Origin of the sequence: Variovorax boronicumulans (genome assembly GCF_019352895.1) — a bacterium.
Taxonomy (GTDB): domain Bacteria; phylum Pseudomonadota; class Gammaproteobacteria; order Burkholderiales; family Burkholderiaceae_C; genus Variovorax; species Variovorax boronicumulans_A.
Map to the genome: position 1 here is coordinate 1105978 of NZ_JAAAFX010000009.1, position 225380 is coordinate 1331357.

At 69.7% G+C, this 225380-nt stretch carries 199 protein-coding genes, 4 tRNA genes, 1 pseudogene and 1 riboswitch (1 of these 205 running past the window's edge); of the genes and pseudogenes, 63 read left to right on the forward strand and 141 right to left on the reverse strand.

Translation table 11 applies throughout. The features are described 5' to 3' along the window. From K0H49_RS24280 to rpsB, 9 genes are all read right to left on the reverse strand, one after another. Positions 1-348, reverse strand: a 348-nt coding sequence (locus K0H49_RS24280) for a POTRA domain-containing protein (protein ID WP_307886087.1), incomplete at its 3' end; no start/stop codon positions are given. A gap of 38 nt (positions 349-386) precedes the next feature. Further along, positions 387-1769, reverse strand: a complete 1383-nt coding sequence (gene rseP / locus K0H49_RS24285) for an RIP metalloprotease RseP (protein ID WP_257625107.1) — start codon at positions 1767-1769, stop codon at positions 387-389. Between the two features lie 33 nt (positions 1770-1802). Continuing rightward, complete coding sequence (ispC, locus tag K0H49_RS24290) at positions 1803-2984, reverse strand: 1-deoxy-D-xylulose-5-phosphate reductoisomerase (protein WP_219218101.1); 1182 nt, start codon at positions 2982-2984, stop codon at positions 1803-1805. Then, on the reverse strand, positions 2984-3835 hold the full coding sequence (locus K0H49_RS24295) for a phosphatidate cytidylyltransferase (RefSeq protein ID WP_219218104.1): 852 nt from the start codon (positions 3833-3835) through the stop codon (positions 2984-2986). Before K0H49_RS24295 ends, ispC begins: the two co-directional genes overlap by 1 nt. Next, positions 3835-4569 (reverse strand): polyprenyl diphosphate synthase, encoded by a 735-nt coding sequence (gene uppS / locus K0H49_RS24300; protein ID WP_219218107.1) that lies wholly within the window; start codon positions 4567-4569, stop codon positions 3835-3837. Before uppS ends, K0H49_RS24295 begins: the two co-directional genes overlap by 1 nt. Further along, positions 4569-5129 carry a ribosome recycling factor gene (frr, locus tag K0H49_RS24305; protein ID WP_219218109.1) on the reverse strand — a complete coding sequence of 187 codons (561 nt, stop codon included), beginning with the start codon at positions 5127-5129 and terminating at the stop codon, positions 4569-4571. The genes uppS and frr overlap by 1 nt, the downstream gene beginning before the upstream one ends. Positions 5130-5141: 12 nt before the next feature. Continuing rightward, positions 5142-5864 (reverse strand): UMP kinase, encoded by a 723-nt coding sequence (pyrH, locus tag K0H49_RS24310; protein ID WP_219218111.1) that lies wholly within the window; start codon positions 5862-5864, stop codon positions 5142-5144. Positions 5865-6011: 147 nt separating this feature from the next. Then, a complete protein-coding gene (gene tsf, locus K0H49_RS24315; protein ID WP_219218113.1) occupies positions 6012-6935 on the reverse strand; it encodes a translation elongation factor Ts in 924 nt (307 codons plus the stop codon). 80 nt (positions 6936-7015) lie between these two features. Then, a complete protein-coding gene (gene rpsB, locus K0H49_RS24320; protein WP_183023600.1) occupies positions 7016-7771 on the reverse strand; it encodes a 30S ribosomal protein S2 in 756 nt (251 codons plus the stop codon). Positions 7772-7988: 217 nt separating this feature from the next. Here rpsB and K0H49_RS24325 point away from each other — a divergent pair, with 217 nt between their 5' ends. Both K0H49_RS24325 and K0H49_RS24330 read left to right on the forward strand, forming a co-directional pair. Further along, a complete protein-coding gene (locus K0H49_RS24325; protein ID WP_219218115.1) occupies positions 7989-9314 on the forward strand; it encodes an amidase in 1326 nt (441 codons plus the stop codon). A gap of 81 nt (positions 9315-9395) precedes the next feature. Continuing rightward, positions 9396-10649: a D-amino acid dehydrogenase gene (locus tag K0H49_RS24330; protein ID WP_219218117.1), complete on the forward strand. Its 1254-nt coding sequence runs from the start codon at positions 9396-9398 to the stop codon at positions 10647-10649. On the opposite strand, the gene K0H49_RS24335 is transcribed toward K0H49_RS24330, so the two are convergent. Next, positions 10639-11067, reverse strand: a complete 429-nt coding sequence (locus K0H49_RS24335) for a hypothetical protein (RefSeq protein WP_219218119.1) — start codon at positions 11065-11067, stop codon at positions 10639-10641. The two genes, K0H49_RS24330 and K0H49_RS24335, sit on opposite strands and share 11 nt — an antisense overlap. Positions 11068-11120: 53 nt before the next feature. Here K0H49_RS24335 and K0H49_RS24340 point away from each other — a divergent pair, with 53 nt between their 5' ends. Continuing rightward, positions 11121-12590 (forward strand): NAD(P)H-hydrate dehydratase, encoded by a 1470-nt coding sequence (locus tag K0H49_RS24340; protein WP_219218121.1) that lies wholly within the window; start codon positions 11121-11123, stop codon positions 12588-12590. A gap of 7 nt (positions 12591-12597) precedes the next feature. Here the strand turns inward: K0H49_RS24340 and K0H49_RS24345 are convergent, their stop codons facing one another. Both K0H49_RS24345 and rnr read right to left on the reverse strand, forming a co-directional pair. Then, positions 12598-13362, reverse strand: coding sequence for an SDR family oxidoreductase (locus K0H49_RS24345; RefSeq protein ID WP_219218123.1), 765 nt, complete (start codon positions 13360-13362; stop codon positions 12598-12600). Positions 13363-13377: 15 nt separating this feature from the next. After that, positions 13378-15639 carry a ribonuclease R gene (gene rnr / locus K0H49_RS24350; RefSeq protein ID WP_219218124.1) on the reverse strand — a complete coding sequence of 754 codons (2262 nt, stop codon included), beginning with the start codon at positions 15637-15639 and terminating at the stop codon, positions 13378-13380. Between the two features lie 81 nt (positions 15640-15720). Between rnr and K0H49_RS24355 the strand changes: the two genes are divergently transcribed. Together K0H49_RS24355 and K0H49_RS24360 are read left to right on the forward strand one after the other, a co-directional pair. Then, a tRNA-Leu gene (locus tag K0H49_RS24355) sits at positions 15721-15805 on the forward strand. Positions 15806-16041: 236 nt separating this feature from the next. Beyond that, a tRNA-Leu gene (locus K0H49_RS24360) sits at positions 16042-16126 on the forward strand. 90 nt (positions 16127-16216) lie between these two features. Here the strand turns inward: K0H49_RS24360 and rimO are convergent. The 6 genes from rimO to K0H49_RS24390 form a co-directional block, all read right to left on the reverse strand. Then, the gene (gene rimO / locus K0H49_RS24365) at positions 16217-17623 is read right to left on the reverse strand and encodes a 30S ribosomal protein S12 methylthiotransferase RimO (RefSeq protein ID WP_219218126.1); all 1407 of its coding nucleotides are present in this window, start codon (positions 17621-17623) and stop codon (positions 16217-16219) included. Between the two features lie 70 nt (positions 17624-17693). Next, on the reverse strand, positions 17694-18215 hold the full coding sequence (gene phaR, locus K0H49_RS24370) for a polyhydroxyalkanoate synthesis repressor PhaR (protein ID WP_374122408.1): 522 nt from the start codon (positions 18213-18215) through the stop codon (positions 17694-17696). Positions 18216-18316: 101 nt separating this feature from the next. After that, a complete protein-coding gene (locus K0H49_RS24375) occupies positions 18317-18685 on the reverse strand; it encodes a hypothetical protein (RefSeq protein WP_374122409.1) in 369 nt (122 codons plus the stop codon). A 269-nt stretch (positions 18686-18954) separates the two neighbouring features. Beyond that, positions 18955-19031: transfer RNA gene (locus K0H49_RS24380), tRNA-Val, on the reverse strand. Between the two features lie 49 nt (positions 19032-19080). Beyond that, the gene (locus tag K0H49_RS24385; protein WP_219219148.1) at positions 19081-21222 is read right to left on the reverse strand and encodes a RelA/SpoT family protein; all 2142 of its coding nucleotides are present in this window, start codon (positions 21220-21222) and stop codon (positions 19081-19083) included. Positions 21223-21317: 95 nt separating this feature from the next. Next, on the reverse strand, positions 21318-22271 hold the full coding sequence (locus K0H49_RS24390; protein ID WP_219218130.1) for an alpha/beta fold hydrolase: 954 nt from the start codon (positions 22269-22271) through the stop codon (positions 21318-21320). Positions 22272-22340: 69 nt separating this feature from the next. On the opposite strand from K0H49_RS24390, the gene K0H49_RS24395 reads away from it, so the two are divergent. After that, entirely contained in the window at positions 22341-23111 is a 771-nt protein-coding gene (locus K0H49_RS24395) for a 3-hydroxybutyrate dehydrogenase (RefSeq protein WP_257625110.1), read from the forward strand. Positions 23112-23124: 13 nt separating this feature from the next. On the opposite strand, the gene K0H49_RS24400 is transcribed toward K0H49_RS24395, so the two are convergent. Together K0H49_RS24400 and K0H49_RS24405 are read right to left on the reverse strand one after the other, a co-directional pair. Continuing rightward, the gene (locus K0H49_RS24400) at positions 23125-23814 is read right to left on the reverse strand and encodes an SIMPL domain-containing protein (protein ID WP_219218133.1); all 690 of its coding nucleotides are present in this window, start codon (positions 23812-23814) and stop codon (positions 23125-23127) included. A gap of 68 nt (positions 23815-23882) precedes the next feature. Then, a complete protein-coding gene (locus K0H49_RS24405; RefSeq protein WP_219218143.1) occupies positions 23883-24230 on the reverse strand; it encodes a hypothetical protein in 348 nt (115 codons plus the stop codon). A gap of 172 nt (positions 24231-24402) precedes the next feature. Here K0H49_RS24405 and ompR point away from each other — a divergent pair, with 172 nt between their 5' ends. Together ompR and K0H49_RS24415 are read left to right on the forward strand one after the other, a co-directional pair. After that, entirely contained in the window at positions 24403-25134 is a 732-nt protein-coding gene (gene ompR / locus K0H49_RS24410) for an osmolarity response regulator transcription factor OmpR (protein WP_183023587.1), read from the forward strand. A gap of 82 nt (positions 25135-25216) precedes the next feature. Then, positions 25217-26626, forward strand: coding sequence for a sensor histidine kinase (locus K0H49_RS24415; RefSeq protein WP_219219152.1), 1410 nt, complete (start codon positions 25217-25219; stop codon positions 26624-26626). Here the strand turns inward: K0H49_RS24415 and ispF are convergent. Both ispF and ispD read right to left on the reverse strand, forming a co-directional pair. Beyond that, on the reverse strand, positions 26623-27123 hold the full coding sequence (ispF, locus tag K0H49_RS24420) for a 2-C-methyl-D-erythritol 2,4-cyclodiphosphate synthase (RefSeq protein WP_219218146.1): 501 nt from the start codon (positions 27121-27123) through the stop codon (positions 26623-26625). The two genes, K0H49_RS24415 and ispF, sit on opposite strands and share 4 nt — an antisense overlap. Continuing rightward, on the reverse strand, positions 27120-27845 hold the full coding sequence (ispD, locus tag K0H49_RS24425; protein WP_219218148.1) for a 2-C-methyl-D-erythritol 4-phosphate cytidylyltransferase: 726 nt from the start codon (positions 27843-27845) through the stop codon (positions 27120-27122). The genes ispF and ispD overlap by 4 nt, the downstream gene beginning before the upstream one ends. A gap of 124 nt (positions 27846-27969) precedes the next feature. Between ispD and mfd the strand changes: the two genes are divergently transcribed. From mfd to serB, 4 genes are read left to right on the forward strand one after another with little or no spacing between them, the layout of a single operon-like run. Beyond that, positions 27970-31455 (forward strand): transcription-repair coupling factor, encoded by a 3486-nt coding sequence (gene mfd, locus K0H49_RS24430; protein ID WP_219218149.1) that lies wholly within the window; start codon positions 27970-27972, stop codon positions 31453-31455. A 50-nt stretch (positions 31456-31505) separates the two neighbouring features. Further along, the gene (locus tag K0H49_RS24435) at positions 31506-31763 is read left to right on the forward strand and encodes a hypothetical protein (RefSeq protein WP_219218150.1); all 258 of its coding nucleotides are present in this window, start codon (positions 31506-31508) and stop codon (positions 31761-31763) included. Continuing rightward, positions 31760-32158 (forward strand): type II toxin-antitoxin system VapC family toxin, encoded by a 399-nt coding sequence (locus K0H49_RS24440; RefSeq protein ID WP_183023582.1) that lies wholly within the window; start codon positions 31760-31762, stop codon positions 32156-32158. The genes K0H49_RS24435 and K0H49_RS24440 overlap by 4 nt, the downstream gene beginning before the upstream one ends. Position 32159: 1 nt before the next feature. Continuing rightward, the gene (serB, locus tag K0H49_RS24445; protein WP_219218151.1) at positions 32160-32873 is read left to right on the forward strand and encodes a phosphoserine phosphatase SerB; all 714 of its coding nucleotides are present in this window, start codon (positions 32160-32162) and stop codon (positions 32871-32873) included. Positions 32874-32881: 8 nt separating this feature from the next. Here serB and rhmD read toward each other — a convergent pair whose 3' ends face one another. The 3 genes from rhmD to K0H49_RS24460 form a co-directional block, all read right to left on the reverse strand. Further along, on the reverse strand, positions 32882-34069 hold the full coding sequence (rhmD, locus tag K0H49_RS24450) for an L-rhamnonate dehydratase (RefSeq protein ID WP_219218153.1): 1188 nt from the start codon (positions 34067-34069) through the stop codon (positions 32882-32884). Between the two features lie 33 nt (positions 34070-34102). Continuing rightward, the gene (locus K0H49_RS24455; protein WP_219218155.1) at positions 34103-35410 is read right to left on the reverse strand and encodes an MFS transporter; all 1308 of its coding nucleotides are present in this window, start codon (positions 35408-35410) and stop codon (positions 34103-34105) included. Positions 35411-35545: 135 nt separating this feature from the next. Further along, positions 35546-36301, reverse strand: coding sequence for an SDR family NAD(P)-dependent oxidoreductase (locus K0H49_RS24460; RefSeq protein ID WP_219218157.1), 756 nt, complete (start codon positions 36299-36301; stop codon positions 35546-35548). 89 nt (positions 36302-36390) lie between these two features. Here K0H49_RS24460 and K0H49_RS24465 point away from each other — a divergent pair, with 89 nt between their 5' ends. Continuing rightward, entirely contained in the window at positions 36391-37362 is a 972-nt protein-coding gene (locus tag K0H49_RS24465) for a LysR family transcriptional regulator (RefSeq protein WP_219218159.1), read from the forward strand. Here the strand turns inward: K0H49_RS24465 and K0H49_RS24470 are convergent. Continuing rightward, positions 37359-37700, reverse strand: coding sequence for a DUF6172 family protein (locus K0H49_RS24470; protein ID WP_219218161.1), 342 nt, complete (start codon positions 37698-37700; stop codon positions 37359-37361). The genes K0H49_RS24465 and K0H49_RS24470 overlap by 4 nt on opposite strands. 71 nt (positions 37701-37771) lie before the next feature. Between K0H49_RS24470 and K0H49_RS24475 the strand changes: the two genes are divergently transcribed. After that, positions 37772-37999 (forward strand): hypothetical protein, encoded by a 228-nt coding sequence (locus tag K0H49_RS24475; protein WP_219218162.1) that lies wholly within the window; start codon positions 37772-37774, stop codon positions 37997-37999. Between the two features lie 7 nt (positions 38000-38006). Here K0H49_RS24475 and K0H49_RS24480 read toward each other — a convergent pair whose 3' ends face one another. Next, positions 38007-39194, reverse strand: coding sequence for an aminotransferase-like domain-containing protein (locus K0H49_RS24480; RefSeq protein WP_219218164.1), 1188 nt, complete (start codon positions 39192-39194; stop codon positions 38007-38009). Between the two features lie 137 nt (positions 39195-39331). On the opposite strand from K0H49_RS24480, the gene K0H49_RS24485 reads away from it, so the two are divergent. From K0H49_RS24485 to nth, 3 genes are read left to right on the forward strand one after another with little or no spacing between them, the layout of a single operon-like run. Further along, positions 39332-39604, forward strand: coding sequence for a helix-turn-helix domain-containing protein (locus K0H49_RS24485; RefSeq protein WP_219218166.1), 273 nt, complete (start codon positions 39332-39334; stop codon positions 39602-39604). Then, positions 39598-40965 (forward strand): type II toxin-antitoxin system HipA family toxin, encoded by a 1368-nt coding sequence (locus K0H49_RS24490; protein ID WP_219218168.1) that lies wholly within the window; start codon positions 39598-39600, stop codon positions 40963-40965. Before K0H49_RS24485 ends, K0H49_RS24490 begins: the two co-directional genes overlap by 7 nt. A gap of 7 nt (positions 40966-40972) precedes the next feature. Then, a complete protein-coding gene (gene nth, locus K0H49_RS24495; RefSeq protein WP_219218170.1) occupies positions 40973-41617 on the forward strand; it encodes an endonuclease III in 645 nt (214 codons plus the stop codon). A 144-nt stretch (positions 41618-41761) separates the two neighbouring features. On the opposite strand, the gene K0H49_RS24500 is transcribed toward nth, so the two are convergent. From K0H49_RS24500 to K0H49_RS24540, 9 genes are all read right to left on the reverse strand, one after another. Next, positions 41762-44881, reverse strand: a complete 3120-nt coding sequence (locus K0H49_RS24500) for an efflux RND transporter permease subunit (protein WP_219218171.1) — start codon at positions 44879-44881, stop codon at positions 41762-41764. Positions 44882-44891: 10 nt separating this feature from the next. Next, positions 44892-46007, reverse strand: coding sequence for an efflux RND transporter periplasmic adaptor subunit (locus K0H49_RS24505; protein WP_219218174.1), 1116 nt, complete (start codon positions 46005-46007; stop codon positions 44892-44894). Further along, on the reverse strand, positions 46004-46570 hold the full coding sequence (locus K0H49_RS24510) for a hypothetical protein (protein ID WP_219218176.1): 567 nt from the start codon (positions 46568-46570) through the stop codon (positions 46004-46006). Before K0H49_RS24510 ends, K0H49_RS24505 begins: the two co-directional genes overlap by 4 nt. Positions 46571-46617: 47 nt before the next feature. Continuing rightward, positions 46618-47931 carry a TolC family protein gene (locus K0H49_RS24515; RefSeq protein WP_219218178.1) on the reverse strand — a complete coding sequence of 438 codons (1314 nt, stop codon included), beginning with the start codon at positions 47929-47931 and terminating at the stop codon, positions 46618-46620. Positions 47932-48165: 234 nt separating this feature from the next. Next, a complete protein-coding gene (locus tag K0H49_RS24520; protein ID WP_219218180.1) occupies positions 48166-48534 on the reverse strand; it encodes a hypothetical protein in 369 nt (122 codons plus the stop codon). An 11-nt stretch (positions 48535-48545) separates the two neighbouring features. Continuing rightward, positions 48546-49160 carry a histidine phosphatase family protein gene (locus K0H49_RS24525; protein ID WP_219218182.1) on the reverse strand — a complete coding sequence of 205 codons (615 nt, stop codon included), beginning with the start codon at positions 49158-49160 and terminating at the stop codon, positions 48546-48548. Beyond that, on the reverse strand, positions 49157-49933 hold the full coding sequence (gene cobS / locus K0H49_RS24530; protein ID WP_219218184.1) for an adenosylcobinamide-GDP ribazoletransferase: 777 nt from the start codon (positions 49931-49933) through the stop codon (positions 49157-49159). Before cobS ends, K0H49_RS24525 begins: the two co-directional genes overlap by 4 nt. Continuing rightward, positions 49930-50970: a nicotinate-nucleotide--dimethylbenzimidazole phosphoribosyltransferase gene (cobT, locus tag K0H49_RS24535; RefSeq protein ID WP_219218187.1), complete on the reverse strand. Its 1041-nt coding sequence runs from the start codon at positions 50968-50970 to the stop codon at positions 49930-49932. The genes cobS and cobT overlap by 4 nt, the downstream gene beginning before the upstream one ends. A 4-nt stretch (positions 50971-50974) precedes the next feature. After that, a complete protein-coding gene (locus K0H49_RS24540) occupies positions 50975-52630 on the reverse strand; it encodes a cobyric acid synthase (RefSeq protein WP_257625111.1) in 1656 nt (551 codons plus the stop codon). A 148-nt stretch (positions 52631-52778) separates the two neighbouring features. Here K0H49_RS24540 and K0H49_RS24545 point away from each other — a divergent pair, with 148 nt between their 5' ends. After that, entirely contained in the window at positions 52779-52997 is a 219-nt protein-coding gene (locus tag K0H49_RS24545) for a hypothetical protein (protein WP_219218189.1), read from the forward strand. Here K0H49_RS24545 and K0H49_RS24550 read toward each other — a convergent pair. The 4 genes from K0H49_RS24550 to K0H49_RS24565 all read right to left on the reverse strand — a co-directional run bounded on the left by K0H49_RS24550 (position 52925) and on the right by K0H49_RS24565 (position 60058). After that, positions 52925-54415, reverse strand: coding sequence for an efflux transporter outer membrane subunit (locus tag K0H49_RS24550; RefSeq protein ID WP_219218191.1), 1491 nt, complete (start codon positions 54413-54415; stop codon positions 52925-52927). The two genes, K0H49_RS24545 and K0H49_RS24550, sit on opposite strands and share 73 nt — an antisense overlap. Positions 54416-54450: 35 nt before the next feature. After that, positions 54451-57714 (reverse strand): efflux RND transporter permease subunit, encoded by a 3264-nt coding sequence (locus tag K0H49_RS24555; protein WP_219218193.1) that lies wholly within the window; start codon positions 57712-57714, stop codon positions 54451-54453. A gap of 34 nt (positions 57715-57748) precedes the next feature. Further along, a complete protein-coding gene (locus tag K0H49_RS24560) occupies positions 57749-59002 on the reverse strand; it encodes an efflux RND transporter periplasmic adaptor subunit (RefSeq protein ID WP_219218195.1) in 1254 nt (417 codons plus the stop codon). Positions 59003-59161: 159 nt separating this feature from the next. After that, positions 59162-60058, reverse strand: a complete 897-nt coding sequence (locus K0H49_RS24565; RefSeq protein WP_219218197.1) for an alpha/beta hydrolase — start codon at positions 60056-60058, stop codon at positions 59162-59164. Between the two features lie 185 nt (positions 60059-60243). On the opposite strand from K0H49_RS24565, the gene K0H49_RS24570 reads away from it, so the two are divergent. Next, entirely contained in the window at positions 60244-61158 is a 915-nt protein-coding gene (locus K0H49_RS24570) for a LysR family transcriptional regulator (RefSeq protein WP_219218200.1), read from the forward strand. A 4-nt stretch (positions 61159-61162) separates the two neighbouring features. Here the strand turns inward: K0H49_RS24570 and K0H49_RS24575 are convergent, their stop codons facing one another. From K0H49_RS24575 to K0H49_RS24595, 5 genes are all read right to left on the reverse strand, one after another. Beyond that, positions 61163-61810, reverse strand: a complete 648-nt coding sequence (locus K0H49_RS24575; RefSeq protein ID WP_219218201.1) for an RNA polymerase sigma factor — start codon at positions 61808-61810, stop codon at positions 61163-61165. Positions 61811-61833: 23 nt separating this feature from the next. After that, positions 61834-74271, reverse strand: a complete 12438-nt coding sequence (locus K0H49_RS24580) for a filamentous hemagglutinin family protein (protein ID WP_257625112.1) — start codon at positions 74269-74271, stop codon at positions 61834-61836. Positions 74272-74555: 284 nt separating this feature from the next. Next, on the reverse strand, positions 74556-75542 hold the full coding sequence (locus K0H49_RS24585) for a FecR family protein (RefSeq protein WP_219218203.1): 987 nt from the start codon (positions 75540-75542) through the stop codon (positions 74556-74558). A gap of 34 nt (positions 75543-75576) precedes the next feature. Then, a complete protein-coding gene (locus K0H49_RS24590) occupies positions 75577-76092 on the reverse strand; it encodes an RNA polymerase sigma factor (RefSeq protein ID WP_219218205.1) in 516 nt (171 codons plus the stop codon). Between the two features lie 2 nt (positions 76093-76094). Further along, positions 76095-76652 (reverse strand): energy transducer TonB family protein, encoded by a 558-nt coding sequence (locus K0H49_RS24595; RefSeq protein ID WP_219218207.1) that lies wholly within the window; start codon positions 76650-76652, stop codon positions 76095-76097. A gap of 734 nt (positions 76653-77386) precedes the next feature. Here K0H49_RS24595 and K0H49_RS24600 point away from each other — a divergent pair. Both K0H49_RS24600 and K0H49_RS24605 read left to right on the forward strand, forming a co-directional pair. After that, on the forward strand, positions 77387-78286 hold the full coding sequence (locus K0H49_RS24600; RefSeq protein WP_219218209.1) for a universal stress protein: 900 nt from the start codon (positions 77387-77389) through the stop codon (positions 78284-78286). A 77-nt stretch (positions 78287-78363) separates the two neighbouring features. Further along, complete coding sequence (locus K0H49_RS24605) at positions 78364-78540, forward strand: hypothetical protein (RefSeq protein ID WP_219218211.1); 177 nt, start codon at positions 78364-78366, stop codon at positions 78538-78540. A gap of 8 nt (positions 78541-78548) precedes the next feature. Here the strand turns inward: K0H49_RS24605 and K0H49_RS24610 are convergent, their stop codons facing one another. The 16 genes and pseudogenes from K0H49_RS24610 to K0H49_RS24680 all read right to left on the reverse strand — a co-directional run bounded on the left by K0H49_RS24610 (position 78549) and on the right by K0H49_RS24680 (position 96161). Further along, positions 78549-79037 (reverse strand): GlcG/HbpS family heme-binding protein, encoded by a 489-nt coding sequence (locus K0H49_RS24610; protein WP_219218214.1) that lies wholly within the window; start codon positions 79035-79037, stop codon positions 78549-78551. Positions 79038-79161: 124 nt separating this feature from the next. Further along, entirely contained in the window at positions 79162-79773 is a 612-nt protein-coding gene (locus K0H49_RS24615) for a response regulator transcription factor (RefSeq protein WP_219218216.1), read from the reverse strand. Continuing rightward, positions 79770-81356, reverse strand: a complete 1587-nt coding sequence (locus K0H49_RS24620) for a sensor histidine kinase (RefSeq protein WP_219218218.1) — start codon at positions 81354-81356, stop codon at positions 79770-79772. The genes K0H49_RS24615 and K0H49_RS24620 overlap by 4 nt, the downstream gene beginning before the upstream one ends. Positions 81357-81405: 49 nt before the next feature. Then, the gene (locus tag K0H49_RS24625; RefSeq protein WP_219218220.1) at positions 81406-82416 is read right to left on the reverse strand and encodes an aminotransferase class I/II-fold pyridoxal phosphate-dependent enzyme; all 1011 of its coding nucleotides are present in this window, start codon (positions 82414-82416) and stop codon (positions 81406-81408) included. 25 nt (positions 82417-82441) lie between these two features. Beyond that, a complete protein-coding gene (gene cbiB, locus K0H49_RS24630) occupies positions 82442-83380 on the reverse strand; it encodes an adenosylcobinamide-phosphate synthase CbiB (protein WP_219218221.1) in 939 nt (312 codons plus the stop codon). After that, a complete protein-coding gene (gene cobN, locus K0H49_RS24635; protein ID WP_219218224.1) occupies positions 83377-87402 on the reverse strand; it encodes a cobaltochelatase subunit CobN in 4026 nt (1341 codons plus the stop codon). Before cobN ends, cbiB begins: the two co-directional genes overlap by 4 nt. Continuing rightward, positions 87402-87755 (reverse strand): DUF2149 domain-containing protein, encoded by a 354-nt coding sequence (locus tag K0H49_RS24640; RefSeq protein ID WP_219218226.1) that lies wholly within the window; start codon positions 87753-87755, stop codon positions 87402-87404. The genes cobN and K0H49_RS24640 overlap by 1 nt, the downstream gene beginning before the upstream one ends. Positions 87756-87816: 61 nt before the next feature. Then, positions 87817-88290, reverse strand: a complete 474-nt coding sequence (locus K0H49_RS24645; protein ID WP_219218227.1) for a MotA/TolQ/ExbB proton channel family protein — start codon at positions 88288-88290, stop codon at positions 87817-87819. Beyond that, entirely contained in the window at positions 88290-88970 is a 681-nt protein-coding gene (gene bluB / locus K0H49_RS24650; protein WP_219219157.1) for a 5,6-dimethylbenzimidazole synthase, read from the reverse strand. The genes K0H49_RS24645 and bluB overlap by 1 nt, the downstream gene beginning before the upstream one ends. 132 nt (positions 88971-89102) lie before the next feature. After that, on the reverse strand, positions 89103-89672 hold the full coding sequence (cobO, locus tag K0H49_RS24655; protein WP_183023540.1) for a cob(I)yrinic acid a,c-diamide adenosyltransferase: 570 nt from the start codon (positions 89670-89672) through the stop codon (positions 89103-89105). Positions 89673-89702: 30 nt separating this feature from the next. Then, positions 89703-90410: pseudogene (locus K0H49_RS30780) on the reverse strand (ABC transporter ATP-binding protein); the annotation flags it as partial. A 59-nt stretch (positions 90411-90469) separates the two neighbouring features. Next, the gene (locus K0H49_RS30785) at positions 90470-91474 is read right to left on the reverse strand and encodes a FecCD family ABC transporter permease (RefSeq protein WP_257625113.1); all 1005 of its coding nucleotides are present in this window, start codon (positions 91472-91474) and stop codon (positions 90470-90472) included. Then, complete coding sequence (locus tag K0H49_RS24665; protein ID WP_219218229.1) at positions 91471-92331, reverse strand: ABC transporter substrate-binding protein; 861 nt, start codon at positions 92329-92331, stop codon at positions 91471-91473. The genes K0H49_RS30785 and K0H49_RS24665 overlap by 4 nt, the downstream gene beginning before the upstream one ends. Continuing rightward, on the reverse strand, positions 92328-92888 hold the full coding sequence (locus tag K0H49_RS24670; RefSeq protein WP_219218231.1) for a bifunctional adenosylcobinamide kinase/adenosylcobinamide-phosphate guanylyltransferase: 561 nt from the start codon (positions 92886-92888) through the stop codon (positions 92328-92330). Before K0H49_RS24670 ends, K0H49_RS24665 begins: the two co-directional genes overlap by 4 nt. Then, complete coding sequence (locus K0H49_RS24675; RefSeq protein ID WP_374122411.1) at positions 92875-94224, reverse strand: cobyrinate a,c-diamide synthase; 1350 nt, start codon at positions 94222-94224, stop codon at positions 92875-92877. Before K0H49_RS24675 ends, K0H49_RS24670 begins: the two co-directional genes overlap by 14 nt. Then, positions 94209-96161, reverse strand: coding sequence for a TonB-dependent receptor domain-containing protein (locus K0H49_RS24680; RefSeq protein ID WP_219218241.1), 1953 nt, complete (start codon positions 96159-96161; stop codon positions 94209-94211). The genes K0H49_RS24675 and K0H49_RS24680 overlap by 16 nt, the downstream gene beginning before the upstream one ends. Positions 96162-96242: 81 nt before the next feature. After that, a riboswitch (cobalamin riboswitch) is annotated at positions 96243-96483 on the reverse strand. Positions 96484-96503: 20 nt separating this feature from the next. On the opposite strand from K0H49_RS24680, the gene K0H49_RS24685 reads away from it, so the two are divergent. The 4 genes from K0H49_RS24685 to K0H49_RS24700 all read left to right on the forward strand — a co-directional run bounded on the left by K0H49_RS24685 (position 96504) and on the right by K0H49_RS24700 (position 98977). Further along, the gene (locus K0H49_RS24685) at positions 96504-96728 is read left to right on the forward strand and encodes a DUF904 domain-containing protein (protein ID WP_219218242.1); all 225 of its coding nucleotides are present in this window, start codon (positions 96504-96506) and stop codon (positions 96726-96728) included. Continuing rightward, positions 96725-97060 (forward strand): cell division protein ZapA, encoded by a 336-nt coding sequence (locus K0H49_RS24690; RefSeq protein WP_219218244.1) that lies wholly within the window; start codon positions 96725-96727, stop codon positions 97058-97060. Before K0H49_RS24685 ends, K0H49_RS24690 begins: the two co-directional genes overlap by 4 nt. 317 nt (positions 97061-97377) lie before the next feature. Beyond that, a complete protein-coding gene (locus tag K0H49_RS24695) occupies positions 97378-98193 on the forward strand; it encodes a sulfite exporter TauE/SafE family protein (RefSeq protein WP_219218246.1) in 816 nt (271 codons plus the stop codon). Positions 98194-98263: 70 nt separating this feature from the next. Then, positions 98264-98977 (forward strand): YebC/PmpR family DNA-binding transcriptional regulator, encoded by a 714-nt coding sequence (locus K0H49_RS24700; protein WP_219218248.1) that lies wholly within the window; start codon positions 98264-98266, stop codon positions 98975-98977. Positions 98978-99029: 52 nt separating this feature from the next. On the opposite strand, the gene K0H49_RS24705 is transcribed toward K0H49_RS24700, so the two are convergent. The 4 genes from K0H49_RS24705 to K0H49_RS24720 all read right to left on the reverse strand — a co-directional run bounded on the left by K0H49_RS24705 (position 99030) and on the right by K0H49_RS24720 (position 105023). Further along, positions 99030-99191, reverse strand: coding sequence for a hypothetical protein (locus tag K0H49_RS24705; RefSeq protein WP_219218250.1), 162 nt, complete (start codon positions 99189-99191; stop codon positions 99030-99032). A gap of 210 nt (positions 99192-99401) precedes the next feature. Beyond that, positions 99402-100262, reverse strand: coding sequence for a cupin-like domain-containing protein (locus K0H49_RS24710; protein WP_219218252.1), 861 nt, complete (start codon positions 100260-100262; stop codon positions 99402-99404). A gap of 96 nt (positions 100263-100358) precedes the next feature. Then, positions 100359-103910, reverse strand: coding sequence for a DNA polymerase III subunit alpha (dnaE, locus tag K0H49_RS24715; RefSeq protein WP_219218262.1), 3552 nt, complete (start codon positions 103908-103910; stop codon positions 100359-100361). A 57-nt stretch (positions 103911-103967) separates the two neighbouring features. Beyond that, a complete protein-coding gene (locus K0H49_RS24720; protein WP_219219162.1) occupies positions 103968-105023 on the reverse strand; it encodes an Ldh family oxidoreductase in 1056 nt (351 codons plus the stop codon). A 136-nt stretch (positions 105024-105159) separates the two neighbouring features. On the opposite strand from K0H49_RS24720, the gene K0H49_RS24725 reads away from it, so the two are divergent. Beyond that, positions 105160-105945 carry a sulfurtransferase gene (locus tag K0H49_RS24725; RefSeq protein ID WP_374122412.1) on the forward strand — a complete coding sequence of 262 codons (786 nt, stop codon included), beginning with the start codon at positions 105160-105162 and terminating at the stop codon, positions 105943-105945. 130 nt (positions 105946-106075) lie between these two features. Here K0H49_RS24725 and K0H49_RS24730 read toward each other — a convergent pair whose 3' ends face one another. The 4 genes from K0H49_RS24730 to K0H49_RS24745 all read right to left on the reverse strand — a co-directional run bounded on the left by K0H49_RS24730 (position 106076) and on the right by K0H49_RS24745 (position 108897). Then, complete coding sequence (locus K0H49_RS24730) at positions 106076-106993, reverse strand: pirin family protein (protein ID WP_219218266.1); 918 nt, start codon at positions 106991-106993, stop codon at positions 106076-106078. 13 nt (positions 106994-107006) lie between these two features. After that, positions 107007-107561: a flavodoxin family protein gene (locus K0H49_RS24735; RefSeq protein WP_219218269.1), complete on the reverse strand. Its 555-nt coding sequence runs from the start codon at positions 107559-107561 to the stop codon at positions 107007-107009. Positions 107562-107590: 29 nt separating this feature from the next. Next, a complete protein-coding gene (locus tag K0H49_RS24740; RefSeq protein ID WP_219218280.1) occupies positions 107591-108028 on the reverse strand; it encodes a DoxX family protein in 438 nt (145 codons plus the stop codon). Between the two features lie 167 nt (positions 108029-108195). Beyond that, a complete protein-coding gene (locus K0H49_RS24745; protein WP_219218282.1) occupies positions 108196-108897 on the reverse strand; it encodes a pirin family protein in 702 nt (233 codons plus the stop codon). Positions 108898-109041: 144 nt separating this feature from the next. Here K0H49_RS24745 and K0H49_RS24750 point away from each other — a divergent pair, with 144 nt between their 5' ends. The 4 genes from K0H49_RS24750 to trmB all read left to right on the forward strand — a co-directional run bounded on the left by K0H49_RS24750 (position 109042) and on the right by trmB (position 112832). Further along, the gene (locus K0H49_RS24750; protein WP_219218284.1) at positions 109042-109995 is read left to right on the forward strand and encodes a LysR family transcriptional regulator; all 954 of its coding nucleotides are present in this window, start codon (positions 109042-109044) and stop codon (positions 109993-109995) included. Between the two features lie 74 nt (positions 109996-110069). Beyond that, positions 110070-111140 (forward strand): NAD(P)/FAD-dependent oxidoreductase, encoded by a 1071-nt coding sequence (locus K0H49_RS24755; protein WP_219218293.1) that lies wholly within the window; start codon positions 110070-110072, stop codon positions 111138-111140. Positions 111141-111159: 19 nt separating this feature from the next. Then, entirely contained in the window at positions 111160-112056 is an 897-nt protein-coding gene (gene gluQRS / locus K0H49_RS24760; protein WP_219218295.1) for a tRNA glutamyl-Q(34) synthetase GluQRS, read from the forward strand. Beyond that, positions 112053-112832, forward strand: a complete 780-nt coding sequence (gene trmB, locus K0H49_RS24765) for a tRNA (guanosine(46)-N7)-methyltransferase TrmB (protein ID WP_219218297.1) — start codon at positions 112053-112055, stop codon at positions 112830-112832. The genes gluQRS and trmB overlap by 4 nt, the downstream gene beginning before the upstream one ends. 12 nt (positions 112833-112844) lie before the next feature. On the opposite strand, the gene K0H49_RS24770 is transcribed toward trmB, so the two are convergent. The 3 genes from K0H49_RS24770 to K0H49_RS24780 are packed head-to-tail and all read right to left on the reverse strand — an operon-like array spanning position 112845 to position 115299. Continuing rightward, positions 112845-113330 (reverse strand): energy transducer TonB, encoded by a 486-nt coding sequence (locus tag K0H49_RS24770; RefSeq protein ID WP_219218299.1) that lies wholly within the window; start codon positions 113328-113330, stop codon positions 112845-112847. Positions 113331-113368: 38 nt separating this feature from the next. Then, the gene (locus tag K0H49_RS24775; protein WP_219218301.1) at positions 113369-114559 is read right to left on the reverse strand and encodes a sensor histidine kinase; all 1191 of its coding nucleotides are present in this window, start codon (positions 114557-114559) and stop codon (positions 113369-113371) included. Continuing rightward, positions 114544-115299 carry a response regulator gene (locus K0H49_RS24780; RefSeq protein ID WP_374122413.1) on the reverse strand — a complete coding sequence of 252 codons (756 nt, stop codon included), beginning with the start codon at positions 115297-115299 and terminating at the stop codon, positions 114544-114546. Before K0H49_RS24780 ends, K0H49_RS24775 begins: the two co-directional genes overlap by 16 nt. Positions 115300-115564: 265 nt before the next feature. Here K0H49_RS24780 and K0H49_RS24785 point away from each other — a divergent pair, with 265 nt between their 5' ends. From K0H49_RS24785 to K0H49_RS24825, 9 genes are read left to right on the forward strand one after another with little or no spacing between them, the layout of a single operon-like run. Next, complete coding sequence (locus K0H49_RS24785) at positions 115565-116935, forward strand: efflux transporter outer membrane subunit (RefSeq protein ID WP_219218313.1); 1371 nt, start codon at positions 115565-115567, stop codon at positions 116933-116935. Then, entirely contained in the window at positions 116932-118065 is a 1134-nt protein-coding gene (locus tag K0H49_RS24790) for an ABC transporter permease (protein ID WP_219218314.1), read from the forward strand. Before K0H49_RS24785 ends, K0H49_RS24790 begins: the two co-directional genes overlap by 4 nt. Next, entirely contained in the window at positions 118062-118814 is a 753-nt protein-coding gene (locus K0H49_RS24795) for an ABC transporter ATP-binding protein (protein WP_219218316.1), read from the forward strand. Before K0H49_RS24790 ends, K0H49_RS24795 begins: the two co-directional genes overlap by 4 nt. Beyond that, positions 118811-119740 (forward strand): efflux RND transporter periplasmic adaptor subunit, encoded by a 930-nt coding sequence (locus tag K0H49_RS24800; protein WP_219218318.1) that lies wholly within the window; start codon positions 118811-118813, stop codon positions 119738-119740. The genes K0H49_RS24795 and K0H49_RS24800 overlap by 4 nt, the downstream gene beginning before the upstream one ends. Beyond that, complete coding sequence (locus K0H49_RS24805) at positions 119733-120455, forward strand: MtnX-like HAD-IB family phosphatase (protein WP_219218328.1); 723 nt, start codon at positions 119733-119735, stop codon at positions 120453-120455. The genes K0H49_RS24800 and K0H49_RS24805 overlap by 8 nt, the downstream gene beginning before the upstream one ends. A 60-nt stretch (positions 120456-120515) precedes the next feature. Next, on the forward strand, positions 120516-121424 hold the full coding sequence (locus K0H49_RS24810) for an alpha/beta hydrolase (protein WP_257625116.1): 909 nt from the start codon (positions 120516-120518) through the stop codon (positions 121422-121424). Further along, the gene (locus K0H49_RS24815) at positions 121421-121795 is read left to right on the forward strand and encodes an EamA family transporter (protein ID WP_183027033.1); all 375 of its coding nucleotides are present in this window, start codon (positions 121421-121423) and stop codon (positions 121793-121795) included. The genes K0H49_RS24810 and K0H49_RS24815 overlap by 4 nt, the downstream gene beginning before the upstream one ends. A gap of 1 nt (position 121796) precedes the next feature. Beyond that, complete coding sequence (locus tag K0H49_RS24820; protein WP_374122414.1) at positions 121797-122246, forward strand: DMT family transporter; 450 nt, start codon at positions 121797-121799, stop codon at positions 122244-122246. Beyond that, a complete protein-coding gene (locus K0H49_RS24825) occupies positions 122239-123477 on the forward strand; it encodes a DegT/DnrJ/EryC1/StrS family aminotransferase (protein WP_219218332.1) in 1239 nt (412 codons plus the stop codon). Before K0H49_RS24820 ends, K0H49_RS24825 begins: the two co-directional genes overlap by 8 nt. Here the strand turns inward: K0H49_RS24825 and K0H49_RS24830 are convergent. The 5 genes from K0H49_RS24830 to K0H49_RS24850 form a co-directional block, all read right to left on the reverse strand. Continuing rightward, complete coding sequence (locus tag K0H49_RS24830) at positions 123467-124720, reverse strand: class I SAM-dependent methyltransferase (RefSeq protein WP_219218335.1); 1254 nt, start codon at positions 124718-124720, stop codon at positions 123467-123469. The genes K0H49_RS24825 and K0H49_RS24830 overlap by 11 nt on opposite strands. Positions 124721-124789: 69 nt before the next feature. Beyond that, a complete protein-coding gene (locus K0H49_RS24835) occupies positions 124790-125680 on the reverse strand; it encodes a hypothetical protein (RefSeq protein ID WP_219218337.1) in 891 nt (296 codons plus the stop codon). Continuing rightward, positions 125677-126735, reverse strand: a complete 1059-nt coding sequence (locus tag K0H49_RS24840) for a GNAT family N-acetyltransferase (protein WP_219218338.1) — start codon at positions 126733-126735, stop codon at positions 125677-125679. The genes K0H49_RS24835 and K0H49_RS24840 overlap by 4 nt, the downstream gene beginning before the upstream one ends. Positions 126736-126751: 16 nt before the next feature. After that, the gene (locus K0H49_RS24845) at positions 126752-128119 is read right to left on the reverse strand and encodes an aspartate aminotransferase family protein (protein WP_219218340.1); all 1368 of its coding nucleotides are present in this window, start codon (positions 128117-128119) and stop codon (positions 126752-126754) included. Between the two features lie 185 nt (positions 128120-128304). Beyond that, positions 128305-129021: a Crp/Fnr family transcriptional regulator gene (locus K0H49_RS24850; RefSeq protein WP_219218342.1), complete on the reverse strand. Its 717-nt coding sequence runs from the start codon at positions 129019-129021 to the stop codon at positions 128305-128307. A 127-nt stretch (positions 129022-129148) separates the two neighbouring features. Between K0H49_RS24850 and K0H49_RS24855 the strand changes: the two genes are divergently transcribed. The 4 genes from K0H49_RS24855 (at position 129149) to yghU (ending at position 132480) form a co-directional block, all read left to right on the forward strand. Beyond that, entirely contained in the window at positions 129149-129745 is a 597-nt protein-coding gene (locus tag K0H49_RS24855; RefSeq protein WP_219218344.1) for an HD domain-containing protein, read from the forward strand. A 20-nt stretch (positions 129746-129765) separates the two neighbouring features. Continuing rightward, on the forward strand, positions 129766-130533 hold the full coding sequence (locus K0H49_RS24860) for a class II aldolase/adducin family protein (protein WP_219218346.1): 768 nt from the start codon (positions 129766-129768) through the stop codon (positions 130531-130533). A 7-nt stretch (positions 130534-130540) separates the two neighbouring features. Further along, positions 130541-131461: a bile acid:sodium symporter family protein gene (locus K0H49_RS24865; RefSeq protein WP_219218349.1), complete on the forward strand. Its 921-nt coding sequence runs from the start codon at positions 130541-130543 to the stop codon at positions 131459-131461. Positions 131462-131619: 158 nt separating this feature from the next. After that, complete coding sequence (yghU, locus tag K0H49_RS24870; RefSeq protein ID WP_219218364.1) at positions 131620-132480, forward strand: glutathione-dependent disulfide-bond oxidoreductase; 861 nt, start codon at positions 131620-131622, stop codon at positions 132478-132480. Positions 132481-132609: 129 nt separating this feature from the next. Here the strand turns inward: yghU and K0H49_RS24875 are convergent, their stop codons facing one another. Next, positions 132610-132837: a plasmid stabilization protein gene (locus tag K0H49_RS24875; protein ID WP_219218366.1), complete on the reverse strand. Its 228-nt coding sequence runs from the start codon at positions 132835-132837 to the stop codon at positions 132610-132612. A 194-nt stretch (positions 132838-133031) separates the two neighbouring features. Between K0H49_RS24875 and K0H49_RS24880 the strand changes: the two genes are divergently transcribed. Further along, the gene (locus K0H49_RS24880) at positions 133032-133412 is read left to right on the forward strand and encodes a hypothetical protein (protein ID WP_219218368.1); all 381 of its coding nucleotides are present in this window, start codon (positions 133032-133034) and stop codon (positions 133410-133412) included. A gap of 234 nt (positions 133413-133646) precedes the next feature. Continuing rightward, entirely contained in the window at positions 133647-134402 is a 756-nt protein-coding gene (locus K0H49_RS24885; protein WP_219218370.1) for a transporter substrate-binding domain-containing protein, read from the forward strand. Positions 134403-134411: 9 nt separating this feature from the next. On the opposite strand, the gene K0H49_RS24890 is transcribed toward K0H49_RS24885, so the two are convergent. From K0H49_RS24890 to K0H49_RS24915, 6 genes are all read right to left on the reverse strand, one after another. Next, positions 134412-135986 (reverse strand): phospholipase D-like domain-containing protein, encoded by a 1575-nt coding sequence (locus tag K0H49_RS24890; RefSeq protein WP_219218371.1) that lies wholly within the window; start codon positions 135984-135986, stop codon positions 134412-134414. 23 nt (positions 135987-136009) lie between these two features. Continuing rightward, positions 136010-138634 carry an alanine--tRNA ligase gene (gene alaS / locus K0H49_RS24895; RefSeq protein WP_219218373.1) on the reverse strand — a complete coding sequence of 875 codons (2625 nt, stop codon included), beginning with the start codon at positions 138632-138634 and terminating at the stop codon, positions 136010-136012. A 139-nt stretch (positions 138635-138773) separates the two neighbouring features. After that, the gene (locus K0H49_RS24900) at positions 138774-139322 is read right to left on the reverse strand and encodes a hypothetical protein (protein ID WP_219218375.1); all 549 of its coding nucleotides are present in this window, start codon (positions 139320-139322) and stop codon (positions 138774-138776) included. Then, positions 139319-139720, reverse strand: coding sequence for a hypothetical protein (locus K0H49_RS24905; RefSeq protein WP_219218378.1), 402 nt, complete (start codon positions 139718-139720; stop codon positions 139319-139321). Before K0H49_RS24905 ends, K0H49_RS24900 begins: the two co-directional genes overlap by 4 nt. 298 nt (positions 139721-140018) lie before the next feature. Next, on the reverse strand, positions 140019-140957 hold the full coding sequence (locus K0H49_RS24910) for an alpha/beta fold hydrolase (protein ID WP_219218380.1): 939 nt from the start codon (positions 140955-140957) through the stop codon (positions 140019-140021). Further along, on the reverse strand, positions 140954-145723 hold the full coding sequence (locus tag K0H49_RS24915; RefSeq protein ID WP_219218382.1) for a CapA family protein: 4770 nt from the start codon (positions 145721-145723) through the stop codon (positions 140954-140956). Before K0H49_RS24915 ends, K0H49_RS24910 begins: the two co-directional genes overlap by 4 nt. A gap of 223 nt (positions 145724-145946) precedes the next feature. Here K0H49_RS24915 and K0H49_RS24920 point away from each other — a divergent pair, with 223 nt between their 5' ends. Continuing rightward, positions 145947-146588 carry a glutathione S-transferase family protein gene (locus K0H49_RS24920; RefSeq protein WP_219218384.1) on the forward strand — a complete coding sequence of 214 codons (642 nt, stop codon included), beginning with the start codon at positions 145947-145949 and terminating at the stop codon, positions 146586-146588. 72 nt (positions 146589-146660) lie between these two features. Here K0H49_RS24920 and K0H49_RS24925 read toward each other — a convergent pair. Next, positions 146661-146734: transfer RNA gene (locus tag K0H49_RS24925), tRNA-Gly, on the reverse strand. Positions 146735-146975: 241 nt separating this feature from the next. Between K0H49_RS24925 and K0H49_RS24930 the strand changes: the two genes are divergently transcribed. Continuing rightward, positions 146976-148052: an alpha/beta fold hydrolase gene (locus K0H49_RS24930; RefSeq protein WP_219218386.1), complete on the forward strand. Its 1077-nt coding sequence runs from the start codon at positions 146976-146978 to the stop codon at positions 148050-148052. A 22-nt stretch (positions 148053-148074) separates the two neighbouring features. Here K0H49_RS24930 and K0H49_RS24935 read toward each other — a convergent pair whose 3' ends face one another. The 8 genes from K0H49_RS24935 to K0H49_RS24970 all read right to left on the reverse strand — a co-directional run bounded on the left by K0H49_RS24935 (position 148075) and on the right by K0H49_RS24970 (position 158706). Then, on the reverse strand, positions 148075-149064 hold the full coding sequence (locus K0H49_RS24935; protein ID WP_219218388.1) for an NAD(P)H-dependent flavin oxidoreductase: 990 nt from the start codon (positions 149062-149064) through the stop codon (positions 148075-148077). Between the two features lie 71 nt (positions 149065-149135). Continuing rightward, positions 149136-150134: a Bug family tripartite tricarboxylate transporter substrate binding protein gene (locus tag K0H49_RS24940; RefSeq protein ID WP_219218389.1), complete on the reverse strand. Its 999-nt coding sequence runs from the start codon at positions 150132-150134 to the stop codon at positions 149136-149138. Positions 150135-150171: 37 nt separating this feature from the next. Continuing rightward, on the reverse strand, positions 150172-150879 hold the full coding sequence (locus tag K0H49_RS24945) for an alpha/beta fold hydrolase (RefSeq protein WP_219218391.1): 708 nt from the start codon (positions 150877-150879) through the stop codon (positions 150172-150174). After that, on the reverse strand, positions 150876-152621 hold the full coding sequence (locus tag K0H49_RS24950) for a class I adenylate-forming enzyme family protein (RefSeq protein WP_219218393.1): 1746 nt from the start codon (positions 152619-152621) through the stop codon (positions 150876-150878). The genes K0H49_RS24945 and K0H49_RS24950 overlap by 4 nt, the downstream gene beginning before the upstream one ends. A 54-nt stretch (positions 152622-152675) precedes the next feature. Beyond that, positions 152676-154121: a carotenoid oxygenase family protein gene (locus K0H49_RS24955; RefSeq protein ID WP_219218396.1), complete on the reverse strand. Its 1446-nt coding sequence runs from the start codon at positions 154119-154121 to the stop codon at positions 152676-152678. Between the two features lie 12 nt (positions 154122-154133). Further along, positions 154134-155870 carry a phenylacetic acid degradation protein PaaN gene (gene paaN, locus K0H49_RS24960; protein ID WP_219218398.1) on the reverse strand — a complete coding sequence of 579 codons (1737 nt, stop codon included), beginning with the start codon at positions 155868-155870 and terminating at the stop codon, positions 154134-154136. After that, positions 155867-157471, reverse strand: a complete 1605-nt coding sequence (locus K0H49_RS24965) for an AMP-binding protein (RefSeq protein ID WP_219218400.1) — start codon at positions 157469-157471, stop codon at positions 155867-155869. The genes paaN and K0H49_RS24965 overlap by 4 nt, the downstream gene beginning before the upstream one ends. Next, positions 157468-158706, reverse strand: coding sequence for a thiolase family protein (locus K0H49_RS24970; RefSeq protein WP_219218401.1), 1239 nt, complete (start codon positions 158704-158706; stop codon positions 157468-157470). Before K0H49_RS24970 ends, K0H49_RS24965 begins: the two co-directional genes overlap by 4 nt. A gap of 133 nt (positions 158707-158839) precedes the next feature. Between K0H49_RS24970 and K0H49_RS24975 the strand changes: the two genes are divergently transcribed. Beyond that, positions 158840-159619, forward strand: a complete 780-nt coding sequence (locus K0H49_RS24975; protein ID WP_219218403.1) for an IclR family transcriptional regulator — start codon at positions 158840-158842, stop codon at positions 159617-159619. 7 nt (positions 159620-159626) lie between these two features. Here the strand turns inward: K0H49_RS24975 and K0H49_RS24980 are convergent, their stop codons facing one another. From K0H49_RS24980 to imuA, 7 genes are all read right to left on the reverse strand, one after another. Continuing rightward, the gene (locus tag K0H49_RS24980) at positions 159627-160727 is read right to left on the reverse strand and encodes a CaiB/BaiF CoA transferase family protein (RefSeq protein WP_219218406.1); all 1101 of its coding nucleotides are present in this window, start codon (positions 160725-160727) and stop codon (positions 159627-159629) included. Positions 160728-160891: 164 nt separating this feature from the next. Then, positions 160892-161254, reverse strand: a complete 363-nt coding sequence (locus tag K0H49_RS24985) for a hypothetical protein (protein ID WP_219218408.1) — start codon at positions 161252-161254, stop codon at positions 160892-160894. 111 nt (positions 161255-161365) lie between these two features. Then, the gene (locus K0H49_RS24990) at positions 161366-162307 is read right to left on the reverse strand and encodes a hypothetical protein (protein WP_257625117.1); all 942 of its coding nucleotides are present in this window, start codon (positions 162305-162307) and stop codon (positions 161366-161368) included. Then, a complete protein-coding gene (locus K0H49_RS24995) occupies positions 162298-162933 on the reverse strand; it encodes a 2'-5' RNA ligase family protein (RefSeq protein WP_219218410.1) in 636 nt (211 codons plus the stop codon). Before K0H49_RS24995 ends, K0H49_RS24990 begins: the two co-directional genes overlap by 10 nt. Before the next feature lie 40 nt (positions 162934-162973). Then, positions 162974-166339, reverse strand: coding sequence for an error-prone DNA polymerase (locus K0H49_RS25000; protein ID WP_219218412.1), 3366 nt, complete (start codon positions 166337-166339; stop codon positions 162974-162976). Then, entirely contained in the window at positions 166332-167696 is a 1365-nt protein-coding gene (locus tag K0H49_RS25005; RefSeq protein WP_219218413.1) for a Y-family DNA polymerase, read from the reverse strand. The genes K0H49_RS25000 and K0H49_RS25005 overlap by 8 nt, the downstream gene beginning before the upstream one ends. Beyond that, the gene (imuA, locus tag K0H49_RS25010; protein ID WP_219218415.1) at positions 167665-168471 is read right to left on the reverse strand and encodes a translesion DNA synthesis-associated protein ImuA; all 807 of its coding nucleotides are present in this window, start codon (positions 168469-168471) and stop codon (positions 167665-167667) included. Before imuA ends, K0H49_RS25005 begins: the two co-directional genes overlap by 32 nt. A 205-nt stretch (positions 168472-168676) precedes the next feature. On the opposite strand from imuA, the gene K0H49_RS25015 reads away from it, so the two are divergent. After that, positions 168677-169774: an MBL fold metallo-hydrolase gene (locus tag K0H49_RS25015; protein WP_219218418.1), complete on the forward strand. Its 1098-nt coding sequence runs from the start codon at positions 168677-168679 to the stop codon at positions 169772-169774. A gap of 7 nt (positions 169775-169781) precedes the next feature. Here the strand turns inward: K0H49_RS25015 and opgC are convergent, their stop codons facing one another. From opgC to K0H49_RS25050, 7 genes are all read right to left on the reverse strand, one after another. Beyond that, positions 169782-170948, reverse strand: coding sequence for an OpgC domain-containing protein (opgC, locus tag K0H49_RS25020; RefSeq protein ID WP_219218420.1), 1167 nt, complete (start codon positions 170946-170948; stop codon positions 169782-169784). A gap of 160 nt (positions 170949-171108) precedes the next feature. After that, positions 171109-171426, reverse strand: a complete 318-nt coding sequence (locus K0H49_RS25025) for a hypothetical protein (protein WP_219218421.1) — start codon at positions 171424-171426, stop codon at positions 171109-171111. Positions 171427-171541: 115 nt separating this feature from the next. Next, entirely contained in the window at positions 171542-171730 is a 189-nt protein-coding gene (locus K0H49_RS25030; protein ID WP_219218423.1) for a hypothetical protein, read from the reverse strand. 2 nt (positions 171731-171732) lie between these two features. Further along, positions 171733-174120 (reverse strand): DNA topoisomerase IV subunit A, encoded by a 2388-nt coding sequence (gene parC / locus K0H49_RS25035; RefSeq protein WP_219218425.1) that lies wholly within the window; start codon positions 174118-174120, stop codon positions 171733-171735. 31 nt (positions 174121-174151) lie between these two features. Further along, a complete protein-coding gene (locus K0H49_RS25040) occupies positions 174152-175036 on the reverse strand; it encodes a lytic transglycosylase domain-containing protein (protein ID WP_219218426.1) in 885 nt (294 codons plus the stop codon). A gap of 58 nt (positions 175037-175094) precedes the next feature. Next, positions 175095-177071, reverse strand: coding sequence for a DNA topoisomerase IV subunit B (locus tag K0H49_RS25045; protein ID WP_219218428.1), 1977 nt, complete (start codon positions 177069-177071; stop codon positions 175095-175097). A gap of 41 nt (positions 177072-177112) precedes the next feature. Further along, positions 177113-178018, reverse strand: coding sequence for a LysR family transcriptional regulator (locus K0H49_RS25050; protein WP_219218431.1), 906 nt, complete (start codon positions 178016-178018; stop codon positions 177113-177115). A gap of 90 nt (positions 178019-178108) precedes the next feature. Here K0H49_RS25050 and K0H49_RS25055 point away from each other — a divergent pair, with 90 nt between their 5' ends. From K0H49_RS25055 to K0H49_RS25085, 7 genes are all read left to right on the forward strand, one after another. Next, positions 178109-179290 (forward strand): MFS transporter, encoded by a 1182-nt coding sequence (locus tag K0H49_RS25055; protein ID WP_219218433.1) that lies wholly within the window; start codon positions 178109-178111, stop codon positions 179288-179290. Positions 179291-179383: 93 nt separating this feature from the next. Continuing rightward, positions 179384-180607 (forward strand): MFS transporter, encoded by a 1224-nt coding sequence (locus K0H49_RS25060; protein ID WP_219218435.1) that lies wholly within the window; start codon positions 179384-179386, stop codon positions 180605-180607. Positions 180608-180609: 2 nt separating this feature from the next. Continuing rightward, complete coding sequence (locus K0H49_RS25065; RefSeq protein WP_219218437.1) at positions 180610-180750, forward strand: hypothetical protein; 141 nt, start codon at positions 180610-180612, stop codon at positions 180748-180750. Next, the gene (locus tag K0H49_RS25070; protein ID WP_374122428.1) at positions 180747-181307 is read left to right on the forward strand and encodes a class I SAM-dependent methyltransferase; all 561 of its coding nucleotides are present in this window, start codon (positions 180747-180749) and stop codon (positions 181305-181307) included. The genes K0H49_RS25065 and K0H49_RS25070 overlap by 4 nt, the downstream gene beginning before the upstream one ends. A 1-nt stretch (position 181308) precedes the next feature. Then, positions 181309-182235, forward strand: coding sequence for a 4-hydroxy-tetrahydrodipicolinate synthase (gene dapA, locus K0H49_RS25075; RefSeq protein WP_374122429.1), 927 nt, complete (start codon positions 181309-181311; stop codon positions 182233-182235). Positions 182236-182337: 102 nt separating this feature from the next. After that, entirely contained in the window at positions 182338-183426 is a 1089-nt protein-coding gene (gene bamC, locus K0H49_RS25080; protein ID WP_219218441.1) for an outer membrane protein assembly factor BamC, read from the forward strand. 62 nt (positions 183427-183488) lie between these two features. Beyond that, positions 183489-184265: an MBL fold metallo-hydrolase gene (locus K0H49_RS25085; protein WP_219218443.1), complete on the forward strand. Its 777-nt coding sequence runs from the start codon at positions 183489-183491 to the stop codon at positions 184263-184265. A 15-nt stretch (positions 184266-184280) separates the two neighbouring features. On the opposite strand, the gene rlmB is transcribed toward K0H49_RS25085, so the two are convergent. From rlmB to K0H49_RS25100, 3 genes are read right to left on the reverse strand one after another with little or no spacing between them, the layout of a single operon-like run. Beyond that, the gene (gene rlmB / locus K0H49_RS25090; protein WP_219218445.1) at positions 184281-185033 is read right to left on the reverse strand and encodes a 23S rRNA (guanosine(2251)-2'-O)-methyltransferase RlmB; all 753 of its coding nucleotides are present in this window, start codon (positions 185031-185033) and stop codon (positions 184281-184283) included. A 45-nt stretch (positions 185034-185078) separates the two neighbouring features. Beyond that, on the reverse strand, positions 185079-186092 hold the full coding sequence (locus K0H49_RS25095; protein ID WP_219218446.1) for a hypothetical protein: 1014 nt from the start codon (positions 186090-186092) through the stop codon (positions 185079-185081). Then, positions 186089-186793: an ABC transporter ATP-binding protein gene (locus K0H49_RS25100; RefSeq protein WP_219218448.1), complete on the reverse strand. Its 705-nt coding sequence runs from the start codon at positions 186791-186793 to the stop codon at positions 186089-186091. The genes K0H49_RS25095 and K0H49_RS25100 overlap by 4 nt, the downstream gene beginning before the upstream one ends. Before the next feature lie 16 nt (positions 186794-186809). Between K0H49_RS25100 and K0H49_RS25105 the strand changes: the two genes are divergently transcribed. After that, a complete protein-coding gene (locus tag K0H49_RS25105; RefSeq protein WP_374122415.1) occupies positions 186810-187460 on the forward strand; it encodes an arylesterase in 651 nt (216 codons plus the stop codon). A gap of 80 nt (positions 187461-187540) precedes the next feature. Here K0H49_RS25105 and K0H49_RS25110 read toward each other — a convergent pair whose 3' ends face one another. After that, a complete protein-coding gene (locus K0H49_RS25110) occupies positions 187541-187744 on the reverse strand; it encodes a hypothetical protein (protein WP_219218451.1) in 204 nt (67 codons plus the stop codon). Between the two features lie 70 nt (positions 187745-187814). Further along, entirely contained in the window at positions 187815-189008 is a 1194-nt protein-coding gene (locus K0H49_RS25115) for a PLP-dependent transferase (RefSeq protein ID WP_219218453.1), read from the reverse strand. Positions 189009-189213: 205 nt separating this feature from the next. Between K0H49_RS25115 and K0H49_RS25120 the strand changes: the two genes are divergently transcribed. Further along, a complete protein-coding gene (locus K0H49_RS25120) occupies positions 189214-189672 on the forward strand; it encodes a VOC family protein (protein WP_219218455.1) in 459 nt (152 codons plus the stop codon). Positions 189673-189742: 70 nt separating this feature from the next. On the opposite strand, the gene K0H49_RS25125 is transcribed toward K0H49_RS25120, so the two are convergent. The 20 genes from K0H49_RS25125 to K0H49_RS25220 all read right to left on the reverse strand — a co-directional run bounded on the left by K0H49_RS25125 (position 189743) and on the right by K0H49_RS25220 (position 210415). Next, positions 189743-190267: a phosphoribosyltransferase gene (locus tag K0H49_RS25125; protein ID WP_093123037.1), complete on the reverse strand. Its 525-nt coding sequence runs from the start codon at positions 190265-190267 to the stop codon at positions 189743-189745. A 163-nt stretch (positions 190268-190430) separates the two neighbouring features. Further along, positions 190431-191762, reverse strand: coding sequence for an adenylosuccinate synthase (locus tag K0H49_RS25130; RefSeq protein WP_219218457.1), 1332 nt, complete (start codon positions 191760-191762; stop codon positions 190431-190433). 20 nt (positions 191763-191782) lie between these two features. Further along, positions 191783-192934 carry an ATP phosphoribosyltransferase regulatory subunit gene (locus K0H49_RS25135; RefSeq protein WP_219218459.1) on the reverse strand — a complete coding sequence of 384 codons (1152 nt, stop codon included), beginning with the start codon at positions 192932-192934 and terminating at the stop codon, positions 191783-191785. Positions 192935-193029: 95 nt separating this feature from the next. Then, positions 193030-193218 carry a DUF2065 domain-containing protein gene (locus K0H49_RS25140; RefSeq protein ID WP_183028765.1) on the reverse strand — a complete coding sequence of 63 codons (189 nt, stop codon included), beginning with the start codon at positions 193216-193218 and terminating at the stop codon, positions 193030-193032. 11 nt (positions 193219-193229) lie between these two features. Continuing rightward, positions 193230-194123 (reverse strand): protease modulator HflC, encoded by an 894-nt coding sequence (hflC, locus tag K0H49_RS25145; protein WP_219218461.1) that lies wholly within the window; start codon positions 194121-194123, stop codon positions 193230-193232. Between the two features lie 16 nt (positions 194124-194139). Next, the gene (gene hflK / locus K0H49_RS25150; protein ID WP_219219171.1) at positions 194140-195474 is read right to left on the reverse strand and encodes an FtsH protease activity modulator HflK; all 1335 of its coding nucleotides are present in this window, start codon (positions 195472-195474) and stop codon (positions 194140-194142) included. Positions 195475-195548: 74 nt separating this feature from the next. Further along, a complete protein-coding gene (gene hflX, locus K0H49_RS25155; protein ID WP_219218464.1) occupies positions 195549-196718 on the reverse strand; it encodes a GTPase HflX in 1170 nt (389 codons plus the stop codon). Between the two features lie 59 nt (positions 196719-196777). Continuing rightward, positions 196778-197023, reverse strand: coding sequence for an RNA chaperone Hfq (hfq, locus tag K0H49_RS25160; RefSeq protein ID WP_012747311.1), 246 nt, complete (start codon positions 197021-197023; stop codon positions 196778-196780). A 179-nt stretch (positions 197024-197202) separates the two neighbouring features. Beyond that, entirely contained in the window at positions 197203-198543 is a 1341-nt protein-coding gene (der, locus tag K0H49_RS25165) for a ribosome biogenesis GTPase Der (RefSeq protein ID WP_219218472.1), read from the reverse strand. Positions 198544-198562: 19 nt separating this feature from the next. Beyond that, a complete protein-coding gene (gene bamB / locus K0H49_RS25170) occupies positions 198563-199705 on the reverse strand; it encodes an outer membrane protein assembly factor BamB (protein ID WP_219218474.1) in 1143 nt (380 codons plus the stop codon). A 10-nt stretch (positions 199706-199715) separates the two neighbouring features. Continuing rightward, positions 199716-200402 carry a YfgM family protein gene (locus tag K0H49_RS25175; RefSeq protein ID WP_219218476.1) on the reverse strand — a complete coding sequence of 229 codons (687 nt, stop codon included), beginning with the start codon at positions 200400-200402 and terminating at the stop codon, positions 199716-199718. Positions 200403-200493: 91 nt separating this feature from the next. Next, positions 200494-201798, reverse strand: a complete 1305-nt coding sequence (hisS, locus tag K0H49_RS25180; protein ID WP_219218486.1) for a histidine--tRNA ligase — start codon at positions 201796-201798, stop codon at positions 200494-200496. Positions 201799-201815: 17 nt separating this feature from the next. After that, positions 201816-203129, reverse strand: coding sequence for a flavodoxin-dependent (E)-4-hydroxy-3-methylbut-2-enyl-diphosphate synthase (gene ispG, locus K0H49_RS25185; RefSeq protein WP_219218488.1), 1314 nt, complete (start codon positions 203127-203129; stop codon positions 201816-201818). After that, entirely contained in the window at positions 203126-204028 is a 903-nt protein-coding gene (locus K0H49_RS25190; RefSeq protein ID WP_219218490.1) for a helix-turn-helix domain-containing protein, read from the reverse strand. Before K0H49_RS25190 ends, ispG begins: the two co-directional genes overlap by 4 nt. After that, complete coding sequence (pilW, locus tag K0H49_RS25195; RefSeq protein ID WP_219218492.1) at positions 204021-204872, reverse strand: type IV pilus biogenesis/stability protein PilW; 852 nt, start codon at positions 204870-204872, stop codon at positions 204021-204023. Before pilW ends, K0H49_RS25190 begins: the two co-directional genes overlap by 8 nt. Positions 204873-204877: 5 nt before the next feature. Further along, the gene (gene rlmN, locus K0H49_RS25200) at positions 204878-206041 is read right to left on the reverse strand and encodes a 23S rRNA (adenine(2503)-C(2))-methyltransferase RlmN (RefSeq protein WP_219218494.1); all 1164 of its coding nucleotides are present in this window, start codon (positions 206039-206041) and stop codon (positions 204878-204880) included. 127 nt (positions 206042-206168) lie between these two features. After that, positions 206169-206594, reverse strand: coding sequence for a nucleoside-diphosphate kinase (gene ndk / locus K0H49_RS25205; RefSeq protein ID WP_219218496.1), 426 nt, complete (start codon positions 206592-206594; stop codon positions 206169-206171). A gap of 153 nt (positions 206595-206747) precedes the next feature. Next, positions 206748-208439 carry a pseudouridine synthase gene (locus K0H49_RS25210; RefSeq protein WP_219218499.1) on the reverse strand — a complete coding sequence of 564 codons (1692 nt, stop codon included), beginning with the start codon at positions 208437-208439 and terminating at the stop codon, positions 206748-206750. Further along, on the reverse strand, positions 208436-209248 hold the full coding sequence (gene scpB / locus K0H49_RS25215) for an SMC-Scp complex subunit ScpB (protein WP_219218501.1): 813 nt from the start codon (positions 209246-209248) through the stop codon (positions 208436-208438). Before scpB ends, K0H49_RS25210 begins: the two co-directional genes overlap by 4 nt. A gap of 141 nt (positions 209249-209389) precedes the next feature. After that, positions 209390-210415, reverse strand: coding sequence for an RluA family pseudouridine synthase (locus K0H49_RS25220; RefSeq protein ID WP_374122430.1), 1026 nt, complete (start codon positions 210413-210415; stop codon positions 209390-209392). Positions 210416-210438: 23 nt separating this feature from the next. On the opposite strand from K0H49_RS25220, the gene K0H49_RS25225 reads away from it, so the two are divergent. Beyond that, positions 210439-211248, forward strand: a complete 810-nt coding sequence (locus K0H49_RS25225; protein WP_219218504.1) for an outer membrane protein assembly factor BamD — start codon at positions 210439-210441, stop codon at positions 211246-211248. Between the two features lie 33 nt (positions 211249-211281). Here K0H49_RS25225 and K0H49_RS25230 read toward each other — a convergent pair whose 3' ends face one another. Together K0H49_RS25230 and K0H49_RS25235 are read right to left on the reverse strand one after the other, a co-directional pair. After that, entirely contained in the window at positions 211282-213279 is a 1998-nt protein-coding gene (locus K0H49_RS25230) for an ATP-dependent DNA helicase (protein ID WP_219219175.1), read from the reverse strand. Between the two features lie 116 nt (positions 213280-213395). Continuing rightward, positions 213396-213599: a DUF465 domain-containing protein gene (locus K0H49_RS25235; RefSeq protein ID WP_219219178.1), complete on the reverse strand. Its 204-nt coding sequence runs from the start codon at positions 213597-213599 to the stop codon at positions 213396-213398. 137 nt (positions 213600-213736) lie between these two features. On the opposite strand from K0H49_RS25235, the gene K0H49_RS25240 reads away from it, so the two are divergent. Beyond that, positions 213737-214513 carry a PP2C family protein-serine/threonine phosphatase gene (locus K0H49_RS25240; RefSeq protein WP_219218506.1) on the forward strand — a complete coding sequence of 259 codons (777 nt, stop codon included), beginning with the start codon at positions 213737-213739 and terminating at the stop codon, positions 214511-214513. Here K0H49_RS25240 and K0H49_RS25245 read toward each other — a convergent pair. Further along, a complete protein-coding gene (locus tag K0H49_RS25245; RefSeq protein ID WP_219218508.1) occupies positions 214510-215061 on the reverse strand; it encodes a DUF3592 domain-containing protein in 552 nt (183 codons plus the stop codon). The two genes, K0H49_RS25240 and K0H49_RS25245, sit on opposite strands and share 4 nt — an antisense overlap. A 15-nt stretch (positions 215062-215076) precedes the next feature. Next, positions 215077-215331, reverse strand: coding sequence for a TIGR04438 family Trp-rich protein (locus K0H49_RS25250; RefSeq protein ID WP_219218510.1), 255 nt, complete (start codon positions 215329-215331; stop codon positions 215077-215079). Positions 215332-215436: 105 nt separating this feature from the next. On the opposite strand from K0H49_RS25250, the gene K0H49_RS25255 reads away from it, so the two are divergent. Beyond that, complete coding sequence (locus K0H49_RS25255; RefSeq protein ID WP_219218512.1) at positions 215437-215742, forward strand: c-type cytochrome; 306 nt, start codon at positions 215437-215439, stop codon at positions 215740-215742. 6 nt (positions 215743-215748) lie between these two features. On the opposite strand, the gene K0H49_RS25260 is transcribed toward K0H49_RS25255, so the two are convergent. Next, positions 215749-216243: a LapA family protein gene (locus K0H49_RS25260; protein WP_219218514.1), complete on the reverse strand. Its 495-nt coding sequence runs from the start codon at positions 216241-216243 to the stop codon at positions 215749-215751. Positions 216244-216341: 98 nt separating this feature from the next. Beyond that, positions 216342-218348, reverse strand: coding sequence for an acetate--CoA ligase (gene acs / locus K0H49_RS25265; RefSeq protein ID WP_219218522.1), 2007 nt, complete (start codon positions 218346-218348; stop codon positions 216342-216344). Between the two features lie 156 nt (positions 218349-218504). On the opposite strand from acs, the gene K0H49_RS25270 reads away from it, so the two are divergent. Continuing rightward, positions 218505-219140 (forward strand): YqhA family protein, encoded by a 636-nt coding sequence (locus K0H49_RS25270; RefSeq protein ID WP_183028786.1) that lies wholly within the window; start codon positions 218505-218507, stop codon positions 219138-219140. 16 nt (positions 219141-219156) lie between these two features. Here the strand turns inward: K0H49_RS25270 and K0H49_RS25275 are convergent, their stop codons facing one another. Next, positions 219157-220074 (reverse strand): LysR family transcriptional regulator, encoded by a 918-nt coding sequence (locus K0H49_RS25275; RefSeq protein WP_219218524.1) that lies wholly within the window; start codon positions 220072-220074, stop codon positions 219157-219159. A gap of 104 nt (positions 220075-220178) precedes the next feature. Between K0H49_RS25275 and K0H49_RS25280 the strand changes: the two genes are divergently transcribed. Continuing rightward, positions 220179-220796: an NAD(P)-dependent oxidoreductase gene (locus tag K0H49_RS25280; RefSeq protein WP_219218527.1), complete on the forward strand. Its 618-nt coding sequence runs from the start codon at positions 220179-220181 to the stop codon at positions 220794-220796. Positions 220797-220825: 29 nt separating this feature from the next. On the opposite strand, the gene K0H49_RS25285 is transcribed toward K0H49_RS25280, so the two are convergent. Then, positions 220826-221980, reverse strand: coding sequence for a glycoside hydrolase family 3 protein (locus K0H49_RS25285; RefSeq protein ID WP_219218528.1), 1155 nt, complete (start codon positions 221978-221980; stop codon positions 220826-220828). Continuing rightward, a protein-coding gene (murC, locus tag K0H49_RS25290; RefSeq protein ID WP_219218532.1) for a UDP-N-acetylmuramate--L-alanine ligase crosses the window boundary here: on the reverse strand, positions 221977-225380 show its 3' portion. 406 nt of this gene lie beyond the right edge of the window; the window shows 3404 of its 3810 coding nt (coding positions 407-3810); its start codon lies beyond the right edge, outside the window; the stop codon is at positions 221977-221979. Before murC ends, K0H49_RS25285 begins: the two co-directional genes overlap by 4 nt.

The window sequence follows — 225380 nt, forward strand, 5'->3', positions numbered from 1 at the left end:
GGCCTTGTCGAATTCCTTGGTGCCGACGAAGTCGACGTCGGCCACGGTCGGCCGCTCCTCCACGATCACCACCAGCACGTTGCCGCTGACGTCGAGGCGCACGTCCTTGAACAGACCCAGTTCGAACAGCGCACGGATCGTGGCCGAGCCGCGTTCGTCGCTGTAGGTGTCGCCCACGCGCAGCGGCATCGACGCGAAGATGGTCCCCGGCTCGACGCGCTGCAGACCCTCCACGCGGATGTCGCGCACCGTGAAGGGCTCGACGGCCCAGGCCGCCGTGGCGGCGAGCGTGCTGACGATGACCGCGGCCACGCTACGCAGACGGAAGCGACTGAATGATTTGTTCATGTATGAATTGGACGGCGCACGAAGGGCCGGCAAGAGTGTTAACCAAAGAGCCCGAAGAGTCGGTTGACGTCGTTGAACAATGCGATGGACATCATCACCAGCAGCAGCGCGACGCCACCACGCTGAAACCGTTCCATCCATGCATCGGAGACGCTTTTGCCGGTCAGGCCCTCCCAAAGATAATACATCAGGTGCCCTCCATCGAGGACCGGCAGCGGCATCAGATTGAGCACCCCCAGGCTCACGCTGATCAGCGCAAGAAACACCAGGTACTGGGTGAAGCCGAGGCTCGCGGATTTGCCTGCGTAGTCGGCGATGGTGAGCGGGCCGCTGAGATTCTTGAGCGAGGCCTCGCCGATCAGCATCTTGCCCATCATGCGAACCGTGAGTGCCGAGACCTCCCAGGTCCGCACCACGCCGCGCCAGACACCGTCGACCGGCCCCTGCCGCACCGTGAGCATGGCCGGTGGCGCACCGACGTAGGCCGCAATGCGACCGACCTTGGCCGGCCCCTCGTCGCGCACCTCGGGTGTGACGTCGAGCGTGATGTCGCGGCCGCCGCGCACCAGCTGCCAGGTCTGCGTGCGCGCCGAGCCGCCGTCGACCGAGGCCCGGATCAGTTCGCGCAGCTGCTGTCCGTCGACCACTGCGGTGGGGCCGACAGCGCGCACCAGGTCGCCCTGCTGCAGGCCTGCGCGCGCGCCGGCACCGCCGGGCACCAGTTCGCCGATTTCGGGCCGGGTCAGCGGAGAGATCACGCCGATCTTGCGGAACATCTGCGCATCGGCATCCTTGGCCTCGATGCGGCTGAGCGGCAGCACCAGGGTGCGTGCCGGCTGCGCGCCCTGCCCGCCGATCTCCAGCGTGAGGTCGCGGCCGTCGAGTGCGCCACGCGTCATGCGCCAGCGCAGGTCCTCGAAGGACTGGACGGGCTCCAGCGTGCCGTTGAAACCGGCACGTGTGATCTGTTCTCCACCGCGCAGGCCGGCCTGCTCGGCCAGCGAAGCGGCGACCGGCCGGCCGAGCAGCGCGACCGGCTCCTGGACGCCGATCCAGTTGACCAGCGTGTAGAGCACCGCCGCCAGCAGCAGGTTGGCGATCGGCCCGGCCGCGACGACGGCCACACGCGAGCGCAAGGGCTGCGTGTTGAAGGCCAGATGTCGCTCCTCGGGCGGCACGGGCGCCTCGCGCTCGTCGAGCATCTTGACGTAGCCCCCCAGCGGAAAGGCGCCGATGACGAACTCCGTGTCCTGCCCCGGCTTCTGGCGCCTGGGCTTCCAGCGGTAGAGCGCAGGACCGAAGCCGACCGAGAAGCGCAGGACCTTGACGCCACAGGCCACGGCCACGCGGTAGTGCCCGTACTCATGCACGGCAATCAGCACACCGAGCGCAACGATGAAGGCAACGACAGTGAGCATCAAGGAACTCCCTGAGGGGATGGCAAGAAAGAAGCGTCAGCCGGCGAAGCGACGCACCGCTGCCTGGGCCACCGAACGCGCCTCGGCATCGAGCGCGAGCAAATCGTCCAGCGACGCGGGCTTCGAGGGCGGCAAGGCCGCCAAAGTTTCCGTGTTGACCGCATGAATGCGATCGAAACGCAGGCGGCGGTCGAGAAAGGCTTCGACGGCGATCTCGTTCGCAGCGTTCAGCACGGCGGTGGTGCCAGGCACCCCGCGCAGCGCATGCCAGGCCAGCGCCAGGCCGGGGAACAGCGCCGCATCCGGCACTTCGAAGGTCATGGCCGCCATCTGCCGGAAGTCCAGGCGCGCGGCACCGCTCTCGATGCGCTCCGGCCACGACAGGCCGACCGCGATCGGCACCCGCATGTCCGGCGTGCCGAGCTGCGCGATCACCGAGCCGTCGATGAACTGCACCATCGAATGGATCACGCTCTGCGGATGGATCACCACCTCGATCTGTTCCGGCGTCACGTCGAACAGATAGCGCGCCTCGATCACCTCGAGCGCCTTGTTCATCATGGTGGCCGAATCGACCGAGATCTTGCGCCCCATGCTCCAGTTGGGATGGGCGCAGGCCTGCTCGGGCGTGACGTCCTGCAGCGTGCCGGCGGTCCGCGTGCGGAACGGGCCGCCCGAGGCCGTGAGGATGATCTTCTCCACACGTGCGGCCCAGGTGGCCGGGTCTTCGGGCAGCGACTGGAAGATGGCCGAATGCTCGCTGTCCACCGGCAGCAGCGTGGCGCCGCCCTCGCGCACCGCGCGCATGAACAGCTCGCCGCCGACCACCAGCGCCTCCTTGTTGGCCAGCATCAGGCGCTTGCCGGCCCGCGCCGCCGCCAGGCAGGGCCCCAGACCCGCGGCACCCACGATGGCGGCCATGACGCCGTCGACCTCGTCGTGCGACGCAATGGTCTCCAGGGCGTCGGCGCCCATCAGCACTTCCGTCTTCAGGTCGCTGGCCCGCAGGCGATCGGCCAGCTGGCGCGCATGCGGCAGGCTGGCCATGACCGCAAAGCGTGGCTGGAAGCGTGCGCACTGCGCGAGCATCTCGTCGACCTTGGTGGCGGCCGACAAGGCAAACACCTCGAAGCGCTCGGGATGCCGTGCCATCACGTCCAAGGTGCTCATGCCGACCGACCCGGTCGATCCCAATACCGTGACGCGCTGTCGTTTCATCAAGATCCCAGGGAAGCCAGCATCATGGCGATGGGCAAGGTCGGCAGAAGAGCGTCGATGCGGTCGAGCACGCCACCGTGGCCGGGCAGCAGGTTGCTGCTGTCCTTGGCGCCGGCGCTGCGCTTCACCAGCGACTCGACCAGATCCCCCACCACGCTCATCGCGGCCAGGAAGACCACGCCCAGCAGCAGCAGCCAGACGCCGCGATCCGCGAGGCGGGTGTACAGGCTGGCCACCGCGGGATGCGTCGAGGCATCGGCCCAGACCCAGGCGAGGGCCAGCACCAGCACGCCGATCATGCCGCCCCAGACACCTTCCCAGCTCTTGCCGGGACTGATCGACGGTGCCAGCTTGTTGCGGGTGAAACGCAGGCCGAAGGCACGACCCGCGAAATAGGCAAAGATGTCCGCCACCCAGACCAACACCAGCAGCGACAGCAGGAAATTGATGCCCCAGAGGCGCGCCTGGACGGCCGCGAGCCAGGCCACCCACAGGGCGAGCAGGCCACCGAGCAGGCGGACGGCGCGCGGAATGCGCGGCCAGCCCGGCACGGCGCCGTACAGCAGTGCCGCACTGCCCAGCACCCAGGCCGCACTCGCGGCCAGCCAGACGCCCAGCAGCCGCTGCTCCAGCAGCCCGAGCCACCAGGACAGCCCGCACAGCAGGACCATCTCGACGCCCAGGAAGATCGCCGTGCGCGGGCCGTAGCCATTGAGACGGCCCCACTCCCACGCCGCCGCGCCGATCATCACCAGCATCACGCAGGCGAAGGGCACGTGCGACGGGTAGAACATGGCCGGCAACAGGATCGCCAGCAGGACCAGGGCCGTGAGGATGCGCTGCTTGAGCATCAGGCGGTCTGCCGCTCGTGCAGCCCCGCGTTCAGTTGCGCCGAGGTCTTGCCGAAACGACGTTCGCGCGTCTGGAAGGTCCCGATGGCCTCGTCGAGCGCAGCCTCGTCGAATTCCGGCCAGAGCTTGTCGCTGAAGAACAGCTCGGCATAGGCGCTCTGCCAGAGCAGGAAATTGGACAGGCGCTGCTCACCGCCGGTGCGGATGAAGAGGTCCGGGTCGGGCACATGGGCCAGTGCCATGGCGCGATCCAGGCTCGCCTCGGTCAGGGGTTCGCCGCGCAGCGCCAGTTGCGCCGCGGCACGTGCGATGTCCCAGCGGCCGCCGTAGTTGAAGCAGATGTTGAGCACCATCCGGGTGTTGACTGCTGTCGAGGCCTCGGCCTGCAGCAGGCTCGCCACCATCTTCTCGGACAGGCCGCCGCGCTCGCCGATGAAATGCAGCTGCACGCCATCGTTGCGCAATTTCGGGACCTCGCGCCCCAGCGCGCCGACCATCAACTCCATCAGGCCGGTCACCTCTTCCACCGGACGGTTCCAGTTCTCGGAGGAGAAGGCGAAGACGGTGAGCACGCCCACGCCACGGTCGACGCACGCCTTGACGCAACGCCGCAAGGACTCGACGCCTTGCTTGTGGCCTGCCACGCGCGGCAGGAAGCGTCGCGTCGCCCAACGGCCATTGCCGTCCATCACGATGGCAATGTGGTGCGGCACCCCGGTGGGCTGGCTGCTCATCAGACCGCCATGATCTCGGCTTCCTTCGCCGCGATCAGCCGATCGATCTCGGTGATGTGCCGATCGGTGACCTTCTGGATGTCGGCTTCGGCGCGCTTCTGGTCATCCTCGGAGGCCAGCTTGTCCTTGACCAGCTTCTTGACCGCTTCGTTGGCGTCGCGACGCAGGTTGCGGGTGGCGATCTTGGCGCTCTCGCCCTCGTTGCGGACCAGCTTGGTCATTTCCTTGCGGCGCTCTTCGCTCATGGCGGGCAGCGGCACACGGATCAGGTCGCCCATGGAGGCCGGGTTCAGGCCCAGGTCGCTTTCGCGGATGGCCTTCTCGATCTTGGCGCCCATGCCCTTTTCCCAGGGCTGGACGCTGATCGTGCGCGAGTCGAGCACCGACACGTTGGCGACCTGGCTCAGCGGCACCGAAGAGCCGTAGTAGTCGACATGGATCGAGTCGAGCAGCGCCGAATTGGCACGGCCGGTGCGGATCTTGGTGAGGTTGTTCTGGAACGCAGCGATCGACTGGTTCATCTTCGCGTCGGTTGCGCTGCGAATGTCTGCAATGGTCATTTCTTTGGCTCCTCAGGCGTGCACCAAGGTGCCTTCGTCCTCACCCATGACGACGCGCTTGAGCGCGCCGTTCTTGAAGATCGAGAACACCTTGATCGGCAGCTTCTGGTCGCGGCACAGCGCAAAGGCCGTGGCGTCCATGATGCCGAGATTCTTTCCGATGGCCTCGTCGAAGGTCAACGAGGCATAACGCGTCGCGTCGGGCACCAGTTTCGGGTCGGCGCTGTAGACGCCGTCGACCTTGGTGGCCTTGAGCACCAGCTCGGCGCCGATTTCCGCACCGCGCAGCGCGGCGGCCGTGTCGGTGGTGAAGAAGGGGTTGCCGGTGCCGGCCGCGAAGATCACGACCTTGCCCTCTTCGAGGTACTGCAAGGCCTTGGGGCGGACATAGGGCTCGACCACCTGCTCGATGGCGATGGCCGACATCACGCGGGCGATCAGGCCCTGCTTGTCCATGGCGTCGGCCAGTGCCAACGCGTTCATGACGGTGGCCAGCATCCCCATGTAGTCGGCCGTGGCGCGGTCCATCCCGACCGAACCGCCGGCGACGCCGCGGAAGATGTTGCCGCCGCCGATCACGACCGCCACCTCGACCCCCATGTTCACCACTTCGGCGATCTCGCCGACCATGCGCACGATGGTCGCGCGGTTGATACCGAAGGCGTCGTCGCCCATGAGCGCCTCACCCGACAGCTTCAGCAAGATGCGCTTGTGGGCTGGATGGGCGTTGGACATGGGCAATTTCCTTTGGGTTGGCGGGGGCGAGTTTAATCAGATCATGGAACACCGCGGAACCGGCCTGGCCGGCCCGCTGGTGTTGCCCTCGGTGAAGAGGGTTGGCGCGCGCGCGACATGGGTGCGCGCGGCCGGCAGTGCGCCAGCTTAGGCAGCAGCCTTGGCCGCAGCCACTTGTGCGGCGACTTCGGCAGCGAAGTCGTCGACCTTCTTCTCGATGCCTTCGCCCACGACGTAGAGCGTAAAGCCCTTGATCGAGGTGTTGACGGCCTTGAGCATGGCTTCGACGGTCTGCTTGTCGTTCTTCACGAAAGGCTGGTTGTGCAGCGAGACTTCCTTGAGGTACTTCTGCACGCCGCCTTCGATGCGCTTGGCGACGATGTCGGCCGGCTGGGCCTTCTTGCCCTCGGCCTCGGCCGTCTTGCGGTCTTCTTCCGCCTTGCCGGCAGCCACTGCGCGCTCTTTTTCGATCAGGTCGGCAGGCACGTCCGATGCCTGGATGGCGACCGGCTTCATGGCGGCGATGTGCATCGCCACGTCCTTGGCGGCCGCGTCGTCACCGTCGAACTCGACCATCACGCCGATGCGGGTGCCGTGCAGGTACGAGGCCAGCTTGCCATTGCCGCCGAAACGCTTGAAGCGACGGAAGCTCATGTTCTCGCCGATCTTGCCGATCAGGCCCTTGCGCACGTCTTCGAGCGTGGGACCGAAGCCGTCTTGCTCATAGGCCAGCGCGCCCAGTGCCGCGAGGTCGGCCGGGTTGTTCTTGGCGACCAGCATCGCAGCGGCGTTGGCCAGTGCCAGGAAGCTGTCGTTCTTGGTGACGAAGTCGGTTTCGCAGTTGATTTCGATCATGCCGCCGGCTTCGCCGTCGACGAAGGCCGTGACCACGCCTTCGGCGGTGATGCGGCCCGATGCCTTGCCGGCCTTGTTGCCGAGCTTGATGCGCAGCAACTCTTCAGCCTTTTCCATGTTGCCTTCGGCTTCGGTCAAAGCCTTCTTGCATTCCATCATGGGCGCGTCGGTCTTTGCGCGCAGTTCGCCGACCATGCTTGCGGTGATAGCAGCCATTCTTCGTACTCCGTATTCAAAAAATCAGATCAAAAAAAGGGGCCACAAAGCCCCTTCTTCAAGGCTCGCGCGGACCGCGCTCAGGCGGAAGCGCCTTCTTCGACTTCCACGAACTCGTCGCTGCCGCCTTCGGCCACGGCCTTGACGACGTCGTTGGCGGCGTTGTTGCGGCCTTCGAGGATCGCGTCGGCGATGCCGCGTGCGTACAGCGTGACGGCCTTCGACGAGTCGTCGTTGCCCGGGATCACGTAGTCGATGCCTTCAGGCGAGTGGTTGGAGTCCACGACGCCGATCAGCGGGATGCCCAGCTTCTTGGCTTCGGCCACGGCGATCTTGTGGAAGCCCACGTCGATCACGAAGATGGCGTCGGGCAGCGCGGTCATGTCCTGGATGCCGCCGATGTCCTTCTCGAGCTTGGCGATCTCACGCGAGAACGTCAGCTGTTCCTTCTTGCTCAGACTGTCGAGGCCGGCTTCCTGCTGAGCCTTCATGTCCTTCAGACGCTTGATCGAGGTCTTGACGGTCTTGAAGTTGGTCAGCATGCCGCCGAGCCAGCGGGTGTCGACGTAGGGCACGCCAGCGCGCTGGGCTTCAGCGGCGACGATTTCACGGGCCTGGCGCTTGGTGCCGACCATCAGGATCGTGCCGCGGTTGGCCGTGAGCTGCTTCGCGTACTTGGCCGCGTCCTGGAACATCGGCAGCGACTTTTCCAGGTTGATGATGTGGATCTTGTTGCGATGGCCGAAGATGAACGGTGCCATCTTGGGGTTCCAGAAACGGGTTTGGTGACCGAAATGGACACCGGCTTCCAGCATTTCGCGCATGGTCGTCGACATAGGAATAACTCCAAAGGTTGGGTCTAAAATCCAGCCCGTTTTGCGGTCCCTGCAAGAGCTTCTCACGAGGGCACGCAACACCTTGATGGGCTGGTTTGCGAATATGTCCCGCCCCAGAGAAATACAGGGAAATCCCCAAGGGCGAAACCCAAAGAGTATAGCACGCAGCCCTGCCCTCCTCCTCCCGACACCCGCCTCGAACACACACCGGAACACCATGCGCCCCGACCTGCACGACAGCCGACTCGCCATCCTGGCCGGCACCACCGACGCACGCACCGAAATGGAGCACGCGATCGAGTTCGCGCAGCAGCCGTCGAACGCGCACACCTTCACGCGCACGCTGTTCGATGCGGCGCGCCGAGAGGCCGCCGCGGCCCAGCCCTCGCAGCCGCTGGCCGGCCTGTCCTTTTCCGTCAAGGATCTGTTCGACGTCGCCGGGCAAGCCACCCCCGCCGGCTCGGTGGTCCTGAGCCATGCGCCGGTCGCCCAGGCCGATGCCGTCGCGGTCGCGCGCCTGCGGGCCGCGGGCGGCGCGCTGATCGGCCGCACCAACATGAGCGAATTCGCCTTCTCCGGCGTCGGCGTCAACCCGCACCACGGCACGCCGGCCAACGCCAGCGATGCCGTGACGCCGCGCGTGCCCGGCGGCTCCTCCTCCGGCGCCGCGGTGTCGGTGGCCACCGGCGCCGCCTTCATCGGCCTGGGCTCGGACACCGGCGGCTCGATCCGCATCCCGGCCGCGCTGAACGGCATCGTCGGCTTCAAGAGCACCGCCCGCTGGGTGCCGGCCACCGGCGCCCTGCCGCTGTCGACCACGCTCGACACGGTCTGCGCCATGACGCGCTCGGTGCGCGACGCGGTGCTCGCGCACGAGGTGCTGGCCGCGCGCCGCGTCACGCCCGGCACCCAGGCGCTGTCCGGCTATCGCCTGGCGGTGGTGCGGAACCTGTTCCTGGAGGCACTGGAGCCGGCCGTCGCGCAGACCTTCGAACGCACGCTGCGGACCTTGCGCGCCGCCGGCGCCCGCATCGAGGAGATCACGCTGTCGCCGCTGGCCGACCTGCCCTCGATCAATGCCACCGGCGGCTTCTCGGCAGCGGAGTCCTATGCCTGGCACCGCCTGCTGCTCGAACGCAGCGGCGCCGGCTACGACCCGCGCGTCGCCCAGCGCATCCTCAAGGGCGCCGACATGAAGGCGCACGACTACATCGACCTGATCCATGCCCGCCGCGACTGGATCGCCCGCATGGAAACGGCGCTCGCCGGCTTCGACGCGCTGCTGTCGCCCACGGTGCCGATCCTCGCCCCGCCGCTGGCCGACGTGGCCCCCGGCGCAGGGCGCGATGCGGAATTCTTCCGCGTCAACGGCCTGCTGCTGCGCAATCCCTCGGTGGTCAACATGCTGGATGGCTGTGCGATCTCCATCCCCTGCCATGCCGAGGGCGATGCCCCGGTCGGCCTGATGCTGTGGCACGCTGCGCTGCACGACGACACCGTGCTCGCGATCGCTGCCCAGGCAGAGCGCGCACTGCAACAATAGGGCCCTCCCCTTTCCTGTGGCATTGCGCCTTCAGGCCGGGCTGCAGGCCATGGCCGACTCCATTCCCCCAACAAAGAATTCATGAAAATCGCGATCGTGGGCGCCGGCATCATCGGCGTCACCACCGCCTGGGAGCTGGCCAGCGACGGACACCAGGTGTCCGTCTTCGAGCGCCGCGGTGCCGCGGCCGAGGAAACGAGCTTCGCCAATGCGGGCCTGATCGTGCCCGGCCAGGTCGGCCCCTGGGCCGCGCCGGGCATGCGCACCAAGCTGCTGCGCTCGCTGCTGTCGAGCCAGGGCGCGATCAAGCTGCGCTGGCCGCTCGCGGGACGCGAGCTGCGTTGGCTCGCGCAATGGCAACGCGCCTGCCGGCTCGAGACCCACCTGGCCAATCGGGCCCGCATGCAGCGCCTGGCCTTCTACAGCAGGACGCGTCTGCACGAACTCACCGAGACGCGCGAACTCAGCTACGAGCGCAGCCAGGGCTGCCTCGTGCTGCTGCGCTCGCGGCGCGACCAGAAGCTGGTGCAGCCCGGCCTCGAGGCGCTGCGCGCGGCCGGCGGCGCGTTCCGCGAGGTCGATGCCGACGAGGCCCGGCGCATCGAGCCGGCGCTGAGCACCGACACCGAACTGGCCGGCGCCATCCACCTGCCCGACGACGAGGTCGCGAACTGCCGGCAGTTCGCGCTGCTGCTCAAGCGCGAGGCCGAGTCGCTGGGCGCACGTTTCCACTTCAATTGCGACATCGCGCCGCTCTCGCGCGCCGCGCCGCGCTCGCTGGCGCTGTCCGCGGGATCGGACGCGATTCCTTTCGATGCGGTGGTGATGTGCGCCGGGGTGGCCTCGGCCGCGCTGCTCAGGCCCCTGGGCCTGCGCATTCCGCTGGCCTCGGTGTACGGCCACTCGGTCAGCGCCAACATCCGCGAGCCGCTCAACGCGCCGCGCAGCGCCGTGATGGACGAACGCCACCAGATCTCGATCTCGCGCATGGGGCTGCGCGTGCGCGTGGCAGGCAGCGCCGAACTCGGCGGCTCGCTGAACACCATGAACCCCGCGGCGCTGCAGACGCTCTACAAGGTGCTGCACGACTGGTTCCCCGGCGCCGCCACGCTGCAGGCCGGCGTCCAGCAATGGAAAGGCGCTCGCCCGACGCTGCCCGACGGACCGCCCGTGATCGGCCCCAGCGGCGTGCCGGGCGTCTGGCTCAACCTGGGCCACGGTGCCAGCGGCTGGGCATTGTCCTGCGGCAGCGCGCGCGTACTGGCCGATCTGGTGGGCGGGCGCGACGCCGGCATCGACCTCGAAGGCCTGGGCGTCGAGCGGCTCAGTCTTTAGGACCCCACCGGCGCAGCATCTCGGGCGTGGCCGGCGCTTCGACGGGCAGACCGGGTGCGGCCCGCGGCCGCAGACGCTGAACGATCCCGCCCAGCAGCGCGGGCGCGATCCACACGAAGAACAGCAGGCACACCGCGTAGCCGGCCATCACGAGCCAGCGCAGGAGGACGGAGGCTTCGTCGAGCGGCACTTCGAGCCAGCGAATCACGCTGACGCCGTAGCCGGCGCCTGCGGCCCAGGCCAGGTCACGCAAGGGCAGCCACCGACGCCACTCCGCCAGCAGGAACGCACCCCACACGATGCCCAGCAGGCCGGCGGCCCAGCCCAGCCCGAGCATCCAGGCCATCGTCGCGAGCACGAGCACGGCCAGCCCCGCAAGCAACAGCACCACCACCCAGCCAAGGCTTTTGAGCTTCATCCGCCGATGATAGGCAGGCCGCACATCGACAGCCCCGGCGGCACAATGGATCGATGCAACGCATCACGTCCGCTACCGCCGCCGATCTGTTCGACATCGCCGCCACGCGCCGCATCGAGAACGCTGCGGCAAGCGCCCTGCCCGCCCACACGCTGATGCAGCGCGCCGGCCTCGCGGTGGCGCGGCTCGCGATGGCCCTCGCGCCGCATGCGCGCACGATCTGGGTGGCTTGCGGGCCGGGCAACAACGGCGGCGACGGCTTCGAGGCCGCGGCGCAATTGCGGCGCCGGGGTTTCTTTCCGGTCATCACCTTTGCGGGCGATGAAGGCCGCTTGCCGCCCGATGCCAAGGCGTCGCTGCAGCGCGCGCGCGATGCCGGCGCGCTCTTCTCGCCGAACCCGCCCGTCGCGTACGAACTGGCCATCGATGCGTTGCTCGGCATCGGCGCATCCCGGGCGCCCGACGGCACGATGGCCGAGTGGCTGCGGCAGATGCATGCGAGCGCACGGCCGGTGCTCGGCGTCGACGTGCCCTCGGGGCTGAACGCGGACACCGGCGTTCTTTCGTGGGACAGCGCTTCTCTTCGCACGTCGGCGCCACCGGTCCGTGCCTGCCTGAGTTTCCTCACGCTGAAGCCCGGCCTCTTCACCGCGCAGGGTCGCGATGCGGCAGGCACGGTCTGGTTCGACGATTTGGGCTGCGGCAGCCTCACCGACCGGCCGATCGCACGCCTGCTGGGCACACCCGGGGAAGCGTCACGCGCCCACGCGTCGCACAAGGGCAGCTACGGCGATGTCGCGGTGATCGGCGGTGCGCCGGGCATGGCAGGCGCCGCCTTGCTGGCCGGCTCCGCGGCGCTGCACGCCGGCGCGGGCCGGGTGTTCGTCGGCCTGCTCGACCCGAGCGCCGCGGCGGTCGACGGCGCGCAGCCCGAACTGATGCTGCGCGACGCCCATGCGCTGGACCTGGATGGCATGGCGGTGGTCTGCGGCTGTGGCGGCGCAACGGCGGTGCGCGCATTGCTGCCGCGCGTGATGGCCACCGCCGCAGCCCTGGTGCTCGATGCCGATGCGCTCAATGCCATCGCCAGCGACAGCGCACTGCAAACGCAACTGGCGGCGCGCGGCAGGCGCGGGCGGCCGACCGTGATCACGCCGCATCCGCTGGAAGCGGCGCGTCTGCTGGATCGCACGGCCAACGCCATCCAAGCCGACCGGCTGGCCGCAGCGCGCGAACTCGCCTCACGCTTTCACGTGGTGGCAGTCCTCAAGGGTTCGGGCACCGTGATCGCCGACACGGGCGCCGGGCCCGTGGTCATCAACCCGACCGGCAATGCACGGCTGGCCAGCGCCGGCACGGGCGACGTGCTGGCCGGCATGATCGGCGCCGCGCTGGCGGCCGGGCAGCCGGCTTTCGAAGCCGCACATGACGCCGCCTGGCGGCACGGCCGCATCGCAGACACCTGGCCGGCCGAGGCGGCCCCGCTGACGGCAGGCACGCTGGCCCGCCGCGCGCCCGTCTGAGCGCCTTCTAGCCGCGCCCGACGAAGGGCATCTTCGTCGCCATGATGGTGTGGAACAGCACGTTGGCCTCGAGCGGCAGGTTGGCCATGTAGAGCACCGACTGGCCGACGATCTTCACGTCGATCAGCGGCTCGATCGCCATCTCGCCATTGGCCTGCGGCACGCCCTTGGCCATGCGCGAGGCCAGGTCGGTCATGGCGTTGCCCACGTCGACCTGGCCGACCGCGATGTCGTACTTGCGGCCGTCGAGCGATGCGGTCTTGGTCAGGCCCTGCACCGCATGCTTGGTCGCGGTGTAGGCGATCGAGTTGGGGCGCGGCGCGGTGGCCGAGATCGAACCGTTGTTGATGATCCGGCCGCCGCGTGGCGACTGCGTCTTCATCACGCGGAAGGCCTGCTGGATGCAGAAGAACATGCCGGTGAGGTTGATGTCGACCACGCCCTGCCATTGCTCCGGCGTCCAGTCCTCGAAGGGACCGGGCGGGTTGCCGACACCGGCGTTGTTGAACAGCAGGTCGACGCGGCCGAAGCGCTCGACCGTGGCGGCGAACAGCGATGCGACCGACTCGGCCTTGGCCACATCGGTGGGCACCGCGAAGGCGCGCGCAGCGGCGCCCGATTCCTCGGCCACCTGTTCGAGCGGCTCGAGGCGGCGGCCGGCGAGCGTCACGTTCCATCCGTCGGCCAGCAGGGCCAGCGCGGCGGCGCGGCCGATGCCGCTGCCGGCACCGGTCACGATGGCGGTGCGGGGTGTTGCTTGGGTTTGCGTCATGTCATGTCTCCTTGTTCATCGGCGCGGCTTGCGCCCCTTCATCTTGTTGGCAGCCTTCTTCACGGCGGACTTGAAGGCCTGCATCGCCGATTGCGGACCGGCTTCGACGCGCTCGGCCGCCACGGGCGCCGCCACTTCGGCGTTCTTGCCGCCGCGTGCGCCGCGCTTGGCCGAGGCCTTGACCGGCGTGCCGCCGGATGGCGATGCGCCCTTGTCCTTCGCGTTGCGCGTGGGCAGTTCCTCGCCCTCGCGCACCAGGCGGAAATCGATCTTCCGGCCGTCGAGGTCGACGCGGCTCACCTGCACCCGCACGCGCGTGCCGATGGCATAGCGGATGCCGGTGCGCTCGCCGCGCAGCTCCTGGCGCATCTCGTCGAACTTGAAGTACTCGCCGCCAAGTTCGGTGATGTGCACCAGCCCCTCGACGTACATCGCATCGAGCGTGACGAAGATGCCGAAGGAGGTGGCCGAACTGACCACGCCGCCGTACTCCTCGCCCAGGTGCTCGCGCATGTACTTGCACTTGAGCCAGGCCTCGACGTCGCGGCTGGCCTCGTCGGCACGGCGTTCGTTGGCGCTGCAATGCAGGCCCGCGGCCTGCCAGGCCTGCACCTCCTTGGTGGGGGCTACCGTGGCCTTCTGCGGCTTGTCGGTCGGCGCCTTGACGCGCGAAGCGAGGCGCTTGGCCAGCTTGGCATGCGCCTCGCCCGGCGTCGGCAGCATCGGCAGCGTGTACTTCTGGCGGTTGAGGATCGCCTTGATCACGCGGTGCACCAGCAGGTCGGGATAGCGCCGGATCGGGCTGGTGAAGTGCGTGTAGGCCTCGTAGGCCAGGCCGAAGTGGCCGCTGTTGATCGGCGTGTAAATCGCCTGCTGCATCGAGCGCAGCAGCATGGTGTGGATCTGTTGCGCGTCGGGCCGCTCCTTGGTGGCCTCGGCGATCGCCTGGAACTCGCCCGGCTTCGGATCGTCGGTGATGCTCAGGCCCACGCCCATGGCCTTCAGGTAGCCGCGCAGGATTTCCTTCTTCTCCGGCGTCGGGCCTTCGTGCACGCGGTACAGGCCCGGGTGCTTGCTCTCGTTGATGAAGTCGGCGCTGCAGACGTTGGCTGCGAGCATCGCTTCTTCGATCAGGCGGTGCGCCTCGTTGCGCGTGCGCGGCACGATCTTCTCGATGCGGCCGGCGTCGTCGCAGACGATCTGCGTCTCGGTGGTCTCGAAGTCCACCGCGCCGCGGCGGCTGCGCTGCTTGAGCAGCGCCTTGTAGACGTCGGCCAGGTTCAGCAGGTCCTTCACGCGGTCCTTGCGCTTGGCCGCTTCGGGGCCGCGCGTGTTGCCGAGGATGGCGGCCACTTCGGTGTACGTGAAGCGCGCATGGCTGTACATCACCGCCGGGTAGAACTGATAGGCGTACATCTCGCCATCGGCGGCCACGAGCATGTCGCAGACCATGCACAGCCGCTCGACCTCGGGGTTGAGCGAGCACAGGCCGTTGCTGAGCTTTTCCGGCAGCATCGGAATGACGCGGCGCGGGAAGTAGACGCTGGTGGCGCGGTCGTAGGCATCGATGTCGATCGGCGAACCGGTCTGCACATAGGCGCTGACGTCGGCAATGGCGACCAACAGACGCCAGCCCTTGCCGCGGCCGACCTTGGCCGGCTCGCAGTACACCGCATCGTCGAAGTCACGCGCGTCTTCGCCGTCGATGGTGACCAGCGGGACGTCGGTCAGGTCGATTCGGCCCTTCTTGTCGGCCGGACGCACCTTGTCCGGAATGGCCTTGGCCTCGGCCAGACAGGCCTCCGAGAACTCGTGCGGCACGCCGTACTTGCGCACCGCGATCTCGATCTCCATGCCGGGGTCGTCGATCTCGCCCAGCACTTCCTTCACGCGACCCACGGGCTGACCGAACAGCGCGGGCGGCTCGGTGAGTTGCACCACCACCACCTGCCCCACCTTGGCGGGACCGGTCGCGCCCTTGGGGATCAGGACGTCCTGACCGTAGCGCTTGTCTTCGGGGGCGACGAGCCAGACGCCGCCTTCGTGCAGCAGCCGGCCGATGATCGGCTGCTCGGGGCGCTCGACGATCTCGACCACGCGCCCCTCGGGACGCCCGCGCCGATCCTGGCGCACGATGCGCGCCTTGACACGGTCCTTGTGAAGCACTGCCCGCATCTCGTTCGGGGGCAGATAGATGTCTGCTTCGCCGTCGTCGCGCTGCACGAAACCGTGCCCGTCGCGATGACCTTGCACGGAACCTTCGAATTCATCCAGCAAGCCGCTGGGATGGCCAGTATTTTTGATATGATCTCCTTCTTTCCTGAAATTCAAAACATCACTGCTTCGGCAGTCATGTGGGCCCAGATGGCGGAATTGGTAGACGCACTAGTTTCAGGTACTAGCGAGTAACATCGTGGAGGTTCGAGTCCTCTTCTGGGCACCAAGTTTAAACAGACCTTTACCAGGTCATTCGATTGAAGCCACCGGTCTCCGGTGGCTTTTTTCATGGCCGCTCGAAACGTGATCGAGCGAGCCGCATGCGCAAGCTGCGCCTGCGCATCTGAAATACGCACAAAAATTTTCTCGTCGAGACGCAAAGTCGCGAAAAGAGGCTCATTTTTTGAGTATGATCGCAGTCTTCGCTGAGAAGCGATGCATAGAAGCTTCGGCAGATATGACGCCCAGATGGCGGAATTGGTAGACGCACTAGTTTCAGGTACTAGCGAGTAACATCGTGGAGGTTCGAGTCCTCTTCTGGGCACCAAATTCACACTGACCCCCGCCAGGTCATTCAAGAAAAGCCACCGGTCTCCGGTGGCTTTTTTCTTGCCTGCTTGAATCAGCGACAAGGCCATCAGACCGGCAGCGCGATCAGGTCATGGCCCTCGACGCCCACGATGCGTGCGCGCGTGAACTCGCCGACCTTCAGCGTCTTGCTGATCTTCTCGGGCGGCAGCAGCCGCACGGTGCCGTCGATCTCCGGCGCATCGGCATAGGTACGGCCCACGCCGCCCTTGCGCCCCATGCCCGGCGCGGAATCGACCAGCACCTGCATGGTCGCGCCGACACGGCGGCGCAGCTTGGCGATCGACACGGCCTCGGCCACCTCCATGAAGCGCGCGCGGCGTGCTTCGCGCTCCGCCTCGGGCAGCATGCCGGGGATCTCGTTGGCGGCCGCACCTGCGACCGGGCTGTAGGCAAAGCAACCCGCGCGATCGATCTCCGCTTCGCGGATGAAGTCGAGCAGATGTTCGAACTCTTCTTCCGTCTCGCCGGGGAAGCCGGCAATGAAGGTGCTGCGGATCACCAGCTCAGGACACACCTCGCGCCAGCGCGCGATGCGCTCGAGGTTGCGCTCGCCGCTGGCCGGGCGCTTCATGCGACGCAGCACATCGGGATGGCTGTGCTGCAGCGGCACGTCGAGATACGGCAGCACCTGCCCGCTCGCCATCAGGGGAATCACCTCGTCGACGCTCGGGTACGGGTACACGTAGTGCAGGCGGACCCAGGCGCCATAGGGCTCGGCGATCTCGCCCAGCGTGCGCACCAGTTCCAGCATGCGCGTCTTCACGGGCTTGCCGTCCCAGAAACCGGTGCGGTACTTCACGTCCACGCCGTAGGCCGAGGTGTCCTGGCTGATCACCAGGAGTTCCTTCACGCCGCCTTCGAACAGCGCCTTGGCTTCGCTCAGCACATCGCCGACCGGCCGCGACACCAGGTCGCCGCGCATCGACGGGATGATGCAGAAGGTGCAGCGGTGATTGCAGCCTTCGCTGATCTTGAGGTACGCGTAGTGCCGCGGCGTGAGCTTCAGGCCGGCCACGCCGAAGGCGTTGGGCACCAGGTCGATGAAAGGGTCGTGCGGCTTGGGCAGATTGGCATGGACCGCATCCATGACCTCCTGCGTCGCATGGGGTCCGGTCACGGCCAGCACGCTGGGGTGCATCTGGCGCACCAGATTGCCGCCCTGGTCACCGGACTTGGCGCCCAGGCAGCCGGTCACGATGACGCGGCCATTGGTCGCCAGCGCTTCGCCGATCGTGTCCAGGCTTTCCCGGACAGCGTCGTCGATGAAGCCGCAGGTGTTGACGATCACCAGGTCGGCGCCCTCGAAAGTCTTCGAGGTCTGGTAGCCCTCGGCGCTCAGCCGGGTCAGGATCAATTCGGAGTCCGTCAACGCCTTGGGACATCCAAGGCTCACAAAGCCCACCTTGGGGGCGGCTTGCGGGACGGTTCGTTCGGGGGAGACAACTTCACTCATGGGCCTATTGTCCCAGTTAAACCAGGATCCCACCGTCGTGAAGCACAGGCAGGGCGTCGATGAGGTCGATTCAGGGCCGCTTGATGCCGAAGGCGCCCAGCACCTGCTCGGTGTTCTTCTGCATCTGGTCGAAGATGCCCTTCGACTGCTCGACGTAATTGCCCATCAGGCCCTGCAGCATCGGCGACTGGATGGTCATGAAGCGCGCCCACATCTCCGGCGTGAGGTCTTCGGCCTTCTCCGTGAGTTGGGCCTGCATGTCGGTCAGCGCCTGGATGTTCTTCTCGAGATAAGGGCCCATGTAGCCCTGCATCGCCTGTCCATAGAAACGGATGATGCTGGCCAGCACCGGTTCGGTGAACATCGGCGCCCCACCCGCCTCGGCCTCGAGGATGATCTGCAGCAGGATGCTGCGCGTCAGGTCCTCTCCGGTCTTGGCATCGCGCACCACGAAGGAAGCGCTCTGCATCACCAGCTGCCTGACCTCGGCCAGCGTGATGTAGGTGGAGGTATTGGTGTCGTAGAGCCTTCGGTTCGGGTACTTCTTGATCACTCGCTGGACCGGTTTTTCGCCGGACTTCTTGCTCTGCACTGAGGACTCCTTCAGGTGTTCACGCCGAGGGCGTGCGAACGATTCTAGGGAGCGGTTTTGCTGCACCGCGCCAAGGTTTACCCTGACCGAGCGGACAGATCTCAAACTTCGGTCGCGTACTCGGCCCCGCATACCCTGCAAAGCGCGGATTCGGGCCGCTCTTCGCTGGGCTCGCGGAAGTGCAAGGGGCTCTTGATGCCGCTGAAGACCCAGCAGCGTGGGCAGTGCGCCTGGTCGGCCGTCGGCAGGTAGGCCCGGGCCCTTTGTTCGGCGCGCTCACGCGTCACGGGGGCACCCTGGCGCGCGGCACGCGCGACGTCCGCCGCCGCCATCGTGCCGGTTCGGCCGCTGGCCTGGTCGCTCAGCCCATAGACCACGCGCGCAAACTCGAACGGCGCCTGCCGCAGCAGCGCCGCGACGCGCAACGCCTGGCCCGAAGGCGCCGCCACCAGCGCAGACAAGTGGGTCACGACCAGAACCTCAAGAAACGATGGATCAAGGTACCACAGACCGCATCGCATCGACCATCCCACCAAAGCAGGAGGACGGCCATGCAGGCAGCAGGAAGGTGCGGCGCAGCGCCGCGTGGATGAGGCGCCCTCCGGGCCGCAAGGAATGTCCCGGTGATCTGTTGCCGGCAATTCCCGCATCAGGAAAAGAAGACGCCAGCAAACGCCGGAAGAAATAAAAAAAGCCTTCCAAATCTATTGATTTGGAAGGCTCTCTACCAATGGTTAATTGGTAGGCGCGATTGGATTCGAACCAACGACCCCCACCATGTCAAGGTGGTGCTCTAACCAACTGAGCTACGCGCCTAGATGTCGTTTTCGAGAAGCATCTATTGTAGCATCCAAAAACCGCGTTTTCAGCGACGACGTGAAGATCTCACGCCATTGACCGAAGAAACTATCTTGAGCACCTGCGTCAGCCGCGCGGCGTCGGAGATCTCCACGGTGAACGTCATCCACGCCGTGCCCTTCACCGACTGGGTCTGCACGCCGATCACGTTCATCTTTTCGCGTGCGAACACATCGGAGATGTCGCGCAGCAAGCCCTGACGGTCGGCGGCCTCGACCGCCACATCGACCGCATAGAGCGCGCCCTCCTCGGCCTTGGGCCGGCCCCACTCGACATCGATCACGCGTTCGGGGTTGTGGCCGGACATCGTGCGGAAGTTGCTGCAGTCGCGACGGTGCACGCTGACCCCGTGGCCGCGCGTCACGAAGCCGCCGATCGCGTCGGGCGGCACCGGCCGGCAGCACTTGGCGAGCTGCGTCATCAGCGAGGACACGCCGACCACCAGCACGCCGCCCTTCGAAGCCTTGTCGCTGGCCCGCGGCTTCTTCAGCTGCACGCCTTCGTCCGGCCCCGGCGCAGGCTCGGGCGGCCGCACCAGCATCTCGATGTTGCGCAGCGAGAACTCGTCCTTGCCCACCACCTCGAACAGATGGTCGGCCGACTTGAAACCCAGTTGCGAGGCCAGGTCCTCGAGCCGCGTGGACGTCTTGCCCTCGCGCTGCAGCAGTTTCTCGACCGCCTCGCGGCCCTTGGCGATGGTCTCGTGCGTGACCTGTGCGTTGAACCAGGCCCGGACCTTGGCGCGCGCCCGGTGGCTGGCCAGATAGCCCAGCTCGGCATTGAGCCAGTCGCGCGACGGACCGCCTTCCTTGGCCGCGATGATCTCCACCGTCTGGCCGTTCTGCAGCGGCGTGTTGAGCTGCACCATCACGCCGTCGATGCGCGCGCCGCGGCAGCGATGGCCCAGGCTGGTGTGCACCGTGTAGGCGAAGTCGACCGCGGTCGCGCCCTGTGGCAATTCGACGATGGCCGCATCGGGCGTCAGCACATAGATGCGGTCCTCGAACAGGCCCTGGCCCTGCTGGCCGCCCGACAGGTCGCGCTCCCAGGCCAGCAGCTGGCGCAGCACCGCGATCTTGGCGTCGTACTCGCCGCTGGCCCAGACGCCCGCATAGCCCTTGTGGCCGGCTTCCTTGTAGGCCCAGTGCGCCGCCACGCCATGCTCGGCATGGTCGTGCATTTCCTCGGTGCGGATCTGGATCTCGATCGGCTTGCCGGGCTTCCCGTCGGCCGATTTGCGCACCACGGTGTGCAGCGACTGGTAGCCGTTGGGCTTGGGCCGTGCGATGTAGTCGTCGAACTCCTCGTCGAGCGGCTGGAAATGCGAGTGCACCCAGGCCAGCGCGGCGTAGCAATCCTTGATGTCCGCCACCACCACGCGCAGCGCGAGGATGTCGAAGACCTGCGCGAAGTCCAGCGACTTGCCGCGCATCTTCTTGACGATGCTGTAGATGTTCTTGGGCCGGCCCTGCACCTTGGCCTGGATGCCCTCGCCCTTGAGCTCCTGCTCGAGCTGCAGCCGCAGCTGCTCGACATAGCCTTCGCGCTCGACCCGCTTCTCGTCGAGCAGCCGGGCGATCAGCTTGTAGGTCTCGGGCTCGAGAAAGCGGAAGGACAGGTCCTCGATCTCCCACTTGACCTGCCAGATGCCCAGCCGGTTGGCCAGCGGCGCGAAGACCTGCAGCGACTCGCGCGCCACGTTCTCGGCCACCGGCTCCTTGGTCGCCGCGGCATAGCGCAGCGTCTGCAGCCGCGAGGCCAGCCGCAGCATCACCACGCGCAGGTCGCGCGAGAACGCCAGCAGCATCTTGCGCACGTTCTCGGTCTGGGCGCTGTTGCCGTCGGCGGCATGCACGCCAGCCGTGGCCGAACGCGCCTGCTTCTGCACATGGACCAGCTTGGTGGTCTCGACCGCCAGCGCCGCGAAGTTGTCGCCGAAGACCTTGGCGATGACTTCCTGCGGGCGGTTCAGGTGCTGGCAGGAATAGACCAGGTAGCTGGCCGCCTGCATCGCCTCGGAGCCGCCCATGGCGGCCACGATGGTGGCCACGGCGTCGGCATGCGCGAGCGTGTTTTCGCCGGTGTCGAGGGTCTCGTCGGCGATCAGCGGCTCGGCGAAGGCGCGCGCGCGGCCCAGCATGTTCTCCATGACCGGCGTGCGCTCGGCGGTGGCGGCCGACAAGGGGTAGTCGACCACCGCGGACTCTGCGCCCGCGCGGGTGGGTGTGCTGGAAGGATCGCGCTTCACGTGTCGAACAGGAAAGAAGTGACGGCCGCGCTCTGCGCCGGCGCGACGAAGGTCGGCGCGTGGCCCACGCCCTCGAATTCCACCCGCTGCGCGCGCGGGCCGCGCTGGGTCATGGCGTGCGCCGTGTCGGGCGACAGCAGATCGGACTGCGCGCCACGCGTGAGCAGCGTCGGTGCCGTGATGGCATCGTAGAGCGACCACATCACCGCCTCGCCCTGCGCCGCGATCTCGGCCGTGATGGCGCGGAAAGGCACGGCGATGGCCGGGTCGTAGTGCAGCACGAGCGGGCCGTCGGCCGGCGCGTCCACCGACAGTTTGGCCGCGCCGTCGGCCGTGCGCTGCGCCGCGGGCGCGACCATGTGCTGCGACAAGGCCAGCCACTGTGCGGGCGTGTGCGGACCGAAGGTCTGCGAAATCGCCCACATCGCATCGGACGCTTCCTGCAGGGACGCGAAGCGCCCCACCTTGCCCAGATAGAGACCGATGCGCTGCAGCGCCCCGGCATCGATCGCCGGGCCGACGTCGTTCAGCACCAGCCGGTGCACCGGCACGGGCAGCGGCAATTCGTGGTGGCCGGCCAGGATCAGGCCGATCAGGCCGCCCATGCTGGTGCCGACATAGTCGAAGCGCTCGATCGGCGCATGGCCGTGCAACTGCATCAGCAGCGCGACCATGTCCGCCGCGTAGAGCGGCACCTGGTAGCCGTTGGGGTCGCGCAGCCAGTCGCTCCGGCCGCGGCCGACCACGTCGGGGCAGACCACGCGCACATGGCCTCCGGCGCGCGCCACGATCGCCTGCGCGAGCGCATCGAAATCGCGGCCCTGGCGCGACAGGCCGTGCACGCACAACACCACCTGCGGGCTGTTGGCGTCGCCCCATTGCCAGTACGCCATGCGGTGACCGCCTTGCGCGTCGGCGCATGGCACAAAAGACAGGGTCGGTTCAGTCATGAGCGGGGGGCGAATTCGGGGTCGGATAATCGGCTCGTTGCATCCTAATTCATCCGGAGATTGATCATCATGCTCAAAGGCAAGACCGCCCTTGTGACGGGGTCCACCAGTGGCATCGGGCTGGCCATCGCCAAGGCGCTGGCACAGCAAGGCGCGAACATCGTGCTGAACGGTTTCGGCGACGCCGAAGCCCCGCAGCAGCAGATCGCCGCGCTTGGCGTGGAAGTGGCTTATCACGACGCCGACATGAGCCAGCCGGCGCAGATCGAAGCCATGATGGCCTTCGCCGCCCAGCGCTTCGGCCGCGTCGACATCCTGGTCAACAACGCCGGCATCCAGCATGTCGCGAAGATCGAGGACTTCCCGGTCGAGCGCTGGGACGCGATCATGGCCATCAACCTGAGCAGCGCCTTCCACACCACGCGGCTGGCGATCCCGGCGATGCGCGAAGCCAACTGGGGCCGCATCGTCAACATCGCCTCCGCGCACGGCCTGGTGGCCTCGGCGCAGAAGTCGGCCTATGTGGCCGCCAAGCATGGGATCGTGGGCTTCACCAAGGCCGCGGCCCTCGAGCTCGCGACCACCGGCGTCACCAGCAACGCGATCTGCCCCGGTTGGGTGCTGACGCCGCTGGTGCAGAAGCAGATCGACGACCGCGCCGCCCGTGAAGGCATCCCGCTGTCGCAGGCGCAGGCCGAACTGCTGGGCGAAAAGCAGCCCTCGCTGCAGTTCACCACGGTGGAGCAGCTGGGCGGCCTGGCCGTCTTCCTGTGCTCGCCGGCCGCCGACCAGGTGCGCGGCGTGGCCTGGCAGATGGACGGCGGCTGGACGGCGCAGTAGCCCGTCCTTCGATCTACTTGAGCTGCACTGCGCCCGAGACGCTCACCACGACCGAGGTCTTGCCGGCCTCGATCGGCACCGGTGCATCGGAAGACATGGCCTTGGCCTGCATGGCCATCATGCGCGGACGGATCGGGCCGCCTTCGTTGGCGTTGACCGACACTTCGCGCAGCGTGTAGCCCGAGAAACCGAAGCCCTGGGCCAGCTCGGTGGCCTTCTGCTTGAAGTTCTCGATGGCGATGGACTGGGCCTCGGTCTCGACCTTGGCACGCTGCTCGCGGCTCAGGCCGAAGCCGACGCTGCCGACGGTCAGCGTGCTGATCTTGCCGGCCGTCTGAGTGATGCGCGGGAAGTCGCGGCCTTCGAGCACAAGTTCGGTCGAACCCTGCCAGCCGTTGATCTTGCCTTCGCGGGTGTAGCGCGGCGACAGGCTGAAGTTGCCGGTGCGCACGTCGAGCTGGCCGGGCTGCGCGCTCTTGCGGGCCTCGGTCAGGGCGGCGTCCAGCGCAGCCTTGAGCTGGTTCTGCACCGTGGCGGCATCGGCCGCGTCACGCGAGGTGCTCAGGGTCATGCTCAGCAGGTCCTGCTGCACTTCCACAGTGCCGCTGGCGGACAGCTGAAGCACGTTCTGGGGCGGCGCCGTTTCGGCGGTTGCGGCCATGGCGGCACAACCCAACACGGCCAGCGCGACGATCGATTTCATTGCGTTCAAGAATTCCCCTTGGATTTGAATTGGAAGACAGAGACGGCCCCGGGCACCGGGGCGTCGGCTCAGGGCCGCTGACTGCGCGGCAGCGTGAGCTGGCGCTGGGACGTCGACGGCACGGACGAGTCCGAGACCACCGGCTCGACGGCCCTGGGTGCATCGTAGCGCGGCGTCCATTGCTGCCTGACCTGGCTGCGCAGTTCGGCGAGCTCCGAGGGCGTGAGCCGACGGCCGGCGGCGGCCTCCTCCCGCTGCACCTCCTCGCGTTGCGAGGCCCGGTGGATCTCGACCGCCTTGCGCATCTCGGACCGGGTGGCGCCACCGATCTGCTGGATGCCGTCGGGCACCGCCCACGAGGCGGAAGAGGCCGAGGCGATCAACACGAGCGGCAGCAGATGGACAATGGATCTCATGGGTGGCATGGAGCGGGGAAGCCCCCACTTTGCCACTAAGATTTGCCCGCGCCGGGCCTGCAAGGCGAGTGTAGGCAAGTTGTGTAACTTAGTGTCAGACAAGCACATAAAGCGTCCGTATGGGCAGCTAACGGCATCAGAATCGCTACTGTTACAAATCACCGTTGTAGAAATGAATCAGACTCCTGCCCGTACCGACAAGGTCGTGATCGTCGACGACGATGCCCGCATCCGCGACTTGCTCCGCCGCTACCTGACCCAGGAGGGTTTCGAGGTGATCGTCGCGGAGGACGGCAAGGCCCTCAATCGCATTCTTCTGCGCGACACGGTCGACCTGATCGTGCTCGACCTGATGATGCCCGGCGAAGACGGCCTGTCGGTCTGCCGCCGCCTGCGCGCCGCCAACGACCGCACGCCCATCATCATGCTGACCGCCAAGGGCGAGGACGTGGACCGGATCGTCGGCCTCGAAGTCGGTGCCGACGACTACCTGGGCAAGCCCTTCAATCCGCGCGAGCTGCTGGCCCGCGTGCACGCGGTGCTGCGCCGCCGTCCGCCGCTCGAAGCGCCCGGCGCGCCCTCGACCGACAACGAGACCGTCAATTTCGGCCCGTTCAGCTTCGACCTCGGCTCGCGCACGCTCAAGAAGGACGGCGAAGAACTGTCGCTGACCACCGGCGAGTTCGCGATGCTCAAGGCGCTGGTGCGCCATCCGCGCCAGCCGCTGTCGCGCGAAAAGCTCGCCCAGCTGGCGCGCGGTCGCGAATTCGAACCCTTCGACCGCAGCCTCGACGTGCAGATCTCGCGGCTGCGCAAGCTGGTCGAGTCGGACGCCGCGGCGCCGCGGTACATCCAGACGGTGTGGGGTGTGGGCTACGTGTTCGTTCCGGACGGTACGACCTGAAGCACGGCTGATGTATCCGGAGGCCACGGGCCCGAACACCACCCAACCGACGCCGCTTTCCGACGACGGGCCGCAGGTCACGATGCCCAGCCCGCTCGAGGGCCTGGCGCATGCACAGCGGCGGCATCTGGGGATCAAGCTCGGCCTGAGCCTGTTCTGGCGCACCTTCTTCCTGCTGGCGTTGCTGCTGTTCGGCTGCACCTTCGCCTGGCTCCAGTCCTTTCGCGCGCTCGAGTACGAGCCGCGCGCCATCCAGACCGCCCACCAGATCGCCTCGTTGGTGAATCTCACGCGCGCGGCGCTGGTCTATTCCGACGCCATCACCCGCGTCTCGCTGATCAAGACCCTGGCCGACCAGGAAGGCGTGCGCATCCTGCCGCGCGAGCCCAACGACCGCTTCGAGCCCTACACCAGTGGCACGCTCGACCAGCGCGTGACCGAGGAGCTGATCGACCAGCTCGGTGAAGGGACTACCGTGGCCAGCCGCGTCAACGACGAGCCCGGCCTGTGGATCGGTTTCACGATCGAGAGCGACACCTACTGGCTGCTGCTCGACCCGACGCGCTTCAGCCGCGTGGGTGGCCGCACCTGGCTGGTCTGGCTGATCACCGCGATCACGCTCTCGCTGGCCGGCGCGGCGCTGATCACGCGCTTCATCAACCGCCCGCTCAAGCAGCTGTCGCGCGCCACGCTGCAGGTGCGCGAGGGCGAGTACGAGGCACACCGGCTCGACGAGCGCGCGCGCACCAACGAGATCCGCGCGGTCAACATCGGCTTCAACCGCATGGCGGACCAGCTGGCAAAGATCGAGCAGGACCGCGCCATCATGCTGGCCGGCATCTCGCACGACCTGCGCACGCCGCTCGCGCGGCTGCGGCTGGAAACCGAAATGAGCGTGGCCGACGAGGACGCGCGCGAACACATGGCGGCCGACATCGCGCAGCTCGACGCGATCATCGACAAGTTCCTCGACTACGCGCGGCCCGACCATGTCGATTTCCGGCCGGTGCTGCTGCGCGACGTGATCGACGCCTGCACCTATGCGGTCCAGGACCATGACGACATGCAGATCAAGGTCGACGTGCCGGCCGACCTGCGCGTGATGGCCGACGAGGTCGAGCTGCAGCGCGTGATCTCCAACCTGGTGGAGAACGCGCGCCGTTACGGCCGCACGCCCGCCACCGGCGTGGCCGACGTGACGATCCAGGCGCAGGCGCACGACGAGGCGGTGCTGATCAAGGTGCGCGACCACGGGGCCGGCGTGGCGCCGGCCATCCTGTCGCAGCTGACCAAGCCCTTCTTCCGGGGCGACACCGCCCGCACCTCGGCGGCCGGCGCCGGACTGGGCCTGTCGATCGTGGCCAAGAACATCGAGCGCATGGGCGGCACCTTCGCGCTCACCAGCACGCCGGGGCGCGGCTTCGCGGCCCACATCCGGATGCCGCGCGCGATGCCCAGCAAGTCGGCCGGAACGATCGGCAAGAAGGCCTAGCGATGGAGCAGCGCGATGGCGCGCGCTTCCATCGCCCTGCCCTCGCCCACCGGGCCCAGCTTCTCGGCCGTCTTGGCCTTCACGTTGACCTGCTCCACCGCCAGCCCTAGCGTCTGCGCGATGCGCTCGCACATGGCCGGGATGTGCGGCGCCAGCTTGGGCGCCTGCGCGATCACCGTGCTGTCGACGTTGCCGATCTGCCAGCCCGCGGCTCGCACGCGGTGCGCGGCTTCGGCGAGCAGCACCGCCGAATCGGCACCGCGGAACTGCGCGTCGGTGTCGGGGAAATGACGGCCGATGTCGCCCAGGCCGGCCGCGCCCAGCAGCGCGTCGGTGATCGCGTGCAGCAGCACGTCGGCATCCGAATGGCCCAGCAGGCCGGTGCTGTGCGGCACCTCGATGCCGCCCAGGATCAGCTTGCGGCCGGCCACGAGCTGGTGGACGTCCCAGCCCTCGCCCACGCGGATGTCGAAAGAGGGTTTGGCGGCGGTGCTCATGGGGTTCCCGGGTTGCGGCGCGCGAGCAGCACGGCTTCGGCCAGTGCGAAATCCTCGGCGTAGGTGACTTTGAAATTCTGGGCGCTGGCGGCCACCAGCAGGGGCTCCAGGCCCAGCGCCTCGACCGCGCCGGCCTCGTCGGTGACGGCTTCGCCGCTCATGTCCAGCGCGTCGAGCAGGAGCCCGATGCGGAACATCTGCGGCGTCTGGGCGAGCCACTTGTCGCTGCGTGCCAGGGTGTCGGTGACGCGGCCTTCGGCCGAGGCGATCTTGAGCGTGTCTGCCAGCGGGTGCGCCAACAGGCCGCCGACCGGGTCGGGCTCGCAGGCGGCGATCAGGGCCTCGATCTGCGCCGGCGTGATCAGGCAGCGCGCCGCATCGTGCACCAGCACCCAGTCCTGCAGGCCGGCACCGGCCTGGCACAGCGCCCGCAGGCCGGCCTGCACGGTCGCGGCGCGGGTCGGGCCGCCGACGCGCAGCAGCTGTTCGCCGTCGGCCGGGAAGCCGGGCAGTTGCGCGGCCACCTCGGCGTCGTCGGCCGCGACCACCAGCGCCAGCGTCGCGAAGCGGCCGGCCAGGGCGCGGAAGGCGGCCAGGGTGTGCGCCACCATCGGCCGGCCGGCGATGCGCCGGTACTGCTTGGGGCCGTCGCCGCCGGCGCGGCTGCCCGAGCCGGCGCAGGGAATGAGGACGTGGAGACGAGGAGTGCGGGGAACGGTCATGGAGAGCAGGACGCAGGGACGTTTGGAGAAGCGCCCAGCAGCAAAGAGGCCGCCATTCTAGAATCGACCGTCTCACACCCCTCGCCCATCGGCGCGGGGTGTTCTGCATTTTCCGAAGCACTTCATGGACCTTCCCGTTCTCACCGCCGGCAAGCGATTCACGCTGCCGCGCCCCCCGCTGTCGGCCGACGCGCTGCTGCTGGCCGAACTGGCCGAGCGCGAGAAGAAGGCCGGCCGTGCGACCGCGATCTTCACCGCCGATGCCAACGACGCGCAGCGCCTCATCGACGAGATGGTGTTCTTCGCGCCCGGCCTGCGCTGCGCACTGTTCCCGGACTGGGAGACGCTGCCCTACGACAGCTTCTCGCCCCACCAGGACCTGATCAGCGAGCGGCTGGCCACGCTGTGGCGCATCAGCCAGAAGGAGGCCGACGTCATCCTGGTGCCGGCCACCACCGCGCTCTACCGGCTGGCGCCGCCGGCCTTCCTGGCGGGCTACACCTTCCACTTCAAGACCCGGCAGAAGCTGCAGGAATCGAAACTCAAGGCCCAGCTCACGCTGGCCGGCTACAGCCATGTGACGCAGGTGGTGAGCCCGGGCGAGTACGCGGTGCGCGGCGGGCTGATCGACCTGTTCCCGATGGGCTCGCTGGTGCCCTTCCGGGTCGACCTGTTCGATGACGAGATCGACTCGATTCGCACCTTCGACCCCGACACCCAGCGCAGCCTGTACCCGGTGCCCGAGGTGCGGCTGCTGCCGGGCCGCGAGTTCCCGATGGACGACGACGCGCGCGCGCGCTTTCGCAGCCGCTGGCGCGAACTGCTCGAGGGCGACCCGACCAAGAGCCGGATCTACAAGGACATGGGCAACGGCGTCGCGACCGCCGGCATCGAGTACTACTTGCCGCTGTTCTTCGAGGAAACGGCGACGGTGTTCGACTACCTCGGCGGCGAGGCCACGGTGGTGCTGCACGGCGAACTCGAGCCGGCCTTCCAGCACTTCTGGCAGGACGCGGCCGAGCGCTACCGGCTGGTGCGCGGCGACCCCGAGCGGCCCGCGCTGCCGCCCGATGCGCTGTTCCTCAACGCCGAGCAGTTCTATGCGCGCGCCAAGCCGCATGCGCAGTTGGCCATTCGTGGTTCGGCCACCGAGGCGCCCTATGCCGAGTTCGACGTGCTGCCGCCTTTCGCGGTGGTGCGCGGCGCCGAGGACCCGCTGACCCGGCTCAAGGACTACATCCGCGCCACGCCCAGCCGGCTGCTGCTGATCGCCGAGAGCGACGGCCGGCGCGAGAGCCTGCTCGACTTCCTGCGCGCCAGCGGCGTGAGCCCGCCCGCCTTCGAGTCGCTGGCCGAATTCGAGGCCGATGGCGCGGAGAAGATCGGTATCGCCACCGCGGCGCTGGTCTCGGGTTTCGCCTGGCGCGAGCGCGGCATCGACTTCGTCACCGAGACCGAGCTGTTCGCCGCCGCGCCGACCACGCGCCGGCGCAACAAGCGCCAGGAGCAGGTCAGCGACGTCGAGGCGCTGATCAAGGACCTGTCCGAGCTCAAGGTGGGCGACCCGGTGGTCCACACCGCGCACGGCATCGGCCGCTACCGCGGCCTGATCAACATGGACCTGGGCCAGGGCAAGGACGCCGAAGGCCAGCCGCTGCTGCAGGAGATGCTGCACCTGGAGTACGCCGACAAGGCCACGCTCTACGTGCCGGTGAGCCAGTTGCACCAGATCAGCCGCTACACCGGCGTCAGCGCCGACGAGGCGCCGCTGCACAAGCTGGGCTCGGGCCAGTGGGAAAAGGCCAAGCGCAAGGCCGCCGAACAGGTGCGCGACTCGGCCGCCGAACTGCTCAACATCTATGCGCGCCGCGCGGCGCGCCAGGGCCATGCCTTCCGCTACTCGGCCGCCGACTACGAGGTCTTCGCCAACGACTTCGGCTTCGACGAGACAGCCGACCAGAAGGCCGCGATCCATGCCGTGATCCAGGACATGATCTCGCCGCAGCCGATGGACCGCCTGGTCTGCGGCGACGTGGGCTTCGGCAAGACCGAGGTCGCGCTGCGCGCCGCCTTCATCGCCATCACCGGTGGCAAGCAGGTGGCCTTCCTCGCGCCCACCACGCTGCTGGCCGAACAGCATTTCCAGACGCTGGTCGACCGCTTCAGCAAGTGGCCGGTGAAGGTGGCGGAGATGAGCCGCTTCCGCTCGGCCAAGGAGATCGGCACCGCGGCCAAGGGCCTGGCCGACGGCAGCGTCGACATCGTGGTCGGCACCCACAAGCTGCTCAGCGAATCGGTCAAGTTCAAGAACCTGGGCCTGCTGATCATCGACGAGGAGCACCGTTTCGGCGTGCGCCACAAGGAGGCGATGAAGGCCATGCGCGCCGAGGTCGACGTGCTCACGCTCACCGCCACGCCGATCCCGCGCACGCTGGGCATGGCGCTCGAGGGCCTGCGCGACCTGAGCGTGATCGCGACCGCGCCGCAGCGCCGGCTGGCGATCAAGACCTTCGTGCGCACCGAAGGCAACGGCGTGATCCGCGAGGCCGTGCTGCGCGAACTGAAGCGCGGCGGCCAGGTCTACTTCCTGCACAACGAGGTCGAGACCATCGAGAACCGGCGCCAGAAGCTTGAGGAGATCCTGCCCGAGGCCCGCATCGCCGTGGCCCACGGCCAGATGCCCGAGCGCGAGCTCGAGCGCGTGATGCGCGACTTCGTGGCGCAGCGCTACAACATCCTGCTGTGCTCGACCATCATCGAGACCGGCATCGACGTGCCGACCGCCAACACCATCGTGATGAGCCGCGCCGACAAGTTCGGCCTGGCGCAGCTGCACCAGCTGCGCGGCCGCGTGGGCCGCTCGCACCACCAGGCCTATGCCTACCTGATGGTGCCGGACATCGAGGGACTGACCAAGCAGGCCTCGCAGCGGCTCGATGCGATCCAGCAGATGGAGGAACTGGGCTCGGGCTTCTACCTCGCGATGCACGACCTGGAGATCCGCGGCACCGGCGAGGTGCTGGGCGAGAGCCAGAGCGGCAACATGATGGAGATCGGCTTCCAGCTCTACAACGAGATGCTCAGCGAGGCGGTGCGCGCGCTCAAGGCCGGCGAGGAGCCCGACCTGCTGTCGCCGCTGCACGTCACGACCGAGATCAACCTGCATGCGCCCGCGCTGCTGCCCGACGACTACTGCGGCGACGTGCACCTGCGGCTGTCCTTCTACAAGAAGCTCGCGACCGCGAAGACGCCCGACCAGATCGATACGTTGCTCGAAGAGATCGTCGACCGTTTCGGCAAGCTGCCGCCGCAGGCGCAGACGCTGATCGACACCCACCGGCTGCGCGTGCTCGCGCGGCCCTACGGCGTGGTCAAGGTCGATGCCGCGCCCGGCGTGATCCACATCAGCTTCAAGAAGGACCCGCCCATCGATTCGATGGCGATCATCCACCTGATCCAGAAGAACAAGCACATCAAGCTGGCCGGCAACGACAAGCTGCGCATCGAGCGCGAGCTCAAGGAACCCAAGGACCGGGCCCAGATGGTGCGCGACGTGCTGCGCAGCCTGGGGCAGCCGATCGTCAGGGAGAGTGCTGCATCGGTCATATAAGTGCGCTGCACTTATAATTGGCGATGTAATTTTTTCAGACGGAGGTCGCTGTGTCTCAAGTCACCATTTATCTGGAAGAAGACACGCTGGCGGCTGCCAAGGCGGCAGCCTCGCGTTCGCAGATGTCGCTGAGCAAGTGGTTCGCCCAGTTCGCCGAAGCCGAGAAGCAAAAGCCAAAGCAAAGCTGGAGCGAATTCTTCGCCGAGATCGATCGACTGCGCGCCGCGGGCCTCGACGATGGCTGGGACGAACTGCTCGACAACCGCCACGGTGATCTCGGCACCGATGCGCCAAGAGAGGCGTTTTGAAATACCTGCTCGACACCGACACGCTGATCTACGTCTACAAGCGCGCCGGCCGCTGCCTGGAACGCCTGAGCCAGCACGCTGAAACGGACATCGCACTGAGCGCCGTCAACCTGTTCGAGCTGGAATTCGGTATGGCCAAATCCGCCAACCGGGCCCCGATGGATCGCTACGTGGCCGGCATCTGCAGCCGATTCACCGTGCTGGATTTCGATCGGGCAGCGGCCCGCCATGCCGGCGCGGTGCGCGCGCATCTGCAGGCGCAAGGCACGCCGATCGGCCCCTACGACCTTCAGGTGGCGGGTGTCGCACTCGCTCACGACCTGACCGTCGTCACCCGCAACGTTCGCGAGTTCTCTCGCATACCCCATCTTCGTGTCGAGAACTGGCACGACTGACATGACCCTTGCTCAATCCCCCTCCCCCGGCCTCGTCCTCCAGCGCGTCCCATCGACGCTGAAGCTGGCCGACTTCCGACTGATCGCCTTCGACATGGACTCGACGCTGATCAACATCGAATGCATCGACGAGATCGCCGACGCGGTCGGCAAGAAGGCCGAGGTGGCGGCGATCACCGAAGCCACCATGCGCGGCGAGATCAAGGACTTCAAGGAAAGCCTGCGCCGCCGCGTGGCGCTGCTGCGGGGCGTGCCGGTCACGGCGCTGCAGCAGGTCTACGACGAACGACTGCGGCTCAATCCCGGGGCGGCGGAGCTCGTGGGCGCGTGCAAGACCGCGGGCCTCAAGGTGCTGCTGGTTTCGGGCGGTTTCACCTTCTTCGCCAACCGGGTGAAGGAGCGGCTGGGCATCGACTTCGCTCGCTCCAACCTGCTGGCCGAGGCCGACGGCCACCTCACGGGCGAGGTCGTGACGCAGAGCTGGGGCGACATCTGCGACGGCGCCGAGAAGCGCCGCACGCTGCTGGAGGTCGCCTCGCTGATGGGCATCACGCCGCAGCAGTGCATCGCCGTGGGCGACGGTGCCAACGACCTGCCGATGATGGGCGAGGCCGGCCTGTCGGTGGCCTTCCACGCCAAGCCCAAGGTGCGCGAGCAGGCCATGGTCGCGATCAACGAAGGCGGCCTGGACCGCCTGCTCGAAGTGCTGCGCTGAGCGGCAGCCTAGCGCGGATAGGGGCGGTGCAGCGCCACATCCGGGTTGAGGCGTACGCCGAAACCCGGCTTGTCCAGCGCCGAGGCCTTCATGCGGCCATTGACCGGCACCGGCTCGTCGAGCAGCTGCGGATGGAACATCGGCACCACCTGGTCGGCCTGCGGCGCCATCATCAGGAACTCGGCAAAGGGGCTGTTGTGCCGCGTGATCACGAAGTGGTAGCTGTAGACCGATGAGCCGTGCGGCACCACCAGCTTGCCGTGCGCATCGGCCAGGCTCGAGATCTTGAGCAGCTCGGTGATGCCGCCGCACCAGCCGACGTCGGGCTGGATGATGTCGCAGCACTGCATCTCGAGCAGCAGCCGGAAGCCCCAGCGCGTGGCCTCGTGCTCGCCGGTCGTGACCATCAGGCCGCGCGGCACGTTGCGGCGCAGTTCGGCATAGCCCCAGTAGTCGTCGGGCGGCAGCGCCTCCTCGATCCATTTCAGGCCGTGCTCGTTGCGCGCGGCCGTGGCCAGGCGCGTGGCGTATTCCAGGTCCAGGCTCATCCAGCAGTCGAGCATCAGCCAGAAGTCGTCGCCGACCTTGGCGCGCATGTCGCCGAGCATGTCGAGGTTCTTCTTCAAGCCCTCCTCGCGCTCGGCCGGCCCGTGGTGCAGTGGCATCTTGCCGCCGATGAAGCCCATCTGCTTGGCCAGGTCGGGCCGCGCGCCGGTCGCATAGAAAGTCAGCTCGTCGCGCACCGGGCCGCCCAGCAGCGCATGCACCGGCTCCTTGCGCACCTTGGCCAGCAGGTCCCACAGCGCAAGGTCGACGCCCGAGATGGTGTTGATCACGATGCCCTTGCGGCCGTAGAACAGCGTCGCGTTGTACATCTGGTCCCACATGCGCTCGATGTCGGTCACGGGCGAACCTTCGAGGAAGCGCGCCAGGTGCTTCTCGACGATCCAGCAGCCCAGGTCGCCGCCGGTCGTGACCGAGAAGCCCACCGTGCCGTCGCTGGCCTCGATCTCGACCACCAGCGTGCCCAGTACGTTGAGGCCGAAGCTCTGGCGGCTCTGGCGGTAGGCGGGGTACTTGCTCATCGGCGTGGCGATGTGGTCGTCGATCCAGTGGTCGGCGCCCTGGTCGTGGTAGTCGGCGCCGCCGCCGCGCACGGTGAAGGCGCGGACGTGACGGATGGTGGGCATGCTCATGGCGGGATTCCTTGTGTACGGGAGTGAGAGGGGTCAGTGCTGCGTGCGCAGCCCGGCGGTCGGCGAGCGCAGCATCAGGAAGAGCAGCGCGCCGATCAGCGTGGTGAAGGCCAGCAGGTTGAGCCCGGCGCTGGGCGAGGCGAAGGCCTGCTCGGCCCAGGTCTTGACGTTGGGCGCCACGAAGCCACCCAGCGCGCCCAGCGAATTGATCAGCGCGATGCCGCCGGCCGCGGCCGCGCCGCCCAGGTAGGCGGTGGGGAAGCTCCAGAACAGCGGCTGCACCGCGATGAAGCCCGCGGCCGCGAAGCACAGCGCGAACAGCGCCAGCACCGGCGAGGCCGCGTTGACCGACACCGCGATGCCGATGCCCGAGACGGCCAGCGTCACGAGCGCGATCAGCGCATGTTTGCCGCTGCGCTCGGCCAGGCGCGGGATGAACCAGGCCGCGGCCAGCGCGCAGACCCAGGGGATCGCGGTGACGAAGCCCACCTCGAGCCCGACCTTCTTGCCCAGCAGCGCCGCGACCTGCGTGGGCAGGTAGAACACCACGCCGTACACGCTGACCTGGATCAGGAAATAGATCACCGACAGGAACAGCACGCGGCCGTTGGTCAGCGCCTTCCACACCGTGCCCGGGCCGTGCGCGCTCTTGTGCTGCTCTTCGGCGTCGATCGCGTCCATCAGCACTTGGCGCTCGGGCGCCGACAGCCACTTCGCGTCGGCCGGCTTGTCGTCGAGGTACCAGTAGGCCCAGACGCCGACGATCGAGGCCATCACGCCCTCGACCAGGAACAGCCATTCCCAGCCCTTGAGACCCCACGCGCCGTCGAGTTCGAGCAGCAGGCCCGACAGCGGGCTGCCGAAGATGAAGGCCAGCGGCGCGCCGAAATAGAACATGCCCAGCACCCGGGTGCGCGAGGACGACGGGAACCACTGCGTGAGGAAGTAGATGACGCCCGGGAAGAAGCCGGCCTCGGCCACGCCCAGCAGGAAGCGCAGCGTGTAGAACAGCATCTCGGTGTGCGCGAACATCAGGCCGGCCGAGACCAGGCCCCAGGTCACCATGATCCTGCACATCCAGACGCGGGCACCCACGCGATGCATGATCAGGTTGCTCGGCACCTCGAACAGCGCATAGCCGATGAAGAAGATGCCGGCGCCGAAGGCGAACATCGCGTCGGACAGGCCGGTGTCGAGCTGGAAGGCCTTCTTCGCGAAACCGACGTTGGCGCGGTCCAGGAAGGCCAGCACGTACATCAGCAGAAGAAAGGGCACCAGGCGCCGGATCGCCTTGGCGACCACGCTGTCGAGGGCGGTCTGCGCCGCGGTGGGAAAGCTCATGTTTGTCTCCTGTGGTGGGTCTTCGGCGTGCCGGTGCCCGAGCGCCCACGGCAACGCAGGCGCCCTGTGAAAGGACGAGGTTTTCTTGAAAGAGGAACGAGAAACGACGCGACCCGCGGCCGCGCCGTCGCGTCGTCAGTAGGTCGCGCGGCCGCCCGAGGCGTCGAACACGCTGCCGGTGGTGAACGAGCATTCCTCGCTCGCCAGCCAGCCGATCACGGCGGAGATCTCGTCGACCGCGCCGAAGCGGCCCATCGGGATCTTCGACAGCATGAATTCGATGTGCTGCGGCGTCATCTGGTCGAAGATGGCGGTGCGCACCGCGGCCGGGGTCACGGCGTTGACCGTGATGTTCGACTTCGCCAGTTCCTTGCCCAGCGACTTGGTCAGGCCGATGACGCCGGCCTTGGAGGCGCTGTAGGCCGAGGCGTTGGGGTTGCCTTCCTTGCCCGCGACCGAGGCGATGTTGACGATGCGCCCGTACTTCCCGGCCAGCATGTACGGCACCACGGCGCGGTTGCAGTGGAACAGGCCGTTGAGGTTGACGTCCATCACCAGGCGCCATTGGTCGACCGGGTACTCGGCCAGCGGCACGTTGGGGCCGGTGATGCCGGCGCTCGCGACCAGCACGTCGATGCCGCCCAGCGCCGTGGCCGCCTGCGTCGCCGCGGCCTCGACCTGGGCCCAGTCGGCCACGTCGACCCGGATGCCGGAAGCCTTGGCGCCCAGCGCCGCCACGGCCGCATCGATGGCCGGCTGGCTGATGTCCCAGAGGCTGACGCTGCCGCCTTCCGCGACGAAGCGGGTGGCGAAGGTCAGGCCGATGCCGGCGGCGCCGCCGGTGATGACCGCGCGGCGGCCTTCGAAACGATTCGGGTAAACGGTGCGCATGTCTGGGTGTCTCCCATGTTGTGATGGCCGCACTGTAGGCCTCCCTCCCATCGCGTTCCAATCAATTTTTAAGCGCTACCATTTCCGAAATGGAATACCGACTCGACAACCCCCTGACCGCCCCGCGGCTGGTGAACCGGCTGCGGCTCAAGCACTGGGCGCTGCTGGCCGCGCTGGCCGACACGCCCGTGCTCGCCCATGCGGCCTCGACCATCAGCGTGACCCAACCCTCGGCCACCAAGATGCTGGCCGACATCGAGCAGGCCTTCGAATTCCCGCTGTTTGAACGCCATTCGCGCGGGCTGCGGCCCACGCCGCTGGGCGACGAGGTGGTGGCCTATGCGCGCCAGTCGCAGGCCGGGCTGGCGCGCTTTCTCGAGGCGCTGGAGGTCAAGCGCCGCGGCGGCCACGGGCAGCTGGTGGTGGGCGCGATCATGGGCGCGGCGCCCGACGTGGTGGCGCGCGCGGTGGCCGACATCAAGCGGCGCCGGCCCTTGCTGAACATCCGCATCCTGGGCGAGACCAGCGACCAGATCGGCGAGCTGCTCGAGCGCCACGACATCGAGCTGGCCGTGGGGCGGCTGTCCACGCTGCGCCAGCGCCATGCCTTCGACTTCGTGCCGCTGGCCAACGAAGTGATGCAGATCGTCGTGCGCCGCGGCCATCCGCTGTTGCGCCAGCGCCAGCTCGGTTTCGGCGCGCTGATGGCCTGGCCCTGGGTACTGCAGCCGCTGACCAGCCCGGCGCGCCAGCTGCTCGAGGACGAGTTCGCGGCGGTGCGGCTCGGTACGCCGGCCAACATCGTGGAATGTGCGTCGGTGTTCGCCACGCTGCAGCTGCTGCAGACCAGCGATGCGGTCGGCGCGCTGCCGGAATCGGTGGTGCGCGACCATGTGAATGCGAGGCTGCTGCGCGTGCTGCCGGTGGCGATCGGCAAGGACCTGAAGGGCTTCGGCGTGCTCACGCGCAACGGCGAAGCCCTGTCGGAGACGGCCGCGGACTTCGTCGCCTGCCTGCACCGCTATGCGCAGCCGGCCGACGGGTCCGCGGGAGGGGCCTAGGCTTCGGGATCCTCTTCGTTGTCGGCGCTGTCAGCGCGGCGCTCGGACCCTGCTGGCCGCGGCGGCCGCTGGGCCGGCTTGGCCAGCAACTCGATGTAGAACTGCTTGCCGCCTGCTGTCGCCACACCGTCGATCAGGGCGGTGATGGCCGGGAACTCGACCACTTCGGCGGATTCCTTGTCCGCGCCGAAGCGGGTGTCGAAGTCCCAGAAGTCGCTGCCCTCGGGCAGTTCGCGGCGGCGTTCGCGCTTGATGTACTTGCGGATCTCGTGCTTGATGGCTTCGAGGAGACGGTCGGGGTGCTTGCCCTCGACCTGAAGCTGAAAGGTTTTTCTCATGGGTGATCGTAACGCGCCGGCCGCGCGCGCCTGTGTACAGTCGGTGCCTTCAACGAAAGCAGGTGAGATACATGGCGCGCGCGAACGACTGGGCAGGCAAGGTGATGGCTTTGATCAACGGCGGCAACGCTTCGGCGGCCATCGCGCAGATCAAGGTCGCGCCTTCGGTCAAGGACCTGAAGGCGCTGCAGACCATCATGACGCTGTCGAAGATGAAGGGCCGCTATCCCAACGTGGATGCGGCGGTGGCGGACAACCTCGACCTGCTGGCCGCCCCCCGCCTCCACCGTTCACCCTGAACCGTCCTCAGAGCGCCTTGCCCAGGCGCGCGATGCCTTCCTCGATCTTCTCGAGGTTGGCGGTCGCGAAGCTCAGGCGCAGGGTCGCGAGGTCGGGCTTCTCGGCGAAGAAAGGCGCGCCGGGCACGAAGGCCACCAGCTGCTCGATCGCCTTCTTGGCCAGCACGTTGGCATCGGCCAGCTTGCCGTTGGCACCGGTGAGTCGGGCCCAGAAGAACAGGCCGCCGCCGGGTTGCGTGAACTCGATCGCATCGCCCAGTTCGCGCTTCAGGGCTGCGCCCATGGTCCGGGCGCGCTCGCCGTAGACCTTGCGCACGTTGGCCAGCGTGTCCGGCATGCGGCCGCTCTTGAGGTACTGCGCGGCCGTGGCCTGCGCGAAGGTGCTGGTGTGGGCGTCGCTGAACTGCTTGCACATCGTGGCCTTGGCCAGCAGTTCGGCCGGTGCGATCATCCAGCCGATGCGCAGGCCCGGGCTCAGCACCTTGCTCAGGCTGCCGCAGTAGGCAATGAGCTCGCGGCTGCCGGGCACGTCCTTGGCCAAGGCCATGATCGACGGCGGCGGCGCCTCGCCGAAGTACAGGTCGCCGTACGGGTCGTCTTCCACCACCAGCGTCTGGTACTTGACCGCCAGCTCCAGCACCTTCTTGCGGCGCTCCAGCGGCAGCGTCGCGCCGCTCGGGTTGCCGAAGGTCGGGATCAGGTAGACGAACTTGGGCTGGTGTTCGGCGATGAGCTTTTCCAGCTCGTCTGTCTTCACGCCATGGGCGTCGATCGGGGCGCTGATCACCTGCGCGCCATAGAGGCGGAAGCACTGGATGGTCGCAAGGAAGGTCGGGCCCTCGACGATCACCTTGTCGCCGGGCGAGATCAGCGTCTTGCCCAGCAGGTCGAGCGCCTGCTGGCTGCCGGTGGTGACGATCAGGCCGCTGGGTGCGACCTCGATGCCCTTGCCCTGCATGAGCGCAGCGAGCTGGGTGCGCAGCGGCTCGTAGCCTTCGGTGGCGCCGTACTGCAGCGCCGCGCCCGGCTCCTCGTCGAGCGCCTTGGCGCTGGCTTCCTTGAGGCCCTCGACGTCGAACATCGCGCTGTCGGGGAAACCGCCCGCGAAGCTGATGATGCCGGGCGTGCCCAGCAGCTTGAAGAGTTCACGGATGGCGGAGGTTTCGACGTTGTCGAGGCGGGAGGCGAATTGCATGGAAGAGACTCACTTTCTGGCCGCCATTGTCGAACGAACCGGGCCAGGGTGGGAAGCCTGGTTACTACCCAAAGATAGTGAATTGACTTTACTATTCTGAGGTAGTAATCTCGACTTACCACTTTAGAGTAGTAACCATGCCCTACCCCCTCGAAACCAGCCAGCAGCTCAGCGCCGTGCTGCGCGCGCTGCGCCAGTCGCGGCAGCTCACGCAGGCCGAGCTGGGCGAGCAGCTGGGCGTGAACCAGAAGCGCATCGCGCGCATCGAGGCCGCGCCCGGTGTCACCAGTTTCGACCAGATCTCGCGGCTGGTGGCGCTCATGGGCCACCGGCTGGTGCTCGAAGAACTTCCCGCGGCCGAGCCCGCCCCCACAGCGGCGCGCAAGGCGCCAGGAGACAACGCATGGTGAGCCCCAAGAAACGCGGGCGTGGCGCACGCCACCCGCATCCGCTGGTCGTATGGACCAACGGCCAGACCGTCGGCGAATGGTCGGTGCGCGAAGGCGAGCATCGCTTCCAGTACGCCGAGGAATGGATCGCCTCGCCCGCGGCACGCCGGCTCTCGCTGTCGCTGCCGATCACGCCCGGCAACCTGCCGGTGCGCGGGCCGGTGGTGCAGAACTACTTCGACAACCTGCTGCCCGACAACGACAACATCCGCCGCCGGCTGCAGGGCAAGTTCGCCACCGCGAGCACCGATGCCTTCGACCTGCTGACGGCCATCGGCCGCGAGTGCGTGGGCGCGGTGCAGCTGCTGCCGCCGGGCGCGCAGCCCACCGGTTTCGACCGCATCGAGGCCGAGCCGCTGGACGACGCGGGCGTCGAACAGGCGATCAACGCCTCGCTGGCCTCGGGCCGCGTGCTGGGCCAGCGCGACGATGACGCCTTCCGCATCTCGATCGCTGGCGCGCAGGAGAAGACCGCGCTGCTGCGCCGTGGCGAGGCGTGGTTCCGTCCGCTGGGCGCCACGCCGACCACGCACCTGATCAAGCTGCCGCTGGGCCTGGTCGGCAACCTGCAGGCCGACATGCACGATTCGGTCGAGAACGAGTGGCTCTGCTCGCGCATCATGTCGGCCTTCGGCCTGCCGACCGCGCACTGCGAGATCGCCACCTTCGGCCAGCGCAAGGCGCTGCTGGTGCGGCGCTTCGACCGCGCGCTGCAGAACGCGGGCACCGACACCGAATGGATCGCGCGGCTGCCGCAGGAGGATTTCTGCCAGGCGCTGGGCGTGCCCGGCGCGCAGAAGTACGAGACCGACGGCGGCCCGGGCATGCGCGACATCCTGCGCGTGCTCGATGCGAGCGCCCATGCGATCGAGGACAAGACCGCCTTCGTCAAGGCGCAGATGGTGTTCTGGCTGCTGGCCGCGACCGACGGCCATGCGAAGAACTTCTCGCTCTTCCTCGAGCGTGGCGGCGGCTACCGGCTGACACCCTTCTACGACGTGCTCTCGGCCTGGCCGATCATCGGCAACGGCGCCAACCAGCTCGCGCGGCAGAAGGCCAAGCTCGCGATGGCCTTGCGGGCCAAGAGCGCGCACTGGGGCCTGGTCGACATCCAGGCGCGGCACTGGGACGGCGTGGCCAAGCTGGCCGGCCTGGGCGATGCGCGCGCGCTGTGCGACGAACTGATCGCACAGCTGCCGGGCGTGCTGCGCGACGTCGAGGCGCAATTGCCGCCCGACTTCCCCGCCGCGCTCGCGCAGGCCATCTTCGACGGCATGAAGAGCACCGCGCAGCGCCTGCACGACACCGACACGGCCGAATGACGACGCCATGAAGAAAGAGAACATCGTCCCCTTCTTCGCCACGCTGCAGGCGGTCAACCCCGAGCCCGAGACCGAGCTCGAATACAGCACGCCCTTCGAGCTGCTGGCGGCCGTGCTGCTGTCGGCCCAGGCCACCGATGTGGGCGTGAACAAGGCCACGCGCCGGCTCTACCCGGTGGCCAACACGCCGCAGGCCATCCTCGACCTGGGCGTCGAGGGGCTCGAGGGCTACATCAAGACCATCGGGCTCTACCGCAGCAAGGCCAAACACCTGATCGAGGCCTGCCGCATGCTGGTCGAACTGCACGGCGGCGAGGTGCCGCGTACCCGCGCCGAGCTCGAGGCGCTGCCGGGCGTGGGCCGCAAGACGGCCAACGTGGTGCTCAACGTGGCCTTCGGCGAGCCCACCATCGCGGTCGACACCCACATCTTCCGGCTCGGCAACCGCACCGGGCTGGCGCCGGGCAAGACGCCGCTCGAGGTCGAACTCAAGCTGGAAAAGCGCGTGCCGCCGGAGTTCCGGCTGCACGCGCACCATTGGATGATCCTGCACGGGCGCTACGTGTGCATCGCACGCAAGCCGCGCTGCTGGGACTGCGCGGTCGCGCGCTACTGCGACTTCAAACCGAAAACGCCGGCGCCGAAAAACTAAACACCCCCGAAGCGCCTGCAGCGCTTCGCCCGCAAGGGGGCGATACCAGCGGCCCGACGAAGCCGGTTCCGCGGTATCCCTGGCATGGCGTTGCACCCATCTCGTGCGTCATGGGTCACGCGACAGCGTGCTGGAAAACCGAGATCACAAGGCCTCGGCCTGGGTGTCCGCAGCCAGCCGCTGCGCGGGCTTGCGCCCGAACAGCCAGAACATCGCGGGCGTGAGGAAGGTGTCGAGCAGCGTCGCACCGACCAGCCCCGAGAAGATCACCACCGCCACCGGATGCAGCACCTCGGTGCCCGGGCGCTCGGCCTCGAACAGCAGCGGCGCGAGCGCGAAGGCCGTGACCAGCGCGGTCATCAGCACCGGCGCCAGCCGCTCGAGCGACCCGCGCACGATCATCGCGGGGCCGAAGACCTCGTCCTCGAAACGCATCAGGTTCACGTAGTGGCTCACCTTGAGGATGCCGTTGCGCACCGAGATGCCCGCCAGCGTGATGAAGCCCACCAGCGCCGCCACCGACAGCGGCTGGCCCGACAGCCACAGCCCCACCACCGCGCCCACCAGGGCCAGCGGAATGTTGACCATGATCAGCGCGGCCAGCACGGCCGAGCGGTAGCGGCCGTAGAGCACGACGAACATCAGCGCCAGCGACACGATCGACAGCAGGCCGACGCGGCGCGACGCCTCTTCCTGCGCCTGGAACTGGCCACCCAGCGTGATGAAGTAGCCCTCTGGCAGGCGCGCCTGCGCGACCGCGGCGCGGATGTCCGCCACCACCTCCGACAGCGCGCGGCCCTGCGCATTGGCCGACAGCACGATGCGCCGGCGGCCATCGTCGCGGCTGATCTGGTTGGGGCCGTCGCCGTCCTCGATGGCCGCGATCTTCGACAGCGGGATGCGCCCGCTGGGCGTCTCGATCAGGATCCGGCCCAGGCCCTCGATCGAGCGTGCGTCCTCGGGCAGCCGCACCACCAGCGCGAAGCGGCGTCCGCCCTCGACGATCTGCGCCACCTTCTCGCCCTCGACCATGGCCTGCAGCGTGGTCAGCACCTGCGGCACCGGCACGCCGTACTGCGCGGCCGCCGGGTAGTCGATGCGCACCTTGATCTGCGGCGCCAGCACCTGCTTCTCGATCTCGAGGTCGGCCACGCCCGGAATGGCCGCGAGCCGCGCGCGCAGCGCATCGGCCTGGCCGCGTAGCACGTCGAGGTCCTCGCCGAAGACCTTGATCGCGATCTGCGAGCGCACGCCCGAGAGCATGTGGTCGATGCGGTGCGAGATCGGCTGGCCGATCGACACCGCGGCCGGCAGGTTGGCCAGCCGCGCGCGGATGTCGGCCGCGATCTCGGCCATCGGCCGCTCCAGCCTGGCGGTGGGCAGCAGGCCCACGTCGAGCTCGCTCACATGCACGCCCTCGGCGTGTTCGTCGAGTTCGGCACGGCCGCTGCGCCGGCCCACGTGCGTCACCTCGGGCACCTGGCCCACCAGCACCTCGGCCTGCCGCGCGAGCGCCGCGCTCTCGGCCAGCGTCACGCCCGGGTTGAGCCGCAGGCCGACCAGGAAGGTGCCTTCATTGAAGGGTGGCAGGAAGGTGGTCGGGAAGAAGGGAACGGCCGCGCCCGCTGCCAACACGGCCAGGGCCGCGCCCCACAGCAGCGCCTTGGGCCGGGCCAGTGCGCGCTCGAGTCCGCCGCGGTAGCGTGTCTTGAGCCAGGCCAGCACGCGCGTGTCGCCATGGTCGAGCGTCTTCATGCGCGGCAGCAGCCAGGAACTGAGCACCGGCGTGACCGTGACCGAGACCAACAGCGAGGCCAGCGTCGACACGATGAAGGCGATGCCCAGCGGGATGAAGAGCTTGCCCTCCAGCCCCGGCAGCGCGAACAGCGGCACGAACACCAGCACGATGATCACGGTGGCGTAGAGGATGCCCGAGCGCACCTCCATCGAGGCCTTGGCCACCAGGGCCAGCAGGCCCATGCGCTCGGCTTCGGGCTTGCGCCGGTCTTCCTTGAGGCGCCGCAGGATGTTCTCAACGTCGACCACCGCATCGTCGACCAGCCCGCCGATCGCGATCGCCAGGCCGCCCAGGGTCATGGTGTTGATCGACAGCCCGAAGTAGCGGAACACCAGCGCCGTGACCAGGATCGAGACCGGGATGGCGGTGAGCGCGATCACCGTCGGGCGCAGGCTGCCGAGGAAGAAGAACAGGATCGCCGCGACGAAGACCGAGGCGCCGATCAGCTTGCCCTGCAGCGTCGAGATCGAGGCCTCGATGAAGGTGGCCTGGCGGAAGGTCACCTGCGGGGCTTCCATGCCCGCGGGCAGCGAGGTCTTGAGGCCGGCCAGGGCCTCCTCGATCGCACGCGTGAGGCCGATGGTGTCGGCCGTCGGCTGCTTCTGGATGCCCAGGATCACGGCCGGCTTGCCCTCGAAGCCCGCGTCGCCGCGCTTGAGGGCCGCGGCGAAGCTCACCTCGGCCACCTGGCGCAGCAGCACCGGACGGCCGTCGCGCGCGGTGAGCGCGAGGCTGCGCAGGTCGTCGAGCTTGGAGCTGCGGCCCAGGTGGCGGATCAGGTACTCGCGGCCGTTGAGTTCGAGGAAACCGCCCGAGGTGTTGGCCGAGTAGCCGCGCAATGCTTCTTCCAGCTGCGCGTGCGTGATGCCGAGCGCGCGCATGCGCACCGTGTCAGGCTGCACCTGGAACTGCCGCACCTCGCCGCCGATCGGGATCACCTGCGCCACGCCCTGCACCGCGAGCAGCCGCGGCCGCAAGACCCAGTCCGCGTACTCACGCACCGCCATCGGCGAAATCTTCGCTGTGTCGACCGGAATCGCGATCTGCATGATCTCGCCCATGATCGAGCTGATCGGTCCCATGCGCGGCACCACGCCGGTGGGCAACCCCTCCTCCATCGACGACAGCCGCTCCGACACCAGCTGCCGCGCGCGGAAGATGTCGGTGCCCCAGTCGAAGGTCACGTAGAGGAAGGACAGCCCCGCCGACGAGACCGAGCGCACCGACTCCACGCCCGGCAGGCCGTTCATGGTCGTCTCCAGCGGGAAGGTGATCAGTTGCTCGACCTCCTCCGCCGCCATGCCGCCGGCCTCGGTCATCAGGGTGACGGTCGGCTTGTTGAGGTCGGGGAACACGTCCACCGGCGTGCGCGACAGCGTGAACGCGCCATAGCCCATCAGCACCACGCTGACGATCAGAACCAGCAGCCTGTTGCGCAGGCTGTTCTCGAGTAGCCACTTGAACATCGGTGGCCTCTCAGCGGATCTGGTTGAGCAGGGTCGCGCCCTGCGTGACCACACGCTCGCCTGCATGCAGGCCCGAGGTCACGGCCACGTTGGCGCCGTCGAGCGCCTCGTGCACCACCACGCGCGGCGCGAAACGCTCGGGCGCGGTCTTGACCCAGACGATGGTCTCGTTGGCGGCGTTCTTCATCAGCGATGCGGCCGGCACGGCCGCGCCGTGCACGCGCTCGCGGGTCTGCACCACGACCTTGACCGGCTGGCCGATGGACAAGGCCGCGAAGGCCGTGCCCTGGGCCGCGAAGCTCAGCGGCAGCGCCTGGTCGCGCAGCGCGCGCGAGGCACCGACGAAGCGCAGCGGCAGCCGTTCCTTGCCCTGCGCCACGAAGGCGCTCTCGATCCGCGCGGGCAGCGCGCCGTCGAAGGCCAGGGCCTCGACACGCAGCCGCAGCGGATCGACGATCTCGAACACCAGCTCGCGCGCATCGACCACCTGGCCCAGCACCGCGTTCACCGAAGCCACCACGCCCGTGACCGGCGCGACCAGCGTGTCGCGCGTGTCGAGGCCGGCACCGAGCGCGGCGACGCGCGCGTCGAGCGATGCGACCTCGCTCTCGACCGCCTCGATGTCCTTGCGCGGCACCGTGTCGGCCAGCTCGCGCAGCCGCGCCAAGCGCTTGTGGGCCAGTGCGCGGCTGGCGCGCAGCTCGGCCACCTGCGACAACTGGTTCGATCGGTCGAGCGGATCGCTCGACGGCAGGACGATGGCCAGCACCTCGCCCTTCTTCACGGCCTGGCCGGGTGCGGGCAGCCCGCGCGGCCCCGCTTCGATCCGGCCCGCACGCAGCGCCTGCACGCGACCGCCCGCGTTGGGGTCCATCGCCACGGTGCCGTTGAGCTCGACGGTGCGCGGCAGTTCGCCCTCGGCGAGTGCGAGCGTGCGCAGGCCGATCTGCCGCTGCGAGGGCTTGGGCAGGAAGACGCTGCCATCGGGCTTGCGCTGCGGCCCGTTCGGGTTGGCGGCGGCGGGCGCCTCGCCGTGGTCGTGGCCGGCATCGGCGCGGGCCGGTGCGGCGGCGAGCAGCGAGAGGGCCAGCAGGCTGGCGCAGAGGATGGAGTGGCGCGCGTTCATGCGGCGGCTCCCGAACGCAGCGCACGGCGCGTGCCGAAGGCAAGCAGCGCGAGCACGGCTGCGCCGCCGGCGCCCCACAGCAGCAGCGTCTTCGTGCTGCGGCCGCCATGCGACTCTTCGGCGTGCGCGTGCGCCTCGGCTTCGAGCGCGCCTTCGAGCTCTGCCGACGCGGCAGCCGTCACGACCTTCACGCGCACGGGCACCGGCCCGTGGTCCGGCGCCGCATCGAGCGTGACTTCGAATTCGCCTGCGCCATGCGCGCTGGCCGGCAGCATGCGACCGCCTACCGCGACTTCCAGCGTGGCGCCTTCGACCGGCCGGTTGTCGACCGCGTGGTCGAGGTACAGCGTGAGCAGCTTGCCGCTGAGCACGCCGACCAGCTCGAAGTCGGCCGAGGTGGCGGTGAAGCGTCCGGGCGTGGCGTCGGCTTCAGGTGCGGCAGCGGGCGTGGACGCGGCGGTCTCGTCGTGGTCATGGCCTTCATGGGCCAGGCTCAGGACGGGCAAGGAGAACAGGAAAGCCAGCGCGAGACGCAGGCCCCGGCGCAAGAAAAAGCGATTCATGAAGATGTCCAGCAGATGCATCGAAGAGAAAAGGAAGGAGGAGCGCGTCATTCGGGCAGCAGGCCCAGGGCCTGGCGCCATTGCGAGACGGCCTGGGCCAGCGCCACATGGGCGGCGGCGCTCTGCTGCTCGGCCTCGAAGACCTCGAGCGCCACGCGCAGCCGGTTGGGCAGGTCGGTCTCGCCCAGCCGGAAAGACTTCTCGTAGAAGCCCAGGGTCTCGCGCGACAGCACGGCGCGTCGGTCGGCCGCATCGCGTGCGAGCCCCGCCAACGTCACCTGCTGCTGCGCCGACGCGATCTCGCCCACGACGCGCTCGCGTTCGAGCGCGAGCTGGATCTCGGCCTCGGTCTGTTCGGCCGATGCGGCACCGAGCCGCGCCGCATGGCGGTCGGACGAGCCGAAGGGAATGCGCAGGCCCACGGTCAGCGACTGGCCGTAGGCCTCGCCGGTGCCGCCGCGTTCGCGCGAGGTCGCGAGCGTGAGCTCGGGGTTGGCGCGCGTCTGCACGCCGGCCAGCTCGCGCGCATGCCGCGCCACTTCGGCCTTGGCCGCGAGTTCGCGCAGCACGGGATGCGCGGCCAGCGCCGCTTCGGTGTCGCGCTGCGGCAGGGGCTCGGGCGCTTCCGAGAGCGTGGGCACGGGCGTGCCGGTCAGTGCACGCAGCACCTGCGCGGCCCGCGCACGCGTCGAACGCGCCTGCGCGATCTCGGCTTCTGCGGTGGCGCGAAGGCCGTCGGCCTGGTGCTGGTCGGCCCGCGCCAGGTCGCCCGCGCGCACGCGCTTCGCCACGTCGTCGGCCAGTTGGCCGGCCTGGGCCAGACGGGCCTGCACCACGTTCAAGGTCTGGTCGGCGGCATGCACGGCCCACCAGGCCTCGCGCACCGCGGCGACCGCGCGCCACTGGGCGGCATCGAGCCGGCTGTCGACCGCGCGCTGCTCGGACTCGGCCAGCGCCCGCGTGCGCTCGCGCTCGCCCGGCAGCCACAGCGGCGCCGCAATGCCGGCCACGACCTCGCGTTCACCGCGGTTCGACTGCGCGCGATCGGACTTGAAGGAGAGTTCCAGCGACGCCGGCTCGGGCGTCCAGTGTCCGGCTGCGCGCAACTGGGCCTGCGCGGCCTGCCGGCGCTCGGGCGCCGCGACGGACTCGGGCAGGCGGGCCAGCGCGGCATCGACCGCCTGGCGCAAGCTCAGCGGCGGTGACGCGGCCATCTGGGCGGGCGGCACGGTCACGGGCGCCGGTGGCGCCGCGGCATGCAGGGACAGGGGCGTGGCGGCCAGGGCCGGCACGCAGAGGGAAAGAGCAAGGGCCGGCCAGCGGCGCCTCGCACCCCGGACGATCCAGGGCGTGGTGTTCATGATCAACCTCGTTGGTTGCGAGCAATCGCTCGCGAATCGAAACCAACCGACGAGGAGACGTGTACTGCCTCAGCAGAACGCAGTGGAATTGAATCCGCCTCGCCGGAAACTCAGAACGCGTGAAGGAACCGTCGCGAGCGCCCCGAGCCTGCATTGAGGAGCGGAGCCGCACTTGCGTGCGGTGAGCACCGCCGATGCGGGATCGGGGTGCGCAGCAGGTTCATTCACACGTTCTCAGGCGAGGACGAGAGTGGGTGGCCGCAGGGGATGGTCGGGCACGCGGTCCGGCACGTAGGGCTGTTCGCCGATACGGACCGGGTCGCCCGCCAGCGCGGCGGAGCGCCAGCTGCCGATGCTCAAGGCCGCGGGCGTGCCGTGGCAGGTGGCGCAGTCGGGGTGGTAGGCGGCCTGCGGGCTGTCGGCGTCGGCGTCGGCGTCGGCGGAAGCCTTGCCGGCTTTTTCCGCCGTGGTGTGGCGGTGCTCGTGGTGGCCGAAGTGCCGCACGTCGTTGCCGCGTTCGTGCGCGCAGACGGTGCCCGCCGCCGCCCAGAAGGACTGGAGCGAAAGGACACACATCACGAACAGGAGCACGGCACGGCGCATGGCGGCGGAGTCTATCGAAGGGGCAATGGCCCCTGGCCTTGTGGGCCTGCATCGGTGGGCTGCGGCGCTGCGTCGGCCACCTCGATGCACTGCCAGCCGCCCAGCACGACCTCGCGCGTCGGCCAGTCCGCGGCCCGCTCGGCCACGCGCAGGCCTTGCTGCAACAGCCACACCGCGCGGATCACGCCCGCGTGCGTGACCCACAGCGCATCGCGCTTCGAGCGCAGCCAGTCGTCCCAGGCCGCGCCCACGCGCCGCATGAACTGGCGTGTGCTCTCGCCGCTGCCGCCCGCGCGTGCATCGGCGAAATCGTGCATCCAGGCGTCGATGTCGGCGCGCGCAATGGCGCTCCACGGCCGCGTTTCCCAATCGCCGAAACTCATCTCGGCCAGGCGCAGGTCGGTTTCGAAGCGGCCTTGCGCCGGGCGCAAGGCCTCGATGGCCGAAGCCAACGCCCGGCAGCGCTGCAAGGGCGAACAGTGCAGCGCGATGCCGTCGGGCAGGTGCGCCGCGATGGCCTGTGCGGCCGCCAGCGTCGGCTCGGCATGCGCCGCCAGGTCGCTCGCGCCATAGCAGAGGCCGGGCTCGGCCACGACCGGTGCATGGCGCAGCAGCCAGAGCTTCACAGCCGGGCCGCCAGCGCGAGGTAGATCGCGAGTTCGGCGAGCTGCTGGGTCGCGCCCAGGCCGTCGCCGGTGAAGCCGCCCAGGCGGCGCCGCAGCAGCCGGACCATGAACAGCGCGACCAGCGCGGCAGCGACCAGGGCCGCCGCGCCATTCAGTCCGCCGACCACGCACAACAAGGCGGCCGCCGGCAGCGACCACAGCACCGCGATGCCCACCGAGGCGCCGCTCACCGCATCGGCCAGCGGCTTGGCCTTGCCGCCCTCCCCGCCGACATAGGGCGCCGCGCGCATCACGGCCAACGGCGCGAGCCGCGACAGCACATGCGCGGCCAGCACCACAGCACAGGCCGTCAGTGCGCCCTGCCCCGCCAGCGTCGCGAGCAGCGTGAACTTCAGGCCCAGTGCCAGCACCAGTGCGATCGCACCGAAGGCACCGATGCGCGAGTCCTTCATGATCTCCAGCGCGCGCTCGCGCGAGGCCGACCCGCCCAGGCCATCGACCACGTCGGCCAGGCCGTCTTCATGGAAGGCGCCGGTCACCAGCACCGTGACGACGGTGCACAGCACCGCGGCCACCATCGGCGGCCACAGCGCGAGCCCGCCGGCCAACGCCAGCGCGCCGATCAGCCCCACCACCCATCCCACCGCCGGAAAGTGCGCCGCGCTGGCGCGCAGCATCGCCGGGCTGTAGCCCACCCACTGCGCGAGCCGGCCGGTGACCGGGATGCGGGTGAAGAACTGCAGGGCCAGCAGGAAGTGGCGAAGGCCGTTCACTCGGCACCCTGTCGCGACACATGGGCGGACTCGAAGCTCGCCATCTCGCGCAGGATCAGGCAGGCCGATTCCAGCAATGGCCACGCCAGCGCCGCACCCGAGCCTTCGCCCAGACGAAGCTCCAGCTGCAGCAGCGGATCGAGCCCCAGGTGCGCGAGCAGCAAGGCATGGCCGGGCTCGGCCGAGACATGCGCCGCCACGCAACGCTGCACCACGTTCGGCCGCAGCGCCTGCGCCACCAGCACCGCGGCGCTGGCGATGAAGCCGTCGAGCACGATCACGCGGCGCTCTTCGGCCGCCTGCAGCACCGCGCCGACCAGCGTCGCGAGTTCAAAGCCGCCGAAGGCGGCCAGCGCGTCGAGCGGCGCGATGGCATGGGCATGCAGCGCCAGCACCTCGCGCAGCACCTGCGCCTTGCGGGCGCGGCCGTCGGCATCGAGGCCGGTGCCGGCGCCGGTGCAGGCCTCGATGTCGTGGCCGACCAGGCGCGCCAGCAGCATCGCCGCGGTCGAGCTGTTGCCGATGCCCATCTCGCCCAGCAGCAGCGCGTTGCCCGGCAGCTCGCGCACGATGGCGCGGCCGTTGGCGATGGCCTCGGCGCATTGCGCGGCGCTCATGGCCGGGCCGGTCGAGGCGTCGGCGGTGCCGGGCGCGATCTTGCGCAGCAGCAGCCCGTCGCGCGGCGCGAAGTCGCGGCGCACGCCGCAGTCGACCACCGTCAGCGCCAGGCCGTGCTGGCGTGCGAGCACGCTCACGGCCGCGCCGCCGGCCAGGAAGTTCTCGACCATCTGCCAGGTCACGTCGCTGGGATAGGCCGACACGCCGCGCGCCGCGAGGCCGTGGTCGGCCGCGCACACCAGCATCTGCGGCTGCGCCAGCGCGGGCGACTCGCTGCCCAGGATGGCGCCGATGCGCAATGCCAGCGCCTCGAGCTTGCCCAGCGCGCCCAGCGGCTTGGTCTTGTTGTCGATCAGGTGCTGCAGGCGCGCGGCCAGCGGCGCATCGTGCAGGTCTGGAATGGTGGGAAGGGTCGTCATGGGATCACTCGATCAGGGAAGACAGCACACCGGGTGCGAAATGCGCGTCGATGAAATCGGCGAGGCCGTCGAACACGGCGTCGAGCGTGGGGGCGGTGGCACCGAACAGCGCCTGCAGCGCCGCCGGGTCCTCGAACAGGCCGTGCAGGTAGAGGCCCAGCACGTTGCCGGCCTCGTTCTGCCAGGCCAGGCCGTCGGGCATGGCGGCATGCGCATGCTCGCCGGCCGCGGCCATCGCGGGATGGGCCTCGGTCTGGCCATGGTGGATTTCATAGCCGCGCACGGTCACGCCCGAGAGCGCCGACCAGGCGCCCGTCAGCGGGCCGAAGCGGGCTTCGCGCTGGCGCACGGTCTTGTCGGGCGCGAACACCGTGACCAGCGGCAGCAGGCCGAGACCGGGTGCATTGCCGTCGATGCCGTGCGGGTCGATCAGCGCCTCGCCCAGCATCTGCAGGCCGCCGCAGACGCCGAGCACACGACCGCCGCGCGCCGCATGCGCGGCCACGGCGCGGTCCAGGCCCTGCGCGCGCAGCCAGGCCAGGTCGCCGCTGGTGTGCTTCGAACCCGGCAGCACGATCCAGTCGGCATCGGCCAGGTCGGCCGGGCTGCGCACCCAGCGCAGGCGCACGCCGGGCACGTTCTTGAGCGGCTGGAACTCGTCGAGGTTGCTGAGGCGCGGATAGGCGATCACCGCGACGGTGCAGTGCACCTCGCCCCTGGCGGTACTGCGGTCGTCGAACACGCCGTCTTCCTCGGGCAGGCCGTGCTGCCACCACATCGGCAGCGTGGCCACGGTCGGCACGCCAGTCAGCTGCTGCAAGGTCTCGGGCGCCGGGGACAGCAAGGTGGCATCGCCGCGAAAGCGGTTGAGCACGAAGCCCGCCAGCAAGGCACGGTCGGCCTCGGGCATCAGGGCCCAGGTGCCGTAGAGGTGGGCGAAGGCGCCGCCGCGGTCGATGTCGGTCACGAGCAGGCAACGCGCCTGTGCATGGCGCGCCACGCGCAGGTTCACGATGTCGCTGGCCATCAGGTTGATCTCGGCGGGCGAGCCCGCGCCTTCGATCACCACCACGTCGTTCTCGGCCCGCAAGGCGTCGAGCGACTGCGCGATCTGCGGCCAGACCCGTTCACTGCGGCCGCGCCAAGGCAAGGCCGTGAGTTCGGCGCTGACCTGCCCCAGCAGCACCACCTGGCTGTGGGTGTCGCGCTCGGGCTTGAGCAGCAGCGGGTTCATGCGCACATCGGGCACGGCGCGCGCGGCCAGGGCCTGGAAGTACTGGGCGCTGCCGATTTCGCCGCCCCGATTTTCCGCCGGGCCGCCCCAAGGAAAATCAGCCCCCTCGGGGGGCAGCGCAGTACGCGCAGCGACCAGCGTGGGGGCAAGATCTTTCGCCGGGCCGCCCCAAGGAAGATCAGCCCCCCCGGGGGGCAGCGCAGTACGCGCAGCGACCAGCGTGGGGGCCATCGGGGCCACCACCCGGGCGTTGTTGCTCATGTTCTGCGCCTTGAAGGGCGCCACCTTGAGGCCCTGGCGCGCATACCAGCGGCACAGCGCCGTGGTGAGCCAGCTCTTGCCCGCGCCGCTGGTGGTGCCGAGCACCATCACGCAGCGGGCGCCCGTTTGCTCGCGCGCCTCTGCGCCCGTGTCCCGTTGATTCATCCCCGCATTGTCGTGGAGGACGCCGTGGGGGCGCGGCCGCCTACATCAAACTGGGCCTGCGGTTCACAGCGGGCCGGCGCGGCCTGGGACGCGTCCCATGCCCTGCCCCGGCTACCTTTGGACATCAAGATTTCGGGCCTTCTCATCGATGCCGACCCCATGCGACATGGCGCTCACCGTGCAGGAGCGCGAACCGGGCCTTTTTCAATGGGTGCTGCTCGAAGCATCGGAGGGCTCCGCCTCCGACGCACTGCACTACCGGATCTGGCGCGTGGCGCCAGCCCTGCAGTCGAGCTATTCCAGCGCGCTGGCGCTCGGCGTGGCCGAGCTCAGGCGCATCGTGGCTGCCGCCGATGCGGCGGCCTGAGGCGCTTCCCAGCCGCCGCCCAGCGCGCGGATCAGGCCCACGGTGGCCTGGTACTGCGCCGACCTGACCTGCAGCGCCTGCCGCCGGTTGCGCAGTTCGCTGCGTCGCGCGTCCAGCAGGTCGAGTTGGCTCACCAGCCCGTTTCGGTAGCGCGAGTCCGACAGCGTGGTCGCGCGCTGCGCCGAGGTCACGGCCCGGCCCTGCACCGTCGACTGTGCGTCGAGCAGGCGCAAGGAGGCCAGCTGGTCCTCCACTTCGCGGAAGGCCGTCAGCACCTCGGTGCGGTAGCTGGCCAGCGCCCCATCGAGTTGGGCAGAGGCACTCTGCACGCCGGCCTCGCGCCGGCCGCCGTCGAGGATCGGCAGCGACAACAGCGCGCCGATGCCCCATGAGCGGGCCGACCACTTGAACAGGTCGCCCAGGTCGCTCGAGGCATAGCCGCCACCGCCGGTCAGCGCGATGTTGGGGAACCAGGCGTTCTGTGCCACGCCCACGCGCGCCTGCGCCGCCATCACGGTGCGCTGGGCCGCGGCCACGTCGGGCCGGCGCTCGAGCACGGTCGACGGCAGGCCGGCCGGGATGCTGGGCAGCGCGCTGGTCCAGGCGGCCGGCGGCAGGCTGAAGTCGGAAGCGACCTCGCCCAGCAGCACCGCGAGCGCATGCTCGGCCACCGCGCGCTGGCGGTCGAGCGCCAGCGCATCGGATTCGGTGGATGCGAGTTCGGTCTGCACCCGGGCCACGTCGAGCTCGGCCAGGTCGCCCGCGCGTTCGCGGCGCTCGGTCAGGTCCAGCGTGCCGCGGTAGGCCTCGACGGTCTCGCGCACCAGCGTGCGCTCGTCGTCGATGGCGCGCAGCGCGAGGTAGCTCTGTGCCACCTCGGCCTGCACCAGCAGCTTGGCGCTCTGCAGCAGCGCTTCGCGCGATTGCGCATCCAGCGCGGCTGCGTTGCTGGCGCCCGACAGCTTGCCGAACAGGTCGAGCTCGTAGGACACGCTGGCGCCCGCATTGAGCAGCGTCGAGGGACGGTTGCTCTGGTTGCGGTCCAGGCCCTGCGCGCGACTCGCGCCGCCGTTCAGGCCGACCTGCACCGAGCGGTCGGCATCGACCGTGCGGGCCAGGGCGCGGGCCTCGGCCAGCCGGGCCGCGGCCTGCTGGATGCTGGTGTTGCGGGCCGCCGCGCGGTCGACCAGTTCGTCGAGCACCGGGTCGTTGAAGACCCGCCACCAGGCGCCGTTGACCTGGGCCGGTGCGCCGGCGCGGGTGAGCGCGGCCTGCTCCTTGAACTGCACCGGCGCCACGGTGGCGGGCGCCTGCACGGCGGTCGAGGCGCAGCCGGCCAGCACCAGGGCCGCGACCAGCGGCAGCCAGGCGGCGCGCAGCGCCCGGGTCCCGGATGAGAGAGATGAGCTTCTTGTCATGATGAAGATTCCTGTTTCCTGTGAGGAGCCGCGGCTCACTCGTAGGGATGGCGCGGCGCCGAGGGCTGCGGGTGCAGCGCACCGCCGCCACCGGCGTGGGACACCGAGAGGTCGCCGGCCGGCGCGAAGGCTTCGACGTCGTGCGGCACTTCGCCGTGCTGCTTGAGCGGCTTGTTGCCCGCCAGGCGGCGCACCACCACATAGAACACCGGCGTGAGGAACAGGCCGAAGGCCGTCACACCGATCATCCCGGCGAACACCGCGACGCCCATCGCGCTGCGCATCTCGGCGCCGGCACCGGTGGAGAGCACCAGCGGCAGCACACCCATCACGAAGGCCAGCGAGGTCATCAGGATCGGGCGCAGCCGCAGGCGGCTGGCCTCGATCGCGGCCTGGATCGGCGTGCGCCCGGCGAACTCGAGCTCGCGCGCGAACTCCACGATCAGGATCGCGTTCTTCGCACTCAGCCCCACCAGCACGATCAGCCCGATCTGCGTGAAGACGTTGTTGTCACCCCCCGATATCCATACGCCGGTCATCGCGGCCAGGATGCCCATGGGCACGATCAGGATGATCGCGATCGGCAAGGTCAGGCTCTCGTACTGCGCGGCCAGCACCAGGAACACCAGCAGGATCGCCAGCGGGAACACCAGGAAGGCGGAGTTGCCGGCCAGGATTTCCTGGTACGTGAGCTCGGTCCACTCGAAGCTGATGCCCTTGGGCAGCGTCTCGGCGGCGATGCGCTTGATCGCGTCCTGCGCCTGGCCCGACGAATAGCCGGGAGCCGGGCCGCCGTTGATGTCGGCCGCGAGGTAGCCGTTGTAGCGCATGGCGCGTTCCGGGCCGAAGGTCGAGTTGACCTTCATCAGCGCCGACAGCGGCACCATCTCGCCGGTGGTCGAGCGCACCTTGAGCAGGCCCACGTCTTCGGCACGGGCGCGGTACGGCGCATCGGCCTGGACGCGCACCGAGTACGTGCGGCCGAACTTGTTGAAGTCGTTCGCGTACAGGCTGCCCAGGTAGATCTGCATGGTGTCGAAGATGTCGGTCACCGGCACGCCGAGCTGGCGCGCCTTGGTGCGGTCGATGTCGGCGTAGAGCTGCGGCACGTTGACCTGCCAGCTGGTGAACATGCCGGCCAGCTCGGGCGTCTGGTAGGCCTTGGCCATGAAGGCCTTGACCGCCGAGTCCATCTGGTCGTAGCCCAGCGAGGCACGGTCCTCGATCTGCATCTTGAAGCCGCCCGTGGTGCCCAGGCCCGCCACCGGTGGCGGCGGGAACATCACGATGAAGGCGTCCTGAATGCTGGCGAAGGCGCCGTTGAGCTGGCCCGCGACCGCGCCGCCGCTCTGGTCGGCCTTCTTGCGTTCGGCAAAGGGCTTGAGCGTGACGAACACCACGCCCGAGTTCGAGCTGTTGGTGAAGCCGTTGATCGACAGGCCCGGGAACGCGATCGCGTCTTCCACGTTCGGGTTCTTCTTGACCAGCTCGCCCATGCGATGGATCACGTCCTCGGTGCGGTCCAGCGTGGCACCGTCGGGCAACTGCGCGAAGCCGATCAGGTACTGCTTGTCCTGCGCCGGCACGAAGCCGCTGGGCACGGCCTTGAACAGGCCGAAGGTCACGCCGATCAGCGCGAGGTAGACCACCAGCATCAGCGCCTTGCGGCCGATCACGTTCTTGACGCCGCCGCTGTAGGCCTCGGAACCGCGATGGAACAGCTTGTTGAAGCCGCGGAACAGCCAGCCGAGGTAGCGGTCCATGAAGCGCGTGAGCGCGTCCTTGGGCTGGTCGTGGCCGCGCAGCAGCAGCGCTGCGAGGGCGGGCGACAGCGTGAGCGAGTTGATCGCCGAGATCACCGTCGAGATCGCGATGGTCACCGCGAACTGCTTGTAGAACTGGCCGGTCAGGCCGCTGATGAAGGCCAGCGGCACGAACACCGCGACCAGCACCAGCGCGATCGCGATGATGGGCCCCGACACCTCGCGCATCGCGCGGTAGGTCGCGTCACGCGGACTCAGGCCGGCCTCGATGTTGCGCTCGACGTTCTCGACCACCACGATCGCATCGTCCACCACGATCCCGATCGCCAGCACCAGTCCGAACAGGCTCAGCGCATTGATCGAGAAGCCCAGCACGTGCAGCATCCCGAAGGTGCCGATCACCGACACCGGCACGGCCAGCAGCGGGATGATCGAGGCGCGCCAGGTCTGCAGGAACAGGATCACCACCAGCACCACCAGCACGATGGCTTCGAGCAGCGTGTGGACTACCGATTCGATCGAGGCGCGCACGAACTGCGTCGGGTCGTAGGCGATGCGGTATTCCACGCCCTCGGGCATGCTCTTGGCGAGGTCGTCCATGGTGGCGCGCACGTCGCGCGAGATGTCCAGCGCGTTCGAGCCGGGCGACTGGAACACGCCCATGCCCACGGCCGGGTCGTTGTTGAGCAGCGAACGCAGCGAGTAGTCGGCCGCGCCCATCTCGAGGCGGCCGATGTCGCGCAGCCGGGTCACGGCGCCGTCGGTGCCGCTCTTGACGATGATGTCGCCGAACTCTTCCTCGCTCTGCAGCCGGCCCTGGGCATTGATCGACAGTTGCATGTCGACGCCCGAGAGGCCCGGCGAAGCGCCGACCACGCCGGCCGCGGCCTGGATGTTCTGGCCGCGGATGCCCGCCACCACGTCGCTGGCCGAGAGGCCGCGCTGCGCCACCTTCTGCGGGTCCAGCCAGACGCGCATCGCGTAGTCGCCGCCGCCGAAGATCTGCACCTGGCCCACGCCCTGGATGCGCGCGAGGCGGTCCTTGACGTTGAGCACCGCGTAGTTGCGCAGGTAGTTGATGTCGTAGCGGTTGTTGGGCGAGACCATGTGCACGACCATGGTCAGGTCGGGCGCGCTCTTGATGGTGGTGATGCCCAGGCGGCGCACCTCCTCCGGCAGGCGCGGCTCGGCCTGCGAGACGCGGTTCTGCACCAGCTGCTGCGCCTTGTCGGGGTCGGTGCCCAGCTTGAAGGTCACGGTCAGCGTCATCACGCCGTCGGTGGTCGCCTGGCTGCCCATGTAGAGCATGCCTTCGACGCCGTTGATCTGTTCCTCGAGCGGCGTCGCCACCGTCTCGGCGATCACCTTCGGGTTCGCGCCCGGGTACTGGGCCCGCACCACCACCGAGGGCGGTGCGACTTCCGGGTACTCGGAGATCGGCAGCGCGCGCATGGCGATCAGGCCGGCAATCAGGATCAGCACCGACAGCACGCCGGCAAAGATCGGCCTGTCGATGAAGAATTTGGAGAGATTCATGATGTTCTTTCTACGAAGCGTCGCGGGCCCGGGCTCAGCCGGCCGCGACCTTGGCGGCCGCCTGGACCTTGGCCTGGGCCGCGTCCATCGGCACCGTGGCCGGTGCCACCAGTGCGCCGGGGCGCACGTGCTGCAGGCCGTTGACGACCACGCGCTCGCCCACCTTGAGGCCGGCGCTCACCACGCGCAGGCCATTGGCCGGCGCGCCCAGCGTCACCTCGCGGTACTCGGTCTTGTTGTCGGCATTGACGACCATCACGAACTTCTTGCTCTGGTCGGTGCCGATGGCACGTTCGCTCACCAGCAGCACGCTGCTGGTGTGGGCCTGGCCCATGCGGATGCGGGCGAACTGGCCGGGGATCAGCGCGCCGTCCTTGTTGTCGAAGGCGGCGCGCACGCGCACCGTGCCGCTGCGGGCGTCGACCTGGTTGTCGATCAGCTGCAGCTTGCCCTCGAAGGGCGTACCGGTGCTCGCGGCCGTGCCCATCTGCACCGGAATCTGCTCGATCGGCATGCGGCCGTTGGAGCCGCCCGCGATGTCCTTGAGCGCCTTGCCCACGATCTGCTCGTCGGCATCGAAGCTCGCGTAGATCGGGCTGACCGAGACCAGCGTGGTCAGCACCGGTGCGCCGGGGCCCGCGGCCACCAGGTTGCCCACCGTGACTTCGAGCTTGCCGATGCGGCCGGACACCGGCGCCCGCACCTGGGTGTAGCCCAGGCTCAGGCGCGCGGTCTGCAGCGCGGCCTGCGCGGCGCGCAGGTTGGCTTCGGCTTCGCGGCCGGCGTTGGTGCGCTCGTCGAGTTCGCGCTGGGCGATGGCCTTCTCGTCCCACAGGCGCTTGGCGCGTTCCTGCTCGCTGCGGCTGAAGGCCGTGCGGGCCTGGGCCGAGGCGACCTGCGCTTCGGCGCGCTCGACCTCGGCCGCGTAGGGCGCGGGGTCGATGGTGATCAGCAGGTCGCCCTTCTTCACCAGCGAGCCTTCCTTGAAATGCACCGACTGCACGGCGCCCGCGACGCGGGAGCGCACGTCGACGCGCTCGACGGCTTCGAGCCGGCCCGAGAACTCGTCCCAGGCCGTGATGTCGGTCTGCACCACGGCGGCGACGGACACCGGCGTGGCTTGCGGTGCGGCCGCGGGCGTGTTGGCTTCGGCCTCGAGCGGGCGCAGGCCGAAGATGGCGGAAACGATGGCCGCGGCCGCGGTCAGCGCGGTGACGGCAGGCCAGACGCCACGGCGGGCGACGGTGGCGAGGGGCTTGGCGGAGGGGGTGGCGAGTGGCTTGGTCATGATGTTTTCCGTCCTCTTGGGATGTTTCTGGAGATGCGAAGCGCCACCCGGCGCGGTACGTCGGGCGACAAAAGGGCTGGCGGCCGGGGTCTCCGGCTGCCGAAATCGGTCAGTGGGGTTCAGTGCCGGCGGCTTGCGTCAGCAAGCACCGGCCAGCGCCTAGTGCGGCGGTTGCGGCGCGACGGGTGCGCGCGTCGCCTCGAAGAAGTCGCGGAACTGCTGCGTCACCGCACCGGCGCCCGGGCATTCGGAGCCCGTCGCGGGGTCGGTCAACGCGTCGGGCCAGCCCTCCGCGCAACTCAGCACCTCGCTCCGCACCGGGATGCCGGCGCCTTCGAGCCGCTTCGCATAGGCCACGGCCTCGTCGCGCATCGGGTCGTTCTTGCCGACCAGCACCAGCGTCGGCGCGAGGTCGGCCAGGCGGCGCGAGGAGCCCGGCACCGCGTACGGATGCTCGGCATCGCGCGGACAGCGCAGGTACTTCTGCCAGCCCTCGGTGTACTTGCAGCCGGTGGCATCGCCCGTGGCCTCGCGCAACGAGGCGGTGCCGGCGCAGGGGTCGAGCATCGGCGACAGCAGCACCTGGCCCGCCAGCGGCGGATGGGCCCGGTCGCGGGCGATCAGCGCCAGCGAGGCCGCCAGGTTGCCACCGGCCTCCTCGCCCGCCAGGTAGACGCGGGCGCCCTTGCCGGCCAGCTTGGTGCGCTGCTTGTAGAGCCACTCCAGCGCCTCGTAGCCCACCTCGATCGCGTCCGGGAAGGGGTGCAGGGGCGCCAGCGGGTAGGCCATCGACACCACGGTCGCGCCCGCGCTCACCAGCATCCGTGCCACGCTGCGGCCATCGTCGAGGTCGCCGCAGACGAAGTTGCCGCCGTGGAAGTGCAGCACCAGCGGACGGTCGGTCTCGGCGGCCGCGCCGCGCTGGCTGCGCACACCGTAGGTGCGGGCCGCCACCGGCTCGCGCCCGGGCAGCTCGATGGTGATGTCGCTTTCGACCGCCTGCAGTGCAGCAGTGGCCGGCAGTTCGGTGGCGCTTGGCGATGAACGGGTGGACATGGTGAACCTGTAGGCGGAGGTGGAAGAACGATGGGATTAAATGTACGGGCCAACGACCTGCTTGAATCAGGCACTTTGCCACCTCACCGTTTCCATCAGAACAACAATGAGGGCTCGTGTGCGTGTGAGAATTCCCTCACGCAGCGGGGGCTGCGGCCCCCTATAAAGACAGAAGAGGAAGTCCAATGGATCAGATCCAGGCCATGCGGGTGTTCTCGCGCGTCGTGGAAACCGGGAGCTTTACGCGCGCGGCCGATTCGCTGGCACTGCCCAAGGGCACGGTCACCAAGCAGATCCAGGCCCTGGAAGCGCGCGTGCGCGTCAAGCTGCTCAACCGCACCACACGCCGTGTCACGGTCACGCCCGACGGCGCCGCCTATTACGAGCGCGCCTCGCGCCTGCTGACCGACCTCGACGACCTCGACGCCAGCATGACCAACGCGCAGGCCAATCCTTCGGGCCGGCTGCGCATCGACGTGGGCTCCTCGACCGCGACGCTGCTGCTGATTCCCGCGCTCGAGAGCTTCTACGCGCTCTACCCCGACATCCAGATCGACATGGGCGTGAGCGACCGGGTGGTGGACCTGCTGACCGACAACGTCGACTGCGTGATCCGCATCGGCGAGATCACCGACCAGTCGCTGGTGGCGCGGCGTATCGGCCAGCTGCCGCTGATCAGCGTGGCCTCGGCCGCCTACGTGCGGCGTTATGGCGCACCGCAGCATCCGCGCGACCTGGAGCGCAACCACCGCGTGGTCAACCACTTCTTCGGCAACACGCGGCGCATGTTCCCGATGGAATTCAACAAGGACGGCGAGCACTTCGAACCGGCCGCGCCCTACAGCCTGGCCGTGAACGAGAACATCGCCCACACCGCAGCCGTGGTGGCCGGCCTGGGCGTGGCGCAGATGTCCACCGTCATCGCGCAGCCCTACCTGGACCGCGGTGAACTGGTGCAGGTGCTGCCGGACTGGACCCGCGATGCGCTGCCGATCTACGTGGTCTACCCGCCCAACCGCCACCTGAGCGCCAAGGTGCGGGCCTTCGTCGACTGGGCCGCCGAGCTGTTCGCCAAGAACCCGCAGATGCAGCGGCCCTGATCCTTCACGGCTTGCACGGCGGCAGTGCGGGTTCGCGTGCGCGCAACGCACGTCGCGGGCCACTCACGCCTGCCCATGCCTCGCGGCCGCTGTGCACCGCGCAATAGTCCAGCGCCTGGCGCAGCGCGGTGTCGACGCTGCGCAGCGAGATGCCCTGGCGGCTGGCGACCTCGTGCCGGCTCAGCTCGTCGATGCGCAACGCGACCAGCACCGCGCGATGGCGACGCGGCAGGCGCGCCAGGGCCCGGTCCACGGCCCTCAGGTCGGCGCGGGCCGCGGCCGTCTGCGCCGGGCCCGGCGTCTGGTCGGCAAAGTCTGCGAGCGCATCGTCCGCATCGCCGACGAATTGCCACGGCCGCTGGCTGCGCATGCGGTCCATCGCGACATTGCAGGCCACGCGGTAGACATAGGCCTCGGGGTTCTGCACGGCGGCACGAACCTCCATCTCGCCCAGCCGCAGCCACGCATCGTGCAGGCACTCGCTGGCCAGCGACGGGCAGCCCAGATGGCGCACCAGCCGGTGCCGCAGTCGCTCGTAATGGGTCACGAGGAAGGCCTGCAGCGCGACGCGGCGCTGCGCTTCGTCCATGGGCTCATTGGCCGCTTCATCGCCCGCGGCTGCCTCCAGGTCGTACAGGATGCTCAATGCCATGACAGTTCACCCCCTGCCCTGGCTCAGCGTTCCTGCTGCAGCTGGCGCCGCTGCTCGACGCTCAGCCGCGCCAGTTGCCGGGCATCGAAATCCTGGCCCACGCCGACGAACTGCACCGGGCTCGCGGGGTCGTAAGGCAGGCCGCGCATCGGCGGCAGCGCGGCCCGGGGCGAGGCCGGTGCCGGCTCGGCGCCCGGTGCCGGCTCGTTGCCGAAGCCCAGCACCCGCACCGTGAACACCGAGGGCAGCGCCTGGCGCGCCGCCACGCGCTCGCGCTGCATCACCTCCTGCGCCGCGCCCGCCGCCTGAGCGGCCGCCGCGCTGGCGTTGCTTAGCGCGCCCACGTTCACCGCCGCCACGGTCGGAATGCCGGTGGCCTCGCCCTTCACCGCGATGTTGGCCGCGTTCACCACCTGGAGGGCCGCCAGGTTCACGTTGCCCGAGACGCGGATGCCCGCCTCGCCGGCATCGATGGTGCCCAGCGGCGCGATCAGGTCGATGTCGCCCGCCGGTACTTCCGCGATCGGCGCCAGCGTCGCAATGCCCGCGCCGGTGCTCGGCACCACCGACGAGACCGAGACGTTGCCCCACTGGTCGTAGACCCGCTTGGGCGGCGTGTAGACCACCGTGGTCTTCGAGCCCCGGCCCGCGTTGATGTCGCCCGCGGCCGACCAGGCCTGGATGCCGCCGCCGAAGGTGGTCATGATCCGGCTCTGGCCCAACAGGATGCTGCCCAGCGAGTAGATCGCGATGTCGCCCGCGCCCTGGGTGATCACGCCCGCAGTCGACGGTGGCGCCGTGCCCTCGATGCCGAAGGTCTGGGCGCCACCCGGCGTGAGCAGCTGGATGTCGCCGCCGAAATCGGTGTGCACGCCGGCACCGCCGAAGAGCGTGATGTCGCCCTGGTACGCGAGCGGCTGGCCGGCCGCATCCTGCCCGGGGAACAGCGCGGCGATGGCGGCCCGGCCGCGCACATAACTGCCCTCGCGCACGCCGCCGGCCTGGGTGTACTCGCGGCCGGCGGCCAGGAGTTCGGCGAAGTACACGCTGCGCGCGAACACCCGTTGCTGCTCGGCGGGCAGCGCGGCGTAGTAGGCGCGCGCCTGCGTGCCGTCGCCGGCGAAGCCGAAGCGCGCGGCCAGCCAGGCAGCCAGTTCGTCCTCGTAGGTCTTGACGGTCTTGCCGATCGCCAGGCTCTCGCCTGGCTGGGTCAGCCTGGCCGGGTCGAGGTAGCCCTCGACGAAGCGCCGGTAGTCGGGGCCCAGCGGGCCCGCGCCCGCCTGCATCACGACGCTGGCGCCCGGGCGCTTGTCGCCGGAAGCCACGGCGCCGAGGCTGGTGACGCCGACCTTGTCGTCCATGCGGATGTCGCGGCCGGCCGTCAGTTCCAGCGTGCCGGGTCCCGCGACATTGAAGGCGCTGTAGATGATGTCGCGGCCGGCACTGACGATGGAGACGTCGGTGGGACTCTGGTGCACGAACAGGTTGCCGGCCTGGTTGTAGGAACCCGTCGAGGTCTCGCCAGCGATGGTGCCGCCCAGTTGCGTGCCGCTGCTGACGATGTCGCGGCCGGCCAGCATCCATACCGGGCCCGCGCCTTCATGGAAGGTCTGTCCGACGCGCGGGTCGTACGGGTTGTTGAGCGTGATGGAGCGGCCGCTGTTGACGCCCAGCAGGTCGCCGCCCAGCGCATAGAAGCGCGCCGGCTCCAGCGCATCGCCCCACGACAGGCTGGCGGTGTTGGGTCCGAAGGCGAACAGCGGCGAGAGCCCCATGCGGGCCACGCTGCCGTCGCTCGACAGATTGCCGGCGCCCTCGATCGGGCCGAGCAAGGTGAAGGCCTGGAAGGCCGGATGCAGGACCGTCGCCAGCGACGACGGCGCCGCGCCGGAACGGCTGATGGACAGTTCCCCGCCATAGATCGACTCCGCCGCCAGCAATTCCAGTTGGCCGCGCGCCGACGGCGCCAGCACCAGCGCGCCGTGCGCCGGCACGACCGTCGTGTCGAGGGCCGCGGCGCGGCCGTAGTACAGGTTGCCGCTGGCCGCGACCGCCCGCAAGGTCGAGGGATAGACCGTCGCCATGTCGGTCGGCGTGGACTCGGTCAGCGGCGTGAGGTTGCCGCCGGCGGCGAACAGGTCCACCGCCGTGCGTTCGGTCCAGAGGCTGAACCAGCTCTGGCCGAAGCCGGGGGCACCGGCGCTCCCATAAGGTGACGCGTTCGTCTGCGGCGCGCGCCCCGGGTCCGCCACGTCCTGCACCACCAGGTCCCCGCGGGTGGCCAGGCTGACGGTGGCGTCGCCCGGCAGCAGGCTCAGGCCGCCGGCCGCGCGGGCCGTGCCGTAGCCGATGGGATCGAAGGCCCGCACTTCGTTGGGATTCTTCTCCCCGTCGCGGATGCCATAGCGCAGCGTCAGGCTGCCGAGGGCGCCGCCGGTCAGCTGCACATGTCCCCGCACATCGACCAGCGCGCCATTGAGATGGCCGCCGGTGATCTGGCTGCCGGGGTTCACGGCGCCGCCGACCCGCAGGTTCAGGTCGCCGCCACCGGTGAGCTGCAGGCTGCCGTCGGCCGCGACCCTTCCGGTACTGCCCACCGCCAGCACCAGCCCCGGGCTGCGCGCGTTGACGTTGACTGGCACGTAGCCCACCGCCAGAGGAGCGATGATTCCCGCATCGCCGCGCACCTCGACATCCAGGTTGCCCCCGCCCAGGGTGCCGAAGCCGGTGAAGCCGACCATCTGGTCGGCGCCACCGGTCAGGCTTGCCGCGTAGGAACCGAAGTTGATCCACCAGGCGGTGGCCTGCGCCCGGTCGCCGCTCAGGCCATTGCCCTGGCGCCACAGCCAGTTGCCGACGTTGGCGGTGTCGTGGCCGCTGTCGGTGTTCACGGGGCGCCCGGCGTTGGCCGAGGAAGGACTGACGATGTTGCCGCTCAGGTTGCCGCCCACCTTCAGCACCAGGTTGCCGCCGCCCTCGGGATACCACGCGCGGTACACGCTGTCCGGTCCGCCGTTGACCAGTTTCTCGTTGCCGCCCGCGTCGCCCAGCACCCGGCCATTGGGGCCCAGGGCCCGGCCCAGGTTGTAGGGGTCGCCGGCCGCGGTGCGGGCCGAGGAAGTGCCGGCCGTGTAGACGCCGTAGAGCGACTCCATGCTCAGGTGGCCCGCGGCCAGCAGGTCCAGGTCGGCCGCGCCGGTGCGGACCACGCTGAAGCGGGTGCTACCGCCCGTCACCAGGGTGTAGGCATCGCCGCTCATGACACAGTAATCGGGATAGTCGCTGCACATGCCGTCATAGGCATCGCGGACGAAATCGATCGGCTGTCCGGCCATGCTGTCGTCGCCGAAGAAGTCCATGGAGCCCTGTTCGCTCCACACGAAGGCGCCTTTGCCATGGGCCCCCAGATGGCTGTCGGCCAGCCGCAGGTTGCCGGACACCGGGTGCGGCTGCAGCTGGCGGCTGTCGGCCGCCTCGGTGTCGGCGCCGGCCACCAGCCGGATCGACCAGGACTGGGCGCCGTCGGCCAGCATGGGCGCGACCGCCCAGTTCTGGCCCTGGCGCCCGGCCTCCTCCACCCGCAGCTGCACGAAGGCCGCGCCGCCCGGCAGCTTGACGTTGGTGCGCGCGGGCAGGATGGCGCCGCGCGGCAGGACCTTGCTGCCGTTGAGGCTCACGGTGGCGGTGGTGCCCAGGTTCCCGGGCAGGGGAACGCCCTTGGGCCAGACCATGGCCTTGACCCGCGCGAGGCTGACCAGCAGGGTGCCGGCGTCCAGCGTGCTGTTGACCGGCAGGGTCACGTTCTGGCTCAGCAGCGTGCCCGCGGGGTACAGCACCTTGCCCGCGGCGTCCCGCACGGCGGCCGCCAGCACCGTGCCGGCCGGCAGCACCAGCGCCGCGGTGAGGGATGCCGGCACCGGCAGCCGGGTGCCGGCGATCAGGTTCAAGGCCTTGATCGGCAGGTCGAAATTGAGGATCACGCCGGCCGGGAAGGTGGTGCCGTCGGCCAGGGTCACGCCGCTGCCCGGCACCACCACGTTGCCGCCGGTCCAATCGACGCCGGCGCGCAGGATCCAGCCCTTGTCGTCGTCGGTCGGCGGCGGCGGCGCGAAGCCGTCGTTGATGCTGCCGTAGATGTTCAGGTCGCCACCCGCGCGCAGCGTCAGCCGGCCCACCTCGCCGGAGCCGTAGACCGCCTTGTCCTTCGGCGTGTGGGGGTTGACGCTGGCGTAGCGGTAGCCCGACAGGTCGAGGTCGCCCTGCACCACCAGGTCGCCGTCCGGCGTCCTGCTGACGATCTCCACGCCCGGGCGCAGATGGAAGGCATCGGCATAGCGGGCGTTGTTCAGGCCCGCGAGCCGGTGGCGCATCAGGTCGTCGTTCTGCAGCGCGGCGTCGATGAAGCGCTCGCTCAGCACATGCTTCCGGTCGAGGTAGGACTGGTCGATCACCTGGTACGGGCGTCCGCTCGCGGTGGCGTCGGTCCGGGTGGGCGCGTCGTCGTAGCGGGCCATGCCGTTGAGCGCGATCGAGCGCGCGCCCTCGATCTCCAGCCGGCCGCGGGCGTCGATGGCGATGTCGTCGCTGCTGCCGTCGGCCTTGGACACGCGGGGCGCGTCGAGCTCCAGCGTGCCGCGGCTGCGGCCGTCGTTCTGGCCCGCCGCGCTGCCCACGGCCACGTCGGTGCCATGGCGCAGGTCGATGCGCGCGCCGTCGGCCAGCGTCAGCGCACCCGTACCGGAAGCCAGGTTCACGATGGCGCGGTTGGGCGCATCGATGATCTTGCCGTAGCTGTCCACGCGCAGGCGGCTGCCATGGGCGTCGAGCACCGCGCTGCTGTCGAGGCTCAGGCCGTTCTTGCCGGCCAGCGTGATGCTGCCGACGCGCTCGCCGCTGGCGTCCACCCGGCCCGCGACCCGCAGGCTGCCGTCGTCCACCGAGACGCTGATGCTGCTGGCCTTGAGGTCGTTGCCGATGGTGAGGTCGCCCTGCTTGAGCTGGAAGCTGCGCGCGCCGAACACGCCGCCCTCGTTGAGGCGCTGGTTGAGGGCCGCGAACTGCGCGTCCAGGCTGCCGCTGGCGCCCAGGCGCTGGGCCTGGACCTCCACCGCGCCCGACAGGTAGGGCATCAGCGTGCCGCCCGCGTCGTACTCGCCGCTGCTGCCGCCGAGGATCCGACCTGCCAGGTCGACGCTGCCGGCCGCGCCGTCCACCGCCACCACCCGCAGTCGGCCGGCCTGGTTGTTCCGCGCCGACAGGTCGATGGTCGAGCCCGCCGCCTGCAGCACGTTGCCCGCGCGGCTGTCCAGCAGCACCTCGCCACCGGCGCTGTACTTGCTCAGGTCGTTGAAGGCGATGGCGCGACCCGACACGTCGACCGAGGCCGCATCGGTCAGCACCACGTCGCCGCGCGCGTCCAGCGTGAGCTTGCCGCTGGGCAGCACCACGGCGCTGGCCAGGCGGATGCTGTCGCCTTGCAGGAACAGTTCGGCGCCCAGGCCCTCGGCCTGGCCGACCGGGCCGCCCGAGGCCGCGATGTCGAGGGCGCCGCCGGCCGTGATGCGGTTCACCGAGGCGGCCTCGCCGGTCATCAGCGGCGTCGTGATGTGCAGGTTGCCGCCGCTGTAGGCGAAGCCCTGGAGCGGGTCGTACGCGCCCTGGCGCTGGTAGACCGCGAGGCTGCCCTTGTGGTTGGTCGTGATGCGTTCACTGGCAGTGAGGTCCACGTCGGCAAAGCCCAGCGCCAGCCGGCCGAAGCGGAGGGTGGTGCTGGGCTGGGCGAAGGCGCCATAGCCGAAGTCGATGCGCTCGGTGCGGATGTCCAGACGTCCGCTGCCGGTGCCGGCACCGCCCGCCACCACCGCGGACGGCGGGGTGGTGGCGCCCTGCCAGATCAGGTTGGCGGTGCGGATGGTCGCCACGTCGTCGGCGCCGCCGGCGCCATAGATCGCCGGGGTCGAGAGCAGCAGCTTGCTGAGCAGCGACTTGCCGGTCACCGCGTCGTAGGTGTCGAGCGCGGCCGTGCCGTAGAAGTTGAAGCTGTCGCGCGCCGAAAGCTGCAGCGTCTCCAGGGCCGGCGCGCCGAACTGCGTGTCGCCGCGCAGCAGGCGGTCGAGCACGGGCTGGGTCAGGGTCAGGCCGGTGGGCAGGCGGTTGGCGGCCGCGGCGGCGGCCAGGGCTTCGGGACTGCCGACGTTGATGCTGCTCAGCCCCACGTTGAGGTGGCGGGTGCCGTAGCGCACCGCCTCGCCCATCTGCAAGGTCTTGTCGGTCATGGCGACGATGCTGCCTTCGGAGTAGAGCGCGGTCGCCCCGCTGCAGGGCGCGCTGCTGCACACGCCCAGGCGGATGCCGCCGCTGTCCTGCGCGAAGGTCGGGCTGATCACGTCGAGCAGGCCGTTGGACACCGCCAGCATGTTGCCCACCTGGTAGACGAAGCCGTCGCGCGCGTCGTAGCTGGCCTTGCCGCGACCGATGGTGTTGATCGACGCCCCCTGCTCCACGATGACCGCGCCGGATGCACCCTTGCTCACCATGAACACCTCCGGCGCCGCCAGGTGCGCGCCGTCCCGCAGGATCATCGAGCTGTTGCTGGCGTTGATGCCCTGCACGAGGTTGATGTAGTTGCCGGTCTGCCCATACAGGACCACGGTCATGCCGCCGATCATCAAGCGCGAGGCGCCCAGCGCGTTGAGGCTTTCCGCCGCCACGGTCACGCCGCCGAAGCCGCTGGTGGCCGGCTTGCCCGCCGCCACCACCTCGATGCCGTCGTAGTCCATGTTCAGCAGCGCCACGGTGCCGCCGTAGCCGCCGGTCGCGGCCTCGAAGCGGCCGATGCCCTCGAAGGAGAAGGCGTCCGCCCCGGCACCCTGCCTGAGGCCCAGCTTCAGGGTCCTGGCATCCACCGGCAGCAGGGGCCGGGGCACGGCGAGCCGGGCCGCGTCGGCCATGGCGAAGGACGCATAGCCGGTCTCGTTGTACTGGGCGTAGCGGCGCAGGGTGTCGGCCGGCGTCAGGGTCAGCTGGCTGGCGACGGTATCGGCGATGCCGGTGTGGGCGACCGACAGGCGCCCTGTCGCGGACCAGGAGCCATTGCGCAGCGCCTGTGCGCCCGCCCCGGTGCCCGGGCCGGCCAGGCCGTTGATCTCCACGCGGAAGGCCCCGGGCATCAACGCATAGGTCGACGGCATCAGCGTGTAGGTGCCCGCGGGCAGCCCCGGCACGCCAGCGCCGATCGTGACCTGCCGCCCGACCAGCGCAGCCGACGCACCGCCCTCGGGCGCCACCGGCGCCTGGCCCGGCTGCACGCCCGGCACGAGCGCGTAGACCGGGTTGGTGCCCAGTCCCGGCAGCACGAAGCCGCCCTGGTTGCCGGTCTGCACCAGCGGGTGGTAGCGCGCATCGGTGGAACCGCCGCGCCCCGACACGAAGCCGGCGCCGAGCAGCTCGCCGCCGCCGGACAGGTCCACCGTGGCGCCAGGCTGCACCACCACCGACCGGCTGCCCAGGATCAGGCCGACACCCAGCTCGCCGTTGGTGTTGCCGCCCTGGCCGAGGAAGCTCACAGGTTTGCCGTCGTAGCTGTAGACCTGGCCGTCGACCGTGCCGCCGTAGGGCAGCACCAGGCCCTTGCCGCTGACCGAGCTCAGGCTGCCGGGCTGCAGCACGACGTCGCTGCTGCCCAGCGAGCCGATCTCGAGCCGCCCCAGGGGCGCGCGCACCACACCGCCCTGATGGATGGTCGGGCCGCCCAGCTGCAGGCGGCCGAAGGCCGAATACGGCACGGCGGCATCGCCCTCGCCGCTGCGGGCGATGGTCAGGGTGCGCGTGCGGTCGTAGTGGAAGCCGGTGAAGTCGTCGGACACGGCGCTGAGGAAGCCCGCCACCACCCGGGCGCCGACGTCGGTCGCCGGGTACAGCTGGGCGGCCCACAGCGTCATGTCGCCCTTGGTCAGCAGCTGGGTGCCGATGCCCAGCGCGATCGCGTCCGGGGTGGCGCCGGCGAGGAAGCGCAGGTCGCCCTGGCTGTTGATCTGCACGTCGTCGAAGCCGCGGCGCTCGACGCTCACGTCGCTGCCGTCGGCCTGCGGCAGCTTGCCCAGCGCGCCGAACAGCACGTTGCCGCGCACGTCGATGAGGTTCGCGCTGGCCTCGAACACGGCCTCGGTGTCGCGCTGCGACATGGTCGGCAAGCCGAACACCGGGCGCAGGTACCAGTCCCGGTTGGCTTCCGGTGCGGCGAGGATGCCCGCCAGCAGCAGGTGCGGCGCGGAGAGCCGGACCCGCGACGCGGCGGCGGCGTTGTCAGCCAGGCCCATGGCGGCGCTGTAGAACCGCAGGCTCTGGCCCATGTCCAGCGTCACGTCGCCGTCGAAGCTCAGCAGCCCGTTGCTCAGCACCGAGAGGCTGTCGAAGCCGCCGGCACGGACCTGGTCCACGCCGAGCCCGCCATGGCCGTAGGCGAGGCTGTCCGCGGCCGCATCGGCCGTGCCCGGCAGCGGGCTGCTTTGGTGCACCTGGCCGAGCATCAGTTCGCGGATCTTGGTCACGCGGTCGCTGACCGCGTCCTTGACGTAGTACGGGCTTTCCAGCGCCACCGACAGGCTTCCGCCCGCTGCGCCCGCGCCGCCGGCCCGGGCCGTGAAGCGGCCGTCCAGGTACAGGCCGTTGTTCGAGGCCAGGCTGATGCTGCCGCCCTGGCTCGCCACCTGCACCCGGCCCTGGCCCGGAATGTCCAGCGCCGCCTGGTCGCCCGACGCCTCCAGCCGTGCGCCCTCGCGCACCACCACGAACAGGTCGCTGGCCGTCGCGATGCCGGTGACCGGGTCGATCTGGCCGCCGACGACGATCCTGCCGCCGTCGCGCACCTGGCCGTAGCTACGGCCATGGTCGTCCACCGCGCTCACCGCGCGGGCCGCCACGTCGATCAGCGCCTGCTCGCCGATCCAGATCGAACGGCCGTGACCGGCCGCCTGGGCCGCCTCGAAGCCACGGGCTGTCAGGCCGGCCAGCGACACGCTGCCGCCCCAGGCACGCAGCGTACCGTCCAGCGTGAGCTGGCCGACGCCGCGCAGGTCGATGGCCTGGCCGGGGTCCACACCGATCAGCGCGCCCTGGCCCACCACGGCCTGCACCACCGGCAGGTCCTCGGCGCGCGTGTTGATCGTGCCCGCCTGCAGCGACAGGCTCGCGCCCTTGCGCTGCGTGAGCACGCCCTTGACGGAGTCTTCCTGGTAGAGCGGTGGCGTCCACAGGGTCAATGCATCGGCCGGTCGGCGGCCGGTGGCGCTGTCCAGCGCCTCGGGGCCGAAGCGAAACACCGGCATCGTGACCTCGACCTGCGCGCCATCGGCCACCGCGAAGCCGTGGTTGCCGATCAGGGCATAGCGGCCGAAGCCCTTGTCGAAGAAGTCGGCGCCGAGCGCCAGCGTGTCGGCGGTCAGCATGTCCGGCGTGTCGCCGATGGCGATGCGACGGGTCTGCAGCGTGAGCGTGCCGCCGCCGTCCACCCCGTGGCCACGCAGCACCGCGCCCTCGAGCACCACCTGGCCCGCGCCGGTGTTGAAGCCGTCGGACTCGAGCGTCACGTTGCCGCCCTTGCCGCCCTGCGTCTTGGCCTTGGCCAGCAGCGCGGCCCCCGAGGACACGTCGACCACGCTGCCTTGCCCCAGCACCACGTCGCCGCTGCTGCGCACCGACACATTGCCGCCGTTGCGGAAGGCCACGCCGCCGCTGTCGACCGGGTCCTTCAGCAGGTTGGTCCACAGCCCGCTGGTGTCGAGCCTGGCGCCGTCCGCGAGCCGCACCGAGGCCACGCGGCCCTCCGGTGCAATCAGGGTGCTCGTGTCCTTGAGGCTGTTGGCACCGACCTGCTCCAGCACGTTGCCCAGCTGGATGCTGCCGCCGTGCGCCACCAGGTCGGCACCGACCGATACGCTCGGCGCGTACAGCGTGATGTTTCCGCCGTGGCCGGCCTGCAGTGCGCCGTCCACCGCGATGCTTTCGCTCGCCGCGATGCGCACCGCACCCAGGCCGAACCCACTGAGCAGGGTGGTGTCGAGCACCACCGTGTCGCGCCGCTCGGCCGGCAGCACGCTTGACAGGTCGAGCCCCGCCGCGATGGCCTGCACCGTGTCGCTCAACCTCACCTGCTTCACGCTGCCCGCGTCGAGCCGGCGGTGCAGCGCGCCCGTGTTCTTGTCGAAATAGCTCTCGTAGCTGCCGACGATGAGCTGCCCGCGCTGCGCGGCCGCGAGGCTCGATTGGCGGTAGCCGTCGAGTCCCGCCTGCGCCGCCTGCGTCTGCCGCGGCCCCTGGAAGGCCTCGGCCACGATCTCGCCCTCCAGCACCGCGGCCGGGGTGCCGACGATCAGCAGGCCGGCATCGCGGCCCACCGTGTAGCCGCTCTCCAGCCGCTGCTGCGCGCCGATCAGCGGGCTGTAGAAGTATTCGGTGGCGTTCTTGCCCCAGCGCGCGTGCGCATCCTCGAAGCCCCGGTAGACGCCCGTGTACAGCAGGTCGCCCGGCGCCTTGTTCACCTCGTACAGCCGGCCGTCGGCGCCCTTGAGCCAGCTCTGGTGGAGCTTGCCGGTCTGCACGTCCAGCGTGCCGCCCGACAGGTTGATGCTCGAGCCGCGCTGCGTGACCAGCTCGCCGCCACCGAAGTTCACCACCCCGCCCTGGGCCATCCATTCGCCCACCGTGTGGCCCTGCGTGCCCAGGTAGCCGCCGACTTCCAGCAGGCCACCGCCCGTGTACCAGCGCTCGCCCGCGTAGCCGTTGGTGCCGCCGGGCACGAAGACCAGCGAGCGCCGGTCGATCCACAGGTCGTTGTTCGCGAGCTGGTTGCTGTCGCGGTTGCCCGGCGCATCGCGCTGCTCGTTGCCCTGCACGTTGATCTTGACGTTGTTCGAGGCCATGGAGAGCTTCACGCCCACCGCGCCCGACACGTCGATGCGCGCGCCCTCGCGCACCAGGCTGCGTTGCGCGGCCTCGACAACCACCTGGCCGCCCGTGGCCAGCGTGAGCGAGTCCTGCAGGAACTCCACCGTGCCGCCGCTGGCGACCTCCACGCGCGACAGGTCGCGCCGGTCCTTGCCCGCAGGCATGAGGCCGCTGCTGTTGTCGATCGGCACCGCCGGGCCCATCAGGCCGGTGCGCTGGCTGTCCAGCGCGGTGGCGTCGCTGTCGTCGAGCGCGATGGCGGTCACGCTGCCGGTGCCGAAATGCACGGCCCCGGTGGCACCGCTCGCCGCCAGGTGCACCGTGCCGCGGGTGTTGACCGAGGTCGTCGACAGCAGCACGCCCTGCTGCCGCAGCTCGCGCCCCGTCATCGTCACATCGCCTTCGCGCGCCACGATCAGGCCGGTGTTCGTCACCTGGCCCGCCAGGCTGTCGGTGGCGAACTGCGGCGTGACCTCGTTACCGCGCGTGGTCGAGGCCTGGTTGCCGCCGGTGCCCACACCCTTGCGGATCAGGAAGCTGTCGCCCGCGGCCAGCGCCGCCTGGCCCTTGGGCGCGGCGATCTCGCCGGCGTTGTGCACTTCCTGGCCCAGCAGCAGCACATAGCCGCCGCCCTCGGTCGAGGTGCGGGGCGCCAGCGTGGCGATGCGTGCGCCGGCCTGCACTTCGACCTGGCCCTGTGCGCCGGTGAAGCTGGGCGCGCTGCCGTTGCTGTAAAGCCCGTTGGCCTGGAACTGCGCATCGCCGATGTGCGCGGCCGCGGCCACCAAATTGCGCGTGTCGACCTGGCTGCTGCCACTGAACACGATGCCGTTGCGGTTGGCGATCAGCACCGTGCCGTCGCCCTTGATCCGGCCCTGGATCTGCGAAGGCCGCGCCTGCGGATCGTTGACGCGATTGAGCACCGCCCAATCGGCCTGCTGCTTGAACTCGACCGTGGTGTTCTTGCCGACGTTGAAGCTCTCCCAGTTGAGGATCGCCTTGTCGGCGGTCTGCTGGATCGCGACGTTGGTCTTGCCATCGGCCGTCGTCTGGGCCGGGCCATTGGCGTTCAACCAACCGGCCGTGAGGCTGTTCGTGTCGACCTTGAGGCCGCCCTCGGCCAGGCCGTCGGGCACGCCGCCACCGGCCGCCAGCGCCGCCGCGCGGGCCGCGGCCTGCGCCGCCTGCTGCGCCGCGATGCCGCGCGCCGCGAGGTTCAGGTTGTCGATCGAGCGCGCGAGCTGTGCCTGCGCTTGCTGCTGCTGCGCCTGCGGGTTGGTGAGCGAGGACACCGGCAGGCCGTTGGGCAGCCGGCCGGTGGCCGCGGCCGTGTTCTGGATCGCGCCCTTGGCGGCGAACCATGCGCCGCCCAGGGCCTGCTGGGCCTGCGCGTCGGCCATGACGCCGCTCGCGACCAAGGCCACGGCGATGGCCTGTGCGATCGGCGCCCGCCGGAATCCGCGCCCCTGCATGGCTGTGCCTGGAAGGTTCTTGTCGCCGCGTCCGCGTGTGTTCATGTGAGGTTTCCGCCCGGTGATGGTGTCGCTGCCATGCGGCGGGCCGTCTCGTCGCGGCCCGCCGGATCCATGGGGGTGTCCACGGCACGAGCGCTGCGGAAACTTCCCCCTCTGCAGGGTTGACGAGTGGCCCCGGGCCGATACCGCAAACTTTTTTCGAAGCCGCCGCGGATCGGGAAAAACAGAGGCCGCGCGCCACACCCTCGAACACACACGACAGCGTAGGCCGCGCGCATGACACGCGGCCGATCCCTTCCTGCAGGTGGTTCTCGCGTAGCGCGCGTTCAGCTCAGGAGCAGCAAGCCGCCGGGCAGCGACCGCGCACGGAGTTCGAAGGCTTCCTGCACTTGCCACAACGCGAGGTCCAGCGCGGCGATGGCGAAACGGCCGCTGACCGGCTTGCCGCGCAGCGCGTCGTTCATCAGCACCACGCGGCCGGCGCGGTAGCGGTTGATCTCGTCGATCGCATCCGCCAGCCGGGTCTGGTCAAACACCAGCATGCCTTCGCGCCAGGCCGAGACCGTGCGCGGGTCGATGGGGGCGATGCCGCTGATCGCACTGGCGCTGTAGACCGTCTGCTGGCGCGCCTCGAGCGCGCGCAGCCCGGCCGGATGCTGCACGCGCACCGCGCCCTCGATGCAGGTCACGCAGACCTTGCCGTCCAGGTGGCGCACCTCGAACTGCCCCGCGCTCGCCTGGCTGCGTCCCACGCCCGCCACCACGGTGAACGCAGGGCCGCCGCGCTTCAGGTCGATGGCCGCCTCGCCCGCGATCAGGTCCAGCCCGACCGGCTGGCCGTCCTCGGTCTGGCGGCGCACGCTGGTGCGCGTGTTGAGCGTGACCTCGACGCCGTCGGACAGCCGCAGCGGCCGCTGCTCGCCGGCCGCGGTGCGGTCGTCGGCCGCCCATTCGTCGGGCGCTGGCCACAGGCCCATGGGCGGGCGCAGCACCGCCATGCCGGTCACCGCCGCCGCCGCCATCGCCGTGCCGAGGAAGACCCGGCGGCCGCGCACCGGCATGACGGGTGCCCGCGCCTGCACTGTGGCGGCCTCCGGCTTCATCCGCAGCAGCGCGCGCGCCGACGGCTCGATCGCGTCCCAGCGCAGCTTGACCTGCTGGTAGGCGGCCCGGTGCGCGGGGCTGGTCTGGACCCAGCGCCGGAAGCGCTGCGCATCGATGTCGCGGGCGTCGCCCGAGCTGAGCAGGCGCAGCCAGTTCCACGCCTGGTCCTCGAGACCGGCGGGCGACGTGGGTGCGTTCTGTTCTCTCATATGGGATGACGAATGGCGGGCCGCGAAACCCGCATTATTTTTGCTGCGCGGCCAGGCTGGCGTCCAGGCGCTCATGGCAGCGCTTGAGTTCGTACTCGACCGTGCGCAGCGAAACGCCCAGTTGCAGCGCGGCCTCCTTCTGCGTCATCCCTTCGGCGTGCACCAGCAGCGCGACCGCGCGGCGGCGCTCGGGCATGCGGTCCAGCAGTTGGCGCACCGCCTCGAGTTCCGAGCGCGCCTCGGCGGTCTGCGCCGGCCCCGGGGCCGGGTCCATCACCTCCTCCAGCAGCTGGTCGACGTCGTCGCCCGACAGCAGGCGGCTGTGCCGGCGCTGCACGTCGACCGCGATGTTGACCGCCATGCGCGACAGGTAGGCGCCCGGGTTCTGGATCGGCCCGAGGTCCTCGCCGCCCTTGAGCCGCAACCAGGTGTCGTGCAGCGCGTCGCCGGCGTCCTCGGCATTGCCCAGCTTGCGCGTGAGCCGCTGCTTGAGGGTCGCATAGTGCTTGCCCAGGTAGTCGAGCAGCACGAGTTGGGTGTCTCCGGACATCGCTAGCCCGCGCCCTGGAGCGGCGCGCAGCGCGGCCCGGTGCCCGGCAGCTCGGGCGCGATCCTGATCGTGAGCGGCTGCTGCACCAGCGCCACCGGCGGTGCACGCTCGATGCGCACGCGCCGCAGCGTGTCCAGCAGCGCCGCATCGCGCTCGGCATCGCCGCTGCCGCCGATGAGCCGGGTGCCGCCGACGCGCCCTTGCGCGTCGAGGTCGAAGCGCAGCACCGCGCTGTAGTCGCCCGGTCGGCTGCGTCGATCGGCGCACAGTGCCTGCCAAACACGCGCCTGCACCAGACCCGCATAGCCTTCCGCGCCGAACAGCGCCGCCATGCCGGACTGCGGCGGTGTGGCGGCGGTGGCGGTGATCTCCTCCCTGAGCACGAAGGTCTGGCCCAGGTGCGAGCTGCGCTGGTCCGCGCCGAGGCCCGAGCCCGCGAGCAGCGTCTGCAAGGCGGCGGCGGCGGAAAGACGGCCCCGCACCGCCGAGGACACGCGGTGCCCGAGGGGCTCGCTGGGCAGCAGCACCGGCTGGCCGGTGGTGTCGGCATAGCGGTCCAAGGCCGCGCTCAGGGGCTGTGCGGGGATGTCGAAATCGAACAGCGGTGACGCCCCATCGGACACCCGACCGCCGCGTACGCTGCCGGCGGGCCCGTGCAGAGGCGCGGCGTAAAGCGCGTCATCCGCACCCCAGGCCGGCGCGGCAAGCCCGCAAAGCAGCATGCGCAGGATGACCCCGTGGCGTCTCACGCTGGCTGCGTGGCAGCGCACCGCGAAGCGTCCTCGCGCCTTGCCTGGCCGCGGGTGCGCACCCGCCCGCAGGCGTGCCGCGAGGACCATGAAGGGAGGACGATTCGAATCGACAAGGTCTGCGCACCATTCCAGTAAACACCGCATGGTGGCGCCCCAATACGACAGCCTCGTTACATCGCCGCAGCGAGCGCATATCGGCAGACGCCGCATGGCCTTTGCTTGTCGCGCCCGCGCGGGCTTCCTAAACTCGGACGCGTGCACACCTCCTCTACGTCTTGCCGTCATCTCGACGGCCTGCGCCCGTCCCTCGCGATGGGCCTGCTGCGTGGACGCCGCATGGCGGGCACGGCAGATCTCCGGCCCACGCCCGGACATCCCTGAGCCCGGCGGTCCGCCCCTTTCTCCTTCTTCGCGCAAACCATCGACCGCCGGGCATCCGCCCCGCGCGGTCGCGGCCGTCCCGTGGGTTTCGGGGCCGCCGCATGCGATGGACCGCGCGCGTTCGAACGCGCGCGCCGGCCGTCGCCGAAAGAGACAAGACGATGCAGAACATCCAATCGATCCTGGCCGTGACCGACCTGTCGATCGACGGCAACCTGGCGATGGAGCGCGCCGCGCGCCTGGCGCTGGCCCACGGCGCGACGCTCCAGCTGATGTACGCGGGGCCCGCCGGCAGCGCGCCGCGCCTGGGCGCCGCCAGCCACCTGGCCCAGCTGGCGCGCGAGATGAGCAGCCGGCTGGGGCTGGCGGTCCGCACGGTCGAGCGGGCCGTCAATGCCGTGGCGGACATCGCCGCCCAGGCCCGCTCGGTCGACCTGCTGGTGCTGGCCCATCGCCGCGACCGGACACTGGGCGCGCGCATCCTCGGCCAACCCGTGGAACGGCTGCTGCGCCAGTGCCGCTGCCTGGTGCTGGTCACGCGCGTGCGGCCGCGCCGCCACTATGAGCGCATCGTGGTGGCGGTCGACCTGGGCCCCGCATCGCAGCGGCTGCTCGAGCTCGCGGGCCGCTTCGATGCGCAGGCCGAGATCGCGCTCTTCCACGCGCTGGGCGAAGGCCATGAGGCCAAGCTGCGCTACGCCTCGGTGTCGGAAGCCGTGATCGACGCCCACCTGCGCGAGCGGCTGCACCAGGCCCGCGTGCGCATGGCCGGGCTCAGCGGGGGATCGGATGCGCGGCGCAACCGCGTGATGTCGGCCATCGGGCGCGGCGACCCGGCGCGCCAGCTGGCGATCCAGCAGGACTACCTGCGGGCCGACCTGGTGGTCATCGGGCGGCCGCGGCGTCCGCCGTTCGCGCAGTGGCTGTGCAGCAGCCTGGCGCAGCGCCTGCTGGGCTGCGTGGGCAGCGACGTGCTGGTGGTGCCGGAAGACGCCGTGGCCGCGACCCGGCCACGCGCCAAGCAGCGGCTGGACGCCGAGCGTGCTGTCGGCTTTGGCTGACGGGCATCGGCGCGATGGCCTGAAGCGCTCGGGCGGCGGAAGCTGCGACGGTGGCGTTTTACCGTTTGGAGACCCGCATGACGAAGCACCCCGCCCCGCCGCAGAAGCCCGCCACCCTGCACGAGGAGCCCGAGATCACCCAGGAGGAAGCGGTGCCCAGCGACGGCAAGGACACCGAGGGCGAGAAGCTCATGAAGAAGGTGCGCAACCCGAAGCTCGACGAGGCGCCGGGCGATGAGCGCACCGAGGACTGAGCCGGCTCTTACTTGAGCTTGTCCTTGGCCAGGTCCAGCGCGGCCACCGCGCATTCCGCGTCGGTGCTGCCGGCCGGTGCGCCGCCCACACCGATCGCACCGATCACGTCGTTGCCCGCACGGATCGGCACGCCGCCGGCCAGCAGCAGGAAGCCCGGGATGTCGTTGAGGAACTGGGCGCCGGGGTTCTTCTGCGCGTTCTCGCCCAGGTTGGCCGTGGGCGCGCGGGTCGAGGCCGAGGTGAAGGCCTTGGCGCGGCTGGCCTCGACGGTGTGCGGGCCGGCGTTGTCGGCGCGCAGCACGGCACGAATCAGGCCCGCGCGGTCGACCACGGTGGCCGTCACGTTGACGCCCTTCTGCGTGCAGGCGGCCACAGCCGATTGCGCGATTTCCTGCGCCAGGGCCAGCGAGATGTTGCGCTCCTGCAGCACCTGGGCCTGGCCCAGCAGCGGGGTGACGGCGAAGGCGGCGATGGCGAGAAGGCGGGACGTGTGCATGAGATTCTCCTTGTCTGAAAACCGGGACATCCGGCTCAGCAGGGAATCTAAATTTCGCGCCTCGCGCTGAACAGCCGTGGCGCTACCCGCGCGGCTGGGTAGTTCTACCCAGTGGGGTACGGCCCTACGCCACGCGGCCCGGGTCCTCGAGCACCACCCGCACCATCTCGGCGACCGAGCCGGTGCCCAGCTTGAAGGCCGCGCCGGCGCGGTGCTTCTCCACCGTGCGCGGCGAGATGTCGAGCCGGCGCGCGATCTCCTTGGTCGACAGGCCGTCGGCCACCAGCCGCAGGATCTCGTGCTCGCGCGCGCTCAGTTGCTCGAGCCTTTCACTGGCCTGTGAACGCTGCGCGTCCAGCGTCGCGCTTTCCTCGAGCCGCGCCATGCCGGCCTGCACCGCCTCGAGCAGGGCCTGCTCGTCCACCGGCTTGGTGAGGAAGTCCACCGCGCCGCCGCGGAACGCGCGCCGGCACACCGACACGTCGCCATGGCCGGTGATGATCACCACCGGCAGCGGCATCGGATCGGCCTGCAGCCGCTCGAGCAGCTGCAGGCCCGAGAGCCCCGCCATGCGCACATCGGTCACCACGCAGCCCTGCGCGCCGGCCGGCTCGCGCTGCAAAAAGGCCGTCGCACCGTCGAAGGCCTGCACCGCGTAACCGAGCGTGCGCAGCAGCAACGCCAGGGCCTCGCGCACGTCGGCGTCGTCGTCGATCAGGAACACCGGATGCGTCATCGCGCGCCCTTCAGATGCACGGTGAAGACCGTGGCTGTGCCGGGCGTGCTCTGCACCTCGATGCGCCCGCCGATGTTCTCCACCAACCGCTCGCACAACGACAGGCCCAGCCCCATGCCGCCCTCCTTGGTGGTGAAGAAGGGCTGGAACACGCGCGCCAGCTGCTCGGGTGCGATGCCCGGGCCGTTGTCGATCACCGCGACCTGCGCGCCAGCGGCATCGGATCGTGTGCGCACCGTGATGCGCGCGCCGTCCTGCCCCTGCAGGGCCTCGGCCGCGTTGCGCACCAGGTTGTGCAGCACCTGTTCGACCGAGATCGCATCGATGCGCACCATCGGCCCCGCGGGATCGAGTGCCAGTTCGAGCGCGATGCCGCGCGTCTGCAGATCGGCCTGCGCCAGTTCGGCCACGCCCTCGACCAGCGCATTGAGCGCCACCGCTTCCACCGTCGGCTCGCGCTGGCTCACGTAGGAACGGATGCGCTCGAGGATGTCGCCCGAGCGCCGCGCCAGCCGCACGTTGGCCTGCAGGATCGGCACCATCGCCGCCGCGTCGGCGCCCTGCTCGATGAGCCGCAGGCCGGCCTGGCTCTGGCTCAGCATCGCGGTCAGCGGCTGCGTGAGCTCGTGCGCGATGCCCGAGGCCATCTCGCCCAGGCCGTTGACGCGCATCGCATGCGCCAGCCGCAGTTCCTGTGCCTGGCGTGCCGCTTCACGGCGCGCACGCCGCACGCGCTGCACGCTGCCGACCGCCCACAGCAGCGCCGCGCCGCCGATCGCCAGCGCGAGCAGGCCGCCGGCCGGCAGCAGCTCGGCCCAGCCCAGCCGGCGGGTCAGCACCAGCTGCAGCGGCTGGCTGGTGCTGCCCAGGCTCTGTGCAAAACCCAATGTGCGCGGCCAACGCTCGCGTGCATCGCGTGCATCGACAGGCTGGCCGCCGAAGACCGTGCCGTGCGCGTCGGTGAGCCACACGGCCGCGCCGGCCAGTGCGGGATGGACCGGGCCGTCGGGCGCCAGCAGCTGGGCCGCGTCGATCTGCAGCACCAGCGCGCTCAGGGGCGCATCGCCGATGCGCTTGACCATCGCATAGCCCGGCCCCACGGGCGCATCCAGCATGGCGGCCTTGCCTGCACCCAGCGTGGCCGCGCGCTGCGCCACGACGTCGAGCCGCGGCGGCGCGACGCTCGCGTTGCGGGTCGAGGCCAGCACCTCGGGTGTGGGCGAAAGGCGCATCAGGTCGATGGCCACGATGCGCGGATAGAAGGTCTGGATGGCCGAGGCCACGGCGCGGAAGGTGGCGCGCTGTGGATCGTCGAGTTGCGCGATCGCATGCAGGTTGGTCAGGTGTGCGTCGTGCTGGCCGACCCGCTGCGCGATCGTGCGGTGCAGGGTGCGCGCTTCGTCGTCGAAGCGCTGGCTCAGCTGATGGAAGCGCCAGCCCGCGAGCAGCGCGGCGCCCAGCACCATGAGCAGCAGCCAGGCGGCCAGCCAGCGCCAGGACGGCCGCGCGGCCACCTGCGCCGTCGGCACCTGGGATGCAGTCAGCGCAACAGTCTTCGCATCGAGGGTGTTGGAAAGGGCCATGGGCAGGCGATGGTACGCAAGCCCGCAGGCAGTGTCGATGCGCGGCGGCTCAGCGCAGCGCGCGCACCGCGGCGCCCAAGGCATCCTGCGACGCCGGCGGCAGCACGGCGAGCCGCAAGGCCTCGGGCAGGCCGAAGGAGGCCGCGTCGCGCACCTTGACGCCCCGCGCGCGCAAAGCCGCGGCCAGCGCCGGCACACCGCCCCCGGCCGGACGCACGCCGAAGAAATTGCCCACGCTGGGCAGCACCTCCCAGCCCAGGTCTTCGCACAGCGCCTGCTGGTGCGCCTTCCAGGGCCGCAAGGTCGCGCGGCAATCTGCGAGCCATTGCTGCGCATCGGGCCGGGTCCAGGCCGCGAGCAAGGCCACGCCATGCACGCCGGTCGGCCACGAGGGCGCCATCTGCAGCAGCGCATCGTGCAGCGTGCGATCGGCGCGCGGCGCGATCGCGTAGGCCGCGCGGATGCCGGTCAGGCCCAGCGCCTTGTTGGGGGTCCAGAGCTGCCAGACGCGGTCGCGCTGCATTGCGTCGAGGTCCAGCGCGCCTTCGAGCCGCAAGGGTTCGTAAGCCAGGTCGAGCACGCCGCAGGCCGCCGGCGGCAGCGCATCGATGCGCGCGCCGAAGGCCGGCTCGGCCTGCCCCAGCGGGCTCGACGGGTCGCAGCACCAGTGCAGCGCAGCGGGCTCGATCGGCGCCCCGCGCGCCACCGCCGTCAGGCCCCAGGCGCGCGCCGCGCGGCGGTAGTCGCCGTAGCTGTGCGGCGGCAGCACCACGTAGCGGCCTCCCTGGGCAGCGAAGGCCGCGGTGATGCGGAAGATGAACTCGCTGGCACTGGCCGCGACCACGATGCGCGACGCCTCGACGCCATGGAAACGGGCCAGCGTCTCGCGCAAGGCCGTGTACTGCGGGTCGGGATAGTGTTCGGCGTCGGCCGCCTGCAGCGCGGCCAGCGCGGCCGGGCACGGGCCGCAGGCATTGCCGTTGCTCGAGAAATCGTGGGCCGGCACGCCCAGCGCATCGGGGCCGCCGTGCACGATGGGCGGGAAGGAAGAGGAAGACATCGGGTCGAGGATACGCAAGCGCGCTTCAGCAGCGCACGGCCACTGCGGCCACCGCCGCCAGCACGGCCATCACGCGCACCGCGCGGCCACCCAGCCGCGCCGTCTGCGGCAGGTCCGCCGGCGTCGGCGCTCGGCCCTCGGCGTTGAGCACATAGACGCCCGGCTTGCCCAGCCGCACGCCCAGCCGCAGCGCCATCGCCGCCATCGGCCAGCCGCTGTTGGGCGACGGCGTGCGCGCCGCCTCGCGGCGCAGGGCCGCGCTCGGCCATGGCCCCTGCAGCAGCAGCGCCGTGAGGCGCGCGGGCAGCCACGACAGCCCGTCGTCGGCATGCGCGGCCCACTTGCCGGCCCATTCCCAGATGCGGCCGCCGCGCTCGCCGCGGTAGCCCCACATCGCATCGGCGGTGTTCGCGAAGCGGTACAGCGCGGCGCCGGGCAGGCCGCCCAGCACGAACCAGAAGATCGGCGCGACCACCGAGTCGTTGAGGTTCTCGGCCAGCGACTCGATCGCGCTTTCGCGCACCTCGGCCGCGCTCAGCGCGCTCACGTCGCGGCTCACCAGGCGCGCGAGCTGCGCCCGGCCCGCATCGAGCGATTCGGCCAGCGCGGCCTCGACCGCCAGCACCTCGTCGCGCAGCATGCGCCAGGCCAGCAACGGCTTGAGCAGCAGACCGAGCAGCAGCGCGGCCACCACCGGCCACAACTGCGCAGCCAGGCGCTGCAGCAGGTAGGCGGCGAGCACCACGACCGCGGCGCCCACCCACCAGGCCAGCGCGCCCGCGATGAAGGGCCTGGCCCGCGGCGCATCGGCCGTGGCTGCGAGCGGCGCGATACGCCGGCCCGCCGCGCCCAGGTAGCGCCCCATCCACACCACCGGATGCCAGCGCGCGGGCGGCTCGCCGAAGGCATGGTCGATCCACAATGCCAGCAGCAGCGCGGCGGCCATCGCGATCGCGGCCGTCATGCGCGGGCCTCCGCAGCGGCGACGCGGCGGCCGCGCCGCCATTGCGCGATCGCGCCGAAGGCCAGCAGAAGCGCCACGCCGAACGCGCCCCACAGGCCCTGCACGACCGGCGGTACGGGCGGCACGGGCGGCGGCGTGGGCGTGACCGCGTCGAGGCGCAGGCCCCGCACGCGCTGGGGCGCGTCGGGGTCGACGGGCGCCTCGACCGCGGCGGGCAACGCCACTTCCACCGGCCGCACCGGGGCATTGGCTGAAGGCACGGCCGCGGGCGCCAGCACTGCCTGCGCGAAGCGCTGCACGCCCGCATGGCGCTCGACCAGCCCGCTGGCCTTGGCGGCCTCGGCATAGGCCCGCGCGAGTTCGCGCCGGGTCGCGGCATCGGGCCGCCAGTAGTCGAGCCGGATCGCATCGAGCATGCGTTCGAGCGTCTGCGCGAAGGCCGCGCGGTTCGCGCCCTCGAGCCAGGCGCGCGTACCGAGCTTGTAGCGGTCGCGCACATAGACGTCGTGCAGCGACTGCCACTGGTCCTGCCGCACGGTCTCTGGGGCGGTCACCTGCCAGCCCCACAGGAACTGCGCTGTCTTCAGCACCTGCAGCGTGCCGCTGTAGCCCTCGGCCTTCTGGGCTGCGATCCACTGCGGGTGCAGGTAGCGGGTCTGCATCTCGCGCGCGATGGCGCCGGTGGCGGTGTCGGTGCGCACCACGCCGCCCTCGCCCGCCGCGTTGCGCAGGTTCTGCACGTAGAGCGCCGGGTCCTTGCCCGTGAGTTGGCGCACCGCCTGCGCGATGCCGCCCAGGTACTGGAAGGGGTCGTCGTTGGTGAGCACGCCGTAGAGGTTGGAGGTGCGCGACATCAGCGCGGCATCGACCTGCCGCAGGTTGTCGGCATAGGCGCCCTGGCGCAGCGCGCCCTCGAGGCCGGCACCGTAGGCGTGGCCCATGCGGTCCATGTAGAGCTGCGCCATCTGCGCATCGCCGCCCGCGCGGCGCTGGCCGGTCCAGAGCGCGGTCGCGAGCGCGGCTTCTTCCAGGCCCGCGCCGTAGCTGCCCTGCGCATTGGAGAAGATGCGCGCCGTCGACCAGCGCTGCGCCTCGTCGGCCGAGGCACCCTGGGTGCGCAGGCGCTGCACCATCGCCGTGCTGTGGCGCGCGACCGCGTTGTCGGCTTCGTTCAAGGCCGCGACCTGCCGCACGGCCTCGTCGATCCAGCGCATCACGGTCGGGAACTGGTCGCGGTAGGAGCCGGTCACGCTCAGCAGCACGTCGATGCGCGGCCGGCCCAGCCGGGCCCTGGGCACGACGTCGATGCCGACGATGCGCCCACCCTCGTCCCAGCGCGGCTGCACGCCCAGCGCATGGAAGACCTGGCTTTCCATCATCCCCTGGTGGCGCAGCGTCTCGCCGGCCCAGAGCGTGAAGGCGATCTTCTCGGGCGCGCGGCCGCCGTGCGTTTTCGCGTGCTCGGCGACCCACGCATCGAGCGCGGCCGTGCCGACCGACCAGGCGGCCTGCGTCGGCACGCGGCTGGGGTCGAAGCCGTAGAGGTTGCGCCCGGTCGGCAGGCTGTCGGGGTTGCGCACCGGATCGCCGCCATAGCGCGAGGCCAGGTAGCGGCCGTCGAGCGCGGTCAGCAGGCCCGCGGTCTCCTGGTTGTCGGCGAGCAGCGCATCGAGGCGCTGCGCGCGCAGCGCGAGCGCCCGCAGGGCCTCGACCGCGGCCGGGCCCCGGCCTTGCGCCGCCGCGGCCTCGGGATCGCGCACTGCGACTTCGAGCCAGCGCGCCGAGGCCGATGCCAGGAGCTGGTCGCCTTCGACAAACACCGCCTCCTCCGGGTCCTCGCCCAGCGCCGCGAGCAATGGCTTGCGAAGGATCTGCAGCAGCGTGAGCCTGCGGCGCTCGGCAGAAGGCGTCTCGCCGAAGGTGGCCAGGCCCAGCGGCTGCGCGGTCTGCGCGAGTTCCTCCAGGTAGGGATGCAGCACCGCGATGAAGCCCGCGAAATCGGCGCGCAGCCGCGCGGGCGTCCATTGCAGGTCGCGCTCGTAGTGCTGGGCCATGAACTCGGTCGCAAGCTGCGTTTCGAGCGCGCGCTTCACAGGGCCCGGCGCCAGCGTCTCCCAGTCGTGCAGGCGCTCGTGCATGGCCTGCACGCCGGGGCGCAGGCCGGCCGGCGAGAACAGCGGCGTCGAATGGCTGACCATGGTCGCGCGGCCGCGGCGCTTGGCGGTGGTGGCTTCGCCGAGGTTGTCCATCACGTAGGGATAGATGTTGGGCAGGTCGCCCAGCGCGAGCAGCGGATCGTCCTGTGCCGACAGGCCGCGCTCCTTGCCGGCCGACCATTCGACCGTGCCATGCGTGCCCACGTGCACCACCGCGCCGGCGCCGAAGGCCGTGCGCAGCCAGAGGTAGGTCGCGAGGTAGCTGTGGCTCAAGGGCACGGCCGAGCGGTGGTAGACCTGCGCGGCGGGGTCGCGCACCGTCGTGCCAAGCTCGAAGCGCGGCGGCTGGCGCAGCACCACCACGTTGCCGAAGCGCACGCGCGGGATCACGAAGGCCGGCGCGCCGTCGACGGTGCGCAGCAGGGTCGAGCTTTCGGGCGGCCCCCAGTAGGCCTCGATGCGTTGCTGCGTGGCGGCGGGCAGCGCACGGAACCAGGCGAGGTAGCGCGCCAGCGGCAGGCTGGCGGCCAGGTCCCGGTCCAGCAGCGGCTGCAGCGCGTCGGCGCGGTAGTAGGCCTGCATCGTGGCCTGCACCTGCGCGATCAGCGCCTCGCTGCCCGGCGCGCCGGTGCGGTAGCCGGCCGCCTGCATCGCGCCCAGCATGCCGTCGATGCTGCGCGGCACGTTGAGGAAGGAGGCACCGAAGTTCGCCTCGCCCGGCGGATAGTTGTAGACCAGCATCGCGACGCGGCGCTCGGCCGGCGGCGTGCGCTGCAGCCGCAGCAGCGCGGCCGCCTTGTCGGCCACCGCGTCGATCTGCGCGGGCAGCGGCTGCAATGTGCCGGTGGCCGGATCGCGCGCCGAGACCAGCATCGCATCGGTCATGCCTGCGAGCTCGCTGGGGATGTAGTAGGAGGCGACGTCGCTGGGCGCCAGGCCTTCAGGGCTGGCCTCCCACTGCGCGGCGCTCATCGCCAGCGCGGGCAGGGTCTGCAGCACCGGCACGCCGATGCGTTCGAGCTCGGCCTTGCGCTCGTTGGGGTTGAACACCAGCGCGGCATTCACGATCAGGTCGGCCATGCGGCGCGTATCGCCGTCGGCGTCCGTGGCGTGGGTCATGCGGAAGTAGAGGTCGGCCTGCTGGCGCGGGCCGTAGAAGGCATAGGCGCGCAGGCCGCGCTGGCCGAGGCTGTCGATCAGGCGGTCGAGCCAGGCGGTGTCGTCACCGGTCAGCGTGGCGCCGTTGATGGCGATGGCGACCGTGCCGCCGGTCGCGGCGGGCAGCGCATCGAGCGCCGCGATGTCGCCCTCGACGCGCGGCCAGCCCGGGTGGTAGAAGCCGGCCAGCGGCAGCTCGACCGGTGGCGGCAGGCCGGCCATGTCGCCCACCCGGCCCAGCGCCGTCATGGCGGCCGCGATGTTCGCCGCGCCGGAAAAACGCCAGTAGGCGCGCAGCCGCTGCGCCCAGGCCGGGTCCACGCCGCGCTCGGCCGCCAGCGGTGCGGCGCCCGGGGCCTGGCCCTTGGCCACCAGGGCGAACTCGCCGATCAGCACATAGGGCGTGCCGCTGCGCGCAACCATCTCACCGAAGCGCGCGGCCGCGGCCTGCGCCACGCTCGCGTGCGGCGCATCGATCACGAGCAGGCGCGCGCCCTTCAATGCCGCCGCCAGCGTGTCGGGCGTGTCCTGCGCGGCCGACACCACCTGCAGCGCGAGGCCGGCCTCGGCCGCGGCGCCCTGCAGCCGCGCGAGGCGCGCAGGCGAGACCAGCGGCGTGCTCAGCAGCACGACATGGGATGGCGAAGGCTGCGCCAGCACCGGCTGCAGCCCGCAAAGGAGCAACAACAAGGCCAGCCACCAGCGCATCACTTCGCTCCCTGCACCGGCGTCGCGTCGGCCGGCACGTAGACCATGGTGCCGTCCTTGAGCCGCCAGGCCGTGCCGGCCTTCTCGCCGTCGCCCTGCCCGGTCGCGCCGCTGGCCTTGAAGCGCGTGAGCTTCTGGCCTTCCTTGGTGAGGATCTCCATGTCGGGCTGGCCCTCGTGGCGGATGATCGTCAGCTTGTCCTGCGCGAAGGGGTTCATCGGGTTGTCGATCACCGCGATCATCAGCATGCCGATCACGACCAGGAACACGTCGATCAGGTTGATGGTCGACAGCACCGGGTCGTCGTCCTCGGCGTCGAGGCTGTCGAGAATGCTGAAGCGGCGGCGGGTCATTCGGAAACCTCCGCGCTCCGCGCTGCGGTGCGAGCTTGCTTGGGGCGGCCCGGCGCTGCGCTCATACCAGAGCGTCGCGTGCGTCCAGCACCGTCACCAGTTCGCGCATCAGCCAGCGCCGGCGCACGGTGTAGACCACGAAGGTGATCGAGGCCGAGGCCAGCGCCACGATCACGGCTGCGAAGGCCGGTGCCAGGCTCTGTGCCACGCCCTGCGACTGGCCCGAGGCCACGGCCACCAGCGCGGGGCCCATCGGGATCATGGTCGCGATCAGGCCCAGCATGGGCGCGACGCGGCTGCACAGGCGCACGCCCTCGAGCGACTTGAGCACGGTCAGTTCCATCTGCTCCTGGCCCTGGTCGGCCACGGCGCGCAGCACCAGCACGCGCGCGGGGTCGCGCCGGCGCTGCAGCCCTTCGACCGCGAAGGCGCCCAGGCTCCACACCGCATAGACGAAGGACAGCAGCACGCCCAGCGTGACCGGCCAGAGGAACAGGCGCGCGAGCTCGAACAGCACGCTATCGAAGGCCAGCATCAGGGGGTTTCCTTTTCATTCGGGGCGTCGGCGAACAGCGTCGACGGTGCGCCCCAGCGGTCGTCGAACACCATCGACGCCAGCGGCGCGCGCTGCGCCCAGCGTTCGCGCTGCAGCATCGGTTCGTCGTAGAAGCCGTGCACCGGCCCCAGGCACAGCAGCGCGATGGGCTCGGCGCCCGCGGGCAGCCCCAGCAGCGCCGCGACCTGTGCCGGATCAAACAACGAGACCCAGCCCATGCCCAGCCCCTCGACGCGCGCGGCCAGCCACAGGTTCTGGATCGCGCAGGCGGCCGAGGCCAGGTCCATCTGCGGCAGGGTGCGGCGGCCGAACACATGCTGCTCGCGGCCGTCGGCCAGCGTGACGGCGATCAGTTCGGCCGCCTCGAGAAGGCCCTCGACCTTGAGCCGCATGAACGCGTCCTCGCGTTCGCCCAGCGCCTGCGCGGTGCGCACGCGCTCCTGCTCGACCAGCGCATGCAGCTGCGCGCGCAGGGCCGCGTCGCGCACCCGGAGGAAGCGCCAGGGCTGCATGAAGCCCACGCTGGGCGCGTGATGGGCCGCCTCGAGCAGCCGGCGCAGCAGCTCGGGCGCGACCTCGCCGCCCGCGAAGTGCCGCATGTCGCGGCGCTCGCGGATCGCGCGGTAGACGGCCTGCGCCTCGTCGGCCTCAAATGGCATCTTCACGCGTCGCACCCTGGCCCTTCCTTCCAGGAACACCGCGGAACCGGCTTTGCCGGGCCGCCGGTGTTGCCCCCTGCAAGGGGGAGGGAGGCCACACGAAGTGGGCAAGCCTGGGGGTGTGCAACATGTCTAATCTTCGATGCCGCGTTGCGCCGGGATGCCGGCCTTGAACGCATGCTTGACCATGGTCATCTCGGTCACGGTGTCGGCCAGCTCGATCAGCTCGGGCGGGCAGCGGCGGCCGGTGAGCGCCACGTGCACGTGCTTGGGGCGTTCGCGCAGCGTGGCCAGCACGTCGTCCAGCGGCAGCCAGCCGTAGATCAGCGGGTAGGTGATCTCGTCGAGCACCACGAGGAAGTACTCGCCCGACAGGATCGAGGCCTTGGCGCGCAGCCAGCCGTCGCGCGCGAGCTGGCCCGAATGTTCGAGGTCCTGGCTCTTCCAGCTGAAGCCGTCGCCCAGGCCTTCGATCGGGATGCCCAGGTGCTCGAACATCCGGTGCTCGCCGAAGCGCGCGGTCGGCACCTTCATGAACTGCCAGATCTTCACGGCCTTGCCGCGGCCATGCGCGCGCAGCGCCAGGCCGAAGGCGGCCGTGCTCTTGCCCTTGCCGTCGCCGGTGTTGACGATCACGATGCCGCGGCGTTCGCCCTCGGGCTTCTCGTAGGGCTTGGCGCTGGGAGGGGTTTCGATTTGCATGAGACGTCTTCTTTCAATTCGGAGAGGGGGTCAGCGGGGCAAGGCGATCCACTGCCGGTCGACACGGTGCACCGCCACGCGCTGGTCGAACACGGCCTCGAGCGCACGGTGCGTCGAGGCCTCGGCGCAGGCGCCGTGGTGCAGCACGCGGCCCTGCGCCATCACGACCAGCGCATCGGCGGCCAGCGCCATCGAGAGTTCGTGCAGCACGCTGACCACCGTGCGGCCTTCGGCCACCAGCGCGCGCATGGTCTGCATCCAGTCGGACTGGTGCGGCGGATCGAGGTTGGCCAGCGGCTCGTCCATCAGCAGCACCTCGGCCTCGACCGCGAGCGCGCGCGCCAGCAGCACGCGCTGGCGTTCGCCGCCCGAGAGCTGGCCCAGCGGCCGGTCGCGCCAGTCCCAGGCCTGGGTGCTGCGCAGCGCGCGCTCGACCGCGGCGCGGTCGGCCTCGCTGGGCGGCGCGAGCCAGCGCTGGTGCGGCATGCGTCCCAGCATCGCGAGGTCGTAGACCAGCAGGTCGTCGGCGCTGCTCTCGCCCGCCCCGCCCTGCCCCAGCCACGACATGCGTCGCGCCCGCACGCGGCCCGGCAGGCCGTGCAGCGAGGCGTCGAACAGCCGCACCTCGCCGCCGTGCGGCAGCAGGCCCGCGAGCACGCGCAGCAGGGTCGACTTGCCCGCGCCGTTGGGGCCGACGATGCTGGTCCAGCGGCCGGCCGCGATGGCCAGGTCGATGGCGTGCAGCACCGGCGTGCCGCCCAGCGCGGCGTCGACCCGGCGCGCTTCGAGGGCCGCGCTCACCGGATGCCTCCGCGTCCGCGCCGGTGCATGAGCCACAGCAGGTAGCTGCCGCCCAGCACGGCCGTGAGCACGCCCACCGGCAGCTCCTGCGGCGCGATGAGCCAGCGCGCCAGCAGGTCGGCCGCCATCAGCAGCAGACCGCCCATCACGGCCGACAGCAGGACCAGCCAGGCATGGGTGGCCTTGACGATGGAGCGCACCAGGTGCGGCGCGGCCAGGCCGACGAAGGCGATCAGGCCGGTCTGGGCCACGGCCGTGCCGGTGGCCAGCGCCAGCACTGCGACCAGCGCCGCGCGCATCGCGCCCAGCGGCAGGCCCAGGCTGGCGGCGGTCGCCTCGCCCAACGCCAGGCCGTCGAGCACCGGTGCCAGCGCCCAGGCCGCGAGCAGGCACAGCGCGCCGAGGCCGGCCATCACCGCGCAGGCGCTCCAGCCGACCAGGCCGGTGCCGCCGAGCATGAAGCCCTGCAGCGCCTGCAGGATGTCGGCCGAGCCGATGGTCACGAGGTCCTTCGCGGCGCCCAGCACCACGCCGACGATCACGCCGGCCAGCAGCAGCCGCAGTGTCTGCTGCACGCCGCGCGCGAGCATCAGCGTGAGCATCACCGCCAGCACTGCCCCCACGAAGGCCGCGCCCGTGAGGCCCAGGCGCACCAGCCATTGCGTGGTCGAGGGCGAGGCGCCGAACAGCGCCAGCGCCAGCGCCACGCCCAGCGAGGCGCCCGAGGCGCTGCCCAGCAGGTAGGGGTCGGCCAGCGGGTTGCGGAACAACCCTTGCGCCACCGCACCTGCGAGGCCCAGCAAGGCGCCGGCCAGCCAGGCGCCCAGCGTGCGCGGCAGCCGGATCTCCTGCACGATCTGCAGCGCGATGGGGTCGTGGCGCGCGGCCAGCACGCTCTCGAAACCGGTGCTACCGATGCCCACGCCCAGCAGCAGCAGGGCCGCGCACAGCAGCATCAGCACGGCCGCGAGCAGCCAGATGCGTTGCCGGTGACGGATCATTTCGGCGCCTTGTCGGCCAGGCAGCGGGCCATGATGCGCGCGGCCTCGCCCATGCGCGGGCCGGGCCGCACCAGCACGTCGGACTCCTCCGGCGCGAAGCGGCAGATGCGGCCGTCGCGCACCGCGCGGATGCTGGCCCAGCCCGGGCGCTGTTCCATGCCCGCGGCGCTGCGCACGCTGACCATGATCAGGTCGGGATTGGCGCGCACCACGAACTCGGGGTTGAGCTTGGGGAACGGGCCCAGCGCCGCCGGCACGATGTTCTTCACGCCCAGCCGCGTCAGCGTCTCGCCGATGAAGGAGCTTTCGCCCGCGCCATAGGGGCCGCTGTTGACCTCGAAGTACACGCGCGTGGCCTGGGCCGCGGGCGACAGCGACTGCGCGGCCGCCGACACGCTGGCGTCGATCGCGCGCCAGACGCGCTGCGGATCGTCGGCCTGCAGCACGCGGCCCAGCTGGTCGAGCACGCGCTTGACGTCGGCATGGGTCTTGGGCTCGAGCACCAGCACCTTGAGGCCAAGCGATTCGAGGCGCTGCGTGACGCGCGAGGACTTGGCGAGCAGCACCACATCGGGCTTGAGCGCGACGATGGCCTCGACGTTGGGGTCGAGCCCGCCGCCGAGCTGCGGCAGCGCGCGCACCGAGGCCGGCGAGTTCGAGTAGCGGTCGACGCCGATCAGCCGCTCGCAGGCGCCCAGTGCGCAGACCGATTCGGTGAGCGAGGGCAGCAAGGTCACGATGCGCTGGGGCGGGCGCGGCAGCGTGACCTGCACGCCGCGCTCGTCGGTGATCTCGATGGGCTGCGCCTGCGCGAGACCCATCAGCAGCAGGAGCAGCCAGGGCAGCAAGCGCTTCATGCAGGAGCCTTCAAGGTCAGCGGCAGGCCCGCCACCATCAGCGTGACGCGATCGCATTCGGCCGCGACGTCCTGGTTGAGCCGGCCCAGCGCATCGACGAAGGCCCGCACCTCGCGGCCCAGCGGAATCACGCCCAGGCCGATCTCGTTGCCCACCAGCACGACCGGCCCGCGCGCCGCGCGCAAGGCGGCCCGCAGCGCCGCGATGGCCTGCGCCGCATCGTGGGCCGCGCCCTCCATCGGCATCGTGAGGTTCGTCAGCCACAGCGTGAGGCAGTCGACCAGCACCATCGTGCCGGGCGCGCTGTGGGCCGCGAGGGCCTCGGCCAGCTGCACGGACTCTTCGACGGTGCGCAGGCCGGGCACGCGCTCGGCGCGGTCGGCCTGGTGGCGCGCGATGCGTTCGCGCATCTCGTCGTCCCAGGCGGTGGCGGTGGCGATCAGCACCGCGTCGTGCGCGGGCGAGGCGGCCAGCCAGGCGGCGGCGCGCTCCTCGGCGCGGCGCGACTTGCCGCTTTTCTGGCCGCCGAGCAGGAATTCGCGTTCAGCTGTCGTCATGCGGGAATCCGATCGGCGCGGCATCGAACAGCCGCGCGGTGGCTTCGGGACTGGAGGCGAACCAGGCGTGAAAGTAGCTCGCGCGCAGTGTGCCGCGCACATAGACCGCTTCGCCGCCGGCGTCGGTGTTCGGGCGCGTGGTGCGCGCCGCCACGGGCTGCGGCGTGTCGCAGACCGAGTAGTGGAAGGTGTGGCCGCGCAGGCTGTGCCCGGCCAGATCGAGCTGCTGCGGCCCGAGCGCCGCGAGCCGCTTCTGCACCGTCACGCGGCCCGGCAGCAGGCCCCACATCGCGTGGGATTCGCCGTCGGCCGTGACCAGCGTGTCGTGCAGGGCCATCATGCCGCCGCACTCGGCCCAGACCGGCTTGCCGGCCGCGGCATGGGCGTGCAGGGCGTCGCGCAAGGGCGTGCGGGCGGCCAGCGCTTCGGCATGCAGTTCGGGGTAGCCGCCAGGCAGCCAGACGGCATCGCACGCGGGCAACGCATCGCCGGCCAGGGGCGAAAAGAACGCGAGGCGCGCCCCGAGTGCGCGCAGCACGTCGAGGTTGGCCGGATAGATGAAGGCGAAGGCGGCGTCGCGCGCGATCGCGATCGTGCGTCCCGCGAGCAACGGCGCGATGGCCTCGACCGCCGAAGCGTCGAAGCGCACCTGCGGCAGCTGCGCCACCGACAGCCGGCCCAGCGGCGTGGCTGCGAGCGCATCGGCGGCGGCATCGAGCCGGGCCAGCGCATCGTGCATCTCGTCGGCCGCAATCAGGCCCAGGTGGCGTTCGGGCAGCGCGAAATCCTCGCCCTTGGGCAGGCCGCCCAGCCAGTGCGCGGGATCGCGCAGCGCGCCTTCGAGCATGCCCGCATGGCGTTCGCTCGCCACGCGGTTGGCCAGCACGCCGAACCACGGCAGGCCGGGCTTGAAATGCTGCAGGCCGTAGGCCAGCGCCCCGAAGGTGCCGGCCATGGCGCGCGCGTCGATCACGGCCAGCACCGGCAGGCCGAAATGCACCGCCAGGTCGGCCGCGCTCGGCGTGCCGTCGAACAGGCCCATCACGCCTTCGACGATCAGCAGCTCGGCCTCGTTCGCCGCCGCATGCAGCCGCGCGCGGCAATCGGCCTCGCCGTTCATCCAGAGATCGAGCGAATGCACGGGCGCCCCGCTGGCCAGCGCGAGCCAGCGCGGGTCGAGGAAATCGGGCCCGCACTTGAAGACGCGCACGCGCCGGCCGGCGCGCGCATGCAGGCGGGCCAGTGCGGCCGTGACCGTGGTCTTGCCCTGCCCGGAGGCGGGCGCGGCCACGAGCACGGCGGCGCAGGTGGCGCGGTGGCTTACTGGGGCGACCACTTGAGCCCGAGGTAGGCGCTGCGGCCGGCGGTGGCGTAGATGCGGGCGAACACATAGTCCTTGTCGCCCACGTTGTCCAGCCGGCCGATCAGCGTCAGCGAGGGCGTGAGCTTCGTGCTCGCGACCAGGTTGAGCACGGTGTAGCCGCCGAGTCGGCGCAGGTTGGCGGCATCGTCATAGCGCATGCCCGAAGTTTGCACCTCCGCGCCCAGCGTCCAGGCGGCCACGTTCCAGTCGGCGCCCAGCATGCCGTGGCGGCGCGCGCGACGGGCCAGCAGCTTGTCGGTGCCGAGGTCGCGCGGGTCCTGGAAGTCGGCCGATGCGCGCAGCGACACGTCGCCGATGCGGTGGCCGGCGGTCAAGGTCAGGCCCTCGTACTCGGCGCGCGCGGTGTTGGCGTAGCAACCGAAGGCCGAGAGGCAGCCGGTCGCGGTGCTGCTGTACGTGATGAGGTTGCTCACCTTGTTGCGGTAGACCACCACGCCGGCATGGCTTGCGCCCGAGGTCCAGTTCAGGCCCAGCTCGACGTTGCGGCTGTCCTCGGGCTTGAGGCTGGCCACGCCGTATTCGCTGAAGCGCTGGTAGAGCGTGGGCACGCGGAAGGCCGTGCCGACCGAGGCGGTGGCGCGCCATTGCGGCGTGATCGCGTAGCCGTAGGCCGCGCTGCCGGTGGTCTTGCCGCCGAACTCGCTGTCGTCGTCGCGGCGCGCCTGCAGTTGCACGGTGTGCGGGCCCTGCACGAAGCCGTAGCCCAGCGACACCGCGTTCTGCGAGCGGTCGCGCGCCAGCAGCTTGGCCGAGGCGGTGGCGGCGTTTTCCAGGTCGTCCTCTCGGCGCTCGAGCGCGGCCGTGAAGCGGTGCGCGCCGAAGTGCAGCTCGTTCTGGAACAGGTAGCCGCGCAGCGCGGTCTCGGTGCGGTAGAAGCTCGGGTCGGTCTGGTAGGTGGTCTTGCTGTCGGTGACCTGCAGGCGCGTCGTGTAGTTGTCGGTCCACTTGGCGATCCAGGCCAGGCCCGCGGTGCGCAGCGTGTTGGTCGAGATGTCGTCGGGGAACACGGCCGGCGGCCGCGCGCCCGACTTCGCCAGGTCGTACTGCGCCTTGATGTCGCTGTACAGCAAGGAGCCTTCGATCCGGTGCGTGGGATTGATCTGGAAGCCCAGGCGCGCATTGGCCGCGGTGCTGCGGTAGCCGTCGCGGTCGGGGCTGGTCCAGCCGTCGGCCGCGTACTGCGCGGTCTTGACCGGGTTGCGCTTGTCGAACGGCTGGATGTTGAAGCCGTCGCTCTCCTCGTGCGAGATGCCCAGCGAGTAGTCGAAGGCACCGTCCACGCCCGCCGAGCCGCTCACGCCGGCCTCGGCCTTGCGCAGCTGGTTGCTGCCGATGCCGACGCCCACGTAGGGCGTCGCCGCGCCTTCGCCGCGCTTGGTGAAGAGCTGGATCACGCCGCCGATGGCGTCGGAGCCGTAGACCGCCGCGGCCGGGCCGCGCAGCACCTCGATGCGGTCGATCTGCCCCAGCGGGATGCCTTCCCAGCCGGCGCCGCCGGTCGACTGCGAGTCGATGCGCACGCCGTCGATGTAGACCGCCGTGAAGCGCGACTCGGCGCCGCGGATGAACACGCTGGTGGTGTTGCCGATGCCGCCGTTGCGGCTGATCTCGATGCCGGGCAGGCGCGCCAGCACGTCGGCCACGCCGGTGGCGCCGCTGCGCTCGATCGTTTCGCGGTCGACGATGGACACGTCCGAAGTCAGGTCCGACAGCGGCTGCGCCACGCGCGTGGCGGTGACCACGGTCTCGGGCAGCGACGGCTGGGCCAGGGCCAGGCCGGGCAATGCCACGGCGATGGCCGCGCTCAGGGCTGCCAGCGGCAGCGTGGTACGGCGCGCACGCACGGACACCGGCGCGCGGGCGCCGTCGAGGGAAAAACGATTCTTCATGGGGACGAATGTGAGAACAAGACCCTGCCCGGCTTCCCCGCCGGACGTGTGGGCGTCACGAAGGGCGACGCAACACGCGCACGCACCCTCTCCTTGTTGGCCGGTATCCGGGCTGGCAGAACAACTGTCGTCGCCTTCCCAGGTGCCTGTTTCAGGGCGCCCAGTGGCTGATTGACGAAAGCGGCGCGCGTGAATGCGCCGTCTGCTGGACCGTTGCGGGGGCAGCGCAGGCCGACCGCGACCCGAAGGGTTCTGGCTCCTGCTTCCCGTTGAACTGCGCCGCGTGAACCGCGGCGCGAGCACCAACGGGGGCGATTCTAAGGGCCCCTACAATCTGCAGCCATGTCCGCACAGAGCCCCATCGACCAGATTGCCGAGCGCGTTGAACGTCTGCTCGTGCGCCACGAAGAAATTCAGCGCACCAACACGCTGCTGCAAGAGCAACTCGAGGCGCTGACGCGCGAACGCGACGCGCTCAAATCGCGCCTCGCCGCCGCGCGCACCCGCATCGACGCCGTGCTCGAGCGGCTGCCGGTCGACCCGCCACAGGATCCCGCCACCCCATGAAACAGCTCGAAGTCCAGATCATGGGGCAGAGTTATCTGCTCGGCTGCCCCGAAGGCGGCGAAGCGCAATTGCGCGAAGCCGTCGAACGCGTCGACCTGGCGATGTGCAAGATCCGCGACGCCAACAAGGTGAAGGCCCGTGACCGCATCGCGGTGCTGGCCGCGCTGAACCTGGCGTTCGACCTGAGCCAGCACCCCGAGCCGGTCGAAGCCGCGGCCGCAGCGCCCGCCGAGGCCGCGCCTGCAGCCGACACCACGCACGATGCCGAGCGCGCCGCGCAGTTGCTGCAACGCCTCGACCAGGCGCTCGCGCGCGACGACCACCTGCTCTGACAAAAAGCCCGTGCTTTCGCATGGGCGAGCTCGATGCAGGCGTAAAATCGCCCCTGTCTGCAGTGCGCGTCGGGCTTAATATTTCCTTGTTCCAATGCTCTCCGGAGCCGGGCTTGGTACATCGCTGGACGGGCGTGATCATCTCGCGTCAGATGAACCCGAAGTCCTGCTGCCCTCGCCCACCTGAACCCTGGTTCAGGATGCGGGTCCGGCGCATCCCACTGCAGACACCTTTTTTCGGGCCTCTTCGTTGAAGAGACCCGCTGCCACGGCCCCTTCAAAAAAGGGGCCGTCGTTTTTTCTGCCGGACCGCCCCCATGCCGCTCGAACCGCTGTTGATCGTCGAACTCGCCCTGCTGGGCATCGGCAGCGGCTTCCTCGCCGGACTTCTGGGCATCGGCGGCGGCATGGTCATGGTGCCCTTCATCACCCTCATCCTCGGCCAGCGCGGCGTCGCGCCCGACCTGGCGGTGAAGATGGCGATCGCGACCTCGATGGCCACCATCATCTTCACCTCGGTCTCGAGCGTGCGCGCGCACCACAAGCGCGGCGCGGTGCGCTGGGACATCGTCAAGCGGCTGTCGCCGGGCATCGTGATCGGCAGCCTGGTGGGCAGCCTGGGCGTGTTCGCGCTGCTCAAGGGCACGGCACTGGCGATCTTCTTCGCGCTCTTCGTCGGCTTCTCGGCCACGCAGATGTTCCTCGACAAGAAGCCCGCTCCCACGCGCCAGATGCCCGGCACCGGCGGACAGCTGGCCGCGGGCGGCCTGATCGGCTTCGTCTCGGGCCTGGTCGGCGCGGGCGGCGGCTTCATCAGCATCCCCTTCATGACCTGGTGCAACATCGCGATCCACAATGCGGTGGCCACCAGCGCCGCGCTGGGCTTCCCGATCGCCGTGGCCAACGTGGCGGGTTACATCCTCAGCGGCACCGCCGTGCAGGGCCTGCCCGCCGGCGCCTTCGGCTACATCTGGTTGCCGGCGCTGGTCGTGATCGCCGCCTGCAGCGTGTTCACCGCGCCGCTGGGCGCCAGGGCCGCGCACAGCCTGCCGGTGAAGAAGCTCAAGCGCGTGTTCGCGAGCGTGCTGTACCTGCTGGCGGCCTACATGCTCTGGAAGGGGCTGAGCGGCTGAGCCGCCGATCCGGCACGAGAATCTTTCATGCGGACGGCCAGCGCCGTTCGCCCAACTCAGGAGCACAACCATGGGCGCACAGTGGAAAGCAAAGCACAAGGACCTGGCCGCCAATGCCAAGGGCCGGGTGTTCGGAAAATTGTCCAAGGACATCATGATCGCGGCGCGCAACGGCGCCGACCCGGCCTCCAACGCACGGCTGCGGCTGGTGGTCGAGCAGGCACGCAAGGTCTCGATGCCCAAGGAAACGCTGGACCGAGCCATCAAGAAGGGCGCGGGCCTGACCGGCGAAGCCGTGCATTTCGAGCACGTGATCTATGAAGGCTTCGCACCGCACCGCGTGCCGGTGATGGTCGAATGCCTGACCGACAACGTGAACCGCACCGCGCCCGAGATGCGGGTGCTGTTCCGCAAGGGCCAGCTCGGCACCTCGGGCTCGGTGGCCTGGGATTTCGACCACCTCGGCATGATCGAGGCCGAGCCCGCCAACGCGGGCGCCGATCCGGAGCTGGCAGCCATCGAGGCCGGCGCCCAGGACTTCGAACCCGGCCATGAAGACGGCGCCACGCTGTTCCTCACGGCCGCGGCCGATCTCGATCTGGTGAGCCGCGCGCTGCCGGCGCAGGGCTTCACCGTGCTGTCGGCCAAGCTGGGCTACAAGCCCAAGAACCCGGTCGATCCGGCCAGCCTGAGCGCCGCCGACCTGGAGGAAGTCGAAGTCTTCCTGGCGGCCATCGACGCCAACGACGACGTGCAGAACGTCTACGTCGGGCTCGCCGGCTGAAGCGTCAAGGCAGCGCTCGGTTCGACCGACCGCTGCCGGTCCGCCACGAGGCTCAGACCTCGACTTCGACGCTCTCCAGGAGATCGAGTGCGCGGATGTCCTCGGCCAGTTGCCGAAGCCGAGTCCAGGCGCTGGCATCGCCGCTGGCGGCCACCAGCAGCAGGTGGGTGTACTCGTCGGTCATGGCGGTCCATTGTTCGAATCTGCTGTCCATGTCTCGGCTCCTTGCTGCGTTGAAGATCGCAGCTAGGGGGCACGGAACGCAAAGTGCGTGCCACGGCCTGCAACCAGCCAAGGCAGCCGCGGGCCACGGGTAAGTCATTGATATGACTCGGTGGCGCCTCCGGCGGACGACGTGCGCGTCACGTTACGACAAAAGGGTACGTACCCGTAACACCTAAGGCAACACCGCCGTGCCAGGGATTCAGCGGCCCCGGATGCGGCTGGCCGCCTGCCACAAACCCGACTTCGCGCTGTCGCGCCAGGCCTGCGCACCGACCGGCGCCGGCGCCATGCCGAAGCGGCCGAGCACGCGGCGCGATGAATGGTTGAAGTTGAGCGCGCGACGCCACGCCATCGACTGGCGCGTGTTGAAGATGATCGACATCGAGATCGACACGTCGTCGGGCCCGTTGCGCACATGGTGGCCGGCGACGAAGGGGATGTGGATGGCCTCGCCCGGCTGGAAGGCGAAGCAGGTGCCCAGCGCGTCGGTCTCCTGCGACCAGCTGAGCCGGGTGTTGGCATAGGACACATAGGCTTCGCGCTGCGCCGAGGTCACGACGCGCTCGTCCCACTGCGGGAACACGGTCACTTCCTTGCTGCCGCGGAACTGCATCAGGAAGGTGGAGTAACGGTCGATGTGAAAGGGCGTGACGCTGTTGGGCGAAGCGATGAACAGGTAGAGCTGGGGGTCGACCGCCTCGGTGCCCACGCCATGGCGTTTCATCAGGCCCTCGACGTCGCCGATCAACTCGCGGTGCAGCGACGCGAAGGACGGATCGACCTCCGGGCCGCTGACCATCACGTAGGAATCGCTGACGCGGATGTTCTCGATGGTCTCCTCGATGCTGCGGCCGGCCGGCTTGCGGCTGAAGGTGCCTTCGAAGTCGTCGCCCTCCTTGAGCCGGCCCATCGAGTACATGACGCGCTTGGGCGGCAGCGCCGGGATCACGCGCGCCAGGTTCTCCAGGCTCAGCGCCGGATGGCCCATGAGCTTGTGCTGGAACTTGAAGGCCTCGCGGTCGAAATGCTCGAACACCGCACCGTCCTCGAAACACTGCATCGCCCACTCCAGTTCTCGCTTGCCGGGGCATGGCGCCGCGCGGCTGCGCCGGATGGCGCGGGCTGGAATGTAGTCCTTTTTACTAACTGCAACAAGTTATTTCGGCACGCCCGTGCCGCGCCGCTCGGCTCCGTCGTAGACGATCACGGCCTTCCCGGCCTCGGCCTGCGCGGTCCAGCTGGCCAGCGCCGCATCGTTGGGAAAGAACTTGGCGCGCTCGCCCAGTTCGAGCTCGACCTTGGCGCCGCCGCGCGCCATCGTCAGCCGCACCGGCAGCCCCTGGCGCAGCTCGCCCACGTCGCTCATCTCGATGCGCGGCGGGAAGTCCTTGACCAGCTGCGCGATGTCCGGCGCCTTGCCGTTGACCGCCACCCGCAGGTAGCGGCCGAAGCGGCAGCGCGCCGCCGCCAGGTCCCAGACCTGCTGCACCTGGAAACGAGCCTCGAAGCCGTTGCGTCCGGGCTGCAGCCGCCCGCTGACGATGACCAGCTCGTCGTCCTTGAGCGTGTTGCGGTTGGCGTTCATCACGGCCTCGTCGGCGGTGGCGTCGATCGCGCCCGACTTGTCGTCGAGCTTGAAGATCGCCAGCCGGCCGCGCTGGCCGTTGATCACGCGCATGTCGCTCACGATGCCCGCGATCACCTGCGGCTCGCGGCCGTCGAGCAGGTCGTCGATCTGGCGCTTGCAGAAGCGCCGCACCTCGTGCGCCACTTCGTCGAACAGGTGGCCCGAGAGGTAGAAGCCGACGGCCGTCTTCTCGTAGGTCAGCCGTTCCTTCACACCCCAGGGCGTGGCATCGATCAGTTCGGGCTCCTGCGAGGCCGAGCCGTGCTCGCAGTCGCCGAAGATGTCGACCTGCGAGGCGTTGGCGGCCGTGGCCGCGGCGAATTCGAAGGCCCGGTCGAGCGAGGCCAGCAGCGACGCGCGGTTCTGCTGGATCGCGTCGAAGGCGCCGGCCTTGATCAGCGCCTCGACCGTGCGCTTGTTGATGCGCTGGCGGTCGATGCGCACGCAGAAGTCGTAGAGGCTGGTGAAGGGCCCGCCCTCTTCCCGCGCCCGCACCACGGCCTCGACCGCGAGCTGGCCGGTGCCCTTGACGGCACCCAGGCCGTAGCGGATCACCTTGTCGGTCACGGGCTCGAAGCGGTAGTTGCCTCGGTTGACGTCCGGCGGCTCGAAGGTCATGCCGAAGTTCTTGACCGCGTCCTCGAACAGCAGCTTGAGCTTGTCCGTGTCGTCCATTTCCACGGTCATGTTCGCGCAGTAGAACTCGGCCGTGAAGTGGACCTTGAGCCAACCCGTGTGGTACGCCAGCAGCGAATAGGCGGCGGCGTGCGACTTGTTGAAGCCGTAGCCCGCGAACTTCTCCATCAAGTCGAAGATTTCGTCGGCCTTGTCCTGCGGGATGCCGTGGGTGGCGAGCGCGCCCGAGCGGAATTTCTCGCGGTGCTCCGCCATCTCCTCGAGCTTCTTCTTGCCCATCGCGCGGCGCAGCAGGTCGGCGCCGCCGAGCGAGTAGCCGCCCAGGATCTGCGCGGTCTGCATCACCTGCTCCTGGTAGACCATGATCCCGTAGGTCTCGGAGAGCATCTCGGCCACCGCCGGGTGCGGGTACTCCACGGTCTCGCGGCCGTGCTTGCGCGCCACGAAGCTGGGGATCAGGTCCATCGGGCCCGGGCGGTACAGCGCATTGAGCGCGATCAGGTCTTCCAGCCGGGTCGGCCGCGCGTCCTTGAGCATGCCCTGCATGCCGCGCGATTCGAACTGGAACACCGCCTCGGTCTTGCCGTCGGAGAACAGCCGGTAGGTGGCGGCGTCGTCGAGCTTGATGTCCTCGTAGTTGAAGTTCTCGCGGCCCTTGTGGCGCTTGACGATGAACTCGCGTGCGATCTCCAGGATGGTCAGCGTGGCCAGGCCCAAAAAGTCGAACTTGACCAGGCCCACGGCCTCCACGTCGTCCTTGTCGTACTGGCTCACGGCCGAGTCGCTGCCCGGCTGCTGGTAGAGCGGACAGAAGTCGGTGAGCTTGCCCGGCGCGATCAGCACGCCGCCGGCGTGCATGCCGATGTTGCGGGTCATGCCTTCGAGCTTCTGCGCAAGCTCGACCAGCATCCGGACTTCCTCTTCCTTCTCGATGCGCTCCTTGAGCTGCGGCTCCATCTCGATGGCGTAGTTGTTCTTGTCGCCCTCGATCTTCTTCTCGGGCGGGTATTGCAGCGTGACCGACATGCCGGGCTTGTTCGGAATCAGCTTGCTGATGCCGTCGCAGAACATGTAGCTCATGTCGAGCACCCGGCCCACGTCGCGGATCGCGGCGCGCGCGGCCATGGTGCCGAAGGTGGCGATCTGGCTGACGGCGTTGCGGCCGTACTTGTCCTTCACGTAGTCGATCACGCGGTCGCGGTTGCCCTGGCAGAAGTCGATGTCGAAGTCGGGCATCGAGACGCGTTCGGGGTTCAGGAAGCGTTCGAACAGCAGGTTGTATTCGAGCGGGTCGAGGTCGGTGATCTTCAGCGCGTAGGCCACCAGCGAGCCCGCACCCGAGCCCCGGCCCGGGCCCACCGGGCAGCCGTTGCCCTTGGCCCACTGGATGAAGTCGCCCACGATCAGGAAGTAGCCGGGGAAGCCCATCCCCAGGATGGTGTTGATCTCGAACTCGAGCCGCGCCACGTAGCGCGGCCGCTCGGCATCGCGCTTGGCCACGTCGGGGTAGAGGTGTTTGAGCCGGACTTCCAGGCCCTCGAAGGACTCCTGGCGGAAGAAGTCGCCGATCGGCATGCGCTGGCCTTCGGACACGAAGGGCGTCGGGAAGTCCGGCAGCTGCGGCTTGCCCAGCACCAGCGTCAGGTTGCAGCGCTTCGCGATCTCGACCGTGTTGGCGATCGCGCTGGGCACGTCGGCGAACAGCGCCTCCATCTCGGCGGCCGACTTGAAGTACTGGTCGCGGGTGAACTTGCGCACGCGGCGCGGGTTGCCCAGGATCTCGCCCTCGGAGATGCAGACGCGCGCCTCGTGCGCCTCGTAGTCCTCGGCGGCGCCGAACTGCACCGGGTGCGTGGCGACCACCGGCAGCTTGAGCCGTGCGGCCAGCTGCACCGCGGCGATCACGTGCGGCTCGTCCTCGGGCCGGCCGGCGCGCTGGAGCTCGATGTAGAAGCGGTGCGGGAACAGGCTGGCCAGCTGCAGCGCGAGCTCGCCCGCGCGTTCGGCCTGGCCCTGCAGCAGCGCCGCGCCCAGCGGCCCGGCCTGCGCGCCCGACAGCGCGATCAGGCCGCCGTTGAGTTCCTGCAGCCAGGCCAGCTTGCAGGCCGGCTGGGACTGGCCCCGGCCGACGTTCTGCGTCCAGGCCCGGGCCAGCAGTTCGGACAGGTGCAGGTAGCCCTCGGTGTTCTGCACCAGCAGGATGATCCGGGTCAGCGCGCCGGACTCGGCGCCCAGGCCCTCGATGAAGACTTCGGCGCCCAGCACCGGCTTGATGCCGGCGCCGCGCGCTTCCTTGTAGAACTTGACGCCGCCGAACAGGTTGTTCAGGTCGGTGATGGCCAGCGCGGGCTGGCGGTCGGCCTTGGCGGCCGCGACGACTTCGTCGATGCGGTTGGTGCCGTCGACGACGGAGAATTCGGTGTGCAGACGCAGGTGGACAAACATCGCGCCATTGTAGGAAGCCGGGCCGCCCGCGCCGGGAGCGGGCGGGGCTGCATTGTGTTAGGGCGTACCGTCGACGCCCAGCCGCGCCGCCAGGTCGGCCAGCGCCTTCCAGCCGCCCTCGCCCAGCGTGATGTGCGTGGCATGGCGCGCCCGGTTGCGCGCCTCGTACTCGCCCGGGTACTGCACGCCCTCATCCGCGCCCAGGCCGGGCTGCGGCGGGCAGGACAGCAGATAGTCGATGAAGGCGCCGGTCTCGTGCGCCTGCCAGGCCGCCGCGCCCGCGCGCGCCGGGTCGAACACCAGCGCGAACAGGTTGTTGGTCGCCAGGCCGCCGCGCGGATGCTCGGGCTGGATCGTGCCGCCGCCCGACAGCACGCCGGCCAGCAGTTCGGCCACCACGCCCAGCGCGTAGCCCTTGTGGCCGCCGAAGGGCAGCAGTGCGCCCGGCGGGTCGGCGAACATCACGGCCGGGTCGGTGGTGGGCCGGCCCTGCCCGTCGATCAGCGCGCCCGTCGGCGCCGGTTCGCCCTCGTCGGCCAGCACGCGCGCCTTGTTGAGCGCGATGGTGCTGGTCGCCATGTCGACGATCAGCGGCGGCCGGCCGTCGGGCAGCGGGCTCGCGAAGCACAGCGGGTTGGTCGTCATGCGCGCCTGCGCGCCGCCGAAGGGCGCGACCATCGGCGGCCGGTGCGTCACGTTGGTGAAGGCCATGAACACCATGCCGGCCGCCGCCACCTGCTCGCCGTAGTGGCCCATGCGGCCCAGGTGGTGGCTGTCGCGCAGCGTCACGATGCAGTGCCCGTGCCGGCGCGCGGCCTCGATGGCCGAGGCCATGACCTGCTTGCCCACGAACTGGCCAAAGCCACGGTGGCCGTGCCAGGCCTGCAGGCTGCCGGTGTCGTTGAGCAGTTCGGGCCGCGCGCTGCCGTCGAGCTCGCCGTCGGCCAGCGCCTTGGCGTAGCCCGGCAGGATCGAGACGCCGTGGCTGGCGTAGCCCACGCGATCGGATTCGACCAGGTGCAGCGCCACGTCACGGGCGATGTCCTCGGGCACGCCCTGCTTGCGCAGCAGGTTCTCGACGAAGCGCAGGGCGGCGGGGATGGCGAGGCGGATGCTCATGCGGTGTTTTCCAGGAAATGGCGCCGGACGGGCAAAGGCCCATGCTAGGCCGTCCGAAGACGCCCCGCCTTGCGCCAGGTCAAGTATCTGGCGCCGAGGCCGGCCGCCCGGCGCTTCTACAATTCCGCCCGTGCTTCCCATCCTCAACATCGCCGCGTATCTCTTCAGCGCCATTGAAGACCCCCTCACCCTGAAACCCGTGCTGCTGGCCAGCGCGCAGGCCCGCCAGCTGATGGGGACCATCCTGCTCGCGCCCGAGGGCATCAACCTTTTCCTCGCCGGCGCGCCGGACGAGGTGCGGGCCTTCGTCGACGAACTGCGCGCCGACCCGCGCTTCGCCGCGCTCGAGACCAAGGAAAGCTGGTCGGCCGCACAGCCCTTCCGCCGCATGCTGGTGAAGGTCAAGCGCGAGATCATCCGCATGGACCATCCCGCGATCCAGCCGGCCGCGGGGCGCGCGCCGGGCGTCGAGGCCGAGACGCTCAAGCGCTGGCTGGACCAGGGGCATGACGATGCGGGCCAGCAAGTGGTGCTGCTCGACACGCGCAACGCCTTCGAGGTCGACCACGGCACCTTCGAGGGCGCGATCGACTGGCGCATCGAGAAATTCACCGAATTCCCGCAGGCGCTGCTGGACCACCGCGACGAGCTCGCGGGCAAGACGGTGGTGAGCTTCTGCACCGGCGGCATCCGCTGCGAGAAGGCAGCGATCCTGATGCGCGAACAGGGCGTGGAGAACGTGCTGCAGCTCGAGGGCGGCATCCTCAAGTACTTCGAGACCATCGGCGGCGCGCACTACCGCGGCGACTGCTTCGTGTTCGACGGCCGCCGCACGCTGGCGCCCGACCTGAGCGCCACCGGCAACGCGGCCAGCGCGCGGGCCGCGGAAGACCCGGACCTGGCGATCAAGGGCTGAGCTTGTCTTGCTCCCTCTCCCTCCGGGGAGAGGGAGGGGGTGAGGGCATGCAGCCTCTGCAGAGGCGCATCGTCGAGCGACCGCCGCCGCCCTCACCCTGCCCTCTCCCAAAGGGAGAGGGAAAAGAAAATCAGGCCGGCGTGGTCCCCGTGTCCGGCGCCGGACTCTGTACCTGGAACGGATGCCCCGGCAGCGGGATGAACTCGGTCTCGCCCGGCACCTGTCCCATGCGCTGCGCGGCCCAGTCGTCGCCGGCCTGCAGGATGCGTTCGCGCCGGCTCGAGACGAAATTCCAGGTGATGTAGCGCGGGCCGTCGAGCGGCTCGCCGCCGATCACCATCAGGCGCACCGCGGTGTCGGCGCTCAAGGTCGCGCCCTGCCCGGCCGGCAGCGAGGCCATGGTGTGGGCCTCGACCGCCACGCCGTCGATGCGCACATCGCCGTCGACCGGATACACCGCCAGTTCGGGCGCCAGCGCCGGCAGCACGAAGGACGTGCCCGCAGGCAGCGCGATGTCGAGGTACAGCGTGGGCGCGAAGGTCTTGACGGGCGAGCGCAGGCCGAAGGCCTCGCCGATCAGCACACGCACCCGCGCGCCCTGTTCGTCGACCTCGGGAATCGCATCGTTCGCGGTGTGCGTGAAGCTGGGCTCGACCTCCTCGAAGGCCTGCGGCAGCGCGGCCCACAGCTGCAGGCCGTGGTTGACATATTCATCGCCGCGCAGGCGTTCGGGCTTGCGTTCCGAATGCACGATGCCGCGACCCGCGGTCATCCAGTTGATCGCACCGGGCAGGATCTCCTGCACGCTGCCGAGGCTGTCGCGATGCATCATCGCGCCCTCGAAGAGATAGGTGACGGTGGCCAGCCCGATGTGCGGGTGCGGGCGCACGTCGTGCTGGGTGTCGGGCGTCTCTGTGGCCGGCCCGAAATGGTCGAAGAAGACGAAAGGCCCGACCGATCGGCGCTGCGCCGACGGCAGCAGGCGGCGGACCTTGAAGCCGCCACCGAGGTCCTTGTCGTGGGGGCGAAGCAGCGTGGGGGCAGTCATTTCTATCGTTCCTTCATGGTGTGCGTGCAGCGGTCACCTGGGCCACGCGTTCGCCGAAGACGCGCGCGGTGTCGAGGTCGCCCTTTGAAATTTCGGCCGGGCTGGCGTCGGAGGGCGAGACCGTCAGCAGGCCGCCGTAGCCGCCCACGTAGTTGAGCGCGTCGCGGCGCGCGGCCTTGTCGTTGGCCGGATGGATGCCCATGCTGATCCACAGGCCGCCATGCTGCATGGCCAGGGTCCAGAGATAGCCCAGCGTCGTGACCTTGTCGCCGTTCATGGTCGCGCTGTTGGTGAAGCCCGCGAAGAACTTGTCCTTCCAGCCTTCGGCGTACCAGACCTTGGACGAGGCATCGGCGAATTTCTTGAACTGCCAGCTCACGCCGCCCATGTAGGTCGGCGAGCCGAACACGATCGCATCGGCTGCGGCCAGGGTTTCCCAGCCGCCGGCGGCCAGGTTGCCGTCGGCGTCGATGGCGATCAGCTCGGCACCCGCCCCGTCCGCCACCGCCTGCGCCACGCGCTGGGTGTGGCCATAGCCGGAATGGAAAACGACGGCGATGCGGGGCATGGGAATCCTCTCGAAAAATAAGGCGCAGCTTAGCGCTTGTCGATGCTGAGGCGGCCCGGACCGAAGGCCCAGACGACCAGCAGGCCACCGACCACGGCGATGTTCTTGAAGAACATCAGCTGGTTCACGAAGGCCTTGTCGGCGGCCATGGCCCAGTAGTTGTGGAAGGAAAAGGTGGCGACCAGCGTGAACAGCGCGATGCCGATGGCGGCCCAGCGCGTCTTGAAGCCGACCAGCAGCGCCAGGCCCAGGCCCAGTTCGACAAGGATCGCGACCACGGCCGCGACCTGCGGCAGCGGCAGGCCGACCGAGCTGATGTAGCCGACGGTGCCGGCAAAGCCCATCAGCTTGCCGAAGCCGGCAGGGACGAACAGCGCGGCCAGCAGGATGCGGCCGACGAGCGCGGCGACGTCCTGGCTGCCGGAGGTGGTGACGCCCGTCGGGCGGGTGGCGGTGATGGTGGACATGAAAAAACTCCTCGGTTGAAAAAATGAAAAGAGAGAAAACGGGTCAGAACGGGCGAAGGAACCGTCGCGAGCGCCCCGAGCCTGCATCGAGGACCGGAGCCGCACTCCCGTGCGGTGAGGACCGCAGATGCGGGATCGGGGTGCGCAGCAGGTTCATTCGCTCGTTCTCAGGCGGCGAGATCGAACACCAGCACTTCGGCATCCTTGCCACCGGCCAATGCCAGCTGCGCCTCGCCTTCGAGCATCGCGGCGTCGCCGGTCACCAGCTTGCGGCCGTTGACCTCGAGCTCGCCGCGCACCAGGTGCACATAGCTCTTGCGCGCCGGGTCCAGCGTCAGCGCCGCCGTCTCGTCGCCATCGAGCAGCCCGGCGTAGAGCCGCGCATCGGCATGCACCGTGACCGAACCCTCGCTGCCGTCGGGCGAGGCCACCAGCCGCAACCGGCCGCGCTTGTCGGCCGCGTCGAACTGCTTCTGCTCGTAGCCGGGTGCGATGCCGCGTTCGTTGGGCAGCAGCCAGATCTGCAGGAAGTGCGTGGTCTCGTCCTTCTTGTGGTTGAACTCGCTGTGCATCACGCCGCGGCCCGCGCTCATGCGCTGGACGTCGCCGGGCGGGATGCTCTCGATGTTGCCCATGCTGTCCTTGTGCGCCAGTTCGCCCGACAGCACATAGCTGATGATTTCCATGTCCTTGTGGCCATGGGTGCCGAAGCCCGCGCCGGCCGCGACGCGGTCTTCGTTGATCACGCGCAGGTTGCCGAAGCCCATGTGCGCCGGGTCGTGGTAGCCGGCAAAGGAAAAGCTGTGGAAGGACTTGAGCCAGCCGTGATCGGCGTAGCCACGTTCCTGGGATTTGCGAATCGTCAACATCGTTGAACTCCTGGGCCCTGGGGCCTCTTTCGAAGAGCCGCGCCGTGTGCGCAGCGGATGTCTGTAACTTTAGGGCGCCGGATCGGTCCTGCAGTGGCCCGCGTTTGATGGCACCATTCAATTTTTTTGAATGAACGAAAAACCATGCCCAATGCCCGCGATGTCCTGACGCCCGAGGCGCTCGCCATGCTGCAGACGGTGGTCAGCGCCGGCAGCTTTGCGGGCGCGGCCCGGGTACTCGACCTGGTGCCCAGCGCGCTGAGCTACCGGGTGCGCCAGATCGAGGACGCGCTCGACGTGCTGCTGTTCGACCGCAGCGCGCGCCAGGCCCGGCTCACCGAGGCCGGCGCCGAGCTGATGCGCGAGGCGCCGCGCCTGCTGGGCGACGTCGAGGCCGTGGCCAACCGCGTCAAGCGCGTGGCGACCGGCTGGGAACCGCTGCTGACCATCGCGATCGACAGCGTGATCGCGCGCGACCCGATGCTCGACCTGGTGGGCGCCTTCTACGCGCTCGAGCCGCCGACGCGCCTCAAGCTGCGCGACGAGACGCTGCTCGGCACCATCGAGGCGCTGGCCAGCGGCGAGGCCGACCTGGCCGTCGGTTCGGTGCTCGACGCCGCCGCCCTGGGCTTCACCGCGCCGTCGATCCGCACCCGGCTGCTGGGCGAGCTGCGCTTCGTCTATGCGGTGGCGCCGCACCATCCGCTGGCGGCGCTGCCGCAGCCGCTCGACGACGCCACGCTGCGCGCGCACCGCGCGGTGGCCGCGGCCGACTCCTCGCGCGCCGGCCCGCGCATGACGGTCAACCTGATCGGCGGACAGGACGTGCTGACCGTGCCCACCATGCAGGCCAAGCTGTCGGCACAGCTGCACGGCCTGGGCGGCGGCTTCCTGCCCGAACCCATGGCACGGCCCTACATCGAGGCCGGCCACCTGGTCGAACTGCGCACCGAACGCGTCCAGCCCGTGGGGCAGATGCACCTGGCCTGGCGCGTGCGCAGCAATGCGCCACCGGGCCGCGCGCTCGAGTGGTGGCTGGCGCAGTTCGAGCATGAAGGCACGCGCCGCGCGCTGCTCGAACGGCATCGCGGCCGCTGAGCATCGCGCAAGCCGATGTAGAGTCAGCCTCGTCATCGCCCCGTCACCGTTCGCCACCCAGAAAGAGACCCGTCATGCGCACCACCCAGCCCGCCGACCGTCATCGAAACCCCGCCACCGCCCCCCGCCACTTCGCCATCGTGGGCGCCGGCATGGCCGGCGTGGCCTGCGCGCGCACGCTGCTGCAGGCCGGCCACGAGGTCACCGTGTTCGAAGCCGAGGCGAGCCCCGGCGGCCGCATGACCAGCGAATCGACGGCCTTCGGCCGCTTCGACAGCGGCGCCCAGTACTTCACCGTGCGCGACGAGCGTTTCGCGCTGGCCCTGCAGACCGCCACGAAGATCTGCCGCCCCTGGAGCGCCAACCTGGTGCGCGTGCTCGACCCGCACGGCCGCGTCGCCGAAGCCGCGCTGCCCGCGCGCGACCCGCACTACGTGGCCCAACCCGGCATGGACGCGCTGGTGGCGCACTGGGCCGAGCCGCTGGGCCAGCGCCTGGTGACCGGCGCCCAGGTGCTGCAGATCGAGCCCGACGCGCTCGACCGCAGCCGCTGGCAGCTGCGCACCGAGGGCGATGCGGCGCCGGTGCACTCCGGCTTCGATGCCGTGCTGCTGGCCGTGCCGCCTGCGCGTGCGCGCCTGCTGCTGGGCCGCAGCAAGATCGCGCCCACGCTGGAGCGCAACATCGCCAAGGTGCAGGCCTCGCCCTGCTGGACCTTGATGATCGCCTTCCCCCAGGCCAGCCAGCCCACGCTGCCGCACCTGGGCCCGCAATGGAACGCGGCGCGCAGCACACACCACCGCGTGGCCTGGCTGGCGCGCGAGTCGTCCAAGCCGGGCCGCGAGCCGGTCGAGCGCTGGACGCTGCAGGCCAGCCCGACCTGGTCGCAGGAACACCTGCGCGACGACGCCGCGCGCGTCGAGGCCAAGCTGCTGCGCGCCTTCTCCGAGATCACCGGCATCCACGCCACGCCCAGCTACGCACGTGCCCGCTGCTGGCCCGAAGCCCAGACCCAGGCCCCGCTGGGCAAGCCGCACCTGTGGGACGCCAAGACCCGCATCGGCCTGGCCGGTGACTGGTGCATGGGGCACAGGGTCGAGGATGCCTTCCTGTCGGGCCTGTCGCTGGCCCTGGCGGTGATCTAGCGCCCGCCGCGCCGACCGCATGCGCGGCCGCTTCGCCCCTTCCCCGACCGGCCCGCTGCATGCGGGCTCGCTGGTCGCCGCGCTGGCCAGCTGGCTCGACGTGCGCGCCCGCGGCCCGAACGCGCAATGGCTGGTGCGCATCGAGGATGCCGACACCGAACGCTGCCTGCCCGGCATGGGCACGCACATGCTGCGGCAACTGGCCGCCTGCGGCCTGCGGCCCGACGAGGCGCCGGTCTGGCAGACCCAGCGCACCGCGCGCTACGAAGCCGCGCTGGAGGCGCTGCGCACCGAAGCGCTGGCCTACCCCTGCGGCTGCTCGCGCAAGGACATCGGCGAGGCGCTGGCGCGGCTCGGCCAGGCGCCCGAGCGCCATGGCGAGCGCGTCTATCCCGGCACCTGCCGCGACGGACTGCACGGCAAGCCCGCGCGTGCCTGGCGTTTCGCCACGTCCAAGGTCGATGCCGAAGTGCGCTGGACCGATCGCCGGCTGGGCCCGCAGCAGCAGGACGTGGCGCGCGAGGTCGGCGACTTCGTGCTGCGCCGTGCCGACGGACCCTGGGCCTACCAGCTCGCGGTGGTGGTCGACGATGCCGAACAGGGCGTGACCGACGTGGTGCGCGGCGAAGACCTGGCCGACAACACCGCGCGCCAGATCCTGCTGCAGCGCGCCCTCGGTTTTCCCACGCCCAGCTACCTGCACACGCCGCTGGTGCGCGGCGCCGACGGCGACAAGCTGTCCAAGCAGAACGGCGCCAGCGCGCTCGACACCGGCACGCCGCAGGCGGCCCTGGCCGCGCTCGATCGGGCCGCGCGCGTGCTGGGCCTGCGCCCCACCCCGGCCCTGGATTGCGCGGCCGCCTTGGGCGGCTGGGTGCCCGAATGGCGCGCTCTCTACAATTCGCGGCCCTCATGAACTTCCCCGACACCGTGCCCCACGACCTCCCGCCCAGCGAAGACGCGCCCGCCACCGACGATGGCGCCCCTGGCGACAGCAGCCCCGACGCGTCCCTGCCGCATCCGCTGCACCGCCGCCTCAAGAGCTTCGTGAAGCGCGCGGGCCGCACCACCGACGGCCAGGCGCGCGCGTTCGCCGAACTGGGCCCGCTGTTCCTGCTGCCCTACACGCCCGAACCGCTGGACCTGACAGCGGCCTTCGGCGGCCGTGCCGCCCCGACGGTGCTGGAGATCGGCTTCGGCATGGGCGAGGCGACCGCGCACATCGCGACCGTGCTGCCCGAGACCAACTTCCTGTGCTGCGAGGTGCATGAACCCGGCGTGGGCGCGCTGCTCAAGCGCATCGGCGAGCAGTCGATCCCGAACATCCGGATCTGCGCGCACGATGCGGTCGACGTGCTCGACCACATGCTGCAGCCCGGCACGCTGGCCGGCGTCCACATCTTCTTCCCCGACCCCTGGCACAAGAAGCGGCACAACAAGCGCCGCCTGATCCAGGCCGAGTTCGTGACCAAGCTGGCTCAGCACCTGCAGCCCGGCGGCTATCTGCACTGCGCGACCGACTGGCAGCCCTACGCCGAGCAGATGCTCGAGGTGCTGTCGCAGGAGCCGCTGCTGCGCAACACGGCCGAGGCGTATGCCGAGAAGCCGCACTACCGGCCGCTCACCAAGTTCGAGAACCGCGGCCTCAAGCTGGGCCACGGCGTCTGGGACCTGGTGTTCCAGCGCGCCTGAGGCGCGGCCGCTTCAGTCCTCGAGGCGGAAGCGGAACGGCACCTGCACCTGGTGGCGCACGGCACGCCCCTGGGCATCGCGCGCGGGTTCGTAACGCCACTGGCGCACCGCTTCGACCACGGCCGCATCGAACAACGGGTGCGGCGTGCGCAGGATGCGCACGGTCTCGGGCACGCCCTGCGTGTCGATGAAGAAGCTCGCCACCACCGTGCCGTCGATGCCGCTCTCGGTCAGTGCCGCCGGAAAGACCGGCGCCGGCCGGCGCAGCGGCACGGGCAGCACGACAGCCGCCTGGGCCGGCGGCGGCGCAGGGGCCACGGCGACCACCGGGGGCGCAGCCTGCTCGACGGCGATCGTCGGCGGATGCGCGATCGGTCCCGCGGACGGCGTGGGCGCCTCGTCGTCGATCGGAGGTTTCCGGGGCATCGTGCAGCCGGCCAGCACGATGGAGAGCAGGAGTGCCGAGAGGATCGGCGTCGGGAGTGAACGGGAGGACATCCCGCATTATCGGAAGGAGGCCGATGCGGCCCGAGGCCTCAGCCCGCCGACGCGGCTGCGCGCCGATCGGCGGCCAGCAAGGGCATGCGGATCGTGAAGCGCGTGCCGCCCCGCGCCGAGCTGTCGGCGCTGATCTCGCCGCCCTGGCGCAGCACCAGCATGTGCACGATGGACAGGCCCAGGCCCGAGCCGCCCGTGGCGCGCGAGCGCGAGTTGTCCGAGCGCTGGAAGCGCTGGAACAGGTTCTGGCACACGTCCTCGGGCAGGCCGGCGCCGGCATCGCTGATCGCCAGCACCGCCGTGCCCGCCTTGGCGTCCGATCGCAGGCGGATGCCCAGCCAGGCCCCGTCGCGCGCATAGCGCAGCACGTTCTCGGTCAGGTTCGAGATCACCTGGCGCATCCGGTCCGGATCGGCATGGACCCACACATGCCCTTGCCCGATGTCGAGCTCCGGCACGATGCCGTGCTCGGCCAGCCGGCTGGCATAGCCGGCCACGGTGTCCTGCACCAGCACCGCCAGGTCCACCTTCGCGGTCTGCAGCGACAGGCCGCCGGCGTCCGCCATCGACAGCATGTGCAGGTCGTCGACCAGGCGCCCCAGGTGCTCGACCTGGTCCAGCAGGGTTCTGAACTCCGCGCCGTCGGCCGGAATCACGCCGTCGCACACCGCATGCAGGCGCGCGCGCAGCACGGCCAGCGGGGTGCGCAGCTCGTGCGAGACCGCCGCCGCGGTGGCCTTGCGCTCGCGCTCCAGCTGCTCCAGCGCATCGGTCATGTGGTTGAAGTCGTTGACCATGTCCGCCATCTCGCCGCGCTCCCGGCCGGGCTCGGCACGCACCGAGAAGTCGCCCAGCGCCACGCGCTGCGCGGCCTCGGCCATCGAGGCCAGCGGCAAGGTGACGAAGCGCGAGACCCAGAAGCCGGCCGCCAGACCGAAGGGCAGGCACACCAGCAGGCCGATCAGCAGCGACCACTTCTCGCCGAACAGCAGGTCGCCGCGCCAGTACTGGCCGTAGATCTGCATGGCACGTGGGCTGTCTTCCTGGGCCCGGTCCTGCAGCACGTCCAGCTCCTGCTGCACGTTCTCCGGCAGGCTGCCGTAGAAGCCCCGGTACTGCAGCTCGGAGAACAGCATGACGCTCGCCCCCAGGATCGCGATGGTGACCAGCACCGTGGCGGCGATCCAGAGCCCGAAGCGGATCCAGATGCGGTCTAGGGCCCGGGCCATAGGCGGTAGCCGATGCTGCGGACCGTCTCGATGAGCCCGTCCTGGCCGGCATCCTGCAGCTTGCGCCGCAGCTTGCTCAGGTGCGAGTCGATCACCCGGTCGAGCGCGTCGCTCTCGGGCAGGCAGGTCTCGATCAGGTGGCTGCGCGAGAAGCAGCGGCGCGGCTGGCTGGCCAGGCAGGCCAGCAGCCGGAATTCGGTGAGCGTCAGCGGCAGCGGGTGCAGCGTGCCGTCGTCGTCGACGGTCGAGGCGCCATGGGCCTCCATGTCCACCACCAGGCGCCCGACGCGGATCGGCGCCGGCCGCGCCTCGACCGGACGGGCACCGGTGCGGCGCAGCACGGCGCGCACCCGCGCCACCACCTCGGCCGGGCTGAAGGGCTTGACCACGTAGTCGTCGGCGCCCATGCGCAGGCTCAGCAGCTTGTCGACGTCGTCGGCGAGCGCGGTCACCATGATCACGGGGGTGTCGCTGTCGCTGCGGATGGCCTTGAGCACGTCCACACCGTCCATGCCCGGCAGATGGATGTCGAGCAGCACGATGTCGGGCCGAAGCTGGCCGAACAGGCGCAGCGCCGAGGGGCCGTCGACCGCCCGCTGGGTGCGCATGCCGTCGCGCTGCAGGTAGGCCACCAGGATGTCGGCGATGCCCGACTCGTCCTCGACGACCAGCGCCAGCGGTCCGGGGTCGGAGGCCGGGCGGGGGGGGATGGGGAGCGCAGCGGGTCTGGAGTCGGTCACGGGGAAGCGGGGTCGCGGACGCGTTGGAGCACAGGGATGGCGATTATCCCTTCCGCCGCACACGCGTGCGCGATGCCCCCAAACGACCATTCCCGGCCATCGTCTCCACGCGTTCTCCACACAAACTGCAAAGCCACGCAAAGTCGCCGCGGTCCAATCCAGGGTGGTTTTCTCACGTCCTGCCGCTTTGCCCCGTCCTTTTCTCGCTGCCCCGCTGCTTGTGTGCCAAGCCGTCCTGCTTTGCGGCCTGGCCGGATGCACCGCCGTGGCCGTGCCTCCGCTGCCCGACGGCGTGCCGGCCGGATGGCGGCAAACCCCGCCGGCGGCCGACAAAGCGCTCGCGCCCGACCTGCACAGCTGGTGGAAGACGCTGGGCGACCCGCAGCTCGACGCGCTGGTCGACCGGGCGCTGGCGCAGAACCTCGGCGTCGCCCAGGCCCGCGCCCGGCTGCGCGAGGCGCGGCTGCTGGCCGGACAGGGCAACGCGCAGTTCAAGCCCTCCCTGTCGGCAAGTTCGCGGTCCGTGCAGGACATCTCCGCGACCGACACCTATTTTCAGGCCAGCCTGGACGCCGTCTGGGAGCTGGGCCTGTTCGGCGGGCGCGAATCGGCCGAAAAGGCGGGCCAGGCCGGCATCGACACGGCCACGGCAAACAGCATGGACGCGCGGGTCTCGACCGTGGCCGAGGTCGTGCGCCGCTACACCGACCTGCAGGCCGCGCGCACGCAGCAAGCGCTGATGGACCAGGTGGTGGCCCTGGACCGGCGCACGCTCGAACTGATCGACCTGCGCCGCCGTCAGCGCATCGGCTCGCCCGACGACCAGCACCAGGCCACGGCCCGGCTGGCCCAGGCCCGTGCCCAGCAGAGCCAGCCCCGGCAGGCGGCCGACCGCGCCGCGCAAAGCCTGGCCGTGCTGCTCGGCCAGGCCGAACCCGACAGCGCCTGGACCACCCTGCCCGCCGCGGCGCCGCGCACGCCCCTGCCGGCCTTCGCGCTGCAGCAGGTGCCGGCCGACCTGCTGCGCTACCGCCCCGATGTGCGCCGCGCCGAAGCCGAGGTCCTGAAGACGGCCGCCGCCCTGGGCAGCGCGACTGCCGCGCTGTACCCGCGCGTGACGCTGGGCGCCTCCTTCCTGTATGCGTACAACCTCACGCAGCACCGCCCGCGCAGCACCGTCGACGACGTCCCCGCGATCGGGCCCGCCATCGACATCCCGCTGTTCGACTGGGGCCGCCGGCGCGCCGCCGCCGATGCGCAGCAGGCCGCGCTGGATGCTTCGCTGCTGAACTACCGCCAGACCGTGCTCGAAGGCGTGGCCGATACCGAATCGGCGCTGGGCGCCCTGCAGCAGGCCCGCGAGAACAGCGACCGGCTGCGGGAGGCGCAGCAGGCGCTGGCGCGCAGCGCGCAGGCCCAGGCCACGCTGGTCAGGCTGCGCCTGGGCAGCGAACTGGACCGCATCGCCACCGAGCGCGCGGCGCTGCAGGTGGCGCTGGAACAGGCCGGCGCCGAAAGCAGCCAGACCCTGGCCTTCATCGCGCTGTACAAGTCGCTGGGCGGCGCCCCGCTGCCGACCGACGAAGAGAACACCCCCCTGGTCAGCGCCATGCCGTGGCAGGAGCGCAGCCCATGATCGCGCTGGCCCGCAAGACCATGGTCTACGAATGGCGGCGCTTCGCGCCCGCCGTGTTCGCGGTCGGCTTCTCGGGCGTGCTGCTGGCCGTGCAGGCCGCGCTGGTGCTGGGCATCTTCGGCAGCGCCTCGGTGTACGTGACGGCCTCGTCGGCCGACCTGTGGGCCGGCTACCCCGGAACGCAGAGCGTCAACTTCGGGCGCGACATCGGCCCCGACATGGAGATGTACCTGCGCATGGACCCGGATGTGGTCGACGTCGAGCCCTATCTGTGGGTCGAAGGCGACTGGCACGGCACCACGCGCACCGGCGGCGTGCCGGTCTTCGTCTCGGGCATCCGCACCAACGACGACGCCATGATGTTCTCGCATCTGCTGCCGCTCTCGCGGCGCGCACAGCTGCGCGAGCCCAATGCGGTGATCGTCGACCGCTCCGATCTCGAACAGCTGGGCACGACGGTGGGTGGCCATGCCTGGATCAACGGACACCGCGTGCAGATCGTGGCGGCGCTCTCGGGGCTGCGCGCGCTCGGGGGCGTCAACGTGCTGGCCTCCCAGGACACGGCGCGCCGGCTGCAGGCCGCCGAGTCGGCCGCGGGCACGCCGTATTTCGTGGCCCGGCTGCGCGATCCGGCGCTGGCCGTCGCCGCGCAGGCCCGCCTGTCGGCGGTGCCGCCCGGCTTCGGGCCGCTGAGCGTCTGGACCGCCGACGCCTTCGCCAAGCGCTCGCGCTTCTACTGGATCTTCGACACCGGCGCCGGCATCGCGGTGCTGTTCATGGCTGCCATCGTCTGCCTCGTGGGCGCCGTGCTGACCAGCCAGGCGTTGATGGCGGTGGTGGCCTCCTCGGCGCGCGAGTACGCCATGCTCAACGCCCTGGGCGCCAGCCTGCGCGCGCTGAGCCGGGTGGTGCTGGAGCAGGCCTGCTGGATCGGCGGCATCGGCCTGCTGATGGGCACCGCGGCCAGCGCACTGCTGCTGTGGGTGGCCTCGCGCTACGACGTGCCGGTCAGCATGAACTGGACGGTCGCCATCGGATGCGCCGTGCTGGTGCTGGGCCTGGCCGTGATCTCCGGACTGTTCGCCGTGCGCGGCCTGCAACGCGCCGAACCGGCCATGCTGCTGCGATGAAAAGCCCGGCCCGTCCCCACGCCAGCCCGAGCCTGGAAGCACGCCAGGTGAGCAAGTCCTTTCTCTCGGGCATGGTCCGCGTGCATGTGCTGCAGGCCCTGTCGATCGACATCTACGGCGGCGAGCTGACGCTGATCTCCGGCCCCTCGGGTTGCGGCAAGAGCACGCTGCTGTCGCTGCTCAGCGGCCTGCAGTCGCCCGACGCCGGCCAGGCCTGGGCGCTGGGCGAAGACCTGGGCACCATGACCAAGCGCCAGCTCGAGCACTTCCGCCTGCAGCACACCGGTTTCGTGTTCCAGGGCTTCAACCTGTTCGCCGCGCTCACCGCCCACGAGCAGGTGCAGCTGCCGCTGGGTTACCTGGGCCTGGACAAGCGCCGCTCGGCCACGCTGGCCCTCGAGGCGCTCGACGAGGTCGGCATGGCGCACCGGGCCAACGCCTACCCCGCACAGATGTCCGGCGGCGAGAAGCAGCGCGTCGCCATCGCACGGGCGCTGGCCAAGGAGCCGCAGCTGCTGTTCGCCGACGAACCCACCAGCGCGCTCGACGCCGAGAACGGCCAGAAGATCATCGACATCCTGCATCGCATCGCCCGCAACCACGGCACCACCGTGCTGTGCGTCAGCCACGACCCGCGCCTGGTACGGCACGCCGACCGCGTGCTGACCATGGAAGACGGCCTGATCCGCAACGACTGGCAGTCCGCCGGCACCCCCATTCCCGCCGTGACCACGGCAGCCTCCGCATGAAGTCCTCCCTGTCCCGATACGCCCTGCCGGCCTCGATGCTGGCGCTGGCCCTGGCCATGACCGGCTGCTCGGACCACGGCAGCACCAGCGTCGCCGCCGCCGCGCCCGCACCGGCCGCGGGCCCGCGCGACGTGGCCATGGCGCGCGGCAAGGTCGAAGTCCAGGGCGGCCTGCTCGACGTGCTGACGCAGCAGGACGGCCTGGTCGAGAGCGTGGCCGTGCGCGAAGGCGATGAAGTCAAGCGCGGCCAGACGCTGCTCAAGCTGGTGTCCGACCAGGCCAGGCTCGACGTGAGCATGGCCGAGGCCGAACTGCGGCTGGTCCAGGCGCGCCAGCGCGCCCAGTCCGCCCGCCTGCCCGCGGCCCGCCAGCTGGCGCTGCGCACCGGCGAGGCCGCCAAGGCCGGCGCGCTCGATCCGCAGCGCGCCGACGAGGCGCTGCAGGCCCGCAGCGACATCGAATCCGCGGTCGCCGTGCTCGAAGCCGAGGCCGCGGTGGCCCGGCAGAAGCTGATGCAGGCCGAACGCGCCGTGCAGCGCCAGACGCTGACCGCGCCGATCGACGCCCGCGTGCTCCGGCTCCAGGTGCAGCCCGGCGCGCGCGTGGCCTCCCAGGCCACGCGGCCGCTGATGGTGCTGCTGCCGCACCGCCCGCTGACCGTGCGCGCCGAGCTCAACGAAGCCTATGTCGCCAACGTCAAGCCCGGCATGCGCGCCAGCGTGCGCCTCGACGGCGACACGCAGGGCGCCTCGCAGGCCGCCTACCCCGCGCGCGTGGTGCGCATCAGCCAGGCCTACGGCGCCAGCCGGCTCGACGACGACGCGGCGGCGCGCAACGTGCGGGTGGTGGAGTGTTTTCTGGAATTCGACCCGCCGGTGCCTGTGCTGCGCCTGGGTCAGAACGTAAGGGTGAGTTTTCATGAATAAAGTCATCAGGATCCGGCCATCGGCCACGCTGCAGCGCAACGCCCCCTCCCCGGGCTGGACGGTGCAATGCGATTTCGACGGCACCATCGCGGTCGACGACGTCACCGACACGCTGTTGCAGCGCTTCGGTCGCCCCGGCTGGGAGGCACTGGAAGCCGCCTGGGAAGCCGGCGAGATCGGCTCGCGCGAATGCATGAAGGGCCAGGTCGCGCTGCTCGACATGAGCGCCGACGAACTCGACGCCCACCTCGACGCGCTGCCCATCGACCCGCATTTCGGCGCCTTCGTCGAAGCGGCACAGCGCCACGGCATGCCGGTGCAGGTGGTCAGTGACGGCATCGACTACGCGATCCGCCGCATCCTCGGCCACCACGGCCTGGGCAACCTGCCGGTGATGGCCAACCACCTGGTGCAGACCGGCGAGCGCAGCTGGCAGCTGCAGTCGCCCCATGCCAGCGCGGCCTGCGTGCGCGCCAGCGGCAACTGCAAGTGCGAGCGCCTGGCCGAGCAGCGCCCCGTGCACGGCAAGGTGCTGTTCGTGGGCGACGGCAGCTCCGACTTCTGCGTCTCGGGCAAGGCCGACTTCGTGCTGGCCAAGGCCCGGCTCATCACCTACTGCCAGGAACAGCACATCGCCCACGCGCCCTACGAGCATTTCGGCGAGGCCCTGGCGCTGATGGAAGACATCACGGCCCCCATCCGCATGACGGCATGACGGCATAGCGGCATGCGCACAGGGCCGCCCGCCCGCAGTGCGCCGCACGAAGGTATTTCAATGAGCCCGGACATCTGCATCACCCCCCACGAGTTCTTCCTCGCCGGCCATGGCGCCCATGCGTCCACCGGCGTCATGCTGGTGCACGGCCTGACCGGCACGCCCAATGAAATGCGGCTGCTGGGCAAGGGCCTGCAACGCGCGGGCTTCACGGTCTACGGCGTGCAGCTGGCCGGCCACTGCGGCACCCAGGAGGACCTGGTGCGCACCCGCTGGCAGGATTGGGCCGCCAGCGTGCACGCCGGCGCCGACCGGCTGCGCACACAGGTCGATCGCCTGGTGGTGATGGGCCTGTCGATGGGCGCGGTGCTGGCGCTGGAGCTGGCCGAAGAGCGGCCGGAACTCGTCGATGGCGTGGGCGCGCTGTCCACCATGTTCTGGCACGACGGCTGGAGCATCCCGTTCTACACGCGGCTGTCCTTCCTGCTGCGCCCGTTCCGCGCACTGGGCATCGGCCGCAACAAGCTGTTCATGGAGCAGCCGCCCTACGGCATCAAGGACGAGGCGCTGCGCAAGCGCGTCGTCGAGCAGATGCAGTCCGGCGACAGCGCCGCCGCGGGCCTGCCCGGCAACCCCTGGTACTCGGTCATCGAGATGCGCGCGCTGTCCGACCAGGTGCGCCGCCAGCTGGGCCGTGTGCGCGCACCCTGCCTGGTGCTGCACGCCACCCACGACGACATCTCGAGCCTGGCCAATGCCCGGCTGATCGAGCGCAAGGTCCAGGGCCCGGTCGAGATGGTGCTGCTGCACGACAGCTACCACATGATCACCATCGACCGCGAACGGCGCACCGTGACCGCGCGCGCCGTGGACTTCACCGCCCGCATCGCCGCGCCGCGCGGCGCCGCCGTGCCGCAGCCGGCCGACGCCTTTGCCCACCGCGCCACAGACGGCTCGCTGGCCACATGAGCAGCGAACTGACGCCGCTGGTGCTCACGCTCTGGGTGCTGAACGTGCTGGTCGACAGCGGCGGCCAGCTGGCCTTCAAGGCCGCCGCCGGCGATCCGCGCGCGGGCGACGGCCTGGCGCGCTGGGCCTTCATGGCGCGGCGCCCCTGGCTGTGGGTGGGCGTGGGCTGCTATGTGGCCGAGTTCGTGCTGTGGCTGGCCTTCCTGTCGCTGGTGCCGCTGTCCGAAGGCGTGCTGCTCGGCTCGATCAACATCGTCGCGATCATGATCGCCGGGCGCTATCTGTTCGCCGAGAAGCTCTCTCGCATGCGCGTCGCAGGCATCCTGCTGATCTCGATCGGCGTCACCATCGTCGGCTGGCACGGAGGCTGAAGTGGCTGACAAACGACGTTTCTATGTGATCGGCTTCCTGATGCTGATGGCCTTCGACACGCTGGCGCAGATCAGCTTCAAGGTCGCCGGCACTCAGGCCCTGCCGCTGGAGTTCAGCACGGCCTGGCTGGTGCGGGTGTTCGGCCAGCCCTGGATCTACGGCGCCTTCGTCGGCTACATCGGGGCCTTCTTCGCCTGGATGACGCTGCTCAAGCACGCGCCGATCGGGCCGGCCTTCGCCGCTTCGCACCTGGAGATCGTCTCGGTGCTGGCGCTGTCCTGGCTGCTGTTCGACGAGCGCATCGGCTGGCCGCAGATCACGGGCGGCCTGTTCATCATCGCGGGCATCGTCTGCCTGGCCTTCAGCGAAGAGCAGGACGCCGCGCCCGAGACCCTGCACGCGACGCCCCCGGACATCCTGGCCGGCGCCGCGCGCGGCCCCCATGGCTGAACGAGGGGCCGACGTACCGCCCACGGCGGGCCTGCCGCTGCGCGCCGGCGACCTGGCCTGGCCGCACGCCCCCGCCGCATCCGACCTCGGAGCGGCGCTCGCGCGCTTCCTCGGCGTGGCCGAAGTACAGATCGAATGCTCGGGCACGGCCTGCATGGTGGTCGCGCTCACCGCGCTGCAGCGGCTCGCGCCCACGCGCACCGAGGTGGTCGTGCCGGCCTACACCTGCCCGCTGGTGGCATTGGCGGTCGCACGTTGCGGCCTGCAGTTGCGGGTGTGCGACCTGCAACCGGGCACGCTCGACCTGGACCCGGTGCACCTGCGCCAGCTCTGCGGCCCGCAGACCCTGGCCCTGGTGCCCACGCACCTGGGCGGCCGCATCAGCGACGTGGCCACCGCCCAGGCCTGCGCGCGCGAGGTCGGCGCCTGGACGCTCGAGGATGCGGCACAGGCGCTGGGTGCACGCGTCGGCGACCGGAGCGTGGGCGCCCACAGCGACATCGTTTTCTTCAGCCTGGCCGTGGGCAAGGGCCTGACGCTGTTCGAAGGCGGCGCGCTGGTGGTGCACGACCCTGCCCTGCGCCGGGCCTGCGCACAGGCCAGCGCCGACATCGTCCCGCGGCACCGGGGCTGGGAACTGCGACGTTCGATCGAGCTGCTGGGCTATGCGCTGTGCTACCGGCCCGCGGGCCTGGGCCTGGTCTATGGCCGGCCGCTGCGCCAGGCGCTGCGGCGCGACGACTGGGTGGCCGCCGCGGGCGACGATTTCGACCCGGAGATTCCGCTGCACCGCGTGGGCCGCTGGCGCCAGGCGGTGGGGGTGCGCGCGCTGGAACGCCTGCCTGACTTCCTGGCCCAGGGCACGGTGCGCGCGCTGCAGCGCCGCGAGCGCCTGACGCGCATCGCCGGCCTCACGGTGCTGGGCGACAGCCCTTCGATGCCCGACGCGGCCGGCACCTGGCCGGTGCTGATGGTGCGCATGCCCGGCGCCGCGCAACGCGACGCCGCCATCCGCGCGCTCTGGGGCACAGGCTGCGGCCTGAGCCTGCCCTTCGTGCACGCCCTGCCCGACTACCCGCGCTATGCCCGCGTGGTGCCGGCCGCCGAAGCCGGCGCGCTGCCCCATGCGCGCGACCTGGCGCGCCGCCTGCTGGCCGTCAGCAACAGCCCCTGGCTCGACGATGCACGCTTCGAACGGGTGTGCGAGGCGCTGGCGGACTTCAGCCGCTGAGCGCGGCCTCGCGCGCGCGCAACGCCGCCTTGCGTTCCTCGATGTAGTTGCGGGTCAGCGGCACGGCCTCCTGCCGGCGCGCCAGCTGGATCTGGAAGATCGCGATGTCCTGGTAGCGGAAGGCCGTCTCGGACATCGACAGGTAGAACTCCCACATGCGGCAGAAGCGCTCGTCGTAGAGCGCCAGCGCTTCGTCGCGCCGGGCCATGAAGCGTTCGCGCCACAGCCGCAGCGTGCGCGCGTAGTGCAGCCGCAGCACCTCGATGTCGGTCACCACCAGGCCCGCACGCTCGATGGCCGGTGTGCACTCCGAGAGCGAGGGCAGGCTGCCGCCCGGGAAGATGTACTTCTCGATCCACGGGTTGTTGAAGTCCGGCACGTCGGAGTTGCCGATGAAGTGCAGCAGCATCACGCCGTCCTCGGTCAGCAGCTCGCGGCATTGCTGGAAGAAGGCATCGTGGTTGCCACGGCCCACATGCTCGAACATGCCCACCGACACGATGCGCTCGAAGGGCCCCTGGGTGTCTCGGTAGTCCTCGAGCCGGTAGTCGAGCCCGGCGCTGGCCGGCGATGCGGCGCCCAGCCGCTGCGCGGCCTCGAGCTGTTCCGTGGACAGGGTGACGCCACTCACGTGGCCCGCGCCGGCCACCTCCGCGAGGTAGCGCGACAGGCCGCCCCAGCCGCAGCCGATGTCGAGCACGCGCTGGCCGGGCTCGACCAGCAGCTTGGCCGCGATGTGGCGCTTCTTGGCCAGCTGCGCGGCCTCGAGGTCCTCGTCGCCGTGCTCGAAGTAGGCGCAGGAGTACTGGCGGTCGCTGTCGAGGAACAGCCGATAGAGCCGGTCGTCGAGGTCGTAGTGATGGGCCACGTTGGCGCGCGACCGGCTCGGCCGGTTGCGCTGCAGCAGCGGGCGCAGCGCCATGCGCCAGCGGTCGAGCAGGCGCACGAACGGGCCCGGCTGCACGTCCTTGGCATCGCGCAGGAACAGCTCCAGCACATCGTAGACCGTGCCCTCTTCCACCTGCAGCCGCCCCTGCATGAACAGCTCGCCGAACTGCAGGTCGGGGTCGCGCAGCAGCGCCCAGACTGCGCGCCGGTCGGTGAAGCGGATGCCGGCGCGCGGCTGTCCCCCGTCGCCGAACGCCAGCGTCTGGCCGTCCGGCAGCCGCACGCTCAGGTGGCCTCGGCGCACCAGCGGGCCGAAGGCCCGGCGCAGCAAGGCCGCGGTCGATCGATCGAACATGAATGCCTCCCGATGTCTGGGGTGGAAGATGCCACCGCGCCGGCTCAAGACCGGCGTTTTCCGCAAAGCCTAACCGACGCGCGCCAGGTGCCCCAGCAGACGCTGGTTGAACGCATGCTGGCCGGCCTGCCAGTCCGCGAGCTGCACCGGATCGATGGCCGTGTCCTGCCCGTCCTGCGCACTGAGCCAGCGCTTCCAGGCCGTGCGGTAGCGGTAGGCCGACACCTCGCCGGTGACGTCGCTGCCCACGATCTGCCCGCCCAGGGCCTCGAGGATGTGCAGGGCCTGCGATTCCTGCAGCCGCCCCTGGTCCCAGTTGGTGCGCACGACTTCGGGGGCGAACACGTCCTTGTCGATCGAGAGATAGGTCGGCGCGGGCTGGCTGCGCAGCTGCCGCGCCAGGGCCTGGCTCAGGGCTTCGGTGTCGGCGAAGGTACGGAAGGCCGAGCCCAGGCCCAGCCAGCGCGACCAGCCGGTGTCCACGCCAACGCTCCAGTACTGCAGCTTGCCGGCGCGCAGCGGCTTGAGCTGGTTTTCCCAGGCGTGGCGCCAGCCGATGTCGCCCGAGGTGATGCCCACCACCAGCACCTGGCTGACCTCGGGCAGCAGCGCCACGCGCCGCACCCAGGAGCCGCAATGCACGCCGAAGGGAAAGCGCATGTTGTCGGGATGGTTGTCGAACACCACCACGCGCAGGCTCGCGCGCTCGCGCCCGCGCGCGCTGCGCGCCACCAGTGGCCAGCTCAGGTGGTGGAAGTCGCCGCTGCCCATGAACACCGTGCCGTGGCGCTCGACCGCGGGCAGCCGGGCGTCCAGCGACTCGGCCAGCCCGCGCATCACGCCCAGGCCGCAGCCGAAACGCAGCGTCTCCTGCCGGTCCTGCAGGGGAATGCGCAACTCGCCGGCCAGCGGGCCGATCGAGTCGTCGAGGTCCAGCACCACGGGCGGCAGTGCATTCATGGCGTGCCCTCGTGCCACTGGCGGTCGCTTTCGAAATGGCTTGCGAAGCGCTTCGCGAGCCGGCGCAGCAGCGGATTGCGCACGTACACCGCGTGGCGGGTGAAGGTGAAGCGCGCGCCGAGCTGGGCCTTGACCTCGGGGTCGGTCCAGCCCGCGACGTAGTGCGTGAGACCGCGTTCGATCGCGTACTCGAGGTTGACCATCCAGCTCACGAAATACAGGTTGCACTCGCGCGCCGCCGGATAGGAGAAGCCGATGTACTTGTCGACCAGCTTGCCGCCGGCCTCGAAGCAGAGGTTCCAGCCGACCAGGACGCCGGCCTGCCGGTACTCGAACACGACGCCGCCGGCAGAGGCATCGCGCAGCACGCGCGCAAAGAAGGCGCGCGTGAGACGGTCGAAATGCACTTCGCTTTGCGCGTAGACAGCTTCATAGAGCCCATAGTAGGCGTCGATGGCGGCCTCGCTCTCGAAGGCCTCGTCGCCCGTGGGGAGGCGGCGGATCTCCAGCCCCGCGCGGCTGCGCAGCTTGCGGCGCAGGTTCTGCCGCCGGCTCGACGAGAGACGCCCGAGGTAGGCATTGATGTCCGGAAAATCGATGGGCACATAGGCCAGCGCCTGGCCTTCGACCAGCACGCAGCCGGCCGCCACGCAGACCTGCACCAGCGCCTCGGCCTGCCGGTTGTCGGCCTCGTCGAGCAGCGGCGATGCGGCCGGGATGTCCTTGACGATCAGCAGCCGGTAACTCGCGCCCCAGCGTTGCAGCAGGCCGATCAGCCACGCCGCCGGCGCAGCGCCGCGCGGCACCAGCGCGTACTCCGAGACCGTGGAGCCGACGAAGGCCGTCCGGATGCGCAGCCAGCGCGACCAGAGGCGAAACAGCGGCAGCGCCTTGGCGCGCTGCTTGAGTGCCTCGTCGGCGGTGGTCAGCAGATCGAAGGTGGCGCTGAACACCGGTGCCCCCGGGGCACCTTCGAGCACCGCGAAACCTTCGGGCGGATGGGCCTCAAAGGCCGCGATCAGTGCGTCGGGTTCGAGTTGGTGGGCAAACTGCACAGGCGCGTGAAGCCCATCAGCTGCGCTTGGCGCGCGTCAGCAGCTGGTCGAGCAGCACCATGGCCTGGTCGATCTCGGAACGCGAGATCTCGAGCGAAGGCGCGAAGGTGATCACGTTCTTGTAGTAGCCGCCCACGTCGAGCACCAGGCCCATCTTGCGGCCTTCGAACTCGAGGTCGCCCGACAGGCCGATGTCGACCATCTTGTCGAGCAGTTCGCGGTTCGGCGTGAAGCCGTCGTCGGTGCAGATCTCGGCGCGCAGCGCCAGGCCCATGCCGTCGACGTCGCCGATTTCCTTGTGGCGCTTCTGCAGTTCCTTGAGGCCTTCGAGGAAGTAGGCACCGCTGTCGCAGACCTGCTTGCCGTAGTCGATCTCGGCCGTCATGCGCAGCACTTCCAGGCCCAGCGCCGTGCCCAGCGGGTTGGCGGCGAAGGTCGAGTGCGTCGATCCCGGCGGGAACACCTGCGGGTTGATCAGCTCTTCGCGCGCCCACAGGCCGCTCAATGCGTTCAGGCCGTTGGTCAGCGCCTTGGCGAAGACCAGCACGTCGGGCTGCACGCCGAAGTTCTCGATGGCCCAGAGCTTGCCGGTGCGCCAGAAGCCCATCTGGATCTCGTCGACCACCAGCAGGATGCCGTGCTCGTCGAGCACCTTCTTCAGGCCCTTGTAGAAGTTGGGCGGCGGCACGACGTAGCCGCCCGTGCCCTGGATCGGTTCCACGTAGAAGGCCGCGTACTCGCACTGCTTGGTCTTCGGGTCCCACACCGCGTGGTACTCGTTCTCGAACTTGCGTGCGAACTCGCGCACGATCGAATCCGAATACTCCTCGGCCGTCATGCCCTTGGGGCGACGGAAGGGGTACGGGAAGGGAATGAACTGCGCACGGTCACCGAAGTGGCCGAAGCGACGACGGTAGCGGTAGCTCGAGGTGATGCTCGAGGCGCCCAGCGTGCGGCCGTGGTAGCCGCCTTCGAAGGCGAACATCAGGCTCTTGCCGTTGCTGGCATTGCGCACCACCTTGAGCGAGTCCTCGATGGCCTGCGCACCGCCGACGTTGAAGTGCACGCGGCCGGCACGGCCCCACTTCTTCTCGGCGTCCTGGGCGATCCATTTGGCCAGCTCGATCTTGGTCGGGTGCAGGTACTGGCTGGCCACCTGCGGCAGCGTCTCCAGCTGGCGCTTCATGACGTCTTCGAGGCGCTTGTTCTTGTAGCCGAAATTGACGGCCGAGTACCACATCTGCAGGTCGAGGTAAGGCGTGCCTTCGGCGTCGTACATGTAGCTGCCGTCGCAGCCGGAGAAGATCTTGGGCGGGTTCACGTAATGAACCGTGTCGCCAAAGGAACAATATTTCGCCTCGTCAGCCAGCAGCTGTGCACTCATGGGGGAAGAACTCCAGAACTCGGAACATTCGGCGTGGTGTCACGGCACATGCCGTGGCGCCGAACGCCGTCAGGCCATTCCGGGCACGACGCACCGGTGATGGATGACGGGAGTCTGCGCGGGCAACCTTGAAGGACTGTTGCGCGTTTGTGTGCGGCTTGTGGAGAGGCGAAGGGAGCCCTGCGCTAGCCGGCCGCGGCCTGCAGGGCCTCGAAGGACTCGATCTCGATGCGCCCGTAGCCCACCGTCAGCACGCCCTGCCCGGCCAGCGCGTGCAGTTCCTTGGACAGCGTCTGGCGCGTCACGCCCAGCATCATCGCGATCGCCTCCTGCGGCAGCGCGATCTGCCGGCGCATCTGCGGCGACTGGGTCACATCGCCGCGGGCCAGCGCCAGCAGCCGGCGCGCCACGCGCGAGCGCAGATCGCGCAGCGTCGCATCTTCCATCAGGCTGTAGAGGCCGCGCACGCGGTTGGCGAGCAGCAGCGCCATGGCCTGGGCAAAAGCCAGTTCGCCCATCTGGCGCGCGAACGCGGCATGCGGCACCACCAGCACCTCGGCGTCGGCCAGCGCGGTGGCGTCGTGCGACCGCAGCGAGCCGTCGATCAGCGAGATCTCGCCGAACCAGTTGCCGGGCTCGAGCATCGCGAGGATCGCCTCGCGGCCGTCCTGGCGCAAGGTCGACACCTTGATGAAGCCGCTGGCCAGCCCGTAGAAGCCGCCCGAGATGCCGTCGCCGCCGTCGCCCTGCCGGTAGAGCATGGCGCCGCGCACCAGGTGGTGCACCTCGGCCACGGACAGCAGGCCGTCGCGCTGCGCACGCGGCAGCGCGGCGAACCAGGGGTTGGCCTCCATCGCATCGCGGTGGGCGGCGGTCACGTGGGTCGGTGCACGAAGGGACATGGCTGCAAGGGCGCGTCGGGCCGCCGGGGGTAAACGAGGAGGCCAATTGTTCGCTATTTGACAGTTGAATGGGAGCCGGCTGCCTAAAGTGGGCTTCGGCCTTTTCCATGGCCCACGGAGACATACGATGAATCAAAGAGCGACTTTCGTCCGCATGCAGGACAGCACCCGCGAAGACTGGCAGGCCATCGGCGGCGAGTTCATGCAGTTCGCGGGCAGCCTGCCGCAGCGCGTGGTGCGGCACCTTCAGATCCTGCAGGGCGACTACGGCGGCTTTCCGGTAGACCGCTACACCCACTCGCTGCAGACCGCCACCCGCGCGCTGCGCGACGGCCGCGACGAGGAGTACGTGGTGTGCGCGCTGCTGCACGACATCGGCGACACGCTTGGCACCTTCAACCACCCGGACATCGCGGCCGCGATCCTCCAGCCCTTCGTGAGCGAGGCGAACCACTGGATGGTCCAGCACCACGGCATCTTCCAGGGCCACTACTTCTTCCACCACCTGGGCATGGACCGCGACCTGCGCGAGCGCTACCGGCAGAGCCCGAACTACGAGCGCACGGCCGAGTTCTGCGAGCTCTACGACAACCCGGCCTTCGACCCCAAGGGCGAGACCCTGCCGATCGAGGACTTCATGCCGATGCTGCAGCGCCTGATGGCGCAGCCCCGCCAGAGCCTCTACAAGTCGGTGCTGCAGAAGCCCGCCGACGCCATCGCCTGACCACGAACGAAGGATTTCCCATGAACGCCACCACCCCCTCCGAAACCCAGCAGCTCGTGTCCGCCGAGGAATGGCAGCTGCGCGTCGACCTCGCCGCCTGCTACCGCCTGGTCGCGCTCTACGGCTGGAGCGACCTGGTCTTCACCCACATCAGCGCGCGCGTGCCGGGCCCCGAGCACCACTTCCTGATCAATCCCTACGGCCTGATGTTCGACGAGATCACGGCCTCGAGCCTGGTCAAGGTCGACCAGCAATGCAACAAGGTGATCGAGTCGCCCTACCCGGTCAACCCGGCCGGCTTCGTGATCCACAGCGCGGTGCATGCGGTGCGCGAAGACGCGCAATGCGTGCTGCACACCCACACCCGCGCGGGCATCGCGGTCAGTGCGCAGAAGAACGGCGTGCTGCCGATCAGCCAGCAGTCGACCTTCGTGCTGGCCTCGCTGGCCTACCACGGCTACGAGGGCGTGGCGATCCGCGACGACGAGAAGGCGCGGTTGCAGGCCAACCTGGGCGAAGCCAGTTTCCTGATGCTGCGCAACCACGGCCTGCTGACCATCGGCAAGAGCGTGGCCGATGCCTTCCTCTCGATGTACACCTTCGAGAACACCTGCCAGATCCAGATCGCCGCGCAATCGGGCGGCGGCGAGCTCACGCAGGTCGACCCGCGCATCGTCGAGGGCGTGGGCCATGCGATGAAGGTGCAGACCGGCGGCCTCGGCGGCGCCTTCGTCTGGCCCTCGCTGATCCGCAAGCTCGACCGCATCGACCCCGGCTACCGGAACTGAGCGCCGCATGGACGGCACCGTCGTCATCACGCGCGCGCTGTTCGGCGCGCTGGCGCTGGTCATGTTCGGCCTGGGCCTGTCGCTGTCGGTGGCCGACTTCCGGCGGCTCGCACAGCACCCCAAGGCGGTGGCCATCGCGCTGCTGCTGCAGGTGGTGGGCCTGCCGCTGGCCTGCTACGCCATCGTGCTCGCCTTCGGTATGCCGCCGGTGTTCGCGGTCGGGCTGATGCTGCTGGCCGCCTCGCCGGGCGGCATTTCGGCCAACCTGTTCTCGCACCTGTTCGGCGGCAACGTGGCGATGAACATCTCGCTCACCGCGGCCAACACGGTGCTGTCGATCCTCACGCTGCCGCTGATCGCCAACTGGGCCATCGCGCACTTCATCCAGAGCGGCCAGCTGGTGCCCATGCAAACGGGGAAGCTGCTGGAGGTGATCGCGATCGTGCTGATGCCGGTGCTGATCGGCATGGTGGTCGCGTCTCGCAGGCCCGGCTTCTCGGCGCGCATGGAAAAGCCTGTCAAGGTGTTCAGCGCCGTGGTGCTGGCCGTGGTCACGGTGCTGGCCATCGCCAAGGAATGGAGCTCGATCTCGGTCGCCTTCGCGCAGATCGGCCCGGCCGTGCTGCTGTTCAACCTGCTGAGCCTGGGCGCGGGCTACGGCCTGAGCCGCGTGGCCGGGCTCGACCGGCCGCTGGCGACCGCCATCAGCTACGAGATCGGCATCCACAACTCGACGCTGGCGATCTTCGTGGCGCTCAGCGTGCTGGGCAGCTACCAGCTCGCACTGCCGGCGGCCATCTACTCGGTCGTGATGTACCTGACGGCGCCGCTGTTCGGGCTGCTGCTGCGGCGCGGCGCACGCGCGGCCGACTCCGCCCAGGCGGCCCAGGCGGCGCGTGCGGCGGTCGCGCCGGCCACGCCCAACTGAGCACGACGCTCCCCGCCGCCGAACCGTCGGCGGGGGTCCGCGATCTCCCCACGACCCCTCGCGAAACCCTCCGGCGCATGTGCCCGATGAGATGCCCTACGCTCGGGCGGTTCGTCAATTTCCAACGCCACGCATCTGCACACACGGAGCCTTCCCTCGTGACCGACTCACCCGACTACCATCCCCCCAAGGTCTGGACCTGGAACAAGGCCAGCGGCGGCAAGTTCGCCAACATCAACCGTCCGATCGCCGGGTCGACGCACGACAAGGAACTGCCGGTCGGCCGCCATCCCCTGCAGCTCTATTCGCTCGCCACGCCCAACGGCGTCAAGGTCACGGTGATGCTGGAGGAGCTGCTGGCGCTCGGCCATGCAGGCGCGGAATACGACGCCTGGCTCATCAGGATCAACGAGGGCGACCAGTTCGGCAGCGGCTTCGTCGGGGTCAATCCGAACTCGAAGATCCCGGCGTTGCTGGACCGCAGCGGACCGACGCCGGTCCGCGTGTTCGAGTCGGGCGCCATCCTGGTCTACCTGGCCGAGAAGTTCGGCGCTTTCCTGCCGACCGAGCCCGCGCGCCGTGCCGAATGCATGGCCTGGCTGTTCTGGCAGATGGGCAGCGCGCCCTACCTCGGCGGCGGCTTCGGCCATTTCTACGCCTATGCGCCGACGAAGATCGAGTACGCGATCGACCGCTTCGCGATGGAGGTCAAGCGCCAGCTCGACGTGCTGGACCGGCGCCTCGCGGAATCGCCCTATCTGGCGGGTGACGACTACACGATCGCCGACATCGCGGTCTGGTCCTGGTACGGCGCGCTCGCCAAGGGCCTGCTCTACGAGGCGGGCGAGTTCCTTCAGGTGCAGGCCTACACCCATGTGCAGCGCTGGACCGATGCCATCGCCGAACGGCCCGCGGTGCAGCGTGGCCGCCGCGTCAACCGCACCTGGGGCGATGCGGCGAGCCAGCTGCCCGAGCGGCACGCGGCCGGCGACTTCGACGCCCCGCCGCCGCAGGCCTGAGCCCGGCGCGCAGCTCGGCAGCGCCTGGCGGCCAACGGCAAATCATCCACCGCGGAGGCCCCGCTCTCCGCCTTTGCGTCAATCGGGGCCCGTGACCGGCAGGCCACTCTGACGCACGCTGCCGATGGTCTAAGCAGCGCCGCCGGCACGGCCGCCCTTGCGCGCCGCGTCGTGGTTCTCGGCCCGGCCACGTCCCGAGCCGCTCTTGTTGCCGCCGCCCGATTCCTTGTTCACCGTGGCCCAGGCGCGGCGCTCGGCCTCCGCCTTGGCCACGCCGCGGTCTTCGTAGCCTTCTTCGATGTGCTCGGCCTTGCGTTTCTGCTTGTCCGTGTACGACGACTTGTCCCCTTGAGGCATGGTGTGCTCCTGTGAAGTGACCGAGATCGGATTGCCGCGCGGCGGAGGGCCGGCATGGGTAGGAAAGATCGCCATGCACTCGTCGGTCAAGCACGGTGCACACGCCGACAGCCGGCGTCGGCCCGGGACCACAGGCGCCGCCCGCCGCGACACCGCAAGCTGGCTGCTTGCCGACTTGCATCAGGAGAAATGACATGGCCACCAGCAGCGCAGCAGGCGCCCCCAGCACCCACCCCGTCCAACCCGACGACGACACCCGCCTGCTCGGCCCGAGCGACAGCTCGGACAGCGGCAGCGACACCCTCGGACAGCGCGCCGATCTGGCACCGCCGGAAGACAGCCTGACCGGCACCACGCTGGAGCCTCTGGAGGGCGGCAGCGACAGCGCCGGCACCGGCGAGCGCGCCGACGCCGAGGGCGACCTGCCGCCCGACGGCGCGGACATCCTGCCCGACCGCATCATCGGACCGGGTGGCGGGCGCCTGGACCCGTCGGAGGTGCATTCGCTCGGCGGCACCTGGACTGCGGAGGAAGCGGTGGACGAAGGGGATGAAGACGACGAGGACGCCGCCTGAGCGATCCGACGGCTCCAGCGCCGAGCGCGGGCGGCGCCGACCCGTGTGCGCCCGGCTGCGCCCGAGCGCCTGGACGCAGCCAAGGATGTGCTGCGTGAGCCGTTCCGTCGGCCACGCCATCGCGCGGCGCCCACCACCAGCCCTCTCGAAGCCGGATACCGTGCCCGAAGGGCTGCACGCGACGCATAAACTGCGGTCTTCCGAAGCTTTGCGCCCACCGGGGTGCCCGACGCCATGGACCGTTCGCCTCTCCCCCCCGCTTCCACCACCGCACTGCGCGCGGCCTTCGCGCCCACCGGCACGCTGCGCGCGTCCATCAACCTGGGCAACCCGATCCTCGCCGCGCGCGACGCGGCCGGTGGCGAGCCCGTCGGTGTCTCGGTCGACCTCGCGCGGGCGCTGGCCCGGCGCCTGGAAGTGCCGCTCGAATGCCTGGTGTTCGACAAGGCTGCGCAATCGGTCGAGGCGGTGCGCAACGAGCGCGCCGACATCGGCTTCTTCGCCATCGACCCGGCGCGCAGCGAGGGCCTGGGTTTCACCGCGGCCTATGTGCTGATCGAAGGCAGCTACCTCGTGCCGAGCGCTGCCTCGCTGCAGGACAACGCCGAAGTCGACCGCGCGGGCCTGCGCGTGGGCGTCGGCTCGGGCAGCGCCTACGACCTGTTCCTGACGCGCGCGCTCCAGGCTGCGCAGATCGAGCGCTTCTTCAATGCCGAGGCCGTGACCGAGGCACTCAAGGAGGGTCGCATCGAGGTCGCGGCCGGCATCCGCAAGCAGTTGCAGACGCTCACCCGATCCGACCCCGGCCTGCGGCTGCTGCCCGGCCGCTTCATGGTGATCCAGCAGGCCATGGGCCTGCCGGCGAGTCGGGGAACGCAAGCCAGGGAAGCGCTGGCGGCCTTCGTCGAGGAGATGAAGGCCAGCGGCTTCGTCGCCGAGGCCCTGGCGCGCCACCGCATCGACGGTGGCACCGTGGCGCCGGCTGCCTGAGCACCGCCGCTACAGCAGGTCTTCGGGCAGCAGCTTGAGCAGCAGCCAGTCCTTGAAGCTGCCGAGCCAGCTGGCGCCGGGCTCGTCGGTGATGAGCTTCTGGCTGCCGTCGGCGTCGTGCTCGATCCACTCGACGCCCTCCCCTTCGCCGCGCAGGCGCAGCTCGTAGGCGCCCATCGAACGCAGCGTCATGAGCTTGCCGAACTGCTCGGCCAGCGCCGGGCTGTCGACCAGGATGCCGATCTCGGTGTTGAGCCGCGCGGAGCGGCCGTCGAGGTTCATCGAGCCCAGGAAGATCCGGCGCCGGTCCACCAGCGCCACCTTGGCGTGCAGCCGCCCCGAGGAGCTGCGGAAGTCGCCCAGGCCGGCCTGGCGCGGCGCGAGCTTGGCGCCCAGTTCGAACACGCGCACGCCGGCCTTGAGCATGCGGTAGCGGTACTTCGCATAGCCGGCGTACACCAGCGATTCGTCGGTGGCGTCGAGGGAGTTGGTGAGCACGATCACCTGCACCTTGTTGTCGACCGCCATCTGCAGCAGCTTGACCCCGTCCTCGCCCGGAATGAAATAGGGCGAGACCATCACCACTTCCGACGTGGCGCCGCTGAGCATGGCGATGGTGCGCTGGGTCACGCTGTCGGCGAAGCTGGCCTCGGGGTCGTCCATCGCGACCTTCTTGGGCGTGTCGGCGATCGCACGGCCGTCGCCCGGGATCTGCACGAGGCGGCCCGCCTGCAGCTGGCGTTCGATGGGCGCATGGCCGAGCACGTCGGTGTCGCGTTCGGTGGTCGCGGGCGCGGCCCCGGCCAGCCGGGCCTGCAGCCAGCTGCGCGTGACCTCGCTGTCGGCCGGGACCCGCATCAGGTTGTCGATCGGACGGGTCTGGGCGCTGTTCCAGAAGTCGTCGAAGGTGTCGGACAGCTCGGGCACCACCGGCCCGCTGACCAGCACGTCGAGGTCGATGAAGTTCGCGACGTCGCTGCGCATGAAGTACTCGTCGGCGATGTTGCGCCCGCCGGTGATGGCCAGGCTGTTGTCGGCCACGAAGAGCTTGTTGTGCATGCGCCGGTTGAAGCGGCGGAAATCGGCCAGCGACAGGGCCAGCCGCAGGCCGAGCGGCCCGCTGCGCACGGCCAGCGGATTGAACAGCCGCAGCTCGAAGTTGGGCTGCGAGGCCAGCGCGGCGAACAGCGCGTCCTTGCCCGCCGTGTAGAAGTCGTCGACCAGCAGCCGCACCCGCACGCCGCGCCGCGCGGCATCGAGCAAGGCGCCCAGGAACTGCTTGCCGCTGGCGTCGTCCTGCAGGATGTAGTACTGGGCGTCGAGCGTCTTCTGGGCCGCGCGCGCCAGCGCCAGGCGCGCATTGAAGGCGGTCGGCCCCTCGGGCATCAGCTGGAAGCCGGAGAAGCCGGTGGGCATGCCCTGCCCGCTGGCCAGCGCGATCTGCGCCAGCCGGGTGTCGGCAACGTCGGTGCGCGCCGCCGAGAAGCGTTCGGCCTGCGGTGGGGGCAGGCTGGCACAACCCGCCAGCACCACCGCCGCGGACAGTGCTGCGGCACGCAGGAGTCGCTGGAGGGTCAGCGGCATGATGGTGTCTCCACCGGGGCGGGTCAGACCCGTTCGGCCACCCAGCCCTGGACCGAGGCCAGCGCGGCCGCGAGGCCGCTGGCGTCGGTGCCGCCGGCCATCGCCATGTCGGGCTTGCCGCCGCCCTTGCCGCCGACCTGCTGGGCCACGAAGTTGACCAGTTCGCCGGCCTTGACCTTGCCGAGCGTGTCGGAGGTCACGCCCGCCGCCAGCTGCACCTTGCTGCCTTCGGCGATCGCCAGCACGATGACCGCGCTCTTGAGCTTGTCCTTGAGCTTGTCCATGGTGTCGCGCAGCGTCTTGGCGTCGCCGCCGTCGAGCTTGGCGACCAGCAGCTTGATGCCGTTGAGGTCGATCGCCTGGGTGATGAGTTCGTCGCCCTTCGACGACGCCAGCTTGCCCTTGAGCGTGCCGATCTCGCGCTCGAGCGTCTTCATCTGGTCGAGCAGCTGGGCCAGGCGCGACTGCAGTTCGGCCGGGGCCGACTTGAGCGTCTGGGCCGCGGTCTGCACCGCCGATTCGAGCTCCTGCAGGTAGGCCAGCGCGTTGGCGCCGGTGATCGCCTCGATGCGGCGCACGCCCGCGGCCACACCGCTCTCGCTGGTGATCTTGAACAGGCCGATGTCGCCGGTGCGGCTCACGTGGGTGCCGCCGCAGAGTTCGCGGCTGGAACCGATGTCGAGCACGCGCACGCTCTCGCCGTACTTCTCGCCGAACAGCATCATCGCGCCGGTCTTCTGGGCCGACTCGATGTCCATCACGCGCGCCTGGGTGGCCGCGTTGCCCAGGATCTCGGCGTTCACGCGCTTCTCGATCTCGAGGATCTGCTCGCGCGTGACCGCGGCGTTGTGCGCGAAGTCGAAGCGCGTCTTGTCGGCGTCGACCAGCGAGCCCTTCTGCTGCACGTGCGTGCCCAGCACCTCGCGCAGCGCCTTGTGCATCAGGTGGGTCACGCTGTGGTTGCGCATGGTCGCGTGGCGGCGTTCGCCGTCGACCGCGGCCTTGACCGTGTCGCCGACCTTGAGCGTGCCCTGGGTCTGCGTGCCGTGGTGGCCGAACACGTCGGCCTTGATCTTCTGCGTGTCGTCGACGCCGAACTGCACGCCTTCGGCGCTCAGCATGCCCTGGTCGCCGACCTGGCCGCCGCTCTCCGAATAGAAGGGCGTGGTGTCGAGCACCACGATGCCGGCCTGGCCTTCCTTGAGTTCGGGCACCGCCACGCCTTCGAAGTACAGCGCCTGCACGGTGGCCTGCGCCTCGAGGTGCTCGTAGCCGGTGAAGGTGTTGCCCGCGCCCGCGTACTCGACGTTGCGGTCCATCTTGAACTTGCCGGCCGCGCGGCCCGCGGCCTTCTGCTTTTCCATGGCGGCGTTGAAGCCGGCCTCGTCGACGCTCACGCCGCGCTCGCGGCAGACGTCGGCCGACAGGTCGAGCGGGAAGCCGAAGGTGTCGTGCAGCTTGAACGCGACCTCGCCCGGCAGCGTGGTGGCGCCGCCGGCCAGCGCCGTGTCGAGGATGTCCATGCCGTTGGCCAGGGTCTCGAAGAAGCGTTCTTCCTCGGCCTTGAGCGTGTCGGTGATGTGCTTCTGATCGGCCACCAGCTTGGGATAGGCATCGCCCATGATGGCCACCAGGTCGGCCACCAGCTTGTGGAAGAAGGGCTTCTTCTGGCCCAGCAGGTAGCCGTGGCGGATGGCGCGGCGGATGATCCGGCGCTGCACGTAGCCGCGGCCTTCGTTCGAGGGGATCACGCCGTCGGTCACCAGGAAGGCGGTGGCGCGGATGTGGTCGGCGATCACGCGCAGGCTCTTGTGGTCGAGGTCGGCGGTGCGCGTCTCGCGCGCGGCGGCCTTCACCAGCTTGTCGAACAGGTCGATCTCGTAGTTGCTGTGCACGTGCTGCAGGATCGCGGCCAGCCGCTCCAGGCCCATGCCGGTGTCGACGCAGGGCGCGGGCAGTTTCTTGACCGAGCCGTCGGGCTGCATGTCGAACTGCATGAACACGTTGTTCCAGATCTCGATGTAGCGGTCGCCGTCTTCGTCCGGCGAGCCGGGCGGGCCGCCCGCGATCTCGGGGCCGTGGTCGTAGAAGATCTCGGAGCACGGGCCGCAGGGGCCGGTGTCCGCCATCATCCAGAAGTTGTCGGACATGTAGCGGCCGCCCTTGTTGTCGCCGATGCGCACGACGCGCTCGGGCGGCAGGCCGATCTCCTTGGTCCAGATGTCGTAGGCCTCGTCGTCCTCGATGTAGACCGTGGCCCAGAGCTTCTCGGCGGGCAGCTTGTAGACCTCGGTCAGCAGCTCGAAGGCCCACTTGAGCGATTCGCGCTTGAAGTAGTCGCCGAAGCTCCAGTTGCCCAGCATCTCGAAGAAGGTGTGGTGGCGCGCGGTGTAGCCCACGTTTTCCAGGTCGTTGTGCTTGCCGCCGGCGCGCAGGCAGGCCTGGACCGAGGTCGCACGCTGGTAGGGGCGCTTGTCCTCGCCGAGGAACACGTCCTTGAACTGCACCATGCCCGAGTTGGTGAACATCAGGGTCGGGTCGTTGCCCGGCACCAGCGGGCTGGACGGCACGATGGTGTGGCCCTTCGAGGCGAAGAAATCGAGGAAGGTCTTGCGGATGTCCGCGACCGTGAAGGTGGGCTGGCTCATGGGATGAAAAGGCTGGCGCAGCGGAACAGTGCTCCCGCTAACTGCTTGATTTGATTGGCCATTCGATTATAGGTTTGGGACCACCCCCGCACCCGCGTGGGCCCATGCCCTTTGCCGCTCGGCCCGCGCCCGCCAGGCGCTACTTCAGGTCCATGAAGTTGCTCTCGATCCAGACCCGGCCTTCCTCGTTGAGCGCGAGGTCGAGCGCCTGGTCCCTGGAGATCTTCTTTTCCTTGATCGCCACCGACAGCGGGTTCTCGAACGAATCGTCCTTGCGGTGGTTGTAGATGCGCTCGTTGCCCTCGGGATCGCTGTAGATGTAGGACACGCTGATGCCGTCGAGGTCGGCAAAGGGCTGCAGGAACTCCATGAACTGCGAGGCGGTGATGCCCTCGGCCTTGATGGCCTGCCAGTGCTTGAAGTAGATCGACTGGCCCAGCACCGCCTCGCGGCGCTGGATCTGCCGGGCCCGCTGCGGGTCGGGCTCGGGCGCCTTGCGCGGCCATTCACGCGGGGCGCTCGGCGCGACCGGCTCGACCTTCGGCGCCGCGGCCGGTGCCTGCGGCATGGGCGACGCGGCCGGCGGAACGGGTCGCGCGGCCGCCATGGTGGGCGCCTGGGCCATCGGTGCCGGCCTGCCCGCCCCGGCTTCTCGACCGCGCCACAGCCGCCGCAGGCGATCGATCATAGGGAGCCTGCTTTGGTCCGTTCGTTGGCCGCGAGGCGCGCCACGGTGGGGTCCGACAGGATCAGCACCGCGCGGTAGGCGGCGCGGCCGGCCAGCTTGGCGTCCTCGGCCAGTTGCTTCCAGCTGCGCTCCTGCTCCTGCGGCGACAGCGCCGCCGATTGGCGCAGCATGGTGCGGCTGATCTCCAGCAGCGCCTGCGCCGAGGTCAGGCAGAAGTGCACGGCGGACAGTTCCGGCCGGTCGCGGTAGTGCGCCATTTCCGTCTGACGCACGTTGACCTGGTCTTCCGCCGACAACATGCCGAAATCGGTGGACCGGCAGAACGGCACGCTGCCGAAAGCGCCGCCGAAACCCTGCATCGCCGCCTCGATGGCGGCCGAGGCTTCGTCGACGAGCATGGCCTCGCGCTCCCTCAAATCCATAAGTGTCTTCCGTACGTTTGCATGTATCCCTCACGATGGAAGGCGTCTGGGTCCGGCGCCTCACCGGGTCGGCTGTCGGCGGCCGGGCGGGGAGCGGATGGGGCCGGATGCTACCGCGCGCCTCTTTCCCGCCCGCAAACGAAAGAATGAATTCGACGCCGCCAGTGCCTAAAGTAACAAATTATGTGAAAAAGTGCTGGATTGTCGCCACATTGTTAACTGATTGTGTAATCCGCCCCTTGGATCCTGCGGCAGTCCCGGTCGAGGGCCGCGCTCAGCGCGCGCAGTCGCGCGCCGTCTCGAGCCCGGGCTGTCCTTGCATGTCGTGGTATTCGGGCGGCAGCGTCTGCACCTCGCGAACCGCCACGCGGTGGCCGGCATTGCGCAGCGCGTCGGCGAAGCGCCGCTGCAGCACGAACGGCGTCACGTTGTCCAAGGCATTGCCCAGCACGAAGACCTGGCGCCGGTCGCCGCGCACCACCCCACCGATGTGCGCCAGCGGGTCGTACATGCCTTGCACCGCGGCCAGGGCACGCGCGCTCGGCGGCCCCTCCCCCGCCATCTCCCGGCGCAACCGCACCCGCTCCTCGTAGGCGAAGGCGGCCGAGGTCATCACCACGCAGCGCAGGTCGGTGCGGCCCAAGGTGAGCATGGCCGCCGCCGCGGTCGCGCCGCCGCTGTGCCCCACCAGCACGAACTGCCCGATGCCGTGGAGGCGCTTGAGCGCATCGAGCGCCGCGTCGATCGGCGCGAACTCCTCCACCAGGCGCCGGCGCCGTCCATGGTCGCCCGAGGAGCCGTAGGTGCCGGGGCGCGCCATGAAGATCCACGGCACGCCGGCGCGGTCGCGGCTGCGTTGCGCATCGCGCGTGCGCAGGGCTTCGGTGTTGCCGGGAATGCGCGTGGGCGCCAGGTCCATTTCGTCGTCGCGGTCGCCGGAGAACTGCACGATGGCCACGCGCGCACCCTCGATGTCGCCGCTCGCGAAGTAGCGGATGCAGGCCGGCCCTGCGGACGGCTGCACCCACAAATAGCCGGCGCGGTCGGGGCAGTGGGCGCGCACGGCCGGCTGGTTCCAGAGCAGCGCCGCCTCCGGTACCGCCAGGGGCGCGCGCACCTCGGGGGCGCTGCGCTGGGCGCAGGCCGCCTGCGCCAGGGCCAGCAGCACGAGTGCGAAACGGGCATGCCGCCGGACAGCGCCCGCCGCCTTCATAGCTTTTCCAGCAGCACGGAGACGTCGCCGAAGTCGGACTGCTGGCGGTCGCCCTTCACCAGCACCAGGTCGCCGTCGCGCAGGATGTCGCCGAGGTAGCCCGCGAGCTGCGCCGCATCGTCGAAGTGCGGCCCGAGCAGTTCGGCCGGCACCTCTTCGCGCAGCCAGCGCATCTCGTCGCCGTGCGTCACCAGGTGCTGGATGCCCGACGCCAGCAGCGGCGAAGCCAGGCTGCGGTGCATGGCCTCGGCCTCGTTGCCCAGGTTGATGATGCGGCCCAGCACGCCGATCTTGCGCAGCACCGGCCCGGCCTGCGCGTGCTGGCAGGTGCGCACGAAGTCCATCGCGTTGCGCATCGACATGACCTCGGCATTCCAGCTGTCGTCGATCAGCGTGGCCTGCACGCCGCCCTGCGTGCGCAGCGCGCGCATCTGCATCACCGAGGCGGGCAGCCGCACGTGCGGCATGCGCGCGCACGCGGCCTCGCCATCGAAGCCCATGGCCAGCAGCGCGGCGAAGGCCAGGGCCGAATTGCGCACCAGGCCCGCGCTCTCGATGGGGAAGACATATTCAAAGGCGCGCCCCGCCGTCGCGATGCGCACGCGGCAGCCGCCGCCGGGCTCGGGCCGGGTGTCGAGCACGCGGATGTTGGCGTCGGGCCCACGGCCCACCACCCAGATCGCGCCCGCGGTGCGCGCGGCGGCCTGCACCACCTGCGCCAGGCAGGGAATGTGGTCGGCCACGATGGCCACGCCGCCGGGCTCCAGGCCCAGGAAGATGCGCGACTTGAACTCGGCCGTGAGCTCCAGCGTCGAGGCCTGGCGGGTCTGCGACAGGCCGATCTCGGTGACGATGGCCACGTGCGGCCGCGCCACCAGCGCGATCGGTCCGCGGTCCATCCAGAGCCCGCTCTGCGCCATCTCGAGAATGCACACGTCGGCATCGGCCGCCAGGTTGGCCAGCATGGCCGGCACGCCGACGCGCGAGTTGTAGTTGTCGATGGTGGTACGCACGCGCGCGGCCTGGGGCAGCAGGTCGCGCAGCATCGCGATGGTCGACGACTTGCCGACCGTGCCGGTCACGCCCACCACCAGGCCCTGGTAGCGCGCCCGCGCGGCCGCGCCGAGCGCCAGCAGGGCACGGATCGGGTCGTCCACCTGCAGCAGCGGAAAGGCCGGATCGAGCCCGTCCACCGCCTGCGAGACCATGGCACCGGCCAGCGCATGCTGCAGCCTCGGCAGCTCGAGGTGGCGGTCCCAGTTGTCCGGACGCGGCTTGCTGTAGCTCTCGTGCACGGCCAGCGTGCGGTAGTCGGATGCGACGAACAGCGCGGGCCCCGGCAGCATGGCGATGTGGCTCGACCCGCGCACCACCGCGTTGACGCACCAGCCCGGCGGCGGCTCGACCAGCCAGCGGCCGCCCGTCACCTGCTGCAGTTGCGCGGCCGTCCAGAGCGGCGCGGGCTTCGGGCCCGCACCGGGGCGCAGGGCGGCCAGCACGGGTGCCGGGCGCTCGGGCAGCGGCACCGGAAAGTCGGGCACGCGCAGGCCGCACCACACGGGCAGCAGGCGTGCGGACAGGTCGGTCGTGCTGCCGCGCACGCGCACTTCGAGCCGCAACACATCGCTTTCGAGCAGGCCGGCGCGCGGTGGGCGCAGGCCATAGCGGTCGCGGTAGATGCGACCGGGCTCCCAGCGGCTGGTCGGCCACATCCAGTCGCAGGGGTCGTGGTCCATGCCCTCGCCCCAGGGCGGCATGGTGGTGCTGCGCATCGGCAGCGCGCGGAACTGCACGCGCAGGTCGGCCGTCACGGGCGCGTCGACGGTCCAGAAAGACTCGACCCACAGCATGCGGCGCCCGACGATCTGCCGCGGTGTGCAGCGCAGGCCCAGCAGGCGCATCGGACCGATCTGCAGCGGCGCCATCTGCGCGCTGGCCGGCACGGCGTCGACCACCCATTCGGGGCGCGGCGCGCGCACCGGGTCGACGAGGGTCAACGGCAGCGGCCCCGATGCGGCGGCGCCCTCCGGCGCCGGCCTGGACACCAGCCGCTCGGGCGGCGACAGCCGGATGGCGCAACGACCGCCGGGCCTCGGCGCCATCTCGGTGCCGAGGGCGCGGCACTGCGCGGCAAAGCGCGCGCTCGCGGCCTCCGCCTGCGCGCCCTCGAGTTGCTTCGACACACCGAAGCCGACGCCGACCGGCGTGAACAGCACTTCCTCGACACCGTGCAGGCCCAGCGTCAGCGAGAACACGCCCGAGTCGCCGAAATCGTTGCGCACGGAGTCGAACAGCAGGTCGCCTGCGTCGTGCAGGATCGGACGGCCGCGATGCACCTCGATGCCCTGCAGCACATGTGCCGACGTGCCGAGCACCGCATCGGCGCCCGCGTCGACGATGGCATGGCCGACCGCGATCTCGGCGCGCGAAGGCGCGGTCTCGAGGTTGGCGCCCCAGTGCACCGCCACCAGCACCACGTCGGCCTCGCGGCGCGCGGCCTCGATGCGCGCCGCGAGCGTGGCCGTCCAGGCGGCCGGGTCGTCGAGCGACAGCCAGGCCGCGCCGGGCTTGTGGGCGGTCGCGGCAAAGCGCGGCTGCGTGGCGTCGAGCGAGAACAGCGCCACGCGCACGCCGCCCGCGCGCCGGAAGGCCGGTCGCAGCGCGGCCTCCAGCGTGCGGCCGGTGCCCGCATGGGCGATGCCCGCGGCGTCCAGCAGTCCCTGCTGTTCGACAAGTGCCTCGGGGCCGTAGTCGCCGCTGTGGTTGTTGGCGGTGGCGACCATGCCGATGCCCGCCTCGGTCAGCACCGCCAGCATCTCGGGCCGGGCACGGTAGTAGTACGGGCCGGCCTCGTCCTTCTCGACGCCCTGCTCGCCGGTGGTCGCGACCACGCATTCGAGGTTGACGATGCGCAGGTCGGCCTCGCGCAGCGCGGCGATGTCGCCGAGCACCCTGTGCGCCCCGCCCAGCTCGCGCGTGCGGTAGTGCTGGCGGCGCGCCAGGTTGACGTCGCCGCCCCAGGCGACCACGCCGGATGCTGCGCCCGTCGCAGCCCGCTGCGGCAGTGCCGCCACGTCCACCGGCAGCGCTTCGCGCGCCTTCAGCAGCCGGTGGTAGGCCACATAACCCGACAGGTAGTGCTCCACGTCGTCGATGCGCACGCGGAAGCTGTGGTGCCGGATGAAGAAGCCGCCGAGGACGCGCCCCGGGTTCTTGAAGAACATCGCGAGCTCGGGCCAGAAGTGGCCATTGAGCAGGTAGCGCGCGCGGTAGGCCAGCGCGCGCTCGAACTTGGCGAGGTCGAAGCCGTCGAGCAGGTGCACCCGCGCGGGGTCGGCCTGCAGCCGCGTGACCATCCGCTGCGCCGCCATCATCAGCTCGAGCAGCGTCGGGTAGGTTGTGATGCGCTCGAGCACGAAGTCGAGGTAGCCGCGCACGTTGTCCAGGCCGAAGCGGTAGTAGCGCTCCTCGGGCCGGTAGAGCGTGAGCTCGTTGATGCAGTAGCTCAACCAGTGGTCGTGCGCGCGCCAGTGTTCGGCCTCGATGAAGTACGCCACCGCCTTCTCGACGGTCTGCAGCCAGCGCGGGTCGCGCGTCAGGCCATAGAGCCGCATCAGGCCGAAGGCTGCCTCGCCGTCGTAGTAGATGGTGCGGTGCGCGGCCTTGAGGCCGAGATCGGGATGCAGCAGCACGTGCACGAAGCGACCCGTGGCCGGGTCCTGCATGTGCACGATGCCCAGCGCCAGCTCGGCCAGCAGCGGCAGGTACTGTTCGTCGCCCGTGAGCTCGGTGTACTTCACGAAGGCCAGCAGGCACACGGCGTTGCCGCCCAGCTTGATCTCGTCGCCCAGGTCGACCAGGAAGGCCGCGCGCTGGCCGTCGGGCAGGTCGAGGTGCCGGATCAGCGTGCCGCGCAGGTAGGCCAGCGCGGACCGGATCGCGGCCATCTGCGAGGCCCGGAGCGCCGCATCCTGCGTGAGCTCCCAGCCTTCGAGCAGCGCATAGGTCGAGCTCGCATGGCGCAGCGCGTTGTAGGTCGGGATCGGCCGGTCGAAGCAGGGGAACCAGCCGTAGTGGTACTCGCCCGATGGCTTGACCTGTGCCGCCAGGTAGGCGGTGCTGGTGTGCACGATCTCGCGCACGGCCTCGGCGTCCCAGCGCGGCAGCTGGCGGTAGCCGTGGTTCGGCCCCTGCTGTTCGATCGCGTGCGCCGACGCGCCATCGGTGAAGACCGCCCGCGTGCTGAAGATCCACACCAGCTGCGCGGGCTCCGTCGGCCATTCCAGCGCCTGGCCGAAGCGGCGCTTGCCGTAGCCCGCGAGGTTGATGGCGTTGGGCATCGCCGACTCCGCCGCGTTGTCGTAGAGCAAGGCGTTGGCGCCGATCTCCGGCTCCAGCATCGCGATCGAGAGGTCGGCGGTGAACGCGATGCCGAAGCGGAAGTAGTTGCGCTTGATCGCGGCGAACAAGGCCTGCAGCGCGTCCCAGCGCAAGGCCTCCACCACGTCGACCGCATCGACGCGCAGCCAGACCGTCGGCTGCGCCTGTGCCTCGGCCCATTCGGTCACCAGGCGCTCTCCTTCGCGCCAGGCCTGCGCCAGATCTGTCCCTGCCGCGCGCAGCACGTGTGCGCGCGTCTCGAGGTTGCCGAGCGAGAAGAAGAGCGTGCAGGCCGGCCGCTCGCCGGTCGCGACAGACGCATCGCGCGCCGCCCATGCCGTCTCCAACGCAGACTTCGCCTGTCGCAATAGATCGTTCGTATTCATTTCTTGCGGAATCTAGGGAGCGCTGCCGCGAGAAGAACGTCGGCCGGCGCGTTGACGATTCTGAATGCATTCTTGACCGTTGCGCCGCATGCCTGGCTGCACGTTTCAGCGGGTGGGGGGCGAGCGGCGTTCAGCGTGCGGACAGGGTGCAGCGCTTAAGCTGCGCGATCCCCAACGCTCGTCGGTCCGAACCGCCCCACCCTTCCCATCTCACCCGTACGCCATGCTCAAGATCCATCACCTCGGCCGCTCCCAGTCGGAACGCATCGTCTGGCTTTGCGAAGAACTCGGCCTTCCCTATGCGCTGGAGCACCATGCGCGCGACGCCGTCACCAAGCTCTCGCCGCCCGAGATCAGGGCACTGCATCCGCTGGGCGCGGCGCCGCTGATCGAGGACGGCGAGCTGCTGCTGGGCGAGTCGGCCGCCATCGTCGAATACATCATCGTGAAGCACGGCGGCGGCCGCCTGAAGCCCGGGCCCGAGCATCAGGACTACGCGGCCTTCCTCTACTGGTTCCATTTCTCCAACGGCAACCTGCAACCGGTGATGGGCCGGATGATGATGGTGGGCCGCGCCGGGCTTGCGCCGGAACACCCGGTGCTGGCCTCGGCACAGGACCGGCTCGACCGCGTGCTGACACTGGTCGAAGCGCGGCTGGGCGAGGTGCCCTACCTCGCAGGCAGCGAACTCACGGCGGCCGACATCATGAGCGTGTTCACGCTCACCACGATGCGCCTGTTCCAGCCGCTCGATCTCGCGCCCTATTCGAACATCCGCGCCTACCTGCAACGCATCGGCGAACGGCCGGCGTATCGCAGGGCGATGGCGAAGGGGGATCCGGGGTTCGTGCCGATGCTGGACTGAGCGCGGATGGTGCGGCGTGCCTGGCAGGCCGCAGCCACAGCCTTGTCGAGCGGAGGGGTGCCGATGAGGCGGTGGAGCGGGTGAAGGGAATCGAACCCTCGTCAGTTGCTTGGGAAGCAACAGCTCTGCCATTGAGCTACACCCGCATTTCTCGGCTCGCGCCTGAAGACCGGGCCGCGCATTCCACGTGAACGGCCGGGTGCACATTATGCCGTGCGCGGCATCGCGCTTTTCGCGTCTTGTGCCCTTCGTGGCACCTGTTTTGCGCCGCGCGTCTTCAGCCTGCCTTCAGCCTCCCTTCAGCCCCTCTACAGCTCCCGTCGGTACCTTGGAAGCACGCACCCACCGCGGTGCGCAGCCCCTAGCCTTCCACCGACGGAGCCCCTTTTGCCTTTACCCAGTCTTCATCAGTTCGAACATCGCAGGCATCTGCTGCGCGCCGCCACCGCCCTGCCCGCCGCCCTGCTTCTCGCCGCCTGCGGCGGTGGTGGCAGCGATCAGCCCGACCCGCTCGCGCCGCCTTCGTCCATCCAGGTCACGGACCGCCACGTGCCCGTGGCGCCCGGCGTCTCGCTGCATGTGCGCGACTGGCAGTCCGGCCGTCTTGCCGGCCCCACCTTCGTGCTGCTGCCTGGCTTCGGTGCCTCGGCGGCGCACTTCAACAGCCTGGCGCGTGCGCTCGCGCAGCGCGGACGGGCCATCGCCATCAGTTGCCGCGGCTTCGGCCGGTCGGACAAGCCGCTGCCCGACGACACCCACCGCTACGACACCGGGACGCTGGTCGACGACGTGCATGCGGTGCTGCAGGCGCTCGGCGTCGACCGCATCGTGCTCGGCGGCCACTCCATGGCGGGCAACCAGGTCACGCTGTTCGCGGGGCGCTACCCGGAACGCGCGCGCGGCCTGGTCTACCTCGACACCAACTTCGACTACACCACCGTCTCGCCCGACGACAGCGACGACCCCTCGCTGGCCGAGCCCTCGCCCACCGAAGCCGACACCGCCTCGGTGGCCGCGATGATCGCCTTCAACAAGCGGCTCAACCGCAACTGGTCGGCACCGATGGAGGCCGACCTGGTCGACAAGCTGGAGGTCAAGGCCGACGGCAGCGTTGGCTTCAACACGCCCGACGCCGTGGCCGCCGCGATGTACATGGCGGGGCGGCAGTTTTCCCCGGATTACAAGGCCCTGCGCGTGCCGGCCCTGGTGCTGACGGCCCTGCCCGGCGACTGGCGCGACATGTGCCCGTGGCTCGCCACCGATGGCGATGCGCAGACCAAGGAGACTGCGAACGCGTCGGTGCGGCTTTTCAACCGTGTCCGCTCACCCGATGCCGACCGCCTGTTCGCGGCCTTGCCAACCGGCAGCCAGCGCGCGCTGTTCCAGCCCGCCACGCATGTGGACTTCTTCATCGAACGCGAAGCGGAGGTGCTGCGGCTGATCGACGGGATGGGCTGGCGCTGACCCGCGCATCGCCGGCTCGGCCTCAGGCGGCCAGCCGCGCGCGCACGGTCGGCTGCGCATAGGGCAGCCCGGTCAGGCGCGCCCGTGCCGTGCCGTATTCCTCGACCAGCCGGTCAACCACCGCGGCCACCGGCTCGATCGAACGGATCGATCCGAGCCCCTGGCCCGCCGCCCACACATCCACCCATTTGCGCGCGCTCACGGGCTGGCTGCTGTCGTAGTGGCGTGTGGGTGGCGGCGGCATGTTGTCGGGGTCGATGCCCAGGGCGCGCAGCGACGGCTTGAGCCAACTCGCCGGCGTGCCGGTGATGCCGGCGCTGACGATGAGGTCGTCCACCGTGCCGTCGACCACCATCTGCTTGTAGGCGGGCGCAGCCATGCTCTCGGCCACCGGGATGAAGCGGGTGCCCATGTAGACGTAGTCGGCACCGCTGGCGATCGCACCGGCCACGCCCCAGCCGTCGCTGATGCCGCCGCCGACGATCAGATGGCCGTCGAAGAAGTCGCGCACCGCGCTCACGAAGGCAAAGGGCGAAAGCGAGCCCGTGTGGCCGCCGGCCCCGGCCGAGACACATGCCAATCCGTCGGCGCCTGCGGCGACGGCCTTCTTCGCGAGGCCGATGCTGGTCACGTCGGCGAACACCAGTCCGCCGTAGCCATGCACCACCTCGATGGCCGGTTTCGGGCTGCCGAGCGCGGTCACCACCACCGGCGGCCTGTACTTGGCCACCAGCGCCAGGTCTTCCGCCAGCCGCGTGTTCGACGAATGCGTGACGAGGTTCGCGCACCAGGGCCCGATGGTGGCCGCGGGCTGCGCATCGCGTGCGGCCGCCAGGCCCTCGGTGATCTGCTTCATCCAGTCGTCGAGCTGCGCGATGGGCCGCGCGTTGGGCGTGGGAAACGCACCGATGATGCCGGCCTTGCAGGCGGCGAGCACGAGCTCGGGGCCGGAGATCAGGAACATCGGCGCGGCAAAGACGGGAAGGCGGAGGTCGAAGGGTTGCGATTTCATGGAGTGGATGCGTTCTGGTTGTCGGGATGCGCGATGCGCGGCGAGTCCGCTCAATCGAGCGTGAGCCCGCCCTACTCGCTGGCCTTGAAGCCGGAGATCTTCACGGCCTCGGCCCAGCGCCTGGAGTCGGTGCGTGCAAACGCCGTGAATTCCTCGGGGGTCGAAGGCAGCGTCTCGAAATCCATCTCGCGCCACTTGTCCTTGATCTCCTGGGTGTTCAGCGCCTTCACGAACTCGGTGTTGAGCCGCGCGACCACCGCATCGGGCGTGGCGGCCGGGGCCATCACCGACGCCCAGATATAGATGTCGAGATCGGGATAGCCCTGCTCGCGGAAGGTGGCCACGCCCGGCATCAGCGGCGAACGCCTGGGGCTGGTGACGGCCAGCACCTTGACCTTGCCGCTGTCCATGTGGGGCTTGACGGCCAGCAGCGGCAGGAAGGCGGCCGTGACCTGGCCGCCCACCAGGTTGGTCACGGCGGGCGGCGTGCCGTTGAAGGGCACGTGCATCATGTCGATGCCCGCGCGCTGGTTCAGGATCACGCCCGCGAAATGCGAGGAGTTGCCCGCGGTGAACGACGCGAAGGACACCTTGCCGGGATGGGCCTTGGTCCAGGCCACGAACTCCTGGAGGTTGTTGGCCGGCACGCTCGCGTTCACCGCCATCACCATGGCCGCGCCCAGGAAGTTGGTGACGGGCCTGAAGCTCTTCTGCGCGTCGTAGGGCAGCTTGCTGAAGGTGTGCGGGTTGATGGTCAGCATGCTGGTGTTGCCCAGCAGCAGCGTGTAGCCGTCGGCCGGCGCATTCATTGCGTTCTGCGCGGCGATGATGCCCGAGCCACCCGGCTTGTTGTCCACCAGCAGCGGCTGGCCGGTGTTGCGCAGGAACACCTCGGCCACCTGGCGCAATGCGGCGTCGAGCGTGTTGCCCGGCGCGAAGGGCACGACGATGCGCACCGGCTTGTCGGGGAACCTGGCCTCGGCGAACGCGGCGGCCGCGGGCCAGGCGGCGCCCAGGGTCGCGGTGCCGCATGCCGCCAGGGCCGATGCGAGAAAACTGCGCTTCTTCATGGTCTTGTCTCCGGTGCTTGTTCTTCTCGGCGTCGGTTCAAAGCAGCGTGCGCAGCAAGGCGGCCACCTGGTCCGGCGCTTCCATCGGCGTCATGTGGCCCGCGTCGTCGATCCATTCGAGCCGCGCGCCCGGTATCAGCGCCGCGAGTTCCTCGGACAGCGCGGGCGGCGTGATGCGGTCTTCGCGCCCGCACATCACCAGCACGCGCAGGTCGAGCTTGCGCAAGGCCTCGGCGTGATCGCCGCGGTCGGCGATCGCATGGTTCTGGCGGATGGCCGCGGCGGGGCCGGCATTGCGCATGACCTCGACGATGCGCTGCATCAGCGGCGCATCCGCGTGGCTCGCCGCCGCCGTGCCGAAGCTCGCCACGCCCTGGATCACCTTCTCGAAATCGCGCTCGATGGCGGCGATGGTCTTCTCGCGCACCACGCGGCCTTCGGGCGTCTCGGGGCGCGCCGAGGTGCTCAGCAGCCCCACCGCATCGGGCCTGCGGCCACCGTCGGTGCGCGCCAGCATCTCGATCGCGGTGTAGCCGCCCATCGAGAAGCCGCACACCACCAGCGGGGTGGCGGCCGGCACATCGGCCACGCAGGCCGCGGCGTCGCGGGCCATCTCGGCGATGCCGGCCTGCGTCGTGACGTCGACGATGCGCACGTCGGCATCGTCGGCCAGCGCGTCGGCGACCTCGCGCCAGACCGCCGGGGTGTTGAGCATGCCGGGGATGAGCAGCAGGACGGGCTTCATGCGGTGATTCCTTCGTGGGCCAGCGAGGCGGCCTTCTGGCGCAGCTCGCGTTTGAGTATTTTTCCGACCGGGTTGCGCGGCAGCTCGGCCAGCGTCAGCAGGTATTCAGGCAGCTTGTAGACGGCCACGCGCTTCTCGTCGCGCAGGAAGGCCACGAGGGAGGCGAGATCGACCTCGCAGCCCTGCGCGGCCACGATGCAGGCGCAGACCTTTTCGCCCAGCAGTTCGTCGGGCACGGCCACCACGGCCGCGTCGCGCACGCCGGGGCAGGCCACCAGCAGGTTCTCTATCTCCTCGGACGAGATGTTCATGCCGCCGCGGATCACCAGGTCCTTGGAGCGGCCGACGTAGCGGTAGAACTGCAGCCGGTCGCCGGCGATCTCGAACAGGTCGCCGGTCTTGTAGTAGCCCGACGCGTCGAAGGCGCCGGCCGTGAGCGCGGGCGAATCGAAGTAGCCACTGAAGATGGTCGGCCCGTCGAAGCGGATCTCGCCCGGACGCCCCGCTTCCTGGATGTCCTCGCCGGTCTCCAGGTCGACGAGGCGCGTGCGGATCTTGCGCGTGGTCGAGACGCTCCAGTCGTAGCCCTCGACACCGGCGCGCGGGAAGAACTGCGCGCGCAGCGCCGGGTCCGGGATGTCGAGGTCGGTGCCCGAGAGTGCCGCGCCCTCGTTCGAACCGAAGTAGTTGATGATCTGGACGCCGTGCCGCTCCATGAAGCCGCGCACCATCCACTCCGACAGCGGCGCCGAGCCGGAACCGATGCGCTTCAGGCGCGAGAAGTCGATGCCTGCGAGCAGGGCCTCGTTCTGCAGCAGCATGTTGAGCACGGCCGGCGGCGCCACCGTGTAGTCGATGCGTTCGTCGCGCACCTGCGCCAGGAAGATGGGCAAGGCGAAGGGCTGGTGCTGCACCACCGTGGCACCCAGCACCAGCCAGGTCGCGAAGGCCGTGGAGATGCCCGCCATGTTGACCAGCGGAAAGGGATTGAGCAGCCGTGCGTTCTTCCGGATCTGCCCCGCCTCGATGATCGAGGGCGCGATGACCAGCCATTCGTTGTGGCTGCGCGGCACGCCCTTGGGCTGCGCCTCGGTGCCCGAGGTCCAGCAGATGGTGAACACGTCGTTGGCCGTGACGTTGGCCACGCGCTCCGCTGCAGCGAGCCTTTGCAGTGCGGCGGCATCGGGTGCCACGGCCAAAGCCTTGCAGACATCCACGCACCCTTCGGGGACGGCGTCGCCGAAGGCCATCACGCCACGCAGCGAGGGATGCGTTTCGCCCAGCGCGAGGAACATGCCCGCCGCCGCATGGCCGGCATCGGGCTTGCCGATGCGCGCGAAGGTGACGGCCGCCACCGCCTGCGTCTTGTCGATGATGTGCGCCAGCTCGTGGTCCCGGTACTGCACGGGCACGGGCGTGATCACCACGCCGAGCCGCGAGCACGCAAGGTACACCGCGAACTGCTCGACGCAATTGGGCAGTTGCACCACCACCACGTCGTCGCGCCGCAGGCCTTGCGCCATGAGCAGCAGGCAGAAGCGGTCGACCTGCTCGCCCAGCTCGCGCCAGTGCCAGCGCTGCGGCGCGCCATGCGCGAAGTCGGCGCGGTTGGGCGCATCGACCACGGCCTCGGCCTCGGGTTGCACGGCCAGGTTCTCCAGGAACAGGTCCCAGAGCGTCCGGTCGCCCCACCAGCCACGCGCGGTGTAGGCCTCAATCTTGTGCTGCGGCACCAGAATCATCTTTGTCTCCTTCGCGGCGTTCGTGCGCCGTCTACCGATCTTTTTGAAGCCCGCTCACCAGCCTCGTTGAAGCCGCTCTGCGCTCACCCAGGTGGCATGGAAGCCGTTGGGCACGCGCTGCGGCAGCCGGATGCGCGCCACTGGTCCCTTGGCGATGTCCTTGGCGTCGAACACGGTGACGAAGGAGCTCTCGGTCACGTCGTCCCACATGAAGCCGACCAGGTAGCCGTCGTCTTCTTCCTTCCAGTCGTCCCTGGGCGCGAACGGTGCCTCGCTGAACCACTTGCCCACGCCTTCGTGGTAGGTGGTGCAGGTGTCCTGCTCGAGGTCGTAGCGCACGAAGCCGCAGAAGCGCGGGTCTTCCGCGCGGTTGCTGCGGCCCATCAGCACGTTCCATGAATAGCGGGTCTTGTAGCCCTGCATCCACGAGTTGATGACCGGAAATTCCTGGTTGATGATGTCGTCGATCACGCGCTCGGTGGTCTGTCCGGTGCGCAGGTTGAAGCGCCACTCCATGAACATGAAGTCGTGCTCGAGGTTCGCCAGCATCTTGGGGAAACGTTCGACCTCGACGTTGCCGCGCCAGTCGCGCGGCAGCCGGAACGGCGTGCCCGTCATCACGATCTCGGTGCCGCCCTGGCCGTCGTCCTCCTCCCAGGCGTTCGACACGTGGTACATGTAGGTCGGGCTGGCCTCGAACCAGCGGATCTGCTCGGGCGTGCCGTGCCGCGGGATCACGCCGAAGCGCGAGGGCAGCGTGTGGTGGAACTTCAGCTTGTGGCGCCCGGCCGCGAACGCGTCCATGTCGTAGAACAGCGGCAGGTCGTGCACGATGGTGTAGTTGGGCGTGATCGCCATGTCGTGCGGCAGGCGCGGGCCGGGCAGCTGCACCGGCATGAAGGTCTTGAGCTCGCCGTGGCGGTCCATCACGCCGTAGTGCATGTAGGGCGCCTCCTTGCCGTAGGCGAAGAACAGGAACTCGCCCGTGCGTTCGTCCACCTTCGAATGCGCCGACACGGGCAAGGCCTTCATGCGCTCGTCGAGTTCGAGCTTGCCCACGGTCGACAGATCATCCGGGCGCACCCGGTAGACCGCGCCGCCCAGGTACCACATCGACACCAGATGGCCGGCGTAGAACTTCACGTCGGTGTTCGAGGTGTTCTTCACCGGCATGTCGGGCCGGTCCTTGCGCGGCGGGTCCTTGATGCCCTGCCACAGCGCGCCACCGGCGGCCTGCTCTTCCCTCAGGCCGTCGGTCTGGACCCAGCGGTTCTGGTAGTAGACGCGGCCCTTGTCGAAGCGCACCGCGTGCAGCATGCCGTCGCCGTCGAACCAGTGGTAGCGGCCCTCGGCCTCGAAGCGGCGGTTCGGCCCGTTGCGCACGTACATGCCGTTGAGGTCGGCCGGCACCGCCCCCACGATATCGGTGAGCTCGCAGTCGAGTTCGGATACGACCGGCTCGAAGCCGCCCTGCAGAACCGGAATTTCAATGGCACCCATGGTATGTCTCCTTCAACGTGTAGGGGCCGGCGAACGTGCGGGACGCCGGGACTGTGTGATGCAGAAGCGCCCGGCCACGAACGCCATGTCGGTCAGGCTGGCATTGCCGGCCGGGTTCAGGCCGGTCACGTGGTAGTCGCTGTAGGCCGCCGCGAAGTTGAGCGGCATCGGGCCGGTGAGGTTGATGGTGAGCTGCGCCCCGGCGCGCGCGTAGGCATCGACGGCGCGCGCGATGAAGGCCTCGTCGGTGGCGTACAGGAAAGCCGTCAGACCGCCGAACTCACGCACGTCGGTGGTCGCCTGCCGCAACGCATCGTCCGCGTCGTCGCAGGCGATCACGAAGCTCACGGGGCCGAAGCGCTCTTCGCCGTAGAGGTCGCGATCGCGCTTGTCGAGCTTGACCATCAGCGGCGTGCGGGTGCGGGCCTCGGCGAACTCCGGGTGCGCATAGGCGCCGGGCACCAGCAGCAGCTCGCCGCGCCGCGCGCCCTCTTCCTGCAGTTGCGCGAGCAGCGCCAGGGTCTGCGGCGAAGCGATGGCGGCCAGGATCATCGAGGCCTTCTTGCCGTCCTGCGCGATCGCGCCCACGGCATCGGCCAGCCGGCGCGCCACCTCGTCGAAGCCCACCACGCCCTGCGGCGTGCGAACGCCATGGCGCGAGATGTAGATGTTCTGCGGGCTGGTGCACATCTGCGCGCTGAACATGCACAGCGTGGTGGCCAGGCTGCGCAGCACGGCATCGAGGTCGTCCACCGCATCGATGACCACGGTGTTGCAGCCGGCCGTCTCGGTGAAGCACAGCGCAGGGTGCGCGTTCTGCTCGACCCACTGGCCGAATCGGACGCTGCCGGTGAAGTCGACGATGGCCGTCTTGGGATGCTTGACCAGCAGCTTGCCGAGAGGCTCGGCGCTGGTGTCCAGAGCCATCGTCACGAGGTTGGGGTCGAAACCGAACTGCGCCAGCACCTGGCGGAAGACGCGCACCGTGAGCGCGATCGGCAGCACCGTCGCCGGATGCGGCTTGAGAATGACGGCATTGCCCGTGGCCAGGCTCGCCATCATCGACGGCCAGGCGTTCCAGGTCGGGAAGCTCGCGCAGGCAAAGCACACGGCCACGCCGCGCGGGACGATCCGGTAGTGCTTCTCCAGTTCGATGTTCGCACTGCCGAAACGACGCGCCCAGTTCGCGCTGGCCGGCACCAGGCGCATGGCCTGCTCGGCATGCACCAGCGCCTCGATGCCCCGGTCGAGCGCATTCACGCCCGAGCCTGCATAGGACATGTTGAAGCTCTGGCCGGAGGTGTGCATCACCGCATGGGCCATCTCAAAGATGTGGTCGCGGTAGAGCACATCGATGACTTCCATGAGCACCGCGATGCGCACCTCGATCGCGGCCTTGGACCAGCTGCCGATGGCGACTTCGGCGGCATCGAACAGCGCGTCGACGTCGGCACGGCGGTAGGTCACGCCCAACGGTTGCTGGGTGTACGGCGAGATCTCCTCGGCGGCGCGCGCAGGACCGTCCTCGAGGCCGGGCTGCGCCAGTGCAAAGGGCCGGCCCAGGTGCGCCTCGAATGCCGCACGGCCGCGCGCCTGCGCCTGGGCGCTGTCGGGGTACTGGGCCGGGGTCTCGGGAAACGGGCTCCAGCAATGGCGCTCGCGGCAAGCCTGCTGCGCACGTTCGAAGACACTGCGGTGACGTTGCACCAGCGTGGCCAGATCCTGTCCGTTCAAGATGGTTTCCTTCATGCGATTTCCCTTTGGTGTTCAGCCCAGTAGCGCTTGCGCAGCGCCTTCTTGTCGGGCTTTCCGAGACCGGTGAGCGGCACCTGGTCGACAAAATCGATGGTCTTGGGCACGCACACCGCGCCCTTGCGTTCGCGCACGTAGGCGATCAAGGCCTCCGGCGTGGCCGCATGACCGGCGCGCAGCACGACCACGGCCTTCACCGCCTCGCCCCACTTGGCATCGGGCACGCCGATGACGGCGACCGCAGCCACGGCCGGATGCGCGCTGAGCACGTCCTCGATCTCGCGCGGGTAGACGTTGAAGCCGCCCGTGATCACCATGTCCTTCTTGCGATCGACGATGTGGAACAGGCCCTGGCTGTCGCGCCGCGCCATGTCGCCGGTGCGCAGCCAGCCCTCGCGCACCGTGGCGCGGGTCTGCTCGGGCTGGCCGTGGTAGCCGCTCATGAGCAGGTCGCCCCGCACGCAGATCTCGCCGACCTCGCCGTGCGCGACCGCCTGTCCGTCCTCGTGCATCAGCGCCACGTCGACGCCCGGGAAGGGACGGCCCGCCGCGGCCAGTTGCAGGTCCGAGGCGTCGGCATGGGCCTGCTGGTCCAGCAGCAGGATGGTGTTGGGCGCCTCGGTCTGGCCATAGGTCTGCACCAGCACCGGACCGAACAGCTCCAGCGCCTGGCGGATGCGCGAAGGCGATGCGGGCGCCGCGCCGTACACCAGGGCGCGCAGGCTGCCGAGGTCATGGCGCCGCGCCTCTTCGTGCGCGTCGAGCAGCGCGTACAGCATGGTCGGCACGATGAAGGTGTGCTGGATGCGATGCCGCGCCACGGCCTCGAACCAGCTCGGCACCGTGAAGCCGTGTTGCAGCACGACCGTGCCGCCGCGCGCCAGCGTCGGATAGATCAGCGAGCCCGCACCGTGCGAGATGGGCGCCGAGCACAAGGTGCGCACGCCGTCGGGCCAGTCGATGCCCGCCAGCCACAGCTGCGTGTTGGTGCGCATCGCACGGCTGCTGAGCATCACGCCCTTGGCGCGTCCGGTGGTGCCGCCGGTGTAGGCCAGCCGCACGATGTCGCCGGGCTCGCCCACCACCTGCAATGCGGCGTCGCCGCGCGCCTCGTCCGTGTTGCGCCAGAAGCCGGGCACGCCGTCGCCCTCGTCGTGCGAGCGCCATTGCAGGCCCGGCGGGCAGTGGGCGCGTAGCCAGTCCATGCGCGCGGCCTGTGCATGCTCCGACACCACGAGCCGGGCCGCACAGTCGGCCAGGATGGCGGCGTGATCCTGCGCGCCCGCGGCGGTGTGCAGCGTGACCGAGCGGTAGCCGCCGATGTAGCAGGCGGCCATGAGGCAGAACGTCTCGATGCGGTTGCCCGCCAGCTGCGCCACCGCGTCGCCACGCCGCAGGCCCAGGGCTTCGAGGCCGGCCAGTGCCTGTGCGATGCGCCGGCCCAGTGCTTCGTAGCGGATCGCGCAGTCGCCGTCGATGAAGGCGACGCGCGGGCCGAAGCGCGCGATGGCCTCGACCAGCAGGTCGCCGATGCGGCCGGTGTCCGGCGGCAGGGCCAAGGAGGGCGCGGCCAGCGGCCGAGACGGGTTCTTCGTCATGCTTTCTCCAGGATGGTGACCGCCGCGACGGCTTCCTCGCCGTCGTAGAAACCCCCACCGTTCTCGGCCGCGGCCAAGCGGGCGCCCTGCACCTGCCGCGCACCGGCTTCGCCGCGCAGCTGCATCACCAGCTCGTGCAGTTGCACCACGCCGGTCGCCGCGATCGGGTGGCCCTTGGACACCAGCCCGCCCGACACATTGACCGGGATGCGCCCGCCCAGCCGGGTCATGCCCCGCTCGGCGAGCGAAGCGCCCTCGCCCAGCCCGCACAGGCCCAGGTTCTCGATGTGGCGGATCTCGGCAAAGGAAGTGGCGTCATGCACTTCGGCGACGTCGATGTCCGAGGGCGAGACACCGGCCGCCTCGAAGGCCGCGATGGCCGCGATGCGGCCGATGTGCCGGTCGAAATCGTCCGGGGCGCGCTGCACGCCGCTGGCCAGCTTGGTGGCCCGGATGCGCACCGCGCGGGACGGCTCGAACCGCTTCAGGGCCGTGTCGGCACACAGCACCAGGGCGCCGGCGCCGTCGCTCATCGGCGCGCACATGGCGCGCGTGAGCGGCCAGCTCACCATGCGATCGGCCAGCACCTCGTCGACCGTCATCGCATGGCGGTACTGCGCCAGCGGATTGAACTGGGAATGCCAGTGGTTCTTGGCCGCCACGGCGGCCATCTGGCGTTGCGTGGCGCCGTAGGTGAGCATGTAATGGCGCGCCATGGCGGCATAGCTGTCCATGAACACGCTGCGCTCGCCGTCGTGCATGGCTTCGGGCGGCAGGGGCAGGTCGGCCGACAGCGCCTGTTGCCGGGCCAGCTGCTCGCCGGCGAGCGCCAGGTCCATGCTGCCGCGGAAGGCCTCGAACATCTTCTCGCGCTGCAGCGGGTAGTGCATCTTCTCGGCCCCGACCACCAGCGCCACATCGCACTCGCCCGCACGCAGCGCGGCAAAGGCCTGGTTGACGCCGGTGGACGAACTGGCGCAGGCGTTGTCGCAATTGACGATCGGGATGCCTTCGACCCCCATGGCACGCAATGCCACCTGGCCGCGGATGCCATGCTGGCCTTCGAGCACGCCTTGCCGCGTGTTGGAGAACCAGGCGGCCTGCACGTCGGCCAGCACGCAACCGGCGTCTTCGAGGGCCGCGTTGACGGCCGCGGCCGTCAGTTGCTTGATGCTCAGCGCCTCGTGCTTGCCGAGCGGCGTCATGCCTGCGCCCACGATGAAGATGTCTCTCACTCGGAAGTCCTTTGACGGGTCTTTTTCCTCCGGCCTCGCGTCGTTCCTTGCGACGCTGGAGCCCTTGCGATGTCTGAATTGTGATAGTTTCAAGCCCTCACTACCCCTCAATCTTCCACATATTGGAAATTCGATGAAAAACCCGGCAGGCTCCCAAACCGTCTCGCGCGCCATCGAACTGCTGCGCCTGGTGTCGAGCGGCGGACGCGCGGGCATGCGGCTGTCGGCGGTCGTCGAAGCCAGCGAATTGAGCCGCCCCACGGCCCACCGCCTGCTCAAGGAACTGATCGACGGCGGCCTGCTCATGCGCTCGGCCGACAAGCGCTACTTTCTGGGCCAGTTCGCGTACGAGCTCGGCCTGTCGGCGGCCGCGCACTTCCACCTGCGGGACCTGTGCGCGCCCTTTGTCGAACGCATCGCGAACGAGACCGGCGACACGGTGTTCCTGGTGGTGCGCAGCGGCGCGGACTCCTTCTGCCTCGACCGGCAGACCGGCGCCTATCCGGTGAAGGTGTTCTCGGTCGAAGTCGGCAACCGCCAGCCGCTGGGCGTGGGCGCGGGCGGCCTGGCGCTGCTGAGCTGGCTGCCGGAGAAGGAACGCCAGGCGATGATCGATCGCAACAGCGCGCGCCTGCCCCAGCATGGCGGACTGACCGCGTCGCACCTGGCCAAGCTGGTGGAAGAAGCGCGCCGGCAGGGCCATTCGCGCATCGTCGACTTCGCCATCGCGGGCGTCACCGGCGTCGGCATGCCGGTGCTCGACACCGCCGGCCAGCCGACTGCCGCGTTGAGCGTCACCTCGATCTCGATGCGCATGACGCCACAGCACCAGGCCGAGGTGCTGGGGGTGCTGGGGCGCGAAGTGGCGCGGCTCAAGACCGCGCTGATGCGGCCCGCGCCGGCCGTGCACTGAGTTCGGCTCAGGCGCTTTTCTGAAGCGGTGGCGCGGAGCGCAGCTGAAGCGCCCGGTCGCCCCCCGGCACCATCACCAGCGGCAGGTCGCCCGCCGGCGTGGCGCCGTCCACGAGCGCCCCGGTCACCTGCATCTGGGCCTGCTGCAGCAGCTCGAAAGGCGACAGCACGGTGGCCCCCATGGCACCGGCCTGCTCGAAACGCGCCTCGCACTCGGCGCAATCCAGCACGGCGAAATGCGCCGAGAGCAATGTATCGAGCAGCGCGCGGTGCTCGATGCGCAGCGCACGGCTGGCAAAGCGTGCGTCCTGCGCGAGTTCGGAACAGCCCAGCGCATCGCAGACCAAGACGAATTGCGCCTGCGTGGTCACGGCCACCAGGAACCACCCGTCGCGGGCCTTGAAGGCGCCGTTCGGCGAGCTGAACAGCGCCGGCGACGCCCCTCCCGCGCGCGCGATTTCCAGCAGTCGCGGCCCGAGGAAGCTGGCCGCGGCTTCCATCAGGCTCACTTCGAGCGGCCCGCCCGCGCCGAAGCGCCAGCGGCGGATCAAGGCGCCCAGGACGGCCTGGTAGGCGTAGAGCCCGGCCAGCATGTCGACCGCGAAGAAGGGGAAGGTGCGCGGCCCTTCGGACGCGCTTTCGTTGATCTGCATCCAGCCGCAGAAGGCCTGCATCACGCCGTCGACCGCGGGGCGCTGCGCCAGCGGACCGCTCTGCCCATAGCCCGAAACCAGGCAATGGACCAGTTCGGGCCGCCCTTCGGCCAGCGTCGCATAGGACAGGCCGAGCCGGTCGATCACGCCGGGGCGGAAGCTGGCGAGCACCACGTCGCTCTTGTTGGCGAGTTGCCGCGCGGCGGCGCGGCCTTCGGCCTGGCGCATGTCGAGCGTGCGCGAGGTCTTGCCGCGGTTGAGGTACCAGGAGTGCGGACTGTGATCGCCCACGCGCTGGCCCAGCGCGCGCAGCCAGTCGCCTTCGGGCGGCTCGATCTTGGTCACCTCCGCGCCATTCATCGCCAGGAGCAGGCCGCAATAGGGCCCTGCCACACCTTGCGAAAGATCGAGCACCTTGACGCCGGCCAGCGGGAGGGACATGGGATTCGAGGACATGCGGACGATTTTGTGGGCGCCCTGCCCCAGGATGGCGGGCAAACGTCCACATACCGGGAATTCGGTGCACGCGGGCCCCACACCCCACCGGCATCCGGGCCGACCCGCGGCGCGCCCATGCGCCCACGGCCGGCCCGCGGTTGCCGGCGCGCGAACGGACCGGCTCAGACCGTCAAGGCGGTCGCATTCAGACGTTCACGCAGGCGCACCACCGCCGCATCGAGCAGCGCGCTTTCCGGCACCTGGCGGCGCTGGTACTCGGCCATCAGTTCGGCGGCGACGAAGTCCGCGCAGGTGGCCAGCCGGCACACGGCCATCTCGCCCATGCAGAGTCCCTGGTAGCGGATGTAGACCTTGGGAAAGTTCACGCTCAAGGCCTCGGCCGCATCGGACACGCAGGCCGACAGGGACGTCAGGCCACGGTCCACATAGCAGGCGGGCGGAACCGGACCGCCGTTGCGGGGTGCGCGGATGCTGTAGGTGTAGGAGCGCTCGTGGCGCTGGACGAACTCGAGAACGGGCTGCATCGTCAACTCTCCTGACGGGCCGACGCTGCAGGGCCGCGTCGGCGGGGCCTGGAGTCTACCGCCGGCCACGGCCATTGCAACGGCTTTACAAGGCCCGGGCGGGCGCCGACATCAGTCGCGCAGAACTTCTTCGGCATCGCCTTGCGCGCCGGGCAGGCGGGCCAGCAACTGCTGCGCGTCGTCGTCGAAGCCGCCCATGGGCTGGGCCTTGGCGAGCGCCATCCAGACGCCGAAGGGCATGCGCGGCAGCACGCGGTGCACGGCAGGCCGGGCCACCACCAGCCGGCCCTGCTCGAGCATCAGCACGCCGCATTCGGCGGGGATCTCCTCGGGCGTGGCGATCGGGCGGTCGCGCGCGTCGCGGCCCAGCACGTACCAGCACTCGCCGCCCAGGTCGAGGTAGGCGGCGCGCTTGCCGGGCTTGCGCAGGTCGGCCATGAGGTCGGCGCGGCGCACCTTGATCTCGTGGACGATGGGCTGCGCATAGGCCTCGACGCTGGTGTTGCGGATCGAGAACACATCGGGCCGCGCGATGCACCAGCGCGGCGCCTCGCCCTCGGTGGCGCCCGGCACGCGGGCGCGCAGGCTCAGGCCGCGCCAGGCGATGCGGCCGTTGCGCGTCATCTCGCGCGCCACCTGCTCGACCAGTGCCTCGTGCGCCGACAGCGCGGCGCGGTTGACCACCAGGCTGTCGGCGATCAGCGCGATGCCGCGGTCGGTGACGCGCAGGGTCTCGTGGCCCAGCGCCGAACGCTGGCGCGCCAGCAGGCCGGCTGCGAGCAGGTCGACCTCGATGGCGTCGCAGCAGGGCCAGCCGGCGGAGCGGTAGACCTCGCGCAGGCGCCGCGCATGCGTGCGGCCCAGCACGATGTCGCCGGGCGGCGGCTCGATCACGGGCGGGGGACGGCCGGGGTCCGTCACGGGTGGCGCGGCCGGCGGCGGGTCGCCTTCGGGCGGCGGTGGCGGCGGTCCGCCGGGTGGCGGCACATTGAGGGGCGGCACCGGGTCGACGGGCACGTCGGTGCCCTGATGGCGCAGGGTGGTCATGGACATGGGCACAGGTTAGTACCGGACGCCGACCCTGTCGACCCTGGGGCCGCGCCGTAGCGGCGCAACACTTCGTAGCGGGCGGTCGGCACGAAGCGGGACCAGACCAGGGCGAAGTCGTTGACGGGCCAGTCGACGGAGGGCATCTCGGCAGGCGGCACCGCATGCTTCACGTTGCGCGCGATGGTGACGTGCGGCGTCCATTTCGTGCCTGCCTGCAAGCCCACGCGGCGCAGGGGCCGCAACAGGCGGTCGTGCAGGTCCCGCAGTCGCTCGTTCTCTTCGGGCCGCACGACGGCAACGCCCCAAAGCTCCGGCGTTCGCAGGCTCAGGTGCGTCTTTTCCATCCGGACTTCGGCCAATGCCTCCTGCAAATCGAGGGCCCGCGACCGTTCGACCTCAGCAAAGAAGTGCATCGTCAGATGCAGGCGGTCCGCCTTCGTGAAAAGTGCTGCGCTCGGCATGAACCATGCCTGGCGCTGCCGTTCGATGGCGCCTTGCGTTGCCTCGTCGGGCAGCAAGCCGAGGAACAGGCGTTGGGTCTGCGCGCCGGAAAACAACTCGCGAGACGGCAGATGCAGAGTTGGAAACAGCTCGCCCTGATTGGGCGAAACGTAGCGTGTTCTTGGCATGACGGATCTCCTGGTGGGTGAATGAAGGTTGGGGTAAGGTTCAATGAAAATCCCGGCTGCGCCGGCCTTCGGCCAGCCGCCCCAGCCAGGGCGTGAGGTCCTTGAAGCGCTGCGCCAGCAGGTGTCGCACCTGGCCGCCGCTGGACGTGTCGCGCTGCCACACGCCCTGCACCGCGAGCAGCTTGGACTTGAGCAGCGGCTCGCGCTGTTCCTCCACCAGGTCGTTCCAGACGATCACGTTGACGATGCCGGTCTCGTCCTCGAGCGACACGAAGATCGTGCCCTTGGCGGTCTGCGGGCGCTGGCGCATGGTGACGATGCCGCAGGCGCGCACCACGCGGCCGTGCGGCACCGCGTTCAGTTCCTGCGCGCTCAGCAGCTTGAAGCGCGCCATGCGCGGGCGCAGCAGCGCCAGCGGATGGCGGCGCAGCGTGAGGTCGAGCGCGGCATAGTCGCCGACGATCTCCTCGCCCTCCGAGGCCTCGGGCAGCTGCAGCGGCGTCTCGTGGATCGGCACGCCCTTGAGCAGCGCCGGCGCGCGGTTGGCACCGCCACGCGTGGCCGTGGCATCCCAGACCTGCTGGCGGCGGTGGCCCGACAGGCCCATCAGCGCGTCGGCCGCCGCGAGCGCGGCCATGTCGCGGGTGTCGAGGTCGGCGCGCAGGGCCAGGTCCTCGGTGCTGGTGAAGGGGGCGAAGGCGCGAGCGGCGAGCAGTCGTTCGGCGCCGGCCTTGCTCAGCGCAGCGATGCGCTCCAGCCCCAGGCGCACGGCCGGTTGGCCGGGCCGCCCGAGGTGCGCGGCGTAATGCGGATCGGTGCCGGGCGGCATGCGCGGCGCATCGGGCGCGCGGGCCTCGAGCGTGCTGTCGCGCTCGCTCACCGTGACGTCGACCGGCCGCACCTCCACCCCATGGCGCCTCGCGTCCTGCACCAATTGCGAGGCCGAGTAGAAACCCATGGGCTGCGCGTCGAGCATGGCCGCGAGGAAGCAGGCCGGCTCGTGGTGCTTGAGCCAGCTGCTCACGATCACCAGCAGCGCGAAGCTGGCCGCATGGCTCTCGGGAAAGCCGTAGTCGCCGAAGCCCTTGACCTGCTCGAAGATGGCTTCGGCGAAGGGTCGGTCGTAGCCGTTGTGGACCATGCCCTCGATCAGCTTGTCCTGGTATTTCTCGATGTGGCCGGTGTGCTTCCACGCGGCCATCGCGCGGCGCAGGCCATCGGCTTCGTCGGAGGTGAAGCGGGCCGCGATCATCGCGATCTCCATCACCTGCTCCTGGAAGATCGGCACGCCCAGCGTGCGGCCCAGTGCTTTCTTCAGCGCGGGATAGCGGTATTCGATGGTCTCGCCGCGCCGCAGCTTCTCGCGGTTCTTCAGGTACGGATGCACCATGCCGCCCTGGATCGGCCCGGGCCGCACGATGGCCACCTCGACCACCAGGTCGTAGTACGCGCGCGGCTGCAGGCGCGGCAGCATCGACATCTGGGCACGGCTCTCGATCTGGAACACGCCGATGGTGTCGGCCGCGCAGATCATGTCGTAGACCTTCGGATCGTCGTTGGGGATCTGGTGCATCTGCACCGCCGTGCCGCGCCAGCGGTTCATGAAATCGAGCCCGCGGCGGATCGCGCTCAGCATGCCCAGCGCCAGCACGTCGACCTTGAGCATGCCCATGGCCTCGAGGTCGTCCTTCTCCCACTGGATCACGGAGCGCTCGGCCATCGAGGCCTTCTCGACCGGCACCAGCCGCGTGAGCTTGGTCTGCGTGAGCACGAAGCCGCCCACGTGCTGGCTCAGGTGGCGCGGGAAGCCCTTGAGTTCATGCGTGAGCTCCAGCCACAGGTCGAGCTTGCGCGGGTGCTCACGCACGCCGGCGCGCGCCATCGCTTCCTCGAGGTGCTGGGTCAGCACGCTGGTGTCGAACCAGTAGTGGTCCTTGGCGAACTCGTCGATCAGGCGTTCGTCGACGCCCATGGCCTTGCCCACGTCGCGCAGCGCACTGCGCGAGCGGTAGCAGATGACCACGGCCGCGATGGCGGCGCGGTCGCGGCCGTATTTCTCGTAGATGTACTGGATGACCTCTTCGCGCCGCTGGTGCTCGAAGTCGACGTCGATGTCGGGCGGCTCGTTGCGCTCGCGGCTCAGGAAGCGCTCGAACAGCAGGTGGCCCGTGTCCGGGTCGATGGCCGTGATGCCAAGGCAGTAGCAGACCGCCGAGTTGGCCGAGGAGCCGCGGCCCTGGCAGAGGATTTTTTCGTCGCGCGCAAAACGCACGATGTCTTCCACGGTCAGGAAGAACATCTCGTACTGCTTCTCGATGATCAGGTCGAGTTCATGCTGGACCTGCACGCGCACCTTGTCCGGCACACCGCGCGGATAACGGGTGCGCGCGCCCTCCCAGGTCTTGCGCACCAGCGTCTGCGCCGGCGTCTCGCCGTTGCCCAGCAGTTCCAGCGGGTACTGGTAGTGGGCCTTGATGGCGTCGGGGTCGAAGCGGCAGCGCTCCATCACGACCAGCGTGTTCGCCAGCAGTTCGGCCGGGTAGAGGTTCGCCAGCCGGATGCGCGGACGCAGGTGCCGCTCGGCATTGCTCTGCAGCGCGAAGCCGCATTCGGCCACCGGCCGGCCCTCGCGGATCGCGGTGATCACGTCCTGCAGCGGCTTGCGTGCGCGCTTGTGCATGTGCACATCGCCGGCCGCGACCAAGGGCACGCCGGTGGCCTCGCCCACTTCTTCGAGCGTCGCGAGCCAGAGATCGTCGTCGAGTTCGTTGAGCAGCTCGACCGCGATCCACAGGTGCTCGCCGTAGAACGCCCTGGCAGCGGCCACGTCGGCACACATCGACGCGATGTCCATCGCGCCGCCCGGGGCGCGGTGTGGCACCCACAGGATCTCGCAGTGCTGCAGCGTGCCGGCCGTGCCGTCCTCCCAGCACACCTGGTACTCGCCCTTGGGCGCTTCGGCGGTGCGCGCGGCCGTGATGAATTCGCAGAGGTGGCCCCAGCCTTCGAGGTCGTGCGCGATCGCCACCAGCCTGAAGCGCTCGAAGCGGAACTCGCTGCCGAACAGCAGCCGGAAGTCGGGGTTGCGCGGGATCGGCGGCTCTTCCGGATGGTTTTTCTCCCACTCGTCCAGCACGGCGGGGAGCTCGCGCAACGCGACGTGCGCGCGCACGATGCCCGCGACCGAACATTCGTCGGTGATGGCCAGCGCCTGGTAGCCCCGGTGGTAGGCCTGGGCCACGAGCTCGTCGGGCCGCGAGGCGCCGCGCTGGAAGCTGAAATTCGTCAGGCAGTGCAGTTCGGCGTAGCCCGGCAGGCCCTGCACCGCCACCGGGGGATTCGACGGCCGGGCATGCAGCCGCCTGGGCTGGCGCGCCTGCAGCTGCTTGTCGGTGAGTTCAGGCATAGATCCCCTGCAGGAACCAGCGCACCGCCTCGGAGGCGGCAAAACAACCCGAGGGGCGCTCGCGGAACACCCACAGCAGGCCGGCCTCGGGGCTCTCGGCCACGTAGTAGTCGCGCAGCGCCAGGTGGCCGCCTTCGTCCTGTGCCCCATCGCCCCACCAGCCGGCCTCGATGCGCTGCGGGCCCACCAGCGACTGCAGCCGGCCCTGGTACCAGGGATGGCCGTCGTGCACCTCGAGCGGCAGCGGCTCGCGCAGCAGCCAGGGCGGCAGCAGGCTGTCGGGCTGCTGCACGACGGCCTTGGCCTGCTTTGCGGGCGGCGGCACCTTGCGCAGGGCCGGGCGCCAGTCCTGCATGGCTTCGGGCCGGTGGTCGGCCCGCGGCACCGGCACCTGCACCGCCCGCGGACCGAGCCGGGCGCTGAGCCGCTCGACCATCTCGTGCAGCCTGTCGCCCTTGCGGTTGTCCTCGGGCAGGAAGCTGGTGCTGGCGCCGGCCCAGGGCTGGGTGTCGAGCGAGCGCAGGCGCAGCCAGCTCGCGGGCGCGGCCAGTTGGGTGAGCGCCAGCCGTTCGCTCATCAGGCGGCGCAGATGCGCCAGGTCCTGGGTGGGCTCGGCGGTGCGCACGGTGATGGACTGGTACGGCGGCAGGTCGACGCCGTCGTAGCGCTTGAGGTCCAGCGTCCATTCGAGTTCGAGCGCCAGGGCGCCGCGCTGGCGCGCACGCAACCAGACCTGCAAGGCGGCCAGCAGCCGGTTGGCCGACCACATGAGTTCATTGGCGTTCTCGGCCAGCGCGGGCAGCTCCAGTTTCTGCTCGAACACGTCGGGCAGCGTGAGCCAGGTGTGGCGTTCGGGATGCTGGCCCCAGGCCATGTCCAGCGCCTCGCGCAGTGCCGCGCCGAAGCGCCGCGACAGCCCGCCGCGCGGCAGTGCCGCCACGTCGCCCCAGGTGCGGCAACCCAGGCGCGCCAGCACGTCGAGATGGGGGCGTGCGAGCGTGAGCGTGTGCAGCGGCAAGGCGGCCGGAATGTCGGCCGGCGGCCGTTGGCCCAGCGCGAACAGCCGCAGCCGGGCCAGCGCGACCAGCGCGGTGGCGCCCTGCACCTTCTGCAGGCGGCTGTCGGGCACGGGGTTCCAGCTGCTCATCAAACGCATGAGCTGCTGCTGCCCGCCCCAGAGCCGCTCGCAGGCCGAGACCTCGAGCATCAGCGCCTCGTCGAGCCAGGCCACGCGCGGCGTGAACTGCAGCGCCCACCATCCCAGGGTTTCGAGGGTCATCGGCAAGGCGGCCGGCACCGGGCCGGTGGCCGCCGCCTCGGGCGCCTCAGCCCACCAGCGCAAGGCGATCCACTGCATGGGAGCCCTCCTCTCTGCGGCGGCGCAGGTCGAGGCGGACCACGGTCGCGCCCTTGGCTGCGGGGATGTCCACCTCCACCTTCGCCCTGTCCGCCCCCTGGCGGCGCCGCAGGCTGGCGGCCAGCAGCGCCGCCAGGCGCGCGTTGCGGGCCGGCAGGCTCAAGGGCTGCGCGAGCGGCGGGCCGCGACGCTTGAGCAGGTGCACCTCCATGCGCCCGTCTTCGGCCGACCCCAGCTGCAGCCGCAGCCGCGCCGGCGAGGCCGACTGCGCCACGGCCTCGGGCCGCATCACGAACAGCAGGCCTTCGTGCTGGGCGGCCGCGAGCTGCAGCCGCCGCAGTTCGCTGGCCCGCGCCTGCGGCAGCCAGGCCAGCACGGCGGCCACGTCGGCACAGCGCAAGGCCTGCTCGCAGGCCCAGGTGCACTCGGCCGAGCTCTGGCCCCGGACCCACATCAGCGCCGCGCTGGGCAGGCCGCCCGCGGCCAGCGCCGGCCCGAAGGGCTCGTAAGGTGCGCCGATCAGCATCACCGGACCGCCGCGCTCGGCCACCGCGCGCGCCAGCGCGGGCAGCAGCAGCGCCCACACATGCGCCTCGGGCCGGGCCTGCAACAGCTCGGTCATCGCGCCCACCGGCCAGCCGCCCCCGGGCAGCTCGGCATCGAGCACGGCATGGCCGGTGCCCAGCACCGGCAGGTCGGCCACGCCCAGCTCGTCGCCGCGCCAGACGTTGTGGCGGGCAGAGACAAAGGACGAGGAGATGGAAGGCAGGCCCATGGTGGATCGACAGTTAACTGTATTTTTATACAGTATTCAGACTGTTGCCATGTTTTGTGGCTATCGGAATCCCGGGGCGGGTTGAGTGCAGCGGATTGACCTTTCGCCCCGGGCTTCGCCAGGTCAACACACGGGCGCTAAGCTCGCGCCCGTGGCCTGACCCGGTGCCCTCTTTCCTCTCTTCTGCGCATCGCGCGCCCCTTCCATGTCTCTCCTGCCACGGCGCCTGGCCGCCTCCTTCTTCACCGCCCTGTTCAGCCTGCTGGCCGCCGGCTGCGCCACCGGCGACGAGTGCGATCCGCGCTACGCCGCATCGCCCCAGATCGGCGGCGAATGCCGCTTCCGCAACATGCCCAACCCGCAGGCGCTGCCCTCGGAAAGCGGCTGGAAGATCTGGTCGCGTTTCCTCACCGGATCCAAGCAAGGCACGGTGCCGGTCGACCCGATCCCGGTGCGCCGGCTCGACCGCGCCGCGCTCGATACGCTCGACCCCGCAGCCAACCACGTGGTGCGGCTGGGCCATTCCTCGCACCTGCTCAAGCTGCACGGCAAGTACTGGCTGATCGATCCGGTGTTCAGCGAGCGCGCCTCGCCGGTCCAGTGGTTCGGGCCCAAGCGCTTCCACGCGCCGCCGATCACGCTGGCCGAGCTGCCGCCGATCGAGGGATTGATCCTCTCGCACGACCACTACGACCACCTCGACCTGGGCGCCATCGATGCGCTGCGCGCGCGCGTGCAGCGCTACTTCGTGCCGCTGGGCGTGGGCGCGCGGCTGCGCGATGCGGGCGTGGCGCCCGAGCGCATCGAGGAGTTCGACTGGTGGCAGGCCAGCCGCCATGGCGCGGTGCAGCTCACCGCCACGCCCTCGCAGCATTTCTCAGGGCGCACGCTCCGAGACCGCGACAGCACGCTGTGGGCCTCATGGGTGATCGAGAGCGGCGGCGAGCGCATCTTCTACAGCGGCGACTCGGGCTACTTCCCGGGCTTCGCGCAGATCGGCGAACGCTTCGGCGGCTTCGACCTCGCGCTGATGGAGAACGGCGCCTACGACAGCTACTGGCCTGCGGTGCACATGACGCCCGAGCAGACGGTCCAGGCCTTCCGCGACCTGCGCGGCAAGCTGCTCTACCTGGTGCACAACAGCACCTTCGACCTGGCCTTCCACACCTGGCGCGACCCGCTCGACCGCGCGGCCGCCCTCGCGCAGGACCAGGCCATTGCGCTGGCCACGCCGGAGATCGGCGAGGTGCTGACGCTGGGGCAGCCGCGCACCAACGTGCGGTGGTGGAAGGACCTGCGCTGAGCCCTGTTCAGCCGGCGTCCGCCACCGGTTGCCCGTGAGGGGCTGGCGGCCGCGCCTTCTTCCCGCCATCGCCGCCGCCTTCCCAGCGCAGCACCGCCCGCGCCACCGCATACAGGCCGACGAACACGCCGCCCAGCACCCAGAGGTCGGCGCCATAGGGCAAGGCCGCATAGCCGCCTCCGGTGAGCGACACCACCACGAACACCGCCACCAGGTGGGCGCAGAACACCGGCAGCGAGGCCGATCCCATGTCCTCCAGCCAGCGCGGACGCGGCAGCCGGTGCAGCAGCGGCGGTCCGAAGCGGATGGCCACGATGCACAGCGCCGCCAGGTTCAGCAGCCGCAGCGGCCCGAGGTGCCACTTGTCGAACAGCAGGTTCAGCCCGGCGTCGTCGCCGAAGGGCGCCTGCCCGGTCGGGCCGAAATGCCGCCACGCGAAGCAGCCGCCGGCCACCGCCACCGCCAGCCCCAGCAGCCACTTGGGGAACACGAAGGGCTGCGCATCCGGCGCATTGCGGCTCGCACCCAGCCACATGCCGACGAACCAGAGGAACTGCCAGGCGAAGGTGTCGAAGGAACCGGTCTCGCCGTAGGGCACGGGAAGGTGAAGCACGCCGCGGGTCACGCCGTAGAGCCATTCGGTGGTGCCGAACTGCGAGGCCGCCCACCAGGTCGCGCTCAACGCCATCGGCCACTGCCAGCCATGGCGCATCGCGAAGGCGATCACCCAGGGGCTGGCCAGCATGAACAGGATGTACATCGGCAGGATGTCGAGCAGCGCCGGCTGGTAGACCAGCAGCAGCGAGAAGGTCAGCGCGTCGTGCGGGTGGGCCAGGTAGTACTTCACCATCTCCTTGACCGCCGGCTGGTCGAGCTGCAGCCCGACGCCGGTGATCACGGTGAAGAGAAACAGCAGCAGCGCGGCCTGGATGAAGTAGATCTTGAGCGCGCGGCGCCAAAAGGCCCGGCGCATCACGGCCACGCCCTGCGTGTAGCCGATGCGGCTGTAGACCAGCCCCGAGACGAAGGCCGACAGCAGCACGAAGCCTTCGGCCGCCGACACGAAACCGAAGGGCTGGCCCACCGGATCGGTCAGGCGCGAGGGCACGTGCGTGATGGTCATCAGCACCAGCATCAGGCCGCGCGCGGCGTCGAGTTCCCAGAGTCTTTTCATTGCTTCAGGCGCGATCGCTTCCATGCAGTGAAGGCCAGGCCTTCGAGCCGTCGATGAGATGAAGGATCCGCCACCGCCCGGCGAACCGGGGTCGGTCAGGACGCGCGATGCGCGTCAGAACACGCGAAGGAAGGACCGCAACCGGTCCGCCCTCCTGTTCTCAGCCTTCGTCGGGTCGCATGGGAATGTCGCCCATGGCCTCGTCGTTGCGCACGTCGCGCGCGGCCTTCATCAGGCCGATCGACAGGCCATCGCCCTGGCCTGCGAAGCCCTTGGCAATGCCTTCCAGCGCCTTGGACAAGGGCGCATCGCCGTCGTCCTGCGCGTCCATGCTGATGCTCAGGATGCGCGCGGCCATCTGTCGGTAGGTGACCACGCCCGACTTCTCGAGAACGGCCACCAGATCCAGGTACAGCGCCAGGTTCAGGTCGAACGCCAGCTTGGCCGTGACATCGAGGTTGTCGTCGTTCTTGTCCATGTGTGTGTGCTCCTTCGTCCTGCACCCATTATTGCCATGGGCTTTGACCGGCGGACGTCAGAAAGATGCCACACCTGCGACCCATTTCATGACGCACACCGGCGCAGCGAACATGTCAGCGGCGCTGGCTGCGCTCGCGCGCGCGCCGCACCTGGCGCGACTGCGTGGCCTCGAGCGCGGCACGTTCGCGCGCCTGCTTCTTCGCCACGCGGCCCTTGCGCCAATGTCGCCCCAGGAAATAACTGCCGAGGCCGGTGGCCACGGCCACCACCATGCCCAGCGCGCTGAGATCGATGCCACCCATGGTCATTGCACCCGCACGATGGACATCGGCTTGAAGCCCAGGTCGGCCGCCTTGCCCTTGCGGCCGCGCCCGGCCTTGGCGTTGTTGAGCGAACGGATCTCCAGCGTCTCGTCGCGCTCCTTGCCGCCGCGCCCCAGGCCCTCGATCTTCACGCTGCGCGTGTAGGCCGCGGCACCGGCCAGCGTATCCTTGGCTTCGAGGTCGATCAGCGTGAGCCCGCGGCCGCCCTTGGGCAGCGCCTTGAGTTCGGTGATCTCGAAGGTCAGGATGCGTCCGCCGGTCGACGCGCAGGCCACGTGCGTGGCGGTCGGCTGCGGTTCGGCGCCGCTGGCACCGCCCACCAGCGAGGGCCGGCAGAGCTGCTCGCCCTCGCCCACGTCGATGAAGGCCTTGCCGCCGCGCTGGCGCGACACCATGTTCTCGACCGCGGCGATGAAGCCGTAGCCGCCGGTGTTCGACAGCAGCAGCTGCGCGCCCACGGGGCCGGCGAAGTAATGCGCGACGTGCGTGCCGCTGTCGAGCTCGATCAGCGTGGTCACGGGTTGCCCGTCACCGCGGCCGCCGGGCAGCGAGGCCACGGGCACGGTGTAGACGCGCACACCCTTGTCCTTGGCGGTGCCGAAGACCAGCAGCGTGTCGACCGAGCGGCACTCGAAGGCGCCATAGAGCGTGTCGCCCGACTTGAAGCTGTACTCGACCGGCGCGCCGCCCGCCGCGGCCTTCTCGCTGGCCCAGCCCTTCTGCGTGCGGACCCAGCCCTTCTGCGAGACGATCACCGTGACCGGCTCGTCGACCACCTTGACCTCGGCCACGGCGCGCTTCTCGGCCTGGATCAGCGTGCGGCGTGCGTCCTCGAAGCTCTTGGCGTCGGCCTCGATCTCCTTGATCAGCAGGCGGCGCAACGCCGTCGAGCTGCCGAGGATGTCCTCGAGCTTCTTCTGGTCTTCGCGCAGCCCCTTGAGTTCCTGCTCGATCTTGATGGCTTCGAGCCGCGCGAGCTGGCGCAGCCGGATCTCGAGGATGTCCTCAGCCTGCCGATCGCTGAGGTTGAAGCGCGCGATCAGCGCGGCCTTCGGGTCCTCGGCCGCGCGGATGATCGCGATCACCTCGTCGATGTTGAGCAGCACCAGCTGCCGGCCCTCGAGGATGTGGATGCGATCGAGCACCTTGCCCAGGCGGTGCTTCGAGCGCTTCTCGACCGTGATCTCGCGGAAGGCGATCCACTCGTTAAGCATCTGCCGCAGCGACTTCTGCACCGGCTTGCCGTCGATGCCGACCATCGTGAGGTTGATCGACGACGAGCTTTCCAGCGAGGTCTGCGACAGCAGCGTGGTGATGAACTCTTCCTGGCTGATGCGCGAGGTCTTGGGCTCGAACACCAGCCGCACGGCCGCGTCCTTGCTCGACTCGTCGCGCACCACGTCGAGCACCGACAGCAGCGCCGCCTTGAGGTTGCTCTGGTCGGTGGTGAGCGCCTTCTTGCCGGCCTTGACCTTGGGGTTGGTGATCTCCTCAATCTCTTCCAGCACCTTCTGCGTGCTCACGCCCGGCGGCAGTTCGTTGACCACCAGCTGCCACTGGCCGCGCGCCAGGTCCTCGATCTTCCAGCGTGCACGCACCTTGAGCGAGCCGCGGCCGGTGCGGTAGGCCTCGGCGATGTCGTTGGCGCTGCTGATGATCTGCGCGCCGCCGGGATAGTCCGGGCCGGGCACGATCTGCAGCAGTTCCTCGTCGCTGAGCGTGCCGTTCGACTTGATCAGCGCGACGCAGGCGTCGGCGATCTCGCGCAGGTTGTGGCTCGGGATCTCGGTGGCCAGGCCGACCGCGATGCCGCTCGCGCCGTTGAGCAGCACGAAGGGCAGCCGCGCGGGCAGCAGGCGCGGCTCCTCGGTGCTGCCGTCGTAGTTGGGGATGAAGTCGACCGTGCCTTCGTCGATCTCGTCGAGCAGCAGGCTGGTGATGCGCGCCAGCCGCGCCTCGGTGTAGCGCATGGCAGCGGCGCCGTCGCCGTCGCGGCTGCCGAAGTTGCCCTGGCCGTCGACCAGCGGATAGCGCTGCGAGAAGTCCTGCGCCATGCGCACCAGCGCGTCGTAGGCGGCCTGGTCGCTGTGCGGATGGAAGCGGCCCAGCACGTCGCCCACCACGCGGGCGCTCTTGACCGGCTTGGCACCCACCGTGCCGTTGCTGCCGCCGAAGCCCAGGCCCATGCGCGACATCGAGTACAGGATGCGGCGCTGCACCGGCTTCTGGCCGTCGCTCACGTCGGGCAGCGCGCGGCCCTTGACCACCGACAGCGCGTACTCGAGGTAGGCGGTCTGCGCGTAGTCGGCCAGTGTCAGCTTGCTGGGATCTTCGGGGCTCTGGAGGTCGAGCGTCGGTTGTTCGTCCATGTCTTTCTTGCTTCTCGGTGACTCTGTCTGTTTATTCGGTGGCGGCCGGCGCGGATTCGGAGGCGGCCTCGGGCACGGCCGGCAGCGCCGGCATGCGCCAGGGCTGCGCGGACGGCAGGTTGCCGCGGCCCGCGGCCCCGCCTTCGGGCACGATCATCTCCATGCGCACGCGCCCGGGCGCCTGGCCGCCGCGACCCGTGCCCCTCTCGGGCTTGAGATAGGCGTAGAGCTGCAGCACGGTGCGCACGTAGTCCTGCGTCTCGCGGTAGTTCGGTATCTTGTTGCCGGCGCGCTGGACCGCGCCCTCGCCCGCGTTGTAGGCGGCCAGCGCAAGTTCGATCTGGCCCTGGAACAGGGCGATCAGGTCGCGCAGGTAGCGCGAGCCGGCCGCGATGTTGGTGCGCGGGTCGAACAGCTTCTTCTCGAGCGAGGCGCGCCGGTCGCCGCGCACGCCGTAGCGCTGGGCGGTGCCGGGCATCAGCTGCATCAGGCCCATCGCGCCCTTGGGCGACACCGCCTGCGCGTCGAAGCCCGACTCGGTGGCGACCAGCGCCTGCAACAGTTCGTAATCGATGGCGTGCGCCGAGGCGGCTTCGTGCAGCGCGGCCTTGGCCGCCTGGTGGCTGGGCGAGGCCTCGAACAGCGCCAGCAGGGTCTGCGCGGCCGGCGGCACCGCGCCGCCGCGCACGTCCTTGGGCGCACGCGCGATGCCCAGCGGCGCGATGCCCTGGGCCGTGTCGAAGTCCTGGCCGCCCTTGAAGAAGACCTGGTAGCGCGCGTCGAGCTTCTCGGACGCGAAATGCGCCACGCCGCGCTCGTCCACATAGCCGTAGATGTCGGCGGCATGCACCAGCGGCTGCGCGGCGAGCAGCACGAGGCCCGCCAGCAGGGCTCGGGCACGCGTCGCAGGCTTCATCACGGCGTTCAATCGATGGGTTCCAATCGTGAGGCGCAGGGGATGCGGGAGCGCAGGCTCAGACATCCACCTCGATGTCGTCGGCCCGGATTTCCATCAGTTCGCGCCGCGCCGCGGCCTCGCCCTTGCCCATGAGCTTGGTGATCTCGCCTTCGGTTTCGCCGAAGGCCAGCCGGCCGAGGCCGACCTGCAGCAGGCGGCGCGTGTCGGGATTGAGCGTGGTTTCCCACAATTGTTCCGCGCTCATTTCGCCCAGGCCCTTGAAGCGGCTGATGCTCCAGGCGCCTTCGCGCACCCCATCCTTGCGCAGTTTGTCCAGGATGGCAACCAGTTCGCCCTCGTCCAGCGCATAGACCTTGGAGGCCGGCTTCTTGCCGCGCGCGGGCGCATCGACCCGGAACAGCGGCGGCTTGGCGACATACACGTGGCCGGTTTCGATCAGCTTGGGGAAGTGGCGGAAGAACAGCGTGAGCAGCAGCACCTGGATGTGCGAGCCGTCGACGTCGGCATCGCTCAGGATGCAGACCTTGCCGTAGCGCAGGCCGCTCATGTCGGGCGTGTCGTTGGGGCCGTGCGGATCGACGCCGATGGCCACCGAGATGTCGTGGATTTCGGTGTTGGCGAACAGCCGGTCGCGCTCGACCTCCCAAGTGTTGAGCACCTTGCCGCGCAGCGGCAGCACTGCCTGCGACTCCTTGTCGCGGCCCATCTTGGCGCTGCCGCCGGCCGAGTCGCCCTCGACCAGGAAGACCTCGTTGTGGCTGATGTCCTTGCTCTCGCAATCGGTGAGCTTGCCCGGCAGCACGGCCACGCCCGAGCCCTTGCGCTTCTCGACCTTCTGGCCGGCCTTCTGGCGCGTCTGCGCGGCCTTGATGGCCAGTTCCGCCAGCTTCTTGCCGTAGTCGACGTGCTGGTTGAGCCAGAGCTCGAGCGCTGGGCGCACGAAGCTCGACACCAGCCGCACCGCGTCGCGCGAATTCAGCCGTTCCTTGATCTGGCCCTGGAACTGCGGATCGAGCACCTTGGCGCTGAGCACGTAGCTGGCCCGCGCGAACACGTCTTCCGGCAGCAGCTTCACGCCCTTGGGCAGCAGCGAGTGCAGTTCGATGAAACCCTTGACCGCCGTGAACAAGCCGTCGCGCAGGCCGCTCTCGTGCGTGCCGCCGGCGCTGGTGGGGATCAGGTTGACGTAGCTCTCGCGCACCGGCTGGCCGTCTTCGGTGAAGGCCACGCACCAGTCGGCGCCCTCGCCTTCGGCGAAGTTGTCGGCGTTCTTGTCGGCATGGCCCGCGCCCTCGAACAGCGGAATCACCGGCTCGCCGTTGAGCGTCTGCATCAGGTAGTCGCGCAGGCCGCCCTTGTAGAGCCAGGTCTGCGTGTCCTTGGTCTTCTCGTTGACCAGCGTGACGCTCACGCCCGGCATCAGCACCGCCTTGCTGCGCAGCAGGTGGGTCAGCTCGTGCATCGGCAGCGTGGCGACCTCGAAGTACTTGGGATCGGGCCAGGCGCGCACCGTGGTGCCCTGCTTGCGGTCGCCGCCGGTCTGCGGGCGGACCACCAGCGCCTCGATCACGTCGCCGGCCGAGAAGGCCAGCTGGGCCACCGAGGCTTCGCGGTAGGAGACCACCTCGAGCCGCGTCGACAGCGCGTTGGTCACGCTCACGCCCACGCCGTGCAGGCCGCCGGAGAAGCTGTAGGCGCCGCCCGAGCCCTTGTCGAACTTGCCGCCGGCGTGCAGCCGGGTGAACACCAGTTCGACCACCGGGGCCTTTTCCTCGGGGTGCAGGCCGAAGGGAATGCCCCGGCCGTCGTCCTCGATGCTCACCGACGCATCGGTGTGCAGCGTGACCTTGATCTTCTTGCCGTAGCCGGCGAGCGCCTCGTCGGCGGCGTTGTCCAGCACTTCCTGGATGATGTGCAGGGGGTTGTCGGTCCGGGTGTACATGCCCGGGCGTTGCTTGACAGGTTCGAGGCCCTTGAGGACGCGGATCGAGCCTTCGGAATATTCGGGAGGGGTCTTGGGAGGAGTCGCCATGGGGGCGGATTGTAGTCAGTGAAGTTGAAATAACTGGATATTCATACAGCCACGGGGTCCGCGACGAACATGTGGGCCCCCAGGAAGTCGACAAAAGCCCGCAGCTTGGGCGAGGGATGGCGCCCCGAAGGCCACAGCACGCCCAGGCCGATGGCATGCGGGCGCACATGCTCGGCCAGCACGCGCTGCAGGCGGCCGGCGGCCAGCGCCTCGCGCACGCAGAAATCCGGCAGCAGCGCGATGCCGCGCCCGCGCAGCGCGAAGCACAGCCGGGTCTCCATGTTGTTGCAGATCATGGAGGTCGGCGGCCTGGCCTCGGCGCCGTCGGGCCCGGGTTGCAGCGGCCAGACCTCCACCTTGCCGGTGGCCGGGTAGCGATAGTGCAGGCAGGCGTGCGCCGCCAGGTCCGCCGGTGTGGCGGGCGTGCCGCAGCGCAGCAGGTAGTCGGGCGAGGCCACCAGCAGCTGCGAGAACGCGCCCAGCCGGCGCACCGACAGCCGCGAATCGCTGAGTTCGCCGGTGCGCACCACGGCGTCGAAGCCCTCCTCGATCACGTCCACCAGCCGGTCGCTGAAGTCGAGGTCGAGTTCGATCGCCGGGTGCTCGCGCATGAAGTCGGCCAGCAGCGGCAGCACCAGCGAGCTGACCAGCGGCAGGCTCACCCGCAGCTTGCCGCGCGGCGCGCCCGCCGAATGCGACAGCTCCTGCTCGGCGGCCTCGATCTCGGCCAGCACCCGGCGGCTGCGCGCCAGGAACAGCGCGCCCTCGGCGGTGAGCGTGATGCTGCGGGTGCTGCGGTGGAACAGCCGCACGCCCAGCCGCTCCTCCAGCCGCGCCACGCGCTTGCCGATGGCCGACGCCGACACGCCCAGCGCGCGGCCGGCCGTGACGAAGCTGCGGGTTTCGGCCACCTGGATGAAAACGGCCAGGCCGCTGAGGCTGTCCATGAAAAGGCTCCATTACGGAATCAAACGTCCGCATTGACTGGAACTGTATCCCTCTTTTTCCGGAGTCGGTTTCTGCCTATCGTGGGCCGCATGTCATCCCTACCGCTTCAAACCCTTCCTTCCAGGACCCGGCTCCCGCTGTCCGGCCTGCTCGCACTGGCCGCGGCCAGCTTCGTCACCATCCTCACCGAGGCCATGCCGGCCGGCCTGCTGCCGCAGATCGGCGCCGACCTCGCCATCACGCCCGCGCTGGTCGGCCAGATGGTCACGGTCTATGCGCTCGGCTCGCTGCTCGCGGCCATCCCGCTGGTCGCGTTCACCCGCGGCTGGCGCCGGCGGCCGCTGCTGATGCTGGCGATCGCCGGCTTCGCGCTGGTCAACACGGTCACTGCGCTGTCGCACAGCTACCCGCTCACGCTGGCCGCGCGCTTCTTCGCCGGCGTGTTCGCCGGGCTGCTCTGGGCACTGGTGGCGGGACATGCGGGCCGCATGGTCCCGCCCTCGATGCAGGGCCGCGCGATCGCGGTGGCCATGCTGGGGGCGCCACTGGCGCTGTCGCTGGGCATCCCGGCAGGCACGCTGCTGGGCACGGGCGTGGGCTGGCGACCGGCCTTCCTCGTAATGTCGGCGCTGTCGCTGATGCTGCTCGGCTGGGTGCGCTGGCAGGTGCCCGACTTCCCGGGGCAGGCGGCCGGACAGCGGGCCAGCGTGAAGCGCGTCTTCCTGCTGCCGGGCGTGCGGCCGGTGCTGGCGGTGATGCTGGCCTTCGTGCTGGCGCACAACATCCTCTACACCTACATCGCGCCCTTCCTGGCGCATGCCGGGCTCGGCGCACGGGTCGACCTGGTGCTGCTGGTGTTCGGCCTGGCCTCGGTGGCGGGCATCTGGATCACCGGCGTGCTGATCGACCGCTGGCTGCGCGAACTGGTGCTGGCCAGCACCGCGGTCTTCGGCTTGACGGCCCTCGTCCTGGGCCTGGCGGCGGGATCGGCGCCAGCGGTGTACGCCGGCGTGGCGCTCTGGGGTCTGGCCTTCGGCGGCGCGGGCACGCTGTTCCAGACCGCCTCGGCGCAGGCGGCCGGCGCCTCGGCCGACGTGGCGCAGTCGATGGTGGTCACGGCGTGGAACCTGGCCATCGCGGGCGGCGGCCTGCTGGGTGGCCTGCTGCTGCAAGGCTTCGGCGCGGGCGCCCTGCCCTGGTCGCTGATCGCGCTGCTGGCGCCGGCGCTGTGGCTCGCCTGGCGGTCGCGGCGTGGCTTTCCCGCCCGCTGAACACCACCGATGCGACGCCCTCATCGAAAGGCAGCGGAAATTTCACCAATGCCGATGCCGGCATCCCGACCGGGACTTGGCTAAAGTCAGAGGATGCATTCTCCCGGTCAAACCTTGTCGACCAAGCAGGTCCTGCTTTGCGGCGCGCTCATCGTCACGCTCTCCATGGGCATCCGCCACGGCTTCGGCCTGTGGCTGCAGCCGATCACCCAGGAGCAAGGCTGGACGCGCCAGACCTTCTCGCTGGCCATCGCGATCCAAAACCTGTCCTGGGGCGTGATGGGCGTGTTCGCCGGCATGTTGGCCGACAAGCTGGGCGCCTTCCGCGTGCTCTGGATCGGCGCCCTGCTCTACGCACTGGGCCTGGCCGGCATGGCCCTGTCGCCGACCCCGCTGCTGTTCGCGCTGACGGCCGGCGTGCTGATCGGCGCGGCCCAGGCCGGCACCACCTATGCGGTGATCTACGGCGTGATCGGTCGCCAGATTCCGGCCGAGCGCCGCTCGTGGGCCATGGGCGTGGCCGCCGCCGCGGGCTCCTTCGGCCAGTTCCTGATGGTGCCGATCGAAGGCCAGCTGATCGCGCAGCTCGGCTGGCACAACGCGCTGATGGCGCTGGCGGCCGTCGTGCTGCTGATCGTGCCGCTGGCGCTGGGCCTGCGCGAACCGCGTCGCGCGCCTGCGGCGGCCGGCAGCGCCCACCGCGACCAGACCATCGTGCAGGCCGTGGCCGAGGCCTTCAGGTACCCGAGCTTCGGGCTGCTGATGGCCGGCTATTTCGTCTGCGGCTTCCAGGTGGTGTTCATCGGCGTGCACATGCCCAGCTACCTCAAGGACAAGGGCCTGTCGCCCGAGGTCGCGAGCTATGCGCTGGCGCTGATCGGCCTGTTCAACGTGTTCGGCACCTACGCGGCCGGCACGCTGGGCCAGCGCCTGGCCAAGCGCAAGATCCTGGCCTTCATCTACTTCGCGCGCGCCATCGCGATCGCCCTGTTCCTGATCGTGCCGCTGTCGCCGCTGTCGGTCTATGTGTTCGCCGGCGTGATGGGCCTGCTGTGGCTCTCGACCATCCCGCCGACCAACGCGCTGGTGGCGCAGATCTTCGGCGTGGCCCATCTGTCGATGCTCAGCGGCTTCGTGTTCCTCGGCCACCAGTTCGGCTCCTTCCTGGGCGTGTGGCTGGGCGGCTTCCTGTACGACCGCACCGGCAGCTACGACATCGTCTGGTACATCGCGATCGCGCTCGGCGTGTTCGCGGCCCTGATCAATCTGCCGGTCAAGGAGGGCGCCATCGCCCGGCCGGTGCCGCAACCGGCCTGAACATGAAGCCCGCACAACGCCATCGCCTGCTGCAGATTGCCGGCTTCGTCGTGGCCGCAGTGGTGCTGGGCGGCGTGTTCCTGATGTACACGCGCCCGGCCTTCATGGTCACGATGATCGACCAGCTCTGGGCCTGCTTCTGAACCCCGCTGCCGCCCCCTCCGCACCCTCGCCCTGGGTCGCCCGCTGGTCGCACCTGGTGCCGGCCGGCGCGTCTGTCCTCGACGTGGCCTGCGGCACCGGGCGTCACATGCACTGGTTCGCCGGGCGCGGGCATGCGGTCACGGGTGTCGACCGCGCCGACGAGGCGGTGCGCGCCGCAGCCGTCTACGGCGAGGTGCTGCAGGCCGACATCGAAGGCGGCCCCTGGCCCTATGCCGGCCGGCACTTCGGCGGCGTGGTCGTCACCAACTACCTCTGGCGCCCCCGCCTGGCCGACATCGTGGCCGCGGTCGCGCCCGGCGGCGTGCTGCTCTACGAAACCTTCGCGGCCGGCAACGAGACGGTGGGCAAGCCCTCGCGGCCCGACTTCCTGCTGCAGCCCGGCGAACTGATCGCCGCCTGCGCCGGCCTGCGCATCGTGGCCTACGAGGACGGCTTCCTCGACGCACCCGCACGTTTCGTGCAGCGGATCGCGGCGGTTCGCGTGGCCGGGACACCGCCACGGACCCCGCTCGAGGGGCCGGCGGCCAGTCGGTAGAATCTCCGGTTTCGTCCAACCGACAAAAGAGAATCCCTTGGAGCAACTCACAGGCAGCATCGTCGCTCTCGCCACGCCGATGCATGAAGACGGTAGCGTCGACTATCCCGCCCTGCGCCGGCTGATCGACTGGCACATCGACGAAGGCACCGACTGCCTTGGCGTGGTCGGAACCACCGGCGAATCGCCGACGGTCGACGTCGAAGAGCATTGCGAGATCATCCGCGTCTCGGTCGAACAGGCACGCGGCCGCGTGCCCGTGATGGCCGGCTGCGGCGCCAACTCCACCAAGGAAGCGATCGAGCTCGCCAAGTTCGCCAAGGGCGTGGGCGCCGACTCGCAGCTGCAGGTGGTGCCCTACTACAACAAGCCGACGCAAGAAGGCCAGTACCAACATTTCAAGGCCATCGCCGAGGCCGTGGGCGACCTGCCCGTGGTGCTCTACAACGTGCCGGGCCGCACCGTGGCCGATATGGCGCACGACACCGTGCTGCGGCTGGCCCAGGTGCCGGGCATCATCGGCATCAAGGAAGCCACCGGCAACATCGAGCGCGCGCAGTGGCTGATCCGCGACCTGCCGGCGCGCTTCGGCGTGTACTCGGGCGACGATCCGACCGCGGTCGCCCTCATGCTGTGCGGCGGCAAGGGCAACATCAGCGTCACCGCCAACATCGCGCCGCGCAAGATGCACGAGCTGTGCGTGGCAGCCATCGCCGGCGACGTCGCCACCGCCATGCGCATCCAGTTCGAGCTGATGCCCGTGCATCGCAACCTGTTCATCGAGCCGAACCCGATCCCGTTGAAGTGGGCCATGGCCCGCCTGGGCCTGTGCGGCGGCACGATGCGGCTGCCGCTGACCCCGCTGAGCGACAACTGCCGGCCCGCGGTCGAGGCCGCGCTGCGCGCCACCGGTTTGCTCAAGGATTGACCCTTTCACCGCAGGCGCAACCTTTTGCGCGGGGCCGACTCACACAGGGCGGCCGCTGCGGCCCATCGATTTGATCGAACCATTCCACCAAGGAAGACGACGTTGAAGAATTTATCGCGATTCGCACTGCTGGCCCTCGTTGCCAGCCTGGCCGCCTGCTCGGTCTTCGAGAGCGACAAGATCGACTACAAGAGCGCCGGCAAGGCGCCGTCGCTCGAAGTGCCACCCGATCTCACCCAGCTCTCGCGCGACAACCGCTATGCCGTTCCCGGCAGCACGGTGTCGGCCAACAGCCTTCAGGCCGGCAAGGTCGATGCGCCGGGCGTGCCGACCGCGGTCGCCACGCTGGGTGACGTGCGCATGGAGCGCTCGGGCAACCAGCGCTGGATCGTCGTCAACCGTCCGGCCGACCAGCTCTGGGAACCGGTGCGCGACTTCTGGCAGGAGAGCGGCTTCCTGCTGACCACCGACCAGCGCAACCTGGGCATCATGGAAACCGACTGGGCCGAGAACCGCGCCAAGCTGCCGCAGGACATCATCCGCGGCACCATCGGCAAGCTGCTCGACTCGGTCTACTCGACCGGCGAACTCGACCGCTTCCGCACCCGTCTGGAACGCACGCCCACCGGCACCGAGATCTACGTCAGCCATCGCGGCATGGCCGAGGTCTACAGCGATGCCCGCAAGGAGCAGACCGTCTGGCAGCCGCGTCCCAGCGACCCCGAACTCGAAACCGAATTCCTGCGCCGCCTGATGGTCAAGCTTGGCGTCTCGCAAGAGCAGTCCAAGGCACTGACCGCCAGCGCTGCCGTGGCGCCCTCCGCCGCGCGTGTGGCCACCATCGACGGCCGTCCGGGCGTGCAGATCAACGAGGGCTTCGACCGTGCCTGGCGCCGTGTCGGCCTGGCGCTCGACCGCACCGGCTTCACCGTGGAAGACCGCGACCGCAGCGCCGGCACCTACTTCGTGCGCTACGTGACGCCCAACCCCGACAAGAAGGAACCGGGCCTGTTCTCCAAGCTGCTGAGCCTGGGCAGTGCCAGCAAGGACGAATCGCCGCTCAAGTTCCGCATCCTGGTCAAGAGCCAGGGCGAGACCAGCACGGTGTCGGTGCTCAACGAAGCCGGCGTGCCCGACACGACGGCGAACGCACAGCGCATCGTCCAGGTCATCGCCGACGACCTGAAGTGATCCGGACCCGGAGCGCCGCCGGCGCAGCGCCCCGGGCATCCGAGCGCATCGGTTCCTGACCGATGCTGCGCTTCCGAAGCCTGGGCAGCGGCAGCACAGGCAACGCCACGCTGGTCGAAGCGACCAGCGGCGGCCGCACCTCCCGCCTGCTGATCGACTGCGGCTTCACGCTGCGTCACCTCGACACGCGGCTGGCCCGCGTCGGCCTCGCGGCCAGCGACATCGACGCGGTCTTCATCACCCACGAGCATGGCGACCACATCGGCTGCGCCCATGCGCTGTCACGCCGCGAGCGCCTGCCGGTCTGGATGAGCGAAGGCACCTGGCTGGCCACCGGTGGGCGGGATTTCGAGGGACGGCTGAAGCTGGCGCGCGACGGCCTCGACATCGAGGTCGGCGACATCGCCGTGCAGCCCTTCACCGTGCCGCACGACGCGCGCGAGCCACTGCAGCTGCGCTGCACCGACGGTGCCCGCAGCCTGGGCGTGCTGACTGACCTGGGCCACGCCACACCCCATGTGCTGGCCCGCCTGGCCGGCCTGGACGCGCTGCTGCTGGAATGCAACCACGACAGCCAGATGCTGGCGGCCTCGGCCTATCCGGCCTTCCTCAAGCTGCGCGTGGGCGGCAACTACGGCCACCTGTCGAATGCCGCCGCGGCGGACATCGCGCGCGCCGTGCACCATGCGGGCCTGCGCCACGTGGTGGCGGCCCACCTGAGCGAGCAGAACAACACGCCCGAGCGCGTGCGCCGGGCGCTGGCCGAGGCGCTGGGGGCCAGCGAAGACGAGATGCTCACGGCCACCGCGGCCGAGGGCTCGCCCTGGCTGGACGTCTAGGGCCGCACCCGCGGATCAGCCCTGGCTGATCCGCTGACGCATCGCCTCGTAGAGGCACACGCCGCTGGCCACCGACACGTTCAGGCTCTCGACCGCGCCCAGCATCGGGATGCTGATCAGCTCGTCGCAGTTCTTGCGCGTGAGTTGCCGCATGCCCGTGCCTTCGGCACCGAGCACCAGCGCGAGCGGGCGCTTGAGGTCGCTCTGGTAGAGCGTGCCGGGCGCGTCGTCGCTGGCGCCGACGCACCAGATGTCGCGCTCCTTGAGTTCGCCGAGCGTGCGCGCCAGGTTGGTCACCATGAAATAGGGCACGGTCTCGGCCGCGCCACTGGCCACCTTGGCGACGGTGGCGTTGATGCCGGCCGCATGGTCGCGGGGCGCGATCACCGCGTGAGCGCCGGCGCCGTCGGCCACGCGCAGGCAGGCGCCGAGGTTGTGCGGATCGGTCACGCCGTCGAGCACCAGCAGCAGCGGCACGGTGCCCGCGGCCTCGAGGCCCTCGAGCAGCTCGTCGATCGAATGGGTTTGCGGGATCGGCTCGACACGGGCGGCCACGCCCTGGTGGCCGTGGCTGCCGCTGAGCTTGGCCAGGCGAAGGCCATCGGCCTCGACCAGCCGCACACCGGCGTCCTGGGCACGGGCCTTGAATTGCTGCATGCGCGCATCGCGGCGGCTGGCATCGAAGAACACTTCGATCACCGATTTCGGCGCGGTCTTGAGACGCACGCCCACGGCGTGGAAGCCGAAGATCACTTTGGGGGAAGACATGCAGGGATTATCCCTGCGCGCCCTGCCCTGCGATGCGGGCCGGCCTCAAGCGGCCGGCAAGCCGCTTTGCGCGCCACTGAGCGCGTCGTGCAGGCGCTGCACGGCCTCGGCCGAGGGATGGACCTCTGCGGCGCCCACGGCCTCGATGAAGGTGCACGCGGCGTATCCCGCCGCCGCCCGCTCGTAGCGAGATACCCAGGCTTCGCGTTCGTCCATCCGCTCCAGCGCCACCGGCCAGACACCGGGACGTGGCCGCAGGTGATCGTCGATGCCGATGCGCCAGGGCTTGGGGCTCACGCGCGCACGGAAGCAGTTCTGGTTGCGGCACATGCGCGCATAGACCGTGTCGGCGCCCAGTTCGTGGAAGCAGTCGGCCACCGCCGTCTCGTTCGGAGAGAAGGTCCGGTGCATGGCCAGCGCACGCAGTCCGGCCGGAGTGCGGTAGAGGCGCAGATGCCAGTCGGGGTGCTGGAAGATGAAGCGCTCGATGCGCTGGCGTGCGCGCTGCTCGGGCGTGGCGGGTGCCTGCTGCGTAGAGTCGTCCTCCACCTTGTCCTGGCGTCGCCCCGGCACCCACCACAGCAGGCTGAGGACCACCGCACCCACACCTGCCGCCGAGAGGGCCGAGCGCGTGATGGCCGCCGCCGCCGCCGCGGCCAGCACCGCCATCACCACCGCCAGGAGGCGAGGCAGGCCTTTGCCCTTGCGACGCGGCGCGGCTTCTTCTTCTTCGAAGTCGATGTCCACGAACAGCACGTCGGGCGTGTTGAGGCACAGCGCACCGTAGCCATTGCGTGTGATCAGCGTCTCGCCCTCGCGGCGCACGATCTGCTCGCGGATGGGCATGCCGTCGGCGCCGTTGTAGGCCGTCTTGGCTTCGCGCCGCGGCAGCGTCTCGCCGGCCTGGATGCGGGCCAGGGCCGCGCGCGTGCGCTCGTCGGCATGGGCCTGCGCGGCCAGCGGGCTGTCGTCGGACCAGCCGAAGCGGCGCACGGTGAGCTGCCGGCCGTCGATCACGGTCTGGATGCGGCCTTCGGCCCAGTGCGCGGGAACGATCATCGCGTGGCCGTCTTCTCGTCGGCGCCGATGCGACCGGCCTCGATGGTGATACGCCGTTCGCACTGCGCCGCGATGCCGCGATCATGCGTCACCAGCACCAGCGTGGTGCCGAGCTCGCGGTTGAGGTCGAACATCAGCTTCATGACCTGCTCGCCGGTCGCGAAGTCCAGGCTGCCCGTGGGCTCGTCGGCCAGCAGCAGTTGCGGCTGCACGACGAAGGCGCGGGCCAGCGCGACGCGCTGCTGCTCGCCGCCCGACAGCACCTTGGGGTAGTGGCCCAGGCGCTGGCCCAGCCCGACGCGCCCGAGCATCTCGGTGGCGGCCTTGCGCGCGTCCTTGCGGTCGGCCAGCTCCAGCGGCAGCATCACGTTCTCCAGCGCGCTGAGGTTGGCCAGCAGCTGGAAGCTCTGGAACACGAAGCCGACCTTCTGCGCGCGCAGCGCGGCACGGTCGTCCTCGTCGACCGCGAAGATGTCCTGGCCGGCCAGCTTCACCGTGCCGCGGGTGGGTGTGTCCAGCCCCGCGATGATCGACAGCAGCGTGCTCTTGCCCGAGCCGGAAGCCCCGACGATCGCCGCGGTCTCCCTGGCGCCCAGGGTGAAATGGATGTCCTGCAGAATGTCCAGCGTGCCGGCCGAATCCGTGACGGACTTGAAAACATGGTCGACGGCAACAATTGCTTCGGAGGGGGCTTGGGACATTGAAAGGCTTTGCGTGGTGAATCGACGTGACTTTATCGTGGCGGGCATGCTCGTCGGCAATTCAGGGGCTTGGAGCGCGGCCTTCGCGCAGGCGACCAGGGCCGGCAAGCCGGTGATCCTGGTGGTCGGCGATTCGCTGTCGGCCGAATACGGACTCAAGCGCGGCGAAGGCTGGGTGCCGCTGATGGAAAAGCGCCTGGCCGAGCAGAAGATTGCCGCCACCGTGATCAACGCCAGCATCAGCGGCGACACCACCTCGGGCGGCCGGGCCCGGCTCGCGGCGCTGCTCACGCAGCACAAGCCGACCCATGTGGTGCTCGAACTCGGCGGCAACGACGCGCTGCGCGGCCTGCCGATCCAGAACACCGAGGACAACCTGCTGCAGATGACCAAGGCCGCGCAGGCCGCCGGCGCCAAGGTGCTGATCGTCGGCATCCAGGTGCCGCCCAACTACGGCAGCGACTACCTGCGGCGCTTCGAGGCCATCTTCGAGAAGGTGGCCAAGGCCACCCAGGCGGCGGTCGTGCCCTTCCTGCTGCGCGGCGTGGCCGACGGGCCCGATGCCGCGTCGCTGTTCCAGGCCGACCGCATCCACCCCGTGGCGAGCGCCCAGCCCCGGATGCTCGACAACGTCTGGCCCGAGCTGCGCAAGCTGCTGCCGAAGTAGATCCGGCACCGCTTGCCCGCGGACCAAAAGAAAAGCCGCGCTGTCTGACGACAGGGCGGCTTTCTTCAGACCGTTGGGCTTCAACCGTTCTTGGTCGGAAGGTCCGGCGGCGTGGGTGCATCGCGTTCCTGCGACGCCACGTCGGTTTCCGGATCGCCGGGGGCCAGCCCTTCGCTGCTCGGGCCGAGCTTGCGCTGGCTCTTTTCCCTCAGCTTCTCTTCCTTCTTCTTCTTCTTGGCCAGTTCTTTCTGGCGCTTCTCGTAGCCGTAGTTGGGTGTTGCCACTGCTTCTCCTTGGGGGCGGGCAGTCCGGGTGACTGCGTGTCCTCTGACTGTACGCGATAACGGCGCGCCTTCAGAGCACGGCGAGCGCCTGGGCCAGATCGGCCTGCAGGTCTTCCACCGCCTCGAGGCCGATCGAGAAGCGCACCAGCGTGCCGCGATGGGGCCAGCGCGCCACGCTGGCGTCGCGCATCAGGCCGATGTCGTAGGGCACCACCAGGCTGATCGGGCCGCCCCACGAGTAGCCGAGCTTGAAGAGCCTGAGGCTGTCGCAGAAGCGGTCGATCTGTTCGGCACCGTAGCGTTCGTCGAACACCACCGAGAACAGCCCGGCGGCGCGGTCGGACTCGCCGCACAGGCGCTGCCAGTGCGCATGGCCCGGCGAACCCGGCAACGCCGGATGCAGCACCTGGGCGATCTCCTCGCGGTCCTGCATCCAGCGCGCGAGTTCGCGCGCGCAGCGGTCATGCGCCTCGTAGCGCAGCGCGATGCTGGGCAGCGCGCGCAGCAGCGTCTCGACGTCGCCCACGCCCACCCCCCAGCCCATGCGCATGTGGGTGAGCTTGAGCGCCTGGTGCAGTCGCGCGTCGTTCGTGATCACGCTGCCCATCAGCACGTCGCCGCCGCCGCTCGGGTACTTGGTGAGCGCATGGACCGAGATGTCGACACCCTGCCCCGAGCCATCGAAGTCGAAGGGTGCAAAGGCCAGGCCCGCGCCCCAGGTGTTGTCGAGCGCGGTCATCACGCCGCGTGCGCGGCAGAGGTCGACCAGCGCGGGCAGGTCCGGGAACTCCATGGTCACCGAACCCGCGGCCTCGACCCAGACCAGCCGCGTGCGGTCCGACAGCTTGGCCGCCAGGTCGGCCGGATTCATCGCGTCGTAGAGCCGGTGCGTGATGCCGAAATTGGCGAGCTCGCCCGTGGCCAGCGCCTTGTTGGGCCCGTAGGCGTTGTCGGGAATCAGCACCTCGTCGCCGGCCTTGAGGAAGGCGAAGGAGACCAGCGCGATGGCCGCCAGCCCGCTCGACACCAGCAGGCAGTCGCTGCCGCCCTCCAGCGTGGCCAGGCGGGCCTCGAGCGTGAAGGTGGTGGGCGTGCCGTGCAGGCCGTAGGTGTAGCCGGCCTTGGTCTTCCAGTCGCGTGCGCGCATCGCGGCCACGTCGGCGAAGAACACGGTCGAGGCCTTGTAGATGCCGGGCTGCGGCGCGGCGAAGTTGCGCGGCGGGCTGTAGGGGTGATGGATCAGGGTCGTGGAAGGCTTGCTCATGGGCTCGATGCTAGCGTGCCCGTCGCACCCTGCACCGATGCGTCCCCGCGGCCTTCCAGGGCCCGCGTGGCATGCAACCCTGTCCCCCCGCCGCTGCGGCCCTTCCCGAGGCTGCGATGGGCCTTCGCGCCCCGGGGATGACGCGGGCGGGACGGCGTCGCAGAATCGGCGTTTCGACCTCATCCCCGTCGGGAAGGAAAGCACCATGGCCATCCACGAACTGTTCCCCTACCTGTGCGTGCACGACGCCGGCGCGGCCATCGACTTCTATTGCAAGGTGTTCGAGGTGAAGGAGATCTTCCGCCTGACCGAACCCGGCGGGCGCATCGGCCACGCGGAGCTGGACTTCCACCACGGCGCCGTCCTGATGCTCTCCGACGAGTTCGCCGAATTCAACATCTTCAGCGCGAAGACGCTGGGCGGCACCGCGGTCTCGCTGCACCTGCACGTCGACGACGCCGACGCGGTGGTGGCGCGCGCGGTCGCGGCCGGCGCCACGCTGGACATGGCGCCGCAGGACCAGTTCTATGGAGAACGTTCCGGCGTGTTTCGAGACCCGTTCGGGCATCGCTGGAACGTGGGGCACAGCATCGAGAAGCTGACGCCCGAGGAGATGCAGACGCGCTACACGGCGATGCTCGAGAACGGCAAGCGCGCCGGCTGAGGCGGTGCCATGAAAAACGCCCCGGCAAGCCGGGGCGTCGAGGTCGAAGGGACGCGTCTGGAGGCGGGCCTCAGACCGACCACTTCTCGATCAGCTTCTCGGCGCCCATGGAGTCGTAGCCTTCGAAGGGCTGATGGATCCAGGGATTGGTGGCCAGGAATTCGACTTGGTAGTCGGGCGTGAAGGTCGACAGCGCCTTGGTCCAGATCACGGCGCTGCGCAGCTCGGTGATCGGCGGGTAGTTGTTGCGCAGCATGTCCATCACCGCGTGCAGCGTGTGGCCCGAATCGGCCAGGTCGTCGACCAGCAGGACCTTGCCGGCGATCTCGCCCTTGGGCGTGGTGATGAAGCGCGCGATGTCGAGGTGGCCCTGCACCGTGCCGGCGTCGGCGCGGTAGGAACTGGTCGACATGATCGCCAGCGGCTTGTCGAAGATGCGCGAGAGCACGTCGCCGGGGCGCATGCCGCCGCGCGCGAGGCACAGGATGGTGTCGAATTCCCAGCCCGACTGGTGCACCTTGATCGCGAGCTTCTCGATCAGGTTGTGGTACTCGTCGTAGCTCACGTAGAGATGCTTGCCGTCTTCGGTCAACATGTTCGTTATTCCTTTCAGTGTTCGTGGGTCCATGAAGGACCCCATCGCTTCAAACCGGCGCTCTCGATGCCAGGGATACCGCGGCACCGGCTTCGCCGGGCCGCTGGCATCGCCCCCTCGAGGGGGAGGCGGCGACACGCAGTGCGCCGCTTCGGGGGTGGGTTCAATCCGCGAGGTAGGGGTGGCGCATCATGATCGTGTGATCACGGTCGGGGCTGGTCGACACCATGTGGATCGGCACGCCCGTGACTTGCTCGATGCGCTGCAGGTAAAGACGCGCATTGATCGGCAGCTTGTCGTACTGCGTGACGCCCACGGTGCTTTCGGTCCAGCCTTCGAGCGTCTCGTAGACCGGCGTGCAGCGCTCGATCTCGTCGGCGCCCATCGGCAGGATGTCGGTGTGCTCGCCATCGAGGATGTAGCCGGTGCACAGCTCGAGCGTCTCGAGGCCGTCCAGCACGTCGAGCTTGGTGATGCACAGGCCCGACAGGCCGTTGACCTGCGCCGAACGCTTGAGCAGCGCGGCATCGAACCAGCCGCAACGGCGGCTGCGGCCGGTGGTCACGCCCTTCTCGGCACCGATGGTGCTCATGTGATAGCCAGGGGTGCCGGGCTTTTCCCAGTCGAGTTCGGTCGGGAACGGACCACCGCCGACGCGCGTGCAGTAGGCCTTGGTGATGCCCAGGATGTAGTGCAGCATGCCCGGGCCCACGCCCGAACCGGCGGCGGCGTTGCCGGCCACGCAATTGCTGGAAGTGACGTACGGGTAGGTGCCATGGTCGACGTCGAGCAGCGTGCCTTGCGCGCCTTCGAACAGCAGGTTGGCACCGGCCTTGTGCGCGTCGTTGAGCTCGCGCGAGACGTCGGCCATCATCGGCTTGAGCAGCTCGGCGTGGCGCATCGCCTCGTCGAACACGGTGTCGAAATCGATCGCGGGCGCGCTCAGCACCTGCGTCAGCACGTGGTTGTGCAGGTCGAGCAGGACACGCAGCTTGGTCGCGAAACGCTCCGGATGCTTGAGGTCCTGCACGCGCAGCGCGCGGCGCGCGATCTTGTCTTCGTAGGCCGGGCCGATGCCGCGGCCGGTGGTACCGATCTTCTCGATGCCGCCCTTTTCACGGTAGGCCTCGCGCGCGATGTCGAGTGCGGCATGGAAGGGCAGGATCAGCGGGCAGGCCTCGCTGATGCGCAGGCGCGAACGCACTTCGACGCCGGCTTTCTCCAGGCCTTCGATTTCCTCGAACAGCTTGGCCGCCGACAGCACCACGCCGTTGCCGATGTAGCACTTGACGCCGGGGCGCATGATGCCGCTCGGGATCAGGTGCAACGCCGTCTTCACGCCGTTGATGACCAGCGTGTGGCCCGCGTTGTGGCCGCCCTGGAAACGGACCACGCCCTGGGCGCTCTCCGTCAGCCAGTCGACCAGCTTGCCCTTGCCTTCGTCGCCCCACTGGGTGCCGACGACGACCACGTTTCTTCCGGTGGTAACGCTCATGATGTTCCGCTTTTCAAGATTCAGATGGCTTGGACATTCCACTGGCCGGCGTGCTCGACGAGCTCGCGGTCGCAATGGAATTCGTCGATTTCGCTGTCGTGGCCCGGCAGCACGCAGACCACGGTTTCGCCCTTCGCGCGCAGCGCCGCGATGGCCGCGCGCAGCCCCGTCGCATCGCTCCATGGGGCACGGATGGCCGCGCGCAAGGGCCGCGTCGGCAGCACGCCGACCAGCTCTCGCAGGTCGAGGCTGAAGCCGACCGCCGGCCGGTTGCGCCCGAAGACCGCACCGACCTCGTCGTAGCGGCCGCCGCGCACCAGCGCATCGGCCGCGCCGTCGACGTAGATGCCGAAGCGCATGCCGCTGTAGTAGGCATAGCCGCGCAGGTCTGACAGGTCGAAGCTGATCTGCGCGCCCTCGAGGCGCTGCCCCAGCTGCCGCAGATCGGCCAGCGCGGCGCGCACTTCCGGGCTCGCCGGCAGCACGCGGGCCGCCTCGTCGAGCACGGTGGCGTCGCCGTAGAGCTGGACCAGCGCCAGCAGGCCTTCGCGGGCCGCCAGGGGAAAGTCGCGCGTGAGTGCGCGCAGTTCGCTCGCGTCCTTGGCGACCAGCGCCGCATGCACGCGGCTCAGCGCGGCCGCGTCGGCCGGCACACCGGCGAACAGCGAGCGCACGATGCGCGCATCGGCCAGGTCGACGATCGCACCCTGCGACAGGCCCGATGCGCGCAGGCAGTCGAGCGCGAGCAGCAGCACCTCGGTGTCGGCTTCGAGCCCGGCGTGGCCGTAGATCTCGGCACCGAACTGCAGCGGCTCACGCGTGGCGTGGGGCCGGTCGGGTCGGGTGTGGACCACCGGGCCGCAGTAGCACAGCCGCGTCACGCTCTGCCGGTTGAGCAGGTGCGCGTCGATGCGCGCGACCTGCGGCGTGGTGTCCGCGCGCAGGCCCATGGTGCGGCCCGACAGCTGGTCGACCAGCTTGAAGGTTTGAAGGTCGAGCGCCTCTCCCGTGCCGGACAGCAGGGATTCGAGGTGCTCGAGCAACGGCGGCATCACCAGCTCGTAGCCATAGCCACGGGCGGTGTCGAGCAGTTCGCGTCGAAGTTCTTCGATGTGGCGCGCCTCGGAGGGCAGCACATCGGCAATGTGATCCGGGAGGACCCAAGCGGACATGGGGGATCGGGCTCGTGGTTAAACAGGGATTCTACCGGCCCGCGCGAGCCCCTCGGCCGCGGGCATCGCCGCGGCGGTGGGCGCAGCGCGCAAATTCAGGCCAGAAGCCAGAGAAGAAGCAGGCCGAGCAGGATGCTGCAGAGGCCGAAGAAACGCAGTTGGCCGTCGCGCAGCTGCATCAGCTGGCCGAAGCCGCGCCGCCAGCCGCCCGGCGACACGAAGGGCAGCAGCCCTTCGATCACCAGCACGAGCGCGAGCGCACTCCAGAAGACGTCGGCGCTCACGGGCGGGCGCCTCAGCGCGAGCTGGGGGTGCCCGGGCTGCGCAGCGCCTTGAAGAAGTCCGAGGACGCGGGGTCGACCACCAGCACGTCGCTCTTCTTGTTGAAGCTCTGCTTGTAGGCGTCGAGGCTGCGATAGAACTGTGCGAACTGCGGATCGCGGCCGAAGGCCTCGCTGTACGAAGACGCAGCCTGGGCATCGCCCTCGCCCTTGATCTTCTGCGCATCGCGGTAGGCGTTGGCCACGGTCACTTCACGCTGGCGATCGGCATCGGCACGGATCTTTTCGCCCTCGGCGAAGCCGGTGGAACGCAGCTCGTTGGCCACGCGCTTGCGCTCGGCCTCCATGCGGCGGTAGACCGATTCGGTGATCGCTTCCACGTAGTCCACGCGGGTGATGCGCACGTCGATGATGTCCACGCCCCAGGGCTTCTCGCCCTTGACCACGGCCAGCACCTCGCGCTGCACGTCGGCCATCAGCTGCTCGCGGCGCACCGAAATCAGGTCGCGCACGGTGCGCTTGTTGACGTTTTCCTGGAACGCGTTGCGCACCACGCGGTTGAGTTGCACGGCGCCGGCGTTCTCGTCGAGGCCCACATTGCGGATGTACTCCGAAGGGTTGCTCACGCGCCAGCGCACGTACCAGTCGATCACCACGCGCTGCTTCTCGGCCGTCAGCATGGGCTCGGCCTCGAGGCTGGACAGGGTCAGCAGCCGCTTGTCGATGTACGACACGTTCTGGAACGGCGGCGGCATCTTGAAGTTGAGGCCGGGCTCGGTGATCACGTTCTTGATCTGGCCGAGCTGGTAGACCACGCCGAACTGGCGCTGGTCGACCACGAAGAGCGTCGAGCTCAGCAGCGCGAGCGCCACCAGGACCGTCGATGCGATGAATCCGATTCTGTTCATGTTCTTGTTCTCCCGCTCAGCGTCCGTCGCGATCGCGCGTGCGGCCGTCGCGCACCCGCGCATCGTTGTTGATCGGTGCGACCGGAATCACCGAAGACTGGGTCGGCGCCGTGCCGGCCACGTTCGGGCTGGCACCGTCGGCAGGCGCACCGGCCGTGTTGGCACCGGTCATCTGCATCAGCTTGTCCAGCGGCAGGTACAGCAGGTTGGAGCCCGACTTGGAGTCGACCAGCACCTTGGTGGTGTTGGTGTAGATCTGCTGCATGGCGTCGGTGTACATGCGGTCGCGGGTGACCTGCGGCGCCTTCTGGTATTCGGCCAGCACCGCGCTGAAGCGGCCGGCATCACCCTGGGCCTGTGCCACGATGCGTGCCTTGTAGGCTTCGGATTCTTCCTTCAGGCGCGATGCCGTACCCGTAGCGCGTGGCACCACGTCGTTGGCATAGGCCTGGGCCTCGTTCTTGGCGCGCTCGCGCTCCTGGCCGGCCTTGAGCACGTCGTCGAAGGCCGCCTGCACCTGCTCGGGCGGACGCACGCCGCCCTGCTGCAAGTTGATGTTGACGACTTCCACGCCCACCTTGTAGCGGTCGAGGATGGTCTGCATCAGCGCGCGCACGCGCGGGGCGATCTGGTCGCGCTCCTCGGCGAGTGCCGCGTCCATCTTCATCTTGCCGACGACTTCGCGCACCGCGGTCTCGGCGACCTGCACCACCGTGTCGGCGGGCGCCTTGCTCTCGTAGAGGTAGGCGCGCGCATCGCTCAGGCGGTACTGCACGGCGAACTTGATCTCGACGATGTTCTCGTCCTCGGTCAGCATGGCGGATTCGCGCAGGCCGGTGGAGCGCACGATGCTGTCGCGGCCCACGTCGGTCGAGCGGATCTGCGTGACCACCACCAGCTCATGGCGCTGAATCGGGTACGGCAGGCGCCAGTTGAAGCCGGCGCCGACGGTCGTCTTGTAGCGGCCGAACTGGGTGATGACGGCCTGCTGGCCTTCGTTCACGATGAAGAAGCCGGTGCCCAGCCAGATCAGCACGGCCACGCCGGCGATCAGGCCGATGCCATAGCCGGCGTTCTTCATGTCGGGCTTGAAGCCATTGCCACCGCCGCCGTTGCCGGTCGGCCGGTTGCCGTTGCCGCCGCCCTTGCCGCCGAACAGGCCGCCGAGCTTGCGGTTGAAATCGCGCCAGAGTTCATCGAGGTCCGGCGGTCCCTGGTTGGGACCCTGGCCTCGCGGGCGATTGTTGTTCCCTGGCGGCGGGTCGGCGTCGGGGCGTTGGCCGCTCGGGCGCTCGCCGTTCGACGACGGCTCGTCACCTCGTCCCCATCGACCATCGTTCAGGTTGAACATGCCCTGAAAACGGTTCCACACTGGCTTTGCATTCATTCGATTCGTTCTCTCGTCAGTGAGGGGATTGTGCCCAATCAGCCGGGTGCATCGTGCAATTCAGCCCCGCCGTCCAAGGGCATGCCTTCGACCACCGATCCCGAGCGGCGTGCCAGTTCGCTGCGCAGCGCCGGCAAGCCGGCACCGGTGTGCGCGCTGACGAAGACGCGGGGGATTTGCAGGCCGTCGATTTCGATCTCGTCCTGCAGATGGAGCGGCTGTTGCGCGCTTTCAAGGGCATCGAGCTTGTTGAAGACCAGCATCTGCGGCACGTCACCGGCACCGATCTCGCGCAGCACGCGCTGCACCTCGGCCATCTGCTCGGGGTGATGCGGGTTGGACGCATCGACCACGTGCAGCAACAGGTCGGCATCGACGGCCTCCTGCAAGGTCGCCTTGAAGGCATCGACCAGGCCGTGCGGCAGGTCGCGGATGAAGCCCACGGTGTCGGAGATCGACACCTGGCGCCGCGCATCACCCAGGTAGAGGTGGCGCGTGGTGGTGTCGAGGGTGGCGAACAGCTGATCGGCCGCATAGGCGCGCGCCTTGACCATCGCATTGAAGATCGAGGACTTGCCGGCGTTGGTGTAGCCGACCAGCGAGATGTTGAAGGTGTCGCGCCGTTCGCGCTGGCGGCGCTGCGTGTTGCGCTGCTTCTGCACCTTCGCCAACCGCTCGCGGGTGCGCTTGATCGACTCGTCGATCATCCGGCGGTCGAGCTCGATCTGCTTTTCGCCCGGGCCGCCGCGCACGCCGGCACCGCCGGTCTGGCGCTCCAGGTGCGACCAGCGCCGCACGAGGCGGGTGCTCAGGTATTGCAGTCGGGCCAGTTCGACCTGCAGCTTGCCTTCATGGGAGCGCGCGCGCTGCGCGAAGATCTCCAGGATCAGGAAGGTGCGGTCGTACACCGCGATCCCGAGCGTTCGCTCGAGATTGCGTTGCTGTGCGGGACTCAGGGATTGGTCGAAGATGACTTCGCTTGCGCGATGCATTTCGGCCAGCTCGCGGATTTCGTCTGCCTTGCCGCTGCCCACGAAAAGGGCAGCATCGGGCGCCTTGCGTTTGCACACGAGGCGTTCGACCGGCGTGAGGCCCGCGGTCTGCGCAAGCAGGCCGAGTTCCTCGAGTTCACCGTCGAAATGGGGCAGTCCGAAGTCGACGCCGACGAGAACGACGGCGCCATCCTGGCGGGGTATGTCTTCAGACAAGCGGAATGGGGCGTTGCGAAAAAAAGCGCAGCGGACGGAGCCCGCCGCGCGAGTGCCGGTCAGGCAGCGGCGTCGTCGTTCTCGGCAGCCGAGAAATTGACCGCGCGGCCAGGCACGATGGTGGAGATGGCGTGCTTGTAGACCATTTGCGTCACAGTGTTACGCAGAAGCACGACATATTGATCGAAAGACTCGATCTGACCCTGAAGCTTGATGCCGTTGACCAAATAGATGGAAACCGGCACATGCTCCCGACGCAAAGTGTTCAGGAACGGGTCTTGCAAAAGTTGCCCTTTGTTGCTCACGATATTCTCCGTGTTCAAGGAAGAGTTATAGGAAAGAGAACCTTAACACAGGGTTTCTGCGCTGCAGCAACAAAGCCCAAAGCCATCTCAAAAATAACGGCTCTTTAAAAGGGGAACTTTGCTTGCAACGGCGGCTCAACGGAGGCGTTCAACCTGCAAACGCCCCGCCCTGCCCCGTGCTATTTATCCTTGTCGGCGTAAGGATTGGTCGAGGTCTTGAACTCGATGCGCATGGGCGTGCCGACCAGGTCGAATTCCTTGCGGAAGCGGCCCTCGAGAAAGCGCTTGTACGAATCGGTCACGTGTTCGAGCGAATTGCCGTGGATCACGATCACCGGCGGGTTCATGCCGCCCTGGTGCGCATAGCGCAGCTTGGGTCGGAACATGCCGGCGCGCTGCGGCGACTGGAATTGCACCGACTCGAGCAGCAGGCGCGTGAGCACCGGCGTCGACATCTTGCGGGTCGCCGATTTGTGCGCCTGCGCAATGGCCTGCCAGACCGGGCCGAGCCCCTGGCGCTTGATCGCCGAGATGAAATGCAGCGAGGCGAACTTGAGGAAGGGCAGACGGGTCTCGATCTGGCGCTGGATCTGCTCGCGCTGGTAGCTGTCGACCGCGTCCCACTTGTTGATGGCGATCACCACCGCACGTCCGCTTTCGAGGATGTAGCCCGCGATGTGCGCGTCCTGGTCGGTCACGCCCTGGGTGGCGTCGAGCAGCAGCAGCACGACGTTGGCCGACTCGATGGCCTGCAGCGTCTTGACCACCGAGAACTTCTCGATCGCCTCGAAGACCTTGCCCTTGCGGCGCAGGCCGGCGGTGTCGATCAGCTCGAAGTGCTGGCCGTTGCGCTCGAAGGGCACCGAGATGGCGTCGCGCGTGGTGCCCGGCATGTCGAAGGCGACCAGTCGCTCCTCGCCCAGCCAGGTGTTGATGAGCGTCGATTTGCCGACGTTGGGGCGTCCCGCCACGGCCAGCTTGATGGGCTTGGCCTCGCCGTCTTCCACCTCGTCTTCGGGCTCCGGCAGGTTCAGCGGTTCGAGCGCCAGGTCGACCAGGTCACGAATGCCCTGCCCGTGCGCGGCGGACACGCCGTGCACGTCGCCCAGGCCCAGTTCGTAGAACTCGACCAGCTTGGTGCCGTCGTGCATGCCTTCGGCCTTGTTGGCCACCAGCACGGTCGGCTTGCCGAGCCGGCGCAATTCCTTGGCGATCTCGTGGTCCTGGGCCGAGAGGCCTTCGCGGGCGTCCACGACAAACACCACCACATCGGCCTCGGCCACGGCCTGGCGCGTCTGCTTGGCCATCTCCTTGAAGATGCCGCTGCCCGCGTCGGGCTCGAAGCCGCCGGTATCGATCACGATGAACTCGTGCCGGCCCTGGCGGCCGTTGCCGTAATGGCGGTCGCGCGTCAGGCCGGCGAAGTCCGCCACGATCGCGTCACGCGTCTGCGTGAGGCGGTTGAAAAGGGTGGACTTGCCGACGTTGGGACGCCCGACCAGAGCGATGACCGGTTTCATGGTCGAGCTTTCAATGGGTTTATTCCGGGCGATAGCCGAACACACCGCCATTGCGGGTGACGACCACGACCGTGTTGCCGGCGAGAACCGGGGTCGCCACGATGGGCGAACCATCGGGCGTGAGACGGGTGAGCAGGGAGCCATCTTCGCGCGACACCAGCAGCAGCAGGCCGCTGTCGTCGCCGATGACCAGCGAACGGCCGACGGCCAGCGGCGCCGTCAGCGTGCGGTACTTGAGCAGGTCGCTGGACCAGGCGCGTTCGCCATCGGTGCGGCGCCAAGCCACCACGCTGCCGTTGCTTTCGGTGCCGTAGACGAAGCGGTCGTCGCCGCTCAGGCCTTCGGCGCCCGAAGCAGGCTTGGTCCAGAGCAGGCCGCCGCGCGTGGTGTCGACGCAGCCGACGTTGGCGTAGTAGGCCCGCGCGCAGACGGTGTCGCCCACGCGGCTCACGCTGCCGGTGAGGTCGACCAGTCGCTCGACGTCGTTGGTGCCGCGCGGTGCCGCGATCGGCGATTCCCAGCGCGACGAACCGTTGCTGGGGTTCAGGCCCGCCAGCCGTCCGCCCACGCCGGTGACCAGCGTGTCGCCCACGGCGATCAGCACGCCCGGCTTGCGCAGCACCAGGTTCTCGGCGGTGCGCGACTGCGACCAGAGGCGGCGACCGCTCTCGCCGTCCCAGGCGCTCACGGTGCGATCCGCGGTCTGCACGAAGACCCGGCGCCCGGCCACCAGGGGCGCGGTGTAGGCCTGCGCGGTCAGGCGCTGCTTCCACAGCACCTTGCCCGCCTGCAGCGCGACGAGTTCGTTGTCGCGGGTGATCACGGCGGCCGTGATGCCGTCGCTGCCGACACCGGCAATCAGCGCCTTGCCGACGCTGGCGCGCCAGGCTTCCTGGCCCGAGCGCGCATCGATGGCCACCACCGTGCCGTCGGCACCGGCGAGGGTCACGGTGTCGCCGCTGACGTCGACCTGCAGGGAGAAGTCGGTCTTGGGCACCTTCACGGTCCAGGCCTGGCGCACGCCGAACAGCGCCGGGTCGGCGGCCAGGGCAGCGGGCTTGGGCTTGCCGGTGCCCGAGCAGGCCGCCAGCGCGGCGAACAGCACGGTTGCGGCCACCACGCGCAGGACGGGGTGAACAGACACAAAGCGATGGGTAGTCATGGTGCGATGGTCACTGGGAAGTTTTGCCGGACGCGGCGGGAGCGGCCGTCAGGGTTTTCGGATCGACGCCCACGGCGTTGAGCTTGATCTCGACCAGGCGGCGGTAATCGTTGCGCGCGTCGAACGCAGCCCAGGCCTTCTGGTATTGGGCCTTGGCTTCGTCGCGCTTGCCCTGCGCCAGGTAGACATCGCCCTTGCGGTCGGCCACCAGCGGCTCGAATTCCTTGGGCACGGGCGCAGCCAGCTGCTGGAGTGCTTCGTCGTAGCCCTTGCTCTCGAGCAGTTCGGCGGCCAGTCGCAAGCGCGCGATCGCCTTGTAGCCCGGGTCGACGGCGTTGTCCGCCACCCACGCCAGCGCGGCCCGCGATGCCTCGGGCTTGGCCTTCTCGTTGAGCGTCTTGGCGGCCAGCAGGCCGGCCTGCTGTGCGTAGACGGTGCCCGCGAAGCGGCTCTTCATCTCGCCGAGCGCGCGCTCGATGCGATCGGCGTCGCCCGCCTGCGCACTGCGCTCGACTTCGTCATAGAGCGCCGAGGCCTGTGCGGCCTTGTTGCGCTGGAAGTAGTTCCAGCCGTTCCAGGCCACGAACGCACCGGCGACGAGCAGCACGATCCAGGTGATCAGCGTGCCGTAGGTGTTCCAGAAATGCTTGAGCTGGTCGAGCTGTTCCTGTTCTTCGAGATCGAGATGGGTTGCCATGCGCTGTCAGTAAGTTGAAGGACCCCGGGACTCGACGGGTCGAGTCCGCCCTCGAGAGGGCCGGGATGTTTGGGAACGGACCGGCGTTTCCCTAGGGAGCCGGGGATTGTAGGGTGGTGGCCCAGGCACGCACGTCGGCCAGAGGCCGCGCGGTCTGCGCGACGCTGGCGTCGCGCAAGGCCTTGAGAGTCACTTCGCCGCGTGCGAGTTCATCGGCACCGAAGATCAGTGCGTAGGTGGCGCCGCTGCCGTCGGCCTTCTTCATCTGCGACTTGAAGCTCGCCAGTCCCTCGGCGGTCGCGCCGTGCATCTGCACGCGCACGCCCGCCTCGCGCAGCTGCTGCAAGGTGCGCAGCACCACCGGCATCGAGCTCGCATCGGGCACGATCGCATAGGCATCGGGCACCACGGCCGGGACTTCGGTGCCCTGCTCCTTGAGCAGGTCCAGCACGCGCTCGACGCCCATGGCCCAGCCCACGGCCGGCGCGGGCTTGCCGCCGATCTGGGCGATCAGGTCGTCATAGCGGCCGCCGGCGCACACGGTGCCCTGCGCACCCAGGCGATCGGTGACGAACTCGAACACCGTGAGGTTGTAGTAATCGAGGCCGCGCACCAGGCGCGGGTTGATGGTGAAGGCGATGTCGTTGGCCTTGAGGATGGCCTGCAGCCCCTCGAAATGCGCCAGCGATTCGGCACCCAGGAAGTCGATCAGCTTCGGCGCCGCTTCGACCACCTCCTTCATCGCGGGATTCTTGGTGTCGAGGATGCGCAGCGGATTGCTGTGCAGGCGGCGCTTGCCGTCTTCGTCGAGCTTGTCGGCGTGCTGCTCGAAGTGGGCGATCAGCTGGGCGCGATGCAGCGCGCGCTCGGCCGGCTGGCCCAGGCTGTTGAGTTCGAGCCGCACGTCGGTCAGGCCGATGGCCTTCCAGAGCGCGTTGGCCAGCAGGATCAGCTCGGCATCGACGTCCGGGCCGGCGAAGCCCAGGGCCTCGGCACCGATCTGGTGGAACTGGCGATAGCGCCCGCGCTGCGGCTTCTCGCGCCGGAACATCGGCCCGGTGTACCAGAGGCGCTTGGGGCCGTCGTAGAGCATGTTGTGCTCGATCACGGCGCGCACCAGGCCGGCCGTGTTCTCGGGCCGCATGGCCAGATGCTCGGCCTGCCCGTGCTTGTCGGAGCGGTCCTCGAAGGCGTACATCTCCTTCTCGACGATGTCGGTGACCTCGCCGATGCCGCGCACGAACAGCGCCGTGTGCTCGAGGATCGGGGTGCGCACGTTGCGGTACGCGAAGCGGCCCATCAGCTCGCGCACCGTGGCTTCGAGCCACTCCCAGCGCGCCGACTCGGGCGGCAAGATGTCGTTCATGCCTTTGACGGCATTCAATTTTTCGGCCATGGATCAGAGAAGGAAATTCAGACGGTTTCGGCGGCGCGCTCGCTGCTGCTGCCGAAGCGCTTGTCGATGTAGGTTTCGACCAGCTGATGGAATTCGTTGGCGATATTGTCGCCGCGCAGCGTGAGCGCCTTTTCGCCGTCGATGAAGACCGGCGCGGCCGGTGCTTCGCCGGTGCCCGGCAGGCTGATGCCGATGTCGGCATGCTTGCTCTCGCCCGGGCCGTTGACGATGCAGCCCATCACCGCCACCTTGAGCGTCTCGACGCCCGGGTACTTCTTGCGCCAGACCGGCATCTGCAGCCGCAGGTAGTCGTCGATCTGCTTGGCCAGCTCCTGGAAGGTGGTGCTGGTGGTGCGGCCACAGCCCGGGCAGGCCGTGACGCTGGGCACGAAGATGCGCAGGCCCAGCGCCTGCAGGATCTCGTTGGCGATCACCACCTCCTGCGTGCGCGCCTCGCCCGGCTGCGGCGTGAGCGACACGCGGATGGTGTCGCCGATGCCCTCCTGCAGCAGGATCGACAGCGCCGTGGCCGAGGCCACCGTGCCCTTGGTGCCCATGCCGGCTTCGGTCAGGCCCAGGTGCAGCGGATAACTGCAGCGCTTCGCCAGCTCGCGGTAGACCGAGATCAGGTCCTGCACGCCGCTCACCTTGCAGCTCAGGATGATCTGGTCGCCGTTCATGCCCATCGATTCGGCCAGCTTGGCCGAATCGATGGCCGAGGTGATCAGCGCCTCGTACATCACCGACTTGGCTTCCCAGGGCGCAGCACGCTGGCTGTTGATGTCCATCAGGTGGGCCAGCAGTTCCTGGTCGAGGCTGCCCCAGTTCACGCCGATGCGCACCGGCTTGTTCCAGCGCATCGCGGCTTCGATCATCTGGCCGAACTGCTTGTCCTTCTTGTCGCCCTTGCCCACGTTGCCGGGGTTGATGCGGTACTTCGACAGCGCCTCGGCGCAGGCCGGATAGTCGGTCAGCAGCCGGTGGCCGTTGTAGTGGAAGTCGCCGATCAGCGGCACGTCGATGCCCATGCGGTCGAGCTGCTCGCGGATGTAGGGCACCTGCGCCGCGGCCTCGGGCGTGTTGACCGTGATGCGGACCATCTCAGAACCGGCGATCGCCAGCTCCTTGACCTGGATCGCGGTGCCGATCGCGTCCACCGTGTCGGTGTTGGTCATCGACTGCACGCGCACCGGGGCGTCGCCACCCACGGTCACGGTGCGCGCGCCCCATACCACGCTGGCCTGGCGCGAGCGCCGTGCCGCAGGCGCGGCCGGTGCGACAGGCAGGCAGCCGAAGCTGTCCGCGGGAAGGCTCGACGGGATCTGGCTCATGGCTTGACCTCAAAACGGGCGACACCACCGGAGCGCGCCAGGGGTGTCAGATCGAAGGGCTTTCCGCGCACCTGCACCTCGACGCCACCGGCACGGCCCACCACCACCGACAGGGGCAGCGTGCCGCCCACGCCGACGGTCTCGCCCGCGCGCACGGTGCGGCGCAGCACCGGCTTGCCGCCGGCATCGTTCACGGTAATCCAGGAATCCTCGCGCACCACGAAGACCAGCACGTCGTTTCCGACCGGCGCCGGCGCGGGCGTGGCGGCCACGGGCGGTGCGGGCTCGGCCACGGGTGGGGCCACAGGCGCGGTCGGCTCGACCGCCGCCACGGGTGCGACCGGGGCCTCGAGCACGGTGCCACCCGGCCCCGCCTCGGTCGACGGGGCGCGCTGGCCCGCGGTGAAACCGGAGACCCATTGCCCCAGGCGCTCGAAGGCGCCGGAGGGCAGCCAGAACAGCGCTGCGGCACCGGCCAGCAGCAGGCCGACGACGATCAGCACCGCACGCGACGGCAGCCCCCCGATGGCGCGCGAGCGGCTGCGCGGCGCGCTCGAGCGGAAACTGCTGCTGATGCTGCGATCGGCCTCGGCCAGGCCCGGCCGCACGGCACCCGGCAGCTTGGCCAGCACCGGTGCCGGATCGACGTGCAGCGCACGGCAGACACTGGCGGCCAGCGCGCGCGCGAACACCGGATCGGGCAAGGCACCGATGTCGTCGTTCTCCAGGGCCTGCAGCTTCTGCGGCGACACCTTGAGCGCCGCGGCTACCACGTCGATGGGCAGGTTGTGCGCCTCGCGCGCTTCGCGCAGCAGGTCGCCGGCGGTCTTGTTCGTACTGTCGCCAGGGATCAGCGGTGGCGTCTGGGTGGTACCGAATTCACTCGCCCGTTCAATCATCGAAATTCCCACGTTCGTACGCAATCGCCTCCCGCGACTGGGGGAAGCGCCGCTGCAGTTGCCCGCCCAGCTGCGCCATGGCCTCGCGGCTTCCCAGTCGGCGCTCGATCTTGATGCCGAGCCACAAGGTCTCCGCGTTGGCCGACGGCCCGTTGTTCACGCGGCGCACATAGAACTGTGCACGCGACCAATCCTGGCGCTGGGCCAGCAAGGTCGCGAGGTTGAAACCGATCATCGGATTGCCGGCATCGATCTCGTACGCCTGCGACAGCGAGCGCTCCGCCTCGGCGAGCTGGCCCGCGCGCATCTGGCAGAGGCCCTGCGTCATCAGCGTCTTGGCGCGCTCGGTGTAGGTCGGCACGGCCAGCGCCGCGCTGAACTGCTGGGCCGCATCGCCATAGCGGTTCTGCTGGCACAGCAGCCAGCCGTAGTTGTGCAGAGTGTTGGGCTCGCGCGGATTGAGCGCGATGGCGCGGCGGAAGCTGTCCTCGGCCAGCCCCGCATCGTCGAGCCGCATGTAGACCAGGCCGCGCAGGTTGTAGGCATCGGCGAAGCTCGGATCGGCCGACAGCGACTGCTTGATCTCGTCGAGCGCCACGGTGGTCTGGCCGGCTTCGAAATAGCCGATGGCGAGTTCGAGCCGCAAACGCGCGCGCCGACGGCCGTTGGGCTCGTCCGACGCCGTCACGATGTCGGCGCCATTGCCCGCGGTGCTCGCGGTGTTCGCGACCGACGTCGCCCCTCCCTTGCCGGTGCCGGCGCAGCCGGCGAGCAGCACGGCCAGCAAGGCGCCGAAGGCCCCCTGCATCACGTGCCATGGCGAAATCGGGAAGGCCAGGCGCATGGTTGTCAGTGTCCCTGTGAAACCGGCGGCGCCGGCGAAACCTTGGAAGCGGTCGCTGGGACCGGATGCAGCATCACCGTGCGCCGCTGCGCCATGCGCTCGGCCGCGTGGGTGCGGTCCTTGACATCGCCGGCCAGCTGGCCGCACGCCGCGTCGATGTCGTCGCCGCGCGTCTTGCGCACGGTGGTCACGATGCCCGCCTCGCTGAGCGCCTTGGCAAACGCCAGCACGCGCGGCTGCGGCGAACGCAGCAGCCCGGACGCGGGGAAGGGGTTGAAGGGAATCAGGTTGAACTTGCAGGAGATGCCGGTGCTGCGCACCAGTTCCACCAGCTGCTTCGCATGCTCGGGTTGGTCGTTCACGCCGTCGAGCATGCAGTACTCGAAGGTGATGAAGTCGCGCGGCGCATGCGCCAGGTAGCGCTGGCAGGCTTCGAGCAGTTCGGCGATCGGGTACTTGCGGTTGAGCGGCACCAGGTCGTCACGCAGCGGATCGTTCGGGGCGTGCAGCGATACCGCCAGCGCCACCGGGCAATCGGCACCGAGCCGGTCGATCATCGGGACCACGCCCGAGGTCGACACCGTCACGCGACGGCGCGACAGGCCGTAGGCGTTGTCGTCGAGCATGGTGCGCAGCGACGGCACCAGCGCCGTGTAGTTCTGCAAGGGCTCCCCCATGCCCATCATCACGACGTTCGAGATCACCCGGTCGTCGCGCTTGAGGTGCTGGCGCAGGAAATGTTCGGCAAACCACAGCTGCGCCGTGATTTCGCCAGTCCGCAGATTGCGGCTGAAGCCCTGGTGGCCGGTCGAGCAGAAACGACAGCCGACGGCACACCCGGCCTGGGACGACACGCACAAGGTGCCACGGTCGCCCTCTGGAATGAAGACAGCTTCGACGGCATTGCCGTCACCCACGTCGAACAGCCACTTGATGGTGCCGTCGGTGGATTCATGCTGCGTGATGACCGACAGCGCCTCGACGCGGGCCGTGGTCGCGAGCTTCTCGCGCAACGACTTGGCCAGATCGGTCATCTGCGCGAAATCGCTCGCGCCCCGCTGGTGGATCCAGCGGAACAGCTGCGTCGCGCGAAAACGTTTTTCGCCCAGTTTTTCGCAGAACGCGGCCAACCCCTCCAGATCGAACTCGAGCAGATTGACCGTGGTCATGCGAACACCCCCATGCCCGAGCAAGGCCAGGCGCATGCGCAGGCACCCGCGGAACCGGCTTCGCCGGGCCGCGGGGTGCGCCCCCTCGAGAGGGAGACGCCGCAGGCGCTTCGGGGGTGGCTCATATTCAGCGTGCGTAGACGTTGAGGCCGGCGAAGAAGAAGGCGATTTCGTTGGCAGCGGTTTCCGGTGCGTCCGAGCCGTGCACGGCGTTGGCATCGATGCTGTCGGCGAAGTCGGCGCGGATGGTGCCGGCGTCTGCCTTCTTGGGATCCGTCGCGCCCATCAGGTCGCGGTTCTTGGCGATGGCGTTTTCGCCTTCGAGCACTTGCACGAACACCGGGCCGGAGATCATGAACTCGACCAGGTCCTTGAAGAAGGGACGTGCGCTGTGCACGGCGTAGAACTGCTCGGCTTCGGCGCGCGACAGATGCACCAGCTTGCCGGCGGCGATCTTGAGGCCGGCGGCTTCAAAGCGGGAGACGATCTTGCCGATGACGTTCTTGGCGACTGCGTCGGGCTTGATGATGGAAAGGGTGCGTTCGATGGCCATGGAGAAGTTGCTTCCTGAGCAGTTGATGTCGAAAAAGGAACGTCCGCGGCACCGACAAACCGGTCCGCGGAGTTGAAAAAGCCTCTGATTTTAACCGTCCGGCCGCCTGCGGCCCGCCACACAGAGGCGAAAAACCGCAGGCAGAGGCCGTGATCAGCGTCCGCTGCGGCGGCGCGAGCCTGCCGGACCGCCGAAGCCGCCCCCGCCGCCACCGCGGCGCGGCGCACCCTGGCGCTGCTCCTTGCGCTGGCGCGAGAAGCTGTCGGCGCCGATGTAGCCCACCGACGTCTTCATCGGATCGGGTTGCGCACCGCCGGGTGCGCGGTCCTCGCCCGGCGCGCGGCCATTGCCGCCACCGCCACCACCGTTGCCGGGCCCGTTGCCCCGACGCTTCTGCTGCGGACCGCCCGCGTTGCCGCCGCGTCCGCGATCGCCGCCACGCGCGCCCTGCGGGCCGTTGCCCCCGGGTGCCGGTGGCCCGCCGGCATTGCGGCCGCCGCGGCGCTTCTTGTTGTTGTCGCCACGGCCGTTGTTGCCGCGGCCACCGCCCTCGGCACCCTGCTCGCGCGGACCGGCCGGCGCACGCGACGCGCCGCCAGCGGCCGCCTGGAACAGCGAACGGATGTCGCGCTCGTCGAGTTCCATCCAGGCACCGCGCTTGAGCCCGCGCGGCAGCAGCATCGCACCGTAGCGGATGCGGATCAGCCGGCTGACCGCATGGCCCACCGACTCGAACAGCCGGCGCACCTCGCGGTTGCGGCCCTCGGAGATGGTGACGCGGTACCAGTGGTTGGAGCCTTCGCCACCGCCCTCCTCGATGCTGCCGAACTGAGCCATGCCGTCGTCCAGGCGCACGCCTTCGAGCAGCTTCTTCTTCTCTTCGGCATTGAGGGCGCCCAGCACGCGCACGGCGTACTCGCGCTCCAGGCCGAAGCGCGGATGCATCAGCTGGTTGGCCAATTCGCCCGAGCTGGTGAACAGCAGCAGGCCTTCGGTGTTCAGGTCGAGCCGGCCCACCGATTGCCACTTGCCCTGCTGCAGGCGCGGCAGCTTGCGGAACACGGTCGGACGGTTCTGCGGATCGTCGTGCGTGACGACCTCGCCGACCGGCTTGTGGTAGGCGATCACGCGCGCCGGCGGCGGATCGATGCGGAAGCGGATCGGCTTGCCGTTGATCTTGACCTGGTCGCCGTACTGGATGCGCTGGCCGATGTGGGCCGGCTCGCTGTTGACCGAGATCCGGCCCTGCAGGATCAGCGCTTCCATCTCGAGACGCGAACCCAGGCCGGCCTGCGCCAGCACCTTGTGCAGCTTGGGCGAGTCGGCTTCGGGCAGCAGCACGCGCTTGAGCGGCGGCACCTCGACGCTCTCCTCGTCGGCATCGAACTGGCCGGAGATGACGTCGGCGAAACGGATCGGCTCGGTGGGCGGCGCATTGCGGCGCTCGCGGTCGGCGATGCGGCGGGCGCGGTCGAGTTCGTCCTCTTCCTCGTCCGGCTCGTCCTCCTCATCCTCATCCTGTTCGTCCCGATCGTCGGCCTGGACCGGCTCGCGCACCGGCTGCGGGGCAGCGACGGGCGCCGCGACGGGGGTCGGCGCGGCAACGACCGGCGCTTCGCCCGGCTCCGACGCGGCAGCCACGCCCTCGGGCGCAGCCACCGCTTCCGCCGCAGGCTTGCGCGCGCGCGGCTTGCGAGGCTTGCGCACGGGCGCAGCATCGGCGGCCGACGCGTCCACGCTCGCGCCCTCGCCGCCCGGCGCATTCAGCGCTGCCGGCGCGGTCTTTTCTTCAGCGGGAAGGGGGGCCGGCGGCAGCACCGCGTCATCGGATTCGGAGGAGCTCATGGATTTTTTCCGGAGGGCACGGTGGGTGCGTCGGGGCCGTCTGTGGCGGCAACGTCAGGGTCGGGAACGACCGGGGATTCGGCGAGGGTCTCGCCTTCAGCGAACAGGCCGGAAGGCGGGTCGCTGGCGGGTATGGGGGGAGCAGCGTCGTCGGCCGGCGCTGCAGGCGATTCGGCGGAGGGCTCGGCCGGGAGCGCGACGGCGCCGCCCTCCTCTTCTTCCAGCACGTCCATCGGCAGCGCCGCCTGCTCCGGGTCCGCGGCGCCGGTCAAGGCGTCGAGCAGGGCGTTGTGCTGGGCCGGGCTTTCGATCACCGGCAGCTGATCGAGCGAGGCCAGGCCCAGGTCGTCGAGGAACTGGCGGGTGGTGGCGAACAGCGCCGGTCGGCCGACCGTCTCGCGGTGGCCGATGACCTCGACCCAGTTGCGGTCCTCGAGCTGCTTGATGATCATCGAATTGATCGTGACGCCCCGGATGTCCTCCATGTCGCCGCGCGTGACCGGCTGGCGGTAGGCAATGATCGCCAGCGTCTCCAGCGCGGCGCGGGTGTAGCGCGGCGGCTTTTCGGGGTGCAGGCGGTCGAGATGGTCGCGCATCTCCGGCCGGCTCTGGAAGCGCCAGCCACTGCCGACGCTCACGAGCTCGAGGCCGCGCTGAGCCCAGTCTTCCTGAAGCTCGATCAACAACGACTTGATGGTGTCCGCGCCCAGTTCGTCTTCGAACAGCACACGCAGCTCGCGCACTGGCAGGGGCTGCGTCGAACAGATCAAGGCGGTTTCAAGAATGCGCTTGGCATCCGCCGTATTCATGGTTCGCGTTATCCGGAAAAAGGCGCCAGCGGCGCACGTTCAGGTGGATGGAAGTCTCGGAATGGAGAAGCGGCGTTGCCGCCGGCACGCGGCGGGCAGAACGCAAGGCCGACACTGAAGGCCGGCGCGGCACTCGGGCCGTCAGGCGCGATTGTAGTCGAGGCCCCAGGTCTGGAAGGCTTCCTGCAAATCGGCGGGCGGCGGCGCGAGAAAGACCATCGGCTGCCGGGTCTGCGGATGGACGAAGGCCAGCCGGAAGGCGTGCAGGCCCTGCCGGCTCAGGCCGGCCGCCGGGGCGCCACCATACAGCGCATCGCCGACCAGCGGATGGCCGATCGACGCCATGTGCACGCGGATCTGGTGCGTGCGGCCGGTTTCCAGCGTGCAGCGCACCGCACAACCGTCGTTGGTGCCGTCGAGCCGCTCGATCAGCGTGCGTGCCGTCTTGCCCGGATGGCGCTGCAGATCGACCACCGCCATGCGCAGCCGGTTGCGCGGATCGCGCCCGATCGGCGCATCGACCTGGCGCGCGGCGGCGCCCTGCCAGGGCTTGTGCGCCAGCGCCAGGTACTGGCGCGAGACGTCGCGAGCGGCGATCAGCTGCACCAGCGCGTCCATCGTGGCGCGCGTGCGCGCCACCACCATCAGGCCGCTGGTGTCGCGGTCGAGGCGGTGCACGATGCCCGCGCGCGGCAGCAGCGCCGCCTGCGGGTCCAGCGCCAGCAGGCCATTGAGCAGCGTGCCGCTCCAGTGGCCGGGCGCCGGATGCACCACCAGCCCGGCCGGCTTGTCGATCACTCGCAGGTGGGCATCCTCGTGCACCACGCGGATGTCCATGGCCTCGGCCTTGAAGGCCTGGCTCTGCGGCGTGGGCCGCAATTCGATCTGGCCGGCCTCCCCCACATGCACCGTGGCCGACGCCTTGGTAACCACGCGGCCCTTGAGCAGCACGGCGCCGGCGTCGATGAGCTGCTGCAGGTAGCTGCGGGAGAACTCGGGAACCAGCACGGCCAATGCACGGTCCAAGCGCTGGCCGTGCTGCGCCACGCCGATGGCGAAAGCGCGCAGCTCGCTGGCCTCGCCAGGGTCAGCCCCTTCTTCGACTTCGGTCGGGTCGGCCAGGGGGAAAGCGCCACCCGAAGGGGCGGTCGATATAATCGAGGGCAGTTGTTTCAAGAAAGCTTCATGTGATGTTTCGCGTCAAATTATCGGTTGTCCCGAGCTGGATGGTGCTTTGCGCCGCGGCATGGCTGGTGGCCGGCTGCTCGACCACCAAGGTCGACCAGACCGCGAACTGGAGCCCCAACAAGATCTACACCGAAGCCAAGGACGAAGCCGGCTCCGGCGCCTTCGACAAGGCCATCCCGCTGTACGAGAAGCTCGAAGGCCGCGCGGCCGGCACGCCGCTCGCCCAGCAGGCCCAGCTCGAGAAGGCCTACGCGCAGTACAAATCCGGCGAAAAGCCCGCCGCCGTCGCGACCCTCGATCGTTTCATGAAGCTGCACCCGGCGAGCCCGGCGCTCGACTACGCGCTGTACCTCAAGGGCGTGATCAACTTCAACGACGATCTCGGCATGTTCGCGTTCATGACGCGCCAGGACCTGTCGGAACGCGACCAGAAGGCGGCCAAGGAGTCGTTCCAGGCCTTCAAGGAACTGGTCACGCGCTTCCCCGAATCGCGCTACACGCCCGATGCCCGCCAGCGCATGAACTACGTGGTCAATTCGCTGGCCCAGTACGAAGTGCACGTGGCGCGCTACTACTACCAGCGCGGCGCCTACTTGGCGGCCATCAACCGCTCGCAGCTGGCGCTGGCCGACTACCGCGAGGTGCCGGCCCTCGAGGAAGCGCTGTACATCATGGTGCAGTCCTATTCCGCCCTGGGCCTCGACGACCTGCGCGACGATGCCAAGCGCGTGCTGACGACCAACTACCCCCAGAGCGAATACCTCTCGCGCGGCTTCCGCACGAAGGACGATCCGTGGTGGAAGCTCTGGTAATCACCGGCTGAGCCGAGGCGCGCCCGAACGCGCTCAGGCCAGGTCGCCGGCCCGGAGTTCGGCCACGGCCGCATCGAAATCCGCCTCCCCCTCGAGCCGCCGCATGGGCGGCAAGGCCGCCACCAGCCGGCGGCCATAGCCCATCACGGCCAGCCGGGTGTCGCAGATGGCCAGCACGCCTCGGTCCGACTCGCGCCGGATCAGGCGCCCGGCGCCCTGCTTGAGCGCCACCGCCGCCTCGGGCAGCGAATAGTCACCGAAGGCATTGCGCCCCTGCGCTTCCAGGCGCTGCGAGCGCGCCTCCACCAGCGGATCGTTGGGCGGCGGAAAGGGCAGCTTGTCGATCACCACCAGCTGCAGTGCATCGCCGGGCGCATCAAAGCCCTCCCAGAACGAGGCCGAGGCCACCAGCACGCAGCCGGCGCGGCCACCGCTCGCGCCCTCGCGGAAACGATCCATCAGCACGCGCTTGGGCAGTTCGCCCTGCACCAGCACCTCCGGCCGCCGATCGGGCGGCTCGCCCTCGAGCCGGCGGCGCATCTCGTCGCCGATGGTGCGCAGCGCGCGCAAGGTGGTGGTCAGCACCAGCGTGCGGCCACCCAGCGCCGCGGCACCGCGCGCGGCCAGCGCCGCCACGCGCGCGCCGTGCGCCGGATCGTTGGGCTTGGGGAAATCGCGCGGCACGTAGAGCGCGGCCTGCCGTGCGTAGTCGAAGGGGCTCTGGACCCGCAGCACCTCGGCATCGGTCAGGCCGCAGGGTTCGGTGAACCAGCGCAGCTGCGGGTCGTCGCCCAGCGTGGCCGAGGTGAAGACCCAGGCCCGCCCGCGGTCCTCGGCATCGTCCGAATCCTTCTTCAACACGCGCTTGCGCACCGCCTCCGCGATGTCCAGCGGCGACTCGACCAGCCGCAGCTGCGCGCCCACGTCGACCCAGCGCACCGAGCCCAGCGCGCAGGGCTGCGCGAAGCGGTCGACCCGCGCGGCCAGCTGCTGGGCGCGCTCGTGCAGGCGCACGAAGTCCGGCGAGATCTCGCTCACGGTCGCCAGCCCTTCGGCGGCGTCCTCGAAAGCCTGCTGCAGTTCGTCGAGCGCGTCCTGCCACGGCGCCTGGGCGACTCCCTCGGGGGCCGGGCCGGCCCAGCGCAGCTTGGCGCCCGGCCATTGCTGGCCGACCGACATCCGCAGCTCGCGCGCACCACGCTCGACCGCCGCCACCAGCGAGGTCCAGTCGACCAGCCCCCGGGCATGCTGCAAGCCGGCCGCGAGCACGTCGCGCGCGAAGTCGAGCGCCTGGCCGCTGCCCATCTGCACGCCGAGGAACTGCACGCCGGTCTCGTTGAGCTGGTGGGCCTCGTCGAAGACCACCACGCGCACCGAAGGCAGCAGCTCGGCCATGCCCGACTCGCGCACCGCGAGATCGGCGAAGAACAGGTGATGGTTGATGACCACCACGTCGGCGGCCAGCGCCTCGCGCCGCGCCGCATTGACGTGGCAGGGCTTGAACTGCGGGCACTGGGCGCCCAGGCAGTTCTCGCGCGTCGAGGTGATCAGCGGCAGCAGCGGCGAGCGTTCGTCCAGGCCCGGCAGCTCGGCCAGGTCGCCGGTGCGGGTGGCGGTGGCCCACTGCTCGATCTTGGCCAGCGTGCGCAGGCTGCCGCGCTCGGGCAGCGAAGCATCGTGGCGCGCCTGCCCCAACCGGTGCTGGCACAGGTAGCTGCCGCGTCCCTTGAGCAGGGCCATGCGCACCGGCAGCTTCAGGGCATCGACCAGCCGCGGCAGATCGCGGCCGAAGAGCTGGTCCTGCAGTGTCTTGGTGGCGGTCGAGAGCAGCACGCGTTCGCCGCTGAGCAGCGCCGGCACCAGATAGGAGAAGGTCTTGCCGACGCCGGTGCCGGCCTCGACCACCAGCACGCCGCCTTCGTCGATGGTGCGTGCCACGGCCAGCGCCATCTGGGTCTGGCCGTGGCGTTCACGGAACTCGTCGGCCGCGTGCGAGAGCGCGCCGCCTTCCGCGAACACCTCGGCCACCATCTCGGACAGGCCACCCGCCGCGGCCCGCGGCCGATCGGCCGACGGCGCGCCGCCCATCAGCGCCGCATCGTCCTCATCGTCGTCCCAGGCCGACCCGGCACCGGTGTCGGATGCCATCAGGCCGGCTCTTTCGGGTCCGTCGCCCGCTCGAGGCGCGCGATCTGATCGCGCAGTGCCAGGCGGCGTTTCTTGAGGCGACGCAACAGCAGTTCGTCCTGCGGCATCAGGCCGTCCAGTCGATCGACGGTGGCGTCGAGATCGGCATGCTCCATGCGCAATGCGATCAGCTGGCGGGAAGGGGAATGAAGATTGGAGTCCAAGGAGCGCAATAAGTCGGACATCGGCATTGACCGATGCCTGGCGCAGTCGGCGACGGCGCAGCTTCACTCGATAATACGTCCTCGCATCGCCTCCGCGATGCCCGCCCTTCTCAGCGCGCCATTGGCGCATCAGCGCCATGACACGAGGTTTCAGACTCTCCGCCGCGACCGCCCTGCACAAGGGCGACAGGCCCTATCAGCAGGACCAGGTCGCCGTGCTCAGCCATCCTCGCGCCGTCGGTTGCGTGCTGGGCGTGATCGCCGACGGCATGGGCGGCCGCAGCGGTGGCCGCAAGGCCTCCGACCAGGTGCTCATGACCGCGCAGCAGCTGTTCGCCCGCTATCGCCCCGTGCACGACGACGCCTCGGCCCTGCTGCGCCAACTGCTCGAAGAAGCGCACACCGTCATCAAGCTCACGGCCCTGTCGAGTGAACAGGAGCCGCACAGCACGCTGGCCGCCTTCCTCGTGAACCCGAAGGGCGACTGCACCTGGATTCATGCCGGCGATTCGCGCATCTACCATTTCCGCCACGGCCGGCTGGTTCGGCGCACCCGCGACCATTCCTACGTCCAGACGCTGATCGATCGCGGCGAGATCACCGAAGCGCAGGCCAATGCGCACCCGCAGGCCAACATCCTGCTCGGCTGCCTCGGGATGACCACCACACCGCCGCCAGTGGAACTCCACTTCATTCCCCAGCTGGAACCCGGCGACCTGCTGCTGGCCTGCAGCGACGGCCTGTGGCACTACTTCGACAACGAGGAGATGGGCGCGGTGCTGGCCGAACAGCCGCCGCGCGCCGCCGTCGAGCTGCTGGTGGACGAAGTGCGGCGCCGCGCACGCGGCGGCGGCGACAACATCTCGCTGGCGGTTCTCAAGGTCGAAGCGCTGCCCGACGACACGGCACACTAGGCGCCGCGTCGAAAGACGACCGTCGCCGTCTTCATGCGCCAGGCCAGCCGCGTGACGAACAGACCGATCGCCATCGGGAACAGCCCGAAGACGCCCAACGCCAGCACGATGCCCCAGGTGTTCTGGAAGTCGGCCACCCGCGCCTGCGCGGGATCGGCCGGGTCGTAGCGCACGGACACCGTATCACCCGAAGCCCTGCCGGGTGCGCTGCCACCCAGGCCCTTGAGGCTGCGCTTCTGGCCGTCGGCCGCGATGTACTCGACCACCGGCGCGCGCGTCTCCGTGGTGCGGCCGCCGAGAGGGGTGCTGCGCTCGATCACGTAGCGCTGCAGACGGCCTTCCACGCCGATCGTGCCCGCCAGGGAATGGTAGCGATCCCAGCCCACCACGGCCGCGCCGATCAAGGCCGTACCGCCGATCAGCAGGGCAGGCAGGCCGACGCCCCAGAGGAACCTGCGGCGAGAGAACAGGAAGGCGCCTAGCGCCAGCCCGGCGAACAGCGCGTACTTGAACGCGGTCAACGCGCAACGTACGAGCTCGTCATCCATGGGGGCAGGACCCGTTCAACGCCGCGTGCGCTGGCCGTCGCGGGTCGGCAGGCCCATGTTGGCGCGCTGGCGATCGATGCGCACCTGCTTGCGCCGGGCCTCGCGCTCCATCACCTTGCGCTTGGTGTAGCCCGACGAATCGGCCCAGGCCCACCACGCCAGCGCCAGCGCGAAGGGCGACAGCACGATCCACCAGCTCCAGCCGCCCACCGCGCCGACCTCGAAGTACTTGAGGCCCACGCCCAACAGACCCAACAACAAAAACCACATCGCGAATCCCTTCGGGGTTTGCAGGCAACGCGGACCGGGGCCTCGGCATGGCTACCTACAATCGCGTTGCATCGAATGTAACCCAGCCCTTACGAAGAACATCCCATGAAAAAAGTCCTGTCGGTCGCCCTCCTGGGCTTCGGCCTGGCGGCGCCGGCCTTCGCCGATCTGGCGCTGGCCACCTCGAAGAACTGCATGAGCTGCCATGCCGTGGAACGCAAGGTGCTCGGCCCCTCGTTCAAGGACGTGGCCGCGAAGTACAAGGACGACAAGGGCGCGGTCGACACCCTGGCCAACAAGATCCGCAAGGGCGGTTCGGGCGTCTGGGGACCGGTGCCGATGCCGGCCAACAACCAGGTCAGCGAAGCCGATGCCAAGAAGCTGGCGGGCTGGATCCTCTCGACCAAGTAGGCGCGTTCAGAAGCGCGGCTCGGCCCCGCCCGAACGGCGCTCGAGCCGGTCTTCGAGCTGGCCCATGTGCGCCGCCATGGTGTTGTCGGTCTGGTCACCACGCTGGCGCAGCGAAGCCTCCAGCTGCTCGACGCGCGCCAGCAGCGCCGCGTGGCGTTCGGCGTTGCGGCTCATGTGGGTGTTCTCCTGGGCTTCGAGGAAGTTGCGCAACTCGGTGAAGCGAGAGGCCTCGGCCTTGTCGGCCAGGTCGCGCTGGGTCTGCATCTCGCGCGTGTGGCGGCGCGTCTCGAGCAACACCGAACTCTGCAGGTAGACCACGTAGGCCACGAAGAGGATGCCCAGCAGCACCGTGAGGCCCAGCATGATCAGCCCCAGCGGCGCCGTGACCTGCATGAAGCCCAGCGACATCAGCACGGGGCTGGCCACCCAGCCCCAGTTGAGCGCGGCCAAGGCTGCGATCACCAGCACCACCAGCAACAAAACGCCTGTTCTCAGACCCATGCGGTCCTCCCTTTCGCCAAAGACAATGAAGACCGGGTTTTAACGCATGGGCCCCAAGGCCCTTGTGGGACAGCGGCGCGAGGGCCGCCGCCGCGCGCTCAGTAAGCCTTGCCCAACTGCTCGAGGATGGCCGGATTCTCCAGGGTCGAGGTGTCCTGCGTGATCGCCTCGCCCTTGGCCAGCGAACGCAGCAGGCGCCGCATGATCTTGCCGCTGCGCGTCTTGGGCAGGTTCTCGCCGAAGCGGATGTCCTTGGGCTTGGCGATCGGGCCGATCTCCTTGGCCACCCAGTTGCGCAGCTCGGTCGCGAGCTTCTTCGCTTCTTCGTCGCTGGTCGGGCGGCCGCGCTTGAGCACCACGAAGGCGCAGACCGCCTCGCCCGTCACGTCGTCGGGCCGGCCCACCACGGCGGCCTCGGCCACCAGGTCGGTCTTGGCCACCAGCGCTGATTCGATCTCCATCGTGCCCAGGCGGTGGCCCGAGACGTTGAGCACGTCGTCGATGCGGCCCGTGATGCGGAAGTAGCCGCGGTCCGCGCTGCGCACCGCGCCGTCGCCGGCCAGGTAGATCGTGCCGCCCATCTCCTCGGGGAAGTAGCTCTTCTTGAAGCGCTCGGGGTCGTTCCAGATGGTGCGGATCATCGAGGGCCAGGGCCGCTTGATCACCAGCATGCCGCCCGCGCCGTTGGGCAGGTCCTTGCCGGTCTCGTCGACGATGGCCGCCGCGATGCCCGGCAGCGCCAGCGTGCACGAGCCCGGCACCAGCGGCGTGGCGCCCGGCAGCGGCGTGATCACGTGGCCGCCGGTCTCGGTCTGCCAGAAGGTGTCGACGATCGGACATTTCTCGTGGCCGATGTTCCGGTGGTACCACATCCAGGCTTCCGGATTGATCGGCTCACCCACCGAGCCCAGGATGCGCAGGCTGGACAGGTCCCAGTTCTTCGGGTGCACCTTCTCGTCGGATTCGGCGGCCTTGATCAGCGAGCGGATCGCCGTGGGCGCGGTGTAGAAGATCGACACCTTGTGCTTCTCGATCATCTGCCAGAAGCGTCCCGCATGCGGGAAGGTCGGGATGCCCTCGAACACCACCTGCGTGGCACCGGCAGCCAGCGGGCCGTAGGCGACGTAGGTGTGGCCGGTGATCCAGCCGATGTCGGCGGTGCACCAGAACACGTCCTCGGGACGCAGGTCGAAGGTCCAGTCCATCGTGAGCTTGGCCCACAGCAGGTAGCCGCCGGTGGCGTGCTGCACGCCCTTGGGCTTGCCGGTCGAGCCCGAGGTGTAGAGGATGAACAGCGGATGCTCGGCGCCCACCGGTTCGGGCGGGCACTCGTGGCTCTGGCCTTCGAGCGCGGAGATGGCTTCGGTGAAGGTCTTGTCGCGGCCTTCGACACGCTTCCAGTCGCTGAGCGTGCGCTCGTAGACCAGCACGCTCTTGATCGATTCGCAGCCGCCCAGCGCGATGCCGTCGTCGACGATGGCCTTGAGCGGCAGCTCCTTGCCGCCGCGCAGCTGGTAGTTGGCGGTGATGACCGCGACCGCACCGGCGTCGATGATGCGTTCCTGCAGCGCCTTGGCCGAGAAGCCGCCGAACACCACGCTGTGGGTGGCGCCGATGCGCGCGCAGGCCTGCATCGCGATCACGCCCTCGACCGTCATCGGCATGTAGATGATGACGCGGTCGCCCTTCTGGATGCCCTCGGCCTTGAGTGCATTCGCGAACTGGCACACGCGGGTCAGCAGGTCGCGGTAGCTGATCTTCGTGACGCTGCCGTCGTCGGCCTCGAAGACGATCGCGGTCTTGTGCTCGACCGGCGTGCCCATGTGCTTGTCCAGGCAGTTGGCCGAGGCGTTGAGCTCGCCGTCGCCGAACCACTGGTAGAACGGTGCGTTGGATTCGTCGAGCGTGCGGGTGAAGGGCTTCGTCCAGTCCAGGTTCTCGCGTGCCAGCCGGGCCCAGAAGGCGTCGGGGTTCTGCGCGGCCTCGGCGCACAGTGCGTCATAGGCGGCCATGCCGCTGATGCGGGCGCCCTGCTGCGCGCGGGCGTCAGGCGGGAACACGCGGTTCTCGACCAGGACGGATTCGATGTTCGATGTTTGGCTCATTGTTGTCTCCTGCCGGGGGGATGGAATGCGGCCGTAATGTCGGGGTTGCCACTTACGGACGACTGACGAAGACATGGTAGCGCCCCGGTAAGGGCTTCTCCGCGACGTCATGGCGCCACCCCTAGAATCGCGCGTCCTCCGCTTCCCCCTTTCGCGATGTCCGCACCCGACCGTATCGATCCCCTGAACCCACCCGTCGCGCGCCGCTCCCCGCTGCGCCCGCTGCCCAAGCTGATCTTCGCGAGCCGCTGGCTGCAGCTGCCGCTGTACCTGGGCCTGATCATCGCGCAGGCGGTGTACGTGGTGCACTTCCTGGTCGAGCTGCTGCATCTGGTGGAGGCAGCCTTCGGCAGCCAGACCGCGCTGCAGGCGCTGATCAACAGCATCGGCTACAAGACCAGCGCGCCGGTCACCTCGCTCAACGAGACGGTGATCATGCTGGTGGTGCTGGCGCTGATCGACGTGGTGATGATCTCCAACCTGCTGATCATGGTGATCGTGGGCGGCTACGAGACCTTCGTGAGCCGCATGGAACTCGAAGGCCATCGCGACCAGCCCGAGTGGCTGAGCCATGTGAACGCCTCGGTGCTCAAGGTCAAGCTGGCCACGGCCATCATCGGCATCAGCTCGATCCACCTGCTCAAGACCTTCATCAACGCGGACAACTACACCGACCGCGTGCTGATCGCGCAGACCGTGATCCACATCACCTTCCTGCTGTCGGCCATCGCCATCGCCTACACCGACAAGCTCATGACGGGCAACGCGGCCCACGAAGACCTGTCGCACTGAGCCTGGCGCGCGCGCCCTACCCGGCCGGCAGCCGGTCCCAGGCCGGCGGCTCGGTGAAGCGCTCGGCCAGGAAGTCCAGCATGCTGCGCAGCGTGGCCGGCATGTGCTTGCGGGAGGCATACACCGCGTGCATGCCGATCGCCTGCGGCTCATGCGCGGGGAACAGCGGCACCAGCGCGCCCGACTGCAGCTGCGCCGGCGTGAGGTAGGTCGGCAGCATCGCGATGCCCGCGCCGGCGCGCGCCAGCTGCATCAGGCTCACCGCATCGTTGGCCGACACGTTGCCGCCCACCGCCACCGAGACGGGCGTGCCGTCGTCCTTGCGCGTGAAGTTCCAGAGGCTGCGGCTGAAGTAGGAATGCGTGAGGCAGTTGCGTTCGGCCAATTCCTCCACCTGCTGCGGCCGGCCATGCGCTTCCAGGTACGCCGGTGAGGCGCAGACCACCGAGCGGCACACGGTGAGCCGGCGCGCGATCAGGCTGGGATCGATCTCGGCCGCGGTGCGGATCGCGAGGTCGATGCGCTCGTCGACCAGGTTGACGGTGCGGTCCAGCAGCACCAGGTCGACCGTCACACCGGGATAGCGCCGCACATAGTCCGCGATCGCGTCGGCCAGCTGCGCCTGCGCGAAGGAGGTGCCGGCGGTGATGCGCAACTGGCCGCGCGGTGCCTCGGCCGGATTGCGCACGGCGGCCTGCATGTCGCCCGCGAGCTCCAGCACCTGGCGGCAGCGCGGCAGCAGTTCCTCGCCCGCGGCCGTGAGGCTCAGCCGGCGCGTCGTGCGGTGCAGCAGCCGCGCGCCGGTCCACTGTTCGAGCTCGGCCACGTAGCGCGTGACGACGGGGCGCGACATGTCGAGCTTGTCGGCCGCGGCCGAAAGGCTGCCGGCGTCCACCACGTGCACGAACACCCGCATCGCATTCAATCGGTCCATTCGAACGATTCTAGGAATAAACAAGCGCGAATTTCGAGGTATTTCTTTCGAAAGCAGAAACCTAAGATGCCATGCATCCCATCCACTTTCTCCTGGAGATTCCCATGAGCCACATCGCCATCATCGGCGCCACCGGACGCGCCGGCGGCCGACTTCTCGAGGAAGCGCTGCGCCGCGGCCACACCGTGACCGCCATCGCGCGCCATGCCAGCGCCAAGCTGGCCGGCCGCGCCAACGTCAAGGCCGTCGACCTCGACGTGCTCGACGGCGCCGCGCTCGAGAAGGCCCTGGCCGGCCACGACGCGGTGTTCAGCGCCGCGCATTTCGCGACCGTGCCGCCGGCCGCCATCATCGAGCCCGCGAAGCGCGCGGGCGTGAAGCGCCTGCTGGTGGTCGGCGGTGCGGGCAGCCTGTTCGCGGCGCCCGGCCTGAAGGTGATCGACACCCCGAACTTCCCCGAGGCCTACAAGGCCGAAGCCTCGGCCGGCGGCGTGTTCCTGGACGCGCTGCGCAACGAGAAGGCGCTGGACTGGACCTTCCTCTCGCCCTCGGCCGAATTCGTCGAAGGCGAGCGCACCGGCAAATTCCGCCTGGGCCAGGACGAACTGCTGTTGAGCGCTGCAGGCCGCAGCTGGATCAGCTTTGAGGACTACGCGATCGCGTTCATCGACGAACTGGAAAAGCCCGCGCATTCGCGCCAGCGCTACACGATCGGCTATTGAACGACAAGGACCCGCGAGGGTCCTTTTTTTCATGGGCGGGTGGCATCCACGGCCGGTCGAACACCCGGACCGGCCCTGAGGGCCCGCACCCGCTGCGCGGCCTGCAGGACCTGTTCTTCGCTGAGCTCGCCACGCGCGATGGCTCGGCGCACCCAGCCCACTGCACGTTGCGGCATCAGGGGGTCGTAGCGGAAGAGGTTCTTGACCATGAGCAGGTCGCTGCCGGCGGCCAGCGCCTGCACCACCGCCTGCCTGCGGCCCATGATGCGGCTGATGGCTCCCATGTCCAGATCGTCGGTCACGACGACACCGCGGTAACCCAGCCGCTCGCGCAGCAGGCCGGTGACGAGGGCTGGCGACAGCGTGGCGGGACATCCATCCGGCGCCATGGAATCGAGTCGCAGATGGCCCGTCATCATCAAAGGCGGCGGGTGCGGCGACGCCACGGCGCGCGCGAAGGGTTCCAGTTCGGCCTCGGTCCAGGTGGCCGAGATATCCGCCACGCCGTCGTGGCTGTCGCTCACCGCCCGGCCATGACCGGGAAAGTGCTTGGCGGCACACAGGATGCCGGCGCTCGCAAAGCCGTCCACGAAGGCCTGCGCATAGCGCGCGATACATTCCGGGTCGGTGCCGTAGGCGCGTCCGAAAACGCCGATGGCCGGATTGCCGGGCTCGTCCACATCCAGCACGGGACCCAGGTTGAGGTTGAAGCCCAGCGTCGCGAGTTCGCGCCCCGCCTGGGCATAGAGTTCGCACGCCTCGTCCGGGGACAGGCCTGCGGCCACCTCGCGCGCCGAGGGCACGCGGGTGAAACCATGCGCTTCGGTCAGGCGCTGCACGACGCCGCCCTCGTGGTCGATGGCCAGCAGCGGCGTGCCCGCGCCGCCGCCAAAGAGCTGCAGCAGGCCCTTCAGCTGCGCGATGCTGCCGACGTTCTGGTGGACGAAGAAGACCGCGCCGACCTGCCCGCGCCGCACCTGTCGCGCCAGCAGCCGCGCCGACGGCGAGGCGCTGCTGGCGCCGTGGAAGCCGACCAGCAGCAGTTCCGATACGGCCGCGGCCAAAGGATCGCGTGCCCTGAACCAGCCGAACCACGCCACCGGGTAGTAAGCCATCCCGATGGCCATGCCCAGGCCCCCACGAGCGATGCGGGCCAGCCGCTTCACGGCGCGCGGCAGCTTCACGCCGCGAGCGCGTCGCGCTGGAGCGCCGCCTCCACCCTGCGCGTCAAATGGTGGGCTAGGAACTCCACCGCCGGCTCGACACAGGCCAAGCCGTGGATGCCGGGGATCTGGTCCAGGCTGACGCCGGCCGGCGATGCGGCCTCGTAGGGCGCCATGCCCGGACCGCCGGGGCGCAGCGGGTTGAGGAAACTGTCCTGCGCGCAGATCAGCGCGACCGGTCCCGCATAGGGCTGCGGCCGGCCGGGCTCGATGAGCACCAGCAACGGCACGCTGCGGCCTTCGGCCTGCAGTTGCTCGGCGATGCTGCGCACGATGGCGCCGCCCTGGCACACCCCCGCCAACAGCACCGGTCCGCTCGGCGCGATCGCCGTGATCTCCTGCGCATAGCGGGCCGCCAGCTGGCGGATGCCGCCCGGCCCGTTGTCGATGACCAGATGGCCGGAGCGCATGCCATGGACGCGATAGCCCGGTGCCAGACGCGCGGCCAGCGCGGTGAACTCGGTCTCCATCTGGCAGCAGAGGAACAGCGCCCGCGGCGCGTCGGCCGGCCCCAGCGTGCTGGTCAGGTACGCAGGCGAAAGCCGCTCGCCCGGCCAGTGGCCGCAGAGGTCCCGCATGCGGCTGTAGATGCGGCTGGCGGTGAAACCCTGCCCGGCGGTAGCGGCTGCATCGCGGTGCCACAGCAGCTCGTCGAGGTGCGTGGCCATCTGCGGCAGCGGGCCGATGCGGCCGAAGTAGCCCGGTGGCACGGTGACGTCGAAGCGCTCCTCGATCCGCTGGATCAGGATCAGCGAGCCCAGGGAATCACCGCCCAGGTCGGCGAAGCGGTCGAGCATGCCCACCGGTTCGGCCAGGCCCAGCGCCTCCTGCCACAGCTGCGCCAGACGCGTCTCGGTTTCGGTGCGCGGCGGCCAATGTTCGGGCGCGCGTGTGACTGTGCGGCTGCCGTGTTCGGCCACCAGGCGCTGCCGGTCCTTCTTGCCGCTGGGCGTGAGCGGAATGGCCGGCACCTGCTGGATGCGCGAAGGCACGGCGCTCTCGGGCAGCCATTCGCCCAGCTGGCGTGACAGCGCGGCGAGGTCGGGCGCGGAATCCGGGTCCGCCTGCACGAAGCACAGCAGCGCCGGGCGCGGGTCTTTAACGAGGCACACCGCAGCGTCGACGATGCCCTGCGCCCGCATCACCACGCGCTCGATCTCGCCGAGTTCGATCCGCACCCCGTGCATCTTCACCTGCGTGTCGGCGCGCCCCACAAAATGCAGCAGGCCGTCGGTGTCGCAACGCACTATGTCACCGGTGCGGTAGACGCGCAGCGCACGCACCCCGACGCGCACCGTGACGAAGCGCTGCGCCGTCTCTTCGTCGCGCCCGATATAGCCTGCCGACACCCCGGCGCCCGACAGGCAGAGCTCGCCCAGTTCGCCCGCAGCCACGGGCCGCAGGAACTCGTCGAGCACATGGGCCCGCACATGCGCCATCGCCTTGCCGATGGTGATGCGCGCCCCCGCTTCGCACCGGGCCGCCGTCGCGTACACCGTCGCTTCGGTGGGCCCGTAGACGTTGAAGAAGCGCCGCCCCGGCGCCCAGTCCTCGACCAGTTCGGGCGGGCACGGCTCGCCGCAGGCGATCACGCAATCGAGCTGCGGCAACGGCCGCGGTGCCGCGCTCGCCAGCAGGCTCGGCGTGACGCACAGATGGGTCGCGGCCATGACCTCGAGGGCGTCGGCCAGACGCTCGCCGCCCAGGGGCCGGGTGCCGGCGACCGCCAGGGTCGCGCCGCCGCACAAGGTCGCGCAGATTTCGGCCAGCGACACGTCGAAGCTGGGCGAGGTGTTGAGCAGCATGCGTGCGCCAGGAGCCAGCGCGAAGCGCGGCACGCAGTCGCCCAGCAGCGCGGCCAGCGCCGAATGATCGATGCGGATGCCCTTCGGGTAGCCGGTCGAGCCCGAGGTGAAGCACACATAGGCACCGCTGCGCAGGCGCGGCGGCGGCGGCACCCTGCCGCCGGTGGCGCGCAGTGCGTTCGTGGTGAGGACGGGCCCCGTCGCCGTCTGCGCAGGCGCGACCAGCGCGGCCGCCCCGGCCTGCGCCAGCATGTAACTGCGACGCGCCTCGGGCAAGGTGGGGTCCAGCGGCAGGTAGATGCCCCCTGCCTTCATGACGCCGAGCAGGGCCACGATCAGCTCGGCACCCAGCGGCAACGCCACGCCGATGGTCGCGCCCGCCAGCGCGCGCGCGCCCAGCCCGGCAGCGAATTCGTCGCTGGCGCGGTCCAGTGCGCCATAGGACCAGGTGCCGTCGCGCCCGGTCAGCGCGGGTGCGTCGGGTTGCCTGCTGGCAACGGCGCGAAACCGCGTCACCACGGTGCCGCGCCCGTGCAGGGCCTCGGCGAAGCGCTGCGTCCAGCCGCGCGACACCGGCACCGGTACCGCCGCCGGCGTGGGCGCTGGCGACACCGGCGGCTTCGGCTGCCGCAGTTGCGAATGCAGCCGCTCGGCCACGCCGGCCATGCCGCCGCCGCCCATCACCAGCAGCAGATCGCCACTGCGCGTGTCCTGTTGCACATGGCGCACGAGGTCTGCGGCATCGGCACGCGAGATCACCGCCATGCCGAGCCCACGCAGCCCTTCTGCGATGGCCGCGCTGCCGGCCGATTGCGCGCGCTCGCCGTCATCGTCCACGTCGAGCAGCAGCACCCGGTCGGCCAGCGCCAGACTCTGAACGAACTCGGCCTGCAAGCGCTGGACGCGGGAGTGGAGCAAGGGCTGGAAGGCGGCGACCAGACGGCGTTCGGGTGCTACGGCGCGCGCGGCCTGCAGCGTCGCCGTCACTTCGGCCGGGTGGTGCGCATAGTCGTCCACCACGCGCACGCCCGCCGCCTCGCCAAGTTCCTGCCAGCGCCGCGCCACGCCCGTGAAGCGCGCGAGCCCGCGCGCCATCTGCGCCGGTGCCACGCCCAGCAGGTGGCAGACCGCGATCGCCGCCAGGGCGTTGCGGCGCATGTGGTCCCCCGGTTGACGCAGCGCGATGGGATCCCACTGCAGCCCGTGCACGCAGGGGGCGAAAGGAGCCGGACCGGCTGGCGCCCAGACCGCTTGGCGGTCGTCCAGCCCGAAGGTGGTGCATCGGGCCGCCGGCAGCGCCAGCCGCGCAATGCCGGGGTCTTCACCGGACACGACCACCGCCTGCGCCCGGTTGGCAAAGGCGGTGAAGGCCTCGTCCAGCGCCGCCTGCGAGGCATAGTGGTTGACGTGCTCGTCGTCGACGTTGGTGATGACGGCGATGTGGGCCGTCAACGCGTCGAGGTTGCGAAAGGCCTCGCACGCTTCGGCGACGAAGAGTTCGGGGCCGCCGGGGCTGGCGCGCCGGTCGCCTAGGCAGGGCACGTCGGCGCCGAGCG

What these genes read in the sequence shown, in the direction of transcription:
- rpsB (WP_183023600.1), bottom strand. Translation starts at nt 7,771, where the DNA reads ATGTCGACGACCATGCGCGAAATGCTGGAAGCCGGTGTCCATTTCGGT.
- K0H49_RS24710 (WP_219218252.1), bottom strand. Translation starts at nt 100,262, where the DNA reads ATGCAGTGTTTCGAGGACGGTGCGGTGTTCGAGCATTTCGACCGCGAG.
- K0H49_RS24340 (WP_219218121.1), top strand. Translation starts at nt 11,121, where the DNA reads ATGCAACGCATCACGTCCGCTACCGCCGCCGATCTGTTCGACATCGCC.
- K0H49_RS24550 (WP_219218191.1), bottom strand. Translation starts at nt 54,415, where the DNA reads ATGACAAGAAGCTCATCTCTCTCATCCGGGACCCGGGCGCTGCGCGCC.
- K0H49_RS24950 (WP_219218393.1), bottom strand. Translation starts at nt 152,621, where the DNA reads ATGATTCTGGTGCCGCAGCACAAGATTGAGGCCTACACCGCGCGTGGC.
- acs (WP_219218522.1), bottom strand. Translation starts at nt 218,348, where the DNA reads ATGAGCCAAACATCGAACATCGAATCCGTCCTGGTCGAGAACCGCGTG.
- K0H49_RS24390 (WP_219218130.1), bottom strand. Translation starts at nt 22,271, where the DNA reads ATGACTGAACCGACCCTGTCTTTTGTGCCATGCGCCGACGCGCAAGGC.
- K0H49_RS24775 (WP_219218301.1), bottom strand. Translation starts at nt 114,559, where the DNA reads ATGGCCCGGGCCCTAGACCGCATCTGGATCCGCTTCGGGCTCTGGATC.
- K0H49_RS24980 (WP_219218406.1), bottom strand. Translation starts at nt 160,727, where the DNA reads ATGTCCTCGAATCCCATGTCCCTCCCGCTGGCCGGCGTCAAGGTGCTC.
- K0H49_RS24400 (WP_219218133.1), bottom strand. Translation starts at nt 23,814, where the DNA reads ATGAAATCGATCGTCGCGCTGGCCGTGTTGGGTTGTGCCGCCATGGCC.
- K0H49_RS24690 (WP_219218244.1), top strand. Translation starts at nt 96,725, where the DNA reads ATGAAACAGCTCGAAGTCCAGATCATGGGGCAGAGTTATCTGCTCGGC.
- cobO (WP_183023540.1), bottom strand. Translation starts at nt 89,672, where the DNA reads ATGCAAATCGAAACCCCTCCCAGCGCCAAGCCCTACGAGAAGCCCGAG.
- K0H49_RS24810 (WP_257625116.1), top strand. Translation starts at nt 120,516, where the DNA reads ATGAGCCCGGACATCTGCATCACCCCCCACGAGTTCTTCCTCGCCGGC.
- uppS (WP_219218107.1), bottom strand. Translation starts at nt 4,569, where the DNA reads ATGAGCAGCCAGCCCACCGGGGTGCCGCACCACATTGCCATCGTGATG.
- ndk (WP_219218496.1), bottom strand. Translation starts at nt 206,594, where the DNA reads ATGGCCATCGAACGCACCCTTTCCATCATCAAGCCCGACGCAGTCGCC.
- K0H49_RS24645 (WP_219218227.1), bottom strand. Translation starts at nt 88,290, where the DNA reads ATGCTGGCCTTCGATAGCGTGCTGTTCGAGCTCGCGCGCCTGTTCCTC.
- K0H49_RS24935 (WP_219218388.1), bottom strand. Translation starts at nt 149,064, where the DNA reads ATGAAATCGCAACCCTTCGACCTCCGCCTTCCCGTCTTTGCCGCGCCG.
- gluQRS (WP_219218295.1), top strand. Translation starts at nt 111,160, where the DNA reads ATGCGCGGCCGCTTCGCCCCTTCCCCGACCGGCCCGCTGCATGCGGGC.
- rlmN (WP_219218494.1), bottom strand. Translation starts at nt 206,041, where the DNA reads ATGACCACGGTCAATCTGCTCGAGTTCGATCTGGAGGGGTTGGCCGCG.
- K0H49_RS24945 (WP_219218391.1), bottom strand. Translation starts at nt 150,879, where the DNA reads ATGAAGCCCGTCCTGCTGCTCATCCCCGGCATGCTCAACACCCCGGCG.
- K0H49_RS24570 (WP_219218200.1), top strand. Translation starts at nt 60,244, where the DNA reads ATGGATCAGATCCAGGCCATGCGGGTGTTCTCGCGCGTCGTGGAAACC.
- K0H49_RS25130 (WP_219218457.1), bottom strand. Translation starts at nt 191,762, where the DNA reads ATGAGCGTTACCACCGGAAGAAACGTGGTCGTCGTCGGCACCCAGTGG.
- K0H49_RS24580 (WP_257625112.1), bottom strand. Translation starts at nt 74,271, where the DNA reads ATGAACACACGCGGACGCGGCGACAAGAACCTTCCAGGCACAGCCATG.
- hisS (WP_219218486.1), bottom strand. Translation starts at nt 201,798, where the DNA reads ATGGCCGAAAAATTGAATGCCGTCAAAGGCATGAACGACATCTTGCCG.
- bamB (WP_219218474.1), bottom strand. Translation starts at nt 199,705, where the DNA reads ATGACTACCCATCGCTTTGTGTCTGTTCACCCCGTCCTGCGCGTGGTG.
- K0H49_RS24940 (WP_219218389.1), bottom strand. Translation starts at nt 150,134, where the DNA reads ATGAAGAAGCGCAGTTTTCTCGCATCGGCCCTGGCGGCATGCGGCACC.
- K0H49_RS24395 (WP_257625110.1), top strand. Translation starts at nt 22,341, where the DNA reads ATGCTCAAAGGCAAGACCGCCCTTGTGACGGGGTCCACCAGTGGCATC.
- ompR (WP_183023587.1), top strand. Translation starts at nt 24,403, where the DNA reads ATGAATCAGACTCCTGCCCGTACCGACAAGGTCGTGATCGTCGACGAC.
- K0H49_RS24920 (WP_219218384.1), top strand. Translation starts at nt 145,947, where the DNA reads ATGCTCAAGATCCATCACCTCGGCCGCTCCCAGTCGGAACGCATCGTC.
- K0H49_RS24680 (WP_219218241.1), bottom strand. Translation starts at nt 96,161, where the DNA reads ATGAAGAATCGTTTTTCCCTCGACGGCGCCCGCGCGCCGGTGTCCGTG.
- K0H49_RS25210 (WP_219218499.1), bottom strand. Translation starts at nt 208,439, where the DNA reads ATGAGCTCCTCCGAATCCGATGACGCGGTGCTGCCGCCGGCCCCCCTT.
- K0H49_RS24640 (WP_219218226.1), bottom strand. Translation starts at nt 87,755, where the DNA reads ATGACCCGCCGCCGCTTCAGCATTCTCGACAGCCTCGACGCCGAGGAC.
- scpB (WP_219218501.1), bottom strand. Translation starts at nt 209,248, where the DNA reads ATGAATACGGCGGATGCCAAGCGCATTCTTGAAACCGCCTTGATCTGT.
- K0H49_RS24665 (WP_219218229.1), bottom strand. Translation starts at nt 92,331, where the DNA reads ATGAAGCGCTTGCTGCCCTGGCTGCTCCTGCTGCTGATGGGTCTCGCG.
- K0H49_RS24875 (WP_219218366.1), bottom strand. Translation starts at nt 132,837, where the DNA reads ATGCCTCAAGGGGACAAGTCGTCGTACACGGACAAGCAGAAACGCAAG.
- nth (WP_219218170.1), top strand. Translation starts at nt 40,973, where the DNA reads ATGAAGAAAGAGAACATCGTCCCCTTCTTCGCCACGCTGCAGGCGGTC.
- K0H49_RS24855 (WP_219218344.1), top strand. Translation starts at nt 129,149, where the DNA reads ATGAATCAAAGAGCGACTTTCGTCCGCATGCAGGACAGCACCCGCGAA.
- K0H49_RS25005 (WP_219218413.1), bottom strand. Translation starts at nt 167,696, where the DNA reads ATGCAGTGGATCGCCTTGCGCTGGTGGGCTGAGGCGCCCGAGGCGGCG.
- K0H49_RS25230 (WP_219219175.1), bottom strand. Translation starts at nt 213,279, where the DNA reads ATGGTGGCCGAGGTGTTCGCGGAAGGCGGCGCGCTCTCGCACGCGGCC.
- K0H49_RS24600 (WP_219218209.1), top strand. Translation starts at nt 77,387, where the DNA reads ATGCAGAACATCCAATCGATCCTGGCCGTGACCGACCTGTCGATCGAC.
- imuA (WP_219218415.1), bottom strand. Translation starts at nt 168,471, where the DNA reads ATGGGCCTGCCTTCCATCTCCTCGTCCTTTGTCTCTGCCCGCCACAAC.
- K0H49_RS24995 (WP_219218410.1), bottom strand. Translation starts at nt 162,933, where the DNA reads ATGCCAAGAACACGCTACGTTTCGCCCAATCAGGGCGAGCTGTTTCCA.
- K0H49_RS24705 (WP_219218250.1), bottom strand. Translation starts at nt 99,191, where the DNA reads ATGGACAGCAGATTCGAACAATGGACCGCCATGACCGACGAGTACACC.
- rimO (WP_219218126.1), bottom strand. Translation starts at nt 17,623, where the DNA reads ATGAGTGAAGTTGTCTCCCCCGAACGAACCGTCCCGCAAGCCGCCCCC.
- K0H49_RS24730 (WP_219218266.1), bottom strand. Translation starts at nt 106,993, where the DNA reads ATGACTGCCCCCACGCTGCTTCGCCCCCACGACAAGGACCTCGGTGGC.
- K0H49_RS24620 (WP_219218218.1), bottom strand. Translation starts at nt 81,356, where the DNA reads ATGGCCCTTTCCAACACCCTCGATGCGAAGACTGTTGCGCTGACTGCA.
- K0H49_RS24460 (WP_219218157.1), bottom strand. Translation starts at nt 36,301, where the DNA reads ATGCGCACCGTTTACCCGAATCGTTTCGAAGGCCGCCGCGCGGTCATC.
- K0H49_RS25245 (WP_219218508.1), bottom strand. Translation starts at nt 215,061, where the DNA reads ATGGATGACGAGCTCGTACGTTGCGCGTTGACCGCGTTCAAGTACGCG.
- K0H49_RS24815 (WP_183027033.1), top strand. Translation starts at nt 121,421, where the DNA reads ATGAGCAGCGAACTGACGCCGCTGGTGCTCACGCTCTGGGTGCTGAAC.
- hflC (WP_219218461.1), bottom strand. Translation starts at nt 194,123, where the DNA reads ATGAACAGAATCGGATTCATCGCATCGACGGTCCTGGTGGCGCTCGCG.
- K0H49_RS24575 (WP_219218201.1), bottom strand. Translation starts at nt 61,810, where the DNA reads ATGGCATTGAGCATCCTGTACGACCTGGAGGCAGCCGCGGGCGATGAA.
- K0H49_RS24860 (WP_219218346.1), top strand. Translation starts at nt 129,766, where the DNA reads ATGAACGCCACCACCCCCTCCGAAACCCAGCAGCTCGTGTCCGCCGAG.
- ispF (WP_219218146.1), bottom strand. Translation starts at nt 27,123, where the DNA reads ATGAGCACCGCCGCCAAACCCTCTTTCGACATCCGCGTGGGCGAGGGC.
- K0H49_RS25050 (WP_219218431.1), bottom strand. Translation starts at nt 178,018, where the DNA reads ATGGACAGCCTCAGCGGCCTGGCCGTTTTCATCCAGGTGGCCGAAACC.
- trmB (WP_219218297.1), top strand. Translation starts at nt 112,053, where the DNA reads ATGAACTTCCCCGACACCGTGCCCCACGACCTCCCGCCCAGCGAAGAC.
- der (WP_219218472.1), bottom strand. Translation starts at nt 198,543, where the DNA reads ATGAAACCGGTCATCGCTCTGGTCGGGCGTCCCAACGTCGGCAAGTCC.
- K0H49_RS24755 (WP_219218293.1), top strand. Translation starts at nt 110,070, where the DNA reads ATGCGCACCACCCAGCCCGCCGACCGTCATCGAAACCCCGCCACCGCC.
- K0H49_RS25025 (WP_219218421.1), bottom strand. Translation starts at nt 171,426, where the DNA reads ATGGACAAGAACGACGACAACCTCGATGTCACGGCCAAGCTGGCGTTC.
- K0H49_RS24910 (WP_219218380.1), bottom strand. Translation starts at nt 140,957, where the DNA reads ATGAAGGCGGCGGGCGCTGTCCGGCGGCATGCCCGTTTCGCACTCGTG.
- K0H49_RS24615 (WP_219218216.1), bottom strand. Translation starts at nt 79,773, where the DNA reads ATGACGCATCCGGTGTTCCTGATCGACGACGACGCCGACGTGCGCGAG.
- K0H49_RS24585 (WP_219218203.1), bottom strand. Translation starts at nt 75,542, where the DNA reads ATGAGAGAACAGAACGCACCCACGTCGCCCGCCGGTCTCGAGGACCAG.
- K0H49_RS24955 (WP_219218396.1), bottom strand. Translation starts at nt 154,121, where the DNA reads ATGGGTGCCATTGAAATTCCGGTTCTGCAGGGCGGCTTCGAGCCGGTC.
- K0H49_RS25015 (WP_219218418.1), top strand. Translation starts at nt 168,677, where the DNA reads ATGTCTCTCCTGCCACGGCGCCTGGCCGCCTCCTTCTTCACCGCCCTG.
- K0H49_RS25270 (WP_183028786.1), top strand. Translation starts at nt 218,505, where the DNA reads ATGTCCGCACCCGACCGTATCGATCCCCTGAACCCACCCGTCGCGCGC.
- K0H49_RS24700 (WP_219218248.1), top strand. Translation starts at nt 98,264, where the DNA reads ATGGGCGCACAGTGGAAAGCAAAGCACAAGGACCTGGCCGCCAATGCC.
- K0H49_RS24880 (WP_219218368.1), top strand. Translation starts at nt 133,032, where the DNA reads ATGGCCACCAGCAGCGCAGCAGGCGCCCCCAGCACCCACCCCGTCCAA.
- K0H49_RS25135 (WP_219218459.1), bottom strand. Translation starts at nt 192,934, where the DNA reads ATGTCCGCTTGGGTCCTCCCGGATCACATTGCCGATGTGCTGCCCTCC.
- K0H49_RS25045 (WP_219218428.1), bottom strand. Translation starts at nt 177,071, where the DNA reads ATGGCGACTCCTCCCAAGACCCCTCCCGAATATTCCGAAGGCTCGATC.
- K0H49_RS24790 (WP_219218314.1), top strand. Translation starts at nt 116,932, where the DNA reads ATGATCGCGCTGGCCCGCAAGACCATGGTCTACGAATGGCGGCGCTTC.
- K0H49_RS24545 (WP_219218189.1), top strand. Translation starts at nt 52,779, where the DNA reads ATGCCGACCCCATGCGACATGGCGCTCACCGTGCAGGAGCGCGAACCG.
- K0H49_RS24670 (WP_219218231.1), bottom strand. Translation starts at nt 92,888, where the DNA reads ATGACGACAGCTGAACGCGAATTCCTGCTCGGCGGCCAGAAAAGCGGC.
- K0H49_RS24485 (WP_219218166.1), top strand. Translation starts at nt 39,332, where the DNA reads ATGCCCTACCCCCTCGAAACCAGCCAGCAGCTCAGCGCCGTGCTGCGC.
- K0H49_RS24805 (WP_219218328.1), top strand. Translation starts at nt 119,733, where the DNA reads ATGAATAAAGTCATCAGGATCCGGCCATCGGCCACGCTGCAGCGCAAC.
- K0H49_RS24505 (WP_219218174.1), bottom strand. Translation starts at nt 46,007, where the DNA reads ATGAACGCGCGCCACTCCATCCTCTGCGCCAGCCTGCTGGCCCTCTCG.
- K0H49_RS24510 (WP_219218176.1), bottom strand. Translation starts at nt 46,570, where the DNA reads ATGAATCGCTTTTTCTTGCGCCGGGGCCTGCGTCTCGCGCTGGCTTTC.
- K0H49_RS24465 (WP_219218159.1), top strand. Translation starts at nt 36,391, where the DNA reads ATGGAATACCGACTCGACAACCCCCTGACCGCCCCGCGGCTGGTGAAC.
- K0H49_RS24625 (WP_219218220.1), bottom strand. Translation starts at nt 82,416, where the DNA reads ATGTCTTCCTCTTCCTTCCCGCCCATCGTGCACGGCGGCCCCGATGCG.
- K0H49_RS25000 (WP_219218412.1), bottom strand. Translation starts at nt 166,339, where the DNA reads ATGCCTGAACTCACCGACAAGCAGCTGCAGGCGCGCCAGCCCAGGCGG.
- K0H49_RS24695 (WP_219218246.1), top strand. Translation starts at nt 97,378, where the DNA reads ATGCCGCTCGAACCGCTGTTGATCGTCGAACTCGCCCTGCTGGGCATC.
- K0H49_RS25280 (WP_219218527.1), top strand. Translation starts at nt 220,179, where the DNA reads ATGAGCCACATCGCCATCATCGGCGCCACCGGACGCGCCGGCGGCCGA.
- K0H49_RS30785 (WP_257625113.1), bottom strand. Translation starts at nt 91,474, where the DNA reads ATGATCCGTCACCGGCAACGCATCTGGCTGCTCGCGGCCGTGCTGATG.
- K0H49_RS24770 (WP_219218299.1), bottom strand. Translation starts at nt 113,330, where the DNA reads ATGTCCTCCCGTTCACTCCCGACGCCGATCCTCTCGGCACTCCTGCTC.
- K0H49_RS24975 (WP_219218403.1), top strand. Translation starts at nt 158,840, where the DNA reads ATGAAAAACCCGGCAGGCTCCCAAACCGTCTCGCGCGCCATCGAACTG.
- K0H49_RS25065 (WP_219218437.1), top strand. Translation starts at nt 180,610, where the DNA reads ATGAAGCCCGCACAACGCCATCGCCTGCTGCAGATTGCCGGCTTCGTC.
- K0H49_RS24830 (WP_219218335.1), bottom strand. Translation starts at nt 124,720, where the DNA reads ATGTTCGATCGATCGACCGCGGCCTTGCTGCGCCGGGCCTTCGGCCCG.
- K0H49_RS24540 (WP_257625111.1), bottom strand. Translation starts at nt 52,630, where the DNA reads ATGAATCAACGGGACACGGGCGCAGAGGCGCGCGAGCAAACGGGCGCC.
- K0H49_RS25120 (WP_219218455.1), top strand. Translation starts at nt 189,214, where the DNA reads ATGGCCATCCACGAACTGTTCCCCTACCTGTGCGTGCACGACGCCGGC.
- K0H49_RS24735 (WP_219218269.1), bottom strand. Translation starts at nt 107,561, where the DNA reads ATGCCCCGCATCGCCGTCGTTTTCCATTCCGGCTATGGCCACACCCAG.
- K0H49_RS24335 (WP_219218119.1), bottom strand. Translation starts at nt 11,067, where the DNA reads ATGAAGCTCAAAAGCCTTGGCTGGGTGGTGGTGCTGTTGCTTGCGGGG.
- hflK (WP_219219171.1), bottom strand. Translation starts at nt 195,474, where the DNA reads ATGTTCAACCTGAACGATGGTCGATGGGGACGAGGTGACGAGCCGTCG.
- K0H49_RS24905 (WP_219218378.1), bottom strand. Translation starts at nt 139,720, where the DNA reads ATGCTCGTCGACGAAGCCTCGGCCGCCATCGAGGCGGCGATGCAGGGT.
- rhmD (WP_219218153.1), bottom strand. Translation starts at nt 34,069, where the DNA reads ATGAGCATGCCCACCATCCGTCACGTCCGCGCCTTCACCGTGCGCGGC.
- K0H49_RS25225 (WP_219218504.1), top strand. Translation starts at nt 210,439, where the DNA reads ATGTTTCGCGTCAAATTATCGGTTGTCCCGAGCTGGATGGTGCTTTGC.
- K0H49_RS24845 (WP_219218340.1), bottom strand. Translation starts at nt 128,119, where the DNA reads ATGAGTGCACAGCTGCTGGCTGACGAGGCGAAATATTGTTCCTTTGGC.
- bluB (WP_219219157.1), bottom strand. Translation starts at nt 88,970, where the DNA reads ATGCCATTTGAGGCCGACGAGGCGCAGGCCGTCTACCGCGCGATCCGC.
- ispC (WP_219218101.1), bottom strand. Translation starts at nt 2,984, where the DNA reads ATGAAACGACAGCGCGTCACGGTATTGGGATCGACCGGGTCGGTCGGC.
- paaN (WP_219218398.1), bottom strand. Translation starts at nt 155,870, where the DNA reads ATGAAGGAAACCATCTTGAACGGACAGGATCTGGCCACGCTGGTGCAA.
- K0H49_RS24685 (WP_219218242.1), top strand. Translation starts at nt 96,504, where the DNA reads ATGTCCGCACAGAGCCCCATCGACCAGATTGCCGAGCGCGTTGAACGT.
- K0H49_RS25085 (WP_219218443.1), top strand. Translation starts at nt 183,489, where the DNA reads ATGCTGCGCTTCCGAAGCCTGGGCAGCGGCAGCACAGGCAACGCCACG.
- K0H49_RS25275 (WP_219218524.1), bottom strand. Translation starts at nt 220,074, where the DNA reads ATGGACCGATTGAATGCGATGCGGGTGTTCGTGCACGTGGTGGACGCC.
- K0H49_RS24865 (WP_219218349.1), top strand. Translation starts at nt 130,541, where the DNA reads ATGGACGGCACCGTCGTCATCACGCGCGCGCTGTTCGGCGCGCTGGCG.
- K0H49_RS24330 (WP_219218117.1), top strand. Translation starts at nt 9,396, where the DNA reads ATGAAAATCGCGATCGTGGGCGCCGGCATCATCGGCGTCACCACCGCC.
- mfd (WP_219218149.1), top strand. Translation starts at nt 27,970, where the DNA reads ATGGACCTTCCCGTTCTCACCGCCGGCAAGCGATTCACGCTGCCGCGC.
- K0H49_RS24515 (WP_219218178.1), bottom strand. Translation starts at nt 47,931, where the DNA reads ATGAACACCACGCCCTGGATCGTCCGGGGTGCGAGGCGCCGCTGGCCG.
- rlmB (WP_219218445.1), bottom strand. Translation starts at nt 185,033, where the DNA reads ATGTCTTCCCCCAAAGTGATCTTCGGCTTCCACGCCGTGGGCGTGCGT.
- K0H49_RS24565 (WP_219218197.1), bottom strand. Translation starts at nt 60,058, where the DNA reads ATGTCCACCCGTTCATCGCCAAGCGCCACCGAACTGCCGGCCACTGCT.
- opgC (WP_219218420.1), bottom strand. Translation starts at nt 170,948, where the DNA reads ATGAAAAGACTCTGGGAACTCGACGCCGCGCGCGGCCTGATGCTGGTG.
- K0H49_RS25095 (WP_219218446.1), bottom strand. Translation starts at nt 186,092, where the DNA reads ATGATCGTTCCCGCGCACTGGGCCGAAGGCCGCATCCAGACCGTGATC.
- K0H49_RS24825 (WP_219218332.1), top strand. Translation starts at nt 122,239, where the DNA reads ATGGCTGAACGAGGGGCCGACGTACCGCCCACGGCGGGCCTGCCGCTG.
- K0H49_RS25125 (WP_093123037.1), bottom strand. Translation starts at nt 190,267, where the DNA reads ATGTTGACCGAAGACGGCAAGCATCTCTACGTGAGCTACGACGAGTAC.
- K0H49_RS24345 (WP_219218123.1), bottom strand. Translation starts at nt 13,362, where the DNA reads ATGACGCAAACCCAAGCAACACCCCGCACCGCCATCGTGACCGGTGCC.
- K0H49_RS24475 (WP_219218162.1), top strand. Translation starts at nt 37,772, where the DNA reads ATGGCGCGCGCGAACGACTGGGCAGGCAAGGTGATGGCTTTGATCAAC.
- K0H49_RS24405 (WP_219218143.1), bottom strand. Translation starts at nt 24,230, where the DNA reads ATGAGATCCATTGTCCATCTGCTGCCGCTCGTGTTGATCGCCTCGGCC.
- K0H49_RS24890 (WP_219218371.1), bottom strand. Translation starts at nt 135,986, where the DNA reads ATGCCGCTGACCCTCCAGCGACTCCTGCGTGCCGCAGCACTGTCCGCG.
- K0H49_RS24835 (WP_219218337.1), bottom strand. Translation starts at nt 125,680, where the DNA reads ATGAATGCACTGCCGCCCGTGGTGCTGGACCTCGACGACTCGATCGGC.
- K0H49_RS24490 (WP_219218168.1), top strand. Translation starts at nt 39,598, where the DNA reads ATGGTGAGCCCCAAGAAACGCGGGCGTGGCGCACGCCACCCGCATCCG.
- K0H49_RS24610 (WP_219218214.1), bottom strand. Translation starts at nt 79,037, where the DNA reads ATGCACACGTCCCGCCTTCTCGCCATCGCCGCCTTCGCCGTCACCCCG.
- K0H49_RS24325 (WP_219218115.1), top strand. Translation starts at nt 7,989, where the DNA reads ATGCGCCCCGACCTGCACGACAGCCGACTCGCCATCCTGGCCGGCACC.
- K0H49_RS24295 (WP_219218104.1), bottom strand. Translation starts at nt 3,835, where the DNA reads ATGCTCAAGCAGCGCATCCTCACGGCCCTGGTCCTGCTGGCGATCCTG.
- K0H49_RS24560 (WP_219218195.1), bottom strand. Translation starts at nt 59,002, where the DNA reads ATGACCAAGCCACTCGCCACCCCCTCCGCCAAGCCCCTCGCCACCGTC.
- K0H49_RS25060 (WP_219218435.1), top strand. Translation starts at nt 179,384, where the DNA reads ATGCATTCTCCCGGTCAAACCTTGTCGACCAAGCAGGTCCTGCTTTGC.
- K0H49_RS24990 (WP_257625117.1), bottom strand. Translation starts at nt 162,307, where the DNA reads ATGTCCATGACCACCCTGCGCCATCAGGGCACCGACGTGCCCGTCGAC.
- K0H49_RS25260 (WP_219218514.1), bottom strand. Translation starts at nt 216,243, where the DNA reads ATGGGTCTGAGAACAGGCGTTTTGTTGCTGGTGGTGCTGGTGATCGCA.
- K0H49_RS24470 (WP_219218161.1), bottom strand. Translation starts at nt 37,700, where the DNA reads ATGAGAAAAACCTTTCAGCTTCAGGTCGAGGGCAAGCACCCCGACCGT.
- ispG (WP_219218488.1), bottom strand. Translation starts at nt 203,129, where the DNA reads ATGAGCCAGATCCCGTCGAGCCTTCCCGCGGACAGCTTCGGCTGCCTG.
- K0H49_RS25030 (WP_219218423.1), bottom strand. Translation starts at nt 171,730, where the DNA reads ATGGGTGGCATCGATCTCAGCGCGCTGGGCATGGTGGTGGCCGTGGCC.
- K0H49_RS25190 (WP_219218490.1), bottom strand. Translation starts at nt 204,028, where the DNA reads ATGATTGAACGGGCGAGTGAATTCGGTACCACCCAGACGCCACCGCTG.
- cobN (WP_219218224.1), bottom strand. Translation starts at nt 87,402, where the DNA reads ATGCGCTGGTGGCTGGCCTTGTTGTTGCTCCTTTGCGGGCTGCAGCCG.
- K0H49_RS24965 (WP_219218400.1), bottom strand. Translation starts at nt 157,471, where the DNA reads ATGACGAAGAACCCGTCTCGGCCGCTGGCCGCGCCCTCCTTGGCCCTG.
- serB (WP_219218151.1), top strand. Translation starts at nt 32,160, where the DNA reads ATGACCCTTGCTCAATCCCCCTCCCCCGGCCTCGTCCTCCAGCGCGTC.
- parC (WP_219218425.1), bottom strand. Translation starts at nt 174,120, where the DNA reads ATGGACGAACAACCGACGCTCGACCTCCAGAGCCCCGAAGATCCCAGC.
- K0H49_RS24385 (WP_219219148.1), bottom strand. Translation starts at nt 21,222, where the DNA reads ATGGAGAACATGCTGGGCCGCGCGCGCGCCTTCGCCGAGCCGCTGATC.
- K0H49_RS24500 (WP_219218171.1), bottom strand. Translation starts at nt 44,881, where the DNA reads ATGTTCAAGTGGCTACTCGAGAACAGCCTGCGCAACAGGCTGCTGGTT.
- K0H49_RS25255 (WP_219218512.1), top strand. Translation starts at nt 215,437, where the DNA reads ATGAAAAAAGTCCTGTCGGTCGCCCTCCTGGGCTTCGGCCTGGCGGCG.
- cobT (WP_219218187.1), bottom strand. Translation starts at nt 50,970, where the DNA reads ATGACGACCCTTCCCACCATTCCAGACCTGCACGATGCGCCGCTGGCC.
- K0H49_RS25100 (WP_219218448.1), bottom strand. Translation starts at nt 186,793, where the DNA reads ATGTCCCAAGCCCCCTCCGAAGCAATTGTTGCCGTCGACCATGTTTTC.
- frr (WP_219218109.1), bottom strand. Translation starts at nt 5,129, where the DNA reads ATGACCATTGCAGACATTCGCAGCGCAACCGACGCGAAGATGAACCAG.
- K0H49_RS24480 (WP_219218164.1), bottom strand. Translation starts at nt 39,194, where the DNA reads ATGCAATTCGCCTCCCGCCTCGACAACGTCGAAACCTCCGCCATCCGT.
- K0H49_RS25055 (WP_219218433.1), top strand. Translation starts at nt 178,109, where the DNA reads ATGTCATCCCTACCGCTTCAAACCCTTCCTTCCAGGACCCGGCTCCCG.
- K0H49_RS24555 (WP_219218193.1), bottom strand. Translation starts at nt 57,714, where the DNA reads ATGAATCTCTCCAAATTCTTCATCGACAGGCCGATCTTTGCCGGCGTG.
- K0H49_RS25175 (WP_219218476.1), bottom strand. Translation starts at nt 200,402, where the DNA reads ATGGCAACCCATCTCGATCTCGAAGAACAGGAACAGCTCGACCAGCTC.
- K0H49_RS24885 (WP_219218370.1), top strand. Translation starts at nt 133,647, where the DNA reads ATGGACCGTTCGCCTCTCCCCCCCGCTTCCACCACCGCACTGCGCGCG.
- K0H49_RS24415 (WP_219219152.1), top strand. Translation starts at nt 25,217, where the DNA reads ATGCCCAGCCCGCTCGAGGGCCTGGCGCATGCACAGCGGCGGCATCTG.
- K0H49_RS24850 (WP_219218342.1), bottom strand. Translation starts at nt 129,021, where the DNA reads ATGTCCCTTCGTGCACCGACCCACGTGACCGCCGCCCACCGCGATGCG.
- K0H49_RS24985 (WP_219218408.1), bottom strand. Translation starts at nt 161,254, where the DNA reads ATGCAGCCCGTTCTCGAGTTCGTCCAGCGCCACGAGCGCTCCTACACC.
- K0H49_RS24590 (WP_219218205.1), bottom strand. Translation starts at nt 76,092, where the DNA reads ATGTCCGGAGACACCCAACTCGTGCTGCTCGACTACCTGGGCAAGCAC.
- K0H49_RS24740 (WP_219218280.1), bottom strand. Translation starts at nt 108,028, where the DNA reads ATGTCCACCATCACCGCCACCCGCCCGACGGGCGTCACCACCTCCGGC.
- K0H49_RS24745 (WP_219218282.1), bottom strand. Translation starts at nt 108,897, where the DNA reads ATGTTGACGATTCGCAAATCCCAGGAACGTGGCTACGCCGATCACGGC.
- tsf (WP_219218113.1), bottom strand. Translation starts at nt 6,935, where the DNA reads ATGGCTGCTATCACCGCAAGCATGGTCGGCGAACTGCGCGCAAAGACC.
- pyrH (WP_219218111.1), bottom strand. Translation starts at nt 5,864, where the DNA reads ATGTCCAACGCCCATCCAGCCCACAAGCGCATCTTGCTGAAGCTGTCG.
- K0H49_RS24915 (WP_219218382.1), bottom strand. Translation starts at nt 145,723, where the DNA reads ATGAATACGAACGATCTATTGCGACAGGCGAAGTCTGCGTTGGAGACG.
- dnaE (WP_219218262.1), bottom strand. Translation starts at nt 103,910, where the DNA reads ATGTTTGTCCACCTGCGTCTGCACACCGAATTCTCCGTCGTCGACGGC.
- cbiB (WP_219218221.1), bottom strand. Translation starts at nt 83,380, where the DNA reads ATGACGGCCGCGATCGCGATGGCCGCCGCGCTGCTGCTGGCATTGTGG.
- alaS (WP_219218373.1), bottom strand. Translation starts at nt 138,634, where the DNA reads ATGAGCCAGCCCACCTTCACGGTCGCGGACATCCGCAAGACCTTCCTC.
- K0H49_RS24750 (WP_219218284.1), top strand. Translation starts at nt 109,042, where the DNA reads ATGCCCAATGCCCGCGATGTCCTGACGCCCGAGGCGCTCGCCATGCTG.
- K0H49_RS24900 (WP_219218375.1), bottom strand. Translation starts at nt 139,322, where the DNA reads ATGATCGATCGCCTGCGGCGGCTGTGGCGCGGTCGAGAAGCCGGGGCG.
- pilW (WP_219218492.1), bottom strand. Translation starts at nt 204,872, where the DNA reads ATGCGCCTGGCCTTCCCGATTTCGCCATGGCACGTGATGCAGGGGGCC.
- K0H49_RS24455 (WP_219218155.1), bottom strand. Translation starts at nt 35,410, where the DNA reads ATGAGCTTTCCCACCGCGGCGCAGACCGCCCTCGACAGCGTGGTCGCC.
- K0H49_RS24520 (WP_219218180.1), bottom strand. Translation starts at nt 48,534, where the DNA reads ATGCGCCGTGCCGTGCTCCTGTTCGTGATGTGTGTCCTTTCGCTCCAG.
- K0H49_RS24800 (WP_219218318.1), top strand. Translation starts at nt 118,811, where the DNA reads ATGAAGTCCTCCCTGTCCCGATACGCCCTGCCGGCCTCGATGCTGGCG.
- K0H49_RS25250 (WP_219218510.1), bottom strand. Translation starts at nt 215,331, where the DNA reads ATGTGGTTTTTGTTGTTGGGTCTGTTGGGCGTGGGCCTCAAGTACTTC.
- K0H49_RS24795 (WP_219218316.1), top strand. Translation starts at nt 118,062, where the DNA reads ATGAAAAGCCCGGCCCGTCCCCACGCCAGCCCGAGCCTGGAAGCACGC.
- K0H49_RS25240 (WP_219218506.1), top strand. Translation starts at nt 213,737, where the DNA reads ATGACACGAGGTTTCAGACTCTCCGCCGCGACCGCCCTGCACAAGGGC.
- K0H49_RS25040 (WP_219218426.1), bottom strand. Translation starts at nt 175,036, where the DNA reads ATGAAGCCTGCGACGCGTGCCCGAGCCCTGCTGGCGGGCCTCGTGCTG.
- K0H49_RS24605 (WP_219218211.1), top strand. Translation starts at nt 78,364, where the DNA reads ATGACGAAGCACCCCGCCCCGCCGCAGAAGCCCGCCACCCTGCACGAG.
- ispD (WP_219218148.1), bottom strand. Translation starts at nt 27,845, where the DNA reads ATGACCGTTCCCCGCACTCCTCGTCTCCACGTCCTCATTCCCTGCGCC.
- K0H49_RS25115 (WP_219218453.1), bottom strand. Translation starts at nt 189,008, where the DNA reads ATGAGCAAGCCTTCCACGACCCTGATCCATCACCCCTACAGCCCGCCG.